Annotated in this window: 201 protein-coding genes, 5 tRNA genes and 1 riboswitch (1 of these 207 cut by a window edge); of the genes, 119 read left to right on the forward strand and 87 right to left on the reverse strand. The window is 43.9% G+C overall.

From position 1 onward, the window contains the following. Positions 1 to 168: 168 nt before the first annotated feature. Complete coding sequence (ilvY, locus tag OQJ75_RS06875; protein ID WP_265972298.1) at positions 169 to 1,059, reverse strand: HTH-type transcriptional activator IlvY; 891 nt, start codon at positions 1,057 to 1,059, stop codon at positions 169 to 171. Between the two features lie 146 nt (positions 1,060 to 1,205). On the opposite strand from ilvY, the gene ilvC reads away from it, so the two are divergent. Continuing rightward, positions 1,206 to 2,690: a ketol-acid reductoisomerase gene (gene ilvC / locus OQJ75_RS06880; protein WP_010433392.1), complete on the forward strand. Its 1,485-nt coding sequence runs from the start codon at positions 1,206 to 1,208 to the stop codon at positions 2,688 to 2,690. Between the two features lie 273 nt (positions 2,691 to 2,963). Here the strand turns inward: ilvC and ubiK are convergent, their stop codons facing one another. The 4 genes from ubiK to OQJ75_RS06900 all read right to left on the reverse strand — a co-directional run bounded on the left by ubiK (position 2,964) and on the right by OQJ75_RS06900 (position 8,175). Continuing rightward, positions 2,964 to 3,215: a ubiquinone biosynthesis accessory factor UbiK gene (ubiK, locus tag OQJ75_RS06885; protein WP_009848085.1), complete on the reverse strand. Its 252-nt coding sequence runs from the start codon at positions 3,213 to 3,215 to the stop codon at positions 2,964 to 2,966. 119 nt (positions 3,216 to 3,334) lie between these two features. Continuing rightward, positions 3,335 to 6,457, reverse strand: coding sequence for a multidrug efflux RND transporter permease subunit (locus OQJ75_RS06890; protein WP_248373534.1), 3,123 nt, complete (start codon positions 6,455 to 6,457; stop codon positions 3,335 to 3,337). A gap of 11 nt (positions 6,458 to 6,468) precedes the next feature. Then, positions 6,469 to 7,575, reverse strand: coding sequence for an efflux RND transporter periplasmic adaptor subunit (locus OQJ75_RS06895; RefSeq protein WP_265972297.1), 1,107 nt, complete (start codon positions 7,573 to 7,575; stop codon positions 6,469 to 6,471). Positions 7,576 to 7,593: 18 nt separating this feature from the next. After that, positions 7,594 to 8,175, reverse strand: a complete 582-nt coding sequence (locus OQJ75_RS06900; RefSeq protein ID WP_265972296.1) for a TetR/AcrR family transcriptional regulator — start codon at positions 8,173 to 8,175, stop codon at positions 7,594 to 7,596. A gap of 180 nt (positions 8,176 to 8,355) precedes the next feature. Between OQJ75_RS06900 and rep the strand changes: the two genes are divergently transcribed. Beyond that, positions 8,356 to 10,374: a DNA helicase Rep gene (gene rep, locus OQJ75_RS06905; RefSeq protein WP_265972295.1), complete on the forward strand. Its 2,019-nt coding sequence runs from the start codon at positions 8,356 to 8,358 to the stop codon at positions 10,372 to 10,374. Positions 10,375 to 10,470: 96 nt separating this feature from the next. Here rep and OQJ75_RS06910 read toward each other — a convergent pair whose 3' ends face one another. Then, a complete protein-coding gene (locus OQJ75_RS06910) occupies positions 10,471 to 10,884 on the reverse strand; it encodes a c-type cytochrome (protein ID WP_265972294.1) in 414 nt (137 codons plus the stop codon). A gap of 298 nt (positions 10,885 to 11,182) precedes the next feature. Between OQJ75_RS06910 and OQJ75_RS06915 the strand changes: the two genes are divergently transcribed. The 10 genes from OQJ75_RS06915 to OQJ75_RS06960 all read left to right on the forward strand — a co-directional run bounded on the left by OQJ75_RS06915 (position 11,183) and on the right by OQJ75_RS06960 (position 19,485). Continuing rightward, positions 11,183 to 11,259 (forward strand) — tRNA-Arg (locus OQJ75_RS06915). Between the two features lie 49 nt (positions 11,260 to 11,308). Next, positions 11,309 to 11,384: transfer RNA gene (locus OQJ75_RS06920), tRNA-His, on the forward strand. Positions 11,385 to 11,461: 77 nt separating this feature from the next. Further along, positions 11,462 to 11,538 (forward strand) — tRNA-Pro (locus tag OQJ75_RS06925). Between the two features lie 44 nt (positions 11,539 to 11,582). Beyond that, positions 11,583 to 11,658: transfer RNA gene (locus tag OQJ75_RS06930), tRNA-His, on the forward strand. A gap of 55 nt (positions 11,659 to 11,713) precedes the next feature. Further along, positions 11,714 to 11,790: transfer RNA gene (locus OQJ75_RS06935), tRNA-Pro, on the forward strand. A 1,070-nt stretch (positions 11,791 to 12,860) separates the two neighbouring features. After that, positions 12,861 to 14,588 carry a dipeptide ABC transporter ATP-binding protein gene (locus OQJ75_RS06940; protein WP_265972292.1) on the forward strand — a complete coding sequence of 576 codons (1,728 nt, stop codon included), beginning with the start codon at positions 12,861 to 12,863 and terminating at the stop codon, positions 14,586 to 14,588. 93 nt (positions 14,589 to 14,681) lie between these two features. Next, positions 14,682 to 16,235, forward strand: coding sequence for an ABC transporter substrate-binding protein (locus OQJ75_RS06945; protein ID WP_248373545.1), 1,554 nt, complete (start codon positions 14,682 to 14,684; stop codon positions 16,233 to 16,235). Positions 16,236 to 16,413: 178 nt separating this feature from the next. After that, positions 16,414 to 17,391 (forward strand): ABC transporter permease, encoded by a 978-nt coding sequence (locus OQJ75_RS06950; RefSeq protein WP_048612413.1) that lies wholly within the window; start codon positions 16,414 to 16,416, stop codon positions 17,389 to 17,391. Positions 17,392 to 17,393: 2 nt separating this feature from the next. Continuing rightward, positions 17,394 to 18,332 (forward strand): ABC transporter permease, encoded by a 939-nt coding sequence (locus OQJ75_RS06955; RefSeq protein ID WP_019826567.1) that lies wholly within the window; start codon positions 17,394 to 17,396, stop codon positions 18,330 to 18,332. A 187-nt stretch (positions 18,333 to 18,519) separates the two neighbouring features. Beyond that, complete coding sequence (locus OQJ75_RS06960) at positions 18,520 to 19,485, forward strand: SPOR domain-containing protein (RefSeq protein ID WP_265972289.1); 966 nt, start codon at positions 18,520 to 18,522, stop codon at positions 19,483 to 19,485. Between the two features lie 94 nt (positions 19,486 to 19,579). Here the strand turns inward: OQJ75_RS06960 and OQJ75_RS06965 are convergent, their stop codons facing one another. Both OQJ75_RS06965 and OQJ75_RS06970 read right to left on the reverse strand, forming a co-directional pair. Beyond that, the gene (locus OQJ75_RS06965; RefSeq protein WP_265972287.1) at positions 19,580 to 22,357 is read right to left on the reverse strand and encodes a hypothetical protein; all 2,778 of its coding nucleotides are present in this window, start codon (positions 22,355 to 22,357) and stop codon (positions 19,580 to 19,582) included. A gap of 236 nt (positions 22,358 to 22,593) precedes the next feature. Further along, positions 22,594 to 24,873 (reverse strand): Ig domain-containing protein, encoded by a 2,280-nt coding sequence (locus OQJ75_RS06970; protein ID WP_265972285.1) that lies wholly within the window; start codon positions 24,871 to 24,873, stop codon positions 22,594 to 22,596. A gap of 224 nt (positions 24,874 to 25,097) precedes the next feature. On the opposite strand from OQJ75_RS06970, the gene OQJ75_RS06975 reads away from it, so the two are divergent. Beyond that, positions 25,098 to 25,967, forward strand: a complete 870-nt coding sequence (locus OQJ75_RS06975; RefSeq protein ID WP_248388644.1) for a hypothetical protein — start codon at positions 25,098 to 25,100, stop codon at positions 25,965 to 25,967. Here OQJ75_RS06975 and OQJ75_RS06980 read toward each other — a convergent pair. The 4 genes from OQJ75_RS06980 to OQJ75_RS06995 are packed head-to-tail and all read right to left on the reverse strand — an operon-like array spanning position 25,964 to position 30,867. Continuing rightward, positions 25,964 to 27,517, reverse strand: a complete 1,554-nt coding sequence (locus OQJ75_RS06980; protein WP_265972284.1) for a hypothetical protein — start codon at positions 27,515 to 27,517, stop codon at positions 25,964 to 25,966. The genes OQJ75_RS06975 and OQJ75_RS06980 overlap by 4 nt on opposite strands. Before the next feature lies 1 nt (position 27,518). After that, a complete protein-coding gene (locus OQJ75_RS06985; RefSeq protein ID WP_248373556.1) occupies positions 27,519 to 28,091 on the reverse strand; it encodes an ECF-type sigma factor in 573 nt (190 codons plus the stop codon). After that, on the reverse strand, positions 28,091 to 29,527 hold the full coding sequence (locus tag OQJ75_RS06990) for a chromosome partitioning protein ParA (RefSeq protein WP_265972281.1): 1,437 nt from the start codon (positions 29,525 to 29,527) through the stop codon (positions 28,091 to 28,093). Before OQJ75_RS06990 ends, OQJ75_RS06985 begins: the two co-directional genes overlap by 1 nt. A gap of 2 nt (positions 29,528 to 29,529) precedes the next feature. Next, positions 29,530 to 30,867, reverse strand: a complete 1,338-nt coding sequence (locus OQJ75_RS06995; RefSeq protein WP_416340683.1) for a serine/threonine protein kinase — start codon at positions 30,865 to 30,867, stop codon at positions 29,530 to 29,532. A 299-nt stretch (positions 30,868 to 31,166) separates the two neighbouring features. Between OQJ75_RS06995 and OQJ75_RS07000 the strand changes: the two genes are divergently transcribed. After that, positions 31,167 to 32,408, forward strand: coding sequence for an NADH:ubiquinone reductase (Na(+)-transporting) subunit B (locus tag OQJ75_RS07000; RefSeq protein ID WP_265972277.1), 1,242 nt, complete (start codon positions 31,167 to 31,169; stop codon positions 32,406 to 32,408). 92 nt (positions 32,409 to 32,500) lie between these two features. Here the strand turns inward: OQJ75_RS07000 and OQJ75_RS07005 are convergent, their stop codons facing one another. The 3 genes from OQJ75_RS07005 to OQJ75_RS07015 all read right to left on the reverse strand — a co-directional run bounded on the left by OQJ75_RS07005 (position 32,501) and on the right by OQJ75_RS07015 (position 35,267). Continuing rightward, complete coding sequence (locus OQJ75_RS07005; RefSeq protein ID WP_265972276.1) at positions 32,501 to 32,752, reverse strand: DUF6482 family protein; 252 nt, start codon at positions 32,750 to 32,752, stop codon at positions 32,501 to 32,503. A 131-nt stretch (positions 32,753 to 32,883) separates the two neighbouring features. Next, on the reverse strand, positions 32,884 to 34,239 hold the full coding sequence (gene gorA, locus OQJ75_RS07010; RefSeq protein WP_265972274.1) for a glutathione-disulfide reductase: 1,356 nt from the start codon (positions 34,237 to 34,239) through the stop codon (positions 32,884 to 32,886). Positions 34,240 to 34,427: 188 nt separating this feature from the next. Further along, positions 34,428 to 35,267, reverse strand: a complete 840-nt coding sequence (locus OQJ75_RS07015) for a 23S rRNA (adenine(2030)-N(6))-methyltransferase RlmJ (RefSeq protein WP_265972272.1) — start codon at positions 35,265 to 35,267, stop codon at positions 34,428 to 34,430. A gap of 280 nt (positions 35,268 to 35,547) precedes the next feature. Here OQJ75_RS07015 and prlC point away from each other — a divergent pair, with 280 nt between their 5' ends. After that, on the forward strand, positions 35,548 to 37,590 hold the full coding sequence (gene prlC / locus OQJ75_RS07020; RefSeq protein ID WP_265972270.1) for an oligopeptidase A: 2,043 nt from the start codon (positions 35,548 to 35,550) through the stop codon (positions 37,588 to 37,590). A 68-nt stretch (positions 37,591 to 37,658) separates the two neighbouring features. Here prlC and asnC read toward each other — a convergent pair whose 3' ends face one another. Continuing rightward, complete coding sequence (asnC, locus tag OQJ75_RS07025; protein ID WP_008218581.1) at positions 37,659 to 38,123, reverse strand: transcriptional regulator AsnC; 465 nt, start codon at positions 38,121 to 38,123, stop codon at positions 37,659 to 37,661. 125 nt (positions 38,124 to 38,248) lie between these two features. Here asnC and OQJ75_RS07030 point away from each other — a divergent pair, with 125 nt between their 5' ends. The 3 genes from OQJ75_RS07030 to OQJ75_RS07040 all read left to right on the forward strand — a co-directional run bounded on the left by OQJ75_RS07030 (position 38,249) and on the right by OQJ75_RS07040 (position 42,980). After that, positions 38,249 to 41,371, forward strand: coding sequence for an EAL domain-containing protein (locus OQJ75_RS07030; protein ID WP_265972305.1), 3,123 nt, complete (start codon positions 38,249 to 38,251; stop codon positions 41,369 to 41,371). 112 nt (positions 41,372 to 41,483) lie between these two features. Then, positions 41,484 to 42,263: a class I SAM-dependent methyltransferase gene (locus OQJ75_RS07035; protein ID WP_017081709.1), complete on the forward strand. Its 780-nt coding sequence runs from the start codon at positions 41,484 to 41,486 to the stop codon at positions 42,261 to 42,263. Between the two features lie 141 nt (positions 42,264 to 42,404). Further along, on the forward strand, positions 42,405 to 42,980 hold the full coding sequence (locus OQJ75_RS07040; RefSeq protein WP_102306673.1) for a hypothetical protein: 576 nt from the start codon (positions 42,405 to 42,407) through the stop codon (positions 42,978 to 42,980). 183 nt (positions 42,981 to 43,163) lie between these two features. On the opposite strand, the gene OQJ75_RS07045 is transcribed toward OQJ75_RS07040, so the two are convergent. Both OQJ75_RS07045 and uspA read right to left on the reverse strand, forming a co-directional pair. Further along, complete coding sequence (locus tag OQJ75_RS07045; RefSeq protein WP_265972263.1) at positions 43,164 to 44,042, reverse strand: carboxylate/amino acid/amine transporter; 879 nt, start codon at positions 44,040 to 44,042, stop codon at positions 43,164 to 43,166. 52 nt (positions 44,043 to 44,094) lie between these two features. Next, complete coding sequence (gene uspA, locus OQJ75_RS07050; RefSeq protein WP_102437838.1) at positions 44,095 to 44,529, reverse strand: universal stress protein UspA; 435 nt, start codon at positions 44,527 to 44,529, stop codon at positions 44,095 to 44,097. A 187-nt stretch (positions 44,530 to 44,716) separates the two neighbouring features. Between uspA and ftnA the strand changes: the two genes are divergently transcribed. From ftnA to OQJ75_RS07065, 3 genes are all read left to right on the forward strand, one after another. After that, positions 44,717 to 45,244 carry a non-heme ferritin gene (ftnA, locus tag OQJ75_RS07055; RefSeq protein WP_017109234.1) on the forward strand — a complete coding sequence of 176 codons (528 nt, stop codon included), beginning with the start codon at positions 44,717 to 44,719 and terminating at the stop codon, positions 45,242 to 45,244. Positions 45,245 to 45,312: 68 nt separating this feature from the next. Beyond that, positions 45,313 to 45,636: a universal stress protein UspB gene (gene uspB / locus OQJ75_RS07060; protein ID WP_009848060.1), complete on the forward strand. Its 324-nt coding sequence runs from the start codon at positions 45,313 to 45,315 to the stop codon at positions 45,634 to 45,636. Between the two features lie 250 nt (positions 45,637 to 45,886). Then, positions 45,887 to 47,080 carry an NAD(P)/FAD-dependent oxidoreductase gene (locus tag OQJ75_RS07065; protein WP_265972259.1) on the forward strand — a complete coding sequence of 398 codons (1,194 nt, stop codon included), beginning with the start codon at positions 45,887 to 45,889 and terminating at the stop codon, positions 47,078 to 47,080. 123 nt (positions 47,081 to 47,203) lie between these two features. Here OQJ75_RS07065 and OQJ75_RS07070 read toward each other — a convergent pair whose 3' ends face one another. Beyond that, a complete protein-coding gene (locus tag OQJ75_RS07070; RefSeq protein WP_265972257.1) occupies positions 47,204 to 48,109 on the reverse strand; it encodes a DMT family transporter in 906 nt (301 codons plus the stop codon). Between the two features lie 138 nt (positions 48,110 to 48,247). On the opposite strand from OQJ75_RS07070, the gene rmuC reads away from it, so the two are divergent. From rmuC to tatC, 7 genes are all read left to right on the forward strand, one after another. Continuing rightward, positions 48,248 to 49,780, forward strand: coding sequence for a DNA recombination protein RmuC (gene rmuC / locus OQJ75_RS07075; protein WP_265972255.1), 1,533 nt, complete (start codon positions 48,248 to 48,250; stop codon positions 49,778 to 49,780). A gap of 65 nt (positions 49,781 to 49,845) precedes the next feature. Continuing rightward, complete coding sequence (gene ubiE, locus OQJ75_RS07080) at positions 49,846 to 50,625, forward strand: bifunctional demethylmenaquinone methyltransferase/2-methoxy-6-polyprenyl-1,4-benzoquinol methylase UbiE (RefSeq protein ID WP_026012235.1); 780 nt, start codon at positions 49,846 to 49,848, stop codon at positions 50,623 to 50,625. Between the two features lie 98 nt (positions 50,626 to 50,723). Beyond that, the gene (locus OQJ75_RS07085) at positions 50,724 to 51,329 is read left to right on the forward strand and encodes a ubiquinone biosynthesis accessory factor UbiJ (protein WP_265972254.1); all 606 of its coding nucleotides are present in this window, start codon (positions 50,724 to 50,726) and stop codon (positions 51,327 to 51,329) included. After that, a complete protein-coding gene (ubiB, locus tag OQJ75_RS07090) occupies positions 51,326 to 52,960 on the forward strand; it encodes a ubiquinone biosynthesis regulatory protein kinase UbiB (RefSeq protein ID WP_265972253.1) in 1,635 nt (544 codons plus the stop codon). The genes OQJ75_RS07085 and ubiB overlap by 4 nt, the downstream gene beginning before the upstream one ends. 54 nt (positions 52,961 to 53,014) lie before the next feature. Further along, positions 53,015 to 53,269: a Sec-independent protein translocase subunit TatA gene (tatA, locus tag OQJ75_RS07095; RefSeq protein WP_017060154.1), complete on the forward strand. Its 255-nt coding sequence runs from the start codon at positions 53,015 to 53,017 to the stop codon at positions 53,267 to 53,269. A 3-nt stretch (positions 53,270 to 53,272) separates the two neighbouring features. Further along, positions 53,273 to 53,680, forward strand: coding sequence for a Sec-independent protein translocase protein TatB (tatB, locus tag OQJ75_RS07100; protein WP_048612432.1), 408 nt, complete (start codon positions 53,273 to 53,275; stop codon positions 53,678 to 53,680). A 148-nt stretch (positions 53,681 to 53,828) separates the two neighbouring features. After that, on the forward strand, positions 53,829 to 54,584 hold the full coding sequence (gene tatC / locus OQJ75_RS07105) for a twin-arginine translocase subunit TatC (RefSeq protein WP_265972247.1): 756 nt from the start codon (positions 53,829 to 53,831) through the stop codon (positions 54,582 to 54,584). Positions 54,585 to 54,872: 288 nt separating this feature from the next. Here the strand turns inward: tatC and OQJ75_RS07110 are convergent, their stop codons facing one another. Beyond that, on the reverse strand, positions 54,873 to 55,634 hold the full coding sequence (locus tag OQJ75_RS07110; RefSeq protein WP_265972246.1) for a TatD family hydrolase: 762 nt from the start codon (positions 55,632 to 55,634) through the stop codon (positions 54,873 to 54,875). A 208-nt stretch (positions 55,635 to 55,842) separates the two neighbouring features. Between OQJ75_RS07110 and hemB the strand changes: the two genes are divergently transcribed. The 3 genes from hemB to polA all read left to right on the forward strand — a co-directional run bounded on the left by hemB (position 55,843) and on the right by polA (position 60,876). Continuing rightward, complete coding sequence (hemB, locus tag OQJ75_RS07115; protein WP_265972245.1) at positions 55,843 to 56,886, forward strand: porphobilinogen synthase; 1,044 nt, start codon at positions 55,843 to 55,845, stop codon at positions 56,884 to 56,886. A gap of 78 nt (positions 56,887 to 56,964) precedes the next feature. Next, positions 56,965 to 57,399 carry a GNAT family N-acetyltransferase gene (locus tag OQJ75_RS07120; RefSeq protein ID WP_265972243.1) on the forward strand — a complete coding sequence of 145 codons (435 nt, stop codon included), beginning with the start codon at positions 56,965 to 56,967 and terminating at the stop codon, positions 57,397 to 57,399. Positions 57,400 to 58,077: 678 nt separating this feature from the next. Beyond that, positions 58,078 to 60,876 carry a DNA polymerase I gene (polA, locus tag OQJ75_RS07125; RefSeq protein WP_265972241.1) on the forward strand — a complete coding sequence of 933 codons (2,799 nt, stop codon included), beginning with the start codon at positions 58,078 to 58,080 and terminating at the stop codon, positions 60,874 to 60,876. A 506-nt stretch (positions 60,877 to 61,382) separates the two neighbouring features. Here the strand turns inward: polA and OQJ75_RS07130 are convergent. Both OQJ75_RS07130 and yihA read right to left on the reverse strand, forming a co-directional pair. Then, the gene (locus OQJ75_RS07130; RefSeq protein ID WP_265972239.1) at positions 61,383 to 61,988 is read right to left on the reverse strand and encodes a GTP-binding protein; all 606 of its coding nucleotides are present in this window, start codon (positions 61,986 to 61,988) and stop codon (positions 61,383 to 61,385) included. A gap of 230 nt (positions 61,989 to 62,218) precedes the next feature. Beyond that, on the reverse strand, positions 62,219 to 62,878 hold the full coding sequence (gene yihA, locus OQJ75_RS07135) for a ribosome biogenesis GTP-binding protein YihA/YsxC (protein ID WP_102388165.1): 660 nt from the start codon (positions 62,876 to 62,878) through the stop codon (positions 62,219 to 62,221). Between the two features lie 148 nt (positions 62,879 to 63,026). Here yihA and OQJ75_RS07140 point away from each other — a divergent pair, with 148 nt between their 5' ends. From OQJ75_RS07140 to hemN, 5 genes are all read left to right on the forward strand, one after another. Further along, positions 63,027 to 63,644, forward strand: a complete 618-nt coding sequence (locus OQJ75_RS07140) for a c-type cytochrome (protein WP_012602993.1) — start codon at positions 63,027 to 63,029, stop codon at positions 63,642 to 63,644. A gap of 557 nt (positions 63,645 to 64,201) precedes the next feature. After that, positions 64,202 to 64,840, forward strand: coding sequence for a class I SAM-dependent methyltransferase (locus OQJ75_RS07145; RefSeq protein ID WP_019826511.1), 639 nt, complete (start codon positions 64,202 to 64,204; stop codon positions 64,838 to 64,840). Then, entirely contained in the window at positions 64,840 to 65,397 is a 558-nt protein-coding gene (gene yihI, locus OQJ75_RS07150; protein WP_017060163.1) for a Der GTPase-activating protein YihI, read from the forward strand. Before OQJ75_RS07145 ends, yihI begins: the two co-directional genes overlap by 1 nt. 6 nt (positions 65,398 to 65,403) lie before the next feature. Next, positions 65,404 to 65,892, forward strand: coding sequence for a DUF2489 domain-containing protein (locus OQJ75_RS07155; RefSeq protein ID WP_248373588.1), 489 nt, complete (start codon positions 65,404 to 65,406; stop codon positions 65,890 to 65,892). Positions 65,893 to 66,222: 330 nt separating this feature from the next. Next, entirely contained in the window at positions 66,223 to 67,614 is a 1,392-nt protein-coding gene (hemN, locus tag OQJ75_RS07160; protein WP_248373590.1) for an oxygen-independent coproporphyrinogen III oxidase, read from the forward strand. Positions 67,615 to 67,708: 94 nt separating this feature from the next. Here the strand turns inward: hemN and OQJ75_RS07165 are convergent, their stop codons facing one another. The 5 genes from OQJ75_RS07165 to glnA all read right to left on the reverse strand — a co-directional run bounded on the left by OQJ75_RS07165 (position 67,709) and on the right by glnA (position 75,382). Beyond that, complete coding sequence (locus OQJ75_RS07165) at positions 67,709 to 70,309, reverse strand: GGDEF and EAL domain-containing protein (protein ID WP_265972234.1); 2,601 nt, start codon at positions 70,307 to 70,309, stop codon at positions 67,709 to 67,711. A gap of 108 nt (positions 70,310 to 70,417) precedes the next feature. Continuing rightward, on the reverse strand, positions 70,418 to 71,821 hold the full coding sequence (gene glnG, locus OQJ75_RS07170) for a nitrogen regulation protein NR(I) (protein WP_248373594.1): 1,404 nt from the start codon (positions 71,819 to 71,821) through the stop codon (positions 70,418 to 70,420). 121 nt (positions 71,822 to 71,942) lie between these two features. Next, positions 71,943 to 73,019 carry a nitrogen regulation protein NR(II) gene (gene glnL / locus OQJ75_RS07175; RefSeq protein WP_248373596.1) on the reverse strand — a complete coding sequence of 359 codons (1,077 nt, stop codon included), beginning with the start codon at positions 73,017 to 73,019 and terminating at the stop codon, positions 71,943 to 71,945. 167 nt (positions 73,020 to 73,186) lie between these two features. Further along, positions 73,187 to 73,756: a DUF4124 domain-containing protein gene (locus OQJ75_RS07180; RefSeq protein ID WP_248388676.1), complete on the reverse strand. Its 570-nt coding sequence runs from the start codon at positions 73,754 to 73,756 to the stop codon at positions 73,187 to 73,189. A gap of 216 nt (positions 73,757 to 73,972) precedes the next feature. Beyond that, positions 73,973 to 75,382 carry a glutamate--ammonia ligase gene (gene glnA, locus OQJ75_RS07185; RefSeq protein WP_248373600.1) on the reverse strand — a complete coding sequence of 470 codons (1,410 nt, stop codon included), beginning with the start codon at positions 75,380 to 75,382 and terminating at the stop codon, positions 73,973 to 73,975. 560 nt (positions 75,383 to 75,942) lie between these two features. Between glnA and typA the strand changes: the two genes are divergently transcribed. Beyond that, positions 75,943 to 77,775, forward strand: coding sequence for a translational GTPase TypA (typA, locus tag OQJ75_RS07190; RefSeq protein WP_017107903.1), 1,833 nt, complete (start codon positions 75,943 to 75,945; stop codon positions 77,773 to 77,775). A gap of 186 nt (positions 77,776 to 77,961) precedes the next feature. Here the strand turns inward: typA and OQJ75_RS07195 are convergent, their stop codons facing one another. Both OQJ75_RS07195 and OQJ75_RS07200 read right to left on the reverse strand, forming a co-directional pair. Next, the gene (locus OQJ75_RS07195) at positions 77,962 to 78,492 is read right to left on the reverse strand and encodes an AAA family ATPase (protein WP_265972232.1); all 531 of its coding nucleotides are present in this window, start codon (positions 78,490 to 78,492) and stop codon (positions 77,962 to 77,964) included. Between the two features lie 31 nt (positions 78,493 to 78,523). Continuing rightward, the gene (locus OQJ75_RS07200) at positions 78,524 to 79,165 is read right to left on the reverse strand and encodes a DUF2959 domain-containing protein (RefSeq protein ID WP_265972230.1); all 642 of its coding nucleotides are present in this window, start codon (positions 79,163 to 79,165) and stop codon (positions 78,524 to 78,526) included. 205 nt (positions 79,166 to 79,370) lie between these two features. Between OQJ75_RS07200 and OQJ75_RS07205 the strand changes: the two genes are divergently transcribed. From OQJ75_RS07205 to OQJ75_RS07215, 3 genes are read left to right on the forward strand one after another with little or no spacing between them, the layout of a single operon-like run. Continuing rightward, on the forward strand, positions 79,371 to 80,312 hold the full coding sequence (locus tag OQJ75_RS07205; RefSeq protein ID WP_248388680.1) for a virulence factor BrkB family protein: 942 nt from the start codon (positions 79,371 to 79,373) through the stop codon (positions 80,310 to 80,312). Then, positions 80,284 to 80,718, forward strand: coding sequence for a D-aminoacyl-tRNA deacylase (gene dtd / locus OQJ75_RS07210; RefSeq protein ID WP_004735590.1), 435 nt, complete (start codon positions 80,284 to 80,286; stop codon positions 80,716 to 80,718). Before OQJ75_RS07205 ends, dtd begins: the two co-directional genes overlap by 29 nt. A gap of 16 nt (positions 80,719 to 80,734) precedes the next feature. Beyond that, complete coding sequence (locus OQJ75_RS07215) at positions 80,735 to 81,670, forward strand: bifunctional GNAT family N-acetyltransferase/hotdog fold thioesterase (RefSeq protein WP_248373607.1); 936 nt, start codon at positions 80,735 to 80,737, stop codon at positions 81,668 to 81,670. Between the two features lie 37 nt (positions 81,671 to 81,707). Here the strand turns inward: OQJ75_RS07215 and OQJ75_RS07220 are convergent, their stop codons facing one another. From OQJ75_RS07220 to hslR, 4 genes are all read right to left on the reverse strand, one after another. Beyond that, the gene (locus OQJ75_RS07220) at positions 81,708 to 83,678 is read right to left on the reverse strand and encodes an AsmA family protein (protein ID WP_265972223.1); all 1,971 of its coding nucleotides are present in this window, start codon (positions 83,676 to 83,678) and stop codon (positions 81,708 to 81,710) included. 154 nt (positions 83,679 to 83,832) lie between these two features. Next, positions 83,833 to 85,458 carry a phosphoenolpyruvate carboxykinase (ATP) gene (pckA, locus tag OQJ75_RS07225; protein WP_265972222.1) on the reverse strand — a complete coding sequence of 542 codons (1,626 nt, stop codon included), beginning with the start codon at positions 85,456 to 85,458 and terminating at the stop codon, positions 83,833 to 83,835. Positions 85,459 to 85,795: 337 nt separating this feature from the next. Then, positions 85,796 to 86,689, reverse strand: coding sequence for an Hsp33 family molecular chaperone HslO (gene hslO / locus OQJ75_RS07230; protein ID WP_248373613.1), 894 nt, complete (start codon positions 86,687 to 86,689; stop codon positions 85,796 to 85,798). An 18-nt stretch (positions 86,690 to 86,707) separates the two neighbouring features. Next, positions 86,708 to 87,094: a ribosome-associated heat shock protein Hsp15 gene (gene hslR / locus OQJ75_RS07235; protein ID WP_265972221.1), complete on the reverse strand. Its 387-nt coding sequence runs from the start codon at positions 87,092 to 87,094 to the stop codon at positions 86,708 to 86,710. 333 nt (positions 87,095 to 87,427) lie between these two features. Between hslR and gspC the strand changes: the two genes are divergently transcribed. From gspC to OQJ75_RS07295, 12 genes are all read left to right on the forward strand, one after another. Next, positions 87,428 to 88,309 (forward strand): type II secretion system protein GspC, encoded by an 882-nt coding sequence (gene gspC / locus OQJ75_RS07240; protein ID WP_265972220.1) that lies wholly within the window; start codon positions 87,428 to 87,430, stop codon positions 88,307 to 88,309. 41 nt (positions 88,310 to 88,350) lie between these two features. Further along, entirely contained in the window at positions 88,351 to 90,375 is a 2,025-nt protein-coding gene (gene gspD / locus OQJ75_RS07245; RefSeq protein WP_265972219.1) for a type II secretion system secretin GspD, read from the forward strand. Beyond that, positions 90,375 to 91,877, forward strand: coding sequence for a type II secretion system ATPase GspE (gene gspE / locus OQJ75_RS07250; RefSeq protein WP_248373619.1), 1,503 nt, complete (start codon positions 90,375 to 90,377; stop codon positions 91,875 to 91,877). The genes gspD and gspE overlap by 1 nt, the downstream gene beginning before the upstream one ends. A 1-nt stretch (position 91,878) precedes the next feature. Further along, positions 91,879 to 93,099, forward strand: coding sequence for a type II secretion system inner membrane protein GspF (gene gspF / locus OQJ75_RS07255; protein WP_265972218.1), 1,221 nt, complete (start codon positions 91,879 to 91,881; stop codon positions 93,097 to 93,099). Positions 93,100 to 93,186: 87 nt separating this feature from the next. Then, a complete protein-coding gene (gene gspG / locus OQJ75_RS07260; protein WP_004741459.1) occupies positions 93,187 to 93,630 on the forward strand; it encodes a type II secretion system major pseudopilin GspG in 444 nt (147 codons plus the stop codon). Positions 93,631 to 93,708: 78 nt separating this feature from the next. Further along, on the forward strand, positions 93,709 to 94,302 hold the full coding sequence (gene gspH / locus OQJ75_RS07265) for a type II secretion system minor pseudopilin GspH (RefSeq protein WP_265972215.1): 594 nt from the start codon (positions 93,709 to 93,711) through the stop codon (positions 94,300 to 94,302). Beyond that, on the forward strand, positions 94,289 to 94,684 hold the full coding sequence (gene gspI / locus OQJ75_RS07270) for a type II secretion system minor pseudopilin GspI (protein ID WP_265972213.1): 396 nt from the start codon (positions 94,289 to 94,291) through the stop codon (positions 94,682 to 94,684). Before gspH ends, gspI begins: the two co-directional genes overlap by 14 nt. Further along, positions 94,671 to 95,402: a type II secretion system minor pseudopilin GspJ gene (gene gspJ, locus OQJ75_RS07275; RefSeq protein ID WP_248395299.1), complete on the forward strand. Its 732-nt coding sequence runs from the start codon at positions 94,671 to 94,673 to the stop codon at positions 95,400 to 95,402. The genes gspI and gspJ overlap by 14 nt, the downstream gene beginning before the upstream one ends. After that, positions 95,386 to 96,435, forward strand: coding sequence for a type II secretion system minor pseudopilin GspK (gene gspK / locus OQJ75_RS07280; RefSeq protein WP_265972210.1), 1,050 nt, complete (start codon positions 95,386 to 95,388; stop codon positions 96,433 to 96,435). The genes gspJ and gspK overlap by 17 nt, the downstream gene beginning before the upstream one ends. Beyond that, positions 96,404 to 97,651 carry a type II secretion system protein GspL gene (gene gspL, locus OQJ75_RS07285; RefSeq protein ID WP_265972208.1) on the forward strand — a complete coding sequence of 416 codons (1,248 nt, stop codon included), beginning with the start codon at positions 96,404 to 96,406 and terminating at the stop codon, positions 97,649 to 97,651. The genes gspK and gspL overlap by 32 nt, the downstream gene beginning before the upstream one ends. Positions 97,652 to 97,671: 20 nt before the next feature. Further along, positions 97,672 to 98,160 (forward strand): type II secretion system protein M, encoded by a 489-nt coding sequence (locus tag OQJ75_RS07290; protein ID WP_248373633.1) that lies wholly within the window; start codon positions 97,672 to 97,674, stop codon positions 98,158 to 98,160. Between the two features lies 1 nt (position 98,161). Further along, complete coding sequence (locus tag OQJ75_RS07295; RefSeq protein ID WP_265972206.1) at positions 98,162 to 98,941, forward strand: type II secretion system protein N; 780 nt, start codon at positions 98,162 to 98,164, stop codon at positions 98,939 to 98,941. A 124-nt stretch (positions 98,942 to 99,065) separates the two neighbouring features. Here the strand turns inward: OQJ75_RS07295 and cysQ are convergent, their stop codons facing one another. From cysQ to OQJ75_RS07315, 4 genes are all read right to left on the reverse strand, one after another. Then, positions 99,066 to 99,893, reverse strand: coding sequence for a 3'(2'),5'-bisphosphate nucleotidase CysQ (gene cysQ / locus OQJ75_RS07300; protein ID WP_265972204.1), 828 nt, complete (start codon positions 99,891 to 99,893; stop codon positions 99,066 to 99,068). Between the two features lie 36 nt (positions 99,894 to 99,929). Next, a complete protein-coding gene (gene nudE, locus OQJ75_RS07305) occupies positions 99,930 to 100,481 on the reverse strand; it encodes an ADP compounds hydrolase NudE (protein ID WP_265972203.1) in 552 nt (183 codons plus the stop codon). Positions 100,482 to 100,855: 374 nt separating this feature from the next. Then, positions 100,856 to 101,440: a Fe-S biogenesis protein NfuA gene (gene nfuA / locus OQJ75_RS07310; protein ID WP_009848013.1), complete on the reverse strand. Its 585-nt coding sequence runs from the start codon at positions 101,438 to 101,440 to the stop codon at positions 100,856 to 100,858. Between the two features lie 109 nt (positions 101,441 to 101,549). Continuing rightward, on the reverse strand, positions 101,550 to 102,263 hold the full coding sequence (locus OQJ75_RS07315) for a ComF family protein (protein ID WP_248388702.1): 714 nt from the start codon (positions 102,261 to 102,263) through the stop codon (positions 101,550 to 101,552). A gap of 93 nt (positions 102,264 to 102,356) precedes the next feature. Here OQJ75_RS07315 and bioH point away from each other — a divergent pair, with 93 nt between their 5' ends. After that, a complete protein-coding gene (gene bioH / locus OQJ75_RS07320) occupies positions 102,357 to 103,133 on the forward strand; it encodes a pimeloyl-ACP methyl ester esterase BioH (protein WP_265972202.1) in 777 nt (258 codons plus the stop codon). A 353-nt stretch (positions 103,134 to 103,486) separates the two neighbouring features. Next, positions 103,487 to 103,960 (forward strand): hypothetical protein, encoded by a 474-nt coding sequence (locus tag OQJ75_RS07325; RefSeq protein ID WP_010433611.1) that lies wholly within the window; start codon positions 103,487 to 103,489, stop codon positions 103,958 to 103,960. A 124-nt stretch (positions 103,961 to 104,084) separates the two neighbouring features. Here OQJ75_RS07325 and OQJ75_RS07330 read toward each other — a convergent pair whose 3' ends face one another. Both OQJ75_RS07330 and greB read right to left on the reverse strand, forming a co-directional pair. Further along, entirely contained in the window at positions 104,085 to 106,415 is a 2,331-nt protein-coding gene (locus OQJ75_RS07330; RefSeq protein WP_265972201.1) for a Tex family protein, read from the reverse strand. 672 nt (positions 106,416 to 107,087) lie between these two features. After that, on the reverse strand, positions 107,088 to 107,570 hold the full coding sequence (gene greB / locus OQJ75_RS07335; RefSeq protein ID WP_010433615.1) for a transcription elongation factor GreB: 483 nt from the start codon (positions 107,568 to 107,570) through the stop codon (positions 107,088 to 107,090). A 170-nt stretch (positions 107,571 to 107,740) separates the two neighbouring features. On the opposite strand from greB, the gene ompR reads away from it, so the two are divergent. After that, positions 107,741 to 108,460, forward strand: a complete 720-nt coding sequence (gene ompR, locus OQJ75_RS07340) for a two-component system response regulator OmpR (RefSeq protein WP_009848007.1) — start codon at positions 107,741 to 107,743, stop codon at positions 108,458 to 108,460. Positions 108,461 to 108,613: 153 nt separating this feature from the next. Then, positions 108,614 to 109,915: a two-component system sensor histidine kinase EnvZ gene (envZ, locus tag OQJ75_RS07345; protein ID WP_265972198.1), complete on the forward strand. Its 1,302-nt coding sequence runs from the start codon at positions 108,614 to 108,616 to the stop codon at positions 109,913 to 109,915. A 69-nt stretch (positions 109,916 to 109,984) separates the two neighbouring features. Here the strand turns inward: envZ and recG are convergent, their stop codons facing one another. From recG to gmk, 4 genes are all read right to left on the reverse strand, one after another. Next, positions 109,985 to 112,063, reverse strand: coding sequence for an ATP-dependent DNA helicase RecG (recG, locus tag OQJ75_RS07350; protein ID WP_248388710.1), 2,079 nt, complete (start codon positions 112,061 to 112,063; stop codon positions 109,985 to 109,987). 267 nt (positions 112,064 to 112,330) lie between these two features. Beyond that, complete coding sequence (spoT, locus tag OQJ75_RS07355) at positions 112,331 to 114,457, reverse strand: bifunctional GTP diphosphokinase/guanosine-3',5'-bis pyrophosphate 3'-pyrophosphohydrolase (RefSeq protein ID WP_248388712.1); 2,127 nt, start codon at positions 114,455 to 114,457, stop codon at positions 112,331 to 112,333. Between the two features lie 53 nt (positions 114,458 to 114,510). Further along, complete coding sequence (rpoZ, locus tag OQJ75_RS07360) at positions 114,511 to 114,783, reverse strand: DNA-directed RNA polymerase subunit omega (protein ID WP_009848003.1); 273 nt, start codon at positions 114,781 to 114,783, stop codon at positions 114,511 to 114,513. Positions 114,784 to 115,063: 280 nt separating this feature from the next. Continuing rightward, positions 115,064 to 115,687 (reverse strand): guanylate kinase, encoded by a 624-nt coding sequence (gmk, locus tag OQJ75_RS07365; protein ID WP_065675975.1) that lies wholly within the window; start codon positions 115,685 to 115,687, stop codon positions 115,064 to 115,066. A 324-nt stretch (positions 115,688 to 116,011) separates the two neighbouring features. Beyond that, positions 116,012 to 116,111, forward strand: a riboswitch (purine riboswitch). A gap of 58 nt (positions 116,112 to 116,169) precedes the next feature. Between gmk and OQJ75_RS07370 the strand changes: the two genes are divergently transcribed. Beyond that, positions 116,170 to 117,540 (forward strand): NCS2 family permease, encoded by a 1,371-nt coding sequence (locus OQJ75_RS07370; protein WP_265972194.1) that lies wholly within the window; start codon positions 116,170 to 116,172, stop codon positions 117,538 to 117,540. 224 nt (positions 117,541 to 117,764) lie between these two features. Here OQJ75_RS07370 and OQJ75_RS07375 read toward each other — a convergent pair whose 3' ends face one another. Further along, positions 117,765 to 118,334 carry an outer membrane protein gene (locus OQJ75_RS07375; protein ID WP_265972192.1) on the reverse strand — a complete coding sequence of 190 codons (570 nt, stop codon included), beginning with the start codon at positions 118,332 to 118,334 and terminating at the stop codon, positions 117,765 to 117,767. 330 nt (positions 118,335 to 118,664) lie between these two features. Between OQJ75_RS07375 and OQJ75_RS07380 the strand changes: the two genes are divergently transcribed. The 5 genes from OQJ75_RS07380 (at position 118,665) to OQJ75_RS07400 (ending at position 122,282) form a co-directional block, all read left to right on the forward strand. Next, positions 118,665 to 119,465, forward strand: coding sequence for a winged helix-turn-helix domain-containing protein (locus OQJ75_RS07380; RefSeq protein WP_265972191.1), 801 nt, complete (start codon positions 118,665 to 118,667; stop codon positions 119,463 to 119,465). After that, positions 119,456 to 119,950, forward strand: a complete 495-nt coding sequence (locus tag OQJ75_RS07385) for a hypothetical protein (RefSeq protein ID WP_054547976.1) — start codon at positions 119,456 to 119,458, stop codon at positions 119,948 to 119,950. Before OQJ75_RS07380 ends, OQJ75_RS07385 begins: the two co-directional genes overlap by 10 nt. Before the next feature lie 379 nt (positions 119,951 to 120,329). Then, positions 120,330 to 120,755: a phosphate-starvation-inducible protein PsiE gene (locus tag OQJ75_RS07390; protein ID WP_017079068.1), complete on the forward strand. Its 426-nt coding sequence runs from the start codon at positions 120,330 to 120,332 to the stop codon at positions 120,753 to 120,755. A 212-nt stretch (positions 120,756 to 120,967) separates the two neighbouring features. Continuing rightward, entirely contained in the window at positions 120,968 to 121,600 is a 633-nt protein-coding gene (locus tag OQJ75_RS07395; RefSeq protein WP_102557650.1) for an alternative oxidase, read from the forward strand. Between the two features lie 469 nt (positions 121,601 to 122,069). After that, positions 122,070 to 122,282, forward strand: a complete 213-nt coding sequence (locus tag OQJ75_RS07400) for a cold-shock protein (protein ID WP_004735656.1) — start codon at positions 122,070 to 122,072, stop codon at positions 122,280 to 122,282. A 463-nt stretch (positions 122,283 to 122,745) separates the two neighbouring features. Here OQJ75_RS07400 and OQJ75_RS07405 read toward each other — a convergent pair whose 3' ends face one another. The 9 genes from OQJ75_RS07405 to OQJ75_RS22580 all read right to left on the reverse strand — a co-directional run bounded on the left by OQJ75_RS07405 (position 122,746) and on the right by OQJ75_RS22580 (position 133,922). After that, complete coding sequence (locus OQJ75_RS07405; protein ID WP_265972183.1) at positions 122,746 to 124,338, reverse strand: DUF2357 domain-containing protein; 1,593 nt, start codon at positions 124,336 to 124,338, stop codon at positions 122,746 to 122,748. A gap of 3 nt (positions 124,339 to 124,341) precedes the next feature. Continuing rightward, positions 124,342 to 126,222 (reverse strand): McrB family protein, encoded by a 1,881-nt coding sequence (locus OQJ75_RS07410; protein WP_265972181.1) that lies wholly within the window; start codon positions 126,220 to 126,222, stop codon positions 124,342 to 124,344. After that, positions 126,219 to 127,280 carry a DNA cytosine methyltransferase gene (locus tag OQJ75_RS07415; RefSeq protein ID WP_059021832.1) on the reverse strand — a complete coding sequence of 354 codons (1,062 nt, stop codon included), beginning with the start codon at positions 127,278 to 127,280 and terminating at the stop codon, positions 126,219 to 126,221. The genes OQJ75_RS07410 and OQJ75_RS07415 overlap by 4 nt, the downstream gene beginning before the upstream one ends. Then, positions 127,255 to 128,391, reverse strand: coding sequence for a DNA cytosine methyltransferase (locus OQJ75_RS07420; protein WP_059021830.1), 1,137 nt, complete (start codon positions 128,389 to 128,391; stop codon positions 127,255 to 127,257). The genes OQJ75_RS07415 and OQJ75_RS07420 overlap by 26 nt, the downstream gene beginning before the upstream one ends. 217 nt (positions 128,392 to 128,608) lie before the next feature. Then, on the reverse strand, positions 128,609 to 131,161 hold the full coding sequence (mobF, locus tag OQJ75_RS07425; protein ID WP_265972179.1) for a MobF family relaxase: 2,553 nt from the start codon (positions 131,159 to 131,161) through the stop codon (positions 128,609 to 128,611). Then, entirely contained in the window at positions 131,148 to 132,884 is a 1,737-nt protein-coding gene (locus tag OQJ75_RS07430; protein ID WP_265972177.1) for a type IV secretion system DNA-binding domain-containing protein, read from the reverse strand. The genes mobF and OQJ75_RS07430 overlap by 14 nt, the downstream gene beginning before the upstream one ends. Next, entirely contained in the window at positions 132,884 to 133,186 is a 303-nt protein-coding gene (locus OQJ75_RS07435) for a hypothetical protein (RefSeq protein ID WP_059021824.1), read from the reverse strand. Before OQJ75_RS07435 ends, OQJ75_RS07430 begins: the two co-directional genes overlap by 1 nt. 172 nt (positions 133,187 to 133,358) lie before the next feature. Continuing rightward, on the reverse strand, positions 133,359 to 133,721 hold the full coding sequence (locus OQJ75_RS07440; protein WP_059021822.1) for a hypothetical protein: 363 nt from the start codon (positions 133,719 to 133,721) through the stop codon (positions 133,359 to 133,361). Positions 133,722 to 133,730: 9 nt separating this feature from the next. After that, on the reverse strand, positions 133,731 to 133,922 hold the full coding sequence (locus OQJ75_RS22580; protein ID WP_167542302.1) for an AlpA family phage regulatory protein: 192 nt from the start codon (positions 133,920 to 133,922) through the stop codon (positions 133,731 to 133,733). Positions 133,923 to 134,476: 554 nt separating this feature from the next. Between OQJ75_RS22580 and OQJ75_RS07445 the strand changes: the two genes are divergently transcribed. Next, a complete protein-coding gene (locus tag OQJ75_RS07445) occupies positions 134,477 to 135,217 on the forward strand; it encodes an RNA polymerase sigma factor (protein ID WP_265972173.1) in 741 nt (246 codons plus the stop codon). 31 nt (positions 135,218 to 135,248) lie between these two features. On the opposite strand, the gene OQJ75_RS07450 is transcribed toward OQJ75_RS07445, so the two are convergent. Both OQJ75_RS07450 and OQJ75_RS07455 read right to left on the reverse strand, forming a co-directional pair. Next, entirely contained in the window at positions 135,249 to 136,550 is a 1,302-nt protein-coding gene (locus OQJ75_RS07450) for a tyrosine-type recombinase/integrase (RefSeq protein ID WP_265972171.1), read from the reverse strand. Between the two features lie 139 nt (positions 136,551 to 136,689). Further along, positions 136,690 to 137,556, reverse strand: coding sequence for a YicC/YloC family endoribonuclease (locus OQJ75_RS07455; protein WP_004735725.1), 867 nt, complete (start codon positions 137,554 to 137,556; stop codon positions 136,690 to 136,692). A gap of 214 nt (positions 137,557 to 137,770) precedes the next feature. On the opposite strand from OQJ75_RS07455, the gene rph reads away from it, so the two are divergent. Continuing rightward, positions 137,771 to 138,487 (forward strand): ribonuclease PH, encoded by a 717-nt coding sequence (gene rph, locus OQJ75_RS07460; protein WP_019826449.1) that lies wholly within the window; start codon positions 137,771 to 137,773, stop codon positions 138,485 to 138,487. A 230-nt stretch (positions 138,488 to 138,717) separates the two neighbouring features. Continuing rightward, positions 138,718 to 139,359, forward strand: coding sequence for an orotate phosphoribosyltransferase (gene pyrE / locus OQJ75_RS07465; protein ID WP_004735727.1), 642 nt, complete (start codon positions 138,718 to 138,720; stop codon positions 139,357 to 139,359). 179 nt (positions 139,360 to 139,538) lie between these two features. Here the strand turns inward: pyrE and OQJ75_RS07470 are convergent, their stop codons facing one another. The 3 genes from OQJ75_RS07470 to coaBC form a co-directional block, all read right to left on the reverse strand. Then, a complete protein-coding gene (locus OQJ75_RS07470) occupies positions 139,539 to 140,519 on the reverse strand; it encodes a Kdo(2)-lipid IV(A) acyltransferase (protein ID WP_265972170.1) in 981 nt (326 codons plus the stop codon). 39 nt (positions 140,520 to 140,558) lie between these two features. Next, positions 140,559 to 141,149: a nucleoid occlusion factor SlmA gene (gene slmA / locus OQJ75_RS07475; RefSeq protein WP_016768952.1), complete on the reverse strand. Its 591-nt coding sequence runs from the start codon at positions 141,147 to 141,149 to the stop codon at positions 140,559 to 140,561. Between the two features lie 139 nt (positions 141,150 to 141,288). Continuing rightward, entirely contained in the window at positions 141,289 to 142,530 is a 1,242-nt protein-coding gene (gene coaBC / locus OQJ75_RS07480; protein WP_265972167.1) for a bifunctional phosphopantothenoylcysteine decarboxylase/phosphopantothenate--cysteine ligase CoaBC, read from the reverse strand. Between the two features lie 225 nt (positions 142,531 to 142,755). On the opposite strand from coaBC, the gene radC reads away from it, so the two are divergent. The 5 genes from radC (at position 142,756) to mutM (ending at position 145,846) form a co-directional block, all read left to right on the forward strand. Then, positions 142,756 to 143,430, forward strand: a complete 675-nt coding sequence (gene radC, locus OQJ75_RS07485) for a RadC family protein (RefSeq protein ID WP_265972302.1) — start codon at positions 142,756 to 142,758, stop codon at positions 143,428 to 143,430. Between the two features lie 292 nt (positions 143,431 to 143,722). Then, positions 143,723 to 143,959: a 50S ribosomal protein L28 gene (rpmB, locus tag OQJ75_RS07490; RefSeq protein ID WP_004728407.1), complete on the forward strand. Its 237-nt coding sequence runs from the start codon at positions 143,723 to 143,725 to the stop codon at positions 143,957 to 143,959. Between the two features lie 13 nt (positions 143,960 to 143,972). Further along, positions 143,973 to 144,140: a 50S ribosomal protein L33 gene (rpmG, locus tag OQJ75_RS07495; protein WP_002535344.1), complete on the forward strand. Its 168-nt coding sequence runs from the start codon at positions 143,973 to 143,975 to the stop codon at positions 144,138 to 144,140. Between the two features lie 345 nt (positions 144,141 to 144,485). Then, positions 144,486 to 145,034, forward strand: a complete 549-nt coding sequence (locus tag OQJ75_RS07500; RefSeq protein WP_265972120.1) for a hypothetical protein — start codon at positions 144,486 to 144,488, stop codon at positions 145,032 to 145,034. A gap of 2 nt (positions 145,035 to 145,036) precedes the next feature. Continuing rightward, a complete protein-coding gene (gene mutM, locus OQJ75_RS07505) occupies positions 145,037 to 145,846 on the forward strand; it encodes a bifunctional DNA-formamidopyrimidine glycosylase/DNA-(apurinic or apyrimidinic site) lyase (protein ID WP_265972118.1) in 810 nt (269 codons plus the stop codon). Between the two features lie 464 nt (positions 145,847 to 146,310). Here mutM and OQJ75_RS07510 read toward each other — a convergent pair whose 3' ends face one another. Both OQJ75_RS07510 and OQJ75_RS07515 read right to left on the reverse strand, forming a co-directional pair. After that, positions 146,311 to 146,994 (reverse strand): hypothetical protein, encoded by a 684-nt coding sequence (locus OQJ75_RS07510; RefSeq protein WP_265972116.1) that lies wholly within the window; start codon positions 146,992 to 146,994, stop codon positions 146,311 to 146,313. Between the two features lie 374 nt (positions 146,995 to 147,368). Beyond that, positions 147,369 to 147,740 (reverse strand): diacylglycerol kinase, encoded by a 372-nt coding sequence (locus OQJ75_RS07515; protein ID WP_265972114.1) that lies wholly within the window; start codon positions 147,738 to 147,740, stop codon positions 147,369 to 147,371. Between the two features lie 80 nt (positions 147,741 to 147,820). Between OQJ75_RS07515 and OQJ75_RS07520 the strand changes: the two genes are divergently transcribed. Further along, positions 147,821 to 148,510 (forward strand): glycosyltransferase family 25 protein, encoded by a 690-nt coding sequence (locus tag OQJ75_RS07520; protein ID WP_265972301.1) that lies wholly within the window; start codon positions 147,821 to 147,823, stop codon positions 148,508 to 148,510. Between the two features lie 88 nt (positions 148,511 to 148,598). Here OQJ75_RS07520 and OQJ75_RS07525 read toward each other — a convergent pair whose 3' ends face one another. Genes OQJ75_RS07525 through OQJ75_RS07545 form a run of 5 tightly spaced genes read right to left on the reverse strand, consistent with a single transcriptional unit; the run spans position 148,599 to position 152,664 of the window. Beyond that, positions 148,599 to 149,543 (reverse strand): glycosyl transferase family 90, encoded by a 945-nt coding sequence (locus OQJ75_RS07525; protein ID WP_265972112.1) that lies wholly within the window; start codon positions 149,541 to 149,543, stop codon positions 148,599 to 148,601. A gap of 2 nt (positions 149,544 to 149,545) precedes the next feature. Beyond that, a complete protein-coding gene (gene coaD / locus OQJ75_RS07530) occupies positions 149,546 to 150,025 on the reverse strand; it encodes a pantetheine-phosphate adenylyltransferase (RefSeq protein ID WP_050652731.1) in 480 nt (159 codons plus the stop codon). Beyond that, positions 150,022 to 150,816: a glycosyltransferase family 2 protein gene (locus tag OQJ75_RS07535; protein ID WP_265972109.1), complete on the reverse strand. Its 795-nt coding sequence runs from the start codon at positions 150,814 to 150,816 to the stop codon at positions 150,022 to 150,024. The genes coaD and OQJ75_RS07535 overlap by 4 nt, the downstream gene beginning before the upstream one ends. Beyond that, positions 150,816 to 151,580 (reverse strand): glycosyltransferase family 2 protein, encoded by a 765-nt coding sequence (locus tag OQJ75_RS07540; RefSeq protein WP_265972107.1) that lies wholly within the window; start codon positions 151,578 to 151,580, stop codon positions 150,816 to 150,818. The genes OQJ75_RS07535 and OQJ75_RS07540 overlap by 1 nt, the downstream gene beginning before the upstream one ends. A gap of 10 nt (positions 151,581 to 151,590) precedes the next feature. Beyond that, positions 151,591 to 152,664 (reverse strand): glycosyltransferase family 9 protein, encoded by a 1,074-nt coding sequence (locus tag OQJ75_RS07545; RefSeq protein ID WP_065584556.1) that lies wholly within the window; start codon positions 152,662 to 152,664, stop codon positions 151,591 to 151,593. Between the two features lie 97 nt (positions 152,665 to 152,761). Here OQJ75_RS07545 and OQJ75_RS07550 point away from each other — a divergent pair, with 97 nt between their 5' ends. The 11 genes from OQJ75_RS07550 (at position 152,762) to OQJ75_RS07600 (ending at position 164,216) form a co-directional block, all read left to right on the forward strand. Beyond that, positions 152,762 to 153,448 (forward strand): 3-deoxy-D-manno-octulosonic acid kinase, encoded by a 687-nt coding sequence (locus OQJ75_RS07550; protein WP_265972106.1) that lies wholly within the window; start codon positions 152,762 to 152,764, stop codon positions 153,446 to 153,448. A gap of 55 nt (positions 153,449 to 153,503) precedes the next feature. Beyond that, complete coding sequence (locus tag OQJ75_RS07555) at positions 153,504 to 154,694, forward strand: UDP-N-acetylglucosamine 4,6-dehydratase (RefSeq protein ID WP_265972104.1); 1,191 nt, start codon at positions 153,504 to 153,506, stop codon at positions 154,692 to 154,694. Positions 154,695 to 154,702: 8 nt separating this feature from the next. Beyond that, entirely contained in the window at positions 154,703 to 155,860 is a 1,158-nt protein-coding gene (locus OQJ75_RS07560) for a LegC family aminotransferase (RefSeq protein WP_265972103.1), read from the forward strand. Next, the gene (neuC, locus tag OQJ75_RS07565; RefSeq protein ID WP_265972101.1) at positions 155,860 to 157,026 is read left to right on the forward strand and encodes a UDP-N-acetylglucosamine 2-epimerase; all 1,167 of its coding nucleotides are present in this window, start codon (positions 155,860 to 155,862) and stop codon (positions 157,024 to 157,026) included. Before OQJ75_RS07560 ends, neuC begins: the two co-directional genes overlap by 1 nt. Before the next feature lie 48 nt (positions 157,027 to 157,074). Continuing rightward, positions 157,075 to 158,148: an N-acetylneuraminate synthase gene (gene neuB, locus OQJ75_RS07570; RefSeq protein ID WP_265972099.1), complete on the forward strand. Its 1,074-nt coding sequence runs from the start codon at positions 157,075 to 157,077 to the stop codon at positions 158,146 to 158,148. After that, the gene (locus OQJ75_RS07575) at positions 158,141 to 158,794 is read left to right on the forward strand and encodes an acetyltransferase (RefSeq protein WP_265972098.1); all 654 of its coding nucleotides are present in this window, start codon (positions 158,141 to 158,143) and stop codon (positions 158,792 to 158,794) included. The genes neuB and OQJ75_RS07575 overlap by 8 nt, the downstream gene beginning before the upstream one ends. A gap of 48 nt (positions 158,795 to 158,842) precedes the next feature. Then, entirely contained in the window at positions 158,843 to 159,904 is a 1,062-nt protein-coding gene (locus tag OQJ75_RS07580) for a nucleotidyltransferase family protein (protein WP_265972097.1), read from the forward strand. Beyond that, on the forward strand, positions 159,904 to 160,596 hold the full coding sequence (locus OQJ75_RS07585; protein ID WP_265972095.1) for a cytidylyltransferase domain-containing protein: 693 nt from the start codon (positions 159,904 to 159,906) through the stop codon (positions 160,594 to 160,596). Before OQJ75_RS07580 ends, OQJ75_RS07585 begins: the two co-directional genes overlap by 1 nt. Positions 160,597 to 160,682: 86 nt before the next feature. Further along, positions 160,683 to 162,242 (forward strand): sulfatase-like hydrolase/transferase, encoded by a 1,560-nt coding sequence (locus OQJ75_RS07590; protein ID WP_265972093.1) that lies wholly within the window; start codon positions 160,683 to 160,685, stop codon positions 162,240 to 162,242. A 16-nt stretch (positions 162,243 to 162,258) separates the two neighbouring features. Next, the gene (locus OQJ75_RS07595) at positions 162,259 to 163,104 is read left to right on the forward strand and encodes a hypothetical protein (RefSeq protein ID WP_265972091.1); all 846 of its coding nucleotides are present in this window, start codon (positions 162,259 to 162,261) and stop codon (positions 163,102 to 163,104) included. A 17-nt stretch (positions 163,105 to 163,121) separates the two neighbouring features. Continuing rightward, entirely contained in the window at positions 163,122 to 164,216 is a 1,095-nt protein-coding gene (locus OQJ75_RS07600) for a hypothetical protein (RefSeq protein WP_265972090.1), read from the forward strand. A gap of 24 nt (positions 164,217 to 164,240) precedes the next feature. Here the strand turns inward: OQJ75_RS07600 and OQJ75_RS07605 are convergent, their stop codons facing one another. The 5 genes from OQJ75_RS07605 to rfaD all read right to left on the reverse strand — a co-directional run bounded on the left by OQJ75_RS07605 (position 164,241) and on the right by rfaD (position 169,501). Beyond that, positions 164,241 to 165,179 (reverse strand): glycosyltransferase family 52, encoded by a 939-nt coding sequence (locus tag OQJ75_RS07605; RefSeq protein WP_265972088.1) that lies wholly within the window; start codon positions 165,177 to 165,179, stop codon positions 164,241 to 164,243. Between the two features lie 5 nt (positions 165,180 to 165,184). Beyond that, positions 165,185 to 166,450, reverse strand: coding sequence for a lipid IV(A) 3-deoxy-D-manno-octulosonic acid transferase (gene waaA / locus OQJ75_RS07610; protein WP_265972087.1), 1,266 nt, complete (start codon positions 166,448 to 166,450; stop codon positions 165,185 to 165,187). Continuing rightward, the gene (gene waaF / locus OQJ75_RS07615; protein WP_265972086.1) at positions 166,444 to 167,502 is read right to left on the reverse strand and encodes a lipopolysaccharide heptosyltransferase II; all 1,059 of its coding nucleotides are present in this window, start codon (positions 167,500 to 167,502) and stop codon (positions 166,444 to 166,446) included. Before waaF ends, waaA begins: the two co-directional genes overlap by 7 nt. After that, positions 167,502 to 168,488 (reverse strand): lauroyl-Kdo(2)-lipid IV(A) myristoyltransferase, encoded by a 987-nt coding sequence (lpxM, locus tag OQJ75_RS07620; RefSeq protein WP_265972299.1) that lies wholly within the window; start codon positions 168,486 to 168,488, stop codon positions 167,502 to 167,504. Before lpxM ends, waaF begins: the two co-directional genes overlap by 1 nt. A 71-nt stretch (positions 168,489 to 168,559) precedes the next feature. Next, positions 168,560 to 169,501, reverse strand: a complete 942-nt coding sequence (gene rfaD, locus OQJ75_RS07625; RefSeq protein ID WP_265972085.1) for an ADP-glyceromanno-heptose 6-epimerase — start codon at positions 169,499 to 169,501, stop codon at positions 168,560 to 168,562. 152 nt (positions 169,502 to 169,653) lie between these two features. Here rfaD and OQJ75_RS07630 point away from each other — a divergent pair, with 152 nt between their 5' ends. Together OQJ75_RS07630 and OQJ75_RS07635 are read left to right on the forward strand one after the other, a co-directional pair. Beyond that, positions 169,654 to 170,817, forward strand: a complete 1,164-nt coding sequence (locus OQJ75_RS07630) for a nucleotide sugar dehydrogenase (RefSeq protein WP_135455731.1) — start codon at positions 169,654 to 169,656, stop codon at positions 170,815 to 170,817. 157 nt (positions 170,818 to 170,974) lie between these two features. Continuing rightward, positions 170,975 to 171,610, forward strand: a complete 636-nt coding sequence (locus tag OQJ75_RS07635; RefSeq protein ID WP_265972084.1) for a TetR/AcrR family transcriptional regulator — start codon at positions 170,975 to 170,977, stop codon at positions 171,608 to 171,610. A 660-nt stretch (positions 171,611 to 172,270) separates the two neighbouring features. Here OQJ75_RS07635 and OQJ75_RS07640 read toward each other — a convergent pair. The 5 genes from OQJ75_RS07640 to OQJ75_RS07660 form a co-directional block, all read right to left on the reverse strand. Continuing rightward, on the reverse strand, positions 172,271 to 173,422 hold the full coding sequence (locus OQJ75_RS07640; protein ID WP_265972082.1) for a murein hydrolase activator EnvC family protein: 1,152 nt from the start codon (positions 173,420 to 173,422) through the stop codon (positions 172,271 to 172,273). A 233-nt stretch (positions 173,423 to 173,655) separates the two neighbouring features. Further along, positions 173,656 to 174,477, reverse strand: a complete 822-nt coding sequence (cysE, locus tag OQJ75_RS07645; protein ID WP_009847961.1) for a serine O-acetyltransferase — start codon at positions 174,475 to 174,477, stop codon at positions 173,656 to 173,658. Between the two features lie 173 nt (positions 174,478 to 174,650). Next, on the reverse strand, positions 174,651 to 175,733 hold the full coding sequence (gene gpsA / locus OQJ75_RS07650; protein ID WP_265972076.1) for an NAD(P)H-dependent glycerol-3-phosphate dehydrogenase: 1,083 nt from the start codon (positions 175,731 to 175,733) through the stop codon (positions 174,651 to 174,653). 218 nt (positions 175,734 to 175,951) lie between these two features. Continuing rightward, positions 175,952 to 176,419 carry a protein-export chaperone SecB gene (secB, locus tag OQJ75_RS07655; RefSeq protein WP_102297168.1) on the reverse strand — a complete coding sequence of 156 codons (468 nt, stop codon included), beginning with the start codon at positions 176,417 to 176,419 and terminating at the stop codon, positions 175,952 to 175,954. A gap of 123 nt (positions 176,420 to 176,542) precedes the next feature. Further along, on the reverse strand, positions 176,543 to 176,977 hold the full coding sequence (locus OQJ75_RS07660) for a rhodanese-like domain-containing protein (RefSeq protein WP_016786319.1): 435 nt from the start codon (positions 176,975 to 176,977) through the stop codon (positions 176,543 to 176,545). 250 nt (positions 176,978 to 177,227) lie between these two features. Here OQJ75_RS07660 and yjbE point away from each other — a divergent pair, with 250 nt between their 5' ends. The 7 genes from yjbE to OQJ75_RS07695 all read left to right on the forward strand — a co-directional run bounded on the left by yjbE (position 177,228) and on the right by OQJ75_RS07695 (position 186,098). Beyond that, positions 177,228 to 177,443 carry an exopolysaccharide production protein YjbE gene (yjbE, locus tag OQJ75_RS07665; protein WP_102297165.1) on the forward strand — a complete coding sequence of 72 codons (216 nt, stop codon included), beginning with the start codon at positions 177,228 to 177,230 and terminating at the stop codon, positions 177,441 to 177,443. Positions 177,444 to 177,544: 101 nt separating this feature from the next. Continuing rightward, complete coding sequence (locus tag OQJ75_RS07670) at positions 177,545 to 178,243, forward strand: YjbF family lipoprotein (RefSeq protein ID WP_265972074.1); 699 nt, start codon at positions 177,545 to 177,547, stop codon at positions 178,241 to 178,243. Positions 178,244 to 178,263: 20 nt separating this feature from the next. Further along, the gene (locus tag OQJ75_RS07675; protein ID WP_265972072.1) at positions 178,264 to 179,073 is read left to right on the forward strand and encodes a capsule biosynthesis GfcC family protein; all 810 of its coding nucleotides are present in this window, start codon (positions 178,264 to 178,266) and stop codon (positions 179,071 to 179,073) included. Further along, positions 179,073 to 181,349, forward strand: a complete 2,277-nt coding sequence (locus tag OQJ75_RS07680) for a YjbH domain-containing protein (RefSeq protein ID WP_265972071.1) — start codon at positions 179,073 to 179,075, stop codon at positions 181,347 to 181,349. Before OQJ75_RS07675 ends, OQJ75_RS07680 begins: the two co-directional genes overlap by 1 nt. 688 nt (positions 181,350 to 182,037) lie before the next feature. Continuing rightward, a complete protein-coding gene (locus OQJ75_RS07685) occupies positions 182,038 to 183,174 on the forward strand; it encodes a polysaccharide export protein (protein ID WP_248388762.1) in 1,137 nt (378 codons plus the stop codon). A gap of 118 nt (positions 183,175 to 183,292) precedes the next feature. Continuing rightward, a complete protein-coding gene (locus OQJ75_RS07690; protein WP_237290872.1) occupies positions 183,293 to 183,733 on the forward strand; it encodes a low molecular weight protein-tyrosine-phosphatase in 441 nt (146 codons plus the stop codon). Between the two features lie 193 nt (positions 183,734 to 183,926). Further along, on the forward strand, positions 183,927 to 186,098 hold the full coding sequence (locus OQJ75_RS07695) for a polysaccharide biosynthesis tyrosine autokinase (protein ID WP_265972069.1): 2,172 nt from the start codon (positions 183,927 to 183,929) through the stop codon (positions 186,096 to 186,098). Positions 186,099 to 186,704: 606 nt separating this feature from the next. Here the strand turns inward: OQJ75_RS07695 and OQJ75_RS07700 are convergent. From OQJ75_RS07700 to OQJ75_RS07710, 3 genes are all read right to left on the reverse strand, one after another. Continuing rightward, the gene (locus OQJ75_RS07700) at positions 186,705 to 187,040 is read right to left on the reverse strand and encodes a hypothetical protein (protein WP_265972068.1); all 336 of its coding nucleotides are present in this window, start codon (positions 187,038 to 187,040) and stop codon (positions 186,705 to 186,707) included. Between the two features lie 257 nt (positions 187,041 to 187,297). Further along, the gene (locus OQJ75_RS07705) at positions 187,298 to 187,876 is read right to left on the reverse strand and encodes an N-acetylmuramoyl-L-alanine amidase (protein WP_265972067.1); all 579 of its coding nucleotides are present in this window, start codon (positions 187,874 to 187,876) and stop codon (positions 187,298 to 187,300) included. Between the two features lie 11 nt (positions 187,877 to 187,887). Next, a complete protein-coding gene (locus OQJ75_RS07710; protein ID WP_265972066.1) occupies positions 187,888 to 188,304 on the reverse strand; it encodes a hypothetical protein in 417 nt (138 codons plus the stop codon). 358 nt (positions 188,305 to 188,662) lie between these two features. Between OQJ75_RS07710 and OQJ75_RS07715 the strand changes: the two genes are divergently transcribed. From OQJ75_RS07715 to gpmM, 21 genes are all read left to right on the forward strand, one after another. Continuing rightward, a complete protein-coding gene (locus OQJ75_RS07715) occupies positions 188,663 to 189,886 on the forward strand; it encodes a helix-turn-helix domain-containing protein (protein ID WP_265972065.1) in 1,224 nt (407 codons plus the stop codon). Positions 189,887 to 190,001: 115 nt separating this feature from the next. Then, positions 190,002 to 190,322: a hypothetical protein gene (locus OQJ75_RS07720; protein ID WP_265972064.1), complete on the forward strand. Its 321-nt coding sequence runs from the start codon at positions 190,002 to 190,004 to the stop codon at positions 190,320 to 190,322. A gap of 386 nt (positions 190,323 to 190,708) precedes the next feature. Further along, positions 190,709 to 191,833, forward strand: coding sequence for a non-hydrolyzing UDP-N-acetylglucosamine 2-epimerase (gene wecB / locus OQJ75_RS07725; RefSeq protein WP_265972062.1), 1,125 nt, complete (start codon positions 190,709 to 190,711; stop codon positions 191,831 to 191,833). A gap of 17 nt (positions 191,834 to 191,850) precedes the next feature. Then, on the forward strand, positions 191,851 to 193,125 hold the full coding sequence (gene wecC, locus OQJ75_RS07730; protein WP_265972060.1) for a UDP-N-acetyl-D-mannosamine dehydrogenase: 1,275 nt from the start codon (positions 191,851 to 191,853) through the stop codon (positions 193,123 to 193,125). 43 nt (positions 193,126 to 193,168) lie between these two features. Further along, on the forward strand, positions 193,169 to 194,182 hold the full coding sequence (gene pseB, locus OQJ75_RS07735; RefSeq protein ID WP_265972058.1) for a UDP-N-acetylglucosamine 4,6-dehydratase (inverting): 1,014 nt from the start codon (positions 193,169 to 193,171) through the stop codon (positions 194,180 to 194,182). Beyond that, entirely contained in the window at positions 194,179 to 195,354 is a 1,176-nt protein-coding gene (pseC, locus tag OQJ75_RS07740) for a UDP-4-amino-4,6-dideoxy-N-acetyl-beta-L-altrosamine transaminase (RefSeq protein WP_265972056.1), read from the forward strand. The genes pseB and pseC overlap by 4 nt, the downstream gene beginning before the upstream one ends. Further along, positions 195,354 to 196,037, forward strand: a complete 684-nt coding sequence (pseF, locus tag OQJ75_RS07745) for a pseudaminic acid cytidylyltransferase (RefSeq protein ID WP_265972054.1) — start codon at positions 195,354 to 195,356, stop codon at positions 196,035 to 196,037. The genes pseC and pseF overlap by 1 nt, the downstream gene beginning before the upstream one ends. Before the next feature lie 10 nt (positions 196,038 to 196,047). After that, complete coding sequence (gene pseG / locus OQJ75_RS07750) at positions 196,048 to 197,547, forward strand: UDP-2,4-diacetamido-2,4,6-trideoxy-beta-L-altropyranose hydrolase (RefSeq protein ID WP_265972052.1); 1,500 nt, start codon at positions 196,048 to 196,050, stop codon at positions 197,545 to 197,547. Between the two features lie 10 nt (positions 197,548 to 197,557). Then, on the forward strand, positions 197,558 to 198,610 hold the full coding sequence (pseI, locus tag OQJ75_RS07755) for a pseudaminic acid synthase (RefSeq protein WP_265972051.1): 1,053 nt from the start codon (positions 197,558 to 197,560) through the stop codon (positions 198,608 to 198,610). Continuing rightward, the gene (locus OQJ75_RS07760; RefSeq protein WP_265972050.1) at positions 198,610 to 199,827 is read left to right on the forward strand and encodes an oligosaccharide flippase family protein; all 1,218 of its coding nucleotides are present in this window, start codon (positions 198,610 to 198,612) and stop codon (positions 199,825 to 199,827) included. Before pseI ends, OQJ75_RS07760 begins: the two co-directional genes overlap by 1 nt. 472 nt (positions 199,828 to 200,299) lie before the next feature. Further along, entirely contained in the window at positions 200,300 to 201,025 is a 726-nt protein-coding gene (locus OQJ75_RS07765) for a hypothetical protein (RefSeq protein ID WP_266067146.1), read from the forward strand. Further along, positions 201,025 to 202,359 (forward strand): O-antigen polymerase, encoded by a 1,335-nt coding sequence (locus OQJ75_RS07770; RefSeq protein WP_265972048.1) that lies wholly within the window; start codon positions 201,025 to 201,027, stop codon positions 202,357 to 202,359. Before OQJ75_RS07765 ends, OQJ75_RS07770 begins: the two co-directional genes overlap by 1 nt. A 1-nt stretch (position 202,360) precedes the next feature. After that, the gene (locus OQJ75_RS07775) at positions 202,361 to 203,455 is read left to right on the forward strand and encodes a hypothetical protein (RefSeq protein WP_265972047.1); all 1,095 of its coding nucleotides are present in this window, start codon (positions 202,361 to 202,363) and stop codon (positions 203,453 to 203,455) included. Beyond that, on the forward strand, positions 203,452 to 205,593 hold the full coding sequence (locus tag OQJ75_RS07780) for a bi-domain-containing oxidoreductase (protein ID WP_265972046.1): 2,142 nt from the start codon (positions 203,452 to 203,454) through the stop codon (positions 205,591 to 205,593). The genes OQJ75_RS07775 and OQJ75_RS07780 overlap by 4 nt, the downstream gene beginning before the upstream one ends. Continuing rightward, on the forward strand, positions 205,590 to 207,404 hold the full coding sequence (locus OQJ75_RS07785; protein ID WP_265972045.1) for a heparinase II/III family protein: 1,815 nt from the start codon (positions 205,590 to 205,592) through the stop codon (positions 207,402 to 207,404). The genes OQJ75_RS07780 and OQJ75_RS07785 overlap by 4 nt, the downstream gene beginning before the upstream one ends. Next, entirely contained in the window at positions 207,401 to 208,660 is a 1,260-nt protein-coding gene (locus OQJ75_RS07790) for a glycosyltransferase family 4 protein (protein ID WP_265972044.1), read from the forward strand. Before OQJ75_RS07785 ends, OQJ75_RS07790 begins: the two co-directional genes overlap by 4 nt. Beyond that, positions 208,644 to 209,252, forward strand: a complete 609-nt coding sequence (locus tag OQJ75_RS07795) for a sugar transferase (RefSeq protein WP_323054464.1) — start codon at positions 208,644 to 208,646, stop codon at positions 209,250 to 209,252. The genes OQJ75_RS07790 and OQJ75_RS07795 overlap by 17 nt, the downstream gene beginning before the upstream one ends. Continuing rightward, positions 209,252 to 209,878 carry an acetyltransferase gene (locus OQJ75_RS07800; protein ID WP_265972042.1) on the forward strand — a complete coding sequence of 209 codons (627 nt, stop codon included), beginning with the start codon at positions 209,252 to 209,254 and terminating at the stop codon, positions 209,876 to 209,878. The genes OQJ75_RS07795 and OQJ75_RS07800 overlap by 1 nt, the downstream gene beginning before the upstream one ends. Before the next feature lie 25 nt (positions 209,879 to 209,903). Next, complete coding sequence (locus OQJ75_RS07805; protein ID WP_265972041.1) at positions 209,904 to 211,079, forward strand: DegT/DnrJ/EryC1/StrS family aminotransferase; 1,176 nt, start codon at positions 209,904 to 209,906, stop codon at positions 211,077 to 211,079. A gap of 217 nt (positions 211,080 to 211,296) precedes the next feature. After that, entirely contained in the window at positions 211,297 to 213,237 is a 1,941-nt protein-coding gene (locus OQJ75_RS07810; RefSeq protein ID WP_265972040.1) for a polysaccharide biosynthesis protein, read from the forward strand. A 315-nt stretch (positions 213,238 to 213,552) separates the two neighbouring features. After that, a complete protein-coding gene (gpmM, locus tag OQJ75_RS07815; RefSeq protein WP_248395443.1) occupies positions 213,553 to 215,085 on the forward strand; it encodes a 2,3-bisphosphoglycerate-independent phosphoglycerate mutase in 1,533 nt (510 codons plus the stop codon). Positions 215,086 to 215,373: 288 nt separating this feature from the next. Here gpmM and OQJ75_RS07820 read toward each other — a convergent pair whose 3' ends face one another. Next, a complete protein-coding gene (locus OQJ75_RS07820; RefSeq protein ID WP_265972038.1) occupies positions 215,374 to 215,853 on the reverse strand; it encodes a methylated-DNA--[protein]-cysteine S-methyltransferase in 480 nt (159 codons plus the stop codon). 138 nt (positions 215,854 to 215,991) lie between these two features. Beyond that, positions 215,992 to 217,329 (reverse strand): MATE family efflux transporter, encoded by a 1,338-nt coding sequence (locus tag OQJ75_RS07825; RefSeq protein ID WP_265972037.1) that lies wholly within the window; start codon positions 217,327 to 217,329, stop codon positions 215,992 to 215,994. 393 nt (positions 217,330 to 217,722) lie between these two features. Here OQJ75_RS07825 and OQJ75_RS07830 point away from each other — a divergent pair, with 393 nt between their 5' ends. The 4 genes from OQJ75_RS07830 (at position 217,723) to OQJ75_RS07845 (ending at position 222,308) form a co-directional block, all read left to right on the forward strand. Next, on the forward strand, positions 217,723 to 218,013 hold the full coding sequence (locus OQJ75_RS07830; protein WP_004733324.1) for a co-chaperone GroES: 291 nt from the start codon (positions 217,723 to 217,725) through the stop codon (positions 218,011 to 218,013). Between the two features lie 51 nt (positions 218,014 to 218,064). Then, positions 218,065 to 219,711 (forward strand): chaperonin GroEL, encoded by a 1,647-nt coding sequence (gene groL, locus OQJ75_RS07835; RefSeq protein WP_248388813.1) that lies wholly within the window; start codon positions 218,065 to 218,067, stop codon positions 219,709 to 219,711. Positions 219,712 to 219,983: 272 nt separating this feature from the next. Further along, a complete protein-coding gene (locus tag OQJ75_RS07840; RefSeq protein ID WP_248373752.1) occupies positions 219,984 to 220,541 on the forward strand; it encodes a VC2662 family protein in 558 nt (185 codons plus the stop codon). Between the two features lie 288 nt (positions 220,542 to 220,829). Further along, a complete protein-coding gene (locus OQJ75_RS07845) occupies positions 220,830 to 222,308 on the forward strand; it encodes a sensor domain-containing diguanylate cyclase (RefSeq protein WP_265972034.1) in 1,479 nt (492 codons plus the stop codon). A gap of 94 nt (positions 222,309 to 222,402) precedes the next feature. On the opposite strand, the gene OQJ75_RS07850 is transcribed toward OQJ75_RS07845, so the two are convergent. Further along, on the reverse strand, positions 222,403 to 222,891 hold the full coding sequence (locus OQJ75_RS07850) for an MgtC/SapB family protein (RefSeq protein WP_048607785.1): 489 nt from the start codon (positions 222,889 to 222,891) through the stop codon (positions 222,403 to 222,405). A gap of 204 nt (positions 222,892 to 223,095) precedes the next feature. Further along, positions 223,096 to 224,118, reverse strand: coding sequence for an EF-P beta-lysylation protein EpmB (gene epmB, locus OQJ75_RS07855; protein ID WP_265972032.1), 1,023 nt, complete (start codon positions 224,116 to 224,118; stop codon positions 223,096 to 223,098). Between the two features lie 33 nt (positions 224,119 to 224,151). Between epmB and efp the strand changes: the two genes are divergently transcribed. Together efp and OQJ75_RS07865 are read left to right on the forward strand one after the other, a co-directional pair. Next, positions 224,152 to 224,718, forward strand: coding sequence for an elongation factor P (gene efp / locus OQJ75_RS07860; protein WP_009847919.1), 567 nt, complete (start codon positions 224,152 to 224,154; stop codon positions 224,716 to 224,718). A 54-nt stretch (positions 224,719 to 224,772) separates the two neighbouring features. Further along, on the forward strand, positions 224,773 to 224,949 hold the full coding sequence (locus OQJ75_RS07865) for a hypothetical protein (protein WP_265972027.1): 177 nt from the start codon (positions 224,773 to 224,775) through the stop codon (positions 224,947 to 224,949). Between the two features lie 46 nt (positions 224,950 to 224,995). Here the strand turns inward: OQJ75_RS07865 and frdD are convergent, their stop codons facing one another. Genes frdD through frdA form a run of 4 tightly spaced genes read right to left on the reverse strand, consistent with a single transcriptional unit; the run spans position 224,996 to position 228,403 of the window. Next, positions 224,996 to 225,400 carry a fumarate reductase subunit FrdD gene (gene frdD / locus OQJ75_RS07870; protein ID WP_029225939.1) on the reverse strand — a complete coding sequence of 135 codons (405 nt, stop codon included), beginning with the start codon at positions 225,398 to 225,400 and terminating at the stop codon, positions 224,996 to 224,998. A gap of 12 nt (positions 225,401 to 225,412) precedes the next feature. Next, positions 225,413 to 225,796 (reverse strand): fumarate reductase subunit FrdC, encoded by a 384-nt coding sequence (gene frdC / locus OQJ75_RS07875; protein ID WP_048607793.1) that lies wholly within the window; start codon positions 225,794 to 225,796, stop codon positions 225,413 to 225,415. A gap of 1 nt (position 225,797) precedes the next feature. Next, complete coding sequence (locus OQJ75_RS07880) at positions 225,798 to 226,562, reverse strand: succinate dehydrogenase/fumarate reductase iron-sulfur subunit (protein WP_248388821.1); 765 nt, start codon at positions 226,560 to 226,562, stop codon at positions 225,798 to 225,800. After that, complete coding sequence (frdA, locus tag OQJ75_RS07885) at positions 226,562 to 228,403, reverse strand: fumarate reductase (quinol) flavoprotein subunit (RefSeq protein ID WP_222717185.1); 1,842 nt, start codon at positions 228,401 to 228,403, stop codon at positions 226,562 to 226,564. The genes OQJ75_RS07880 and frdA overlap by 1 nt, the downstream gene beginning before the upstream one ends. Positions 228,404 to 228,854: 451 nt before the next feature. On the opposite strand from frdA, the gene epmA reads away from it, so the two are divergent. Beyond that, the gene (gene epmA, locus OQJ75_RS07890) at positions 228,855 to 229,826 is read left to right on the forward strand and encodes an elongation factor P--(R)-beta-lysine ligase (RefSeq protein ID WP_265972019.1); all 972 of its coding nucleotides are present in this window, start codon (positions 228,855 to 228,857) and stop codon (positions 229,824 to 229,826) included. A gap of 102 nt (positions 229,827 to 229,928) precedes the next feature. Here epmA and OQJ75_RS07895 read toward each other — a convergent pair whose 3' ends face one another. After that, on the reverse strand, positions 229,929 to 230,686 hold the 3' portion of the coding sequence (locus OQJ75_RS07895) for a DMT family transporter (RefSeq protein ID WP_016799445.1). The gene runs 130 nt beyond the window's last position; only the last 758 of its 888 coding nucleotides appear in the window; its start codon lies beyond the right edge, outside the window; it ends in the stop codon at positions 229,929 to 229,931.

Here is a 230,686-nt window from a genome sequence, read left to right on the forward strand (position 1 = left end):
CGGCAACCGTTAATAGCGGTTCTAGGGTTCAAATCCCTATCCCTCCACCACCATTGAAAAGCCCGCTGAGAAATCAGCGGGCTTTTTCATATCTGCTGTTTAGAAAAGCAAAAAAGAGCACTGACGTGCTCTCTCTATTATTCTCTTAACCAGCATACCTAAAGTTAACTAGTCAGGGAGATATTTTCCTTCGGCTACTTGCCAAAACGCTCTAATCAGTGGGTTCTCAAGTTGAGAGCGCTTACAACACACACCTAACTCAAATGGTTTGATTGGCTCTATCTTTAAGCGGTCTACTTTGTCTCGTACAGGACTGTTGTTGATGACGACATCTGGTGCAATACCCACTCCACAACCAAGAGCAACCATACTGACGATTGCTTCATGGCCTGAAACTTGAGCATAAATGTTCGGTTTTATCTTCATCTTTTTGAACCATGCGTTTGCTCGTTCTCGGGCTGTCCCTGCTTCCGGGATGATAAAGGGTACTTCATTCCAGTTGGGCTTATCTGATTGCAGTTGCTGACTAAAGCTACTCACGCCAGATGGAATGATGACTGACAGTGGAATATCGCTGATGGTCTCGAACTCTAACCTTGAAGGCAGGATGTCTGGCTTCGCTGAGATCGCGATATCCGCCTCATCATTCAATATTTTATCGATAGATTGGGCTGGATCGCCAGTAGAGAGCTTAAATTCAATATACGGATGAATAGCCCTAAATTCGGTTATGAGTTCAGGTAGGTGACTGTAGCTAGCCGTTACTGAACAAAATATACGGATCTCACCTTTAAGTTCTTGCTCTCCGCCCTTCAGGTGAAGGTTATATTGCTGCCACTCTCCCACGATGCTCAATGCTACAGGCAATAGGTGTTTTCCTGCTGGGGTAAGATCAACACTGCGGTTGTCTCTGATTAGCAGTTCTTGTCCTGTTTCCTCTTCAAGCTTTTGCACCTGACGGCTCAGCGCAGAAGGACTGACGTGCATAGCTGCAGCAGTTTTGCTGAAACTCTTGCTATCACATAAATGTATAAATAATTGTAGAGATTTTATGTTCATGTTTTGCGAACGTTTCCATGTTGCATTTATTGCAATAACTAATTGTGAATATATCACTTTCAGCAACGGAGTGTCTGTTTTAGTATGAAGTCATTCGATAGAGAGATATCGACCTTACGGACTTATTTTTAAAGGAGTGCCCTAGAATGGCTAACTATTTCAATACATTAAACCTTCGTGAACAACTTGACCAATTAGGTCGTTGCCGCTTTATGGATCGTGAAGAATTCGCGACAGAAGCTGAGTATCTTGAAGGTAAGAAAATCGTAATTGTTGGTTGTGGTGCTCAAGGCCTAAACCAAGGTCTAAACATGCGTGATTCTGGTCTAGACGTATCTTACGCTCTACGCCAAGCAGCAATTGATGAAAAGCGTCAATCATTCAAAAATGCTGATGAAAACGGCTTTGTTGTGGGTAGCTACGAAACGCTAATCCCTCAAGCAGACCTAGTAATCAATCTTACTCCTGATAAGCAACACACAAACGTTGTTGAAACAGTAATGCCTCTAATGAAGCAAGGTGCTGCTCTTGGTTACTCTCACGGCTTTAACGTTGTTGAAGAAGGCATGCAACTACGTGATGATCTTACGGTTGTAATGGTTGCACCTAAATGTCCAGGTTCTGAAGTTCGCGAAGAGTACAAGCGTGGCTTTGGTGTACCAACATTGATCGCTGTTCACCCAGAAAATGACCCTAAAGGCGAAGGTTGGGATATCGCTAAAGCTTGGGCTGCAGGTACTGGTGGTCACCGTGCTGGTTGCCTAGAGTCTTCTTTCGTAGCGGAAGTTAAATCTGACCTTATGGGCGAGCAAACTATCCTTTGTGGCATGCTACAAGCAGGTTCTATCGTATCGTACGAGAAGATGATTGCTGATGGCATCGAACCGGGCTACGCAGGCAAACTTCTACAATACGGTTGGGAAACGATCACTGAAGCACTGAAGTTTGGTGGCGTAACTCACATGATGGACCGCCTATCTAACCCAGCTAAAGTTAAAGCGTTTGAGCTTTCTGAAGAGCTTAAAGACCTAATGCGTCCGCTTTACAACAAGCACATGGATGACATCATCTCTGGTCACTTCTCTAGCACAATGATGGCTGACTGGGCGAACGATGACGTGAACCTACTAGGCTGGCGTGAAGAGACAGGCGAAACGGCATTCGAAAACTACCCAGCTTCTGACGTAGAAATCTCAGAGCAAGAGTACTTCGACAACGGTATCCTAATGGTTGCTATGGTTCGTGCTGGTGTTGAGCTAGCATTCGAAGCTATGACGGCATCTGGCATCATTGATGAGTCTGCTTACTACGAATCTCTACATGAGCTTCCACTAATCGCAAACACAGTTGCTCGTAAGCGCCTCTACGAAATGAACGTTGTAATCTCTGATACTGCTGAGTACGGTAACTACCTATTCGCTAACGTAGCAACACCACTACTACGTGAGAAGTTCATGCCTTCAGTAGCGACAGACGTAATCGGCCGTGGTCTAGGTGAAACATCTAACCAAGTTGATAACGCTAAGCTAATTGAAGTAAACGAAGCTATCCGTAACCACCCTGTAGAGTACATTGGTGAAGAGCTACGTAGCTACATGAGCGACATGAAGCGTATCGCTGTAGGCGGTTAATGAGTCTCTTAGATACTGACAAATTTGCAGAAAAAGCGAAGCAGTATCACTAGCTCCTTACTGGTTGGAGTTATAAATAAGCAACACAACATCTAATAAAAAGGCTTGGTCGCCGTTGACCAAGCCTTTTTGCTTTTAGGAACATTGCCTTATAAGTCAATTGAATGAACATTCTTGATAGGTCTTCGTCGACTTGCAGTTCTTGATTGATCTTCAGAAATACAAAAGGGTTGGTGTTTTCACACCAACCCTTTCAGTTTTCTTGCTTTACGCTTACTTGTCGGCAATCTTTGCTTCTAAGTCCGCTAGCTTTTGTTCCATTTCAGTCAGCTTTTGGCGAGTGCGCAGTAGTACTTGTGTTTGAACATCAAACTCTTCACGGCTCACAACGTCTAGCTTGTTTAGTTGGCCTTGGATAACTTGGCGAACTTTTTGATCTACGTCTGAACCAAGCTCTTTTACTGGTTGAGGCATAGAATCGTGGATCTGCTTAGCAATCTGCTCTAGTTTTTTTGGATCAAACATATCAATTAAAACTCCTGAATATTTACCACTATTCTATTTAATCACACTTGAGATGTCGCCTATGGCGTACAAAAAAAGGCCACCGAAGTAGCCTTTTTATTGTTATTACGACTTAGTGATTACTTATTATCAGCTAATTCTCTGTGCGCTGCTTTTGCTTCATCGACGCGAGCTAGCTTTTCTAGGTCTTTGTCTTCAACAAATACAGGTAGAGGTTTGTGTTTTTCAGCCAAGTAGCTGTAAATCACTGGCAGTACAAATAGTGTGAAGATAGTACCAATCGCTAGACCTGCAACGATTACGATACCAATACTGAAACGCTGAGCTGCACCCGCACCACTTGCGTACATCAGTGGGATTAGACCCGCGATCATCGCAGCCGTTGTCATCAGGATTGGACGAAGACGAACCTTCGCAGCTTCCATTACTGCTTCGATACGAGTTTTGTGATGATGCAACTGTTCTTCTTTTGCAACTTCACAGATCAAGATACCGTGCTTGGTAATTAGGCCGACCAAGGTGATCAAACCTACTTGCGAGTAGATGTTCATCGTTGCCGCACCCCAAGCCAGAGCGATTAGGGCACCACAGATCGCCAGTGGTACAGATACCATGATAACTAATGGATCTTTCAGGGATTCGAATTGAATCGCCAATACCAAGAAGATGATAGCCAGTGCTAGACCAAAGGTCGCGTAAAGTGCGCTACCTTCAGTTACGTATTGGCGTGCTTCACCCATGTAATCGTGGTTGTAGCCACTTGGGAGCTTATTCGCCGCCGTGTCTTCAAACCATGCAATTGCATCACCCATTGCAGCGCCTGGAGCTGGTACTGCGCCAATCGTAGCTGAGTTCAATTGGTTGAAGTGAGGAAGAGAGCGAGGCTCTGCCACAACATCAATCGTGATCAAACTTCCTAGTGGTACAGCATTACCGTCCGCAGCTCGTACGTAGTAGTTATTCATCGATTCTGGGTTCAAACGGAATTTACGTTCAACTTGAGGGATAACCTCGTAAGAACGACCATTCAAGTCGATACGGTTTACGTAGCCATCTGACATCATAGTACCTAGCGTGATACCGATATCTTGCATGGTCACACCGTATGCGCCCGCTTTATCCTTGTCGATGTGTACTTTCATCGTTGCTGAGTCATAGTTTAGATCGAGATCCGAGTATACGAACAGTGGGTTTGTCGCTACATCAGTCAAGATGTCAGTGGTGATCTGGAACAAGCTCTCAAAACTGTTTGGTGTTGTTATAACAAACTGAATTGGAAGACCTGAACCCGCACCTGGTAGTTCTGGCATTTGGAAGGCTGTTACTGCCATTCCAGGCACATCTTTCACTAAACCACCAACGCGGTTTGCTACCTCAGATTGACTTGCTTCACGCTCACTCCAAGGCACCATAGATGCAATACCAAACGCTTGGTTTGCATTAGGCACACCTGTAAATACCTGTGCGTAAGCGACTTCTGGCTGATCAGACAGAATCTTGTTTACGTCGTTCATGGTATTTTGCATGAAGTCTAAGTTCGCATTAGATGGTGCAGTACCCATCAGCATGATTACACCTTTATCTTCTGAAGGTGCTAATTCACTAGGGATGAACTTAAACAGCATCGGTAAGCTTGCAAATACGATAACAGCAAAGCCAATGAACACTGGGCGGTGATTCATAACCGCGCCAAGCATACGTTCGTAACGGTTAGTCATGCCATCCAAAACGCTATGAACTTTCTGCTCAAATTTGCTCGGCTCAGCGTGAGCTTTTAGCATTTTTGAACACATCATTGGCGATAGCGTAAGTGCCACGATACCCGATACAAATACAGAACCGGCTAGGGTTAATGCGAACTCTTTAAATAGCGAGCCCGTGATACCACCCATCATTGCGATTGGCGCGTATACCGCACCTAGCGTTAGTGTCATTGCGATAACAGGCACCGCAATTTCACGAGTACCGATGATCGCCGCGCGGAAAGGGGACTCTCCGAGCTTGATATGCCTGTCGACGTTCTCAAGTACTACGATTGCATCATCTACTACCAGACCGATGGCGAGTACCATTGCCAGTAGCGTCATCAGGTTCCAAGAGAAGCCCATTGCCTGCATTACCATTGCCACACCAATCAAAGACAGTGGGATAGTAACGATAGGGATCAGTACCGCTCGGAATGAACCTAGGAACAAGGTAATTACGATCAATACGATTAATGCCGCTTCAAGAATGGTCTTAATAACCTCTTGAATTGATTCGTTAATCGCAATGGTTGAATCGTACATTACGTTCATAGAGATGTTGCTTGGTAGGTTCTTCTCTAGTTGAGGAAGAAGCTCAAGTACATCTGCAGCGATGTTGATTGGGTTCGCACTTGGTGCCGCATTAATTGCTGCAACAACCGCTTCCTGACCGTTCGCACTTGCACGGTAGACGTCGTGGCTTTTCTCTAGAGAAACCTTAGCGATGTCAGACAGACGAATAATCTCACCTTCACCACTTCTAACGACTAAGTTCTCTAACTCTTCAGTGTTCGAAACTTGCGTGTCGGCACTGCCGTTATAAAGAACAAATTCACCCGTTGCTTGACCCGTAGCTGATTGGTAGTTGTTCGCATCCAATACCGCCATAACGTCAGTTGCGGTTAGGTTTACCGCCGCCATTTTTGATGGGTCTAGCCACACGCGCAGTGCGTATTTCATACCACCATATAGGTCAACTTTAGATACACCATTTACCGTGAATAGTTGCGGGTTGATTACACGCTCTAGATAGTCGGTAATTTGGCTCGACACCAACTCATCACTGGTAAAGCCAATGTAGAGTACCGCTGTCGTTGAACCGGTAGACATGGTTACGGTTGGATCTTCGGCCTCTTTAGGAAGCTGAGAACGTACCGAGTTAGTCTTGGCCAGTATGTCAGACAGCGCTGCATTCGGGTCGGTGTTCAACTTCATGTTCACAGTAATAGTAGAACTACCAAGTACAGAAGAAGAAGTCATATAGTCGATGTTATCTGCTTGGGCCACAGCCTGTTCGAGGGGCTGGGTGATAAAGCCTTGGATAAGATCGGCACTTGCACCGTAGTAACTCGTTGTTACGGTTACTACGGTATTCGTCATTTCAGGGTATTCACGCACCTGCATTTTGAAGATTGCTTGTAAGCCAAGCAGCGCAATCAAAAAGCTGATGGATACCGCTAGAACTGGACGTTTAATAAAAACATCAGTAAAGCGCATTGTGCCTCCGGTTACAGCTTAGGTGTTTCAGCAGGTGGAGTGATTGCATCACTTTCAACAACCTTAACTTTGGCACCGTTACTTAGACGTACTTGGCCAGAAGTTACAACCGTATCGCCGGCTTTAACGCCTTCAAGGATGTGTGCAATATCAGCTGTACGCTCACCTACTTTTACAACATGTTGAGCAACACGTTGAACGCCGTCTTCTTCAGTCAGGATGTAAACATTGTCACCGTATAGAGTGAAAGTAATCGCTGTTTGAGGCAGAGTTACTTGGTTCTCTAGTTTAGGCAGAATGATGTTAGCGCGAGCGAACATACCGCTACGAAGCTTGCCATCATTGTTTGGAATGTCTGCCTGAACTTGAATAAGACCACTTTGGATACTTACTGCGGGTTCGATTGCACTGATAGAGCCTTCAAACGGTGTCTCTGGGTAAGCATCAACAAAGATGTCGATAGCCTGACCAACATTGATACGAGAGATATCTGTTTGAGATACAGTAAAGCGTAGGCGCATCACGCTGGTATCTTCTAAACGAACGATATCTGTACCTGATTGCAAATATTGACCTAGGTACACGTTACGAATACCCACTTTGCCATCGAAAGGAGCGCGAATTTCACGGCGCTCGATCGATGCTTTTAGGCTTTCAATGTCAGCAGATAGAGAGAAGTAGTTCGCTTCTGCTTCATCGTACGCTTCTTTAGAGATAGAACCTTTCTTGAATAGACCTTGGTAACGCTTGTATTTTGCTTTCGCAGCAGGCAAACGAGCTTCAGAACTCTTTAGGTTTGCCTTTTCTACGCCAGAATCAAGACGAACAAGAAGCTGGTCATTTTTAACATCAGTACCAGAACCAAAAGAGATTTGGTCAATAACACCGCTGGTTTCGTTCGCTAGTGTCACACCTTGGTTAGGTTCGATGAAGCCGATAGCTTCAATCACTGGAACCCAGTCGATCGGCTGAACTTCAGTTACCGTTACTGGAAACTCTGGTTCAGGGCGGTTGGCCATATACTCAGCAATTTTTTGTTGTTTGAACATGTTAAACCCAATAACGCTGCCGAAAAGTAGTACAGCGATGAGTAACATGAAGAAAGTCCACTTTTTCATTATGGTCAAAACTCCGATCTAGTGTTTAATTATTGCGTCCCAACTAGCTTCGATTGCAGATTCTAGTTCTGCCTCATCAAGTTGGTAAAATCCTAAAGAATGCTTGCGTGCTAGAGAAACACTAGCCGCTAAGCTCAATCCACCTAATACTTCATTGTTAAGTGGTTTAAACAATCCTTGTTCTTTCCCCTCATTAAATAGCAGCTCAACTTGGGCAAACATTTTACGTTCTAGTTCCCTGAAGTTTAGGCTATTTGTGATGGGTAGAGAGTCATACTGAACCCTATTTTTTATTGCGGCTAAATTCGTTCCTGCTAAGTTCCATATGTTCAACCACATAGTACGGTAGCGTTGCTTAATTGGATCCGAATCATTAACCCCATCTTGAACAGCATCAGCTACTCTTTGAGTCACGAGCATTCGAACATCTTCTATCAAGTGCTCTTTATCATCGAAGTAGCGATAGATAGTGCCTGCAGCTACTCCTGCTTCTTTGGCTAATTTTTGCATTGAAAGGCCTTGGAAACCGACCTCTGCAATTAGCTTTTCAGCTGCAGAAAGTATTTGCTGGCGTTTATCCCGAGGTGCATGAGTTGTCATATTTCAATCACCAATGAATGAACGTTCATTCATTATAGCCTAATAACCACACACATGTGCAACAAAGTTTTACATAATCAGCGTAAAAATCTTGTATAAGAGAACGTAGCATTCGTGCTGTTGCAGCATTATTATAGGCGCGCAATTGAATTCGCCCCTCTAGACCAAACTGAGAATCAAATGAAACTGAACCCAAGACAAGATGAAGCCGTGAAGTATGTTTCTGGCCCCTGCTTAGTATTAGCGGGCGCTGGATCGGGTAAAACACGTGTTATCACCAACAAGATTGCTTACTTGGTTCAAGAGTGTGGCTACAAGGCTCGTAATATTGCAGCGGTAACCTTTACCAATAAAGCGGCACGCGAGATGAAAGAGCGTGTGGGTCAAACTCTCGGTAAAGGCGAATCTAAAGGTCTGATCGTTTCAACGTTCCATACTATGGGTTTAACAATCATTCGCCGAGAATACAAAGCGCTGGGTCTGAAAGCGGGCTTCTCGTTATTTGATGACCAAGACCAGTTAGCTCTACTTAAAGAACTAACCGAAACACAGATCGATGGTGATAAGGATCTGCTGCGTTCTTTGATGAGTACCATCTCAAATTGGAAGAACGACATGCTGACGCCAGATCAGGCGAAAGCAAGAGCTCAAGGTGAACAAGAGCAGTTGTTTGCATTCTGTTTTGAGATGTATCAGAAACAGATGAAGGCCTATAACGCGCTCGATTTTGATGATCTGATTGCGATGCCGGTATTGTTACTGAAAACCAATCAAGAAGTGCGTGACCGCTGGCAGTCTCGCATTCGCTATTTACTGGTCGATGAGTACCAAGATACCAACACCAGTCAATATGAGTTGGTTCGTTTACTAGTAGGAGAGCGTGGTCGCTTAACGGTAGTAGGTGACGATGACCAATCTATCTATTCATGGCGTGGTGCAAAGCCGCAAAATTTGGTGTTGCTGGGTGAGGACTATCCGAATCTTCGCTTGATCAAACTCGAGCAAAACTATCGCTCAACCAGTCGAATATTACGTGCGGCGAACATCTTGATCGCCAACAACCCACACGTTTATGAAAAGTCACTGTTCTCAGAGATCCCGGACGGTGAAAAGCTCAAGGTACTGAATGCTAAGAATGAAGAGCATGAAGCAGAGCGTATTACCGGCGAGATCATCGCCCACAAGTTTCTGAATCGCACAGAATATAAAGATTACGCAGTACTTTACCGAGGTAATCATCAATCGCGCTTGATTGAAAAAGCCTTGATGCAGAACCGTGTGCCTTACAAGATCTCTGGTGGTACCTCTTTCTTTGCTAGAGCTGAGATTAAAGACATCATGGCTTACCTACGTGTGTTGGTGAACCCTGATGATGACAACGCCTTCCTGCGTATTGTGAATACGCCGCGTCGTGAGATCGGCCCTGTTACGCTGGAAAAATTAGGCAGCTACGCCAACATGCGCGGTAAAAGTCTGTTTGAAGCCAGCTTCGAAATGGGTTTAGAGCAAACGCTGACGGGCCGTGGTTTAGAAAACCTACGTCGCTTCGGTGATTGGATTGTTCGAATTTCAGATAATGCTGAACGTGGTAATACAGTTGAGGCGGTTCGTTCTTTGGTTCGTGACATCAATTACGAAGATTGGCTTTACGAAACCTCAGCGAGCCCTAAAGCCGCTGAAATGCGAATGAAGAACGTTTCTGATCTGTATAGCTGGATTGTGGCCGACCTTGAGGGTGACAACTACGACAAAGAAGAGAAAACTCTACGCGAGGTGGTTCAACGTTTAACGCTGCGTGACATGATGGAACGTGGTGAGGATGATGACGATGCAGACCAAGTCCAATTAATGACATTGCATGCATCGAAAGGCCTAGAGTTCCCGTATGTATTTCTGATGGGAGCAGAAGAGGGTATCTTGCCGCACCAAACCAGTGTTGATGAAGGCAACGTAGAAGAAGAACGTCGTCTTATGTATGTAGGGATTACTCGAGCGCAGAAAGAGCTGACCTTTACTAAGTGTCGCGAGCGTCGTCAATATGGTGAATTAATAAAGCCAACACAAAGCCGCTTCCTTGATGAGTTACCGCATGATGATGTGGAGTGGGAAAGCGTTAAGAAGCCTCAATCTGCTGAAGAAAGGATGGAAAAAGGGCAGGCACACATTGCGAATATTCGCGCGATGTTCAACAAGAAATAATGCTCTGCATTAATAGCACTATATAGAAGCCAATAAAAAAGGTGACCATGAGGTCACCTTTTTTGAATCTGGCATTTTTAATTACAGATCGGTAAATTACAGACCGGCAATCATGTGCTCGATAGCATCTTTGATTTCGTCGTCTGAACAGTCCATACATGAACCTTTAGCTGGCATCGCATTGAAACCATTGATTGCGTGGTCAGCTAGGATGTCGCGACCTTGAGCAATTCGTGGAGCCCAGTCACCAGCATCACCTGTTTTAGGTGCGCCACTTACGCCAGATGCGTGACAAGCGATACAAAAGGTACCGTAAACTGCTGCGCCATCACGAGGGCCTGTTGGTTCTGCGGCTACTGGCTCGCTGCCGACTAGGTAAACTTGGCCAACTGGTTTGATGCGTTTAGCAATTGCATCGTGCTCCGCTTCGCTTAGGCCTGCAGCCATTGCGCCAGTTGAAAAGGTTAAAACTGCGATGACAACGGTTAAAATTCGACGAGACATATCCATTAAACTCACTTTACATTCCCAAGGTAAGTACATGCTTACCAATTTATAGTGTTGGAAGGGTGTTTTGGCTTTAACCAGCAAAGAGCAACTGTTAAACCAATGTAAATAATGGGTGATTATATCCCGATAAGTTGTTGCAATAAACAACAACTTATAAGCTGTGGCGGGTTGTAGTACTCAAATAAGGGGTTTATCACATATTAACTGTCGAAAAAGAGACCAAACAGAAAAAAAAGTTAAAAAAGTACTAGACGGCATTGGGTGATATACGTATTATTCCACTCCGCCGACAGGGCATGCGCCTGTAGCTCAGCTGGATAGAGCGTTGGCCTCCGGAGCCAAAGGCCGAAGGTTCGAATCCTTTCAGGCGCGCCATCCGGTCTCTTATTTCGGTAAGTGAGAAATTGGCAAAAAAGAAACAATGGTGGCTATAGCTCAGTTGGTAGAGCCCTGGATTGTGATTCCGGTGGTCGCGAGTTCGAATCTCGTTAGCCACCCCATTCTTTCTTTACAAAATATCGGTAGCTTCGGCTTCCAGTGTTGATTCATTATTCCCAAGAGTCGATACAAAACTAGTCGGTGAATAGCGCAGCTTGGTAGCGCATCTGGTTTGGGACCAGAGGGTCGGGGGTTCGAATCCCTCTTCACCGACCACTATTTCAATAATCGCTTTTAAGCGGTTATATAAAAAATTAGTGGTGGCTATAGCTCAGTTGGTAGAGCCCTGGATTGTGATTCCGGTGGTCGCGAGTTCGAATCTCGTTAGCCACCCCATTAATTTTGGTAGCTTCTTTGAAGTTCCCAGTTTGAGAAATCAAACGAAACGTCTCGGTGAATAGCGCAGCTTGGTAGCGCATCTGGTTTGGGACCAGAGGGTCGGGGGTTCGAATCCCTCTTCACCGACCACCTTTAAGAAAGCTCATCAGAAATGATGAGCTTTTTTTTCATCTGTAGATCACAGATTGGAACCCAAGTGGGGTTCGCCTGATGTTCAAAGGATGTCTCTTCACTGACCGCCTTTAAGAAAGCTCATTAGAAATGATGAGCTTTTTTTCATCTGTAGATCACTAGATTGGAACCCAAGTGGGGTTCGCCTGATGTTCAAAGAATGTCTCTTCACCGATCACTTAAGAAGCCTCAATTAGCCGTCCGCGTCAGGAATGACGGGGCTTTTTTACGTCTGGAATTTAGATAATTTGGTACCAAGAGGGTCGCGGGCTGGATCGTTAGTTCTAGTCGCTCCTCTTTAGTAAGCTCCTTTCAGACGCAAGAATCCCACCTTCGAGCTCCTCGATTATTGCGTCTTTATAGAGGCACTCCATTTATCAAACGAAAAAATCTATATCTAATTTTATATAAATTAACCGTTCAATAATTCGACAAATCAATAGGTCTGGTCTGGAGGTTTTTGTGAAAAGTAGAATTTGGTCCTTAATCTGCCCACTAAGGCACGTATTTGACAGCTTTCTTCCAATCAAGCACTTCAAAATATCATTTAATTTACTAAGCCTTTGGGTTGGTTGTCTTCTATTTAGGCAAGCGATGAAAATGGTTAAATATGTGGTAATTACAATTCCATATAGTTGTTTTGTTTGTTTAAATTAACAAACTTAGCGTTTGTTTCTATAGTGTTAATTGTTTTTTGGAATAATTATTTGTTTTTAGTGACTGGTAGTGAGATCTGCTTTGAAGCACAGGTTTCACTCTACAAGTAAGTAGTGGTAAGGAGTTTGTGAGTATTTCTTGCCGATAAAATAATGTTGATTTTTCTTACTATATGCTCTTTTGGTGAATAGTTATGTGGTACTTTTGCTTGCTAAGCGCTTGATGTCGACTTTTTATCCTATTTTTGTTGCTTTTCTGTGAATTATTTGCCAAATTGTCAACCGTATAAAATATCAGAACAATATTCTGGTAAGAATGGATTCAATTTTGCAGACAGGGCAGAAAGCTGCCAAAGCAGTAGAGGTCTGGTAATGTCACTTTTAGAAGTAAAAAATCTTCGTATCGAATACCCATCTCGTCATGGAGTTCACGCCGCAGTTAAATCACTTTCGTTCAACATTGAACGTGGTGAGATCGTTGGTGTTGTAGGCGAGTCTGGTGCAGGTAAATCAACAGTCGGTAATGCTGTGATCGATTTGCTGAGCCCTCCCGGCCGCATTGCTAGCGGCGAGGTATTTCTGGATGGCGAAAAAGTCTCTGGCTTATCTCCTGAACAGATGCGCTCTGTTCGCGGCTCAAAGATTGGTTTTATCTTCCAAGATCCAATGACGTCTCTTAACCCTCTATTTACCGTAGAACAACAGTTAAAAGAGACGATTCATGCCAACATGAAGGTTTCGGATCAAGAAGCCTACCAGCGTTCATTAGACTTAATGAACCAAGTGGGTATCCCACAACCGGAAAACCGTTTAAAGCAGTACCCACACCAGTTTTCTGGCGGTATGCGTCAGCGTGTGGTTATCGCGATCGCATTGGCAGGTGAACCTGACCTAATCATCGCAGATGAACCAACAACAGCACTGGATGTTTCTATCCAAGACCAGATCTTGGGTTTGATTCGCGACCTATGTATCAAGAAGAACGTAGGTTGTATGTTGGTCACGCACGACATGGGCGTGGTATCTAACGTTACCGATCGCGTAGCGGTAATGTATCGTGGTGATCTCGTTGAGTTTGGCCCAACAGCGAAAGTACTAGGTACTCCTGAGCACCCATACACGCACAGTCTTATTTCTGCCGTTCCTCGTTCAGACCGAAAACTCGATCGTTTCCCTCTTGTTAGCTACATCGAAGAAGCACAAGAGATGGAACCTCTTGATGTGAAGAACCACTGGTTAGGTCAAAGCCAAGATCACCGCGACTACACTGGTCCACTGTTGAACGTTGAAAACGTAAACTTGCGTTTCACCACCAAAGATTCTTTCTTTGAGAGCCGTCGTGAGTACGTTCAAGCATCAAACAACGTGAGCTTTGAAGTGCATGAAGGTGAGACGTTTGGCTTAGTAGGTGAATCAGGCTCTGGTAAATCAACGATTGCTCGTGTGATTGCTGGCTTGTACGCACCCAATTCAGGCAAGGTAACGTTTGAAGGCGTTGACCTTACCGGGCTTAAATCTGAAAAAGAGCGTCGCCCAATGCGCCGTCAAATGCAGATGGTTTTCCAAAACCCTTACACATCAATGAACCCTCGAATGAAGATATTCGACATCATTGCTGAGCCTATCCGATTCCATAAACTTACGCGCAACGAGAATGAAACTCGTCAGATCGTGAACGACCTGTTAGAGCACGTTGGTTTAGGTGTAATGGCAGGGGTTAAGTACCCACACGAATTCTCAGGTGGTCAACGTCAGCGTATTTCTATCGCTCGCGCTTTGGCAACTCGCCCTCGTCTTTTGATTTGTGATGAACCTACCTCGGCACTGGATGTGTCGGTACAGGCTCAGATCCTTAATTTATTAAAAGACTTACAAGACGAGCTAAACCTAACCATGTTGTTCATCAGTCACGATTTACCGGTTATTCGCCAAATGTGTGACCGAGTAGGCGTGATGCAAATGGGGACACTGTTGGAGGTTGCTCCAACTGAGCAACTGTTCCAATCGCCTCAACACGAATACAGTCAACACCTAATTTCTTTAATGCCTGAATTTACAGGCTTAAGAGAAGAAAAAGCAGTGGCACAAGCCGCGGTATAAAAATCAGCAGGCTGGATTTAGCTTGCTAAAAACAATAAACAGACGCAAATACAACAACTAGGGATCTGGATTCCCGCATGAAGGAGTTATGCAATGAAAACCATGAAAAGCAAATTAGTAGTAGCTTTAATGGCAGCTGGCCTAAGTTTTAGTGCAGCAGCAGCAGATATCACCGTTGGCTACGCAGCTGACCCAGTATCACTTGACCCGCACGAGCAGTTGTCAGGCGGCACACTACAAATGTCTCACATGGTGTTTGACCCTCTAGTACGTTTCACACAAGAGATGGATTTTGAAGGCCGCCTAGCATCAAGCTGGGAGCGTGTTGACGATACGACTTTCCGCTTTAACCTACGTAAAGGTGTGAAATTCCACTCTGGTAACGAGCTGACTGCTGATGATGTTGTGTGGACTTTTGAACGTCTACAAGCTTCTCCAGACTTTAAGTCTATCTTCACGCCATACGAAAAAATGGTAAAAGTGGATGACTACACAGTTGAGCTAGTATCAAAAGCGGCTTACCCACTAGTACTACAAACAGCAACTTATATCTTCCCAATGGACAGCAAGTTCTACTCTGGCCAAACAGCGGAAGGTAAAGACAAGTCTGAGCTAGTTAAGCACGGTAACTCGTTCGCTTCGACTAATGTTTCAGGTACTGGTCCATTCATCGTAACGCAGCGTGAGCAAGGCGTTAAAGTAACGTTCGAGCGTTTCAACGATTACTGGGACACAGAAACCGAAGGTAACGTAGACAAGCTAACACTTGTACCAATCAAAGAAGATGCAACACGTGTTGCAGCACTTCTTTCTGGTGACGTTGATATGATTCACCCAGTAGCACCAAACGATCACAAGCGTGTTCAAAACGCTAAGAATATCGATCTAGTAACGCTACCTGGTACTCGTATCATTACGTTCCAAATGAACCAAAACAGCAACGAAGCACTGAAAGATGTTCGCGTTCGTCAGGCGATTGTTCACGCAATCAACAACGAAGGCATCGTTAAGAAGATCATGAAAGGCTTCGCAACAGCTGCCGGTCAGCAAAGCCCAACAGGCTACGCGGGTCATGACGATTCACTAGTACCTCGTTACGACCTGAAAAAAGCAAAAGAGCTAATGAAGGAAGCGGGCTACGAAGATGGCTTTACGCTAACTATGATGGCACCAAACAACCGTTACGTGAACGATGCGAAAGTAGCGCAAGCGTCTGCGGCAATGCTATCTAAGATTGGTATCAAGGTTGATCTTAAGACTATGCCTAAAGCACAGTACTGGCCTGAATTTGACCTATGTTCAGCAGATATGATGATGATCGGCTGGCACTCAGATACAGAAGATTCTGCTAACTTCAGCGAGTTCTTAACGATGACTCGTAACGAAGAAACTGGCCGCGGTCAATACAACTGTTCTGGTTACTCAAACCCAGAAATGGATGCGATTGTAGAAGCTTCTAACACTGAAACTGACCCAGTTAAGCGTTCTGAAATGCTGAAAGGCGTTGAAGCAACACTTTACAACGACGCAGCATTCGTACCGCTACACTGGCAAAGTGAAGCGTGGGGCGCGAAGTCTAACGTAGGTGCAGCAGACGTAGTAAACCCAATGGTTATGCCTTACTTCGGCGACCTAGTTGTAAAATAATCTAGCTTGCTAGAATCGAGAGCCTGAAGCTTTTCAGGCTCTCAAATTATTAAGATATAGATTTAAGTTTCGGTATTTGGTCTTCCTTCAGTCTGGCTAAATACCTTTTTTAAGACTGAATTTTGTTATCTAGTCGCGGATTTCGACTAGATAGTCATGGATAGATAAGGGGCAAGGAATGGTTACGTTTCTGGTCAAGCGCCTGTTTCAGGCACTGATAGTGATGTTTGTGATCAGTTTGGTGGCGTTTGCCATTCAGGATAACCTGGGCGACCCGTTGCGTGAGTTAGTCGGTCAATCTGTTTCAGAATCGGAGCGTCAAGCGCTGCGTGATGAACTCGGCTTAAATGATCCCTTCATTACAAAATACACTCGCTTTGTGGGCGCAGCTCTACAAGGTGATCTTGGTACTTCATATTTCTTTAAACGCCCTGCTGTGGACGTAATCTTAGATAAACTTGTAGCAACGCTTGAACTTGTGTTTGGCGCTTCTCTGATCATTGTTTGTCTGTCGATTCCACTTGGCGTTTATTCTGCAATACACCCAAAAAGTTTCTTCACTAAATTGGTGATGGCGGGCAGTAGTATCGGTATTTCGGTACCTGTTTTCTTAACCGCAATCATGCTGATGTATGTGTTCTCTATTGAGTTAGGTTGGCTGCCGTCATTCGGACGTGGTGATACCGCAAACTGGTTTGGTTGGGAATCTGGCTTCTTAACGCTAGACGGCCTTGCGCACTTAGTGCTGCCGAGTATTGCTCTCGCATCGATCATGCTGCCTCTGTTCATTCGTCTAGTACGTTCTGAAATGCTCGAGGTTCTTAGCTCTGAATACATCAAGTTTGGTAAAGCAAAAGGCCTAGCGCTGAACAAGATTTACTACCAACATGCTTTGAAGAACACAATGCTACCTGTACTAACGGTAGGTGGTGTTCAAATCGGTACGATGGTGGCTTACACCATTCTTACTGAAACTGTATTCCAGTGGCCGGGTACCGGCTTCCTATTCCTTGAAGCGATTAACCGAGTGGATACTCCACTGATTACCGCATACGTTATCTTCGTTGGCTTGATCTTCGTAGTAACGAATACCATTGTTGACTTGCTGTACGGCATCATTAACCCAACAGTGAACATTACAGGGAAAGGAGCATAATCATGGAACACACAACAACAGCTCCATCTCGTTGGGAGCGATTCAAGCAGTCAGACATTCTGTACTACTTCTTACGCGATAAAGTAGCAATGGTGAGCTTCGCTATCTTTGCAGCTTTCCTTATTATGGCATTGGCGGCACCGATTCTAGCGCCAACAGACCCGTATGACGTGACGTCTATCGACATCATGGATTCTGAGTTGCCACCATCTTGGATGGAAGACGGCGAAGAACGTTTCTTGCTCGGAACGGATGAGCAAGGCCGTGATATTTTATCTACTATGCTTTACGGTTCGCGCTTATCTCTGACCATTGGTTTCTTAGCGGTAGGCCTACAACTGACGCTTGGTATCATCATTGGCTTGTCTGCGGGTTATTTCGGTGGCCGTATTGATAGCTTCTTGATGCGTTTCGCTGATGTTCAACTTTCGTTCTCAACCATGATGGTTGCGATCATTGTCTCGGCCATCTTTAAGGCAAGTTTCGGTAGTGACTTTTACGCGCAATATGCCGTTGTTATGCTGGTGGTGATCATCGGTATTGCCGAATGGCCTCAGTATGCTCGTACGATTCGTGCATCGGTATTGGCAGAGAAGAAGAAAGAGTACGTAGAAGCGGCTCGTGTGATGGGCTTCAGAGCACCTCGCATCATGTTCCGTCATATTCTGCCTAACTGTTTATCACCGATTTTGGTTATCTCTACAGTACAGGTGGCAAATGCCATCATGTCAGAAGCGGCACTTTCTTTCCTAGGTTTAGGTCTTCCGGTAGACCAACCGTCACTCGGTGCCCTGATCAGCACTGGTTTTAACTACATTTTCTCAGGAGCATGGTGGATCACAGCATTCCCAGGTGTGCTTTTGGTAACATTGGTTCTAGTTATTAACCTATTAGGCGACTGGTTACGCGACGTGTTTAACCCGAAAATTTATAAAGGGTGATAGCCCGGTTTGATTTTTAGTAAAAAAAGTCACTAAATTAAGAGCCGTAAGTAATTACGGCTCTTTTTTTGCTTAATGGATCTGGAACTTAGTATTATTGGTAGTGTCAATAATACTTAAAATGGAATTCATGTTTTATCGACATAGATTCGGTAATAATTAGCCTGCAAGGGTTTAAGTGGTGGTTATGAAATTGACAATGAATGCTGTATGTCGTGCTGTGACAAGAAATTATCGTATGGGGCTTATCGCTGCATCTCTTTTGGTATCGAGCCAAGTGAATGCAGAGTCGGTTCTATGTGATGCAACTCAGGCAAGCACCAACCAATTACCACAGCTAGAGCAATCATGTCCGATCGGTAAGGGTGTGTGGGGGAGCAAGGCACCCAAACATCATTCAGATAACGAGCTGTTTTGGGTTCAATGTGGCCTGCTGAACAAGCCTCTGTCACTGAGCCGAGCAAAGCCCCTATATGAGAAGATCTCGACCAACGTTTGGATGAAGCCGGAAGGCGGAGACTACCGTTGCTTAATCGGACCTTATTCTACTTTCTCTGATGCGAGAAAAGACCTAACGCAGGTACGTAAGGTTCCTGGTTACGGTGAAGCCTTTATTCGTATGGTCGATAAGTCGAAAACCTCATCACAGCCTATCGTTGCAAAAGCGGCAGAGCCAAAAGCCGTGAAGCCTAAGGCTCCTGTAAAAGCAAAAGTAGAAGCCAAGTCTGCATCGAAACCTGTGGCTGTTAAGCAAGCGGCGGTAACGAGTGCTGCTGCTATTCAGACGCTACCAAGTGGTAACGCGATCTCAGACAATGATCTAGAGATCGAGGTTCGCGTGAAAGCAGACGTTGCGGGTAGCCAATATGCGATTCCTTACCTTCTAGACCATAAACAACAGTTCTACATGGAGCAAGGTAAGCCTTGGAGTCGCCTAGATTATGACAGCGCTAAATTGGTGTGTAATCAGGTCAACATGAAGCTGATGAGTGAAAAGCAATGGCAGAGCATCTTGAACTCAAAGGTTATGGAAAAACAGAACTGGCCAATGCATCTCCCTTATTGGGGCGCAGATAAGAAAGGTTTGTTTACCAACGGTAACGTAAATCAATTGAAAGGTTCTTCATTACTTAACGTGATGTGTGTGAAGTAGTGTTAAGAGCATTTGAGTTGCTGTAGGCCAAAAGGCTCTAATAAAAGAAACCCCAGCGATTGGCTGGGGTTTTTGTTTTTTAGTTCGTTGAATTTTAGTCTTGGATTAGTGGCAGCTTAGCTATCACTTTTTCCATTGATGCTTGGTCGTATGAGTACAAGCCAAAGTCAGGAGCCGATACGTAGTTCCACTGTGGCTCTTCGCTCCATTTAACCCCAATGTAGAAGTCACCAAACTCACGTTGGATGTAGCGGTAGCGCGTTTTGTAATCTGAATCTGAACCAGTCTCTTCCAATACTAAACCTTCGCGGCGATTGTCATCGAAAACAAAGCTTAGATTTCCAGGTGTATAGAAACCTGTAGGTTTAATTGAAGTATATTCATAACTTTCTTCAGCATATTCAAATTGACCAGCAGCGTATGTCAGCGGATAGCCATCAAGCTCTGGGTCAAACTCATCTCCTTTTTCCACTGTCAAATCGAAATCGGTGAAGCCGGAAGTAATCTTGCTTGAAGCCTGAGACGTTTGTGCAAATGTTGAAGAGGTTGAATCTAGCCAGAATAGTTCGTCTTGATTTACTTTCAAGATAATCTGGTATTCGCCCTGTGTTGGTTTGTGTTGATAAAGCATCTCATAGAGCGTGCCTTCTTTATCAATCATCTTTCCATCATCGAGTGTCACATCCATACAATCTTTATCTTGATGCGACATGTAATCATTGTGTTTATCTAGTTCAGCTAGCTTAGCAAAAGGTGCGTAGCTATTACCCCATTGATCGAGCGAGTCGCTCATATTATCAGAATAGCTTTCGTCGCTATTTGAACCCCAGCAGAACATCAGTCCGAGCTCGTCTTTTACAAGTGATGCGTAGCCGATTTCACCATCATTGTCTGCAAAGCTACCCATCTTCCATTCTTGGTTATCGAAGTGTGCTTCAGTAAATCCAAGTTCAGGTGCTGGTGGATCAACTTCATCAGTTGGTTTTACATTTGGTAATGCAAAGGTAACCATTTCAGATTCAATATCATTCTCGTCACTACCAGAGAAGTTGATACCTTTAGCGACGTAAAGCATGACACCGTTAGTTTCAGCTGTTGGTTTTCCAGTTAAGGTTATTAGGCCGCTATCGTCAACCTGCACAGAAACACCAGGAATTGGGTTGTGTGCTGGTTCATTGTCGTGAGCAGCGTAGTTTGCGTAGTATTCAACGTCACCAGAAACACTTGAGGTAAATAACTCGCTAATATCTAGCTGCTCAGAGAATGCTTCACCGGCTTTGAGTGACCAAGTCTTTGTAATAGTCTCTTGCAGGTCGGCTTTCACTGTAGGTTCAATAGTAATATTACCTAGTGAAATAGTTGGTAGATCAAAACTTGCAGGCTCAGACACCATGAATGTTGCAGCGTGTCCGTCATCGGCTGTGATGTTGAACTGCTTGATATCTTCTGTTGGCGTTTCCGGGTGGCCTGAGATAACTAGTTTGCCTAATTTAGCATCGTATTTTGACGTCAGACCTTTTACGACAGAGCTAATGTTGGAGTCATAAGTTAGAGTATCGTCCTCACGGTCTGTAAATAGGCCAGTAACAGATAGCTCTGCTGAGAACGCTTCACCCTGCTTCATTGTCCAGTTGTCAGTAATCTCGCGCTGTATTTCTGATTGTGCTTCGGGCTCTACTTTTGGCGCAGTATTTACCAGTGAAACATCGAATGAGAATGTAGTACTTAATTCACTCAGTACTTTTGAGTCAGCAGTGGCACGATCAACTGCTGTCAGAGTAACAATGTAGCTGCTTAGTGTAGGAACAAAGCTATCTTTTGCTGAGATAGTTAATGTCTCGCCTTCTAGCGTTAACGTAACTTCTTGCTCACCATTCACTTCAGCACGAGCGATAGCTATGTTTTGATATTTATCTTCAGAACTGTACTTATCTTGGAATAAGTTTTCAGGAACAGTGATCGTCTCCGTGAACCCTTGACCTTCAACTACCTCTAGTTTTGCAAATTCTGATTCGAGATTAGCTTGTGCAGTATGGTCTACCAGTAGCTTGTAGTTAGTCACAACGGTTTCTGGTTGGCTTGGATCGATTACAGGCTTCTCATTAACAAGTTCCTCAGAACCCATGTTCTCTTCTGTTACGATCTCTTTAGAAGTTTCTGCAGCGGTCTCGGTAATGCTATTTGCATTATTTTCGTACGCTGTAGGATCTTGTGCTTTGGATTCAGTAAGAATTTGTGCAGTTTTGTGCAACTGTGCGCTTTCAAGATCATCTTTTGAAGTTGCTACAAAGTCTGAAAATAGATCGATAGGTTCTTCAATCGTTCCGCCTAAATTTTCGTTTACAGATGTCGTCGCATCTTCGAATGAGCTATTGTTTTTCTGCATTTCAATAGCAACGAGGTCGGTAATTGGAGAGATAACTAATGCAGTTTTATCAGTACCTTCAGGCGTGCGGAATACCACGCTGTTAGCCATTGGCTGGCCTTCATGGTCCATGTCTGTGGTGTAAACATCCATAAAATCAGAATAGCTATCCGCTTTAGAGCTCAACGCCGAAAGCTCTTCAGCAAGCGCTTTAGTCATATCGCCTGGACGAAGTGTTTTTATGGCTAGTTTTCCATCAATTTCAGTATCTACTGGAAGTGTGATTTTGCCATCTTGGTCTGTTAAGCCAAAGATAGTATCTGTGCCAACCTCTAAAACGCCAGATTGACCGACATCGTCAAATACAACTGCATTTTTAAAGTAGCCGTCGAAGCCAGTAATCACGATACCGCCTGGGGTTGCTTCGTTAGATGAACCACCATCTGAACCGCCACAACCTGATAACGCAATAGCCACTGACGCTGCTAGTAAACTAACCTTCTTCATTCTTTTCATCCTTATCGAGTGAAATCTATTATTTTTTGAGGTGATATAAAACTGGCTAGTTTTTACAGCTTGTATGAATGAGGTGCAAGATACGGGAATGAATGGAAAATCCGTAAAATTTTAAAACAATATTTAGTGGAATTAGGAATTCAGAAGGAGTGCTTACATTCGAGGTTGTATTTGTCAGGAGAATAAAACCCCGCATTGGCGGGGTTTTGAGTTAAAGGTTCAGTGCTCTATTTGTTCCAAGCATCGTGGATGTGCTTGATCGTTTCTTCCTGATTTGACTTGATAAAGAAGAAACCGTTGTCATCGTGGCCGTAGCCGAACTGTGCATTTTTATTGTGATCACCAACACCGATAGTCAGTTCACCAAAGTCGCGGTAAGTAAAGTAGCGACGAGTTACAACACAGTTACAGTCGTCGTTGTCTTCAACTAAACCTAGGTATGGGTTGATCAACGTTTTATCGTAATTATCAACATTCTCACCAACAAGCCAATTATCTGACCAGCTTTCACCTGGTTCGGTGATTGATGTTGCTGTGTACGTGCCCTCTGCAAGATTTTCAGCATTCTTACCTGTCATTGAGTAAGTAAACTTATCAAGTAAAGGGTAAAGGTCGTTATATCCACCGTCATCATCAACAAGCAGGTACTCATCAAGAGTTACTCCTACTGTCATGTCGTTTTGGCTTGGGTAAGAGAACGAGTTGTAGTTAACACCATCTTCTACTTCTGTTGAGTCCATCCAAAACAGCTCTTTATGACCAGTAGACTCTTCAATTAGCATCACAATCTGATAATCACCATCTTTCGTGATATTTTGGTAGAGCATTGTTGCCGTATCTGTACCTGCATCACTAGGCAAATCGACTGTGCCGTTGTTGTTTAATGTGACTGCGAAACAGTCGTCATCTCTGAGTAGACTCTTACGACCAAGATCCCAGTAGTTATGCTGCATGTTGTCTAGTGTGCTTAACCAATCTTGACGACTAAGTGTTGAGAAGTCACTTGAATCATCTGTTGCAAAACATAGCTCATTCTGGTCATTGTTAATACGTAGAGATGCAAATGCTACCTCTGCATCACCATAGTCAAAGCTACCCATTTGCCATACGCCACCTTTATCGAAGTGTGCTTGAGTGAAGCCTAATTCTGGTTGTGGTGGTTCTACAGGAGTACCTTCTAATACTTCAGGTAAAGTAAATGTCACATAGGTTGGTGCGCCATCGTTATCAACACCACCGACATTGAAGGTTTGTCCTGCTGAGTAAGATTTACTCGGTGTTCCCGAAATAGTAACGATTGAACTTGTGTCTTCCGTTGGGGTAATGGTTAGCCCATCAACAGTCAGAGCACCAGAGCGGTATTTAACGATGTCACCATCAGAATCGTTAAATAAGCCTGATAAATCGATAGTTTGGTTGAAGACTTCACCTTCTTGAAGCTGCCAGCCATTAATTACACTTTGTAGCCTTGTTTGCTCTTCTTCGACGACTTCTGGAGCTAGGTTCTCAGCTAACTTAATGACCTTAAGACTCAGCGGGTATGACAGTGCACCATGCTCATCTTTTGCGAAGATTTGGTAATCGTAAGTGCCAGGCTTAGTAAGGTCACCACTGATAATGCCAGTGTTGCTATTGATCACTAGTCCGTTGAGATCGTCAGCGAGCTCTTTGAGTTCGAACGTTAATGTATCGCCTTCCGCATCTTGGAAAAAAGTAGAAGCATCTAGTTCTACCCATACATCTGAAGGCTCAAGAGTGATGTTCTCTAAAACACCATTTTCAGTGTCAACTGGACGAGAGTTAGGAGCTACCGTGATTGGATTACCATCAGTAGGAACATCAACAATTGGGGAGAAATCATCAATCTCTTGTAAAGGATCTACAATGATAGCTTGAGCTTCTACTGCAACAGCTTCAGTCAGTTCTAGTTGCTGTTCGATAGTTAAACCTGAGTTATCAACAAGTGTCTCACCAATAGCATTTAGAGCTTTTGCTTCTTCAGTACTATCAGCAATGTAGTCACCAAAAATAAGATCTTCAGAGGCTATTAAGCCTGAATCTGTTACCGATGCAACAACGGCTGCTTCTGCATCTTCTTGAGTTAGAGCGTCATCACCAGCTAACTGCTCAACAACCATGTTTGTCATTGGGTTGATTACTGTAGAGCCTGCTGTTGCTGAGATAACAAAATCAGAAGCAACTAAACCACGAGTGCTATCAATAGTTTGGTTTGCAACTGCTTTAATGAAGATTGCGTTATCTTTGTGCTCATTAGGAAGAATGTACTGACCAGATGCATTCGTTAGCTCGGATAGCTTAGTATCTGCCGCTTCATCCAATAGTAAATCGTTGTCCGTATCAACCCATACCTCAGCATGTTGTAGGTAGCCATCGATAGCCGTAATGACTACACCACCTGGAGTAGCACCAGAGTTATCACCATCTGAACCACCACAGCCTGTTAGAGCGAAAGCCACTGACGCTGCTAGTAAACTAACTTTTTTCATGTCATATCCTTTGTAGAGAGCTCTAGCCAAGCCCTATTTGTTTCATTTTCTGATGCTTACATTTGTTGTGTGAATGTTTTACTGGGTGTTGATTACTTTTTCAACATACGTAAAAGCGGGAAAAATCCGTAAAATTTATTTGATGTTTATTTGCTCGACTGCTCTTCAAATTGATTTCCAATTTCAATAGCATGCTGCCCCGAATTGGTTTGGTGGATATAAAAATGAAAAAATGGATCGGTTTGTCTTTGTTGCCCTTTTCTGCAGTGGCTCAAGAGGCAGGTGTGAGTGATAAATACAGCTATTCGTACTTCACTGTCGGTGTTGAAAACGTCACTTATCAAGAGTTCTATGGGGGGCTTACCTCGGAAGTCACCGTGACTAACCCTGTCTTAAACTCTGGTGGTTTGTATTACGTCAATCAAGACTTTGACTTCTCAGTTGATGCATTGGCCTCATTCTCTCCACAAAACTCGACAGAAGATTGGAATAATGTCGGTTCGCTGCAGCAGAACAACCAGTTGGAATATCTGAAGACAGCGACAAATATCCAGCTTCATTACAAGTTTCAAGATAATTGGCGTGTGATTGGCGGCCCTTCGTTGACCTATCAAACCTTCACTCGCTATGGCGTAAAAAATTACACCCAAGAGGGTAATAAATATTTCTACGGCACCTGGGAGGAGACCTCAACGGACATCTTCATGGATGTCGGGTTAGCTTATGATGACGGCAGTCTCTACCTAAATGACAAATGGCACATCAGTGGTAAGGCGACTTTTGGTCTACCGATTTGGAGCGTTACGTCGAATACGCAATTTGAGGACGTCGATTTCTACGATTTCGGTTACCGAGCAGCAGTTGAAGGTACGGTGAGCTATGAAGTGATACCCGGTTTTCATTTAGGTTGGTATACGATGTTTGGCTACGAGAAACGCTTCCAATCCGACACTGAAACTGTCACGACCACGTATTGTAAAACCATGGTTGATGGCGTGTGTACGGAATACGTAACTGAACAAAAAAAGGCGACCTTACCTGAAGCCGACACGTTCACTTTCAGTACTGGCTTACAGGCACTGTGGAGCTTTTAAGCGTCAGGGGCTAGATACCGAACGTTGAGCTTCATCTCTTCAACCTTATGGCGCCACTCTTTTTTAGGGCGAAGTATGATGCTAAATACTTCGCCATGTTTGAACTCATCGAATTCAAGAAAATCGACATCGAAGAAAGAGTATTGAAGGTGACCTAGAGGGCGCTCTTCACACTTGATAGGCTCGAAGTTTTCGCCGATGGTTTGGCCAATGATGTCGCCATATACCCCTTGCCCGCCAATGGAGTAGTGATCAAATTTACTGAGTAAATCTTCGCAAATAACCGTGGTGTTGTAGGATTGGACATTGAGGTCGCCATCCATTCGATCTGGCCACGTTGGATCTGTTTGTTGGTAGTTGCTTAGGTGCATACCATACCAACTGAGGTAGTAGCGACCATCGTTTGCTAAATACATGTAGTTGACGGGTGTCATTTGCAGCGCTTCTAAGCCTGTAACTGTGTTTATGCGTTGTTCTATTTGCGCTTTCGAGGCAATTGTATAGGTTTCATACTCATTGCCCATTTTAACTTGCGTGACATGAGCGGTCGTGAAGGTAGGGTGACTTGGGTAGGTCTCTAATATTTTCCAGCGCATGTCAGTGTCAAAAATTGACTGATTGCTAGAGACAACCAAGGTATTACCATCGACATGATACCCTCCAACTTTACGCAGCTCGTGCTCACTCGGGCAGGTGGTTAAACTACTTGAAGAGGCAAAGAACACTTCGTCATTGATGAACTTAAACGCTTCGCAGTAGACCTTTTCATAATTGTACGTCTTACCAGCAAATTGATGGTTGGTCTCTAGTCGATACCAAGTTTCGCCAATCAAAGGGTGTAAGCCATCTTCCTCTAAACCTGAAGACATGGAAGGGAAGGGGAAGCTGGTGGTAACCCAAGCACTTTCGTCTGAGCCGTGATAATCATCTTTGGCACGAGCAATAAGCTGAGTCGGCGCTTCGCCGACTTTAGGTGTACCTTGGACGTTGGTTTCTCCACCGAGATTTGAAACAGAAAACTTGGGATGATTAACTGCAAGCTGTGTCGTCATAAGATCATCATCTGGGTCCTCAAACAGCCCAGCAATATCAATCGAGTAGTTGATCGGGGAGTTTTCGGTGAATGACCATTGATTGATTTCGTGCTGAATACTTTGTTGAACTTCTAGGTTTACTTGTGGCTTTTGGTTGCGATCAGCTCTGTCTTTTCCATCTGCAACGACCAGTATTTGTGTCTCGAGATCCTGTTTGTCAGCGAGCACCGTGAATGGTTCGTTGTGCTGTTGCGCGGGAACGAGCGGTATCGTCACGTCTGAGGTCGGTTGTTCAGCTCTATTTTTTATCAGAACACCAGAAACGGTACCATCTTGTTGCTTTTTATTCGCTTCGAGTTGGAGTGATGGAGCACTAGCCGTTGGCGAACTAAGTAAGGGCCCTGGCTCACTACTTACAACATTGGCCTTACTCACTTCTTTTGAGGCAAGCCAAGGTGGCAGCAGAACTAATGCTCCACAGCCAGACGCGAATAAGAAACAGAGGCGCTTTTTCATTTTAAACCAGTTTACTTTGTAACCAACAACGAGAGAACTTGAGATCTTTTTCAATCAAACTTGCACTGCACTCAAGCAATTCACTGATCTCGCGGTTTCTCATTCCCATAAGGTACTTTAGCTTTAGTGCTTTAGATTGACGTGGGTAGTAGATGCTGAAGTTATCGAGCGCTTTATCCATCATCATAAATTGCTCAAACTTATCCCCTTCATGGTTGCTCAGAATGGTCATTTGCTGACGTTTTTGTGCTTGAAGGTGGCGAGCGTTATCAATCAAAATTTGGCGCATCACTTTCGCTGCCATCAAGAAAAAGTCTTTCTTATTCTCGATCGAATGCAAATCTGAAGACGAGATTTTGAGGTATGCATCATGGATTAAGGCGGTGGTGCTATTCATGCTGTCACTGAGTACTTGGTTATCTGTACCGTACTTTTGAGCACTGCGTGAGCGCTCTTGTTGCGCTATTTGCCTCAACTGTAAGTAAGCGAACTGATACAAATCGGCTTCAGCACTTTTGTCGCCGGATTGCCACTGTTGGATTATCTGTGTGATGTTTGGAGTTGTAGTTGCCATTAGCTGTTAGACCTCACTTTAGTAAACTCAGAAACAGATAGGGTGCTGATATTATGAGATTTATCAGGGTTTAGCGAAATTTTTTGTTTGAATCTGTAGAGTATGCCTTGGTCCCAATCTTTACCTGCTGGTAGATATTCCCACGCTGTGAAATGTTGCTGGGGTACGGAATCATACCAACGAATAGCAACGTTCATTTGAGCAAGAGAGACCGTCGGTTCTGCATTGGTCAGCCACCACATGTCTCCAAATTTCTCTGTCACATCTTGGGTGTATTGTTGGTGGTTTGTCGGACAGGTTTCGCCATCGTTACTGCCTAACATAATGCGTCTATCTTTAATCAATAAGCATTCAGTAATAATGTTGGTCTGCTGATACAGGGTGTGTTGCCAGATACCTTCATAGGGGATGTGGTTCCCACGCTCATTGGTGTAAGTAAACCAGATCATTTCTGCTTTATTCGGATGGCGAATATGTTCTTTTTGGCCCAAGCCTTGGGTCTTCTCCATCAAGAGTTCGGTCTCGGTATCGAAGTCCAAAGCGACGGTACGGTATTTCCAGTCACCTTCATCGTTGTAGTCTTCAATAGAAAAGCCGCTTAGATCGTGGCGAGTACAGCCCTTATGGGCACAACTGGTGAAACCGGTCCAACCATCGCCGACGGAAAGAGGTTCACGGATGATTTCTTGAGGTGTGTGATAAGGGCGCAGGTTACATCCGTTAAAATAGTCACCTGTTCCAGGGAACTGAATGAGTTCTGTGTCTGTGATTGTGTAGCTCAGCTCACCGATCGGTCCTTCGTATTTTGGATTAGTGTGGTGAGCTAAGTCGTAAAAGCAGGCGCGTCCAGCATAGTCTTTCTTGGCAATAATAATGTTATGAAGCACTTTGTCTTTTGGCGAAAAAATGATCTCTTCGGAAGCGAAGTTATTCTTGATGTATTCTTGGCTCTGGTTGAGGTGCTTTGCTGCTTCTTTGACTGAAACAAGGTCAATACCTAATTCCTGAGCATCTAAATAGCTTAGGTCGAGATTTTTGAGTTTCTTTTGAAATTCTACGTCAGATAAAACTTTACTCGCTAAGATGATTTCATCACGATGCTCTGGTGTGTCATCTAGTGACAGCAGTAATCGAGTCATGTTGATGCTACGGCTTGGGCGTGTCGAAGATAAGGTTGGAGTGATGACTTCTTGCCCTGACAGCGTTGTCAGTAGGTATCCGGAGTTATCCGTACCAATGAAAAAGCTGACAATATCACCTGAATTGTATTGGAATGCCCCTTTGTCAGTAGTGCCCGAAAGGTTGGAGCTGGTTTCGTAATAAAGCCCTGATACTGGCGAATCAATAAAATATCCGGTAAGAACTTCGCTGCCATTAGCATGGATGTAAAGGCTCGTAGACCAGAGAGTTATCAGTGGGATAAGTATTTTTTTCATAATTAATCGTTGGATGACTTTTCTTTGTTTTTATTATTCACAGACTTTTCAGGTGATGGTGTCAGCATCGCCAATAGCATTTTTTGCTTAACGTCTTTGGGTAAATCGGGGTTTGATAAAATTCGACGTCTAGTGAGCTCAAGCATCGTGCCTACTGACATTTTTGCAGCATCGCTACCTTTTGCATGAAACAATAGGCTCGTCACTTCATACATCATCTCTTCCGCGACTAGTTTTTCTTTTTGTAGCTGTAAATTCTTATTGAATATAGCGGTTGAAAACGTTGTGCCTGACAGTAGTAATAGAATCGTTAGAGCACTCTGTACTGGGCGTCGCTTTAATAGTTTTGATAATGAATAGAGTGGCTGCTTCTCTCTCAACGAAATGGGACGGCATTCTAAGATACGGACTATATCTTGGCGCAATTCACTTACGCTGGCATAGCGACGGTAGGGTTCGTGGTTTGTCGCCTTTTCTACAATTAGATTAATATCTAAGTTTGAAGAAGAGTCAAAAACCAGTGCTAGAACTTTACCCAGTGAGTAAATATCACTTTGTTGAGTTAGGAAGTGACCTGCAATCTGCTCTGGGCTGGCATAAGCCTTGCTGTAGGCAGTTAGTATGGAAGCATCTGAGCTTTGGTGAGGCGCAGGTTGTTTGACCTTTTGGGTTAGGTTGAAGTCGAGAATCTTAGGTGAACCAAAAGGATCAATTAAGATATTCTCGGGCTTGAGATCAGCATGCAGCACCTGTTTTTGATGAGCATGTTCAATTGCCGAACAAATTTCTTTAAATAAATTGAGCCGTTGTTTTTCACTGTGAAAGCGATTTTGCAAATACAGAGAAAGTGTTTCTCCTTCAACTCGTTCCATCACAATGTAGACCGACTCTTGGTAGACTCCGCCGTCAAACACCTTAGCGATACATGGATGGTTTAGGTGTGCGAGTAATTGTGCTTCTTGAAATAGAGCATGCTCACCTAAAATATGTGAAAGAGAGGGCTGTATGAATTTAACTGCTAAGTCTTGCTCAAAGGTTCTATCTGCTCGACTGGCTGAATAGACAATCCCCATACCACCACGACCGAGTTCATGCGATATATAGTATTTATCGACTAAGGTGTCGGTTAGGTTGAGCTCGCTTTCTGTTGCTTGTTGTGCGTAAAAGCCGAGCAGCGATGTTATCTGCTCTGAGGGTACTTCGTTAATGAGAGGAAGTACTTGTTGATATAGACTGGGCTGCTCTTGTTCTAGTCGTTCTAGGTAGAGACTTTTCTTCGCGTCGGAGAGATCCATGAGGCGATAGAAAACCTCAGTGGCCCCACTGCTTGCATTTTGCACAACTGATCTTTTTTATGTTTCTTATTGTGCGTGCATTCTATAAGAGTTTTAGATGTTTTTTCGATGTTTTTATCAGTTACATATAAAAAAATAAGCTAAAGAGTCGCATTTTTGAGAGGTGGCATCAAAAATACGGGTATGTGATCTTCTTTCCAAAGTTTAGCTATTGATTTTCTCTCAAATATTGACGGTGAATAGTGGTTAAAGGCTCGCTTTATGGAGGTGGATTATGCCAAATTGTTCTCTAACCTTATTTGTTTCGTATTGCCTCTGACTCACATCAATGAGGTTATCAAGATATGAAATTGAATAAGTGGCTAGAGGGCGTATCCCCTCAATTCGAAGCGGGTGGTAAGTACGAAAAGCTTTACCCTGTCTATGAGGCGTTTGCCACCATCTTTTACACGCCCGGCAATGTAAATCGAGGCTTGACCCATGTTCGAGATAGTATCGATCTCAAGCGTATTATGATTCTAGTGTGGCTGGCGACGTTCCCGGCGATGTTCTGGGGGATGTATAACGTCGGACACCAGAGTGTCTCGGCGCTCACATCCAGTTATCAACTCAATGAGCTTACCTCGGTTATCGAGAGTAGCTGGCGTTTGTCATGGGCATTTGGAGATGTACAGTCCTTAATGGTAAGCGGTTGGGGGAGTCAGATGTTGCTCGGTGCTCTCTACTTCTTACCCGTGTATGCGACGGTTTTCGTTGTCGGTGGTTTCTGGGAGGTGTTGTTCGCCGTTGTGCGTAAACATGAGGTCAACGAAGGCTTCTTTGTTAGCTCAGTTCTCTTTGCCTTAATCCTTCCGCCGACTATCCCGTTATGGCAAGCTGCGTTAGGTATTACTTTTGGTATCGTTGTCGCGAAAGAGCTATTTGGTGGTACAGGACGTAACTTCCTTAACCCAGCCCTTGCGGGTCGAGCATTCCTTTATTTTGCCTATCCTGCCAACATGTCAGGTGGCTTGGTATGGGTTGCCGCTGACGGCTATTCAGGAGCGACTCCGCTTAGTCAATGGTATGAAGGCGGTAGTTCGTCACTCATCAACAACATGACTGGCGAGACAATAACGTGGATGGACGCGTTTGTCGGCAACATACCAGGCTCGATGGGTGAGGTTTCTTCGTTGCTCATCATGTTGACGGGGCTGATTCTGATTGTCATGAAAATCGCCTCTTGGCGCATTGTCGCCGGTGTGATTATTGGCCTAGTGGTGACATCGAGTTTGATGAACTGGATCGGCTCTGATACCAACTCGATGTTCTCGATGCCGTTTTACTGGCACTTCGTGTTGGGCGGTGTGGCATTTGGTACTTTCTTTATGGCAACGGACCCGGTATCTGCCGCTTTTACTAATCAGAGTAAATGGGCTTACGGGATTCTTATCGGTGTGATGACGGTTGGTATTCGAGTACTCAACCCTGCTTATCCTGAGGGCATCATGTTGGCCATCCTGTTCGCCAACCTCTTCGCACCACTGTTCGACTTTATTGTGAAAGAGCAAAATATCAAACGCAGACAGAAACGGACATCGCGCTGATATATGTGGATATCAAGGAAGGTTACTCCCATAAGAAAGGCTTGCATCATTGCAAGCCTTTCAATTTCTATCGCAATTGATTTGAAGTTGATTTAACTCCACTTCAAATCAATCTCGAACGGTTGGGTGCTACCACAATGCTCACCACACATCTCGTCGTAGGCACTGTTATGAATGAGGGTTGCCGAGGCTACGCCTTGGTCACTAAAGTGGTCGCGTGCTTGGTTAACACTCAAAAACTTCATTGGGTGCTGGTGGTCGTCTTTAATTAACTTCTTTTGCTCGCCAATGATTTGGTAAGCCAAGTAAATCCCGCCTTCAAATGATTCAATTAGTAGATTCATCACAAACTCCTTTGTTGTTCTAGATAGGTCAGTATCTGTGTTACGTGGAGTTGAGAGGGAAGGTTCAAGAGTTGGCATAAAAAAAGCAGGCACGAGGCCTGCTTCTAAAGAGTGCTCAACTAAGGCGTTGATTATCTCATCGTTACGAACTCTTCGCTGCCCGTTGGGTGAATCGCAACAACAGAGTCGAAGTCAGCTTTGGTTGCGCCCATCTTCATTGCAACGCCGAAGCCTTGAATCATTTCATCAACAGTGAAACCTATGCCGTGTAGGCCAACTACAGTCTCTTCTTCGCCAGCACATACTAGTTTCATCTTACAAGGTTGACGGTGCTTGGTTACTGCTGTGTACATTGCCGTGAAGCCCGACGTGTAAACCTTGATGTTGTCTTTGCCGTATTGCTCTTCAGCTTCTTGAGTCGTTAGACCAATTGTGCCGATAGGTGGGTGGCTGAATACCACAGTAGGCACTAGCTTGTAGTCCATTTTCGCGTTGGTTTGACCGTTGAATAGACGCTCAGAAAGCTGACGACCTGCTTTAACAGCAACAGGAGTTAGCTCGATACCGCCTTCCATGATGTCGCCAACACAGTAGATGCCAGGAACATTAGTTGCTTGGAACTCGTCTACTTTGATGTAGCCACGGTCGTTAGTTGCAACGCCAGTTGATGCTAGGTTAATAGCGTCAGTTGCTGGGTGGCGACCGATAGCCCAGATTAGGTGGTCAACGTTTTGAGTGTTGCCGTTCTCTAGGTGTAGAGTCAGTGTGCCGTCTGCTTCTTTCACTACTTCTTTTGGAACAGAGTGTGTATGCAGTGTTGGGCCTTCCGCTTCCATTACTTCAACCAATGTCTCGATGATCATTGGGTCGAAGCTGCGAAGTGGTGAATCTTTACGACAGAACAGGTGTGTTTCTGTGCCAAGTGCGCTTAGTACGCCTGCGATCTCAACTGCGATGTAGCCCGCGCCGATAACAGCAACACGTTTAGGTTGCTCCATTAGGTCGAAGAAGCCATTTGAATCGATGCCGTATTCTGCACCCGGGATGTTTGGAATGGTTGGACGACCACCTACTGCGATCAGGATGTGATCCGCAGTGTAGTGCTCACCGTTAACTTCAACAGTCTTCTCGTCAACAAACTTAGCAAAGCCTTTGATTACGTTTACTTTGTTGTTACCAAGAACGCGATCGTAAGATTGGTGGATACGGCCAATGTACGCTTGGCGGTTTTCTACCAATTTGCTCCAGTTGAAGCCTTTTACGTCAACGTCGAAGCCGTAATCTTCAGAGTATAGGTTGATAGCTTCAGCAACTTGAGCGCCGTGCCACATTACCTTTTTAGGAACACAACCAACGTTTACACAAGTACCACCAAGGTCTTGAGCTTCGATAAGTGCAACCTTTGCACCGTGCATTGCTGCGCGGTTTGCTGATGCGATGCCGCCTGAACCGCCGCCGATACAGATGTAATCAAAATGAGTCGCCATTACTTTCTCCATTTATTGAAGGCTGTGGGTACAGTGAGCACACTGAACACCTACGTCCTATATATTCTTAAATTGTCTAATTATTATATTGAGGGCAGATCGGTTGAACTCAATCTCCCTGTTTAAAATTTATTCGTGTACGTCACAATCTACTGAATATTCGTCAGAGCATGACGTTAAGTTCGAGATTACTCGGGTACGATCCACTCTACTTTGAAATGACCGGTCGCCGGCGCAATTGCTTCCTTCAAGAATGGAAGAATCTCTTTCATTTGGCTTTCTAGCTTCCAAGGCGGGTTAATCACGATCATGCCTGATGCTGTCATGCCACGCTCGTTGGTGTCTGGTGATACGCCAAGTTCGATTTGTAGAATCTTGTTGATGCCTAAGCCTTCGAGACCTTCGATCATATCTTCGATATCACAGCGATTTACTACCGGGTACCAAATAGCGTAGATACCGGTTGCCCAGCGCTTATGGCTTTGAGCAATCGCCGTCACCACATCGCGGTACTCTCTTGCTAGCTCATAAGGCGGGTCGATAAGTACCAAACCACGACGCTCTTTTGGTGGCAGGCTGCCTTTTAAACGTTGGAAACCATCTTCTTTGTAGATAGATACCTGACGATCGCGGTGGAACTCTTGCTCAAGCAGCGGGTGATCGGCTGGGTGAAGCTCGGTCAGTACCATGCGGTCTTGGTCGCGCAGATGGGCACGTGCAACACGTGGTGAGCCTGGGTAGTAGCGCAGCTTGTCGCCGTTGTTTAGCGTTGAGATAGACTCAAGGTAGCTTTGAATGTCTTCAGGAAGTTCTGTTTGTTCCCAGACGCGTGCAATACCTTGTTTGTATTCGCCCGTTTTTTCAGACCATTCATGCGTTAAGTCGTAACGACCTACACCAGAGTGAGTATCATGATAAACAAAAGGCTTATCCTTCTGTTTCAAAGAATTAAGAATAAGGCTCTGTACGATATGCTTTACTACGTCGGCGTGGTTACCTGCGTGGAAGCTGTGGCGATAACTTAACAAATTAAACTCTCGTAACACTCTCGATTTAGAGTGTGGTTAGTGTAGGTGGGGTTAATCAGACTATTATAACCCTCAATGGACCATAAATTCTCGAACAATTCAGGAACAGTCGTGCGCAATATGTGGTTAGTTATTGGTTCTACTATTGAAATTTGCCTTATTGGGCACTATTTAATAACTATTCGCAGGTGATTTTTTTAGGGCGAACCTGAGCCTGATGACTGTAAGACGACCTCATTACAAAAAAGACGAAAGTCTCTAACGCCAAAGGAATGTTTATATGTCTAATCCGCTATTAACCTTCACGGACTTACCTCCGTTTTCACAAATCAAACCTGAGCACGTTAAGCCAGCGGTTGAGCAAGTGATTGAAGCGTGTCGCAACAAGATAGAACAAGTACTTGAAGGTAATACTTCACCAAGCTGGGACAACCTAGTTGCTCCGATTGAAGAAGTGGATGATCGTTTAGGCCGTATTTGGTCACCAGTAAGTCACATGAACTCTGTTGTGAACAGCGACGAACTGCGTGAAGCGTATGAGAGTTGCCTACCAGTACTGTCTGAGTACGGCACTTGGGTTGGTCAACACAAAGGCTTGTTTGAAGCGTACAAAGCGATCAAGGCGAGCGAAGCATTCTCGGCATTAAATCGAGCTCAACAAAAAACCATTACAGACGCACTGCGTGACTTCGAACTGTCGGGCATTGGTTTACCTGCAGACGAGCAGCACCGCTACGGCGAGATCAGCAAGCGCCAATCTGAGCTAGGCTCTCAGTTCTCAAATAACGTGCTTGATGCAACTATGGGTTGGAGCAAGCAGATCACAGACGTAGCTGAACTGGCGGGTATGCCTGAATCAGCACTGGCGGCAGCACAAGCCGCAGCTGAATCTAAAGAGCAAGAAGGTTACCTACTGACTCTGGACATCCCATCATACCTACCTGTGATGACTTACTGTGATAACCAAGAACTGCGTAAAGAGTTGTACGAAGCTTACGTAACTCGTGCTTCAGATCGCGGTCCAAATGCCGGCAAGTGGGACAACACTGAAATCATCACAGAACAGCTTAAACTGCGTCACGAGATCGCTCGCATGCTTGGTTTTAGTACCTACAGCGAGAAATCATTGTCGACTAAAATGGCAGAAACGCCAGATCAAGTGCTTGGCTTCCTTAACGACCTAGCAGTAAAAGCCAAACCACAAGGTGAACGCGAAGTTGAAGAGCTACGCCAGTTTGCAGAGAAAGAGTTTGGTGTCTCTGAGCTAAACCTGTGGGACATCGCTTACTACAGCGAAAAACAGAAGCAGAACCTGTTTGAGATTTCTGATGAAGAGCTTCGTCCATACTTCCCGGAGTCAAACGTGGTTTCAGGCCTGTTTGAGGTACTAAACCGTGTGTTTGGTATGTCGGTAACAGAGCGTGAAGGCGTAGACACTTGGCATGAGTCAGTTCGTTTCTTTGATATCTTTGATGCGACAGGTGCACTGCGCGGTAGCTTCTACCTAGATTTATACGCACGTGAGCACAAACGTGGCGGAGCTTGGATGGATGACTGTCGTGGTCGTCGTATTACTGAATCTGGCGAGCTACAAACACCTGTCGCTTACCTAACGTGTAACTTCAATAAACCTGTTGGTGATAAGCCAGCATTGTTTACTCACGATGAAGTCGTGACTCTGTTCCACGAGTTTGGCCACGGTATCCATCACATGCTAACGCAAGTTGAAGCGGGAGCAGTTGCGGGTATTAATGGTGTGCCTTGGGATGCCGTTGAGCTACCAAGTCAGTTCCTAGAAAACTGGTGTTGGGAAGAAGAAGCGCTGTCGTTCATCTCAGGTCACTTCGAAACGGGTGAAGCATTACCAAAAGAGATGCTAGAGAAGATGCTAGCGGCGAAGAACTTCCAATCTGCGATGTTTATCCTGCGCCAACTAGAGCTTGGTTTGTTCGACTTTACGTTGCACACAGAGTACGACCCAGAAGTGGGTGCTCGCGTACTAGAAACACTAGCAGACGTGAAATCTAAGGTGTCGGTACTGCCAAGCCTTGATTGGAACCGTTTCTCACACAGCTTTGGTCACATCTTTGCTGGTGGTTACAGTGCCGGTTACTACAGCTACCTGTGGGCAGAAGTGCTATCGGCAGATGCGTTCTCAGCATTTGAAGAAGAGGGTATTTTCAACACTGAAACGGGTAATCGCTTCCTGAACAACATACTAGAAATGGGTGGTAGTGAAGAGCCGATGGAGCTGTTCAAACGCTTCCGTGGTCGCGAGCCACAAATCGATGCGATGCTGCGTCATGCGGGTATCAGCGCTTAATATTGTGCTGAGCAGAATGTAAAAAGAGCCTCCTTGTGAGGCTCTTTTTGTATCTATTTATCAAACGATTATGGATTCACATTGCGATTGATAGGGTTCTGCAGTGAAATCAGTGTCTCTGTCGACTGCACCTCATCAATTGCCTGCAGTTTATCGATCAACACAAACTGCAGCTCTTCAATCGATTTACACATCAACTTAACGAAAATATTGTAAGCACCAGTGGTGTAGTACGCCTCAACCACCTCATCTAAGGCGTTCAGCTTGGCGATTGCCGAGTGATAATCTTTGGCAGCATTGAGGTTGATACCAATAAAGCAACACACGTCGTAACCCAGTTTTTTTGTGTTTACCACAACCTCGGTACGCTCAATAATGTCGGCCGATCTCATTTTCTCGATACGGACGTGAATAGTCGCAGGGCTTACGTCAAACTGCTTTGCCATCTCGGCATAAGGCGTACGAGCATCTTCCATCAAGGTTTTCAGAATGGCACGGTCTAGGTCATCGAGACGAGCGGTGGTTGTGGACATGCTTAACCCTTAGATTTAATGAAATTATATTGGCTAGAGTACATATCATAGCCAAGGGTGATAATATTAGCAGCAACGATGATGTTAGGGTGAATTCAGTGCGATTTTGGGTGTTATTTATTGCGATGTGTTGGAGCATATTTGCTTCGGCGCAGACAAAAGATGTATTGGTGATCCACTCCTACCATCAAGGTTTTTTCTGGACAGATGATTTCCATAAAGGACTATCTGATGAGCTCGATCGCGATGGTCTGTCTTATCGTGTCGTTTATCTTGATAGCAAACGCTCTCAAAATCCTGAATACCTTGAGCGTGTCTACCAGCTTTATCACACCAAGTTGATGCATGAAGAATTCGCTGCAGTTGTGGTGAGTGATAATAACGCGCTCAATCTAATGAAGCGTCTCGCGCCCGATCTCAAAGATACGCCCGTCATCTTTGGCGGTATCAACAATTTCTCCCCTCAAATGATTGAAGGCTTAAATGCGACCGGCATTACCGAAGACATAGATTTGGTTGGCAACATAGAGCTGATCAAGCGCCTTCAAGCGACCGTAAAGAAGATCTACATTGTTACCGACCACTCAGTTACAGGTGAGGCCATTCGTTCTCAAATCGATCTGTTCATCAAAACCCATCCGGACTTTTCCGATCTCGTTGAGCACTATGTGCCGGATTCTTACCAAGAGTTAATGGCCTTTTCTCAACGTGCTGACCTAGGCAAGAGCTTGCTGTTTTGGGCGTATTACCGCGATGCACAAGGTAGAGTGAGTAACGATGAGGATTGGCGACAACTGAATATCAAGACCCAAATGCCACTGTACATGGTGCACGATCTCGGACTAGGTTTTGGTGCGATTGGTGGTGTGATTCAAAGTGGTGAAACGCAAGGTCGAGATACAGGACGCGTGCTGCTGAGTGTGCTGAACAATCCTAAGGCTCCATTGCCATTGGTGGTTGCTGGCGCGCCAGAAATCAAACTCGATTACCAACAGATCTCACGTTGGGATCTGGGCGCAGAGAATGAAGCCTCGGTGACCTTCCTCAATAAGCCGAAGTCATTTCTAGTACGCTACCGCGATGAAATTCGTACCATAGGTTTGTTGTTTTTGGTGATGTCGTGTGTCATCGCGACCTTGGTGTATTACCTCAATCGCCTTAAAAAAAGTGAACGTGCCAGCCGAAAAAGTCAGTTGCTGCTTGAGTCGATATTCGACCAAAGCCTACAGTTTATGGGCATCATTGATAAGGGTGGTGTGCTGCTGTCGAGTAACAGCAAGCTGCATGAGCTGCTTTATAATCAAGGCTATAAACTGGGAACGCCTCTACAACAACACCAACATTGGGAAAGTTCTGCGCGAGAAGTGCTAGCCGACTATTTCATCGCAAAAAGTGAGCACCCAGCGTTACGATTTGAAGCCGAGGTGTGGTGTCGAGATCGCGGTGCGATGGTGTTGGATATTTCATTGAAGCCGATGCCGGGCAGTGAAGAAGAAGACATTCAGTTTCTCTTTGAGGCGCGCGACGTGACCTCGCGTAAGCTTGCTGAGAATAAGTTGTTCCAGCGTGAAGCGAACCTTAAGCTGTATTACGACAAACAACCCGTGATGATGATTACGCTCGATGGCAATAATCGCATTCAACAAGTCAATCAGTTTGCTGAGCAGTTACTAGGCTATCCGCTAGACCAGCTACTAGGTCATCGTCCTAGAGAGTTCTATGTCGATGAAAACTCAATGATCCCGCGTCATATCTTATTGCAACCACAACATAAGATTCGTGGCGTATGGCGTCGTGATATTGAATATCGCCATGCTAATGGCAGCACTATCTGGATTCGTGAAAACATTCGCCCGTTGGTTGAGTCTGATCAGTTGTTGATTGTTGGAGAAGACATTACCGAAACTCGTGAGTTGTCTGAAAAGCTAGAATATCAAGCTCGTTATGATTTGCTGACGGACACGTTTAACCGTAACCACTTTGAGCAAGAGCTGCAAAAGGCGCTCAAAGAGGTTGAGAGCCACATGCGAACTCACGCGATGTTGTTCTTGGATTTAGACCAACTTAAGGTCTTGAACGATACGGCGGGGCATGAAGCGGGAGATGCCGCAATCATGTTTAGTGCTAAGCTGCTGGAAGAGGTTCTGCCCTACAATGCCGTGTTAGCGCGAATGGGTGGTGACGAATTTGCAGTACTAATGAAAGACTGTACTGAGCGAGATGCGGTGAATGTGTGTCGCAGTATTATCTCGACGATGAGCGAGAACCCATTCTTGTGGGGTGATATTCGCCTTAATCTTACCAGCTCTATTGGTATCCGATTGATTGACCATACTGCAGCCTCACCACAGATGGTACATGCTCAGGCCGATGCTGCTTGCCATGCTGCTAAAGAGGAAGGGCGTAACCGTTACAACCTTTACCATCAAGATGATGAAGACTTGCGTCGTCGTCACCTAGAGATGGAATGCGTGAATCTAGTGCATGAGGCTTTGGCTAACGATCGCTTAGAGTTGTTTGCTCAGCGCATTCTTGGTTTAGACAAAGACAGCGAGAAAATGCACTTCGAAATCTTGGTTCGCATCAAGAATATCCACGGTGAATACATCTCTCCGGGGATTTTCATGCCAGCCTCAGAGCGCTATAACATAGCGCATTTGATTGACCGCCAAGTTGTCAGTCAAACCTTGAGTTGGTTGGAGCAACGCCCTGAGGTTATTGAGGAACTAGGGATGTGTTCAATCAACCTTTCTGGTCATTCGATGGGTAATCGAGAATTTGTCGAATTCTTGATTGAGAGCTTGAGAGACTCGTCGATACCGTGCCATAAAATCTGTTTAGAGATCACCGAAACGGCTGCGATGAGTAACATGAAGCAGGCGATCAAGTTCTTTACTCGAATCAAAGAGCTTGGCTGTATGATTGCACTGGATGATTTTGGCTCTGGATTATCGTCGTTTGGCTACCTGAAGAAACTGCCGGTCGACATCGTGAAGATCGATGGCTTGTTTGTGCGTGATATTGCTGTCAATGAGATGGACCATGTGATGGTTCGCTCGATCAATGATTTAGCTAAGCAAATGGGCAAACACACAGTGGCTGAGTTTGTTGAAAATACCCAGATAATCGACAAGCTGATCGAACTTGGTGTGAACTACGCACAGGGTTACATCATAGGCCGACCTAAGCCACTCGCGGAGCTCGTTGAAGAGTTAAGACAAGAACGAGAGACAGAGCCATTGGTTTAGGTAAGCCGACTTTAGCCGGGAATACTTTTCACCGCTAATATGTATTGTTGAGGCAATCAGGTAAACTGGTTGCCTCTTTTGTTTTGAATACTACTGTCTGTTGGAGACGACCTTGCAACTACAACTGATTTGCGAAGATGCTACCCAAATCGATCATCTAAATGACTTAGCGACCCGTTGGAATTTATCTCATGATGAAAACAGCGATTTTGCTTTGGTACTGACTTGCGAGCGACTTGAGCTACGTAAAGTCGATGAGCCTAAGCTTGGCGCTATTTTTGTTGATTTAGTGGGAGGCGCAGTCGGTCACAGACGTAAGTTTGGCGGTGGTAAAGGTCAGGCGATTGCTAAAGCGGCAGGTTTAAACAAAGGTGCAACGCCAACTATCCTCGATGGTACCGCTGGTCTAGGACGTGATGCGTTTGTGTTGGCGTCGTTGGGCTGTAAAGTACAGATGGTCGAGCGTCACCCTGTTGTGGCAGCACTGCTCGATGATGGCTTGCAGCGAGCTCAGCAAGACCCTGACATCGGTGGTTGGGTAACTGAACGTATGAAGTTGATTCATGCTTCAAGTCACGATGCGTTAGATAAACTCAGCAACGATCCAAATTTCGAACAGCCTGATGTGGTCTACCTAGACCCAATGTACCCGCATCCTGAGAACAAGAAGAAATCGGCGTTGGTTAAGAAAGAGATGCGTGTATTCCAATCATTGGTGGGTGCCGATATGGATGCTGATGCTTTATTGCAACCAGCCCTTAAACTCGCATCTAAGCGAGTTGTGGTCAAAAGACCGGATTACGCAGCATGGTTAGATGAGCAAAAACCAAGCATGGCGATCGAAACCAAAAAGAACCGTTTTGATGTGTATGTGAAAGCATCAATGACTTAATTGAAGCATCAATAACTTAGAGACACGCTAAGAAAGTTTCCCGTCATAAATACGATAAATTGCCATTTAACACTTGCGATAGTCGCGTTACGGATGTATATCTAACTAAGAATCATTATTATTCTTAGCTGGAGTTGTAGCATGGCTAAACGCTTTTGTAAGTTAAACCGTCGAGATATCACTGAACACCTAGGCGAGATCCACAGCTTGGTTACCCAACCTAAGTTTGTGTGTCGTTCTTGTGCGCGTTCTTCGGCGGATCAAGCGAACCTGTGCAAACCAACAGCAATCCCACCGATTGATTGTCAGAATAAACCCGTTGAAGAAAAAGTCGCGTGTGGTCTACTTGCCGAAACATTGCCAACTCCAGAAGTCTCTCTTATCGAAGTCATGGACAGTGCTGAGCCAGTTGTACAAATCTTTGACCCTGCGGTTGTAGCAACAGCGGATAAAGTCGCGTTGAAGAAAGCCAAGCTGAAAAAACTGATGGCGAAGGCGAGCGGTGATGAAAAAGCTGAACTCAAGCAAGCGAAGAAAGCGGCGAAGAAACAAGAGAAGTACAACAAAAAGCTAGCGAAGATGATTAAGAAGCAGCAAAAGCTGTTTAAGAAAAGCCAAAAACTGGAAAGTGACCTTGAACGCATCAACCTACAACTTGATGACGTTGCCTTCACTGAAACCAAGACTCAGGTCGTGAGCCACAATCACATCCACTGAAGTTAATTCGAAGCGCTTATTGCTACACAGATGATTTAAAAAGAGCGACCTACGGTCGCTCTTTTGCTTTCTGGGTATTATTTAAAACAAGAACCTTGCTAGTCAAACAAAGCCTGTTAGCTAAATAGAGCTTGTTAGTTAACTAAAGCTTGTCAGCTAAATACAGATTGTTAGTTCAACGCGCTAGGCGTTGGCAGCATCTCTCGCAACACGCTTCTTAACCCAAGTTTCATTAACCCATAAAGACAGCAAGATAACCCCACCACCGATGGAAAGTCGTACCAAGTCGACATCTCTGTTCCAAATCAGGATGTTCACCACAAGTCCCGCAGGAACCAATGCATTGTTCATTACCGCCAGTGCGCCAGCGTTTACCATGCACGCGCCTTTGTTCCACATAAAGTAACCCAGCCCTGAAGCAATTAAGCCGAGGTAGAGCAGGATTCCCCATTGAAGTGTGGTCGTAGGCAGTTTCTCTGGGTTGCCCAGTAGTATGAAAGCAACCGAAGCCACACACAGAGCGCCTAAATAGAAATAACCAAACACCGTGTGTTGAGGTAATTCAGTCGCTTCTTTTTCCATCACCACCTTGTAGCCAACCTGACCGATAGCAAAACATAGGTTCGCGCCTTGCACGACAAGGAAGCCGATTAAAAAGTTTTCATTGATGCCCGCGAATTTAATAAACACCGCGCCTAATACCGCAATAGCAGCGGTCACTAGGTACCACGGAGAGAATTGTCCTTTGAGAAAGTCATAAATTAGCGTGACGTAAATTGGGGTAAAGACAGTAAACAAAAGGACTTCAGGAACGGATAGCAGTAAGAAAGACTGATAGTAGAAGCAGTACATCAGGCCAAGCTGGATACCACCAATTGCCATCAATTTAGCGATCAGTTTACGCGAGATGCCGCGAAACTTTAGGAAAGGAAGAAATACGACGCCAGCAAGGGCAACACGCATTAATACAGAGAACCAAGAATCAACCTGACCCGCAAGGTAAACGCCGATCAGGCTAAAGGAGAAGGCCCATAGGAGGGTAACACCAGCTAAATAGCTCATAGAGAAACTTCGTTAATAAGATATGAGCTGTATGTTACCTAACCTTAAATCATTAGTCTTCTGAATCTCTTAGAGGCACGACCAGCATATCAACCGGAGAAGCGTTGATCAGTTGTCGTGTTGACGAAAGCAGCTTGCTCCAAAAGTCTTGATGGTGACCGCAAACCACGAGATCAACATTGAACTCGTTGATGGTGTCACACAGCTCATGACTCAGGTCGCCACTGCCTACTAAGGTGTGGGTGATAGGGTACTGAGCATGTTCAGCAAAATTTTGTAGCTGAACACGAGATGCTTCCATCGCGTTATGCTGAGTTTCTGCCATGTTGATGTCGATAAGGCCGGTATACAGCTCGGCATAGTTAATATCAATATGGATAAAAGAGACTTTTGCCTCTAATGGCTTAGCCAGTGCTACCGCTTTATCGACAATCAATTTACTGTCATCAGATAAATCGACCGCAACCAAAATATGTTTGTAACTCATATTGCTACCTCCCTATTCATTGTCTAATTAAAGATTAGCACTATGCGATGGCTTTTTTTGCTGAAGTGATCTCATATCCATCGTCTTGCGTACTGGTTCTGTAAATTGTTGGTTAAGTAATGGTCAGCGAGATATTAATTAAATAGTGATATAGTAGAGAAAACTAAGGTGTAATCAGGAGACTTAAATGCTGTCTAAAACAATGGTTGATCAACTCAACGATCAAATTAATCTAGAATTTTTCTCATCCAACCTATACTTACAAATGAGTGCTTGGTGTGAAGACAAAGGATTTGAAGGTGCAGCAGAGTTTCTGCGTGTTCATGCAGTAGAAGAAATGGAACACATGCAGCGTCTTTTCACTTACGTTAGTGAAACAGGTGCAATGCCAATTCTAGGTGCGATTGAAGCGCCAAAACATGAATTCGACAGCCTTGGTGCCGTGTTCCGTGAAACATACGAACATGAGCAAATGATCACTGAAAAAATCAACAAACTGGCTCACGTTGCTTTCACATCACAAGATTACTCAACCTTTAACTTCCTGCAATGGTACGTTGCAGAGCAACACGAAGAAGAGAAGTTGTTTAAAGGTGTATTGGATAAGCTAGAACTTGTTGGTGAAGACGGTAAAGCACTGTTCTTTATTGATAAAGACCTAGCGCAATTGGCAAAAGATGGTTCATCTTCAATTATGGAAGCTCCTGCCGTTTAGGTAGTACGAGAAAGACACTGATTATCTTTTTCTTTTGAGTTTTCTTATGAAGATGTAGGGAGGAAAGGATGATCAGCGGCGACACTATTCTATTTGCACTAATGGTTGTGACTTGCGTGAACTGGGCGCGTTATTTTACTGCGCTAAGAACGCTTATTTATATTATGCGAGAAGCGCATCCTCTACTTTATCAACAAGTAGACGGAGGCGGTTTTTTCACAACCCATGGCAATATGACCAAACAGGTTCGCCTGTTCAGTTACATCAAAAGCAAAGAGTATCACCACCATCATGACGAAGTTTTTACTTCTAAGTGTGATCGCGTAAGACAGTTATTCATCCTCTCTTCCGCTCTGCTAGGTGTAACCTTGCTGTCTTCTTTCATCGTCTAAGTGTTTTAGTACGTGTGAAGTCTAGCTTAGGTTTTGGTGTGAAGCTTCGGTTGTTGGTTCGCTAAGCCAAGTAGTGGTTTTGCTGCTGTCTGCAAATTGTACAATTGAACATCAATTGCAAAGTTTAAAATTGCCGCTAAAATAGCGAGCAATTAGTAAGGATGTGCTGTTTATGCACATCCTTTTTTATTGATGGCATTTCGAGAACAGGGCGTACTCGGGCTGCAAAAGTGAAGAAAAGCAGAACCACATGAGTGAAAAATTTGATGTAATCGTAATTGGTGCGGGCGCCGCGGGCTTAATGTGTGCTGCGGAAGCTGGTAAACGCGGCCGACGAGTGCTGGTGGTTGATCATGCAAAGAAACCAGGCAGAAAAATTTTAATCTCAGGTGGCGGTCGTTGTAACTTCACCAACTATGATGTTTCAGCCAACAACTTCCTGTGTAATAACCCTCACTTCGTGAAGTCAGCTTTATCTCAATACACCAACTGGGATTTTATCTCGATGGTGAGCAAGTACGGCATTGAGTTCGAAGAGCGTGATCACGGCCAGTTGTTCTGTGTGAATGACCACACAGCAAAAGACATCGTGAGCATGCTGCTTGACGAGTGTAAGCTGGCGAAAGTTGAACAACGCTACCGTGGTGATGTTCACTCTATCGAAAAGACTGATTCTGGTTTCAAGATGCACCTTAACACCGACGAAGTTGAGTGTGACTCGCTAGTTGTCGCGACAGGCGGTTTATCGATGCCTAAGCTCGGCGCAACCCCATTTGGCTACAAGATTGCAGAGCAGTTTGGCTTATCAGTCATGCCAACTACCGCAGGCTTAGTGCCATTCACTCTGCATAAAGAAGATAAAGAAGCTTTCGCAGAGCTTTCTGGTATCGCAATTCCTGCCGAGATCACCGCGCAAGACGGGACCTTATTTAAAGAAGCACTGTTGTTTACGCATCGTGGCCTATCGGGCCCTTCAGTTCTGCAAATTTCTTCGTTCTGGAAAGCGGGTCAATCGGTTTCGATTAATCTAGTACCAGAAGTCGATGTAGCTGAGCTGCTGGCTAACTCTCGCGAGAAACACCCAAATCAGAGTCTGAAAAACACGCTGGCGAAAGCATTACCAAAGCGTTTCGTTGAGGTGCTGATTGATCGTAAAGAGCTGGAAGACAAGCCGCTCAAGCAGTTCAATGAAAAACAGCTGAACGACATCGTAGAGCACCTAGAAAATTGGAAAATCGCGCCAAACGGCACCGAAGGCTACCGAACGGCTGAAGTGACTCTAGGCGGCGTCGATACCAATCACCTATCTTCAAAAACCATGGAATGTAAGAGCGTGTCTGGCCTCTACTTCATCGGTGAAGTGATGGACGTAACAGGCTGGTTAGGTGGCTATAACTTCCAATGGTGTTGGAGTTCTGGGTTTGCAGCAGGTCAGTGGGTGTAAGCACTGCGCTTATCCATTAGTTCAGGTTACATAAAAATGGCGAGTCATATGACTCGCCATTTTTGTATCTAGTTCAGAGCTGAAATTAACTAAGTTGATGGTTTTCGCAGTCAATCGGCGCTTTTAGTTCTCATTAGCAACGGTCTTGTTTTTTGAAAACTTGATCTGTTGAATCACCAAACCGGCAATGATCAGCACCAAACCAAACAGTGTTGCAGGGTGAATTTCTTCGCCAATAATGGTCGAAAGTAGCATCAACGAGATAAACGGTGAGGCGAAAATTAGGTTACTGATACGTGCCGTGTTGTTGGTTAGCTTCAATGCCGATAGCCACAGCACAAAGGTAATCCCCATCTCAAATAGGCCAACGTAAGTCACCGCCATCCAACCTTTCGCTGTGATTTGGCTAAAGCTTTCGCCCTCATAAATAGTTAAACCAATCGCGAATGGCAACGCCACTAAGAATCCAAGCAGTACGCCAACCACAGGGTCAGCCTTGTTTTTGGTGTTGAGAATCCAGTAGCCTGCCCAAAGTAGGGTTGAAAGCAGCGCCAATGCTACACCAAGTGGGCTATCGAACTGCATGCCTAGCACGTCGCCTTTGGTGGCAATGACCACGACACCTGCATAGCTGAAGGTACACGCAATCCAATCTTGCTTACGAATCTTTTGTCCCAGAAAAAGCGCTGCCATTAAAGTTAGGGTGATTGCCCAGCTGTAGTTAATAGCTTGAGCTTGAGAAGCGGGCAGCAGGTCGTATGCTTTGAAGAGAATCAGGTAGTAAGCTAGTGGGTTAACCAAACCAAGCAGTAGGTAATACCAAGGGTTTGAAAGAAACGTAGTACTCAGCTGAGAAAGCTTACCTTGAAAGGCGCAAACGGCGATAAGCGCAATCGACGATACAATGCTAGCAATGGTCAGCATTTGAATCGGTGAAAACTCAGCAAGGGTCAGCTTAAAAGCAGTAGCGACCGTTGACCACAGTAGCACTGCGGAAAGACCAAAACCCAAGGCACGACGTTCGTTCATAGCAACTCATTCTAATTTGATGGGACAGAATACGGAGCGCTTAGTCTATCTGTCGAATTTTAATACGGCAAACTGGACATTTATCCAGTATCAAAATACCATTTAATGAGTTATTTCCAATTAGGCTAAATCATTATCATGCAATGGATTATCGAACATCAGGCAACGCTTATTGCTGCAATTTCTGGCGCGCTCGTCAGCGGCGGTGTCGTGGGTTGGTGGATTAAACAGAAGCTCTCTTTTCAGCAGCGATTGCTCGAGCAGCAGCTAGAGTCTGATCGTTTGTTGCATGAGTCTCAACAGGCGCAGCTCAAGTCATCGCTCGCAGAGGCGCAACAAGAACTGGATGAGCTTGACGATGATCGAGATAAAGCAGCATTCGAGCTCAAGCAAGCGCACGGCAAGGTGATGGCCGCAATGGAAAAGCTGCGCTATTTTGAAGCCGTGAAACAAGAGCGCCAGCAGTACGCCGATGATATCAATGTTCTTAAGGAGCATAAGTCTGAGTTAGAGGCTGAACTTCGAGAACAAGAAGCAAGACACGATCAAGAAAACCTCGCCAACAATGAAAAGCTGCAATTGTTAGAACAAGCGGAATTTCGATTGAAGCAACAGTTTGAACTGTTAGCAAATCAACTGTTTGAGAGCAAAACCGCCAAGGTCGATCAGCAGAATAAGCAGAGCTTAGAAGGTTTATTGTCTCCACTAAGAGAGCAGTTGGAAGGCTTCAAGAAACAAGTGAACGACAGCTTTAGCCAAGAGGCCAAAGAGCGCCATACCTTGGTGCATGAGCTGAAAAACCTGCAGCGCCTTAATGAGAGCATGACGCGTGAAGCGGTGAACCTGACTCAGGCGTTAAAGGGTGACAACAAACAACAAGGTAACTGGGGCGAGGTGGTACTGGCTCGCGTGCTGGCTGAATCAGGGCTGCGCGAAGGCCATGAATACCAAACGCAAGTGAACCTGCAAAACGATGCAGGCAAGCGTTACCAACCGGATGTGATTGTGCATTTGCCACAAGACAAGCAAGTGGTGGTGGATTCAAAAATGGCCTTGGTGGCGTTTGAGCGTTACTTCAATGCTGAAACCGATCAGCAGCGTGATGCTGCGCTGCGTGATCACTTGGTGTCACTGCGAGCGCACATAAAAGGGTTAAGCCAGAAAGATTATCATCAGCTTAAAGGCATTCAGAGCCTTGATTATGTGCTGATGTTTATTCCGGTAGAGCCTGCGTTTCAGGTGGCGATTCAAGCCGATCCTAGCTTAGTCAAAGATGCGATGGAGCAAAACATTATCTTGGTCAGCCCAACCACCCTGCTGGTGGCACTGCGTACTATTGATAACTTGTGGCGCAATGAGAGGCAGAACCAAAATGCGCAAGTTATTGCGGAGCGAGCGAGCAAACTTTACGACAAACTACGCTTATTCGTTGATGATATGGAAGGCCTTGGCAGCTCACTTGATAGAGCCAACCAAAGCTACCAAGGGGCAATGAATAAGCTGGTGACTGGACGTGGCAATGTGATTCGTCAGGCTGAAAGCTTCAAACAACTTGGTGTTGAAGTGAAGAAACCGATCTCGATTGGTTTGGCTGAAATGGCGCAAAATGAGGCTTTTTCAGAAAATGCCTCCTTAGTAGAAAGACAACCTGCTGAGGATAAAGTAAACTAATCGGCCGCAGCGCCTCTAAATACAAAGAGCGCTGTCGATGAGAACTTACCATGGTAGATAACAGCATTATGGACACAAGCGTGCAGACAAATTCAGCAGTAGAGTCAGAAACCACACACTTTGGTTTCGAAACAGTCGCGAAAGACGAAAAAGTCGCGAAAGTAGCAGAGGTATTTCACTCTGTAGCCGCTAAATACGACATCATGAATGACTTAATGTCGGGTGGTGTTCACCGCTTGTGGAAGCGATTCACGATTGATTGCAGTGGCGTTCGCCCGGGTCAACGTATCCTAGACCTTGGTGGTGGTACTGGCGACCTTACTGCGAAATTCTCGCGCATCGTTGGTGAAAAAGGCCACGTGGTTCTTGCTGATATCAACAACTCAATGCTGAATGTTGGCCGCGATAAACTGCGTGATAGCGGTATTGTTGGCAATGTACATTACGTGCAAGCTAATGCTGAGGAACTACCATTCCCAGACAACTACTTCGATTGCATTACCATCAGCTTCTGTCTGCGTAACGTAACCGATAAAGACCAAGCGCTGCGTTCAATGTACCGCGTGCTTAAGCCGGGTGGTCGTTTGTTGGTTCTTGAGTTTTCTAAGCCAGTGCTTGAGCCACTATCAAAGGTTTACGATGCCTACTCTTTCCACCTATTGCCAAAAATGGGTGAGCTGATTGCTAACGATGCAGACAGCTATCGTTACCTTGCAGAATCTATCCGCATGCACCCTAACCAAGAAACCTTGGAAGGTATGATGCAAGAAGCGGGTTTTGAAAATACTAAATATTTCAACCTAACGGGCGGCATTGTTGCGCTGCACCGCGGTTACAAGTTCTAGTCGAACTTGGTAGCAGGCTCGTTGAGTGTGCAAAAAAATAAGAATAAAGATAGAACGGATAGGTTAAGGCTTATCCGTTTTCAAAGGTAAGGACAGTCATGCCATTTGATCCATTGGTAACCGCGGTTATTGAAACCTCTTTAAATACTTTCGTGAACGATGATCCAGCTTTGGTTCGTCGTTTGTCTCGTTTAAAGGGGCAGATCATTCAAGTTAATTTGAAAGAGCTGAATAAAACTCTCACTTTCGTTTTTAGCCAGCAAATTGATGTGTTGTCTGAATACGAAGGACAACCTGATTGCTACCTATCTTTGAATCTGTCGGTACTGCCAGAATTGCGTGAGCAATCGAACATCACCAAACTGATCAAGCAAGACAAGCTGATCTTAGAGGGTGATATTCAACTGGCTCAGAAATTTGCTCAGCTAATGACAGACTGCAAGCCAGACTTGGAAGAGTGGCTATCGCGAGTGACGGGCGACGTGGTTGCTCATACCTTGGTACAAGGCGTTAAGAATGTCGGCGGCCTTGTGGCTAAGCAAGCGACTAAGCATCAAAACCACCTCGCTCAGGTATTAACTGAAGAGTGGAAGATTGCACCAGCGCCCTTAGAAGTGGCACATTTTTGCGATCAGGTTGATGACGTGAAAAGCTCAGTTGCACGCCTTGAAGCTAAATTGAACACTCTGTTGGAGAAAGCATGACCCCAACAGAACTGAAACGTCTTTATCATATTATCAAGGTACAGTTAGAGTACGGCCTTGATGAGTTGATGCCTGAGCACCAGTTGACTAAAGCCCCTTTGCTGGCGAGAAAGTCACTGTTTTGGCTCAAGAATAATCATCAAGATAAAGAATTAGGCCACCGCTTGCGTTTAGCGTTGCAAGAGTTAGGGCCTGTTTGGATTAAGTTTGGTCAGATGATGTCAACGCGTCGCGACCTATTTCCTCCTCATATCGCTGATCAGCTGGCGCTACTGCAAGACCAAGTGGCGCCGTTTGATGGTCAATTGGCTAAGCGAGATATGGAAAAAGCCCTCGGTGGTAGCCTAGATAACTGGTTTACCGACTTTGATATCGAGCCACTGGCTTCAGCTTCTATCGCTCAGGTGCATACTGCGAAGCTTAAAGAGAGCGGTCGTGAGATTGTTCTGAAGGTAATTCGCCCTGATATTCGCCCGGTGATTGATGCAGATCTAAAACTGATGCACCGAATGGCGCGTATAGTCGCTAAGTCGCTTCCTGAAGCACGTCGTTTGAAACCTGTTGAGGTGGTTCACGAGTACGAAAAAACGTTACTTGATGAACTAGACTTGCGCCGCGAGGCAGCGAATGCGATTCAACTGCGACGTAATTTTGAAGGCAGCGAAGAGCTTTATGTCCCAGAGGTTATCCCTGATTTAAGCAGTGAAACCTTGATGGTGTCAGAGCGAATCTATGGTATTCAAGTTTCAGATATTGAAACGCTGAACGCCAATGGCACTAACATGAAATTGCTGGCTGAACGTGGTGTGACGGTATTCTTCACCCAAGTGTTCCGCGACAGCTTTTTCCATGCAGATATGCACCCGGGCAACGTATTCGTTAACCCAGAAAATCCAGATAACCCGCAGTGGATTGGTTTGGATTGTGGCATTGTCGGCACGCTCAACAGCGAAGATAAGCGCTATTTAGCCGAAAACCTGCTGGCTTTCTTTAATCGAGATTACCGAAAAGTTGCCGAGCTTCACGTTGATTCGGGTTGGGTGCCACACGACACCAACGTCAACGATTTCGAATTCGCGATTCGCATGGTGTGTGAGCCGATTTTTGCAAAACCCCTTGGTGAGATCTCATTTGGCCATGTGTTGCTAAACTTATTTAATACAGCAAGACGTTTCAACATGGAGGTTCAACCTCAGTTGGTGCTTCTGCAGAAGACCTTGTTGTATGTGGAAGGCCTAGGCCGCCAGCTGTATCCGCAACTTGATTTGTGGGCAACGGCTAAGCCTTTCCTTGAAACCTGGATGATGAATCAGGTGGGGCCGCAAGCTGTGATTAACGCAGTAAAAGAGCGTGCGCCATTCTGGGCAGAAAAACTGCCAGAGCTGCCAGAGCTACTTTATGACAGCTTGCGCCAAGGTAAAGCGATGAACCACAGAATGGATCAGCTTTATCAAGGCTATAGAGATAGTAAGCGTCAGCAAGCAACTGGGAAGTTTTTGTTTGGCGTTGGAGCAACTTTAGTCGTATGCTCCGCAATATTAGTTTCAAGCCCTTATGAGCAGCTATCTATGGGCTGTGGCATCGCAGGTGTCACATTTTGGCTGCTAAGTTGGCGAGCTTACCGTCGTTAGACAGTAGACTTCCTTAATATTTTTTATGTGTAGACAGACCCGAGGACAATGACAATGGGTGGTATCAGTATTTGGCAACTTCTAATCATTGCTGTAATTGTAATTTTGCTATTCGGAACGAAGAAGCTGCGCGGCATGGGTGGTGACTTAGGTTCAGCGGTTAAAGGCTTCAAAAAAGCAATGAGCGATGAAGACAAGCCTGCAGATAAGAAAGATGCAGACTTCGAACCAAAGAATATTGAACAGCAGAAGACAGAAGCTCACGCTGAAACAACTGCTGAAACAAAGAAAGACAAAGAGCAGGCGTAAATCGTGTTTGATATCGGTTTTTGGGAACTGGTATTAATATCTGTCGTTGGGTTAGTGGTTTTAGGGCCTGAGCGTTTGCCCGTGGCGATTCGCAGTATTTCCAAGTTTGTTGGACAAGCGAAAAGCATGGCAAATAGTGTGAAAGATGAACTTTCTCATGAGCTTAAGGTGCAAGAGCTGCAAGAAAACCTACGCAAGGCGGAAAAAATGGGTATGGAAGATTTATCTCCAGACCTTAAAGCGTCAGTCGATGAACTCAAGCAGGCCGCTGCTGAGGTTCAACGTCCGTATGCTAAGCCTGAGTCTGATAAGCCGAGTGAGACTAAACCTAGTGTCACGGAAACTGTGGAATCTGAAACCATTCAGGTCAACAGTGAAGCTTCAGCACCGTCAGATAAGAAAGCCGAATAGTCTCGCAAGGAGGAGTCGCCAGATACTTGAGTCGCTAGATGTTTAAGTCGATAGCTATTTAAGTAGATATCTATTCAAGTGGATACCAATTCAACTGGATAGATAGGTGCGCGGCTCCTTTTCGATCTTCCTGTTTAAGAGGTTTGACATGTCTTCGACTGAGCAGACACAGCCTTTAATTAGCCATCTTCTAGAACTACGTAATCGCCTACTACGTGCGATTGTCGCGGTTCTGGTGGTATTTGTTGGGCTAATTTATTTTGCTAATGATATTTATGAATTCGTATCAGCACCTTTGGTAGATCGCTTACCTGAAGGCGCGACGATGATCGCAACTGATGTAGCGTCACCATTTTTCACACCCTTAAAACTGACCTTGATCGCGTCTATATTCCTCGCGGTTCCGTTTATTTTGTATCAGGTGTGGGCTTTTGTTGCTCCGGGTTTATACAAGCATGAAAAACGCTTGATCATGCCGCTATTGGCTTCAAGTTCATTGCTGTTTTACTGTGGTGTGGCGTTCGCTTACTTTATTGTATTCCCATTGGTATTTGGCTTTTTTACGGCCATATCATTAGGGGGAGTAGAGTTCGCAACCGACATCTCAAGCTATCTTGATTTTGTACTCGCGTTGTTCTTTGCTTTTGGTATTGCCTTTGAAGTGCCAGTTGCGATTATCTTGCTGTGTTGGACAGGGGCAACAACGCCTCAATCTCTATCTGAAAAGCGTCCTTACATTGTTGTGGGTGCTTTCATCATCGGTATGATGCTGACACCACCAGATATGATCTCGCAAACACTGTTGGCGATTCCAATGTGTATTTTGTTTGAGATTGGTCTGTTCTTCGCTCGTTTTTATACGCGTAAGCCAGATGCGGATGAAGAGGAAGAAGCTGAATCTTGATTCGGAATGCTTCAGTAAAAATCACATAATAAAAAAGCGGCCTAGGGCCGCTTTTTTATTATGTCTGTTTATCGAATCTTTAACTGATAGCCACAGTTATGACATATATAGAGCTCTTTAATCCCTAATATTTTATGCCATAGAGTTCGATGTTGACGTTGTAAGTGTTGTGAATGGTCACACATAATCAACTACCTCCATATGCAGGTGGTTGATAGTATACATATCACTTTGTTTTAACAAATAAATAGGCTATAAATTCATAAAATTAAGTTATTAATGGTTTTATCATAAATTAAATAGTGATTTAGCATTTGTGGTGGTTATGATTTCGACTTCTTCAAGGGTAATTCCGCGCAGTTCAGCGATGCGTTTTGCGACCAATTCTGTGTACGCGGGCTCATTGCGTTTACCTCGATTTGGCGCTGGCGCTAAATAAGGGCAGTCTGTTTCGAGAATGACGTAATCCATATCAAGATGTGGAATCACCTTATCCATCCCTGAATTCTTAAAGGTCGACACGCCACCTAAACCTAAGTGAAAGCCGAGTGCGTTGATCGCTTGAGCTTCCTCTAAACTGCTGCCAAAACAGTGGAACACGCCACGTAAGCTGCCATCTTGTTCTTTACGAAGTAGGGCAAGTGTCTCTTCAATGGAATCTCGCGTGTGGATCACCACAGGTAGATCAAGCTCTTTTGCCCACTGCAGCTGAGTCACAAACGCCATCTCTTGTTCTGCTTTAAAGGTTTTATCCCAGTACAGGTCGATACCTATCTCACCCACGGCGATAAAGTCATGCTTATCGAACCAAGCTCGAATGGTTTTCAGGGTCTGTTCGATATTTGCATCCACATAACAAGGGTGTAAGCCCATCATTGAACGACATACCTCCGGAAATTGAGCTTCCGTCGCGAGCATTGGCTCGATAGATTCTAAATCGATGTTAGGCAGTAGAATGGTATCAATACCTTGAGCAAGCGCGCGTTGCACGACTTGTTCGCGGTCTTCATCGAATTCGCTCGCGTAAATATGGGCGTGGGTGTCGATCATTGTTGTGTCCTGAAAGCAGTCTTTTCTGAGTTGTCATGAGTATACGGCAGTGTGAGGAGAAGGTCATTTTTTGCCATTTCTCCCTGTTTTTGAGTGGGTTTTTCGCTTTACTGCTAGCGTCCTGAGCCATCAGTGATATGCTTTTGCCAGTATTTAGCACTTTTCATATCTAAGCATTTTGGTGTTTAGACTAGGCAAGGAGAATCTAGTGTCTGTTTCAATTCAAGGTCAATTCCCAGGTCGTCGTATGCGTCGTATGCGTAAACATGACTTTAGCCGTCGCTTAATGGCAGAAAATCAATTGTCTGTGGATGACCTAATCTACCCAATGTTTATCCTGATGGGTAAAGACCGCCGCGAGCCTGTCGAGTCAATGCCAGGTGTTGAACGCTTGTCGATCGACTACATGCTTGAGGAAGCAGATTACCTGTCAAAGCTCGGTGTTCCTGCGATTGCTCTATTTCCAGTCGTGAACCAAGATGCTAAAAGTTTATGCGCAGCTGAAGCTCATAACTCAGAAGGTTTGGTGCAACGAGCAGTACGTTTACTCAAAGAACACGTGCCAAACATTGGCGTTATTACTGACGTAGCACTAGACCCGTTCACCACTCACGGCCAAGACGGCATCATCGATGAAGATGGTTACGTGATGAATGACGAGACGACTGAAGTCTTGATCAAGCAAGCATTATCACACGCTGAAGCGGGTGCGGATGTGGTTGCACCGTCAGATATGATGGATGGTCGCATTGGTAAGATCCGTGAAGCGTTAGAAGAAGCGGGCCATATTCATACTCAGATTATGGCGTACTCTGCGAAATACGCATCGTGCTACTACGGTCCATTCCGCGACGCAGTCGGCAGTGCTTCGAACCTGAAAGGTGGTAACAAGAAGAACTACCAGATGGATCCTGCGAACAGCGATGAAGCGATTCACGAAGTCGCGATGGACCTTAATGAAGGTGCGGATATGGTGATGGTTAAGCCTGGCATGCCTTACCTTGATATTGTTCGTCGTGTTAAGCACGAGCTACAAGCGCCGACATTTGCATACCAAGTGTCTGGTGAGTATGCGATGCACAAAGCAGCGATTCAAAACGGTTGGCTGAAAGAGCGTGAAACCGTCATGGAATCACTGTTGTGCTTTAAGCGCGCTGGTGCTGATGGCATTCTTACTTACTTCGCTAAAGATGTCGCAGAGTGGCTTGCTGAAGATAACGCACAAGCTGCTGAGCACCTGCAAGGCAAGTAAGTACGATCAAGCAAACCATATGATCATTAAAGGGTTGGCCGTTGTGCCAGCCCTTTTGTTTTATTAGGATGAAACAAGATGTCTGTCATTGTGCGTGAAGGCTCATTAGAAGAGGTGGTTTCTGTTGTTGAACAGATTACCGAGTTTGCCAAAAAAGAGAGTGTAGCGTCTTTATCGGAGCGATTAGCGGGTAAAACAAGCCTGATCCTCGTTGCTGAAGAAGCGGGTGTGTTACTGGGTTTTAAGATCGGTTATGAATTGGATGAAAACACATTTTATAGCTGGTTTGGCGGTGTTTCATCATTGGCGAGAAACAAAGGTGTGGCGCAAGCGCAACTTGATGTTCAAGAACAGTGGGTGAAGCAGCAGGGCTATCAACAACTGAAAGTGAAGTCTCGTAACCAGTTCCCCGCAATGTTGCGCTTGTTATTAAGAAACGGTTACCTAATCGAAAAATTTGAAGAAAAAGAAGACATTAATGACCATAGAATCCATTTTTTGAAGCAAATTTGAGCACTGCTGTTAACGGTTTATAAATTAAATGAGATTTATTATCATTTAAGTGTTGACTATCAAATGAGAATCATTATTATTAACTTTGTCTTAGGGAATGAGGAAATGTTCACAAGGATGTTAAGTACTCAAGTATCTACTTGGTTACCCAACAGAATTCTCGCGAACTTGTACTAAGTTCTTTTTGACACGACATTGCTCACATTGCTTCCAGTGTAATTTATAGCTTTTAGGTAAAGCTGTGGTATTCAATTTGAATGGCTTTACCGGTTTTTGCTAGGCGACATCTTCGGGTGTCGCTTTTTTTATACCTCCATTTCAACAAGATGCATATTTAGTGGCACATATTTTTATGAATAAAACGCCATCAGTATTCTTTTCCACAACGCAAGATCGTAAAAAGATCGTTGATCATATGTTCGATCTGTAATTTTATTCTTTATTTTCATGTGTTTATTGGTGTTTTATTGCTTGTTGTGCTTAGTTTTCAACAAGGTGGATAAATAATATAAACAGAGTTATCCACAGAACGCTTGCGTCTAAGAACAAAAAATAACAATAAATCGATTATAACGAACACAACCGAGTGAACGGATACAGATCGACAACGTGGAATCCAACTAACAGACGTGGCATTCTTAACAGATAATTTCTGTACTTACTGGATACACAAACATTATGGCTCGTATTCCTGATAATCCATTGATTCTGATCGATGGCTCTTCTTACCTATATCGCGCGTTCCATGCTTACCCTGGCACAATGAGCAATGGTGATATCCCAACCAACGCCGTTTACGGTGTAGTTAACATGTTGCGCAGCATGATGCGTCAATTTGCTTCTGATCGTATTGCGGTAATTTTTGATGCGAAAGGAAAGACGTTCCGTGATGACATGTACCCAGAGTACAAGGCAAACCGACCACCTATGCCTGACGATCTTCGTTGTCAGATAGAGCCTCTGCACAATGTTATTCGTGCGATGGGTTTACCACTTATCTCTATTCCTGGCGTTGAAGCGGATGACGTAATTGGTACGCTGGCTTCTCAAGCTTCAGCTCTCGGTATGCCTGTACTTATCAGTACTGGCGATAAAGATATGGCGCAGCTTGTCGATGACAACGTTACTTTGATCAACACCATGACCAACGTAGTGATGGATCGTGAAGGCGTGATTGAGAAGTTTGGCATTCCGCCAGAGCTTATTATCGACTACCTTGCGCTGATGGGCGATAAAGTCGATAACATCCCAGGTGTTCCGGGTGTCGGTGACAAGACAGCGACAGCTTTGCTGCAAGGCATTGGTAGCATCGAAAAGCTGTATCAAAACCTGGATGATATTGCCGCTCTTGGCTTCCGTGGTTCAAAAACCATGGCTAAGAAGCTGATTGATAATAAAGACAACGCTGAGATGTCTTATGAGCTTGCAACAATCAAACTGGATGTTGAGCTTGAAGAGACGCCTGAGTCATTAGTAAAAGCCCAACCAAACACGGATGAGCTGATTAAGCTATACGGTCAACTGGTCTTCAAGTCTTGGTTGAACGAGCTACTTGAAGGTGGCAGTGGTGTGGTTGAGGCGGATGAAAAGTCGGGCGCAGTGCGTAGCAATACGGCATCAACCACTTCTACCGTAGAAATGAATACCTCTGCCGTGACGATTGATCGCAGCAACTACGAAACCATCCTCGATGAAGCGTCATTCAATGTTTGGCTAGAGAAATTGAAAGCGGCTGAAGTGTTTGCTTTCGATACCGAGACAGACAGCCTAGATTACATGGTGGCGAACCTCGTTGGCCTGTCATTTGCGACTGAAGAAGGCGTTGCCGCTTACGTGCCGGTTGCTCATGATTACCTAGATGCACCGCAGCAGCTGGATCGTGATTGGGTACTTGAACAGCTTAAGCCGATTCTTGAAGATGATGCACAAGCGAAAGTAGGTCAGAACCTTAAGTATGATATGAGTGTGCTAGCGCGCTACGGTATCGAGATGAAAGGCATCAAACACGACACCATGTTGGCGTCTTACGTTTTCAATAGCGTAGGTGGCAAGCATGATATGGACAGCCTAGCGCTGCGTTTCCTACAGCACAGCTGCATCTCATTTGAGCAAATCGCAGGTAAAGGTAAGAAGCAGCTTACTTTCAACCAGATTGAGCTGGGTGAAGCGTCTCCATACGCTGCAGAAGATGCTGACGTGACACTACGTCTTCATAACCGTTTGATGGAAAACATTGAGCAAGATGAAAAGCTAAAAGCCATCTATGAAGAAATCGAAGTACCACTGCTCCCTGTAATGTCTCGCATTGAACGCACTGGCGTATTCATCGATGACATGTTGCTAGGGGCTCAATCGCAAGAGATTGCGGTTCGTCTGGATGAGCTAGAGCAGAAAGCCTACGAGATTGCAGAGCAAGAGTTCAACATGAACTCACCAAAACAGCTGCAAGCGATCCTGTTTGAGAAAATGGGTCTGCCAGTAATCAAGAAAACGCCATCAGGTGCACCTTCAACCAACGAAGAAGTGCTTCAAGAGCTGGCTCTTGATTACCCGTTACCTAAGCTGATCATTGAGTATCGTGGCCTTGCGAAGCTGAAGTCGACGTACACAGATAAACTGCCGAAGATGATCAACGCTGAAACGGGTCGTGTTCACACGTCTTATCACCAAGCGGTGACAGCAACGGGTCGATTGTCTTCAACAGATCCAAACCTACAGAACATCCCAATTCGTAATGAAGAAGGTCGTCGTATCCGCCAAGCCTTCGTTGCACAACATGGTTGGAAGATTCTAGCGGTCGATTACTCTCAAATTGAATTGCGTATCATGGCGCACCTATCGGGTGACAAAGCGTTACTGGAAGCGTTCCAACAAGGTAAAGATATTCACGCAGCAACTGCTGCTGAGATTATCGGTGTTGATATTGATCAGGTAACTACTGAACAACGTCGTCGTGCGAAAGCGGTTAACTTTGGTCTTATCTATGGCATGAGTGCGTTCGGCTTGGCTAAGCAGCTTGGTATTCCTCGTGGTGAAGCACAACATTATATGGACACTTACTTTGAACGCTACCCTGGCGTGATGCAGTATATGGAAGACACACGTAGCACAGCTTCAGAGCAAGGCTTTGTTGAAACCATTTACGGTCGTCGTCTACATTTACCAGAGATTCAATCTCGTAATGGTATGCGTCGTAAGGCGGCTGAACGTGCGGCGATCAACGCGCCAATGCAAGGCACAGCGGCAGACATCATTAAGAAAGCGATGTTGCTGGTTGATGAGTGGATTCAAGCTGAAGGCGATGGTCGTGTGAAACTGCTTATGCAAGTACACGATGAATTGGTATTTGAAGTGGAAGAGTCAGCTTTAGCCGAAATTGAAAGTAAAGTACAACAATTGATGGAGTCAGCCGCTGATCTAGAAGTACCGTTAGTCGCGGAAGCTGGCCACGGTGACAACTGGGATCAAGCCCACTAATCAGTTTTTGACCTTATTAAGTAAATTAGTATGAGCCAGTGCACAAACACTGGCTTTTTTTTGTCTCGAATAAAGATGGGCTATGAAAAGAACTTAGGTGTTTTAATAAAACATTCATGAAAAAAAACTACAAAAGTTGTTTTCATCTCTGAGCAATTGTTGTACATTAAATCTCGTAGGGTACAGAGGTAAGATGTTCTATCTTTCAGACCTTTTGTTTCACGTTATTGGATTAGGCTGATTCAGCCGCCCCAGTCAGTATTTGACTGGGGCGTTTTTTCTTGTGCCAAAGAAAAATATTTCCAACCTACTATTACTCCGTAAACCCGCCCTTTTTAGTGTCTTTTCTTACGATTTCTCAAGCACAGTGATAAACACCTGATTTGCCTTAGAGCTGGAACTCGATCAGCTTTTGGTAATTTAAATCCATCCTTAAGTCGATTGTTTTATCACTTAAAATAACTTTTACATTACAAATGACAGATAAAGGATTGATGGCTCACGCCTTATTTATCAGTGTATTGAGTCGGTGAATGCTCAATGTACTCCATAATTTCTTGTTGTTTCTCAGTACTGTATTTTAGCGCTTCGGCGGTGATCTGGATGGATTGCGCCATAGAAGAGATATTGTGGGTCGCTTTTACCAAGGTTTGCTGCATGGGTTTTAGGATAAGTAGGTAGATAGCAGTCAACGCGATGACAATGACAGCGACCACAGCCACTAACGCAATGATGATCTTGGTCTGAATATCATCCAACAGCATTTGACTGGTCTTTTTAAAGGCGAGTCGAGATTGGTCTAAGGCTTGTGGGAGTTTATTGAGTGATGTCTTGGTAGAGCTGGCGAGCTTATTAATGCTTTCGACGGTCTGATTCAATGCTTGCTGCTGATCTTCACTGAGGTTGGGGTTGTTGACGATCGCCTGCAAAGATTGCGATATCACCTCAAGAGATTCACTTGCCTCCTGAGCATACTTCTCCATGCCATCGAGATCTAAGGTCATATCAACATTGACCAGAGCGGCCTCGGTCTTGGTCTGTTCTGCTTCAGAGGCGAGCCCTGTTAATGAGACCAGCATAAGTGCAATGATGGCCAATGGTGTTTTCCACATGAGTACTCCTTTCTCATTGTTCTGTTTATTTCGGTGTGTCTTTTAGTATGGTTCACTTCTATTGGTTTAAGTGGATAAATGCGGTCTCTATCGCTAATAATTCAGGCCTAACTCACTAATTTTCTGGCAAAAAAATACCCCGCTTTTATAGTGCGAGGTATTGATAAGGCTAAATCACTGGTTGTCAGTGCTTTAATCCCTAACTATAGATAAATCTATAGTTAGGAGAACTACTCTGAATCGTTGTGCTCTTCGTCCGCTAGCTCATCAATGAGTTGGTCAGCGAAAGCTGGGGCAAACCACTCATCCATCTTGGCACGCAGTTGGTCAACGCCGATGCCTTTCATTGAAGAGAAAACATCAACCGCAACATCACCACCGAAAGATTTCGCGTCGTTACGGATTTTCAGTAGCTGTGCTTTACGCGCACCACTTTTCAGTTTGTCTGCTTTTGTTAACAAAACCTGTACTGGGATACGGCTATCGATAGCCCAATAGATCATTTGTTGGTCAAGGTCTTTCATTGGGTGACGGATATCCATCAATACCACTAAACCTTTCAGGCTTTCACGTCGTTGTAGGTATTCGCCTAGCGACTTCTGCCATTTTTTCTTCATCTCAAGTGGTACTTGAGCAAAGCCATATCCAGGTAAATCGACGATATGACAACCGTCCGTTACCTTAAATAGGTTGATTAGCTGAGTTCGACCGGGTGTTTTACTGGTTTTCGCCAAGCTTTTTTGGTTTGTAACGCGATTTAGCGCGCTAGATTTACCAGCATTGGAGCGTCCTGCAAACGCAATTTCGATCCCTTCGTCTTCTGGTAAATGACGAATATCAGGTGCACTGGTAATGAAATGCGTGTTTTGATAATGAATTTTTACGCTCACTGTTAACTCCATCTCGACTTTGTGTAGTCGATTGATTACTTTTTTGTGAATTTGTGTAAAATAACCGTGCTCGGCATAAGGTCGCCTATTGTACCATGAGTGGCAACATAGAGTGGTACTGGAAGCTTGATAATTATAATGGAATGTCATGAAGAAATTAGCGCTAATTTTGAGTCTTTTAGCCAGCTGCTCAGTATGGGCTCAAGGTAGTATTGAAGCTGGTAAAGCCAAATCACAAACATGTGTTGCCTGCCACGGTGCTGACGGCAACAGTCTGATCACTCAGTACCCTAAGCTGGCCGGTCAACATGAGAAATATCTAGAGAAGCAGTTAAAAGAGCTTAAGCTAGGTATGACAAGTGGTGGTAAGCAAGGTCGTTACGAACCTGTAATGGGTGCAATGGCGATGCCTTTATCTGAAGAAGATATGGCTGACCTAGCGGCATACTACGCCTCTCTACCTATCTCTAGTAACTCTACTCCTGAAAATGTAGTAGATGAAGGTAAGGTTCTTTACACAGCGGGTAACGCAGAACGCGGCGTAACGGCGTGTATTGCTTGTCACGGCCCTCGTGGTAATGGTACCGAACTTTCTGGTTTCCCTAAGATTTCAGGTCAACACGCAGATTACATCAAGGCTCAACTTGAAAAATTCCGTGATGGTGACCGTAATAACGACATGAATGCGATGATGCGTGATGTAGCTAAAAAGTTAACAGACGCTGATATTGATACCTTATCGAAGTACGTTGGTGGTTTACACTAATTTGTCGGTTTCTTGCTCTTAGCCAGAGTAAAGGAATGTACGTTCGAGCGAGATTGAAGAGACGCCCCGATCAGTAATGGTCGGGGCGTTTTCTTTTGTATCGGTTTTATTAATGTATTTTGTGTTTATGTCTGATTTATCAATGTGTGATCGATTTGTGTACAAAAGTGTGAAGTCGCACTCTTGTAGTCTTTTTGTAACACGGTAAAGTAACCGCCATCAGCTAGGAGCTGACTTAGATATGGATGATCATCTAGTCTAACGGTATAGACAGAAATGGATCAGGCTAGGACAGCCCAGTAACAAGGTGTTAGAAAAGGATAGCCAAAACTCATCAGGATGATGAACAACAAACAAATTTGGCATGGAAAGCACCAATAACAAATGGAGGTTTGTGTACCGAGTTGAGTATGCAAATTTTGGCCGATATAGGCAGATTTAGAGAGCGATAGGTTTTCCTATCGCTTTTTTTATTGATTTGATGAAAAAACACCCAATACCTCTCCACTATAAACTCAGTTTCTGGTATGTTTCGCATCCCTGTTTAAGGATGTGCTATGTATACTTGTCCCTTATGCCATCACCAAGGCGTGAATCACTATTTTGAAGACAAACGCAGAGCCTATCTGCAGTGTCAGCAATGTGAACTGGTATTTGTTAAACCTGAACAAAGGTTAGAAGCAAAAGAAGAAAAAGCACACTATGATCTCCATGAGAACGATCCTAGTGATGCAGGCTATCGCCGCTTTTTATCTCGCATCGCAGATCCTCTAACAGACAAAATTTCATCTAACTCACAAGGGTTGGATTTTGGTTGTGGCCCAGGCCCTACGCTATCTATTATGTTAGAAGAAGCCGGACACACCATGGAGTTGTACGATATCTATTACCACCCAGAACCCTCTGTGTTGGAAAAAACGTATGACTTTATGACTGCCACGGAGGTGATAGAGCATCTTTATCACCCAGACAAAGTGTGGCAGCAATGGTTGAATTTAGTTAAACCCAAGGGCTGGATTGGTCTTATGACTAAACTAGTAATAGACGTAGACGCGTTTGCTGGTTGGCACTACAAGAATGACCCGACACATGTCGTCTTCTTTAGTCGTCAAACATTCCAGTTTTTGGCAGAGCGGGATAAGCTCGAACTAGAATTTTTTGGAAATGATGTAATTTTACTGAGGAAAGTGCAGTAATGGGTCGTAGTAAGAAATCAAGAAAGCCGGGAGCACTTGGCGCTCCGGAACCTATGGTTACTCGTAACCGTAGTGAATCTGATGTTGAAGGTCGTGAACGTAAGCGTGTTAAAAAGCGTAAAGGCCTTAAGTCTGGCAGCCGTCACTCAGATGGTAGCGAAGCAAAACAGCGTAAAGCTGCACAAGCTCGTGACCCTCGTTTAGGCAGCAAGAAAAAAATCCCGCTGATCGTTGAACCAGCGAAGAAGCCGACTAAACAAGAGCGCAAGCTATCTAACGAACAAGAGTTAGAGATGCTTGAGAATGATGCTCAACTGAACACACTGCTAGATCGTATCGAAAATGGTGAAAACCTAGGTGCTGGTCTACAGAAGTTTGTTGATGAGAAACTTGATCGTATCGAACACCTAATGGGCCGCTTAGGTCTACTAGAGCCAGAAGACGATGAAGAAGAAATCTTCGAAGAAGCACCGGTTGCATCTAAGAAGAAAGCGAGCTCTGACGAAGACTTGCTATCTCAATTCGAAGATTTCGATTTAGACAGCTTTAAAGGTTAATAGCCAATGAACGTAACCTTATTAGCAATTGCTGGTGGAATTATCATTCTCGGCTTGGGCTCTTACGCAGGTTACCTTCTACTTCAAGTGAAGAAGCAGACGGAGTTGCAAAAGCAGCATCAAGCACTAGCCATTGAAAAACGTAACGCGACGATTTACGACAACGTAAATACTTTGTGCTTAGCGGGCATTCAAGGGCAATGTGACTTACCTGAGATCAGTATCCGAGTGTGTATCATTATGGATAATGTTCAGGGTGATGAGCGTGTCGATTTTGATTCTGAGTATCCTGCTCTTTCTGAGCTGTACCATATCGTAAAAGATATGGCGCGCGGAGATGCAAGACAGGAACTGACGAAGAAAGAACGCATGCAGCAGAATCTCACGCGCCATAAGGCAGAGACTCGCTTGAATGATGCGGTCATTGAAGATCTGAAAAGGTTGCAAGAGAAGGTTAAACCTCTCAACAACCAAATCAACATTCAGATGATCTAGTCGCTAAGACTTTTAAATTAGAGGTTCGTTTAATACAGGGTGTTCTTGAGATACGTTGTTTTTGAGACATATAGTTTTAATACGCCTTGTTCTTAAGACACCTTATCTATGTAGATAGTGTTAAATGAGCCTTCTTACCTTTTGCGTCTCGTTAATCCCGACGCTTTGTTAGTGATCAAGCTAGCAGTTCTGAGTTTTTGTCTAAAAAATTGATTTTGTCTTGGAACGACCTTACAGGTCGTGTGGCAAAATAACCCGTCTATATTTTAATGTATGTAAAATGATTTGAGAGACCTTAGGTTCTCGCGGATCTAAATTGGAAATACCGCTATGTCGAGCAAGCCAGTAACAACGAATCAGCAAATCGTTTGGGATCAAGAGATCTTGAACAAGTACAACTATTCGGGACCTCGTTACACCTCATACCCAACTGCGTTGGAGTTTCATGAAGCGTTTACCGTCGCTGATTACGACATGGCGTGTACTCAATACCCTGAGCGTCCACTTTCTCTTTACGTGCATATCCCGTTCTGCCACAAGCTTTGTTACTACTGTGGCTGTAATAAAGTCATTACTCGTCACTCGCATAAAGCGGATGAGTACCTTGATGTGATTGAACATGAAATCCGCCAACGCGCCTCTTTATTGAATGGCCGTGAAGTGACGCAATTGCACTTCGGTGGTGGTACGCCAACGTTTTTGACCAAGACACAAATCACTCGCTTGATGATGATTCTGCGTGATGAATTTAATTTCACCGATGACGCTGAAATCAGCATTGAAGTTGACCCGCGTGAGATTGAGCTAGACGTACTTGATCACCTGCGTAGCGAAGGCTTCAACCGCCTGAGTATTGGTGTTCAAGATTTCAATAAAGAAGTACAGAAGCTGGTTAACCGTGAGCAGGATGAAGAGTTCATCATTGCGATGGTTCAACGTGCGAAAGAACTGGGTTTCCGCTCAACTAACCTTGATTTGATTTACGGCCTACCAAAGCAAACTCAAGCTTTGTTCGCTGAAACATTGAAGCAAGTGCTAGAGATGAAACCAGGTCGTTTATCGGTATTTAACTACGCACACATGCCTCAGCTGTTTGCTGCGCAGCGTAAGATTAAAGACGAAGACCTACCAGAAGCGAAAGAGAAAATGGCTATCTTACAAGATACCATCGAGACGCTAACGGGGGCGGGTTACCAGTTCATCGGTATGGACCACTTTGCTCTACCTGAAGATGAGCTTGCAGTAGCACAGCGTGAAGGCATTCTGCATCGTAACTTCCAAGGCTACACTACCCAAGGCGAAGCTGACCTAATTGGTTTCGGTGTTTCTGCGATCTCTATGGTGGGTGATGCTTACGCACAAAACCAAAAAGAGCTGAAGAAATACTACGCTCAGGTGAATGACCTGCGCCACGCACTTTGGAAAGGTGTGGCACTTGATAGCGATGACCTTCTACGTCGTGAAGTGATCAAGCAGCTTATCTGTAACTTTAAGCTGGATAAGACCATGATCGAATCTGAGTTCTCGGTTAACTTTAATCGTTACTTCAAGGAAGACTTAGAGCTTCTACAAACCTTCATTAACGATGAGCTGGTTGAAGTCGATGACAAAGAGATCCGCGTGACTCTGCGTGGCCGTTTGCTGATTCGTAACATCTGTATGTGTTTTGACAAATATCTACGTGCCAAGGCTCGCCAACAGCAGTTCTCTCGCGTTATCTAATCGCTCGATTGAGAATAGAAACATAAAAAATGCCAGCATCATGCTGGCATTTTTGTATCTGTGTATTGCTACCCTAAGACTGTCTACAACCTGGCTAGGTAGCGCTCTCTTTGATGCTTTGTTTACTTTTGGTATTTTGTTGAGCGTTGGCATTCTTTTGAACATTGCTGAGGTCGGTTGGCCATTGGTCAAATGGAACTGGACGACTGTATAAGAAACCTTGAGCCAGCGGGCACTGCAGTTGCTTGAGGAGTTCAGCCTGTTGCTGTGTTTCAACGCCTTCTGCCACCAAGCTTACTTTGAAACCCTTAGTGATGTTAACGATGGCCGCCACGATGGAGCTGTCGAGGCTCTCTTTGTTGAGCTTGCTAACGAAGCTACGATCGATCTTCAGGCAATCAAATGGCAGCTTTTGCAGATAGGCTAGGGAAGAGTAGCCAGTACCAAAATCATCAATTGCGATTGAGATCCCTAATGCCTTTAGTGTCAGCATGTTATCGATGATGGTCGGGTCGTTGTCGACGATACGTGATTCGGTGATCTCTAGTGTCAGGTTACTCGCTGGCAGCTTGGTGTCTCGCAGCGTGCCTTTTACTTGTTCAACAAAGCCACTTTCGCTTAGCTGGTCGACCGATAGATTGACGTGAATCGAGAAGTCTTTGCTCCACTTTCCTGACTCAATCGCGATGGCTGTATCTCGACAGGACTTATGCAGAATTTGTTTTCCGATATCGTAAATGAGCCCGTTCTCTTCCGCGAGGGGAATAAACTCGAGCGGAGAGAGCACCCCTTCATCGGTTATCCAGCGTGCTAAAGCTTCTGCCCCTATGGTTGAGCCGGATTCCAGATCAATAATAGGCTGGTAAAACGGTTCGAACTGTTGGAGCTCAATCGCTCGGTTCATTCGCGCTAGCATCTTGGTGCGATGTCTCGATGCGTTACCCATCTCAGGGCTGTAAATGCTGACACTGGTTTTGTCTTGTTTCGCGTTGCTCAGTGCAATGCTGCTGCTGCGTAGCAGGAGTGTAATGTCGTGGAGATTCGAGACATTCACTATCCCCATCGATACCTTAATCACCACGCTTTCCGATTCCATTGAAAATGGGGAGGCGAAGGTTTGAAGTAAGCGGTTAGTCAGTAGCTGAACATCATCGCTTTGCGTAACGTTTGGCGCGTAGATGGCAAACTCATCACCACCAGTTCGAGCTAGCAGGTATTCGGATGGCAGTGTGCCTCTTAAACGAGCGGCCGCAATGATAAGTAGCTGGTCACCATTGTAATGACCAAGGCTGTCATTGATGTCTCGAAAGCGATCGATACCAATCAGATACAGCGTGCCTTCTTCGTTGTTAGGGTGTTTCTTGGCCGCATCAATAAAGCCTTCACGGCTGTATAGCTTGGTTAATGAATCATAGGTAAGCTGAGACTGTAATGCGTGAAACGAGGCCTTTAAGTTGTTGGCCATTTCATTGAATGACTCCACTAACATGCTGGTTTCATAGATATGCCCCGTCTTTGGCATACTCGTGTCCCAATCGCCTTTAGCAAGGCGTTTGGCTGCATCTGCTGTCGAGGTGATGGGTTGGGTTACGCGATTAAAGGCAACTAATCCTGCAATGACCCCAAGGCAACTCAGTGCTAGCCCGAGCAACCAACTGTTTCTTTGATTTTCTGGCAATTCACCGAGCAGATAGCTTTCAGGGATCGAAACCCCAATAAACCACGTGAGGCCATGCTCATCTTCGTAGGGGGTGATTTGGTTGAAGTATCGTTCGTTGTCTAGGCGGAAGTTAAAGCGCTGCTCGCCCAAATTATCGATTAGGTGGAATTGGTCTACGTAGCTAGCACTTTCACGTATGACTGGGTTAGCACTCTCTGTTGCCAGTAAGCGTTGGCCTTTGTCCGTTTTTCCTGTTCCCCATGAAACGACACTGCCTCCGCCTGAGTGCGCGACCAAGCGTTGCTGCTTATCGATGATATAAACAGAGGCATCTGTTCTATCTTTGAGTTTTCTGAGAAACGCATTGAAGGTATTAATCTTGATGTCGCTGACGACGACGGCTTTGAATTCATTATCATCATAGATAGGCGCGAGAGCAGATAAGGTGATTTCTTGGCGTTCGTCAGCATTAGCATAAATTGGTGACCATACTGCTTTTTTCTGTGTCGCAACGGGGGTGTACCAAGGACGGATTCTTGGATCGTAACCTGATATCACCGATCGAATGTCTTCACTAATATTGCTGCCACGGTAAATGACCAACTGATCATTGGTGCGTTCGTCTTGCACCATCAAGGTGTAGCCTTTGTTGGCTTCTTTACGGAAACCGACGTAGTTACCATCTTCAGAACCAAAGCCGATCACATCGAGTTGAGGTACAGCAGTGTAATGGTCTGAAAACGTATAAAAAATATAGTCTTGGACCTTACTAAGATTGCCCGCTTGATAAAGATGGTGGTAGCCGATGTTATGACTGAGCGAGAGGTTCGCGTGAAATGGCTTTTCTAAAAAATTAGACAGGCTTTGATGAACATTGTCAGTCAGTGATGTCAGTTGGCGTGCACTAACATCACTCACCATCTCTTTGTAGCTTAGCTTTTGAGTGAAAACCATTACGCCCATAGTGAACAGAAAAATCATCACGAATGGCAGAACCACTGCGGATCTCAAAGTAATTTGTGTTTTCAAAGACATCTTTAGCTACAACTTTGGTGAATAGTGTACTGTAATTGTACCGATACTATCCAAACCAAGCGACACTTTTTTGGTTAAAAAGTAGCTGCATCGAGAATCATATAAGGTCTAGTACAGTTCTTTGAGTTTACGAGTTAGGGTATTTCTTCCCCATCCCAAAACCTTAGCTGCGTCCTGTTTATGACCATTAGTATGGTGGAGTGCAGCCTCTAGCAGTATACGTTCAAACTCTGGCAGAGCATAAGTCAGCAGTTCTTTTTCTCCTGAATCAAGCGCACACTTTGCCCAATTAGCGAGCAGTTGTTGCCAGTTATCTCCGGTACCAGAAGTGGTCACTACTTTCTCTTCCAACAGCTCTGGTGGCAGGTCTGAAGGGAGAATTTCGCTTCCGCTCGCCATCACGGTGAGCCAACGACAAATGTTCTCAAGCTGACGCACGTTACCTGGCCAATTGAGCTGGTTGAGCTTCAAAATGGTCTCAGGATGCAGTGTCTTCACTTCTACACCGAGCTCTTCGGCGGCGGATGCTAGGAAGTGATGAGTCAGCTTTTCAATGTCTTGTTTACGTTCACGCAGTGCCGGGATATGGATTCGGATAACGTTGAGTCGGTGGAAAAGGTCTTCACGGAAGTCGCCTTCATGCACCAATCGTTCAAGATCTTGGTGGGTTGCGGCAACGATACGAACGTCAACCTTAACCGCAGAGTGTCCACCGACACGATAAAATTGGCCATCAGAAAGTACACGTAGTAAGCGAGTTTGAATATCGAGTGGCATATCGCCGATCTCATCAAGAAATAGTGTACCGCCGTTGGCTTGTTCGAAGCGCCCTTGGCGAACGCTGTTAGCACCAGTAAAGGCGCCTTTCTCGTGGCCAAACAGTTCAGACTCGATCAGATCTTTGGGAATTGCTGCCATGTTCAAGGCAATGAAAGGTTTTTTAGCTCTTGGGCTGTGACGATGCAGAGCGTGAGCGACCAATTCTTTACCGGTACCCGATTCACCATTGATCAGCACGGATATGGATGAGCGAGACAAACGGCCAATAGCCCGGAAAACCTCCTGCATTGCTGGTGCTTCACCGATGATTTCTGGTGCGTTGGTGTCTTCAGCGACTTCACTTGCTTGCTCGCGTTTCTGCTCTTGGCTGTGCGCGATTGCTCGTTCTACTAGAGTCAATGTCTCATCAATATCGAACGGCTTTGGTAGATATTCAAAGGCGCCTTTTTGATAAGCATTCACCGCCGCATCAAGGTCTGAGTGCGCGGTCATAATGATCACGGGCAGGTCGGGAGAGCGCTGGTGAACTTGTTGTAACAGTTCAATTCCGTCGATGCCAGGCATGCGAATATCAGACACCAATACGTCAGGTGTCTCACGCTCAAGCGCAAGCAACACGCTCTCAGCATCAGCAAATGTTTCACACTTTATATCCGCAGATGAAAGCGTTTTCTCTACTACCCAACGGATAGAGCTGTCGTCATCGACGACCCAAACGTATCCCTTACTCATAATTCAATTCCTTTGCAGCCAAATCTATTGTGATAATCATTGTTGTTTTTATGATGTCTTAATCTTTGTGTTACCGAGTTAAGCCTTTCATCTCGCTGTCTAATCGCGAAGTTCTGGTGACCTAAATCGGAAGGTAAATCGTGAATGTGGTGTTGCCCGGCCAGCTTTCAACATCAATTTTCCCATTGTGTTGATCGATCAGGTTTTGAGAAATCGATAGCCCCAGCCCCGTTCCACCTTCTCGTCCGCTGACCATTGGATAAAACAGGGTGTCTTTTAAATCATCGGGGATACCCGGACCGTTATCGCTGATCTCAATACGAGCCGCGAGTTTGTGTCGCTGCCCATGAATATTTGCTTGATGCACCGTTCTGGTGCGAATAGTGATTTTTCCAGAATCCTGAGTCTTTAAAATCTGCGCTGCGTTGCTCACAATATTAAGCATCGCTTGTTCAACCTGTGCCGAATCCATCAAGATGTCCGGTAGGCTAGGGTCGTAATCCCTTTCAATAGCCAGTGTTGAGCCTGATTCAAGCTCTACCAACTGTCTTACTTTCTCAAGTATCTGATGGAGGTTCTCTTCTGACTTAGTCCCCGGCTTCTGAGGGCCAAGCAAGCGGTCGACCAAAGCTCTTAGGCGGTCGGCTTGCTCAATAATGATCTGTGTATATTCATTAAGAGACTGATCAGGAAGCATTTTTCCAAGTAACTGCGCCGCACCTCTCAAGCCGCCTAATGGATTCTTAATTTCATGTGCTAACCCGCGTACTAGCAACTTAGCCGCTTGTTGTTGTGCATGTTGGTTGAGTTCTTGGCTAAGACGTCTTTGCTGGTCTATCTTGCGCATCTCTACCAATAACAAGGTTTCACGTTGCCAAGATATTGGGCTAACTGTGACTTCAAGCATCAGTGGGCGATTATCGACAACAAAGGTAACATCACTGTCGGTAATGCTCTGGCCACTTTGCAGAGGTTGTGTCAGGAGGGCTAAATCGAGAGAGGCATGTTGGATGAGTTGACTCAATGGATGATCAACGATGCGTCTCGCGCTTTGTGAAAAGAGTTGTTCAGCCGATGGGTTGGCGTATCGCACATACAGTTGTTCATCGAGCATCAAGGTCGAGGTCACCATATTGTCGAGAATGGCGCTGGAAAGTTGATGTGTATCTATGCTGTCGCGTTTCGCTGATCGATTCACTATTTCGTCCTTGAACTGGTGTTTTCTTTCTGCACCAATTTGGTGCGTAGCTAAGTTCAAGTATGGCGCATATTAATCAGAAGCTAAAGTTAATTCATTAAAGCTGCTGAAAGCTGTTGAGAACAGGTGAAAAGTTGAGGTAATTCAGTCTCTTTTAACACACAGGCCTACTTGATCGTCGCTCGATGTAAATACACGGTGACTGGACTAGTAGATGCAATAAGCTTGCCGCTTCTATGTGCTTGAATTGCAATGGTGTGAGTACCTCGATCGATGTCTTTTAATTCCCAAATAGGTTGGGTCTGTGGGGCGCCATATCGACGGCCATCAAGTATTAATTGTAATTGCTCCCCTATACCAAGTTTTCGGTTGAGATCTATCTGAATCGGGATTAAGCCACGGTTGCTGCGAATAGTTTGATCATGAATTGGAGTCAGCATGGTAAGGGCTAATTGAGTGGGAACCTCGCGTTCTGTGGTTTCTGTTCCTGCTTGATTTTTATCTGGCGCTGCCGTTTTAGTTGTAGATGAAGCCGTGGCGTCAACCGGAGTAGAGGCTTCAAATTTAGGGGCGGGTGCTGAAGCTTGCACATCTGGCAGGCGAAGGGCCTCGGCATCTTGATCGCTAGGGTTATCACTAAAGTGGAGCACGCCATCTTCATCTACCCAGGTATACACCGTTTGAGCAGAGCATGAGAGTGCGACTGTTAACCCGATCAGGAACAGTATATTTTTCATATCTTTAGCCTCTTTTCACAGCTAGGTGATTTCACGTTTGGCGTTGGTTTTATTGTATTTAGCGCGACAGCCTCTGAGGACTTTTGTCTAAGGTATGGTACGAGGAGGGGAGCGTCGAGAGAATATAAAAAAGGCCCACCTGCGAGGCGAGCCTAATATTTTTTAGCACTTCTTACATGTTGCAGTAAGAGTCACTACACGATTATTAATCGAGGATTAAACTGAGTAGTACAGTTCAAACTCAAGTGGGTGTGTAGCCATGTTCACGCGTTGTACGTCGTCAGATTTCAGAGTGATGTAAGAATCGATGAAATCGTCAGAGAATACGCCGCCAGCTGTTAGGAACTCACGGTCTTCGCTAAGCGCTGCTAGAGCTTGCTGTAGAGATTCTGCAACTGTTGGGATCTCAGCTGCTTCTTCTGCAGGAAGGTCGTATAGATCTTTATCCATAGCTTCGCCTGGGTGAATCTTGTTCTTGATACCGTCAAGGCCAGCCATAAGCATTGCTGAGTAGCATAGGTATGGGTTAGCTGCTGGGTCACCAAAACGTAGCTCGATACGACGTGCTTTAGGGCTTGGTACTACTGGGATACGGATAGAAGCTGAACGGTTACGTGCTGAGTAAGCAAGCATTACCGGTGCTTCGAAACCAGGTACAAGACGCTTGTACGAGTTAGTTGATGGGTTAGCAAACGCGTTGATTGCACGAGCGTGCTTGATTACACCACCGATGTAGTAAAGAGCCATTTCAGATAGGCCGCCGTACTTATCACCAGCAAACAGGTTAACGCCGTCTTTTGCTAGAGATTGGTGAACGTGCATACCAGAACCGTTGTCACCAACTAGTGGCTTAGGCATGAATGTCGCTGTTTTACCAAATGCGTGAGCAACGTTGTGTACAACGTACTTGTAGATTTGAGTTTCATCAGCTTTCGCTGTTAGCGTGTTGAAGCGAGTTGCGATTTCGTTTTGACCCGCAGTTGCTACTTCGTGGTGGTGAGCTTCAACTACTAGGCCCATCTCTTCCATTACTAGACACATTGCTGAACGGATGTCTTGAGATGAATCTACAGGAGCTACTGGGAAGTAACCGCCTTTAACGCCAGGACGGTGACCTTTGTTACCGCCTTCGATGTCAGAACCTGTGTTCCAAGCTGCTTCTACGTCATCAATCTTGAAGAAAGAACCAGACATGTCGTTTGAGAACTTAACGTCATCAAATAGGAAGAATTCTGGCTCTGGACCCACTAGAACTGTGTCAGCGATACCTGTAGAACGTAGGTATTCTTCAGAACGTTTAGCGATAGAACGTGGGTCACGGTCGTAGCCTTGCATTGTTGCAGGCTCAAGGATGTCACAACGGATATTTAGCGTTGCGTCTTCTGTGAATGGGTCCAGTACAGCAGAAGCTGCGTCTGGCATCATTACCATGTCAGATTCATTAATGCCTTTCCAACCAGCTACTGAAGAGCCGTCAAACATTTTGCCTTCTTCGAAGAAGTCTGCATCAACTTGGTGAGAAGGAATAGAGATATGCTGCTCTTTACCTTTTGTATCAGTAAAACGTAAGTCGATAAATTTAACTTCGTTCTCTTGGATCAGGGATAGTACATTTTCTACTGACATCTTGGATAACCTCCAGTGTTATTAATTCGGTATTAGCTCGATTCGGTTGAAACTAGCATTGATTAATGTCTATAAGTGCATTAATCGATGCTGATTTATCTATAGCCAAAAACGTGCCAAAAAAATTATTCCATTAATTTCAATAATTTAGTTGTTTTTCTGTTTTGCCTTATCTGGTTTTTGCACCAAAATGATCTTCACTCGCACCTTATTGGTGCAATCGTTTGTCTGTGCACCAATATGAGACACGAGCGAGCACCATTCAGCAATGAATTGCCTAAGTTGTCAATCCACTTTTGTTATTTTGCCGGAGATTTGGCTTGCCACTCGCAGGTGATACTTTTTAGGGTCCTACGAATTTAGCTACTCAACACTGTACTGAATCAAAGTTAAGCGGATATGAATCGCTAATAAAGAAAAAAGCCTCGGTTCAGATCACATATTTCTGGGTTTTTGTCTAGAATCTGGTATATTATTGACCGTTTTTTAAATCAAGCTAGCGGTTATTATCCAAACTTTTGGATAAGTGACGGCTACTTTTATGAGTGAATCGAGAATCCATGTCTACTCCACAGATTGATAAGTTAAGAAATATCGCGATCATCGCGCACGTTGACCACGGTAAAACGACTTTGGTTGATAAACTGCTACAACAGTCAGGCACTCTTGAGTCTCGTGGTGAAGCTGAAGAGCGTGTCATGGATTCGAATGACATCGAAAAAGAGCGTGGCATTACAATCCTTGCTAAGAACACAGCAATCAACTGGAATGATTACCGCATCAACATCGTAGATACTCCGGGACACGCGGACTTCGGCGGTGAAGTTGAGCGTATCATGTCTATGGTTGATTCAGTTCTTCTGATCGTAGATGCAGTTGACGGCCCAATGCCTCAAACTCGTTTCGTAACGCAAAAAGCATTCGCACACGGTCTTAAGCCAATCGTTGTAATCAACAAGATTGACCGTCCTGGTGCTCGTCCTGATTGGGTTATGGATCAAGTATTTGACCTTTTCGACAACCTAGGTGCTACTGATGAGCAACTAGACTTCACAGTTGTTTACGCTTCAGCTCTAAACGGTTGGGCAACAATGGAAGAAGGCGCAGTTGGCACAGACATGGAACCATTGTTCCAAGCTGTTGTTGATACAGTTGAAGCGCCTGCAGTTGACCTTGACGGTCCACTACAAATGCAAATTTCGCAACTTGATTACAGCTCTTACGTAGGTGTTATCGGTGTTGCTCGTGTTACTCGTGGTTCTGTTAAGCCAAACCAACAAGTAACTATCGTGAATGCTGAAGGCAAGAAACGTAACGGTAAAGTAGGTACTGTACTTGGTTACCTAGGTCTTGAGCGTCACGAAGTAGAACAAGCTAACGCTGGCGACATTATTGCAATCACTGGTCTTGGTGAGCTGAAAATTTCAGACACTATCTGTGACGTAAACAATGTTGAAGCAATGGAACCACTGTCTGTTGATGAACCAACAGTAACAATGACTTTCCAAGTAAACACTTCTCCGTTCGCGGGTAAAGAAGGTAAGTTTGTAACTTCACGTAACATCCTTGAGCGTCTTGAAAAAGAATTGGTTCATAACGTTGCACTACGTGTTGAAGAAACTGAAAGTCCAGACCGTTTCCGCGTATCAGGCCGTGGTGAGCTTCACCTTTCTATCCTGATCGAAAACATGCGTCGTGAAGGTTTCGAGCTAGCAGTTTCTCGTCCAGAAGTAATCATCAAAGAAGAAGATGGTCAGAAAATGGAACCGTTCGAAACGGTTACTATCGATGTAGTTGAAGAGCACCAAGGTGCGATCATGGAAAGCATCGGTCTACGTAAGGGTGAGCTAACAGATATGGCACCAGATGGTAAAGGCCGTGTTCGCATGGACTTCATGATGCCTTCTCGTGGTCTTATCGGTTTCCAAACTGAATTCCTTACAATGACGTCTGGTTCTGGTCTTATTTACCACTCGTTCGATCACTACGGTCCTTACAAAGGCGGTATCATTGGTCAGCGTAACAACGGTGTTCTAATCTCGAACGCGACTGGTAAAGCACTGACTTATGCATTGTTCTTCCTTCAAGCTCGTGGTCGTCTATTCACAGAGCACGCTGATGAAGTTTATGAAGGTCAAGTAATCGGTATTCACAACCGTTCAAACGACCTGACAGTAAACTGTCTGAAAGGTAAGCAACTAACGAACGTTCGTGCATCTGGTACTGATGAAGCACAAGTTCTTTCTCCACCGATCAAGCACACTCTAGAGCAAGCTCTTGAGTTTATCGATGAAGATGAACTAGTAGAAGTAACACCACTTAACGTACGTATCCGTAAGAAACTTCTTACTGAAAACGAACGTAAGCGTGCAGCACGTCCAGCTAAGGCTTAATTGCCAGCTGACTGGCTTCTAGCTAAGTAGATAAGAAAGCCCCGAGTAGCCTAGCTGCTCGGGGCTTTTGTTTTATGTGGTGTTAGCATAGATACGGGTAAACGAGATGCGAGATACGAAGAGCGTGTTTCATCTCTATTCATCGAGTCGTCATCCTCAAGAGGGAGGAACGAGCGAGTTGGGGATCTAGCTTTTGATACCTAGGAGGCTTTTAACAAATAGAGCCCGTTCTTCGACTGGCATAAATGGCACCTCAACCACCTCATAACCAAGTTCTTGGTAGACTGTTACTAACGCGTGGTGAATCTCTAGTGCTTCCTCAAACGGATAAGGGCGTACTTCATCTTGAACATAGATAGAAGCCTCAGGGCGACAGAATAGAACTTGGGAGTGATAGCCCTTGCTCGCTTCTCGGTAGTTCTCATTAATATCGAGGTTCGCCTGAGCTAAGTAACCGCAGATATCTGGGATAGCACGGTCGAGAAACGCAACCGGATGCTGGTTGGCCTGTTCCTTTTGCTCATTCATGACAGTGAGACACAAGCGAGCAAAGCCCGGTAGGTCTAACCAAGGTAAGATACCGTTCTCAAGTTGGCTCTGCTGTTCTATCAACTGGCGAGAGGACTCAGCGAAGATCGGGTAACCCATGTCACCCAAGGCATTAATTAGTGTGGTTTTGCCAGCCCCTGGGCCGCCAGTAATAATGATTGGGTTCATACGGATTTATCTTAATTCGTTTCTAATGGCACTATTTCTGATTGAGTTGAGCTAGGAATTTATCCGACTCTGCTATTGCCGCATTCATCTGCTCTATTGCATAGGCGATGTCTTTTTCTAAGCTCATAAATTCACCCTGCAACGAACCAACAGCACTCGCATTGAGGTTGTGCTTGAGATAAAGCGTATTGTCACGAAGGGTGTTGAGAACAGGGTCCATTTTCTTCTCAGCTCGTTTCATCGCTGACAGCATGGTTTGGTAAGACGATTTGGTTTCTCGCAGCTTTTGCTCACTTGAACGACGCAGTGAATCACTGGTGTAGAGATCTAACTCACCCTGCCACTCTTCAAATAGCGCATCGGACACGTCTTCAATCGCAGCAATGCGGTCACTGACATTTTGTGCGGCTTTCTCGCTGTCTTGGTATTTATCATTGATCTTGTTGTACATGTCTTCAAGGTCGCCACCACTGAAGTTAGTCAGGCTACTCAAGGCTTCAAGTGCGCTGGTAAACTCTTCCTGAGCATCCTGCTGCGACTCTTTAGCGTCTTCCACTCTATCGACCATAATGTCGCGCTTGTGGTAACCCACTTGCTCCATGGCGGAGTAATAAGCGGACTGGCATCCAGTTAGAGAAAAAATAGAGAGGACTATAACTATTAAATAAGGCATCCTAGTTTCCTATAGTTAAATAATATCAATCGTAGTAAATAACTGCTCAACCTAGCTTGTTAAAATGCTCGATAACGGCGTTAGAATTTTTGATTGTAGAATAACTACTTATCAAAAAAAGCTGCCTTGTTCTCAAACCTTTTTCCTACGCTATTTTTGAACATTTACTTACTGTGATTGATATGTCGAAATATTAATTAGGACTATGAACGAGTTACCAGGGAGTTACAAGTTGAAGATAAAAAAGGTCGCCACACTCAGTATTCAGTTTTCTCGCTATCTTTTGGCGCGAATGACGCACGATAGAGTTAATGTGAATGCGGGCTATTTGGCGTACATTACTTTGCTCTCGATCGTTCCTATGTTGACGGTTCTGCTTTCTATCTTGTCTTCATTTTCCATCTTTGCTGATGTTGGGCTCGTGATTCAAAACTTCGTTATTACCAACTTTGTTCCCGCGTCTGGGGATGCAGTACACGGTGCTTTGTTAGAGTTCGTTGCCAATACCGGAAAAATGACGGCGGTGGGTAGTGTGTTCTTATTCATTGCAGCACTGATGCTGATCTCTAATATTGATAAGAACTTAAACTACATCTGGCGAGTCGATGAGAAACGACGAGCGGTGCTGTCTTTCTCTATGTACTGGATGGTGCTCACGCTTGGGCCTATTTTAGTTGGGGCGAGTATTGCTGCAACGTCTTATGTGACATCATTGAGTTTGCTGCAAAACGAAGTGGTGTCTGGCGCCTTTAATACTGTGATTCGCAAGCTTCCTTTGATTCTCTCTTTCTTTTCGTTCTTTGGCTTATACCTGCTTGTTCCAAACAAAAAGATACATTTTTCTCATGCGGCGGCGGGTTCTCTGGTTGCGGCTCTGTTGTTCGAACTCAGTAAGAAAGGCTTTGCAGCCTACATTACGCAATTTCCTTCTTACCAGTTGATTTATGGCGCATTAGCGGCAATTCCGATTCTTTTTGTCTGGGTGTATTTGTGCTGGCTGATTGTGCTGGTTGGTGCTGAAGTGACCGCTGCGCTTGGTGAGCAGGAACAGTGGAGTGGCCCGCAAGAAATGGTACACTCAACGGATAACGACAAAATTACAGAGCAAGGAAACAACAGTGATAGCACTGATCCAGAGAGTAAGTGAAGCTGCCGTCCGTGTTGATGGCGAAGTAGTTGGTGAGATTGAGCAAGGCTTATTGGTTCTGTTAGGCGTAGAAAAAGGTGATGACGAAGCCAAAGCCAAACGTTTGATGGAACGAGTGACCACTTATCGTGTCTTTGGAGATGAAGACGATAAAATGAACCTCAACGTGAAGCAGGTAGAAGGTAAGGTATTAGTGGTGTCTCAATTCACTCTGCCAGCTGACACCAAGAAAGGGACACGAGCAGGATTTTCTCGCGGTGCTCACCCAGAAGATGCCGAGCGTTTATATAACTATTTCTCTGACCAATGTGAATCCGTGTTGCCAACGGAACGTGGCCGATTCGCAGCCGACATGAAAGTGTCTTTGGTTAATGATGGCCCAGTGACATTTTGGCTGCAGGTTTAGGCTTAAAGGAATAAGCATGTTTAAACTCATAACACCAACTACCGAAAATCAGTTAAATAAGTATTACCATTTTCGTTGGCAGATGCTCCGTGAACCTTGGCGAATGCCGGTAGGTTCAGAGCGCGATGAATATGACCCAATGAGTCACCATCGCATGATTGTTGATGGTCGAGGTCGCCCGATGGCTATTGGACGTCTTTATATCACCCCTGATCTAGAAGGTCAGATCCGCTACATGGCGGTTAAGAATTCTCGCCGTAGTAAAGGTATGGGTTCGTTGATTCTAGTTGCGCTTGAGTCACTGGCTCGCCAAGAGGGCGCCAAGCGCTTGGTGTGTAATGCACGTGAAGATGCGATTTCATTCTACGAGAAGAATGAATTTGAACGTCGCGGTGAGATTAACGATCAACGTGGTCCTGTGCGTCACCAACAGATGGTTAAACACCTAGATCCAATGGCAGACGTTCTGCGTAAGCCTGAATGGTGTAATGAGCTACAACAGCGCTGGGAAAATCAAATCCCGATCAGTGACAAGATGGGCATCAAGATTAACCAATACACGGGTTACCAATTTGAGTGTAGTGCTCAACTGAATCCTAATTTGAACCCTCATAACACCATGTTTGCAGGCTCCGCCTTTACCTTAGCGACCTTAACCGGTTGGGGCATGACTTGGCTGCTGATGAAAGAGCGTGGGTTGACTGGTGACATCGTGCTGGCAGACAGTAATATTCGTTATCGTCACCCGGTTGAGCAAAACCCTGTTGCCTCTACTTCATTGGATGGGATCAGTGGTGACTTGGACCGCCTCGCATCAGGCAGAAAGGCACGTATCATCATTCACGTGACCATTCATAGCGGTGATGTGGAAGCGGTAGAGTTTACGGGAACCTATATGCTGATCCCTGACTACAAAAAGATACTCTCGACAGATTCTAATGTGAGCGAATAGCTATCACCAGTAATGCTGTCGATATTGAATGAAAGCGCTACTCCTGAGGAGTGGCGCTTTTTTGTTGGCAGTCGTTAATCTCCGAATACTCTGCTTGAGTGAGCTTTCCTGAAATTTGGTTGCATTGGTCAGTTAAGGTGATAGAAAGTGTGTGCTTGGTCGTTTCTAGCAAATCGAGTTCTCCAGAAACCTCACCATCGAGCGTTTGAATCCTTTGTTCGCCTTGTTCTACTGCTGATGCACCAATGATGTGCGTCGGTTCGAGAGTGAAGCGTCCACGGTCAAAATGCGCATTAAGATCTGGAATTTCAAACACGTTATCAGTCGATGTTTCAGAAAGCTTGTCATTAAAGGTCATCACACCTTGGCGAACGCTGCCTGTGAGTTGCCCTGTGGTTGAGTAACCGAGCATCAGTGAGTCGCCATATAAACCTGCGGCTTGAAGTTCAAATTCACCATAACCGGTTGCATCGAGCGGTAATTCAAGTTGCTGTAACATGGGCGCAATGGGTAACCCATCGGCAGAAATATCTAAACTCCATGGCTTACTGATTTGGTTAAAATCGAGTGTTGCATTGGCTTCAACATAACCATTCTTTAATGGCATAAACAGGCGTGTCAGCGTCCATTTCCCTTGTTCGCTATTCATTTCAACCACAGGTTGAGCGCTGAGAATATTTTGGTAGCTGGCATCGTTGGCGCTGGCCATCAATTTGCCTTGCCATAAACCTAGCTTTCTATCTTGCAGCAGTTGAACTTGATGCCCTTCGATATGTAGCCCTGATACTTGCCAGTAAGGTTTTTCTGCAAGTTGGATGAGTTGGCTGCGTTCTATATTAAGCTGGCTAATTTCGACGTTCTGGAGTTGTGTGAGCCAAGGTAATAGGCGAGCGGCGGGTAGAGGACTATCTTGGTTTTCGGTAATCCACTTGATGCCTTGCAAGTCAAACTGCACTAATTGAATGCTGCTAGGGGTGACTTCGCCATTGAGCTGAACAGTGCCTTGCAGGAATTGTGTATAGAAGTCTTCAACCAAAATTTGGTTGGGGTTTAGGTTCAGCTTGAGACTTGGGTCGATGAATTGATCATTATCTAAGGTGACGCCTTCAGCTTGCAGAGAGAAAATGGCTTTCTGTTGATTCCACAGTTCAAAGGGCAATTGGATATTTTCTAATGAGGCATCAAAGGCTGCAAAGTGACCATCTTTCCACTCTATGTCGCTACGCAGGATATCTAAGCTGTTGATGTGGTTGATCTGAATACCTGCCGCATCCCATTCTTTGTTCAATAGATTTTGAGTTTGTTCTTGATTTAATCGCAAACCATCAATCGTCACATTCACCAAAGACCAATCATGTTGATATTGTTCGGCTTGCCCAGAAATCTTGGCACCACGCCAATCAAATGAAGCGCCATAAAGGGTGCTGTCAGTCGGCTTTAGATCTAGGTCTATCAACAGGTTATCGAAGGCTTCGCCTTGCCAATACAGCTGCGAGGCTGACAATTGGATTTTGCCATAAGGCAGCAGTGAGTTTTGGTTATCCCACACGGGCTCGGCGATCTGAAGGTCGATGCCTCGCGCATTAAAGTCTGGAGTCGAGAAATCTAGGTTATTGATCGCTAGCTGACGGAGCTCGAGGTTTGGTTGGGTAAACACTGATGTGAGTGTGTCCAGATCGTCGGCTTCTAACTGCAGGCCGCTGACCAATACAGAGTCCAACACTAGCTTAGCTTCAAGAACAGAGTCTGGGCTGAACCAAATGTCGAGCTTGTCGATATACAGAGGTGGTTGCTTTTCAGATTGGCTTTGGGTGATGCCCATCAAGGTGATGTGATAAGGCGCCTGATACTCAACATCTTCAATCAGCACCGGTTGTTCAATCGTATGTTTGATAAAAAAGTTAGCAACATCGGCGCGGTATTGGGTCTGTAGGCTTAATAGCAACGCTGCGATAACCGCAACGGCGATAGCCAACACAATGCCGAACACCATGAATACCTTTTTCATTCCTTGAAAGCCTTAAATTTCAATCGTCTCAAAACAGAGTGGAACAAAAAGGGGCAAGCAGCAACAAAAAAGCCCCTCAAAAGAGGGGCTTGCTACAAAAATATCATTTTAAATTGGGCGTTCGCTTTTGGCTAAGCCCGAGCAGATGGTTGGCTTAGTCCAGTTGAGGACCAGCCGCAACCAGTGATTTACCTTCAGCGTTGTCAGTGTACTTATCAAAGTTGTTGATGAAGCGCTCTGCTAGATCTTTCGCTTTGCTTTCCCATTGTAGAGGGTCGGTGTACGTATCTCGTGGGTCAAGGATCGCTGGGTCAACATCGTGCAGCGCTAGCGGTACTTCTAGGTTAAACATAGGGATAACCTTAGTTTCAGCGTTGTCGATTGAGCCATCTAGGATAGCGTCGATGATGCCGCGAGTGTCTTGGATAGAGATACGTTTACCAGTACCGTTCCAACCTGTGTTTACTAGGTAAGCTTCAGCACCTGCCGCTTCCATACGCTTCACAAGCACTTCAGCGTACTGAGTTGGGTGAAGAGTTAGGAATGCCGCACCAAATGCCGCAGAGAACGTTGGTGTTGGCTCAGTAATACCGCGCTCTGTACCCGCTAGCTTTGCAGTGAAGCCAGATAGGAAGTGGTACTTCGTTTGCTCTGGAGTCAGTTTAGAAACTGGCGGTAGCACACCGAATGCATCCGCAGTTAGGAAGATAACCTTTTGAGCGTGACCTGCTTTTGATACTGGTTTAACGATGTTGTCGATGTGGTGAATCGGGTAAGAAACACGAGTGTTCTCAGTTTTTGAACCGTCATCAAAATCGATAGAGCCATCACCACGAACCGTGACGTTTTCTAGCAGTGCATCACGGCGGATAGCATTGTAGATTTCTGGTTCTGCTTCTTTAGATAGACGGATAGTCTTCGCGTAACAGCCACCTTCAAAGTTGAAGATACCATCGTTATCCCAACCGTGTTCATCATCACCGATCAGCTCACGCTTAGGATCGGTTGATAGGGTTGTTTTACCTGTGCCTGATAGACCGAAGAAGATGGCTACATCGCCTTTTTCGCCAACGTTTGCACTACAGTGCATTGAAGCAATGCCTTGCAGAGGAAGTAGGTAGTTCATCATTGCGAACATGCCTTTCTTCATCTCACCACCGTACCAAGTACCACCGATGATTTGAACGCGTTCTGTTAGGTTGAAAGCAACGAAGTTTTCAGAGTTTAGGCCCTGTTTTTCCCAGTTAGGGTTGGTTGTTTTAGCACCGTTCATTACCACGAAATCAGGTTCGAACGTTGCTAGTTCTTCGTCAGTTGGACGAATGAACATGTTCTTAACGAAGTGCGCCTGCCAAGCTACTTCAGTGATAATACGTACACTTAAGCGCGTATCAGGGTTAGCACCACAGTAACCGTCAATGACAAACAGGCGCTTGCCAGATAGCTGAGTTGTCACAAGCTCTTTCAGCTCACTCCATACTTCAGTTGTAATCGGTTTGTTGTCATTTTTGCCTTGATCTGACCACCACATGGTATCGCGGGTCGTGTCATCTTTAACAATGTACTTATCTTTTGGTGAGCGGCCAGTAAAGATACCAGTGTCTACCGCAACAGAGCCTAGTTCTGTTACTACGCCTTTTTCGTAGCCTTCTAAACCTGGCAGTGTTTCTTCAACGAATAACTGCTCGTAGCTAGGATTACGAAGAACTTCAGTAACGCCAGTCAGTCCGTGCTTAGTTAGATCAATTTGTGCAGCCTTAGTATGTTCCATAACGGTCATAGGTGCTCCTTGTAGGATATTTTGTAGGGATTTTGTAATAATTTTTTATTGTTATCTGCTCACCATGCTAGCAACGAGGCTCGGGGGAAACAGGGATACAGCTCAAAAAATATCCATATTAACCTTAGGGTTTTAAGCGCCTCGTCACATATTGGCCCAACTAGTCTATCCTGTACGCAAACCTTTGCGCTAGGGGCGAGAACATTATTAATTGATTAAAATTAAGCGGTGATTTTATTACGAGATGTTACGGAGTTTGCGCTATTTTGATCACAAAAAAGGCCAGCTGAGTGCTGACCTTTTTGGGGTAAATTACGTGTTTTTGGTACGCCGTAAATTAATGAACCGTATTGCTGCCTTTATCTGCCGCTTCTGCGTACAGAGCATCCACATCATTCTTGTCGAACGAGTAATTTGTGCCACAGTAATCACAGTGTAGGCCCACGCTACCTTCCGTACTTAGAATGTCGTAGATCTCTTCTTGAGCAACGGTAATGATAGCCGCAGCGCTTCGATCACGCGAACAGCCACAGAAGAACTCAACAGGCTGTGGTGTGAACAGCTGTACTTTTTCTTGGTTGTACAAACGGTAAAGCAGTTCGTTAGCTTCTAAAGAGAACAACTCTTCGTTTTTAACGGTGTCGGTTAGTTGCTCTAGATGTTCGAAATCATCTGGCGTACCTGTGCCGTCAGGCATAACTTGTAAAAGCATACCTGCAGCGTGAGCTTTACCTTCATGTTCGCCAGTGCGTAGCCATAGACGAGTCTTAAGCTGTTCTGAGTTAGCGAAGTAACCTTCAAGTACTTCCGCTAACGTGTCACCTTCAAGACCAACGATGCCTTGGTAACGCTCACCTTTTTTAGGATCGATTGTGATCACTAGGTGGCCTTTACCTATTAGGTCGTGAAGGCCAGCGTCGTCAGCAATATCACCGTCAAAGCGAGCAACACCACGGATCTTCTGATCGTTATCGCCATTAATAACAGCGAGAGATACTGGACCATCACCTTGCAGTTGCATCGTGATAGAGCCTTCAAACTTTAGGGTTGCTGTTAATAACGTCGTTGAAACCAATAGCTCACCCAGTAGCTTTTGAACTGGTGCTGGGTATTCCTTGCTAGAAATAATTTGTTGGTACGCTTCATCGATTTGTACCAATTCACCACGTACTGATAGATCTTCAAATAGGTAGCGATTTAAAACATTACTTGTAGACATTGGGTCTGCCATTTGGCTATTCCTTCTAGCTTATTGAGTCTTGAACTTGATGATGTCACGACGTTGCTTTTTATCTGGACGACGTTCTGGTGCTGGGCTATGAGCATTTAGCTTACGTTGTGTGGCAAACTCTTCTCTTTTTGCCAAGCTTTCGGTGGTTTCTTCATAGAGGGTTTGAGCGACTGGCGCTCCGCCGCGGTGTGCGGATATTTTCTCTATGGTGACCGTCTTTTCTTCATTCCCTTGGCGCAGGGTAATCACTGCCCCAAGTTCTACGATTTTGCTGGGTTTGCTGCGCTGACCATTATAGTGGACTTTACCACCATCGACCATGTTGCGAGCAATTGAACGAGTTTTATAAAAGCGTGCTGCCCACAACCATTTATCGAGTCTGACAGCTTCATTAGCAGTTTTCATATAGGGCTGCGCCTTATTAAGTAAGAAATGAATGCGGTTTAACTGTAATGAACAGTGCGCAACATGTTTTTTTGATGATGCTTATCACATTAAGTAGAAGCTTAAAGTGGAGGCGGTTGGCATTTTTTTCAAGTCATAATACAAAATAGCCATGTTATACCGATTTACCGATTTGCTATGGTATAGTTCAGGATCTTATTGCTTAGATAAGCTTGGTATTGAACGAATGAATAAAAAAGCTGAAAGTTTAATGATTTGCAGCGTTTGTCGTCATGAAAAGGGACAAGGAAAGTGAACTTTTTGGAGCTCAAAAATCGCATAGGGAATTCTCCTATGTTGAGCCGCTTATTAGAGAATGGATTTGTACTTCAGCAGAAACTAAGCTTAGCGACCTGTTGTGTATTGATTGCAGCTTCCGCATGGATTTTAGGACAGCTTGCATGGTTTATCGAACCTGCTGAGCAAACTGTTGTGCCTTGGGTAGCAACGGCTTCATCGTCTTCAGCACCTCAATCGACCCTTGATATTTCTTCTTTGCAGCAGAGCAATATGTTTGGTGCTTATAACCCAAGCACGCCCGCTGTGGTTGAACAGCAAGTTATCCAAGATGCGCCTAAGACAAGATTAAACCTCGTTTTGGTGGGTGCAGTCTCCAGCTCGAATCCAAAATTGAGCTTAGCGGTGATCGCGAATCGCGGTACGCAAGCGACCTACGGGATTAATGAAGAGATTGAAGGCACCCGAGCCAAGCTAAAAGCCGTATTAATCGACCGCGTGATCATTGATAATTCAGGAAGAGACGAAACCCTGATGCTTGAAGGTATTGAGTACAAGCGTTTAGCGGTATCAGCGCCTGCGTCACCTCGTAGCTCTTCTTCGGTTCGTGGTAATAACCCGGCTTCTGCAGAAGAGAAGCTTGATGAAATTAAAGCGAAGATAATGCAAGACCCGCAACAAATCTTCCAATATGTTCGCCTGTCTCAGGTGAAGCGAGACGATAGCGTTATTGGTTATCGTGTGAGCCCTGGCAAAGATTCAGAACTTTTTAACTCAGTAGGGCTCCAAAGCGGAGATATTGCTACTCAGTTAAATGGTCAAGACCTGACAGACCCCGCCGCTATGGGCAACATATTCCGTTCTATCTCAGAGCTGACAGAGCTAAACCTCGTTGTCGAGAGAGATGGTCAACAACATGAAGTGTTTATTGAATTTTAAAACTTTGCGTCTAACGAAGGACGAAAGTGTAGGAGAAGTACGTGAAGCATTGGTTTAAGAAAAGTGCATGGTTACTGGCAGGAAGCTTAATCTGCACACCCGCAGCCATCGCGAGTGATTTTAGTGCCAGCTTTAAGGGCACTGATATTCAAGAGTTTATTAATATTGTGGGTCGTAACCTAGAGAAGACCATCATCGTTGACCCTTCGGTACGCGGAAAAATTGATGTACGCAGTTACGATGTACTCAATGAAGAGCAATATTACAGCTTCTTTTTAAACGTATTAGAGGTATATGGTTACGCGGTCGTTGAAATGGACTCGGGTGTTCTTAAGATCATCAAGGCTAAAGACTCTAAAACCTCGGCAATTCCAGTCGTTGGAGACAGTGACACGATCAATGGCGATAGCGTAGTGACACGTGTTGTGACGGTTCGTAACGTATCGGTTCGTGAACTTTCTCCTCTGCTTCGTCAACTGAACGATAATGCAGGCGCGGGTAACGTTGTGCACTACGACCCAGCTAACATCATCCTTATTACAGGCCGAGCGGCGGTAGTAAACCGTTTAGCTGAAATCATCAAGCGTGTCGACCAAGCGGGTGATAAAGAGATTGAAGTCGTTGAGCTAAAGAATGCATCAGCGGCAGAGATGGTGCGCATTGTTGATGCTCTAAGCAAAACCACAGATGCGAAGAATACGCCTGCATTCCTACAGCCTAAATTGGTTGCCGATGAGCGTACCAATGCGATTCTTATTTCTGGTGATCCCAAGGTTCGTAGTCGTTTAAGAAAGCTTATCGAACAGCTTGATGTCGAAATGGCGACCAAGGGTAACAACCAAGTTATCTATCTTAAATATGCAAAAGCCGAAGATCTGGTTGATGTGCTGAAAGGCGTGTCGGACAACCTGCAATCTGAGAAGCAATCATCAACCAAAGGCAGTTCATCGCAACGCAACCAAGTCATGATCTCAGCTCACAGTGACACCAACTCTTTAGTGATCACTGCCCAGCCAGACATCATGAATGCCCTGCAAGATGTGATCGCTCAACTCGATATCCGTCGTGCTCAAGTGTTGATCGAAGCGCTGATTGTTGAAATGGCAGAAGGCGATGGCGTAAACCTTGGTGTGCAGTGGGGTAACCTGGAAACGGGTGCCATGATTCAGTACAGCAATACTGGTGCATCGATTGGTGGTGTAATGGTTGGTTTGGAAGAAGCGAAAGACACGGAAACGACCACTGCAGTCTATGACGACAATGGCGACTTTGTGCGTAATGAGACAACTACAGAGGCAGGCGACTACTCAACCTTGGCTTCCGCTCTTTCTGGCGTTAATGGCGCAGCAATGAGTGTGGTGATGGGCGACTGGACTGCATTGATCAGTGCGGTAGCGACCGACTCAAACTCAAACATCCTATCTTCTCCAAGCATTACCGTGATGGACAACGGCGAAGCATCGTTCATTGTGGGTGAAGAGGTTCCGGTTCTAACGGGATCAACAGCGGGCTCAAGTAACGATAACCCATTCCAAACGGTCGATCGTAAAGAAGTGGGTATCAAGTTAAAGGTTGTTCCACAAATCAATGAAGGGGATTCGGTTCAGCTGCAAATAGAACAAGAAGTCTCTAACGTATTAGGAGCGAACGGCGCGGTTGATGTGCGTTTTGCTAAGCGTCAATTGAATACATCAGTGATTGTTCAAGATGGTCAAATGTTGGTGCTCGGTGGTCTAATTGATGAGCGCGCGCTTGAAAGTGAATCTAAGGTACCATTCTTGGGCGATATTCCAGTAATTGGACATCTGTTTAAATCAACCAGTACTCAGGTTGAGAAAAAGAACCTAATGGTCTTCATTAAGCCAACCATTATCCGCGATGGCATGACCGCTGATGGTATCACTCAGCGTAAATATAATTTCATTCGTGCTGAACAGTTGTACAAGGCTGAGCGAGGGTTGAAATTATTGGCAGACGATAACATCCCGGTATTGCCTAAATTTGGTGCCGATATGAATCACCCGGCTGAAATCCAAGCCTTCATCGATCAAATGGAAACAGAATAATGGCTGAATTGGTAGGGGCGGCACGTACATATCAGCGCTTGCCGTTTAGCTTTGCGAATCGCTACAAGATGGTGTTGGAGTATCAGCACCCAGAGCGCGCACCGATACTTTATTATGTTGAGCCATTGAAATCAGCAGCGATCATTGAAGTAAGCCGTGTCGTCAAAAATGGCTTTACTCCTGAAGCTATTACTGCAGAAGAGTTTGATAAAAAACTGACCGATGCTTATCAACGTGATTCGTCAGAAGCGCGGCAGTTAATGGAAGACATCGGTGCTGACAGTGATGATTTCTTCTCATTGGCAGAAGAGTTACCCCAAGATGAAGATCTACTCGAATCAGAAGACGATGCACCGATCATCAAATTAATCAATGCGATGCTGGGTGAGGCGATCAAAGAAGGCGCTTCTGATATACACATCGAAACCTTTGAAAAGTCACTCTGTATCCGTTTCCGAGTTGATGGTGTACTGCGTGATGTTCTAGCGCCAAGCCGTAAATTGGCCCCGTTGTTAGTTTCACGTGTCAAGGTTATGGCTAAGTTGGATATTGCGGAAAAACGCGTGCCACAAGATGGCCGTATCTCTTTGCGCATCGGTGGTCGAGCGGTGGATGTTCGTGTTTCAACCATGCCTTCTTCGCATGGTGAGCGTGTGGTAATGCGTCTGTTGGACAAAAACGCGACTCGTTTAGACTTGCATAGTTTAGGCATGACGGCAGAAAACCACGAAAACTTCCGTAAGCTTATTCAGCGCCCACACGGCATTATCTTGGTTACTGGTCCTACGGGCTCTGGTAAATCAACGACCTTGTACGCTGGTCTGCAAGAGCTCAATAGCAACGAGCGTAATATCTTAACCGTTGAAGACCCAATCGAATTCGATATCGATGGTATTGGCCAAACGCAGGTGAACCCTAAGGTGGATATGACCTTTGCGCGTGGTTTACGTGCCATTCTTCGTCAAGATCCCGATGTGGTCATGATTGGTGAGATACGTGATTTGGAAACCGCTGAGATTGCGGTACAAGCCTCTTTGACGGGTCACTTAGTAATGTCGACTCTTCACACCAATACGGCAATCGGTGCGATTACGCGTCTACGTGATATGGGCATCGAACCCTTCTTGATCTCTTCTTCGCTGTTGGGGGTTCTGGCTCAACGCTTGGTTCGCACTCTGTGTAACGACTGTAAAGAACCGTACGAAGCGGATAAAGAACAGAAGAAACTGTTTGGATTGAAGAAAAAAGAGAGCCTGACGCTTTACCATGCGAAAGGTTGTGAAGCGTGTGGCCATAAAGGTTATCGAGGCCGTACCGGTATTCATGAACTGTTGATGATTGATGATTCAGTTCAAGAGCTGATTCATAGCGAAGCGGGTGAACAGGCGATTGAAAAAGCCATTCGTAGCACGACACCAAGCATTAGAGATGATGGCTTAAGCAAGGTTCTGAAAGGGATAACGTCCCTAGAAGAAGTGATGCGCGTGACCAAGGAAGTCTAGTATGGCGGCATTTGAATACAAAGCGCTGGATGCTAAAGGTAAAAGTAAAAAAGGGTCTATCGAAGCGGATAACGCTCGTCAGGCTCGCCAGCGCTTAAAAGAGCAAGGCTTAATGCCGGTTGAGATGACTGAAGCCAAGGCAAAAAATGCTAAAGGCTCTCAACCTTCGACCAGTTTTAAGCGCGGTATCAGTACGCCGGATCTTGCTTTGATTACACGTCAAATATCAACGCTTGTTCAATCTGGTATGCCGTTGGAAGAATGCTTAAAAGCGGTCGCCGAGCAATCGGAAAAGCCACGTATTCGAACTATGCTATTGGCGGTTCGCTCTAAGGTTACCGAGGGCTACTCGCTAGCTGACAGCCTGTCTGATTACCCACACATCTTCGATGAGCTGTTTAGAGCGATGGTGGCTGCAGGTGAGAAATCGGGGCACTTGGATGCGGTATTGGAGCGATTGGCCGACTACGCCGAAAATCGTCAAAAGATGCGCTCTAAGTTGCTGCAAGCGATGATCTACCCAGTCGTGCTGGTGGTATTTGCGGTGACGATTGTTTCGTTCTTACTGGCAACCGTAGTACCTAAGATCGTTGAACCCATTATTCAAATGGGCCAAGAACTTCCGCAATCGACACAATTTTTATTAGCATCGAGTGAATTTATCCAGGATTGGGGCATCCAATTACTGTTGTTAACTGTTGGTGTGATTGTTCTGATTAAGACGGCACTGAAAAAGCCGGGCGTTCGCATGAGTTGGGATCGAAAATTATTGAGTATCCCGCTGATTGGTAAAATAGCGAAAGGGATCAATACCTCTCGGTTTGCACGAACACTTTCTATCTGTACTTCAAGTGCGATTCCAATCCTTGAGGGGATGAAGGTCGCGGTTGATGTCATGTCGAATCATCATGTGAAGCAACAAGTGTTACAGGCATCGGATAGTGTCAGAGAAGGGGCGAGCCTGCGTAAAGCCTTGGATCAAACCAAACTCTTCCCACCGATGATGCTGCATATGATTGCCAGTGGTGAGCAGAGTGGCCAGCTGGAACAGATGCTGACAAGAGCTGCGGATAACCAAGACCAAAGCTTTGAGTCGACCGTGAATATCGCGCTAGGTATTTTTACGCCAGCACTTATCGCTTTGATGGCAGGCTTAGTGCTGTTCATTGTGATGGCGACGCTGATGCCGATGCTTGAAATGAATAATTTGATGAGTGGTTAACCAACTGCTCATAAGACGTTAGTTTTTGGATGAGCGAGAAGAAGGACATTATTACCTTCACTCGTTGTCTGTAATTTGGAGAAAACAATGAAAAATAAAATGAAGAAACAATCAGGCTTTACCCTACTAGAAGTGATGGTTGTTGTGGTTATCCTCGGCGTATTGGCGAGCTTTGTTGTACCTAACCTATTGGGTAACAAAGAGAAGGCTGATCAACAGAAAGCGATCACTGATATTGTGGCGCTAGAGAACGCGCTGGATATGTACAAACTGGATAACAGCGTTTACCCAACAACGGATCAAGGCCTTGATGCATTGGTTTCTAAGCCAAGCAGCCCAGAGCCTCGTAACTACCGTGACGGTGGCTACATCAAGCGTCTACCTAACGACCCATGGGGCAATGAGTACCAATACCTAAGCCCTGGTGATAACGGCACTATTGATATCTTTACGCTTGGTGCTGATGGCCAAGAAGGTGGTGAAGGTATTGCTGCGGATATCGGCAACTGGAACATGCAAGACTTTCAATAAGCCTAGGCTTGTTGCTTGATGCGTTATTGTTGTTTGATTCGTTATTGATGGTAGAACATAAACAGATGGAGTCTAAAGGTGAAAACTAAGCAAACACAGCCAGGTTTCACCTTGATTGAGATTCTTTTGGTATTGGTATTACTGTCAGTAACGGCGGTCGCGGTTATCGCGACCATTCCTACCAATAGTAAAGATGTTGCCAAAAAATACGCTCAAAGTTTTTATCAACGAGTTCAGCTACTCAATGAAGAAGCTATTTTAAGTGGCTTGGATTTTGGCGTTCATGTTGATGAAAAGAAATCGACTTACGTTCTGATGACGCTTAAGTCTGATGGTTGGCAAGAAACTGAGTTCGAAAAGATCCCTTCTTCAACTCAATTACCAGAAGACCTCGCACTGACGCTGACACTGGGTGGTGGAGCTTGGGAAGACGATGATCGCCTTTTTAATCCGGGAAGCTTATTTGATGAAGATATGTTTGCTGATCTTGAAGAGGAAAAGAAACCGAAACCACCGCAGATCTACATCTTGTCGAGTGCTGAAATGACGCCATTTGTATTGTCGTTTTATCCAAATGCCGGAGACACCATACAAGATGGTTGGCGTATTCGAGTATTGGACAATGGTGTCATTCGATTGCTAGAACCGGGAGAAGAAGATGAAGAGGAATAACCGTTCTCCTTATCGTTCTCGTGGTATGACTCTTGGTTCTCGAGGAATGACTCTGCTTGAGGTGTTGGTTGCACTCGCTATCTTTGCGACTGCGGCGATCAGTGTGATTCGTGCTGTCACTCAGCACATCAATACCCTCAGTTACCTAGAAGAAAAAACCTTCGCGGCAATGGTCGTTGATAATCAAATGGCTTTAGTGATGCTGCATCCTGAGAAGCTAAAAAAAGCGCAGGGCACACAAGAGCTGGCCGAGAGAGAGTGGTTTTGGAAGGTCACGCCAATCAATACTAGCGATGATTTATTAAAGGCGTTTGATGTGAGTGTAGCTACCAGTAAACAAGCTTCTCCAGTGGTCACGGTGCGCAGTTATGTGGTTAAGTAAGTGCATGTCCACCAATAAGCGTGTGTCTCGCAAGCAAGGTCTTTCTTCTAAAGGTAAAGGTTTTACCCTAATTGAAGTTTTGGTCTCGATCGCTATCTTTGCCACGTTAAGCATGGCGGCTTATCAGGTAGTGAATCAGGTTCAGCGCAGCAACGAGTTGTCAATCGAGCGCAGTGCTCGTTTAAATCAACTGCAACGTAGCTTAGTCATTTTAGATAATGATTTTCGCCAGATGGCGGTGCGACAATTTCGTACCAATGGTGAAGAAGCATCATCTAAGCTGATCTTAATGAACGAGTATTTATTGGATTCCGACAGTGTTGGCATCATGTTTACTCGCCTAGGTTGGCACAACCCGCAGCAGCAATTTCCTCGCGGAGAAGTCACTAAAGTTGGCTACCGCATCAAAGAAGAGACACTCGAGCGTGTGTGGTGGCGTTACCCCGATACCCCTGCAGGCCAAGAAGGTGTGATTACTCCTTTGCTTGATGATGTAGAAAGCTTGGAATTCGAGTTTTATGACGGAAGCCGTTGGGGGAAAGAGTGGCAAACCGATAAATCGCTACCGAAAGCGGTGAGGCTCAAGCTGACACTGAAAGACTATGGTGAGATAGAGCGTGTTTATCTCACTCCAGGTGGCACCCTAGATCAGGTTAATGATTCTTCAAACAGTGACTCTTCAAGTAGTAATGAGGGGAATAATGACTCATCGAACTAACAAGTTTGCACTGACAAGGTCTGCCATGGGTCGCAAGCAGCGTGGTGTCGCGTTGATCATTATTTTGATGCTATTGGCGATCATGGCAACGATTGCTGGCAGCATGTCCGAGCGTCTGTTTACGCAATTCAAGCGCGTTGGCAATCAACTGAATTACCAACAGGCTTATTGGTACAGCATTGGTGTAGAAGCGCTGGTGCAAGATGGCATTAGGCAAAGCTACAAAGACAGTGATACCGTGAACCTAAGCCAACCGTGGGCGTTAGAAGAACAGGTTTACCCATTGGATTATGGACAAGTTAAGGGGCGCATTGTTGATGCTCAGGCATGTTTTAATATCAATGCGTTGGCTGGTGTGACGACGACTTCAAGCAACCAAACACCTTATTTAGTGACGGTGTGGCAAACCTTATTGGAAAACCAAGACATTGAGCCTTATCAGGCCGAGGTTATCGCACATTCAAGCTGGGAATTTGTTGATAGTGATACCCGAACCACCTCTTCAACAGGTGTAGAAGACAGCACTTATGAGGCGATGAAGCCATCCTATTTGGCGGCAAATGGCTTAATGGCCGATGAATCGGAGCTACGAGCGGTTTATCAAGTTACTGGTGAAGTGATGAATAAGATTCGTCCCTTTGTTTGCGCTCTGCCGAGCGACGACTTCCGTTTGAATGTGAATACTCTTACGGAAAAGCAGGCGCCGTTATTGGAAGCAATGTTTGCCCCCGGCTTAAGTGAATCGGATGCGAAACAGCTGATAGATAAACGCCCATTTGATGGTTGGGATACGGTAGATGCATTTATGGCTGAGTCTGCCATTGTTGGTGTGAGTGCCGAAGTCAGCAAAAAAGCGAAAGCATATTTAACTGTAGATAGCGCCTATTTTGAGCTAGATGCAGAGGTATTAGTTGAGCAGTCACGTGTACGTATACGGACGCTTTTCTATAGTAGTAATCGAGAAACAGTGACGGTAGTACGCCGTCGTTTTGGAGGAATCAGTGAGCGAGTTTCTGACCGTTCGACTGAGTAGCGAACCACAAAGCCCTGTGCAGTGGTTAGTTTGGTCGACAAGCCAGCAAGAAGTGATAGCAAGTGGCGAACTGTCGAGCTGGGAACAGCTTGACGAGTTAACGCCTTACGCTGAAAAGCGCAGCTGTATCGCTTTATTGCCGGGAAATGAATGCTTAATTAAGCGTGTTGAGATCCCGAAAGGTGCTGCTCGCCAGTTCGATTCTATGTTGCCGTTTTTGTTAGAAGACGAAGTTGCACAAGATATCGAAGACTTACACCTGACTATTTTAGATAAAGACGCAACGCACGCGACAGTGTGTGGTGTCGATCGTGAATGGTTAAAGCAAGCTTTAGACCTGTTTCGCGAAGCCAATATTATCTTTCGTAAGGTGTTGCCAGATACACTGGCCGTGCCTTTTGAAGAACAAGGCATCAGTGCATTACAGCTCGACCAGCATTGGCTATTACGTCAAGGTAACTCTCAACGCCAAGGTCACTATCAAGCGGTATCGATCAGCGAAGCATGGTTACCGATGTTTTTGCAAAGTGATTGGGTTGTCGCTGGTGAGGAAGAGCAAGCGACGACTATCTTTAGCTATACAGCGATGCCGAGCGACGACGTTCAACAGCAAAGCGGTCTTGAGTGGCAAGCAAAGCCTGCGGAATTGGTGATGTCTTTATTGAGTCAGCAAGCGATCACAAGCGGCGTAAATTTACTGACTGGCACCTTTAAAACCAAATCTTCATTCAGTAAATATTGGCGCGTATGGCAGAAAGTAGCGATTGCTGCTTGTTTGCTGGTGGCTGTGATTGTGACTCAACAAGTGTTGAAGGTTCAGCAATACGAAGCGCAAGCACAAGCTTACCGCATGGAGAGTGAACGTATCTTTAGAGCCGTTCTGCCAGGTAAACAACGTATTCCGACAGTAAGCTACCTTAAACGCCAGATGAACGATGAAGCCAAGAAATATGGCGGCTCAGGCGATGGTGATTCTTTACTAGGCTGGTTAGCGCTGCTGCCAGAGACCTTAGGCAAAGTGAAGTCGATCGAAGTTGAAAGCATTCGCTACGATGGCAACCGTTCTGAGGTTCGACTGCAGGCGAAAAGTTCTGACTTCCAACACTTTGAGACCGCAAGGGTGAAACTCGAACAGAAGTTTACCGTTGAACAAGGGCCATTAAATCGTAATGGCGATGCCGTCTTTGGCAGTTTTACTCTTAAACCCCATCAATAACCTGCGTAAGGAGATCAGTGATGAGAAATATGATTGAGCCACTCCAAGCGTGGTGGACTTCAATAAGTCAGAGAGAGCAACGATTAGTTATTGGTTGTTCAATTCTATTGGTGGTCGGTGTCGTTTATTGGGGGTTAATCCAGCCACTCAGTCAGCGAGCTGAACTTGCGCAGAGCCGTATTCAAAGTGAGAAGCAACTACTGGCTTGGGTAACCAATAAAGCCAATGAAGTGGTTGAGCTGCGAGGCAGTGGTGGAATCAGTGCGAGCCAGCCTCTGAATCAATCTGTACCTGCTTCTATGCGTCGCTTTAATATCGAGCTGATACGCGTGCAACCACGTGGCGAGATGCTGCAAGTGTGGGTAAAACCTGTGCCTTTTAATAAGTTTGTCGACTGGCTAACATACCTGAAAGAAAAACAGGGTGTTGAGGTTGAGTTTATGGATGTAGATCGCTCTGAGAACCCTGGGGTTATTGACGTCAACCGACTACAGTTTAAACGAGGTTAATGTGAAACGCGGTTTATCTTTTAAGTATGGCCTGCTCTTCAGTAGCATCTTTATCGTCTTCTTCTCAGTCAGCTTGTTGCTGCACTTGCCGGCTTCTTTTGCTCTCAAGCAGGCACCTGTTGTGCGTGGTTTGAATATCGAAGGCGTTGAAGGGACGGTTTGGCAAGGCAGCGCTAACAATATCGTTTGGCAGCGCATCAATTACGGTTCAGTGCAGTGGGACTTCCAGTTTTCTAAGCTATTTCAAGCCAAAGCAGAACTAGCGGTTCGTTTTGGTCGCAATAGCGATATGAACTTATCAGGCAAAGGACGTGTCGGGTACAGCATGAGCGGCGCGTATGCCGAAAACTTAGTGGCTTCAATGCCTGCTATGAACGTGATGAAATACGCACCAGTGATCCCAGTCCCGGTTGCTATTGGCGGACAAGTTGAACTGACGATTAAGCATGCGGTTCATGCTCAACCTTGGTGCCAATCGGGCGAAGGCACGCTTGCTTGGTCTGGCGCTGCCGTTGATTCCCCTGTGGGTGCGCTAGATCTCGGCCCTGTGATTGCTGACATCAGCTGTGAAGACAGTACAATTGCAGCCAAAGGCGTTCAGAAGAGCACTCAAGTAGACAGTGAGTTCTCAGCGAGTCTAACACCTAACCAGCGCTACACATCTGCAGCGTGGTTTAAACCGGGTGTTGAATTCCCGCCAACGATGCAAAATCAGCTTAAATGGTTGGGTAATCCAGATAACCAAGGTAAGTATCAATTTACCTACCAAGGTCGTTTTTAGCTCGGTATCTACTTCTGAGATAGGCGCTGTTGGTGAGTGAATTTGGTTATTAAATCGCGAGATATAAAAAATGGGCACCTCACTGAGGTGCCCACTTTGTTTGAATATCGGTAAGTTACAGACGCTAATCTTTACCCTGAAGTATCTCAGCCCAAGGTAAGTCTGCATCACCAAGAACAATGAAGTTCGGGTTCTCAAGCGTCTCTCTTTCGTTATAAGAAAGTGGCTCTAATTGAGTGCTTAGGATTCGGCCTCCCGCTTCTTCAACAATACATTGCGTTGCTGCGGTATCCCACTCGCCGGTTGGGCCTATTCTTAGGTAACAGTCCACAGCGCCTTCCGCCACTAAACATGCCTTAAGTGCAGCGGAACCTAGTGGAACCAAGTCATAGTTCCAAGCTGAGCTCATACGGCTAGTGATGCGGTTGATGTCTTGACGACGACTGATCGCCATCGCGATCGATTGGTTTGGTAGCTCGTGATGATGCGTTTTGATTTTCACGCTGTCGTTGAGGTCTGGAATTTTCCAAGCGCCTTTACCGCTATAAGCGTAATAGCTCACCCCTGAAACTGGCGCATACACCACGCCCATTACTGGCTTGTTGTGCTCAATTAAGGCGATGATTGTTGCAAAGTCGCCACTTCTTGCGATGAACTCTTGCGTGCCATCGAGTGGGTCAACCAACCAGTAGCGATCCCATTGAGAGCGTTGCTCTAGGCTGATGTCGGCGTCTTCTTCGGATAATACGGGAATATCAGGCGTCAATTCACTGAGTTTTTTTAATATCAGCTTATGTGCTGCAAGATCGGCACTGGTTACTGGAGTGTCATCACTCTTAGTGAACTCTTCGTAATCCTTTTTCTCGTAAATCTCTAAGATGAGTTGGCCTGCAGAGCGAGCAATCTCAATGATAGAGGGTAGGAGGTGAGACAAATCTTTTGTTATTGGCATAAATATTCTCTTACTCTTCGAGCGAGCCTGAATGTTCTAATTATTGTTTAATACACGAAGGGCTAATAGTAGGGCTGTAATACTGCGAGCCTCACAGAAGTCGAGATGCGTTAACAGTTCTTCGGCTTGAGCAAGTGGCCAGCGCACAATGTCGAGTGGCTCTGGTTCGTCACCTTCTAGTTTCTCAGGGTAGAGTTCTTCTGCGATAAACAGCGTCATTTTGCTAGAGAAGTAAGAGGGTGCAAGGATCACTTCTTTTAGGGTAGTAAGCTTGTTGGCACCAAAGCCAATCTCTTCTTTTAGTTCACGAACGGCAGCTTGATTGGGCAGCTCTCCTGGATCAATTAGCCCTTTTGGGAAGCCGAGTTCATAGCGCTCTGTGCCTGCTGCGTATTCACGCACCAACAGAATATCGCCTTGTTCAGTAATCGGAACCATCATTACTGCGTTGCGGCCGCTGGGCTTCATGCGTTCGTAGGTACGCTCTACACCGTTTGAAAAGCGTAAATCGAGAGACTCGATAGAGAATAGTTTTGATTGAGCGACAGTTTGTTGACCCAAAATTTCTGGCTTGGTCCTTTTTGTCATTGCGCTCGCTCCTTAGCTCATTGGAATTCTTTCTTATAAAGTCATTCTAATATAGGGGAAATAGAGTTGAGTTCCTAGATCCGAGTTTTCATATCCTAGAATTATTGGATCAGGAACCGATTGCGATCACTTGAATACCTTACTCCAAATGGTAACGCGCCCGTCATTATGGGCATTGAACGAGAAATAGACGGTTCGAAAGCGCTCTGCTGTTTTAAACACAAAAAAAGGTTGATGCTTGCGCATCAACCTTTTGATTGAATCTTTAACTTTCTACCGGCTAAGACTGTATGAGTGCTTAGTCGTAGTAACACTTAGTTGTAAGGTACTTGGTCGTGAAGTAGCTAACCATGAAGTACCTAGTCGTAAAGTGATTAGTAGTAAGAATGCTCACCGCGATCGTGTTCAGTTGCATCACGAACGGCCGTCAATTCACCTTCGAATTGTTGAAGAAGTTCTTTCTCGATGCCTTCTTTAAGCGTTACGTCAACCATAGAACAACCGTTACAACCGCCGCCGAATGCAACGATAGCTGCGCCTTCTTCAGTGATCTCTACTAGGCTAACGTGACCGCCGTGGCCAGCAAGTTGTGGGTTCACTTGTGTTTGGATTGCATACTCAACACGCTCTATCAGAGTTGCGTCGTCTGATACTTTACGCATTTTAGCGTTTGGCGCTTTTAGCGTGAGTTGAGAGCCCATTTTGTCAGTTACGAAGTCAATCTCAGCTTCGTCTAGGAATGGTAGGCTTAGCTCATCTACGTAAGCAGAGAAAGCTTCAAAAGAAAGCTTAGTGTCAGACGCTTCGATAGCATCTGTTGGGCAGTAAGAAACACCACACTCAGCGTTTTGTGTGCCTGGGTTTACCACGAACACACGAATGTTTGTACCTTCAGGCTGCTGTGACAGCAGATTGGCAAAGTGAGTTTGAGCTGTTTCTGTAATAGTAATATTTGACACGACGAATACCTGAGTAGATTTGTAGGTTATTAGCGCCATTCTACTCCTGTCAGATTTGTAATTCAGCCCTTTTTTGTTGGATTGCTGTACAAGTAGCGATTCACAGCTTTTATCCAGAGGGCTCAGGAGTGCGGCAGATGCAGTAAATATCAATCCTTTTCACGCCTACTTCAAGTAGTAATTGGCATAATTGATACACAGTACTGCCGGTGGTTACAACATCATCAATTATCGCGACGTGAGAAGGGACAGTTCCTTGAAAGTCTTGTTTTCGAAGCGTAAAAGCGCTCTTTAGATTATGTAAGCGTGCGGATTTAGTCAGCCCTTGCTGAGAAGCGGTTGAGCGAATTCGACGGAACAGCACCTCAACTTTAACGCCAAGTTCTTGAGCTGTGTAATTAGCGAGCAGCTGACTTTGATTAAAGCCTCGATGAATATATCGACGCCAATGCAGAGGTACGCTGGTGATCAGCGGAGCAGGATGCTCGATACGTGAAGCCAATAACTTTGATAGATCGCGTGCAAACCAGAACTTATCGGCGTACTTCATTTGTTGAATGTAACGTGCTGTTGGAAAGGTGTAGTCCCCAACGCAATAGAGACGATGCCAAGGTGGAGGTTGAGATAAGCACTGTCCGCACTGCTCTACTGTGAGCAGTGTTTTTAAACCACATCGTTGGCAGCGAGGAACTGACTCAAAGAGATTAAGACAAGAATCACACCATCGAGGGTGAACATCGCTGTGCGACTTATCTAGCTTGCATAAGTGGCATTGAGGTGTGACCAGACGTGGTGTGTGTTTTTGTAGCCAATCGGATAACATAGCTTGTGATGCTTTTGGGTTATGGTGTTCCTTTTGCTCACCATACTGAAAAATGCAGGTTATTGCTGATGGAAAAAGTAGGGAATATTGAGAATGAGTGACGCGTTATATTGGCATGTTTCAGGGCAAGGACCCGATTTAGTTCTGGTTCACGGCTGGGGTATGAATGGTGCCGTATGGCAGCAAACGGTTACTGCATTGGAGTCTGATTTCCGAGTACATGTTGTCGATCTGCCGGGTTATGGACACAGCTCTCACTGCCACGCTCAAGATCTTGAAGAGATAGCTCAGCAACTGTTGGCCGATGCCCCTAAGCAAGCTATTTGGGTCGGTTGGTCACTCGGTGGCTTGGTCGCGACGCATATGGCTCTGCATCATTCAGATTATGTAAGCAAATTGGTGACGGTCGCCAGTTCTCCCAAATTCGCCGCTGCAAAAGAACCTGTTTTGTGGCGAGGTATTCAACCCAATGTATTAACGGCTTTCACTGAACAGTTAGTGGAAGACTTTCAGACCACCATCGAACGCTTTATGGCATTGCAAGCCATGGGCAGCCCTTCAGCAAGGCAAGATGTAAAACAGCTCAAGCAAGCAGTGCTTTCACGTCCGTTGCCGAATCCAGATTCTTTATTGGCGGGCCTAAAGATGCTGTCGGACGTCGACCTGCGTGAACAGCTCTCTGAGATTTCAGTGCCTATGCTGCGTTTATACGGTCGATTAGATGGATTGGTGCCAGTGAAAGTGGCCAAAGATCTGGGAAATGCGCTACCCGATACCGAGCAATACATCTTCACACAGTCGTCCCATGCGCCGTTTATGACAGAAGCCGATGCCTTCTGCAGTGAACTGATTAGCTTCGCACAAAAATAATCGCTAAATTTATCGCTGGCTTGGTCGATATATAACCTAATACCAAGCACAGTGAGTAAGTGTTCAAAAATAGCGTAGGAAAAAGGCTTGAGAACAAGGCAGCTTTTTTTTGACAAGTAGTTTTGATAAGTAGTTATTCTACAATCAAAAGTTCTAACGCCGTTATCGAGCATTTTAACAAGCTAGGATGAGCAGTTATTTACTACGATTGGTATAACACCAAGGCGTTGCATGATACTCAGACCTAACTCTCTCCTGAGCTGATTGCGGTAAGTTGGGCTATGCCTGTTGTGCTGACTCACAGTACAACAGCGTTATAGCAATAACGATGGGCGATTCTTGAGGAGTTCGCGATGATTGTGTCACCTGCAACTGCAGTGAGTGTGCCACTGATCGCTCCATCCGTTAATGTGCAAACAGAGCAAGTTGCGCGTGATAATAGAGTTCGAGAACCCGTAGCTCCTGCCGTAGCATTGGCGAAAACCAATGCAGAGCGAAAGGTAAAATCGGACGATAAGCGAAGGCAGCAGTCGGCTTGGGATCCTTCAGACCATCCTGGTTATGAAATGGAGAACGAGTCAGAGGCCAATTCGATTAGCCAAGAAGAGCCACAAGATCCTTTTGAGAGGTTATTCAGCTTATTGGCACTGAGAACATACAGTGCTGATCAAGGAAAGGGCTATACCATGCGTTTTCGCCTGCCAAAGCATGTTTTAGATGCGGCGATTCAAGAGGGACAGATGGAGAAACGACGTAAGGTCATAAAATATCATTATGGTCATGCTGTTGCGCCTCATGCTCCATCAGAGATGCTGGTCGTGTTGTAAGTCGAAAACTTATGACCCTGCCAAACTTCGATGTCTTTTTTGAACATATAATAAAAACCTGCATACCCTAAGGGATGCAGGTTTTTTGTTTTAGGCGAATCAGCTTTTCAGATGAGCTAACGGATTACTTTTTCGCTTTTGCAAAAGCAGCAGCGAACGCACCACCCATCGCAGCGTTTTGTTGCGGCTCTTCGCGACGGCGTTGTCCGCCTTGTGAATTGTGGTTCGGGCGGTTTTGCGTGCGAGGCGCGCTTGAGCGCTGTGCACGGTTGTCTTGTCCAGGCTCATCTTTCATGCGCATGCTTAGCGCAATACGTTTACGTTGAACATCGACTTCCATCACCTTCACTTTCACGATGTCGCCCGCTTTAACCACTTCACGTGGGTCAGAGACAAAGCGATCGGTCAGCGCTGAAATGTGCACTAAGCCATCTTGGTGAACACCAATATCAACGAAGGCACCAAAGTTAGCCACGTTCGATACAACACCTTCTAGAATCATGCCTGGTTCTAGGTCTGAAACGCTGTTTACGCCATCAGCGAAGGTTGCAGTCTTGAACTCAGGGCGAGGGTCGCGTCCTGGCTTATCTAGCTCCTTGATGATGTCGGTGACCGTTGGAACACCAAAGCTTTCATTGGTGTAATCAACCGCGTGCAAACCACGTAAGAAGTCAGTGTTACCTACCAGAGATTTGATGTCTTTCTGGTTTTTCTCGGCGATGGTTTTCACCACAGGGTAAGCTTCTGGGTGAACCGATGATGCATCTAACGGGTTCTTACCATCCATAATACGCAGGAAACCAGCACACTGTTCAAAGGCTTTTGGCCCCAAGCGAGCGACTTTCTTCAGCGTAGTACGAGCTTCGAAGCGACCATTTTCATCACGGAAATCCACGATGTTCTGAGCGATAGTGCTAGAAAGGCCTGCTACGCGAGTAAGTAGCGCGGCAGACGCGGTATTCACATCAACACCTACGGCGTTTACACAGTCTTCGACAATCGCATCTAGGCGCTTAGCGAGCATTGTCTGGCTAACGTCGTGTTGGTATTGGCCCACACCGATCGATTTAGGGTCAATCTTCACTAGCTCTGCCAGTGGATCTTGCAGACGACGTGCAATAGATACCGCACCACGAATCGATACATCCATGTTCGGGAATTCTTTTGCCGCTAGCTCAGAAGCAGAGTAAACCGATGCGCCGGCTTCGCTGACAATGATTTTTTGTGCTGTTAGGTTGCCACGCTTAATTACATCAGCAACAAAGCTGTCGGTTTCGCGTGAAGCCGTACCGTTACCTATCGCAATTAAATCAACATTGTATTGACGAACCATTTGCTCAACAACGTGCGCAGACTTGTCGTATTGCTTTTGCGGTGGGTGAGGGTAAATCGTTTCTGTTGCCAGAACCTTACCGGTAGAGTCCACAACAGCAATTTTCGAACCGGTACGTAAACCCGGGTCCAAGCCTAAGGTTGCTCGAGGGCCAGCAGGCGCAGCCATGAGTAGATCTTTTAGGTTGGTTGCGAATACTTCGATCGCTTCGATCTCTGCACGCTCTTTCATCGCGCCCATCAATTCAGTTTCCATGTGCATAGAAACCTTGATGCGCCATGCCCAGCTAATCACTTGCTTGCGCCATGCATCCGCTGGTGCGCTACTTAGAGTAATGCCGTAGTGATCAGAGATGATGTTCTCGCAGTATGAACCACGTACACCTTCTTCTTGCTCAGGATCTGCATTCATCGTCAGTGTTAGAAAGCCTTCATTACGGCCACGCAACATGGCAAGGGCACGGTGTGAAGGCACTTTGTTTAACGTTTCGTTATGCTCGAAGTAGTCTTTGAATTTCTCACCTTCGTTCTCTTTGCCAGCCACAACACGAGCACCAAGCTCTGCATTACGGTTTAGATGTTGGCGAATCTTTTCAAGTAGGTTTGCATCTTCAGCAATGCGTTCCATGATGATCGCACGTGCCCCATCGAGTGCAGCTTTCGTATCGGCAATGCCTTTATCACTGCTGATGAAGTTAGCGGCTTCCGTTTCCGGATCGTGCTGTGGTGCATTCCATAACGTATCGGCGAGTGGCTCTAAACCTGCTTCAATCGCGATCTGACCTTTAGTACGACGCTTTGGTTTGTATGGCAGATATAGATCTTCTAGGCGCGTCTTGCTGTCGGCTTGAGTGATATCACGCTCTAATTCTGGCGTGAGTTTGCCTTGGTCTTGAATCGACTTAAGAATCGTTTGGCGGCGATCGTCAAGTTCGCGAAGGTATGAAAGGCGACTATCAAGGTTACGTAGTTGGGTATCGTCTAAGCCACCCGTGACTTCTTTACGGTAGCGGGCAATAAAGGGAACGGTGTTACCGTCGTCAATTAGGTTTACTGCGGCGGTGACTTGCTCTGAACGAACATTCAGTTCTTCAGCAATCAGTCGACAGATAGCTTGGCTCATCCGATGAATCTCTTATTTAATATCATGACAAATACATGGGGGTGAGCGTACGCTTTTTCTAGCTTTGGCTGTGTAATTATCCTGTCAGAAGTCGAATTTCCGTTTGTGATACCCACTTTGTGCGAGATCTCTTACACGTGGTGTGCGACTAAGTCACTTTAAACCGATGAAATCGTCTTGAGGTTGTTCTAAGTTTCTGATTTTATTTGGTTTTGTGTTTGTGGGCGTACTTCTCACTAGAAATGTTTTTAGGGACTATCTAGGAAACTTACCCAAATACCGTAATATTTAACTTGTCGACAGGGAGTTGGCAGGAACAGGAAAAAGCCTAATGGACTAGGTATCTTCAGGATGAAGATTTGATTACTTAGGATGAGTGGTCAGCAAGGAAGTTATAATCTCTGGATGAGATTCGCCAGTCAGGATGACAGGCTAGAATGGACACCGCTAGGATGGCGATGAACAAAAAGGAAATTGGTTAAAGGATTTAGCCACTATCAAGGAAAGATGCAGGGAGCACCTTATCTCGAAGAGATAAACAGTAGCCGGATTGCTGCGATAGAGACTTAACCCCGTCAGGCGAGAGCCTAGCGGGGTTTTCTTTTATCTGGCGTTTGGTTTTTGCAAGCTTCGAGCTGTGATAGTCGGTTAACTGCGCTTGTCTAGTCAGTTCTAAGCGTTATCTGTGTAGTGAATTGAATTGATAAACCATTCTTTTATGCCTTCCGGGGTTTTCACCTCGAACTCATCATCGACTTCCTTTTTAAGCAAAGCTCTAGCCATAGGTGAGTCGATAGAGATATAGCCTTTAGCATCGCCGTAGATCTCTTCAGGGCCGACAATACGAAACTTTTTAATTTCGCCATCATCATTCTCAATTTCGACCCAAGCACCGAAAAATACCTTACCTTCTTGTTGCGGCGAGTAGTCCACGATCGTGACATCAGGTAGGAACTTTCTTAAGAAACGCACTCGGCGATCAATCTGTCGAAGCAAACGCTTATTGAAGGTGTAATCTGCGTTTTCTGAACGATCTCCAAGGCTTGCAGCCCAAGTGACTATTTTGGTGATCTCTGGACGCTTCTCGTGCCATAAGTGGTCATGTTCTGCTTTGAGTTTGTTATAACCTTCACGAGTGATAAGTTTGGTTTTCATAAATCTGACTTAATGAAATGATGATCTAAGATAGAATATATAGAAAGGCAACATACGTTAACAATTATTTAGGCGACTTTTTCCCCAATAATGTTACATTTTTAATGTCTTATACAATTTACCAAGAATGCTTAACCTCAGGTTTAAGCTTTAATAGGTGGAACCATTACATGCAAGAAAACTACAAAATTTTAGTGGTCGATGACGATGCTCGTTTACGTGCATTGCTAGAACGCTATCTGTCAGAGCAAGGCTTTCAAGTGCGTAGCGTGGCAAACAGTGAGCAGATGGACCGCCTGTTAACCCGTGAAAACTTTCACTTGATGGTATTGGATTTAATGTTACCGGGCGAAGACGGTCTGTCGATCTGTCGCCGTCTAAGAAACGCAAACAACTCGCTACCAATCCTGATGCTGACGGCAAAGGGTGACGAAGTGGATCGCATTGTGGGTTTGGAAGTGGGTGCTGATGATTACCTGCCAAAACCGTTTAACCCACGTGAACTGCTTGCTCGTATCAAAGCGGTAATGCGTCGACAAGTGATTGAAGCGCCGGGCGCACCAAGCACAGAAGAATCTGTGGTTGAGTTTGGTGAATTCCGCCTAAATCTAGGTACGCGTGAAATGTTCCGCGGTGAAGAGCCGATGCCTCTTACCTCAGGTGAATTTGCGGTTCTTAAGTCACTAGTGACTAACGCTCGTGAGCCAATGTCTCGCGATAAGTTGATGAACATGGCGCGTGGCCGTGAGTATTCAGCGATGGAACGTTCTATCGATGTTCAGATTTCTCGTCTGCGTCGTCTAGTGGAAGAAGATCCAAGCAAACCTCGTTACATCCAAACGGTGTGGGGCTTGGGCTATGTATTCGTTCCAGATGGCAAAGCTGTGTAATCTAGCTTTATAAGCTCTATAACTGCTTTACCGATTCTGTGAATCTTACGGGTCATCTCATTAATATGCGATGGCCCGTTTTGTATTCAGCACAAGGGTTTACAGCTATAGTTTCCATTATGTCCCTTTATCACCCCTAACTTTAGGTCTTCTATGCGCATACGTAGCTCCTTTACTCAGTCGATAGTGCTCTTTTTAACCCTGTTGGTCGCTAGCCAAATTTTTTCTTATTACGCGGTGTTTAATTATGCGTTGATGCCGAGTTTGCAGCAGTTTAATAAGATTTTGGCTCACGAGCTAAACCTAGTATTGGACCAAGGCAGTGATATCGAGATTGATGCGCCATTACGTCAGCGTGTGCTTGAGCAGCTTGGGGTAACCGTTCATACCAAGGACAGCGAAGCGGCGGGTGAGTATTACCATGCAGTCGCAATCGACTTGATGAGTGAGGAGATGACCAAAGAGCTGGGTTCTGAAACTGAAGTGCGGCTGATCTTGGGCAATGAAAGCTATGTGTTGTGGATGGACATTGCGCAGCTGCCTAACTCTTTGATTCGTATTCCGTTATCAGAGCTGCAAGAAGAGGATTTTGCACCACTGTTTCGTAACAGTCTGATCATGGCGCTGTTGATTGTCGCCGGTGGTTGGTTGTTTATCCGATTGCAAAACCGTCCGTTGATTGCGCTGGAGAAAGCCGCGCAAGGTGTCGGGCGAGGTGATATACCACCACCCCTGCCAGTACAAGGTGCGCAAGAGATTCGTTCAGTAACCCGAGCCTTTAATCAAATGTCGAAAGGCATACAAGAATTGGAAGAAGATAGAGCCCTACTAATGGCGGGTATTAGTCATGATCTGCGTACACCACTCACGCGTATTCGCTTGGCGACAGAGATGATGTCGCCAGAAGACAGTTACTTAGCGGAAGGCATCATCAGTGATACCGAAGAGTGTAACGAGATCATCAGCCAGTTTATGGACTACTTAAAACCCGTTGATCGAGATTCATTCCAAGCGGTGTTTGTTGACGATATTGCTCGCGAGGTTTCTAGCTCTGAAGGTGGATACGAAGTGCAGATTGAAACTGATATTCCGGAATCAATGAAGCCCGCGCTTGGTAACCCAATTGCGATGAAGCGTGCGGTGAGTAACTTGGTAGTAAATGCGCTGCGTTATGGTAATGGTTGGGTCAAAGTGTCTACCGGCATGACGGCGGATAACAAACTTGCTTGGGTAACGGTGGAAGATAATGGTCCAGGTATCCCGCAGGATCAGATCGGGAAGTTGTTTGAACCGTTCACCCGCGGCGATACTGCCCGAGGCAGTGAAGGGACAGGCTTAGGCTTAGCGATTGTGAAACGTATTGTCAGCCAACACCAAGGTGCGGTGGTGGTGAATAACCGCAGTGAGGGTGGTTTAAAGGCGCAGATCAGTTTCCCTGTGAAGCCCCAGGCTTGAGTTTACTAGCACTAAAAAGGCTTCCTTGAGGAAGCCTTTTACGTTTTTGAATGACAGTGTCTGTGCTAATTAAGCCTTAGAGTAAACATCGCGCTCGCCTAGCCAGCGGTTGATGATCGCCTTGGCGTTATCTGGGTAGCTATCGTGAATATGACGCGCAATACGCTGCACTTCTGGGATTAACCTTTGGTCTCGTACCAAGTCGGCAATCTTGAAGTCGGCCAAGCCTGTCTGTTTGGTGCCAAGCAGCTCACCGGGGCCACGGATCTCTAAGTCACGCTGTGCAATCACAAAGCCATCGTTACTTTCACGCAACACTCCTAAGCGCTTCTGAGCGGTTTTAGACAGCGGTGAGTGATACAACAATACACAGTGGCTTGCGACCGAACCACGGCCAACACGGCCTCGTAGTTGGTGCAGTTGTGCAAGGCCAAGACGCTCTGGGTTCTCGATGATCATTAAGCTCGAATTAGGCACATCCACACCGACTTCAATCACGGTTGTCGCAACTAATAGATGCAGCTTGTTCTCTTTGAACTCTTGCATCACCGCTTGTTTCTCGGCAGGTTTCATACGGCCATGAACTAAACCAATTTTGACGTCAGGCAGTTTGCGTTGCAGCTCTTCAGCGGTATCAGCCGCAGCTTGAGCTTCTAGTACTTCGGACTCATCAATCAGCGTACATACCCAATAGGCTTGTTTGCCTTCATTGAGACACGCATTTTTCACACGTTCGACAATGTCATCCCGCTTGGTATCAGGAATCGCCACGGTTTGAATCGGTGTTCGACCCGGTGGCAACTCATCAATAATTGAGGTTTCAAGATCGGCATAGGCCGTCATCGCTAACGTTCGTGGAATCGGTGTTGCCGTCATGACTAATTGGTGTGGGTAATAACCTTGCTTTGCACCTTTCTCACGCAGCTCTAATCGCTGGTGGACGCCAAATCGGTGCTGCTCATCAATGATTACTAAGCCAAGGTTTTTGAACTCGACATGTTCTTGGAACAAAGCATGAGTACCGACTACCATTTGTGCTTCACCACTGGCAATACGAACGAGCTCGGTTTCGCGAGCCTTGCCTTTGAGTTTACCTGCTAGCCACCCAACTTGAATGCCCATCGCCTCAAACCAGTTAGCAAAGTTGATCGCGTGTTGTTCCGCGAGCAATTCGGTGGGTGCCATTAGCGCAACTTGTTGACCGTGTTCGAGTGCGCGAACAGCCGCAAGCGCAGCGACCAAGGTTTTACCTGAGCCTACATCGCCCTGAACTAAACGCATCATTGGGTGCGGTTTTTCAAGGTCAGCTTCGATCTCCTTGGTTACTCGTGTTTGTGCATTGGTTGGTGAGAACGGTAACTGAGCGAGTAGCTTATCTTTAAGAGCATGTACTGGAGGAAAAGGCATCGCTTTGTCTTGTTGCCCCTTACTACGAACAGACAGCATCGATAAGTTCTGAGCCAGTAGCTCTTCCATAATCAGGCGTAGCTGCGCAGGGTGTTTACCCTCATCAAACAACTCTAGGTCAATACCTGGAGGTGGCCTGTGAATGGTATGCAGTGCTTGTGCGAGGGTAATTTGGTGATCGTATAAACCTGATGGTAGCAGCTCATTCACCGCGGCTTTGTCGATCAGTTCTAATGCTTGGTCGGTGAGGTTACGCAGCGTGACTTGCCTTAAGCCCTCGGTGGTTGGATACACCGGAGTCAGATTGGCTTCAACATCTGGTTGTTGCCTAGGCGCAAAGAATTTGTAGTCAGGGTGGACGATCTCAAGCCCCATATTACCGCGCTTGATCTCACCGTAGGCATGGACTTGTTTGCCTTCGGCAAAGTTATTCTTCATACCAGCGGTGAAGTTGAAAAAGCGCAGAGTAATGGTGCCGTTACCATCACTGATTTTTACCGCCAACATCTTACGTTTACCGAAAATGGTATCGACGTGCATCACCTTGCCTTGCACTGCAGCCCAAAGGCCAGCGTGCAGTTTTACGATTGGATAGATACGCGTTCGATCTTCATAGCGTAAAGGCAAGTGAAACAGTAGATCTTGTACGTTGTTAAGCCCAACCTTTTCCAGTTTCTCTGCGACTTTAGCGCCGACTCCAGATAAAGAGTTGAGAGGGATAGCAGATAAAAGCTGTGACATAACAAGGCTCATAAACGTAAGAGAGATGATCTATTCAAGCATTTTACTGGATTTTTGTACAGGGTAAAGCTTAGAAGCAGATACGGGATTCGGGATACGAAGAGATCAGGAGCAGATTTGGGTTGCGGCTAAATGAGTACTAAAAAACAGGGCAGTACAAAAAATTAAAGCAGACTCGAAATACGAAGAGTTGAGGTGGTGAAAAGCTTTTGCTCTTCGCATCTCGAGACTCGTATCTCTCATCTGCTTTTTAATCTGCTTCTAGATCTAGTTCTTACGACGTCTTACTTTTAGCGCGTGTGGCATCACACGTAGCTTTTTCATAATACTTGCAAGGTGAACACGATCTTTGGTGGTCAGCAAGATAGTCACTGTGTACAGGCGTCCATCTCGTTCTTCGGTTGAAATACCGTGAATGTTTGAGCCCGTTTTAGAGATAACGTTCGTTAACTCAGCCAGTGCACCTTGGTGGTTCTGCAGATCGATCTGAAGTTCAGCTGTGAACTCTTGATCGTAATCGTCAGACCATTCTACCGCCATGTATTTGTCTGGTTCTTTTTGGTAGCCACGAACGTTTGGACACGTTTCACGGTGAACCACAAGGCCACGACCTGGGGATACATGGGCAATGATGTGATCGCCTGGGATCGGGTGACAACAATTAGCGAAAGTCAGTAGTAGACCCTCAGCACCACGGATAGGCAATTTCTTCCTTGGTGTGTCGCTGTTGTTTATCACTTCTGTCAGTTCGTCAGCATCACCCAGTAGACGACGAGCAATGACGATACTCATCAATTCGCCAAGACCAATCGATGCTAGCAAGTCTTCAACGCTTTCTAGGCGTAAGTCAGACAATACGTGCTCGAGGTTCTCTTGGCCGATATCGGCAATAGAGTGTTCACCAAGTGCGTGGTTCAGTAGACGGCGACCTAGCGTAATAGACTCTTCACGACGCATGGTTTTCAGAACCTGACGGATCTTAGTACGTGCGCGTGAGGTCACTACGTAGTTGAGCCATGCAGCATTCGGACGTGCGCCCGGAGCACTGATGATCTCAATGGTTTGACCGTTCTTCAGCGATTTGCTAAGTGGATAAGGGTTCATGTCTACACGAGCACCTACACACATGTTGCCGACATCGGTATGCACCGCGTAAGCAAAATCGACCGCTGTTGCGCCCGCAGGAAGTTCGACAATGCGACCTTTTGGCGTGAACACAAAGATCTCATCTGGGAACAGATCTGATTTAACGTTTTCAATGAATTCGAATGAGTTACCTGCGCTTTGTTGCAGCTCAAGTAAGCTCTGCATCCAACGTTGTGCTTTAACCTGTGCGGTTGTCCCGTTACTGCTGCGCGAGCCATTGCCTTTGTAAGACCAATGCGCCGCGACACCTTTATCTGCCATTTGCTCCATATCTTCAGTACGGATCTGGACCTCAACTGGCACCCCGTGAGGGCCGATCATTGACGTGTGCAGAGATTGGTAGCCGTTGGCTTTTGGTACCGCAATGTAATCTTTCATGCGGCCAGGGCGGGGCTTGTACAGGCTGTGAGCTTGACCAAGTACGCGATAACAAGTATCTGGGGTATCAACCACCACGCGGAAAGCGTAGATGTCCATAATGGTGTGAAAGCGCTGCTCTTTGGTTTTCATCTTGTTATAGATGGAGAACAGATTCTTTTCACGACCAAGTACGCGAGCAGGCAAACCGACTTCTTCAAGGCGGCCTTCGATTTCGCTATGGATACGTTGGATCATCTCCTTACGGTTACCACGCGCAGCTTTCACTACGTTTTTCAGTACGCGATAACGGTTAGGATAAAGGGCTTCGAAGCCCAACTCTTCTAGTTCGGTCTTGATGTTATGAATACCAAGACGGTGAGCTAGCGGAGAATAAATCTCGAGGGTTTCACGAGCAATACGACGCTTTTTGTCAGGACGAAGTGCCCCAAGCGTACGCATGTTGTGAGTACGGTCAGCTAATTTGATCAAGATAACGCGGATGTCTTGCACCATGGCGAGAACCATCTTACGGAAGTTCTCTGCTTGCGCTTCTTTGCGATCACGAAATTTAAGCTTATCCAGCTTAGATACACCATCAACCAGTTCAGCAACGGTATTGCCGAATTGAGCTTCTAGCTCCTCTTTTGTAACTTCAGTATCTTCAATTACATCGTGGAGTAGGGCAGCTTGCAGGGTTTCGATATCCAGACGCATTTCTGCCAGGATTCTTGAAACAGCAACAGGATGGATTATGTATGGTTCACCCGTTGAACGGGTTTGCCCTTCATGGGCATTTCTCGCTACCACATAAGATTGACGCAGAGCCTCAATTTGAGGCTCTGTTAGGTATTCTTGGGCAACGTCTTTGAGGCTATCGAATAGATACAAATTAAAGGCCCGGAAGGTTAATTAGTTCGAATGACGCTTTTTGCGACTGTGAGCTAACGAGTGTGAGCGATGCTGCTTACTGCTGCAAGTTCAGCCGCTTCTTGCTCTTGTTGCTCTTGACGCTCACGAGCATCTAGTACGTCTTTAGTGATAAGACCTTCTTCGATTTCGCGAAGAGCGATAACCGTTGGCTTATCGTTTTCTTCAGGCACTAGTGAATCTTTACCGCCAGTTTGCATTTGACGTGCGCGGCGAGCCGCAATAAGAACTAGGTCGAAACGGTTGCCAACTTTTTCAACAGCGTCTTGAACAGTTACGCGTGCCATGAGGACTCCAAATAGTAATTAACTAATAAATTTTTAATGACGAGAAAGTATACAAGTTTAACTAGAGACTTTCTAGTTCACCGTATACTTATCTCAATGGAAAATCCAGTTATACCAATCACAGTAAAATAAGTGCTCAGAGATAGCGCCGGAAAAAAGTTTGAGAACAAGGAAGAATTTTTCGATAAGTAGTGACCCTACAATCAAAAATTCTAACGACGTTATCAGGCTTTTTCACAAGCTAGAATGACCAGTTGTTTACTACGATTGGTATCAGAGATTATTCCGCTAGTAGTGCTGTAAGCATGCCGCTGTATTTAGCTGCTTGCTTATCTTCTTTCAAACGCTCCGCACGAATGATAGCTCTGAAGTCCATTAGGGCTGCATCAAAGTCGTCATTCACGATCACATAATCATATTCTGCATAGTGAGAAATCTCTGATTTTGCTTCGCTCATGCGTTTCGCAATAACTTCGTTGCTGTCTTGACCGCGAACATTCAAACGACGCTCTAGTTCACCATTTGATGGTGGAAGAATGAATACACTCTTCGCTTGAGGCATTTGTTCACGGATCTGACGAGCACCTTGCCAGTCGATATCTAGGAATACATCGATACCGCGGTTTAGGTTTTCTTCAATCCAAACGCGTGAAGTACCGTAGTAGTTGCCGAAAACTTCAGCGTACTCTAGGAATTCACCTTTAGTAATAAGGTCTTCAAAATGATGCTTCTCTACAAAGTGGTAGTGAACACCATTTTCTTCACCAGGGCGCATACCGCGAGTGGTGTGTGAAACAGATACCTTCATTGCGTAGGTTGGATTGGTTTCTAGCATTGCTGAGATCAAGCTCGACTTACCTGCGCCACTAGGTGCAGATACGATGTAAAGAGTACCTTTGCCCATCTGTATATTTCCACTGTTGGTTGGATTGAGTGAAGGTGATAAACCTACACTATAAAAGATAGCACTGACTCTAATTGTTGTTCCGTTGGTTACGTCTATAAAGAGATAACGAGTAAAACTAATAGAAGCAACTGGTGAAAATTAGGCCAGAAAAATGGAGGCGAAGAGTAGCATATTTAGATGATTGAGAACAACTGGCTTGATCGTTATTTATTAGCAAATGATCTTCTCAAGGATCTTTGTATAAATGTAATGACTCGTCATCGGTACTTTTTTATGTGATCTGGACAAAATTTGTTGAAGTTTTAATCTCAATCCTTACAATCCGCGCAAACGATTAAATGCTGTATATGTTTGATGAAATGGGTCAAATGTTTCTACTACCGAGCCTACCTTGGTAACTACAGTTTTTAGTGTAGAGACCTCTCTATTCTCGCAGCATTTGAATCACCAAATTCTTAATTTATTGCAAAGGTTTTGTTGTGAGTACCGATTCCACCCTGAAAGCCCAGAACACCTCTGGCTCGCTTGATTCGATGTTTAAAATCACTGAAAGAAAAACCACGATTGGCACTGAGCTGTACGCGGGTTTCATCACTTTCTTGGCGATGAGCTATATTCTGGCGGTTAACCCTGCGATTTTGGGGGATATCCCAGGTATGGACAAAGGGGCAGTATTTACAGCAACCGCTCTGTCTGCCGCTATCGCAACGCTTATTATGGGCATTTGGGGCAACTACCCAGTGATGCTTGCACCAGGCATGAGCATGAACGGCTTCTTCAAAGGCTTATTATTAAGTGGCTCTGTTGCGGTGCTTTGGAATGAAGCGCTGTTTGGCATCTTCCTATCGGGTATCCTGTACCTCGCGTTCTCGTTAACCAATATTCGTAAATCGATGATTGAGTCGATTCCTGAAGATTTGAAGTTGGCGATTACCGTGTCTCTTGGACTGTTCATCGCTTTCTTAGGTCTTAAGAATGCGGGCATCATCGTTTCTAACCCATTTGTATTGGTTGGCTTAGGTGATATTTCCGATCCAAAAGTGATCATCGCTTACGTGAGTATCTTCATCGCACTGGGTTGTATGGTTCGTGACATCAAGCTAGCAACCTTCATCTCGTTCGTTTCTGCTATCGCGCTGACCATTCTTGCTGATGTATTCATGGGTACATCAAACGCACCAATCCCAGACCAATTTTTTTCTATGCCACCAAGCATGGCAGGCAGTTTCGGCGCTATCTTTGATTTCTCTGCTTTCACGCCTGAAAAAATGTTCGATCTATTGTTCATTGTACTTATCTTCCTGATTGTCGATTTCTTCGATGGCTTAAGCACGATTGTTGGTGTTGGACGTGATGCGGGTATCATCGACAAAGACGGTAAGGTACCAAATGCGAAATCGGCTTTAGTTGCTGATGCAGGTGGAACAGTGATTGGTTCTATTTTAGGTACCACATCGATCACCGCGTTCTCGGAATCTGGTATTGCTTCTTCTCAAGGGGCGAAAACGGGCTTGGCAGCAGTCATGGTGGCTGGCTTATTCCTAGTGTCGCTATTCCTATACCCAATCTTCTCTATCTTCTCAGCGGCAATGGTCGCGCCTGCGATGGTAGTGGTAGGCATCTACATGGTGGGTCGCCTTGGTCAGATAAACTGGGAAAAGAAAGAGTCACGCATTGCAGCTTTCTTCACCATCATGTTCACCGTTCTAAGCTTCTCACCAGCAAACGGCATGGCGATGGGCTTCATCAGTTACGCATTCACGATGGTTGTGGCAGGTAAGCGCAAAGAAGTGCATCCACTTATCTACGGCCTGTGTGTGGTGTTCTTAACTTACCTGATTCTTCTATAAGGCTAATTCGCCACTACTAATTAGCCACTAACAAGTCGCTAAATAAAAGACAAACAGATGGCTCTGCAGTGAATGTGGGGCCATTTTTGTATCTGTTGTATCTTAAATTTATGCTCGTTCTTGCTGAACGTTGAGTTCAACTTACCGCCATTCTGCTGATGTTCACCTAAAAAGGGCGACGGTGGTCGCCTCTTTACGTTTACTAGCCAACGAAGTGTTCGTTATTAGAATTTGTACGTTGCGCCAGCGTAGAAGCTACCAAGTTGGACGGTCACATCATTGTATAACCAGTGGCCAGTATCAACGCTGAAGGTATCAACTTCGTAAGCCACACGGAAGTTTAGGTTCTCAAGGCTTGCTGGTGTGTATTCTACACCTGCGCCCAAACGCAATGCTGTTTCATCTTTGCTACCATAGTCATCAACATCAAATGAAAGCTGCGTTAGACCTATGGTACCAAATGGACGCCAACCGCTATCAAAGGTGTAGCCAAGGTTTGCAGCAATAGATATGCCTGCTGTTTCGATAGCATAACCTGACAAGCCTGGTGCTGTTATATTACTGTATTTGGTGAATTGTGTTTCAACGCCAACAATGCGGTTAAATTGATAGCCACCAATCAACTTAACCGTTGAGTATTTTGTTTCTAGTGTAGAAAACGCGGCATCGTCATCGTAAGTTGTGGTACCAAAACCACCACCTAGGTAAAAGCCAGATACGTCTTTCTCAACTGCTTGATCTTGGGCACTGGCAAAGGCAGAAAATGCTGCCAGAAGGATCACTGCTTTTTTCATTAGATTCATCTCATCGGGGATAAAAAGTGGTGTGCATTATGTGTTCAATGGCAATATAAAACTAAAGATGGAATTCATATAAACTTCATGACTTGTCGGTTTATTGATAATTCCCCTTTTATATATTTTTATCTTTATTACATAATTCATTGATATGTTTGATGTTGTTTTTTCTGTAGGAACTTCTGCTTTAGGTGGATGGACTGTACTCACGGCTTACGCAGTTGACTTGGTAATGGTAGGATCCAGCTCTTCACGCGTGTGTTTTTTGGTTGTGTGAGCCCTAATTTCAGTAATAGTGAGTGTATGCATAGAGTCTGTTTTTCCAATTTGATTCTCGATCCAACGACTCTAACTTTATCGAATGCCGATGGTGAATGTATTCAATTACGCCCGCTTCCATATGCAGTGTTGAGTTTGTTACTTGAAAACCAGGGTGTTCACGTTACTCGTGAACGACTATTTGAAACCTGTTGGGGGGGCGCATTAGTCACTGACCAAGCGATCACTAATGTCATTTCAGGTTTAAGGAAAAACTTCGAGCAGTTGGGCGCGCGCGATGTCACCTTGAAAACAGTCAGCAAAATTGGCTACGTTCTGAACATTCACAGTGGCAAAGAGCCGATTAAGAAAATAGGAAACCGAGCAATTCGGGTTAGCCAAGAGCAAGAAATCGTTTTAGAAGAGGTGAGCCTTAAGCCTGCCCCTACCTTGAAAATGAACATGTATTCTTGGCATGGGTTTGTGACGGTATTGCTGCTAGCCTGTTTGGTGTTCGTTTTTTTTACTAAGCCTTTTATCCGAAAGCCACAGTTTCTCCAGCCTAGTGAGTATCAACATTTTCAGATTGGCGTGACCGATTTTTATCTTTATGACAGTGCTTATTTAATAAGTGACGGTCGACTGCTCGCATATGAATTAGCGACTCAATCGTTTCCAACCTGTCATGCGGATATGTATCTGCGAATCGCAGAGTCTGCTTATGACGACGACGTTTATATGATTAAAACTTTTGCTTTTGCGAAACACGGCAGTAAGAACGCAAGCTACGTGAATCATTCGGTGAGTATTGATGATTTATCAGAGACGGTGGTGAAAGCAATTAGGAGGGCTCGATCAATATGCGGATAAAATCGGTCGTCGTTTTCAATATTGCGCTTGCTACCTGTGTCATCGGTGTGGCGTTGTATCAGTGGAAGTTTGAGCAACAACAGTTAGCGGGTAGTCGTTGGGCATGTGTTCAGCTTGATGAGGGGTTTGTTTCGCAAGGGTATCGTCACTATCAAGAGATCGCTGATCGCTCTATTTTAGAGTTTACCTCAAATGACAGTTTGCTGATTTTTCAGAAAGGTTATGTTCAGACACTTGTCGGAGAAACCAAGCCCTACGAAGTCTATTATGAAGCAAACTACATTGCTGAGAATGGTCTCCTATCGGTTGCCTATCAACATATCGACTGGAATCTAAAGCCAACTGGCAATGAGATCTTTGTTCGTGATATGGACGCTCTGGTAAGAGCTAAAATTGAACTGATGTATAAAGTGAAAGGTGACCAGTTGTTTTTGTTCAGTAAAGGGCATGCAGAAGAGAGGAATCATATCTGCTATTCCAAATGACGATTTTGAACCATAGTAACTCCGATATCAGCGTGTACTATTATGACACTTTCAAGCTTAGGTACTTAATTTAATTGAGTTTATTTTTAGTGGTTTTGATTTGTATAAAGAAGTGCATCCACTTATCTACGGCCTGTGTGTGGTGTTCTTAACTTACCTGATTCTGCTTTAAGGCTAATTAGCCACTAAAAAGCCGCTAAGTAAAAGACAAGCATATGGCTCTGCAGTAAATGTGGGGCCATTGTTTTATCTGTTGTTTCTTACCTTTACTTCTTACTGGTGGTTACCGATGAATTGATGGCGATGCTTTGACAGTACGCGACTTATATTGATGCATGCTATTGTAGAGACTGGATTAATTATTTTTTGAAGAGTGACTATGCCTTCTAACTTGCCTAAATCTTTTAGTAAGCCGTTTTTAAAAGTATTCCACATTATGGAAGCGGTATTGCTGGTGGCGATCACACTGGCGACCTTGTTTGCGATGGTCGAAGAGTTCATGCATGTCTTCGCTGAACGCCGAGTGCAATTGACCGACATTCTGCTGATGTTTATCTATTTAGAAGTGTTGGCGATGGTTCAGCAGTTTGTGATGAACGGTAAGATCCCAGTGCGATACCCCATCTACATCGCGATGATGGCAATTGCTCGTTATATCACTTTAGGCATGAAAGAACTCGATGCGGTATTGATCGTTTGGTTATCTTTAGCGGCATTTATCTTAGCCGCAGCAACACTCTTGATTCGTGTTGGGCATCATTATTGGCCATATGTCGATCTAAGAACCAAGCAGCCGGATGAGTAAATCAATCAGGTTATAAGCTAATAAGAGCCCGGCCATGTTGCTGGGTTTTTTATTGCTCTTAGTGTGTCTAAAAGACATAAAGATGTCTCTTTTGTTGCTGAAATTGTGCTGTCAATAAGACTCTAATTGTTGTTTTTACCTTGATGTACAAGGCTTTGTGTCTTGGCATGAATGTTGATTAGTAAGTAATAGACTCATATAAGGAACACGCTATGCATTTTGAAAGCACTCATTATAAACCTGAAATCTTCTCCGAAAAGGTTGCACTTCTTGTTACTCGACTTCTCAAAAAGACACTTAACTTGTTTTATGGAAAACACTTAGCCAAACGAGCCATGTTGTTGGAAACCATAGCGGCGGTGCCGGGCATGGTGGCGGGAGTGTTCAATCACCTCAAAGCTCTGCGTCGCATGAAAGACGATGGTGGTTGGATCAAAGAGCTACTGGACGAAGCGGATAATGAACGGATGCACTTGATGATTTTCCTTACCGTTACCAACCCGTCCATTATAGAGCGCATTTTAGTGATGCTATTACAGTTCATCTTTTTACTTATCTATGGCGTGATCTACTTAGTCTCATCTAAGACGGCACATAGGATCGTTGGCTATTTCGAAGAGGAAGCTTGTAACAGTTACTCCGAATATATCTCGAAAATTCAAGATGGCACGTTGCCCAATCATCCCGCGCCTGAGATTGCGATTAAATACTATCGCTTACCCGAGAATGCCATGTTTTTGGATGTGCTTTTCTGCATAAGAGAGGATGAAGCCAAACATAGAGATAAGAATCACGACATTGCCGATCTCTATAAAACCCAGGACTTACCCGATCACCAGTGTTAGTCATTAAAAGACAGAATTAAGACAAATAAAGCTCAGTAACCAGAAAATAAAGTCGTCTTAATTGCCTTCAAACTGTGGGGTGGGGTTGAGCTTTGCTGTGGATTCGAGAAATACGGTCATACCTGATGGTGAGCGCTTTAGGGCGCCTACTATGAGTAAATTTTTTGAGATCAAAGTCTTATAAATTAAGCTCTGCGGCATAGCAGGGCTTTAATAAAAGCTAACCGAACAAAAAAACATCAATTTTTTCAAATAAAGCTTTACAACCCGGCTCAGATCACCAAGAATGGCGTCGCTCTGTTTTCAGAGTTATTAAATGAAACATCCAGTTGTAAAGTAAAACCCTTAGTATTGCTTCATTGTTATTCTCAGTGTTTCCCTTGGCTTCATAGATACATTAAATAATTCAAGCTTTCAGCGCATCGCACTTTTGGCGATTAATTTTTTATTTTTATATAAGGGACACATCATGTCTAACAAAACAAACGGCGTAGTAAAATGGTTTAACGAAGAGAAAGGTTTCGGTTTCCTAACTCAAGACAACGGCGGCGCTGACGTATTCGTTCACTTCCGTGCTATCGCATCTGAAGGTTTCAAGACTCTTAAAGAAGGCCAACAAGTGTCTTTCGAAGTAGAGCAAGGCCAAAAAGGTCTTCAAGCTGCAAACGTTGTAGCTCTATAAGATTTTAAGTCGGCGCAGGTTGCATTAGCAACTTGCGTCACTTTCTCTATCAAATCTGTTTTCCCCCTCAGTTCTACCGTAATACTCTTCTCCACTTGCAATACCCCCTCAAAATGTTCTTAAATTCTTTTGTACATCTATTCAGTTCTATCTATAGCTGTATCTATCTCTTGCTCCAAACAAATCTCTTGCGTAACAACCTGCTCAACTTACTCATCCGGATTTTCATTATTGTATCCATAAAAAAAGCCCCTAAAACTAGGAGCTTATCTTGATCTAATCAACACTGTTAGTTAATCAACACTGATTCAGCTAATGGCTATTCACAGCGTGTTACTGACAAACTGTTATTCAATATTCTGGATCTGAATATTGATTAATTTTATTTTTTCATTATAAAACAATTGCTTATGATTTGTTTTTTTGTTTTATATAGATATTTGCCACCACTTATGTCACCAGCTCATGAGGATGGTAGAATTGTTTTCAGAACGTTGGCTAGTTCATCTACTTTTGCCCGAGGGTTTAGTGAAATAACCCCGAATTTAAATTTATCAACATATGCTGGATTAAAGAAGATCTTTGGAGATGACTCCTTCTTCCAGTCACTAGAAGGAGCGGAGTTAACCGAAGGTGAAATTAAGTATGCACCAACCACTTTTCGCTCTATAGAGCCCCCATTATCGCTAACAATAGCATCTCTATACATATGCGAAGAAGCTATAGCATCATTTAGAGCTCTCTCTACACGATACTTTGCATCTAGCACTACTATTGATCTACATGAGGCTGTACATCGTATGGATATATCAGGAATCATTGTTCTTGAATAAGAACCGATATCATCGCTAGCTTTCCAGTATTCATCGTAGCTTTTCTGAAAATGAAGTGAAAAATTAGAAAAGGCAACCTCCACGACAACATTACTCTCGGCTAGAGGTGTTGAACTTTTTTTGATTGAATACAATGTTGGAGTATGACCTAAACTTCTACAAGCACTAATTATTCGATAGTAGCACCAGATTTCATATAACTTGTGAGTTTGCGCTATTGGCATGTTTAGAAAGTCCCCAAAAGACTTGCCTATGCCCATATTAATTTTTCTTTGGAGATCAAAAAATTTTCTGTATTGCGGAATGGATGTAAAAATGTGGGTTGGTTGGATAAGTAAATCACCCAAATCACTTACGCTATTAAAAAAACCTTCTTTCAATAAACTTTCAATTGAAGAACTTAACTTGAAAGCTCTCTGTGCCCATTTTAAGAGTGTCTTATTACCTTTTGACTTTTCTGATCTGCTTCTTATTTTTCTCCCGATAAATAAAAGCCAAACTGACCAAACATTTAAACACTGCTTGATACATCTATGCTCATAAATGTCAAGCTCACTATGGGTAACGACTACCGGTAGTTTAGTTGGGATGAACGTTTCTTTAAACCTCATCGAACCATGGATACTATGCGCTTCAGTAATCCTTGTAGGGTCGACAATTCCTGATAGCTTACTTGGATCTTGGTATTCTACTTTATTCCTCAGATAAGAAACTGGACTATCTATAATACGATTAATGCAAAGGCTAATTGCATTGAAGTTTGATCTTAGGTGTTCAAGTTTGGTTAGTGGGGTAGAGTAATCTATACCTTCATCAACGCTGATTCTAGACTCTCCAAGAGAAAAAAGTTCAGATGATTCTTGGAGAATTTGGGAGAGCATAATCTCAAATTCGGAATGTGTTAGTTTGTTCCTAGATGGTGATAATACTAGATTTTTATTGAATAATAACTTGTTGTTTTCATACAAATCAAAATCAATTGAACCAGCTATAAATCCTGTTTCCCACTGCCATAAGTCAGTATCAGGCGACTTTGGTCTTAAGGCGAGTATCTCAGAGTCATCAATAAATAAAGACGTTTCTTTTGTCTTTCTAGTATAACCGACCTCTATTTGATAACTTTTGTTCTCATACAACTCTGGTTGAATATCAGTTGATTTGCTTGGCCAAATTCTTAAACTTTCATTCGTATTCGAATCAATTAAATCTATATATTTAATCATTGGCTATCGGAATGCCTTATATGCTCCAAAATCATCTAATTGATCTTGGAGTGAGCCAACAAATTTCTGACATAAAGGAAGCTGAATAGAAAGTGAATTACTCACGAAAAATGAGCTTAGTTCTTCCAGCATTTCTCGAGAGCTTTCATCTCCCTTGAGTTTTTCAATAACTCTACTTTTTATTACCCGATCTAATTGAGAGCTATAGTCGATATCCTTTTTGGATTTTACTTTTTCCATGTAGAGAATAATTTCTTCTATGACTCTATTTGTCAATCGGTTGTTACCTTTATTTAGTATATCTGTTAAAGTGCAAATGAACGTTTTTAATTCACTAATAGTGCCTTTTAGTTTAGAGATCTTTTGAGCTAAAAATAGAAGGAATTCCTCGGTATTATTAGCCTGTAGATCAATAACTACTGCTCGATCAAGAACCTTATCACTAACTGGCGTAGTTGACTCATCAACGTTGATTGTCCCAATTAGGTATAGATTTGGTGGTAGAACTATTTTCTCTGGAATTACTCTTCCTTCAGGAGAAATTACTCCTTCTCCTCGAGAGTGTAATTCAAATTCTTCTCTAGACTCCATCGCAGATAATATATCTGAAAAATAATGCTCTACACGAGCCAAGTTCATCTCATCAAGACACACAAAAATAGGGCAACGTGGGTTCTCATAAGCCGTTAGAATCGCCTTTAAAACAGGAGGTACGATATAATGGTTAGACATTACATCAAAGTATCCCATTATTTGGCTAGGGTCCGTCCAGTTCGGCCTTACCGGACATATAAATAGAAGTGGATGTTTGTCTTCTAAACTATCAATTTTTGATACAGCTCTAGAGTATGCTCTAACTAATAAAGTTTTCCCTGTGCCAGAGGGGCCCTTAATAAGGACAAAGTGCTTATCAGGGTGAAAAGTTAGTCCTAAGTGAAACTCTTCAATAGTAGATTTTTCGTAATGACCACCCAGTGATTTTATCCTAGAGAAAATATCATCAAGATCAGTAGAGTCTAGATCTACATTGAAACTTTCGTAATCCCCATATCTCTCTTCTTCCACTGTTAAGTCTGAGAAATAGTATGAGATCCAGTCATCTTCATCATCAGTATCATAAAAAATAGGTGGATTTAATAAGATATGATCTATCGCATTTAACGCATGTGAACAAAGGTTTCTAAAACCATCAGAGTCTTGTGTTCGCTCAATTAAAAGTCCACCCCATCCTGCAATCGAGAATAAAGGTGCAATTCTCGCGGATGTCTGTTTAGTTATAACAGAATGACCAAGCTCTGAATCAAGAGTCTTAGAGTTAGCATAATCACCTTGAATTACTTCTCGAGCTGCTTTTATTTTTTCTATAGCTTCATCGATTTCATCATCTGATTCGACTTTGATTAAAACACGATTTACTTCTTCAAAGTGTATCTTGTTGCCTAGAGAGCGCATTGCTTTCCAAAGTAGAAAGTAGGGGTGAACATTAGGAATGCTCTCCCCCTTTCTTGTTGAATCAATAGGATTACTATACTGGTACCGAGAGAGTATCTTTACGACTGAAAAGGAAGTTTCTTTTAGTTTGCTTTCTGCGAAAGATTTTATGGAATATTCTAGGTTTTCGATATCAGTGCTAAGTTTGGAGTGCTCAATCTTATGATCTCGAATAAATACAAGCCCTAGTCTTTCATATAGTTTACGATAAGTTCTAATTCTTGAATCAGCTTTTCCGCTATATCCATACTTTCGAATTTCATCATAGTCTGTTGATAAAGTGCCAGATGGGATATTCAAAATATCTTGTAAATGAGACCTTAAATCTGAATTTATATGTATGTCAAACTCCGGAAATTCAGTGGTGTCTCTATCTGACATTGGCCAAGTCATGCGGCAACTCCCTTATCTTGAACAGTTATATTTTCGTCTAGTAAAGATTTTATTTGTTCTGCAATACAATTTGAAAGTTTAGGGGGCACAGCATTTCCTATTTGTCTGGCAACTTCTACTTTTGTACCAAAAAATTGAAAGTCATCAGGAAAAGTTTGCAACCTAGCGCCTTCTCTTAGAGTTACAGTTCGATCCTCTTCTGGATGCCCAAACCTACCTCGAGAAAAGGAGTCAAACCTTGCTGTTATCGTTGGAGCAACGCTGTCCCAAGGCATTCTACCATAGGTATCTAGATGCCTATGTGAGGAATTGTTTTTGTGGCAAGCTAGTTGCAAATGATCAGGCAATGAGTCTCGACCTTGTCCAGCAGTGATACTTCTGATTCTCTCTAAGTTAAGAGCCGATAGTTTGTCAGCTTTGTGATTATAGGCATGTTCTTCTTCAACATACTGTAAATCAGATATTGCATCACGAACAGTAACAGGTCTCTGCTCAAACTTAGGAATTGGCTCTGGGAACTCAAACGTACAGTCTATTTTATGTTTGTTGACCCCGATTAGGAATACACGCTTCCTTGCTTGAGGAACACCAAACTTACTCGCATCAAGCTTTTCTGTATAAAACTCAAAGTTTGCCCCTAAAGTTTCTTTTAAACTTTTGAGAACTTCTTCGCCTCTCTTTGAGAGTAAGCCAGATACATTTTCCATAACGAAAACATAGGGATTTAATTGGCTTACTAGTCTTGCATACTCTAAAACCAAATAATTTCTTTCATCGGTATCACTTCCTCTTCTTTGGATGCTGAATCCTTGACACGGAGGTCCACCAATCACAACATCCACAGTCTTATTTCTACCGATTTTTTTTAGTATATCGCTGCCATTTAAATTGTAAATATCAACAACTTCAGCGTGATTTCCTAAGTTGTGGTTATACGTTTTGATTGCTTTTTCATCATTATCTGCGGCAAACAGAACCTTAAATCCTGCCTTTTCAAAGCCGAGTGACAAGCCTCCAGCTCCGCAGAATAAGTCAACTACATTGAAAGATGAACTCATCGATTGTTCTACCTTGCTTTATGAAAGAGATAAGAGTGCTAAAAGAGTTGCCTATAGGGCTATCTATGGACCGAACTAGTCCTGTAGTTTGTTCATTTTTAAAACAAAGGGCCATATGTTTAGCTAAGGACTCAGAAAACTTAGGAGGCACGGCATTCCCAATTTGTTTATATTTGTCGTCGAAAGGCCCTTCAAAATAGAAGTCATTTGGGAAACTCTGTAATAGAGCAGCTTCTCTTACGGTTAACCCTCGATCTTGTTCTGGATGCAAAAAACGTCCACATGATGGGGTTCGGCACCTTGCTGTTATTGTTACAGAAGGTTTATCCCAAAATAATCGGCCATAAACATCAGAAAAACCGTTTACCTTATCAAGACATTTTGGTCCAACACCTTTGGGCCTTGAGCCACCATCGACAGGAACTTGTTTGAAAATCTCAATTGTGTTTTTTCTGTGGCTTGAAGTTATATGCATCGCGTCATCTTTGCACTTTTCGCCAGCTGCCAGTTTTGGTAATGTTTCAAGAACATCTCGTACGGTACTGAATTGCTCTCGATTATACTCAACAGGTGGAAGTGAAAATTGTTTATCTTTACTAGCAACGACTACGGCCCTGAAACGCTCTTGAGGAACACCATATTCAGCCATGTTAACGATAGTTGATAGTGTGTTGTATCCGTGAGAGTCTAATAGTTCTTTTGCTGCTTTGTAATGAGGCCAATGTTTTTTGGCAAACAAGTCTGGTACGTTTTCAATTACTATAGCGTCAGCATTACACTGAATTGCTAATTCTACATATCTTGCGACGAGACTATTTCTATCATCTAACCTCTTATCCTTTTTTTTGTGTGAGGAAAAGCCTTGGCATGGTGGGCCACCGACAAACACTAAAGGCATATTAGACTGGATATTGAAAGTACTTTTTAGTACTTCAGAAGATAAGTCACTGATGTCTAGCTGCTTTGGTGTTATACCAAAGTTAGTTTCATAAGAAGAGTTAGCATGCTCATCAAAGTCGATAGCACCAATTACTTTATAAGTATCCTTTAGTTTGTGAAAGCCGTATGAGAGTCCTCCACAGCCAGAAAAAAGGTCAAGTACCTGAATCATTAGTTAAACCGCTGTTTTTATATACAGTATCATTATAGCCAAAAAGGATTGATATTTAATCAATCCTTTTCGACTTTGTTTGAGAATTTAATGTTGTTTGCTATCAATAGGTTAGATTTAGCTAGTCTATAGTGCCGCAATCACATCCTTTATAGGGGTGTTAATGTACAGTAAATCCTCTAACTTTTCTACGAGGCAATTGGTGGAGCATCAACCTTCAACCGATGGAACCAGTATTCTCTATCTCTATACAGGTTTTTAGTTCCAGTAAGTGCTCAATTGCCAAGGGTGTAAAGAACTCTTGTTTGAGTAGGTTCTCTAAAGTAGATTGTCTTAGTTCCTCAGTGAGCTCTGAGTGTTCATCGCTGGCTCTTGCACGCTCACTTATTTCGGCTTGATTGACATAGATATGAGATTCATCTTTATGGCGGCTCAGAGCGACATAAGTCTCTCGTTGCCCCATTCGGCCTGAATACAAAGTGAATGTATTACCGTCTATAGTCGTACCCTGAGAGCTGAAAACGGTTAAAGCGTAAGCATGACAGAGATTTAAGCCTATATGGTCACTATATTCTGAAGCTCTAAAGGACACGATACGTTTATCATCAAGTTCAATTGAGAGCTTTGTATCACTATCACTTAATTGCGAGATTTTTTTAATGGTGCCTAAAGTTCCGTTTGAAACTTGAAAGCGTCGATACTCATTACGGCAAAACTTAACCCTATCACCCACGGAATATTCATACTTAAACTGCTTGTCAGCAACACTGCAAGTTAGTTTGATATTTTCCGTCCCCACTTTGCCCTCACGAATGTAGATCTCGCGAATTGCTTTACTTAACTTTTTAACGTCTTTCCATTCGCGAGCTATCACCAAGGATTGCTTTTCAGGGTGAGTCATTTGATACTTTTCCCAATCGCTTACCAGCTGCTGAATAGCTTCTTCGTTAGTCTCAGCCCAATGCACGCAATTATGGTCATCAAGCGTTACTAGAGCTTGTTGTGAGCGTTTATCTCGAAGATTTACGACTACTTGTTTTGCCCAATCTTCGCGCTGGCGGCGGATTGTTTCAATCCTTTGGGTACCGAGAACTTCCGGTCGAGAGAGAAAGCGTAGGGCACCACCGCGATTGATGGCATCAAGCTGCTTATCCTCACCTGTTAGAATAACTTTGCAGGTTGATACTTTTGCTTCGTGTAGAAGTTGCTGTAAGTCGGTGCTTGGGATTAGTCCAGCTTCATCAACTACGAGTATATCAATGCCCCTTAGTGGATGCTTATTACCATTGATAGATGAAACCAGTGAAGCAATGGTTTGAGATTGAATACCTGTTTCATGCGTTAGGTTGTCAGCTGCCTTTTTGGCAATACACGCCCCTCTGATATTCATACTTCTCTTTTCATACGCAATCTTTGCAGCAAGCATCAACGTTGTTTTACCTGCCCCTGCACTACCTTGAGTGATGGACAGATCACCGGAACACAAAGTGTAGTGGATGGCTTCTTTTTGTTCTTCATCGAAACAGAACCTAAGCTGATTCTCGGCTAGGTGGATCGCCTCACTTACCTCCGTTAATTCAATTTTGTGTGAAACTCGCTTCGCCAATGTTTTAGCATCATTAACCATAAGTTGTTCACATGATAGAACATCCAGAGTAGTGAACTGACGCGAAAATGCGTTTTTAGGCTGCAATGCTATTAGATCTTCACTCCGTTTTGCCAACCGTGTTAGATTTTCTGCTTGTGCAGCATTGTGGCCGTTGTGGGATGCTACAACAGCAATAACTCTGTAAAGTTCTTGCTCAGTGAAAACAGCTTTATTGTTACTGATTTCTGACAAGATGGAATCGAGCTCTAGCGGAGAAGGCGGTAATTCCTTTTCGCGATTCGTTAAACGTTCAATGTAAGACTCTGATAGTCCATATTTTCCAAGTTCACCTTTCCAGCTCTCCAAAAGCTGACCTCGCACGACATTTTTTTTCGCTTTTCTGGTGCGAGTTTTGAACGATGCGCCTTGCTTACTAGAACTACTTTGTATCCCTGCTTTTTTTAGCTCATAGTTAATCTCCTGGGCACGGCTAGAAAAGGCATCACATGCTTTCTTTGACACGCCTTTGAGGTGAAAGGAGTCTCCATCAGGTTCAATACTAAACCCAAGTTCTCGCAGTTGGTAAGCGAGCTCGGCCCTATAAATCGCACCACATGCCATCTTTGAATGATAAAGACTTTCAGAGGCTATTGCTCCCCATGAATCATCCATACGAGGAGCTGCATTCAAAGCTAGCAGATGAGTATGTAGCTGAGGTTCTTCATTTCTGTTAGTGCAGTGATTAAAACAAGCAAAGATGAGGCCAGCAGTGGGTTCATATTGCGAAGACGTGTTCCCTCGGCGTGTCAAAGCAACTTGTTGTTCCATAAATCTAATTGTTCTTTGTACAGCTATATCTATAGCTTTCTCTATGTTTTGTCTTAGCTTGTGTGATGAACTAGCCCACGCAAGGCTGACGCTTTTGGGGGCGCTAAGTGTGCAGTCCCATGCAGCCCGACGATTATCTTTTCCAGCGTTTTGGACCAAAGCTTCACCAGAGGGAGAAAACCCAGTCATTAGCATGTTGTAGTCGTCATCCCTAATGGTTTTATTCTGTAATCCAAATATCTTAGAACCAAGGCCATACCAGATGCCTTTAGGCTCGCCATGGCCAGAGTAATAGTCTTCTTTTGCCAAATCGGCGTAATAGGCGATGTTGTTAACGGGACTAATTGACATCATGGTTTGAATTCCTTTTGTTCAGTCTATTTGTCTGGCTAGCTGTCAGAGGCTTCGAATTGATACTGGTTAACCACTTTGCTGGGATTTTTTTGGGAGCACTTATTATGTCTTTAAACAATGGCCACCTCAGCTTGTAAGCCGATCTCCACCCAGGTATTTGCATGTAACCTTCAACACCTTTCTGTGTCGGTTGACTCAAATGAATAAGATCTGATTTTCTAACAAGTGGTCGCTCAACCCTTGTTCCGATGCGCTTGCGGTGTTCGTAGTTAGGAATTTCGGCTTCGTATTGGCCGAATATGTTTGCTGTTTCTTCAGCATCTTGCCCCACAGCTCCCATTCGAAAGGCGATAACATTAGACAGCAGGTTCAAAATTGTACTTGTTTCATCTTTTCCGTAGATATCATGGAGCTGTGAAATAGACTGTGTACAAAGAACAGTTCGTGCTCCGTTAGCTCGTGCAAGCTCTAACCATTTTGAAATACTCGGATTTCGAGGAAGGTTGGCAAACTCGTCAATGAACAACCATGTTCTTCTTTTCGATGAGTAGCTTTCACTTAGGTAGTGCTTGGTCATAAATGAAATAATGGCATTACATAAAGGCTCTCCAAGGCTTTGATATTGACTATCTGCTTGAATGATGACGATATGCTTTGTGGCATCTGTCTTTACCCACTGACTGAGACTAAATTCTGCTTTCAAGTCTTTGGGCCATGCTTTTGCTAGATCCTCAATCCAGCTAAGTTTGCTCATTATGTGAACATAGAAGCTTTGAGTAGTTTTTGAATTCGGCTCAAGTAAGCTGCTCACCAAAGGGTAATGCTCTACAAATATGGAACGTGCTACTTCTGGGGTGAACGTAAGTTGTTTGTACAGATCACTCCATCCCCATGTGCTACTTTGTTTATTGATTAATTTCATCAACATACTAACGAGGATGATTCTCGCCCCCTGATCCCAAAGTGGATCTACGTTCGCAGAGTTAGGAATAAGGGATTGTGCGAATAGCTCTGCATCTTGCTTGCTTTTAATATCGTGAGAAATATTCCACTTTGCCCCTCGCTCATCCCATGGAGCTATCAAGACGCTTGTTTCCTTACGATAAAAGCTCTCGGTATATTCACCTTTTTCATCGTAGATAACAGCATTGTCTCCGCGTTCAATTGCTTGCTTAACCAGAGGTTTGAATGCGGTCGATTTTCCAGAACCAGTCGTTCCGAGTATGAGGAAATTGTTCTGCTCTCTCGCCAGAGTGATTTTAATTTTTGGGTGAACATTGACACCAGCAGACGTAATGCCGCTTAGCCTAAGATCTTTCTTATGCATGTTTAAAGCATGATTGATGGCTTTTTTTCCCAAGTAAAGCTTGGGGCCACTCACATGAGTCAATTGTTTTGCCGCCTCTCTATCCTTGATGCAAAACAGTACAAAAAGTAGTGACACCGAAAACGATGATAAGAATGGAGTTAACACATATTGAGTGATGATCTCAGTGCTTTCTAACTGAATCATGCTTTGCCATAAATCTAGTGATGTTATTGGTGCTGCGTAGCTGTTTAAACTAGATAGCCAATCTAATGACAAAGATATCAAAGTCACAACACTTTGATTAGTTGATACAGCCCAGTAGGTACTTATCGAAACACAAGTAACAGGAATCGAAAGAATTATGCTCAAGACGAAGGCAATTAGAGCGGTATTTGTGCGAGTTTCTGCGTGCATTACTTTCCCTTTGAAGCTAGGTTTGAAAGGTACTTCTTTTTTGCTTGTAAGCGTTGGTTTTCATCTAACCCGGCTATTGCAGAAACCATTTCGAAAATTCGTTTTTCTAATCGCCGCTCGAGGAAGTCTATTTTCTCGTTTGTGTCTTGTTGGTTAAGTTTGTCGTCGACAATTGATCGAATGAAAGCCGAGTTATTCATATTTTTATCTTCCGCTGCTTGGGAAACTCGGTTATATTGATGTCTCGTAACACGTAAAGTTATTGTCTTTTCTGTGTTCGGTTTTTTCTTCGAATGCGTCATTTTTCTTCCTTATGGTGTATTCAATGTAAACACTCTGAATTTGTTAGGTTTTTTTGCGGAAAACCTAGACAATGTATTCAGAGTGTCACACACGCCAAGTCATTGTTTCTATTGGCATTAACTCTAATTGGGTTGTATTGCAAAAGCAGAGCTAGCGGCGTTCAGGTCTGAGTCAATCTTTGCTCAACAGAAGCGAGCAAATAAACTTCCATTTGAGCGTTCCATTGAAAGGGCGCTTATTTATTTTTGCTTCGTTAAATGCAACGATTAGAGGGTAGCTAGGGTTTACTCCTTCTAATTCTTTAGTGCCAGACCTTCTAAGTGACTCAATATCATCAACTATCCTCAGCATCTCCAGAGTGCTTTCAGCGCTTAGGGTATTAGCTGTATGTATGGGGGAGCGACCTGTATATTTTCCTATGGCTAGAAATGCATTAAATGCTCTTTCCTTTGTGCCTTGTTGGATATCTAAACCTTCAAGCTGTAAATCAATAGCTATCTTCAGGTCTTTTTCGGTTTTGGATGATGTTTTCATAAAGCTTCCTTATTGAGCGTTTAACCAGTTCTGAATGTCGCTTGTGCGCCATCCAACAATTCTTGGACCTAAAGTAATTGGAGCGGGAATCACGCCAGATTTCCTATAGCGCCACAATGTGGAAAGGCTTATGCCTAAGGCTTCGGAAAGCTCATTTGCTCTGATGAAAAGGCGTGTTTTGTTTTGAGTATTAATGTCCAATATTCATAGTCCTCTTAATTCGTGTAGGGTATTAACCTTGTCCAGTTGAGATGAGGCAACTACCCCCCTCACTTATCTATACCGATGATGTCTTCGATAAATGGGATATGCCTAAAAATTAATTATCCCGCTTGTCGGAGAAGATCGGAGGTGTTTAACCCTTCCTCTCTTATCTATACCGATGATGTCTTCGAAAAATGGGATATGCCTAAAAATTACTTATCCCGTTTGTCGGAGAAGATCGGAGGTGTTTAACCCTTCCTCTCTTATCTATACCGGTGGTGTCTTCGAAAAATGGGATATGCCTAAAAATTACTTATCCCGTTTGTCGGAGAAGATCGGGGGTGTTTAACCCTTCCTCACTTATCAATACCGATGGGGTCGTCAAAAAAAGGGACAGGATTGAAAATTTCTTTAGCTGAAGAACTTTGAAGTGCTGTTCACATATTCATTTGTGATGAAGTTGGTGAATTTAGAGGACAAAGTCTGGTGCAATGGTTAGCTAAGTGATATTGATATCATTAATTTAGATTTGAATTTAATGTGGTGTAACTATGACGGCTGTCTCTCATTCAGCAACAGATAAAGAACTATTCGAGCTTAGCGTAGGTGGGAATTCTGAAGCGTTTAGCATATTGGGGAAACGCTATGACCCAAAGCTGAAAGCTATTTTCAATAGGAGCTTCAAATCAATTGAAAATAGGTTGTCTTATTCAGTTGATGCTTTGTTTGAAGACTTTAAGTCGATGGTTCTAGCTGACTTACTTATTAAGCCAATAGCAAGCCTGAGTTTTGATGAGAATGGTTCGATTGGCGGTTTGATTGATACAATCGCAAGAGATAGGGCGCATAGTATGTATACACGTACTGAAAACCACCGCTCAAAAGACAGCACCGCAACTAGAAAGAAAAAAGCTCTAAGTGAGATGCAATCGAATGTTGAGCATTGTGCTCAATCTGAACAATCCACAGTGACTAAAAGAAAAAGCTTGAAAGGTAGCTTTGATTTCGGCTTTTCGGAGTTCGACGAGAACGAAATTGACGGCTTGAGCACTGAAGATCCAGAGATAGAGTTTCTTGCAGAGGATCTTAGAACAAAGATATTTGATGCTTTTACTATGGAACAAAAGAAAATTATGGAGCTTCGTTCTCAAGGTTATACTCAAAAGGAAATGGCTCAAGCTACGGGTTTAACACATGACCAAGTGAGGACGCAGCTTAAGAAGATAGACTCAATATTGGATGAAGTTAAAAGAGATAACCCTTATAACTTGTGTTTATCTGAGCCTAAATAGATGTTCTATCGTAGTGCGGCTAATATTTGAGTTATGGCTGGAAGATTGAGCCATAATCGCTGACTTTAAGAAATGGAATGATTTTCTCTGCAATCATTTCTAAAGCACCTCTACGTTCTTCTAGGTAATTATATCGGTCATAGATGCCTTCAACCCCTTTGATTTTGTGGTTAAGGCACCTTTCGGCGACATGGCTAGGAACACCATTTTCAGCTAGAAGGCTGCGACAAGTTCTCCTTAGGTCGTGAACAACAAAGTGTTCGATACCATGCTCTTCCATAATATTTGGAAGAGGCTGTTTCTTGGAGTCGACTTTTTTTCCAAACAACTTAGCTAAGGCATGATTTAGCGTGTCATCACTGATGTATTGTCGCCTTTTACTGGCTCGGCGAGAAGGGAATAGGTAGTCTGAACCATTGGCTCTCACATGTAGCTCTTTGAACAAAGGTAGTGTTGTTTTAGGTATTGGTATAACGATTTTTACCCCAGTTTTTGTCCGTTCTGCTGGCAGCTCCCAATGCATGTTTTCAAAGTCAAACTCATCCCATTGAGCGGCAATTAATTCCCCCTTACGAATACCAAAGATGAGAAGCAGAGCTACAGCTATATAATTCTCACGAGTCAAGATGTCTGAGTGTTTGCCAAAAACTAGAAAAATAGTTTCAATTTCACGAAGAGACAAGGCTCTATCTCTAGGCTTTTCAGTTCCTCCTGCGTCTTTTTCCGTAAATGGGACTGCTGGATTATTTCGTACCAGATCCAGTTTCAAGGCGTGATTAAATAGTTGCTTACAATAGTTCAAAGCGTCATTTGCTATTGAAGGTCGACCACTTTGATTAATCAATCGGATGATGTTCAGAATGTCCCTAGAACTTACTTTATCGACGGCTAATTCACCAATATAAGGAGATATATCTTTCCGATATACACGAGCAGGGATTTGGGGGTTTTTTAAATGGCGTTCACACTCTTTAAGCCAGTCTTTTGCTACATCATCAATAGTACTAAATTGAGGTAATTGGTTTCGCTTTTTTTCAGCAATAGGGTCAATACCCTTTCTAATACCAGCCCTTAGTTGTAAGGCTTGTAGTTTTGCATCGCTAAGAGGTAGCCCTTCAGGCACTCTTCCATATCTGCCAAGTGTTAGCTCTCTTCTCTTTCCATTAATGGTATAGCGAAGAACCCAGAAAGCGCTACCTTGCTCGGTGATTCGAAAGTAAAGACCAGTATCTACTTTATACTTCCCAACCTTTCCTTCTCTCAGCTTGGCTTTTAATTGTGCATCATTCATAAGCGTAAAAAAAATGGTGACAGATAAGAAGTAACGTATCATTACTTTGTTCGTCTGTCACCATTTATGCCACCACCTAGATGATGTCTTGTCACCTTTTTTGAAATCTCATGAAATTAAGCTGTCAATAAAATTCCTTTATAAACAGGGGTATTGAGTTCTTTTGGTGTCTCGTGAAATTCTATTCAATATTCTGGATCTGCTCACGCATCTGTTCGATAAGAACCTTAAGCTCTACGCCAGATGCAGTGATGTCTGTGCTGATAGACTTAGATGCTAGCGTGTTTGACTCACGGTTGAATTCTTGCATCATGAAGTCTAGCTTACGGCCACAAGCGCCACCTTTCTTCAATACTACGTTCGCTTCTTTCACGTGAGAGTCTAGACGGTCTAGCTCTTCTGCTACGTCTGACTTCTGAGCCAGTAGGATAAGCTCTTGCTCAACGCGAGAACCTTCAAGTTCAATTTTCGCATCTTCAAATTTGGTAAGAAGACGCTCACGTTGCCATTCTAGGATCTCAGGCATGCGTGCACGAACTTTCACTACTTCTTCAGTGATTGCATCTAAACGCTGAACGATGAGCGCCTTCATGTTCTCGCCTTCACGAGCACGAGCGTCAATGAACTCTGCGATTGCATCGTTGAATGCTTCAAGTAAATCTTTGTTGATGGCATCCATATCTTGCTCTGGCGTTTCCATCACGCCAGGCCAGTTCATGACTTGGAATGGATTCAGACGGCTGTCTTCACCTGTCATGGTCATTACTTGGTTAGCAGCATTGATTACTTGCTGAGCCAAACCTTCGTTAATGCTTAGCTCGCCTTTCGCTGCTGGGTTTGCTTCGAAGCGTAGGTTACATTCAACCTTGCCGCGAGCTAGACGCTTACGGAAACGCTCACGTAAGATTGGCTCTAAACCACGGAACTGCTCAGGCATACGGAAGTAAGTTTCTAGGTAGCGTTGGTTTACACTACGGATTTCCCATACTGCTGTACCCCAATCGCCTTTTACTTCTTTGCGCGCGTACGCGGTCATACTATAAATCATCGAATTTTCCTGTCTTTTATCATTCTGAAAATAACGCGCACGCATAGTATCACGATATGGTGTGCTCCCGAAGCTTGTCGCCTTTCATGATGGATAGCTTTGCATGATAAACTGCTATATAATCTTGCCCCAATCAAAACTGTCTCACCCCTTTCTTAGGTGATGCACTCTTTCGATAGTAAATCACTTCAGACTGTTAATAAGGTAGATACCAATGCGTCCAAATGACCGCGCTGTAGATCAAATTCGTCCAATTAAAATTACTCGTAACTACACAGCTTATGCTGAGGGTTCTGTATTAGTTGAGTTCGGCAACACTAAAGTTCTATGTAATGCGACGGTAGAAGAAAACGTACCGCGTTGGTTAAAAGGCCAAGGAAAGGGTTGGGTAACCGCTGAATACGGCATGCTTCCACGTGCAACGCACACTCGTAACCGTCGTGAAGCGGCGAGCGGTAAGCAAGGTGGTCGCACGATGGAAATCCAACGTCTGATCGCTCGTAGCCTACGTGCAGTTGTTGACCTGAAAGTAATGGGTGAAATCATGATCACTGTCGATTGTGATGTTATCCAAGCAGACGGCGGTACTCGTACTGCGTCTATCTCAGGTGCAAGTGTTGCAATGGCTGATGCTATCAACAGCCTACTAGCAAGCGGTAAACTGAAAAAGAACCCAATGAAAGGCCACGTAGCGGCAGTTTCAGTGGGCATCGTTGGTGCACAAGCACTGTGTGACCTTGAGTATGTTGAAGACTCAGCAGCCGATACCGATATGAACGTTGTAATGACGGAAGACGGTAAGATGATTGAGATTCAAGGCACCGCAGAAGGCGAACCGTTCAGCCACGAAGAGCTGATGCAGCTTTTAGCCCTGGCGAATAAGGGTATTGCTGACATTGTTGAAGCGCAGAAGTCGGCGTTAGCAGAATAGTTTTTAGATAGCTCCCAAATGGGGGCTATTTTTTTATTTTCGTCATAGATAACTCTACACCTGTGTTAGCTACAATTTTTCACCCTAATCACATAGGTTCCCTATGCTCATAGGGTTGAAAAACTTTGCTGCCTTGTTGTAGAGCTATCTATTTAGAAAATACATCATCGTTAGCTTTCGAAGTGATCGGAAGTTAGGAATTGGAAAGTAAATTAATTTAGAGGATGAGCATGAAAGCATATCAACGTGAATTTATTGAATTTGCACTAGAGAAAGAAGTACTTAAGTTTGGTGAGTTTACTTTAAAGTCTGGCCGTAAGAGCCCTTACTTCTTCAATGCTGGATTGTTTAATACAGGTCGTGACCTAGCGCGTTTAGGTCGCTTCTACGCAGCGGCATTGGCAGATTCAGGTATTGAGTTCGATGTACTATTTGGCCCTGCATACAAAGGTATTCCAATCGCAACAACAACAGCGGTTGCACTAGCGGATCACCATGATGTGGACACGCCTTACTGTTTCAACCGTAAAGAAGCGAAAAACCACGGTGAAGGTGGCAACCTAGTGGGTAGCGAACTTGAAGGTCGCATCATGCTAGTGGATGACGTGATCACTGCTGGTACTGCGATCCGTGAGTCGATGGAAATCATCCAAGCAAACGGCGCTGACTTAGCGGGCGTGCTTGTAGCGATTGACCGCCAAGAGAAGGGCAAAGGCGAATTGTCTGCGATTCAAGAAGTAGAGCGTGACTTCGGTTGTGCGATTATCTCAATCGTTAGCCTGACTGATCTGGTGACTTTCCTTGAAGAGAAAGGTACCGACGCAGCACATCTAGAATCAGTAAAAGCGTACCGCGCTCAATACGGAATCTAATTCGTAAACTGAAGAAGTTGAACCTGATGGTTTAGCGCTCTAGGTCAAGAATCGAAAAAGCAAAAAGGCCCGAGAGAGATAACTCTTTCGGGCCTTTTACTTTTCTATGAGGTGAGCTGCTTTCTTATCTGAAGATAGGCGCTCTATTTGTAGCGGCTACTCTATTTATAACGGCTACTCTATTTGTAACGAATGCCGCGTTCAACTTCTGGATCTTCCATTGTTTTGAAGCGCTTGTGTAGCCACATCCATTGATCTGGTGCTCGTAAAATAATCTTCTCAAGATAGCGATTTAGATAAGCGGCCGCAGCTTTCTCATCTTTCTGAGGATAGTTATCTTCGATTGATTCATCGGCCATGATTTCATACTTGCCGTCGGCATTTCTAAAACCAGACCCTGGAACAAGGGCGCATCGGCTGGTGTAAGCCAAAATACTGGTGCCTGTTGTGGTACATGCATCTTCTACTGCGAAGAAAGGTACAAAGACCGACTTGTTACGGCCGTAATCATGATCCGGCAGGTAAAAAAGGATCTCACCCTGACGCAGGATTCGAATCATACGCTTCACGTCTTTACGGTGGATTAGACGGTTGCCGTTTTGAGTACGACCGCGGTATTGAATGAATTCGTAAGCTGGATTGTTGTGCGGGCGATAAACACCTAAACCTGAAATACCCAGTACCGCCATTGCTCGTGCGGTGATCTCTAGGTTCAAGGCATGTACACAACATAGAAGAACGCCTTTACCGTTGGCTTTGTGTGTACGCAGCGTTTGGGTGTCTTTATCTACTAGGATTCGCTTGAAACGCCATGTCGGCCAGAACCAAGTAATTCCGGTTTCGATGAGTGCCATACCAGTGTTCTTGAAGTTCTCACTGACCATTGCCGCGATTTCATCTGCGGGCTTGTCTGGGAAGGCGAGCTCCAAGTTACGTGTTGCGACCGCTACGCGCTTTTTACCATAGCGAGCCCCAAGAGAACCCAATGAACGACCTAGCATTAATAATATACGGTAAGGGAGAACATTAACAATAAGCGCCAATAGTCCAAAGCCGAACCACACTCCCCAGTATTTAGGGTGGAGTAATGCCAGAGTAAAAGGTGGCTTAGTAATAACGTGTTGTGCAGTGCTGTTTGTCGGAGAAGTTTTCGTCGTCATAACCATCACTTAAGATTTGATTGCTACTTAATTTGATTGCTACTTAATCTGAGCACTTAGCAGTGCCCAATAAGCATCAAAGTTTTCTGTCGGTTGATATTTGAAGTCAGAACGTACAAATCGATTCAGGCTGCCTTCAACTTGACCGAGCAGTTGAGCCGCTAAGATTTTCTCATCAACCGGGAACGATTTCCCTTCACGAAGTTTTCTTTCACGCAGGATTTGGCGAAGCTGAGTTTCAATACGCTCAAAAAGCTGATTAATTCGTTCACGCAGGCGCTCATTTTCAAACATTAGAGCATGGCCCGATAAAATACGAGTTAAGCCTGGGTTGCGCTCAGAGAAGACTAAGATCAGTTGCATCACGAGTCGTATACGCTCAAGTGTGTCTTTCTCTTCATCGAGAATACGGTTGATTCGAGACATCAACGCTTCTTCAATGAACTCGATCAGGCCTTCAAACATGCGAGCTTTGCTTGGGAAGTGGCGGTATAACGCAGCTTCAGAAACACCAACTTGCTTGGCCAACTTTACCGTTGTGATACGAGAAGCACCTTCGGTCGATTCCAACATTTGTGCGAGAGCTTGTAGGATTTCTTCACGACGGTTTGATTTTCGAGTACCAGCCATCTATTTACTTCCTTTCCTAAAGATGAGGATTGAGTGAAGAAGGATTATAAACACCATTCAATTCTGTTTCCTAGTTTTGTGAGCCCTAGGTCAACAGAATCGAGAGGTGTCAGCAGATTGTCAGAGCAAATTTGTGCGTTTATGCATCAATAAGCTGTTGGATCTGATCGAGGATCTGGAAACCAAGTGTGTCTTTACTTTCCAGTGGTAGAGATTTATCGCCGCCTTTCCAGTAAAGGTGCAATTCATTGCTACTGCTATTGAAGCCTTGTCCTTCGACTGAAACATCGTTGGCGCAAATCATGTCGAGGTTCTTTCTTTCCAGCTTGCCGCGAGCGTATTTCTCTACATCTTGCGTTTCTGCAGCGAAGCCTACGGTAAATGGACGGCTTTCCGTCATTGAGGCAACAGAAGCGACAATGTCTGGGTTCTTAACCATTTGAATGGTCATGTCATCTTTACCATCGACCTTTTTAAGCTTTTGGTCTGCAATGGTCTCAGGGCGGTAATCGGCAACCGCAGCGCAGCTGATGAAAATATCGTGCTGAGCGGCGTTAGCGCTAACGGCATCAAACATCTGTTGTGCGCTGTCGACATCAATGCGATTAACCTTGTTTGGCGTTGCTAGTGATACAGGGCCGCTGACTAGAGTCACTGTTGCGCCTTGTTTCGCGGCCGCTTCAGCCAGTGCATAGCCCATTTTACCTGAGCTGTGGTTAGTAATGTAACGCACAGGATCGATGGCTTCACGAGTTGGCCCCGCCGTGATCAATACAGAACGACCAGAAAGTGGCTTAGGTTGGAAGAAGTCTTCACAACGGTGCACGAGCTGCATAGGCTCTAGCATGCGACCCATGCCGACATCACCACACGCTTGCTCGCCTGCAGCAGGGCCCCAGATTTCACAACCACGACGTTTTAGCGTGGCAATGTTCTCTTGAGTCGCCGGGTGGCTGTACATTTGCTGGTTCATTGCTGGGGATACCGCAACTGGCGCATCGGTCGCCAAAACCAGAGTGGTCAGCAAGTCGTTGCCCATGCCCGCCGTCATGCGAGCAATAAGGTCAGCCGTTGCTGGCGCTAATAGTACTAAATCAGCCCATTTCGCGAGTTCGATGTGCCCCATCGAAGCCTCAGCAGCAGGATCAAGCAAACTATCAGACACCGGTCTTCCAGATACAGCTTGCATGGTGAGAGGAGTGATGAACTCCTTAGCCGCATTTGTCATGACGACTTGTACCTGCGCTCCACGTTCAATTAAGCGGCGAGTCAGTTCGGCACATTTATAAGCCGCGATACCACCACTAATACCAAGTAGGATTTTTTTGCCAACTAAGCCTTGTTGGTCAGCGCTGCTCTGTTGATTAACCAGTGTTTGCATGATTCTGTTCCTTAATTTCTCTGGGACTTACGATATCAGAACAAAGGATTAGTGCCTAGAAGCAGAATTGGAACAGATTTGATGCTCATCAAGTTGGTGTTATCAAACTTATCAATTACATCATTCTGCTAGGCATTAGTCTTCTTTGTAACGCTACGAAAGCTGTCCACTGGCAAATAAATTAGGCTGATGGATCGTGTTCATGACCCACTGATTAGTTTTTATATGTCCATAAGTAAAATACCTGTTGAATCTATGCCAAGAGAAAAGCTACTCAATAGAGGGCCGGACTCTTTGACTGATGCAGAGCTGCTCGCGATATTTCTTCGAACGGGTACACAAGGAATGAACGTTCTAGAGCTAGCCGACAAGTTGATCAAAGATTTTGGCTCGCTGCGTCACCTTTTTTCAGCAACGGAGGCCGAGTTTTGTGCTCATAAGGGAATGGGTCAGGCAAAGTACGTCCAATTACAGGCCGTATTGGAGATGACGCAACGCTACTTAGCAGAGACATTATCTCGAGGGGACGCGTTGACCAGTCCGAATCATACCAAGTTGTATCTTTCGAGTATGTTGCGCGATCGCCAGCGAGAAGCCTTCTATATATTGTTCTTAGATAATCAAAACCGGGTAATAAAGGATGAAGTCATGTTTGAAGGAACCATCGATGCAGCGTCGGTTTACCCAAGAGAAGTCGTCAAAAGGGCACTTCATCATAATGCCGCCGCATTAATCTTGGCTCACAACCATCCTTCTGGTGTTGCGGAGCCAAGCCAAGCAGACAGGCGAATTACACGCCGATTAACCGATGCATTGGCGCTGGTGGACATCCGAATTCTCGACCATTTTGTGGTTGGAGATGGTGAAGTTATCTCTTTTGCAGAGAGAGGATGGATTTGAATCACATTTTAGGTTGTTAGTTGCGTTAAATCTGCTATTATTCCGCCCACATTTTAGAACCTTAAATCAGCTCTGATTACTCAAATAGCTGCGGTGTTCAAAAAAAGATCACGAAATCCTTAAAAAGGATCTGTTCGGGTCTTGAGCAATGCATGTCAAGTTAGTATAATACGCGACCTTTGATAGCCTTGAATGGATTTTCCATTGTGGTTTTTACCTCTATTTTCAGAATTGATAGAGAGGTTCGGCCACCAAGGTTGATATCGAGCTGAAACGATTTGGAGAGACATTCATGTCCCGAGTATGTCAAGTAACTGGTAAGCGTCCAGTAACGGGTAACAACCGTTCACACGCACGCAATGCTACCAAGCGTCGTTTTCTGCCGAACCTACAAACTCACCGTTTCTGGGTAGAGAGCGAAAAACGTTTTGTTAAACTACGTCTAACTGCTAAAGGCATGCGTATTATTGATAAGAAAGGCATCGATGCTGTTCTTGTTGATATCCGTGCACGTGGCGAAAACGTTTAAGAGGAATTAAGCAATGGCTAAAGGCATTCGTGAGAAAATCCGTCTAGTATCTTCTGCTGGAACTGGTCACTTCTACACAACTGACAAGAACAAGCGTAACATGCCAGGCAAATTTGAGATCAAAAAGTTTGATCCAGTAGTTCGCCAGCACGTTATGTACAAAGAAGCTAAAATCAAGTAATTGATAGCCCCTTTGTCTCTTCTTTTATAGAAGAATAAATTAAAAACCCAGCTTATAGCTGGGTTTTTTTATGCCCGAAATTTGGGAGCCCCATTGTTTTGAGAGGTCTAAGGTTTTTTGAGAAGCCTAAGCTTTTTCGAGAAGATTAAGTGTTTTTGAGAGGCGTAAGTTTCATTGGCTCAATTTGGCACCTACCGTACGGACGTTACACTGCCGATGGGCTTATGTGATAGAAAATAGCGCAACATAGAAAGTATCGCCTTTTTCACGATATACTGAACACTCAATAGGTTAGATGAGCAGAATCAGATGAGATATCGTGGACGCCGGTGGAACAACATACTCATGTTAAGCGTGATCGCTTTTATTGGGGTATTAAACCTGCCCACTTTGATCAAAGCGTATCTTATCGAGCCCGAGCCTGAAGTTAATGTCAGCAGTCCTTATCCCTCTCTTTTAAATCCAGCAGCTGAGCTTCAAGCTTTACACTTTGCTCATTGGTCAGTTTTGAAAGAAGATGGTCATTGGATTTATCAATTTAAAGACACAACACTTCCTCAAACTACCAGTGCACAAGAGCTGTCTCAGCGATGGCAAGAGCTTGTGGGCACTGAAGTCGATTCACAAACCTATACCGATCTTGCCCCTCAGCTAAAGACACCCCACACCATTGAAGTGTGGTATCAAGACCAAGAAGAGCCACAGCGCATTACTTATTATCAATTGCCTGAATTTTGGTTGTTAAAAAACTGGAATGATCAGTGGCTAGCAGTGTCTATTGAAGAGAACTATTTGTTTCCAAGCTTTGGCTCAGACCAGTCCTTTAAATCAGACAAACTATCTACATCAAACAAGCAGTCTATATCAGACAAACCAATGAAATCGGACGACTAACTATGCCTGAATTACCCGAAGTTGAAGTAAGCCGCATGGGGATCTCGCCTCATTTAGTTGGCGAGACGATTAAAACCCTTACCTTTCGTACCCCCAAGCTGCGTTGGGATATCCCTCAAGAACTTAAGAAATTAGAAGGGCAGGTGATTCGCTCTATCTCGCGTCGCGCAAAGTACCTACTGATTGATACCGATATGGGCACAGCAATTGTTCACCTTGGTATGTCTGGCTCACTGCGCGTGTTAGACGCAGATTTCCCGCCAGCAAAACACGATCACGTGGATCTTAAGCTCACCAATGGCAAGATATTGCGTTACAACGATCCGCGTCGTTTTGGTGCTTGGCTATGGTCGGCGCCTGATGAGATACATACTGTACTACTTGGCTCTGGTCCTGAGCCGTTAACCGATGACTTCAACGCAGATTACATTGCCGAGAAAGCAGAAAAGCGTAAAGTTGCCGTCAAACAGTTCATTATGGACAACAAAGTAGTGGTAGGAGTGGGTAACATCTACGCTAATGAGGCGCTGTTTTCTTCACGAATTCATCCACTTCGCCCTGCTAACAAGATAACTCAAGCAGAGTGGATGCTACTGACCAAAGAGATAAAGCAAGTACTTGCGACTGCCATCAAACAAGGTGGCACTACTTTAAAAGATTTTGCGCAAGCAGATGGCAAGCCGGGGTATTTCGCCCAAGAGTTGCAAGTGTATGGTAAAGCGGGTGAAAAGTGCCCAAGCTGTGAAGCTCTAATCCAAGAGTTAAAAATAGGGCAGAGGAATACGTTTTTCTGTGAAGAGTGCCAAAGTTAAAAAGGGGAGCATTGTGCTCCCCTTTTACTTTTATTGTTGAACCCTAAAGCCTCTCATTTGCGAATTGATAAACAATGTCTGTAACTTTGAATGTTCTACATCAATATCAGGCGTTGGGTTTGGTATCGCTTCCCTTTCAACAGCAAGATTAGATTCATTCTTCCAAGGGTAAATCGCTTTAGAATTTGTGCTATGGGATACGCCCTGTGGGGTAAAGGTTACTCCGCTTGTGTACGCGTATGGGGATGAGACGTCTTGTTCTGCTAGTAGGTTTCTACCTCCCTGTACTCAACGGACTCAGGAAACGCTTCGTAGATATCTTCTTCCGAATAAAATTCATAAACCCCTTGTACCGGCATGTAATACTTGAGATTGCGCCATAATGGGCTACCTCCGGTAATGTATATAACTTTATATCCAGCTTTTTTATAAGGTAGGAGCGCTGAGCCTGGTAATGGGGTGTTCTATTCTTTACCGTGGCTTATTGAGTTTACGTTACTATGAAATAACACCATGACGATACTGTTAATGGTCCCGCCTGTACCGGGCAGAAATCGCTCAAAGCTAAAATCGTTCTCGTAATGTGGTCTTAGTGAGCCCAATAGATCGGTTGTTTTCCCATTATCTTCAACAAGTAAGTTTGTCCCCATACTTTCCATGAGAGCAAACACAACGTTAGGTTTGTTGCTTTCAAGGTAGTTGTTTTTATCCGTATGGTAAACTGGTTCGTCCTGACCAAGAACTTGGTGTGCTTTTTCTTCGAAATCCGTTCTTGTTACCGCGGTAAAATTTGCGCTTCTTTTATGCTCGCTTCTTGCCCAATCTAATGCTAAAAAAGCATTGGGTGTGACTTTATTGAGAACTTCGTAATTTGAAACATTAGCGTGGTATTGTTTGAGTGGGAATGTCCCTACAGAGCCTCGAGCTAACACAAAATAAGCCGCGATGGTAAAGAACACGGTCAGAGTTGTAACCCAAACCTTTTGCTTCGGCCATGTTTTTTTATCTAAATTCGCCCAAACAGATAGCGTTATTTTGAAGAGCGTTATAGTGGTTAATAGCGAAATTAACGACATGATGATGATTGGATAATCTTGCCACATTGTTAATAAAACGGCTGAAGTATCATCTTCAACAAGACCAAACATGAAGATATCGAAGTGATTACTGTATGTTTTATAGTAATAATAATTACCAATAGATACAGATACCCCTAAGAAATATATAACAAATGAATAAATGGAAATTATTTTACTGATTAATTTAAATAAATTGGTACCTGATAGAATTAGCCCCAGTAATAATAATGGCGCAAAGGCTATTGTTGCGACTCTTAAATCAAACCTCAATCCAATAACAATTGATTGAATATAATCCGGAATGACTTGGTATACTTCAGTGACATCACCAATTAAAAAATAAAAACCTGTCTAAACAGTGATGCAAAAATAGTGAATAAAGCAACTTGTAACCAAATAATACGAGTGAGATTTTTGATGTTGTTTTGAAACATAAATCTAACTTAAACCAATATTAATAACCAAGTGAAGATAGCAAATAGAATTGCAACCATGACCGCCGCGGAACCTATGTCTTTCGCTTTGCCGCTAAGCTCGTGATGTTCTGGGCCGATCCGATCAACGACAGCTTCTATTGCTGAGTTAATTAGCTCTAATATAAAGATAAATACTAGCGAACCGATAAGAGCTAGAGTTTCTAGTTTGCTTACATCTAAGTAAAGGGCCATAGGGATAAAAATAGCGCATAAGGCCAGTTCTTGTCGAATGGCAGCTTCACTCTTAAAGGCTGCTCTCAAGCCTTTTAAAGAATAGCCTGATGCTTTGACAACTCTCAGAAGTCCAGTGTCACCTGGTTTGTTAAATAGGTCTGCCATAGAGTCCTCTTGCTAATCAGATATGGGGTCGATATTATACTATATTGAACAACAAGAGTTGAGGTTTTAAAGTGGAAGCGATGGTAGGTGCAAAGTTAAAATTATTCGTAATTACTACAGGTGATGAAGAGAGAGTTACAAAGATTTCAAACTATCTTCAGGATGTTGATTTCGAATTTGTTTACTCTGATTCATACACTGACCTTCAAAAACTGGAAGCAAAATACGAAAAATATTCACATGGTTTTAGGCAAAAAGCGATTATGGCCGGTGAAATCGGTTGCTTTAAAACTCACTCCCAAGCTTGGGAAAAGATTGTTGCGCATGGAGAAGCCGCGATAGTTATTGAAGATAATATCGAGTTCATTGAAAGTGCTTCAAGGCTTCTAGAAGATGATGTACTTAACTACATCAATCAATATGGTTTAGTGAATTTTACAAACTTTAGTTACATTTTGAATGCGGAAAAGCCATTTAGAGTATCTGATGTAAAAGAGAATAAACCGTTTCCAACTGTATGCTACGGAATTATGCCATTAAGAGCACGAGACTTACTCAGCAGTATGAGCAAGACTGCTTATGCAATGCCTATTGATAAGTGGCTTTCAATACCTAAATTGAGTGGCTGCTACGGCTATATTAGTCCAATTGTCGTTGCTAAAAGGCAAGAAAACCTAACCAGTATTGCGAATAAGCGGAAGGGTAAAAAAACGTTCAATCCATTTAATATGATTCAACGGGTTATGAATAAAGTGAAATATCGTTACTAGATCATTTAAGTAGATTGGATGTTAGGAATGATTAGCCCAATTTCCACATTATTAAAAGTTGTTGAAGTTGTTGAAGTTGTTGAAGTTGTTAAGCATCTTGTTTGATTTTTACATGAGAGAAATACTTATCAGCAACCATAAGTGAGATTATTTTCTCTTGTTCGCTGTCTCTAAATTGGTCGACCCATTGATGGGCGTTGTTTACAATTTCTTTTGCTTTTTCGGGGTGTGCTAAGTAGTAATTCATCTTTTCATCAAGATCTGAGAAATCATCGTTCACTTCAACAAAATGAACACCACCTTGTAGCTTCCCCTCCATAAACCAAGTCTCATATCTTAGTTTAGGCGTAAAGCAAAGTGAATTTGATGACATGATCCACTTTAAATTTGTTGCAACGTCCATGCCTTCTAAACTCAGGATGAATTTATAGTTGAGCTGCTCTTTAACTGTCATTGATGGTGTTACGTAGCTCAATTGTTCTGGTTCTTTGTCTTGCGTGTCTACTCGACCGACATTACAACGGGGATTGTGAAAGTGCGTTGAAAGAAGTGTTCTACGATTAGGTCTAAATCCTGTCCCCCTCCAAACTAGCATGTCTTTTTTACTTTCATAGGCTTGATCGCCATCTACGAAAAAATAATGCCTTATAGCGTTGAGTTTTAGCAATATCGAATTGGTATTATTCCCTTCAATTGGACGACTTTTGAGAAAGCTCGGCTCTTCGGGAACATCAATTACATCACCGTTAACATATTTAAAGGTGGCATGTTTAGGGAAGCACTTGATAACCTTTAATAAGTCAAAGTAATAAGCACTACCTCCCGTTTTTTTAAAGTCCCCTACTTTTGTTCCACCTCGAGGGGAGATCTCAACGTTTGTTTGCAGCTTGCAGTAGTAATCAACTCTTTGCTTGAGGTAGGAATAATCATATTGGCTTTTGGAGCTTAATAATCGTTTAGCTGATAGGTGAAAATATGCTGATGGCAACCAAGCTAATAGGGTATTTGATAGGTAGTATTTTAGTTTTTTCATAACTATTTTAACTTCTTTAAGATAGCTTGATTCACTGGCTTAGGCACAAACGGAGTAACATCACCGCTATGAATAGCAACTTCTCTTACTATTGTTGATGAAAGAAAAGCAAACTCTTCAGATGGTGTAAGAAAGATACTCTCTAGGCTAGGTAATAGCTTTCGGTACATGCTAGTCAAACCAAATTCATACTCAAAGTCCATAGTTGTGCGTAAACCTCTAATGAGTATGTTCGCTCTTTGATCTTGCGCAAAATTCACTAGCAGCCCACTGAAACCAACGACGGAAACATTATTAAGGTGCTGACAAGACTGCTTCACTAAGTTGACTCTTTCCTCTAGGCTAAACATAGTCTTTTTGGAAGGGCTCGCTGCAACCCCAATGATGACAGACTCAAACATATGAGCAGTGCGTTCAATTAAGTCTAAATGTCCATTGGTCAATGGGTCAAAGGTTCCTGGGTAGATTACTTTTTTACTCATGATTTTCCCAACAAAAATTGTTCAATACCATTTTCACAACGAGTCAATTTTTTTTCTATCGTGTTGTCAAGGATGGCATCATTTTCAGGTAACGAGCCACGGGAGTTTTCTGCATGGTAAAGGTGATAACCCACCCCCGAAAACTTAAGGTATAGACGAGAGTGACCTGAATTGAGCATGCGGTGAACGAACTCACTGTCTTCACGTCCCCACCCTACAAAATCTTGGTTGAAGCCGTTAACTGCGATAACATCTTGTCGCCAAAATGCCATATTGCAGCCGCGAGTCGCGTTGTCGTTATTGCGTTCATAAGAGAACCAGTTAGCTAGCCGCGAATTTGTGATGCAGTTCTTACGGTTCCGGATCCCCTTGCTAAAGACAGAAGGAACTAATCCATTCTCCATGATTTCACGACTGCATGCTTCGTCAGTCAGCACTCGTCCACCTTGGACAAACCAACCTGGTTTCGCCACGCGTTTATGTGATTCGATAAAGGTTTGTGACAACACCATGTCGCCATCAACCATAATCAGGTAATCGCCAGATGCTTTAGCTATAGCACGGTTTCGGCTCATAGAGAGTTGAAAACCATGGTCTTCATGCCAACTGTGTATCAATGGAACCGGGAAACCATTACGCATTTGGTCAATCATTTCTTTGGTGTCTTCTCGAGAACCATCGTCTGCCACAATGACTTCATCAGGCAAAACGGTTTGGCGCGTTACACTCTTTAACACGGATTTTAAGGCTTCTTTCCAGTTATAAGTTGTAATGATTAAAGTTGTTTTCATTATTTCTTTGCCTGTTCTCGTAGGTATAGATCGATATATTTTACGAATGTAGAGTGCATACATAGCCAAGCTAGAATAAAGCCATGCTTACCGTCTAAGAAACCACGTTTAATAATATACATCTTAATGAAGCTTGCAAAAGCGTGAGTTAGTGCTGTTGTTAGGCCGGCACTCTTTCTACCTTCTCTCTCATCCGTCCAGGCTTTTAAGTAACCTGTCGTTTTATTGATGTAGTGGTGAAGGTGCTCGTAGGTATAGTGATGTAACCGCCCATCGAGTTTTTGTATCGCGTAGTTTTGATTCTCAACTTTCTCATGAACAAGAGAGTCATTATATTGAGTGTAATCTGTACGATAGAGGCGAACTATCCAATCTGGGGACCATCCTGAGTGATAGATGAATTTTCCGAATGCGGCACTTAATCGATTTACTTGAAACAGCGTATTAGGTTTATCTTCTGCCACTGCCTTTAAAATGCTCTGTTTTAATTCCGGGGTCACTTGTTCATCAGCATCCAACCATAAAACATAATCAGCCGTAACATATTGTTGAGCAAGTTGTCTTTGCTTCCCAAAGCCGGGCCACTCTAAATTGGTGTAGAACTTATCGGTGTATTGCTTTGCGATCTCTTCTGTGCGGTCGCTGCTACCAGAGTCGAGTAGGACGATTTCATCGGCCCAACCTTTTACAGTATTAAGGCATGCCTCAAGATGCTTCTCTTCATTCTTTACAATTAAAGCAACGGCTAAAGTTGGTTTAGACAAGATTTCTTCCTTATTCGTGCGGTTTAAGGCATTGGTATTGTGGGTAAATATCAGTGACTATTTGGTCAAACATGCGAATGACCGTTTCACTTTTTATAAGCTGCATCGCTTGCTCATCTTTTGCTCGTGTGCGCCAGCTTAGATCTTGGCTCGTTTTACCCGTCTCTGCCAGTATCGCCTCTTCGTAAACCGACACCACATATTGCAGGTAGTGGTAAGGCCCAACGCGGCGTGGGTTATGGTGAGCGTATAAACCAATAACCGGTGTTTGCATCGCATTCGCCATATGAGTTGGGCCGGTATCGGGGGCAATGACAAGCTCTACTTTATCAATAATAGCAAGCATCTGCATGATAGAGCTTTTACCAACCAAGTTGCGGCAAGGTTCGGTTAGCTTTTCTTGAATCGCTTGTGTCAACTCGACTTCAACCTGCGCTGGGCTACCTGCTAGAATGACATTCCAGCCTTGATTGCGGGCATGGTTAACCACATCAACATAACCTTGTGCATGCCAGTTCTTATAGGCTTTACTGGCGCCAGGAACCAGGAGTAGGTTAGGTTTGTTGGTGTCGAGCTGTTGCTGTGCCCATGCGTTGTCTGACTCTTTATAGGACAGAGACCAATTCAGCGTTGTATCGTGAACACCAATGTGTTGAGCAAAGGCCATTAACCCATCTGCGACATGCAGTGAAGAGGGCGAACTCACTTTGGTATTGGTAAATAACGTCTGAAAATCTTGACTGCGATCGGCCGCAAACCCGAGTTTGTATTTTGCCTTGATACCCAGAGTGGCAAAGCTTGCACGAAGTGCGTATTGCATATGAAGTAGCGCATCAAACTCACGACCTTTGAGCTGTCGCCACAACGATTTGTAGCCTTCAAGGCCCGCTTTCTTGTCAAAGGTGAGCACTTCCACGCCTTCAATTGCAGCGAGTAATTGAGCTTCTAACTTTCCGGTGATCCAAGTAATCTTGGTAGCAGGCCATTGCTTTTGAATTGCTTGAACAGTGGCGATGGTGTTGCACACGTCACCTATCGCAGAAAGTCGCAAAATACAGAGTGATTTAGGGGCAGATTCGAACAAAGGCATGAGGTGAGCTCTATCAAATTGATTAATAAGAATTATGCAGTTGGGCTAGGGGAATGTAAAATAAAACTAAGCAATTAGGTAGGTAGATAGGATGCAAACGCTTAACTTTGACAATCAAGTGATTTGGTTTGACGAATCATTAATTTCACCAGATCAGGCAAAGCATGCCTTTGACGCTGAATATTGGCAGCAGCAAAATAAAATCATAGGGAGCGCCACCGGGCGTGGTACGACGTGGTTTGTTGAGTTAGACACTATTCAAGCAGCATTGCGCCATTACCGTCGTGGTGGCCTATTTGGCAAACTTGTTGAAGACAGGTACCTATACTTTGGTGATGAGAAGACTCGCAGCTACCAAGAGTTCGAACTGCTTAAAGTACTTAAGAAGTTGGGGGTTAACGTCCCTAAGCCGATTGCTGCTCGAGTGGTGAAAAGCGGGCTCACCTATAAAGCCGATCTTTTGAGTGAAAAAGTCCCTAATGCTCAAGACCTAGTGGCGATCTTACGAGATAAGGCATTGCCTAAGGAAATGTACCAAAAGATAGGTGCTGAAATTCGTAAGATGCATGAGGCACAAGTTAATCATACTGATCTTAACATCCACAACATCTTGATTGATGATCAGGATAGGGTGTGGATTATTGATTTTGATAAGTGTTATCAGCAACCTGGTGATGACTGGAAGCAGGGGAATTGGGATAGATTAAAGCGATCATTTGAGAAAGAAGTAGAAAAAAGAAATATTAAATGGCGGTCTGAGAGTTTTTCTTACCTTTAGGTAAGGTATAAGTTTACGTATAATAAAATGTATAATATGACGAAGTGAAATTACTATGAATTCCATTTTACCCCTCATCGGTCGTACCGATGCTCTGTTTACACAAGATATCGCTAGTCACGAAGCTGAGCTATCCCGTATTGTTTCTGAATCCTGTTTCCTTGTACTTGGTGGCGCAGGCTCCATTGGCCAAGCGGTTACTAAAGAGATCTTTAAACGCAACCCTAAGAAATTGCATGTTGTTGATATCAGTGAGAATAACATGGTGGAGGTGGTTCGAGATATTCGTAGTTCTTTTGGTTACATCAATGGTGACTTCCAAACATTTGCTTTAGACATTGGTTCGATTGAGTATGATGCGTTTATTAAAGCTGATGGGCAATATGACTATGTATTGAACCTATCGGCACTTAAACATGTACGTAGTGAAAAAGACCCGTACACACTAATGCGTATGATCGATGTGAATGTGTTTAATACTGACAAGACCATTCAACAGTCTATCGATGCAGGTGTGAAGAAGTACTTTTGCGTATCGACAGATAAAGCGGCAAATCCAGTCAATATGATGGGAGCATCAAAGCGTATTATGGAGATGTTCCTAATGCGTAAAAGTGAAGAGATGGCTATCTCGACAGCACGTTTTGCTAACGTGGCATTCTCTGATGGTTCCCTATTACACGGCTTTAACCAACGCCTATTGAAAAACCAACCTATCGTGGCGCCAAATGACATTAAACGCTACTTCGTCACGCCTCAAGAGTCTGGTGAGTTATGCTTAATGTCGTGTATTTTTGGTGAAAACAGAGACATCTTCTTCCCTAAACTTAGTGAAGCGCTTCACTTAATCTCATTTGCAGATATTGCTGTGAAGTACCTTGAGCAACGCGGTTACGAACCTCATCTTTGTGAAAGCGAAGATGAAGCCCGTGAGTTGGCGAAAACACTTCCATCACAAGGCAAGTGGCCTTGTTTGTTTACGTCTAGTGACACTACTGGTGAGAAAGACTTTGAAGAGTTTTTTACCGATAAAGAAACACTCGATATGGAGCGCTTTGCAAACCTAGGCATTATTAAAAACGCCCCTTTGTATCAGCAAGAGTTACTGAATTTATTTGAAAGTACAATTGGTCAAATGAAATCCGATCGAGAGTGGAGTAAAGAGCAAATCGTCGAGCTATTCTTTACTATGATTCCTGACTTTGGACACAAAGAAACAGGCAAATATCTAGACAGTAAAATGTAGGAGAGATCATGAAACCTGCATCATTAGTTGAATTTGTTCGTGATACTTACCAAACCAATGAGTTTGTTCCTTTGCATGCGCCAACATTCAATGGCAACGAGAAAGCTTACGTCACAGAAACCATTGAGAGTACGTTTGTCTCAAGTGTTGGTAAATTTGTGGATCAGTTTGAATCGAAGATTGAAGCTTACACCGGAAGTGCAAAGGCGGTAGCTGCTGTCAATGGCACCGCAGCTCTACATGCAGCACTCTATATGGCGGACGTACAACGCGGTGATTTGGTTGTTACACAAGCTTTGACCTTCGTTGCGACTTGCAATGCCCTGTATCACATGGGTGCAGAGCCAATTTTTGTTGATATATCTCCGGTAAGCTTAGGCTTGTGCCCTAAAGCTGTTGACCACTATCTAACACAACACGCTGAGTTGACTGAAAAAGGTTGTATCCATAGACAAACAAGACAACGCATCCGCGCTGTGGTTCCGATGCATACTTTCGGCCACCCTGTCGAACTCGATGAGTTAGTCGCCGTATGTTTAAAGTGGCAACTGGTCTTAGTGGAAGATGCAGCAGAAAGTTTGGGCTCTTTCTATAAAGGCCAACATACAGGTACATTCGGTGATTATGCTGCGATCAGCTTTAATGGCAACAAGGTTATTACAACCGGTGGCGGTGGTATGGTTCTGTGTAAAACTCAAGAGCAGGGTGCTCGTACTAAGCACGTGACCACGACAGCTAAGGTCCCGCACCCTTTTGAGTTTTATCATGATGAGCCTGGTTTCAATTATCGAATGCCAAATTTGAATGCCGCATTGGGTTGTGCACAAATGGAAGTGCTCGAATCATACCTAGTTCAGAAGCGCCAATTGGCTGAACAATACCAACATTTTTTCGCCGGTTCAGAATTTACATTCGTGACAGAACCAGAATACGCGACGTCGAATTATTGGCTGAATGCGATTATTTGCCCAGACACAGCATCACGAGCTCAAATTTTGGAAGAAACCAACTCTGCGGGTGTCATGACGCGTCCTATTTGGCAGTTGATGCATCGTCTTCCTATGTTCGAGAACGCATTGCGTGGTGACTTGACGCAGTCTGAGTTTATTGAAGCGCATTTGGTCAACATTCCGAGCACACCCATTCAAATGTCTAAAGGCGCTTAATGGAAAACAAGATTCAGAAAGTAGCGGTTTTTACCGGGACAAGAGCAGAGTATGGTCTGCTCTTTTGGCTTTTGAAAGATATTCAAAATGATCCCGATTTAACACTGCAGCTTCTCGTTTCAGGGATGCACCTTTCGCCGGAGTTTGGGGAGACCTATCAGCAGATAGAAAAAGATGGATTTAAGATTGATGAAAAAATTGAAATCCTGCTTTCGTCTGATTCTGCCGTAGGTACAGCTAAAAGTATGGGCCTTGGTGTCCTTGGCTTCTCGGACTCTTTAGCACGTCTACAGCCTGATGTATTGGTTATACTTGGCGATCGCTTTGAGGCATTAGCCGCTGCTCAAACGGCGATGATTTTGCGTATTCCTATTGTTCACTTGCATGGTGGTGAAATTACAGAAGGCGCATACGATGATGCGATTCGTCATGCAATTACCAAACTGAGCTACCTGCATGGTACGTCGACAGACGAATATCGTCAGCGCGTGATTCAATTGGGTGAGGCTCCTGAGCGAGTAAGAAATGTCGGTGCAATAGGCCTTGACCACCTTAAACGTGCTGACTTCATGTCATTAGGCGAGTTAGGGGAATCTCTCAACTTTTCTTTGACTAAGCCGTTTTTCTTAGTGACTTATCATCCGGTGACACTCGGCAATGAAGCACCTGAAGAGGCATTCCAAGCTTTATTGGATGCTTTAAACTGTTTCCCAGAGCATCAAGTTATCCTCACTTACCCAAATGCTGATGATGGTGGTCGCCGCATTATCCCAATGCTAGAAGCTTACGCCGCGAGCCAACCTGATCGCGTATTAGCAATTCCTTCGCTTGGGCAAGTGCGTTACCTCAGTGCAGTTAAATATGCAGTGGCTGTGATTGGCAACTCTTCTAGCGGTGTTATTGAAGTACCGGCATTTGATGTTCCCACTGTTAATATTGGATCTCGCCAGAAAGGTCGCTTGGCAGCAAAAAGCGTGCTGCATTGTGAGGCGAACAGAGCTGACATTGAGCGAGCTATCAGATCTGCGAATGAACGTGAGTATAAGGAAGCTGCGGAAGAGATAGAGAATCCGTACGGACAAGGAAATACCAGTGAAAAAGTGATCGAGATGATCAAAACTCTGGATTTCAATCCATGCAAAACCTTCCACGATTTACCGAACTGAGAGCTATACATTTAGCTTTTAGTAACAAATAACGAAAGAGAGAGCGGTATGACTCTGATTATTGCTGAAGCAGGCGTGAACCATAATGGTGATGAAAAACTGGCTTTTGAGCTTGTTGATGCAGCCTATCAAGCGGGTGCTGATATTGTAAAGTTTCAGACGTTTAAGGCAAAAAACCTTGTAACTGAAGAAGCGAAACAGGCGGAATATCAGGTTACCAACACGCAGAAACAAGAGTCGCAATTAGCTATGCTTAGTCGCTTAGAGCTCTCTTATGATGCTCACCATCAATTGGTTAAGCATTGTGAGCAACTCGGTATTGAGTTTTTATCAACCGCTTTTGATTCAGAAAGCCTAGATTTTTTAGTGAACGATCTAGGGTTAACTCGCTTGAAGTTGCCTTCTGGTGAACTTACTAATGCCCCTCTCGTACTAGAACATGCTCGAACAGGGTGTGATTTGATTGTCTCCACTGGTATGGCGACACTATCGGAAATCGAAATCGCGCTGGGTGTGATTGCATTTGGTTACACTGCTGATGACAACGCCATACCTTCTGTGCAGGCCTTCCAGGAAGCTTATGCCTCTGATAAAGGTCAACAAGCGCTTAAGAGTAAGGTCACAATCTTGCACTGTACGACTGAATACCCAGCACCAATGGAAGAGATTAACCTTAAAGCTATGGACACTTTAGGTCGTGCGTTTGACCTACCTGCAGGTTATTCAGATCACAGTCAAGGTATTACGATTCCTATTGCAGCTGTCGCTCGCGGTGCGGTGTTGATTGAAAAGCACTTTACGCTAGATAACAACATGGAAGGACCGGATCACAAAGCTTCTCTTGAACCTCAAGACTTAACGGCCATGGTCAGCGCAATTCGACAGGTCGAGTTGGCATTAGGAAGTCGCGTAAAAACACCAACGGTATCAGAAGTGAAAAACAAAGCGGTCGCAAGGAAAAGCCTGGTCGCTGCGTGTGATATTGCCGAAGGTGAGGAGTTTTCGTCAGAAAATATCACCATTAAGAGACCGGGTCATGGCATGTCACCTTATCGCTATTGGGATATGCTTGAACGCTCTTCTTCTAAAGCTTATCAAGCCGGAGAGCTGATCTTTGAATAATGCTGCTTCTATGTTGCCTATTGTGCTAATTGGAGGCGGAGGACATGCGAGCGTGCTTGCAGACATATTGCTTCGCCAAGGGCGTGAGATAGTTGCGGTGATTTGTCCTGATGATATATCGCAACGAAAAGTTTTCTCTGGGATGAAACAGTTAACGAAAGATAGTGATATCAAGGGCTACCACCCCGATGACGTTTGTGTGGTTAACGGAATAGGCATCATGCCTAAATCTCGTATTCGAGAGAAGGTTACTGAGTATTATCTTGAGTTAGGTTATCGATTTGAAAGTGTTGTTGATGAAACTGCACGAGTATCAGAATTCGCTGAATTAGGTCAAGGTGTGCAAGTGTTTGCTAATGCTACTGTTCAAACTGGAGCCAAGGTTAATGACTTTAGTGTAGTGAATACAGGAGCTGTAGTAGAGCATGATTGTCAGCTAGGTATGCACAACCATATCGCTCCGAATGCAACACTTTGTGGGCAAGTGTTTACAGATAATTATGTCTATATTGGTGCTAATGCTACTGTTTTTCAAAGCTTATCAATTGGTGAGTCGACGATCGTTGGTGCTGGGGCTATTGTGACAAAATCTCTTTCACCTCAAAGCATATGTTATCCTTCTCGCAGTATAATTAAGTCATATTAAGTGCCCTCTGTGTAGTGAGCATTTCCCAGAATAACAACAAGGTGTGCAATGAGTCATTGTTGGAATAACGTGCTAATTAAGCCAAATAACACAATTCGCGAAGCTCTTGAAATAATCAACACAGAAGCATTACGAGTAGTGTTAGTTGTGGATGAGCAACAGTCATTAGTCGGCGTTGTGACCGATGGTGATATTCGACGTGGTTTATTGAATAATTTGCCACTCACCGAGCCGGTATCTGAGGTAATGAATACTCAGCCAACAACGGCGCTGGCAACGGCATCTCGAGAAGAACTGATTGCTCTGATGGAGAGTCGCGGTATTCTTTCTATCCCCTTGCTTGATGAAAGCGGTAAAGTTATAGGGCTCGAAACGCTACATGGTGCTTTGCATCAGCCTAAGCATCAGAATCCAGTGTTTATTATGGCTGGTGGTTTTGGTACTCGCTTACGACCATTAACGGATCACTGTCCTAAACCGATGTTAAACATTGGTGGCAAACCTATCTTAGAGACGGTAATTCGTAGCTTTATCAAAGCCGGGTTTGTCAATTTCTATATTTCAACACATTACATGCCAGAGCAAATCCAGCAACATTTTGGTGACGGCTCTGAGTTAGGGATTAATATTACTTATGTGTATGAAGAATCTCCTCTAGGCACAGGCGGTGCTCTTGGTTTGTTGCCTGAGAGTCTTCCCAAAGACCTCCCATTGATTATGATGAATGGTGATGTCTTGACGAAAGTGGATTTTCAACGATTGTTAGAGTTTCACTCTGAGAATCAAGCTGACGCGACAATGTGTGTTCGAGAGTACGATTACCAGATACCTTATGGTGTCATTAATGGTGAAGGTAATAAAATAACCAGTATGGTCGAAAAGCCAATTCAGCGTTTTTTTGTGAATGCAGGGATTTATGTAGTTTCACCTCAGGTGATCGCCTCTGTACCTGAAAATCACTGTATTGATATGCCGACTTTGCTTGAAGAACATATGAATGAGCGTGATAACATTTTAATGTTCCCTATTCATGAATACTGGCTAGATATAGGGCGTATGGATGACTTTAACCGAGCACAATCAGATATCCTTAGTTTGGGGATCTTGTAATGATAGATGGTAAAAAAGTGATGGCTCTTATTCCTGCTCGAGGTGGTAGCAAGCGTTTACCTAGGAAGAATATCCTTCCTCTTGCTGGAAAGCCTTTGATTTGTTGGTCCCTAGAAGCCGCAAGTAAGAGTCAATATATTGATCAAGTCGTGGTTAGCACTGATGATAAGGAAATTGCGGATGTTTGTCAGGCTCTGGGCTTTCCCGTTCCTGAATTGAGACCCGGCTTTCTGGCTTCAGATACCGCTAAAACGGAAGATGTACTACTACATGCTCTTGAGAGGTATAGGGAAGGTGCTGAGATAATCGTTTTGTTACAACCTACATCACCACTTCGTACATCTAAGCATATTGATGAAGCACTTGAGCTATTTGTAGAGAAGCAGGCAAATTCGGTAGTTTCCGTTACCCCCTGTGAGCATTCACCTATGTGGTCGAATACATTGCCAGTCGATTTATCTATGGGCAGCTTTATTAGGCCCGAAGCATTACAACGTTCTCAAGACCTTGAACAGTTTTACCGTTTAAATGGGGCTTTGTATATTTTTGATAGCGGTAATCTTGAAAGGTTGGGCTGTATTTCTTATTCTGAAAGTGGTTATGCGTATATTATGGATAATGAGAGCTCTATTGATATTGATACTAATTTTGATTTTTCGATGGCAGAGAATATAATTGATTTTTATAGGTGATGTTAATTTAGTCTAAATGATTATTGATGTGTTTTACTTGGTTGTTGGCAAACTTACATTTAAATAGGATAGAAATAGAATTAATTATGAACATGGAATATTTATTTTTTCTTTCATCATTACTAATTGTTGTCGGGCTTAATTATACTTTGTTAAAGTACATTTTTCCATTATCAAAAGTTAAAGGGATTGTAACTAGAAGTGTGTTTAGTTCCATGTTTTGTATTGGTCTTTCAATTTTTTTTGAACGTGCTTTATTGGTTCTGTTACCTATTGTTTTTGTTTTATTCTTCTTTTCTTATTTCTACTCTTCTGTATTTGGAAGGCTTAGCTATGGAAGTGTAGCCTCAATACTAGAGTCAAACCCTTCAGAAGCCAAAGAGTTTTACTCTAGTTTAGATAAAAATAAGCTTTTTTTATCTATTGTCTATAGTGGTATATACGTTTTTCTACTGTGGTATATTTCAATATCCAATATAAGTGAATTGTATTTATTTAATTATTTGGTTTTTTTTTCCTTAATTATATTAGCGCTTTCTATTTTTTCCTTATTGTATATTTATATTGAAAAAGTTGCAGAAGCTAAAGCTCCATTGAAAATTCTTAAATACAATGCACTACTTAACTCATTAATTTATTTTGCAGAGTACTTTAAGTATAAAAAACTATTGAGAAATATGAGAATAGAATCTGAGTGGGAAGCGGTATCAAGAAAAGATAGCAATACAGATGTATACGTCGTTGTTATTGGTGAGTCATCTTGTCGATCCCATTATCATGTTTATGGTTATGACAAACCGACAACCCCGCCACTAGAAAAAATGAAAGGTTATAGTATTGTCCATGAAGCAATTGCTCCTGCCATACAAACGATGACATCAATCCCTAGAATATTAGCTTGTAATGATGCGAATGAAATCAACTTTAATCTCAATATTGTTGATCTAGCAAATAGTGCAGGATTTGAAACGTATTGGTTATCGAATCAAGGTGAGTTAGGGCATGCTGATCGACCGATAGCAGCAATTGCTAATCGGGCAACTTATAAAGAATATCTTCAATTTGATTATACTAAAGCAGGAAGTGATTTTGAATTAATTGATTTAATTAAAAAGCATATTAAAGAGCCTGCAAGTAAACCTAAACTATTTTTGGTTCATACTATGGGGTCTCACTGGGATTTCCGAGAGCGATCTGCTTTAGGCAAGTATCACTTGGATGGCATTGAGTCCCATATAGATTGTTATGATGACACAATCTATAACTCTTATATGTTTTTAGAGGATATAAGAAACTGTTTATTGGAAAAAAATCTAGAATATAAAATATGCTACTTTTCTGACCATGGTTTGAGTAAGACTGAAGAGTACCCTAATCTTATTCACGGTGCTGGCAAGTACTTTTCTTATGAGGCTGCAGAAGTACCATTATTCTTTATTGATAACAATCAGAAACCAGGTAGATACTTGGATAGAACTTACTATCTTCGAGATTTTGTCCATACATTAGGAGACTGGATGTCAATTGATGCCAAGCAGATAAAATTAGGATCATCGGTTTTGAGTTCTGAGAATAATAAACAAGAAGAGTTTATACTTGATGATGATTTGAATGTTGTAAGGAGAGGTGCTACATATGAGCTTTAGAAGGATTAAAAGGAGTTTGAAAAATATTCTAAAGGGAGAAGAGCGAGTCTCACAGTATGCCAACTTAGGACCTATACTTGATAAAATAAACTCTTCCACCTACGGTGATGCTTACTCCGTTATAGCTCACGGAGGTGGTGGTACGCAAAATGAAATGAAATATAGTCATTTATATACTAATTCTCTTTCTTCAATAATTGACTCAATAGCGGATGGTAAGAAACTTATTGAGATTGATTTAGCTGTAACAGCTGATAATGAAATAGTAGGAGTACATAGTTGGCCTGAACTCAAGGCTGCGATGAACTACAATGGCGAAGGTCGTGCTCTATTACAAGATGATTCACCACTAACATATGAAGAAGTTAGAGGATTTGAATTTAACCCTGGAACAAGAGCTGTTAATATTCATGAAATAAATAAATTATTCTTAGAGAATGAAGACTTAGTTTTAGTAGTCGACAAAATAAAAAATATTCCTTTATTAATGAAAATGTTTAATTACCCTAACCGAATGATTCTGGAAGTTTTTAATGTATCAAGTTTTGACTTAGCTGTTCAATTGGGAGTTGAAAATATAGTCTTCAACATAAACATTAAAGAAAAAAACATAGTTGATTGGTTGGTAAGTAATAAAATACCAGCTGTAACATTTAGTGCTCATGCTATTGATGTAAACAAAAGAGCCTATACTAATGCAATAGCTATAAAAAAATTAGGTATCGTATCATTAGCATACACATCAAATGATGATAAGTTTATTAGAAATAATATTGGAGTGACCATTTCAGCAGTATATACTGATTTCTGGAGTTTAAATAGCAAGCAGTCAATAACCAATGGTGAAAATATCACATACTAAGTATATTAGGACTTAAAATGAATAAACATGCCATAGTTGGATTTTCTGACCATGTATTTACAAATCTATATATTGATGTGCTAATTAATAAATGCAGTGTTGATCCCAATAGTATTGAGCTTATATGTTTGGGTGATATAGAGGATACTAATGAGAATAGTCGCGTCCATAAAGTTAGATTTAGAGATGTCTTACCTGAACAATTTATTGATTTTAAGTCAATAACATTTATATCACTTAACTCTTTTAATTCAAGTTACTTAGAAATTATAATTTCTTACACTAGAGATAATATCTATATTTATTTGACGGATGATGAGTTAGCTCGGTGGAAGTTGTCTAAAATAGAAAATGGGAAAGTTTCAAAGTCAAATAAGCTAAATATTGGTGAAAGTTGTGTAAATGTTTTACCTAAAATTAAAAACTTTATATCTCTTGGAAGTGTTTATCGAGAGCCTCTTGAGTCTGTCTTGGAAAGAAATGATTTTGATATTATAGAAGGTAGAGATCCATTTGGAACTATGCCTGTTGAGCATTTGGAGTTACTAAAAAGAATATATGATATTGGATCTTTGCATGACTCTTCAGAAAAAAGTGTATTAATTGGTAGTAAACAAGGCGTTTTCTCAGCAAAAGAAGTTATCGATATTATTCGTTCGTTTAATAGAAATAACCTGTTAGATGAATTCAAATTTCATATATTCACCAATAAAAACAACCGAAAGGCTCGGGTTATTATTGATCTATATGCACTTTATATGAGGAAAATCAGGAAAGTAAAGATTGATATAGGCTTCCCAATTGCAACTAACTCCCTAACTTATTCGAACCTTGTAATGTCATGCTCAGTCTTCCTTTTGCAAGGAAGAGGTGGTATTTCGACAGCGAGAACTTATTTGAGATTTTCTAGGGGCATAATAGCTGTACAAAAAAACACACCTAACGAGAGCGAATTAGTTAAAGGTTTAGGCATTGATCTTATTAGTTATACTGATTTTGATGATTTGGTCTCTCAAGTTATTAATCAATCGGTTGATATAGAGCGTAACTCTCAAAAAATTGAAATTGATTTGAAACGCTCTTATGATTCCCTAGGAAATCTTTATCAGTAGTCGTAATGTCGACATAGCGATCAATTATTTTATTTCCATATTATTAGTGATGCTCCATTGTTTGAGGAAACTATGTAAGTCAGGTGCCAGTAGTTCCACAGAAAGACTGGTGTTTACCTCTTTAAGGTTGAGAACTGAGGTGGAGCTCAGAGTATATAAACTTGTCCCCGTATCATCTGGTGAGATTAAGACTTCCGCAGGTACAAACTTATCTAACACAAGGCATGAGAAGTGCTTTGAGTAATCCGTGGTTTCTCGTGGGTGTGGTTTGATTGCTGTAATCGAGTACCTATCGACAATTTCTTGATATAAGGCAACCTTCCCCTCTTCGCTAATAATATCGCTGATTGGTTGTGTGAAGAGAATATTTTGATGGCTGAGGGAAGTTAAACTATGTGCCATTACAAGTTCTAGGCTCTGCTCTCTTGTATATTCAAGCATCTTAGGAACATCAAAAACTTTAGCTTTGGGCTTTAACAAGCGATCAATTTGCTCTGGCTTAGACAAGTAAACAGAAGTTATATCTTGTCCATAGCCGAGTGGTGAGCTTACTCTTCCTTTGAAGCTGCGCTTTAGCTGCTTCTTATAAGGAATCGGCCCGGTATAGTTGCCAGCCCCATCTTCCAGAACAGAGCCATTTTCCAAATCAAACAAAAAAGCATAAGTTAAATGGTCATGGCCAAAAAAGAGTTTCTTGGCGATAAATTCAGAAATGTCATACTTTAAGGCACCAAATTTATAGGCTAGAGAGTCCCAGTTATTATTTAACTTAGTGTCGACAATAATCACATTATTTAGCTGGCTTGCTTTGAGTAGAACTTCAAAGTCGGTATGGCTTACAAATAGAGTATTCTTGTCGCCTTGGTTGATGTAGAGATAGAGAAAGAGAGCAAAGATAGAGTTTACGTAGCAAACATTCTCGTAGTCTGAGTTTATTCTTTGGTAAGTAATGATGTTTTTCATTGTTATTACTCTAATATGGTTTGTGCAACGTTCTGGGCGATATTGGTATAGCTTGATAACACTGACAAGTTCTTATGATCTACTGATTGCTTGGGTTCGTGAGCCAGAAAGTATTGGGCTATCTTATGTGCTAGTTCATTACTATCTTTCGCTAGCTCACATATAGAATCTTGGCTTAGCAATTCCACTATCTCAGTGAAGTTGTAGTAACTTGGCCCTGTAATTACAGGTACCCCTAAAGCTGCGGGCTCTAATACATTGTGCCCACCTACTTTATCTCCGATTAGGCTTCCACCCATAAAGCAGATATCGGCAGCACCAATTAGTATCAACATTTCTCCCATCGTATCGCCAAGATACACTTGGGTTGATTCGGACTGTGATGATTGACTTGTGCGGCGGACGGTTTCAAAGCCTTGTGCTTGGCAAAGCTCAAACACACTATCAAATCGCTCTGGGTGGCGAGGAACTATAATAAGAAGTGCATTTGGGTGTGCCTCTAGAACCTTCTGATGGGCATCCAACACCTGTTCATCTTCACCCTTATGAGTGCTGGCAGCTATCCATACAGGACGGTTTGCACCAAGCTCAGCCCTTAGTGCTTTGCCTTTTTCTCTTACTTCGTCTGAAATTTGAATATCAAACTTAATTGAACCAGTGATAGCCAATTTGTTTTTATCTACACCTAGACATTCGAAGCGTGCAGCGTCAGATTCAGTTTGGCAAAGTATTTTGGTTAGACAGGGATGCAGCAAATTAAATAGCGGTTGAACCTTGGCATAGTTGTTACATGACTTCTCTGATAGACGAGCATTAACGACGGTAATTGGAATTCTTGCGTTATGCACCACGTTAAGCGTATTTGGCCAAAGCTCGGTTTCGATAATCAGCATCTGTGTTGGTTTTATCGCTTTTAGGAAACCTTTAACAGCAAAGCTAAAGTCGATAGGCATGTAACGGTGTTCAACAATATCGCCGAGCTTTTCGATTTGCTCAGCCCCGGTACTTGTGGTTGTGGTGACCAAAATGGGTTGATTAGGGGCTTGTTTCTTTAGTTCTTTAATCAGAGGTACAGCGGCAATGCTTTCACCAACAGAGACCGCATGAATCCAAATGGGAGATACGTCACTGACTAACTTTGGAGTGAAACCAAAATGCTCTTTCCAGCGAGCACCAAACTTAGGCTTATTGGGTTTATTTTTATATAAGCCAAATAGCAAGATTGGTGCTGCTAGTGTTAGCACAGCTGTATAAAGAATGCGGATTAGCATGCGCTGACCGAAATGGCTTCCAGTTTTTGAATGCTATCGAGCACTTGCTTAGGAGATAGCTCAGTAAGGCATTTCAGGTGCTTGAATTCACACTCGCGCTTAAAACATGGGCGGCAGTCGATGTCGGTATGCACAATCTCTACTTTCTCAGCTAACGGTGGAGTGTATTTAGGTGATGTTGAACCATATACCGCAACGACATTGCAACCGACTGCAGCAGCGACGTGCATTAAACCGGAATCGTTGGCAACCACGGTGTCGCACGCACCCAGTAAATCAACAGCTTCAATTAAGCTTGTTTGGCCAGCTAGAACATGAATACGGTATTGTAGCTCTTTAGGTACTAATGCTTTGATGTTGTTGCAAGTTTCGAGATCTTTTTGTGAGCCAAATAGCCATATTTGTTTGCCCGCTTGGCTCATGTGAGTTGCAACTTCTGCGTAGTGCTCTTCCGGCCATTTTTTGGCTGGGCCGAACTCTGCACCTGGACATAAGCCAATAATTGAGTTGTCATTCTCTAGGTTAAATTTGGCAATGGTTGCTGTTTGTTCCGTTTCATTAATGAATAATTGAGGGCGAGGAAGAGTACCTAGGCCACCCAGCGATGAAGAGTCAATCATCTCTTTTTCGGTGTAGGCTAGGGCAACATAGCGCTCAACCATGAATTGAAATGACTTCATATTTGGGCGCAGGTCGTTTAATAGGCCATAGCGCATCTCACCTTTCCAACCTGTGCGCAGTGGGATATTGGCAAACCAAGGGATAAGGGCGGACTTAGCAGACTTCGGTAAAATATAGGCGTGGTCATATTGGTTTGCGCGCAAAGATTTACCTATCTCTCGACGACCCAATAAATTAAATGCGCCATGGCCAATAGGCATCTCAATTGCTTGGTGTATTTCTGGCATACGTTCAAGGATTGGTTTACACCACCCAGGAGCAATCACGTCTATCTGGCTTTCAGGGTGAAGCTTCTTCAATACAATATAGAGTGATTGAGACATAACCATGTCGCCAACCCATGAAGGACCAATAATTAGGATCTTTTTCATTACTTTATGCGCCAGTCTGTTTTGTATCTTGGTTTGAAGAGGTTGTAGTAATTATTGCCATCTTCTTGAGAGTGCAAAAGCTGAAGTATCCACATGTACTGTTCAGGTTTGTCCCCAACAAAATATTCGATAGCTTGATTACACGTTCTTGCGTCTTGCTCTTCGCCTTTATCGAGTTCAAAAGCCGGTAATATCTCGATATTAAAAGAGCCGTCTTCCGTATTCATTGAGGCAAACAATGGCAAGACTTTTGCCCGAGATAGCTTCGCTATTTTCCCTAAACCTGGCAGAGTCGCTTTTCTTGTCGCGAAAAAATCGACAAAAACACTATGTTCGGGGCCATGATCTTGGTCTGGCAGGTAGTATCCGATATAGCCATCACGAATTGATTTCAAAAATGGTTTTATTCCACCAGAACGCTCATATACACGGCCACCGTGTTGAACACGTTGCTTGTGCATAAGCCAATCAGAAACATCATTTTTCTGTTTCTTTGCCATGGCAGACACTGGCATATCCATAGACGCAAGAAGAATGGCTGGAACATCAATCGCCCACGAGTGGGGCACCATTAATATGACATTCTCATTAGCGTCAATGTGGCCTTGTAATATATCTAAGCCTTTAATATGGCAACGCTTCTTTAACCACGAAGCAGGTTTTAAGCTCAATAAACCAAAGCGAATGAAAAATAGTGATGCAGTAAACAGTGTTTTTTCAATCAGGGCTTCGCGCTCTTCAAATGTCTTCTCTGGAAAGCAGAGTTCAAAGTTAACACGACTCCGGTGGGCTGGACCTTTATGAGATTTTGCGAGTTTAGCTGCAATGGTTTTAGCAAGCCATTTTTGAGCTTTGAGAGGCAATAACGCAAGAGGGAGGCCAGCAATAACCCCGAGCCAGGTTCCCCAAAATTTAGGCGTTAGGAAGCTTCGGTTGAATGTTGGATTATAGGCTTTTGGATCAAAATCGTTTCTTTGGGTCATAATCACTACTACAGCGGTTCATTATCTGAACCGCTGTTATTATTGAGTATCAAAGCTATATTGAGCATTAAAACTTATTTGTTTTGAAGTGCCATATATTCTGCAACGCCTTGCGCTACAGTTTTAAATACCACATCACAGCCAGCTGCTCGAAGTTTCGTAAGGTCAGCTTGAGTGAACTCTTGGTAAGCGCCTTTTAAATGCTCAGGGAAAGGAATCGTTTCGATTTCACCTTTACCGTGGTGCTTAATTACCGCTTTGGCAACTTCGTCAAAAGACTCAGCATTGCCGGTACCTAAGTTAAAGATGCCAGAAACACCATTTTCTAAAAACCACAGGTTTACTGCTGCAACATCACCGACATACACAAAATCACGCTGGAATGTTTCGCTACCTGCGAACAGTTTAGGGTTCTCACCGGCGTTCATTTGGTTGTTTAGGTGGAAAGCAACAGAGGCCATGCTGCCTTTGTGATCTTCACGTGGACCGTAAACATTGAAGTAACGGAAGCCAGTAATTTGAGGTAACGTCTCGTTATGCGCTACAGCATCCGCGGTTAGGCGACGAACGTAGTTATCAAATTGTTGTTTAGAGTAACCGTAGACATTTAATGCGCCTTCATACTCTTTCTCTTCGATGAAAGTATCTGTCTCACCGTAAGTTGCAGCTGAAGAGGCATATAGGAAGGGAATTTCACGCTCAACACAGTAGTGCAGTAACTCTTTTGAGTACTCATAGTTGTTAAGCATTATGTACTTACCATCCCACTCGGTCGTTGCTGAACAAGCACCTTCATGGAAAATAGCTTCAATCGGGCCGAAATCATCGCCAGCCATAACTTGAGTTAGGAAGTCGTCGCGATCCATGTAGTCAGTGATGTCTAGGTCTACAAGGTTCTTGAACTTTTTACCGTTCTTGAGGTTGTCGACAACTAGAATATCGTTGTGGCCTGCGTCATTGAGTGCTTTCACAATATTGCTGCCGATCATGCCAGCACCACCAGTTACGATAATCATATTTTCCCTACTCTTTTGAATATAAAACTACCGCAAGTATAGCAAGGAATGACAAAGACGGGCTAGTGGAATAATTCCTTAAGCGGAGTATGATATGAGCAGATTAGTCTTAGGTAAGTGCGCAGTAAGCACTCGAAATTATAGGTATTATCATGAAAATTGCAGTTGCGGGTACCGGTTATGTAGGTTTATCCAATGCGATGTTGTTGGCGCAGAATCATGACGTGGTAGCAGTTGATATCGTCGAAGAAAAGGTATCGATGTTGAACAACAAGCAATCGCCAATCATGGATGTTGAGATTGAAGAGTTTTTGGCTAATCGTGCTTTGAGTTTTCAAGCCACAACCGATAAGCAAGCGTATCAAGATGCCGATTTCGTTATTATCGCTACGCCAACCGACTATGACCCTAAAACGAACTATTTTAATACCAGTTCAGTAGAATCGGTGATTCGTGACGTCATGATGGTTAACCCGAATGCCGTGATGGTGATCAAATCAACGGTACCTGTTGGTTATACTGAGCGCGTTAAGCAAGATTTGAACTGTGAAAACATTATGTTCTCGCCAGAATTTTTACGTGAAGGCAAAGCCCTGTACGATAACCTACACCCATCACGAATCATTGTTGGTGAGTGTTCTGAGCGAGCTAAAGTGTTTGCAAACCTTCTTGTTGAAGGCGCAGAAAAAGAGAATATCGACGTACTATTTACTCACTCTACAGAAGCGGAAGCAGTAAAACTCTTCTCAAATACCTACTTGGCGATGCGAGTTTCTTATTTTAATGAGCTTGATTCTTACGCGGAAGCGCATGGCTTGGATTCTCGTCAGATCATCGAAGGTGTGGGCTTAGACCCTCGTATTGGCAATCATTACAACAACCCTTCATTTGGTTATGGTGGCTACTGCTTACCAAAAGACACCAAGCAACTATTAGCAAACTATCAAGATGTACCTAACAACATTGTCGGTGCGATTGTTGACGCGAACCGCACCCGTAAAGATTTTATTGCGGAGTCCATTATTAAGCGCTCGCCTAAAGTGGTGGGCATTTATCGATTGATCATGAAGGCCGGTTCAGACAACTTCCGTGCGTCGTCGATCCAAGGCATCATGAAGCGTTTAAAAGCTAAAGGTATTGAAGTGGTCGTGTTCGAACCTGTGTTAGAAGAAGAGCATTTCTTTAACTCGAAGGTTTATTCTGACCTAGAAGAGTTCAAAGCCGTATCTGATGTGATTGTATCCAACAGAATGGTCGATGAAATATCAGACGTTGCAGATAAGGTGTATACACGAGACCTGTTTGGCAGCGATTGATTACAGCCGCGATTGTTCAAAGGTGTGATGGATTAAAGGTGTGATCGATTGAAGGTGAATTTTAGCGCTTGCTAATTCGACCAGATGTTAACAGCTCGATCTATCCGTTTAGTGGCGATATACTGAGCCACTAAACGGATAGGGATACTAATTACTAATGAAAACACGTGACAAGATTGTTTATGCTGCTCTAGAGCTTTTTAATGAGCACGGCGAGCGCAGTATTACGACCAATCATATTGCTGAGCATATCGAAATTAGCCCTGGTAATCTTTACTACCACTTCCGCAACAAACAAGAAATTGTCCGTGATATCTTCACTCTCTATTCGACAGAGTTGCTTGAAAGGTTCTCACCGATTCAAGGCCAGCAAGAAAGCCTGACGCTATTAAAGACCTACTTAGATTCTATCTTCACGCTAATGTGGAAGTACCGATTTTTCTATGCGAATCTACCTGAAATATTGTCACGTGATGAAAAACTCCACCTTGATTACATGGCTGTGCAAGAAAGATTGCAAACCAACCTTGTCGATATTATGAGAGCCTTTGTTGAGTTGAACTTGCTCAAGGCAACAGATGCAGAAATGAAGTCGATGGTGACGTCTCTTCACTTGATTGCATCAGGTTGGTTGGCATATCAATCTGCGATGTCTCCAAAAGCTCAAATTACCGAGCAAGTGGTACATCAAGGAATGCTGCAGATGATCGCGACGGTTAAACCGATTGCGACAGCACAAGGTTTTGAGCAACTAACACTATTGGAAGATGGTGTAAGGGCGTTGAACAGCTAACGCCAGATGCGGGTAATCGAGATTCGAGTAAACGAAGAGCTTAAAAGCAGATGCGAGTAACCGAGATTCGAGATACGAAGAGCGGTGGTTACTCATTAATACGATTACTGCACTCGCTTTTTAAAGCTCTTGGTTAATATGTTATTCGTATCGATGTCTTCATCACGCATTGTAAATAGCGACGTCATTCCCTACAGCGAGGTACGAGCGTGATAGGGAATCTTTATGTTGTGGTGAATCAAACATGACAAATAATATATGATACTGAGATTCCAGATATTTCGTCCCTCAATTCTGGAATGACGAGGTTTTGTACGTGACTAGTTCAAGGCCTCTTAACTCTTTTGGGTTGCTCAAGATTAATTAGTACCTTTTCCTCGTACCTACTTTAACCCTTCTGTATCTGGAGCATTCGCACCCGCATCTGCTTTTAAGCTCTTCGCATCTCGGCTACTCGAATCTCGTATCTGCTTTTAAGCTCTTCGCATCTCGATTACCCGAATCTCGCATCTGTTTTCAAGCTTTTCGCATCTCGTTTACTCGCATCCCGCATCCCGCATCCCGCATCTGTTTTCAAGCTCTTCGCATCTCGGTTACTCGAATCTCGCATCTGCTTTCAAGCTCTTCGCATCTCGGTTACTCGCATCCCGCATCTGCTCTTTATCGAACCAACCAACTCTTTGGGTTTTGAGCTTGGCTGTTTCTGCGAATTTCAAAGTACAGTGATGGGCGCGTTTGGCCGCCAGTGTCACCTGCAAGCGCGATGGCTTCACCCGCTTTAACCTTGTCACCTTCTTTCTTCAGTAGTGCTTGGTTAAAACCATAGAGCGTCATATCACCTTTACCATGGTCGAGAAGAACCACTAAACCATAACCTCGCAGGTACTCGGCAAATACCACCGTACCTGAATAAACGGATTTTACCTGCTGACCGTACTTGGCGTTGATCACCATGCCTTTCCAGTTGATTTGGCCCGTTTGGCGTGAACCATAGTTATGTAGAACTTTATCTTTGATCGGCCAAGGCAGTTTGCCTTTGCGTTTGGCTAACCCATCCATAGGGACGGCATTACGTCGTTCTCGAGCCGCTTTCTCTGCTTTCGCTATTTCAGCTTTTAGGCGAGTTTCATTTCGCTGAAGCTCCGCCAAGTAATTTTTGTCGCCAGAAATATTCTTCTTAATACTGCCAACAGTTTTCTTACGCTGTGTTTGGGTTTTGGTTAGCGTATCGCGCTTAGTGGTCTGCTGCGTTAACAGCGTTGCGATTTGTTCTTGCTCCAGCTGACGCTGTTTGTAGCTTTCTTCTAACTCAAGTTGTGTCTGTTCAATCGTTTTAATTGTTGCGGAGCGAGCTTTGGCAAGGTGCTGGTAATAATGACTGATGCGGTCTTCTTCTACACCTGTGTTGAGAATGTGAGAAGAAGCCTTAGCTCGACTCGTCATGTAGTAAGTCTGAATGAGCTGCTCTAACTTGTCTGTCTGGACTTTTTTCTGGGCAGTGAGTGCTTTAATCTTTGTGTCTAAGTTAGCAATATTAGCATTAGCGGTATTGAGCTGCGCTTTGCTATCGAGAATTGCTTTTTCAAGTGAAGCGATGGATAGCTCCTGCTTTTTGAGGTTTGCCTGTAGGCTATCGAGTTTCTTTTGTTGGGAAGAGAGCGCTTTCTGTTGACGAGAGATTTCGCTTGATACGCCTTTCAGTTCACCTTGAGATGCAGCAAATGACGACGTAGATAACAGAGCAACACAAAGGCTGGCAGATATCAAAAGAGTCCGGCTAATAGCTAGAATTTGTTTCATCATTATCGTCATTTAGTTGTATTCATCTGCTCTTAATTTTTCGAATTACGCTGAATCGAATCCCGCATTTGCTTTTAAGCTCTTCGTATCTCGTTTACTCGAATCCCGAATCTGCTTTTAAGCTCTTCGCATCTCGGTTACTCGAATCCCGCATTTGCTTTTAAGCTCTTCGTATCTCAGTTACTCGAACCCCGAATCTGCTTTTGAGCTCTTCGTATCTCGATACTCGCATCCCGAATCTGCTCTTAAATCCCATCACCATGGATGAAGTTCTGAGAGCGACCGTTAAACCCCTGATCCATGTCTAAAGATGGTTTGTCAGTTTTCGGTTTTCCAACAATTTTTGCAGGAACACCAGCGACAGTCGTATGAGGCGGTACGGCTTGCAGAACCACAGAGCAAGAACCAATTTTCGCGCCTTCACCGACCTCGATGTTGCCAAGTATTTTAGCACCGGCACCAATCATCACGCCTTCGCGGATCTTAGGGTGACGATCGCCACCTTCTTTACCGGTACCACCTAAAGTAACGTCTTGAAGGATAGAGACATCATTTTCAACGACGGCAGTTTCACCAATCACGATACCGGTGGCGTGGTCGAGCATGATCGCTTTACCGATACGAGCGGCTGGGTGAATATCCACTTGGCAAGCAACCGAAATTTGGTTCTGTAGGTAAGTAGCAAGTGCAATACGTCCTTGCTTCCATAGCCAGTTAGCCACTCGGTAACCTTGCAAAGCGTGGTAGCCTTTCAGATAAAGCAGAGGCATCGAGTACATCTCGACCGCAGGATCTCGATTTACCGTCGCGCAGATATCACAAGCAGCCGCATCAATAATCGATTGATCTTGCTTAAATGCTTGTTCAACCACTTCACGCACCGCCATTGCTGGCATTGAAGCTGTCTTTAACTTGTTTGCTAGGATGTAACTTAGCGCAGCGCCTAAGCTTTCGTGGTTGATAATGGTGGCATGGTAAAAACTCGCAAGCATAGGTTCTTGCTCTGACTGCTGTCGAGCTTCCTTCACAATGCATTGCCAAACCTTTTGCTGTTCACAGTGTTTCATTTTTCCATCCATTCCTTTAAACCAGATACGTGTAGCGAGATGAGAGATGCGAAGGGCGACAAGAACAGATTAGAGTAGCGAGATGCGAGTAACGAAAAGCAGCCTTTTTTAAGCGCTCAATCCGCTTTTACTCTTTTCGCATCTCGATTACCCGAATCTCGTATCTGCTCTTACTATCTTTCTGACTTCTTGTCTCGAGCAAGCAGATCTTGTGCCGCTAAGTGTGCATCTTTCCCTTGATACAGTACTTGATAGATTTGTTCAACAATTGGCATCTCAACGCCCATACGTTCGGATAATAACCAAACTTCTTTAGTGTTGCGATAACCTTCGACCACTTGGCCGATCTCTTCTTGTGCAGTATCGACGTCTTTACCTGAACCTAAAGCCAATCCAAAACGACGGTTACGTGATTGGTTATCAGTACAGGTTAGTACTAGATCGCCCAGTCCTGCCATACCCATAAAGGTTTCGGGTTGTGCACCCAGTGCAGCGCCTAAGCGACTCATTTCAGCTAAACCACGCGTGATCAGTGCGGTACGAGCATTAGCACCAAAGCCAATACCATCCGACATGCCTGCGCCAATTGCGATAACGTTTTTCACTGCGCCGCCAAGCTGCATACCGATGAAATCTGAGTTTGCGTATACGCGGAATGTTTTACCGCAGTGGATCTTCTCTTGCAGCTCTTCTAAAAATACTTCATCTGGTGAAGCGACAGAGATAGCCGTTGGCATGCCCATCGCTAACTCTTTGGCAAAAGTAGGTCCTGATAGAACCGCCAACGAGTACCCATCACCCAGCACATCGTGCGCGACATCTTTAAGTAAGCGGCCTGTTTCTGGCTCTAGGCCTTTGGTCGCCCAACAGATGCGAGAGTTCTCTGTTAAGTGAGGCTTAAGGCTATTTAAAACGATACCAAACACGTGGCTCGGGACGACAACCAAAAGGTCTCGGCTTGAAGTCACGGCTTTTTCTATATCTGACTCAATAATTAAGCTGTCTGGGAAAGCGATATTGGGTAGAAACTCATTGTTCGCACGCTCAGATTCGAGGCGAGCCATATGAACAGGGTCATGTCCCCAAAGAACAACATTGGCACCGTTACGCGCTAGAGAGATCGCTAAAGAGGTTCCGTAAGAACCTGCGCCTATCACAGTCATGGCGATGTCTTTGCCGTAAGCGCTGTCTTTACCGTAAGCGCTGTCTTTACCGTAAGCATCTGTCGCGTGAGTCGGGCGAGTTGTTTCTGTCATGCTTCCACCTAAAAATAATGAGGGAGATCGAAGAGTTCTATAGAAACTCTCTATTAAGAAGAAAGTGTTCTACTAAGGAGGAAAAGCTATCCACTAAAATAAGAAGAGCTTTCAATCTTAGTACAGTGTAAAGAAAAAATGCACATCGCAGAAGTTGCGATGTGCATTTAAAAGCTAACTAGTTCTTGAATCGTTAGAGTTAAGTTCTACTTTGAGACTTAAGCCTGTTCGCCTTCAGTTTGCTGAGCTTGGCTCTGTAGGTAGTTCATGAACAAAGCATCAAAGTTTACTGGTGCTAGGTTCAATTGTGGGAACGTACCTTTAACCACTAGGCTAGAAATTGTTTCACGAGCGTATGGGAACAGGATGTTCGGGCAGAATGCACCTAGGCAATGCGCCAGTTGGCCCGCTTCCATCTCGCTTGCAGAGAAGATGCCGCCTTGTTGAACTTCACAAAGGAATGCAGTGTCTTCTGCGTTCTTAACGGTAACAGTTAGACGTAGGATGACTTCGTAAACGCCTTCGCCAAGCTCACGGCTTTGAGTGTCTAGGTCCAGTTTTACATCTGGGTTCCACTCTTTTTGAAACATGTCTGGAGAGTTTGGCGCTTCGAAAGATACATCTTTTAGGAAGATACGTTGGATTGCGAAGTTCTGTTGTGCGTCTTGTTGTGCTGCTTCAGCCATTTTCTTGTCCTTAAAAATTTATAATTAGGTTTTGTTCGTTATATTTGCCGAACAAAACCTTAAAGTCATATTCGTGTAATCAGGTCAGCCTGCTTCTTGTCGTTAACGGTTTATTGCCTTTAACTACTTCTTACCTTTAACCAAAGGTAAGTTAGCTTCGCTCCAAGCTACTAAGCCACTTTTCAGTACGCTTACGTTTTCGAAACCGGCTTTAACCAGTAGGTTAGCGCTTTCTTGAGCAGTTTGACCTGTCTTGCATACTACGATGATTGGGTCTGCTTTGTGGCTTTCAAGGCTACCAAAGCTATTTGCTTTGATATCTGACGGCAAAATGTGAACTGCGTCAGTAATATGGCCTTTCTTGAACTCATCCTTAGTACGAATATCAACCACAACACCGTTTTCACGATTAATCATGTGTGTGGTTTGCGCTGCCGTGATCTCTTTGTAGGCTGCGTTTGATGTTTTGATAACGTTCGCAATGATGGCAACAACCAAGCCGATCCATACGATGGCTAAAATCATATTCTCTTGAACAAATGGAACTAACTCTTGCATATCTTGAACTCTTATTCGTTATTGGGCGAAAAACTATAGGTCAGGAGTATAGCGATAAAGGAAGGGAGAATACAGAGGGAGCATAGGGTTGTGATAATAGGCGAGATACAAAATGATTTCTGTCTACAAATTATGCATTTACTTGAACACGTTTATTCACTAATATTATCAATTGATTGTTTAAGCTGAACAATCAGTTGAGTACATTTTTAACCTCAGCATATAAACGTTTATATTAATGGGAATCATTATGAAAAAAATGGCTTTAGCGGCAGCACTAGCTGTTAGCTTCTCTGGCGGTGTTTTTGCAGCAGCAGAAGGTGCAGCAGCAGGCGCTGGCGCATCAACAGCAGCAGCGGGTACAGCAACAACAGTAGCAGTAACAACTGCAGCAGTCGCAGTAGGCGCAGCAGTTGCTGTTGCTTCTAACGACGGCGGCGCGACAACTACAACTACAACTAACTAATTTATAGTTGTAGTCTGTATAAAACCATTTTATGTGAAAGCATAAAATGGTTTTTTTATATTAAAGTGTCCTGAATATCCTCGCTAGGAAGCAAAATAATCATGTTCAAACCGCTTATCGTATTTTTAGGGCTACTACTTTCTGGTTGCTCACAACAGTTCCAAGATCTTAACGCCACATTTAATGAAGCTCTCTTTGGTGATGCCGACGTAAGTACCACTGCCGAATATATTCAAGACCTGCCTTACGCGAGTATCTACGCTGAAATTAACGAACAAGGCAAGATTTTTATGGTGTTGGCTTTTGTTGGTCAAAATCCTGTAACCGGGGCTGAACAGCTCAAATGGATGTCATCAGACAAAGCCATGATCGTGACGGAAAATGGACGAGTGGTTCAAACCTTACTGCTGCCTTATGAAAACCTATCTGGTTTAACCGTTAAACCGGCCAATGCATTAGTACCGAGCTTTGATTTGTCGGTAACGCCCAAGGCTCAAGAGTGGCAAGCAACTTACGATTGGCAACCAGATTACCGATTTGGCTACAGTGCAAACATCGTTCGAACATACATTAGTGAAGAAACCGTACAAACCCCGATAGCGAACATTGAAGCGCGCAAGTTTGTAGAGCAGATCCGTTACCCAGCCCTAGGGCAAGATATTGAGAATCAGTATTGGGTAAATAAACAGGGACAGGTCGTCAAAACAGTTCAATACCTTGGCCCTGATATGACCCGTTTAGAGCTGACATTGCTAAAGCCTTATCAAACGAATAAGTCAAAGCCCCATCAAACTAAGTAATAAAGTGGTGAGTGAATAAAATGAATTATTTAAAAAAACTAGGGTACAAAGCAGCACTTACGGTTTGTAGCGTTCTAGTGCCACCACTTGTCATGGCACAAAGCCAAGTTCCAGTACTCACGGTCGAGTTACCGGTACAAGGTATCACGTTGCAATATTCGCAACCTGCACGCTTAGATCAAGTATTAACGGATGCCAATGCGAATGGCGCGTTAGGGTACTTCCCTTTGTCTGCTCAGCTATTCGATCGCAATGCTCAACCGCAGGTAGATAAGGTAAAGCAACAAGTGTTCGAAACACTCGAGCATTTAGCCTTACAAGAGCCACAAGCAAAATCTGTGATTAAGCAGCTCGAATCTTTTGATTATCAAACACGTTACTTTGTTGACTTAGACAACAACGCAGTGATGTCTCAGGCAGATAAGAATCCCTTATTAGTTTCAAGAAAGCCAGCTTCGCAAGAGGCTAATGCCAAATCAACGGAACAACAGCACTTTGAGTTATATCTAACCGCTCGCCCAACCTCTGTGAATGTCGTCGGGGCAGTAAAGCAAGCTCACACGCTGTCTTTGGTTGAACACGCTCAGCTAGATAACTATTTAACGCGGTTGCCAAAAGGGCAGCTGCTAGATATTGCTGATAACAGCACGGCATTTGTCATCCAACCCGATGGGCAAGTGAATGAAATCAGTTATGCCTACTGGAACAGTAAGCCTACTTATTTTGCTCCCGGGGCTGTTATTTTTCTTGCCTTTGATTCGCTCCCTTCTGAGTTTTCCACTTTGAATCAAGACATTGTCGAACTTCTACGTCATAAGGTTAATCTGTAATGTCGGCTACTCAATCATTTCCATTAACTCTGCTCGCAAGTTCGATTACGGGTGCTTTACTGGCTGTCAGCAGTTTTGCTGTTAATGCGGAAGACTTTTCTGCCACCACGCAAGAGCAACAACCTTCTGAAGTCGAGGTTTCTGGCTTTAGTACGCCAACGCTAAAACACTCTCAAACCAATTTTGGTGGTGTAGGTTTAATGCAAATGCCCACCGCGCGTATGGCTCCAGAAGGCGAATTCAACTTAAGTGCATCGTTCAATAACGAATATTATTTTTATAACGTTAGCCTGCAATTGATGCCTTGGTTAGAAACCACCATTCGCTATACCCAAGTTCAAGATCTGCTTTATAACGGTGGCGGGGATCAAGATTGCTCGCAAAACTCATTCAGTGGTTGTAATACGCTTGCTGACAAAGGCATCGATTTTAAAGTTCGCTTAATGGAAGAGGGCTACTACTTACCAGAGCTTTCCGTTGGAGTGCGTGACTTTGGTGGTACGGGCCTTTTTGATGGTGAATTTGTCGCGGCGAGCAAACGATTTGGCCCACTTGATGTCACGTTAGGCATGGGTTGGGGCTACATGGGCACCAGTGGTAACTTTACCAATCCATTCTGTAAAGCCAGTGACAGATTTTGTGAACGACCGTCTGACTTCAAAGGCAACGGTGGCAGCGTCGATTTTGAGCGTTGGTTCAAGGGCGATGCAGCTATTTATGGTGGCCTAGAATATCAAACGCCCTATAAGCCATTAACGCTTAAGCTTGAATACGACAGCAATGACTATTCACAAGATTACCCAGTGGTACGTGGTGGTGTTGATATGACTCAGCATACCCCTTGGAATGTGGGCGCTTTGTATCGCTTTAGTGATTGGGCGACAGCAAAAGTCAGTTATGAACGTGGTGACACCCTAACCATGGGGTTTGATTTAACCACCAACTTTAATGAAATAGCCTCCGTGTGGCGAGATACCGAAGCGGCAACTTTGCGACCAAGCGAAACAAGCAGCATGGATGACGTTGAACTGGCCAAGTTAACGGAAGAACTTGAGACCGTTGCAGGTTATGAGCAAGCGCAGATCTTGGTCGACGACAATACGCTGATTGTGAAAGGCGAGCAGGTGAAATACCGCAATCGAGAAGTTGCGCTGGAACGTGGTGCAACGGTGATTGCCAACCATGTCCCTGACTATATTGACACCTATAAGATCGTTGAAACCAGCAACGCAGGCGAGTTAAATCAAACCGCTATCGATGCCAATCAATTTAAGCAAGTCGCTACATACCAGTATTTGGACTCGGATATTCAAGACGCTGTGCAGCTAAGTGATGTCGAATCGAAATCGGCGCTCACTTATCACGACGGCAAAGAACGTTTCGATGTGTCTGTCGCGCCCAACTTGGCACAATCTTTTGGATCTGCGGAAGATTTTTACCTATATGCTCTAGGCTTATACACCAATGCGTCTTTCTGGGCGACCAACAATGTTGAGCTGTCTGGCTCTTTGTATATTAACTTGATCGACAACTACGATAAATTTAATTATGAAATTCCAACAGATGGCACAGCGCAAACGCCACGAGTTCGAACGCTTTTCCGTTCTTACGTTGACGAACCGGTTCGTTTAGACCGCTTGCAACTGACGTGGTTCGAAGACTACGGCAGCGGTATCTATACCCAAGCTTACGGTGGCTACCTAGAGAGCATGTTTGCGGGTGTGGGTGGTGAAGTACTTTACCGCCCATACAACAGTAACTGGGCAATTGGTGCCGACATGACAGCCATCAGTCAGCGCGACCCAGAAAGTTGGTTTGGTACGTTTGATGAAGAACTGCAATACCATGAAAAAGATCAGGCTTACTACAAGGTGATTGATAAAGGCACCACCGGGTTCGTTACCGGTTACTACATGCCGCAGTGGGATTTCTTAAGTGACACTTTATTTAAAGTCGGTGTGGGTAAATTCTTAGCGGGAGATATCGGTACTCGTATCGATTTCTCGAAGCAGTTCAAGAGCGGTGTTATCGCCGGCGCCTTTGTCAGCTTAACCGACATGACGACAGAAGAGTACGGTGAAGGCAGTTACACCAAAGGCTTTTACGTATCGATTCCATTTGATTTAATCACGGTTAAGCCAAGCTCAAGCCGTTCACAATTCACATGGCAACCGCTGACTCGTGATGGTGGACAAGTGCTGAATAAGCAATACAACTTGTTCGATCAAACCGACGCTCGCTCACCTTGGTTCCAAAGACCAAGTAGCGTGAAGTAGATTTAGGGGCAGATACGAGTAACGGGATGCGAGATACGAAGAGCGAGAAAAGATAGATATGGGTAACGAGTAGCGAGATACGAAGAGCGAGAAAAGATAGATATGGGTAACGAGTAACGAGATACGAAGAGCAAGGAAAGAGCAGAACCTCTCACCTGCTCTTAGGCTCTTAAGCTTTTCGTATCTCGTTTACCCGTATCTCTATACTGCTCTTTAGTATCCCGCATCTGCCCTTAAGCTCTTCGCATCTCGTTTACCCGTATCTCTATACTGCTCTTTAGAATCCCGCATCTGCTCTTAAGCTCTTCGTATCTCGTTTACTCGCATCTCGATACTGCTCTTATCTACCCTTTAACCATTCAACTAGGTTGATAATAAGCACAGATTGTGGATAATGCTTACGCAATAAAATAACCGCGTGAAAGTACGGTCTTTGACACGGTTTGCGACAAAAAACTTCTATCTCAATTCCAAATAGATAGAGGCACATTAACAACGCAGTGTGATGTCGCGGAATATCAAGGGGCGGTAGCGTCCCACTTTTCAATCGTAATTGGGAGTAAGATCACAGCTTTTTCACTCCCTAGCTCTATTAAATACTGCGTAGCTGATAAAATGACTCGCTTAACTTCCTTTGGGTATCTTTTGGGATATCACGACACATTCCGTTTCTATGAACTTGGTTAAAATGAAGATTAATAAAAATCGCCTCCTTATAGCGCTCCTTCCTGCATTGCTCGCAGGCTGTACGACTCCAGGAACACACCTTTCGACTGACAATAAGAATGTGATTCAGCCTTCAGAGGAACAACAAGAGTCTGATATTTCTGATGTGGTCAATCTTTACCCACTCACGGCTCAAACGGTATCAAGCTACCGAAATGAATCTTTATTGGTTTCACAAGCTAACCCTGAGTTAGACGTTGATATCGCCAAATATGAATACCAAGTTGGCGTGGGTGATATCCTAAATATCACCATTTGGGATCACCCTGAGTTGACCATTCCTGCGGGTTCTTACCGTAGCAGTACCGAAGCGGGCAACTGGGTTCATGCTGATGGCACAATCTTCTACCCTTACATTGGTACCGTTGAAGTCGCCGGTAAAACCGTACGTGAAGTGCGCACTGATATTGCAAACCGCTTAGCGAAATACATTGAAAGCCCTCAGGTTGATGTTAACGTTGCTGCCTTCCGCTCTAAGAAAACCTACATTACCGGTGAAGTTTCAAAGCCTGGCCAACAAGCGATTACCAATATCCCTTTAACATTATTGGATGCAGTGAACCGCTCTGGTGGTTTATCTGAAGACGCCGACTGGCGTAATGTTTCATTAACCCGCAATGGCGTGGAAGAGAACCTTTCGCTTTATGGTTTGATGCAGCGTGGTGACCTAACGCAAAACCGCTTATTGCAAGCCGGTGATATTGTTCACGTGCCGCGTAACGACAATCAAAAAGTATTTGTTATGGGTGAAGTGAATGACCCACAACTGTTGAAAATCGACCGTGTCGGCATGAGTTTAACGGAAGCACTGAGCAACGTTGGCGGCATTAACCAATTAACGGCAGATGCCACGGGCGTGTTCGTGATTCGCACTTCTGATGATAAATCTGAACGCATGGCCGATATCTACCAACTCAATATGGAAGATGCCTCTGCATTGGTGATTGGCACCGAGTTTGATTTAAAACCTTACGACATTGTTTATGTTACCGCCGCGCCAATCAGCCGTTGGAACCGTGTTATCGGGCAGCTTGTACCGACCATTTCTGGCTTCAATGACCTAACCGAAGGTGTGTTACGTATCCGTAATTGGCCTTAGGCTAAGATAGATTAATCTTCAGGTCACATTTCACGTGTGACCTGATTTTTTATATTTATAAGTGAGTCAATTTTATAAATGCGCTCGGTTTACGAAAAACTAACGTCATAAGTGAATTATGTTTAATAAAATTTTAGTCGTCTGCGTGGGTAATATTTGCCGTTCCCCGACAGGAGAGCGCGTTCTTCAAAAGTTGCTTCCCAACAAAGAGGTGGCCTCTGCAGGTATTGCTGCCGAAAAAAGTCGCTTAATTGGTAAGCCAGCAGATGAAACGGCGATTTTGATTGCCTCTGAAAATGGTGTCGATGTTGAAAATCACCAGTCTCAACAAGTCACACCGCAGCTTTGTGCTCAGTATGATTTGATCTTGGTGATGGAGAAGGGCCATTTAGAAGCGCTCACTCAAATATCACCAGAAGCGCGTGGTAAAACCATGTTGTTTGGCCAGTGGATTGGTCAGAAAGACATTCCTGATCCGCATCGTCAAAGCCGTGAAGCGTTTGAATATGCTTACAAACTGATTGACGAAGCCGCACAAGCTTGGGTGAAAAAGCTTTAGATAAGAGATAAGAGATAAGAGATAAGAAAGTTAAGCGTTAGCCAAAGCTCGTAAGCTTTCTATATAGCCAGTCAAGCTTTAGAGATACCCAGCTAAGCTATGTGAATAGCCATTAATAGAATCATATAAAAGAGAAGCACATAAGCCGTATTTAACTTCTCTTCAAAATACTAGTTTAGGAAGTAGTAATCTGATGACAACACAACCATCTCAGCAATCACACACAGATAACTCTGATGAGATAGATCTAGGGAAACTGCTTGGTATCTTATTAGATGCTAAATGGTTAATCATACTGACCACATTTGTTTTTGCTGTGCTTGGTATTGCGTTTGCCCTGCTTTCGACACCCATTTACAAAGCGGATGCGCTGATTCAAATTGAAGAGAAGAGCTCTGGTGGCATTTCTTCTATGGTCGGCGATATGGGCGAGTTGTTTTCTCAAGAGTCTTCTGCCACGACAGAAGTGGAGATCATTAAATCTCGTATGATCTTGGGCGAAACGGTTGATAAATTCAATTTAACCACCGTAACCGCACCGAGTTATGCACCGATTGTTGGTAAAGGGTTCGCACGCTTAACTGGCGATATCAACCACATTGCCGTGAGTCGTTTTGCGTTGCCAAGCTATGCGAGCGCTTACGCGCACACGATTCAGATTCTTGATGCTGAAAAAGGCACTTACCAACTAGTTCGTGACGATGAACGCGTTATCTTGAAGGGTAAAGTGGGTGAGCTCGCGACAGCAGACGATTACAGCTTGTTTGTGGCCGGTTTTGAATCGCATAACGATTTTGAATTCTCGATTGGCAAGCGTAGCCGACTAGAAGCGATTGAATGGTTGAAAGCTTCTTTGTCTCTGTCTGAGCAAGGTAAGCAAACCGGCATTTTGAAGCTAAGCTTTGAAGGCGAAAACAAGCAACAGATCTCTGAAATACTTAACCACATTAGCCAGATCTACTTCTTACAAAATGTGAAGCGTAATTCAGCGGAAGCAGAGAAGAGCTTATCTTTCTTAGAAAGCCATCTTCCAGGCATCAAATCTGAGTTAACCGGCTATGAAGACGTACTAAACAATTACCGCCAAGAGAACGAATCGATCGATTTGGGCTTAGAAGCACAGTCAACCTTGAAGGTAATGGTTGAGCTTGAAGCACAATTGAATGAGCTGACGTTCAAAGAGAGCGAAATCAGCCAACGTTTCACTAAAGATCACCCAGCATACAAGGCATTGCTTGATAAGCGCAAAACGCTATTGGGCGAAAAAGAGCGCTTAAACAAGCAAGTGCAAAAGCTGCCAAAAACACAACGTGAAGTACTGCGTATGACACGTGACGTAGAAGTAAACCAACAAATCTACATCCAGCTTTTAAACAAGGTTCAAGAGCTGAGCATTATCAAAGCTGGTACGGTGGGTAACGTTCGTATCTTAGATGACGCTCAAGCGTATGCTGGCGCAGTTAAACCGAAGAAGCCATTGATTGTTGTGTTAGCAACGCTACTCGGTGGCATGTTAAGTGTCGCGTTTGTGTTAGTAAAAGCGGCGTTCCACCGAGGTGTTGAAAACCCAGATCAAATCGAACAAATTGGCCTGCCAGTTTACGCAGCGGTACCAAAATCTGATTTGCAGATAGAACTAACAAACCGCTTTAAATCGAAGAAAAAGCAGACCAAAGGGACTCAAGCGCTGCTTGCTGAATCTAACCCTGCGGATCTGTCGGTTGAAGCACTGCGTGGCCTTCGTACCAGCTTGCACTTCGCGATGTTAGAAGCGAAAAATAACGTTCTGATGATTTCAGGCCCTGCACCGGGTATCGGTAAATCATTCATCTCGACCAACTTTGCCGCAGTAGCAGCAAAAACAGGCCAAAAGGTGTTGTTGATTGATGCCGATATGCGTAAAGGTTACCTACAACAAAGCTTTGGTGTGAATTGGGACAACGGCCTTTCTGATGTATTGAGCGGTAAGCAAGAGTTCGCTCAATCTGTTAAAACAACACCGGTCGAAAACCTAGATATTCTTACTCGTGGCCAAGTGCCACCCAACCCATCTGAGCTGCTGATGCACCCACGCTTTGCAGAGCTAATGGAATGGGCATCGAAAGAATATGACTTGGTGATTGTTGATACTCCGCCTGTACTTGCAGTAACCGACCCAAGTATTGTTGGCGCCTTTGCGGGTACCACATTAATGGTTGCGCGTTATGGCCAAAACACCATTAAAGAGATTGATGTGGCTCGTCACCGCTTCGAACAATCGGGTATCGAAGTGAAAGGCGTTATCTTCAACGCCATCGAGAAGAAAGCATCAAGCTCATACGGCTACGGTTACTACAACTACACGTATTCGAGCGACAAAAAATAAAGGCTAAAGAGCAGTAACGAGATGCGAGTAACCGGGTAAACGAAGAGCTGAAAGGCAGATGCGGGATTCGAGTTATCGAGTAGCGAAAAGATAAGAGCTAAAGGGTAGATACGAGGTTCGAGTGGCGAGATACGAAAAGCGCCGCTCTTCGAATCTCGTTTACTCGTATCTTATCTCTTCAGCTAATAGTAAAAAATAACGGCGTCATTCCCTACAGCGAGGCACGAGCGTGATAGGGAATCTCTTTTCGTCGTGAGTACCAAGCATGTAAATTGGACATGACATTGAGATTCCAGATATTTCGTTCCTCAATTCTAGAATGACGGATTCTAATCGGGGCAAGTTCAAAAGTTATCCAATGTTCATCTCTGCTTTTCCGCTCTTCAAATCTCGCTACTCGTTACTCGTATCTATTCTTTATTCACCCTCATCTGCTTTTTAAGCTCTTCGCATCTCGTTTACTCGTTACCCGCATCCGCTCTTAAGCCTTTCGCATCACGTTTACCCGATACCCGCATCTGCTTTTCAGGCTCCTCGCATCCCGTTTACCCGTTACCCTCATCTGCTCTTTTAGCTCTTCGCATCCCGTTTACTCGTTACTCGTATCTACTTCTTTATAACCCCTCCCGTTAAATACAATCCAATCGCCGCTAACACCGGATAGCCAAACGCTTCATTGGTCATTTCCCCCAACGGCTTCCAATCGTAGCCGTGCATACAACCCAAAATTACCATCACATGCAATGCCACATAAGGAATGGTGAACAACAACACAATGTAGCGTTGTACCAACTTAAAAGGTTCATACGCCTTAAGCAGTGCCAGCTTGTGCTTCGCTTTTTCTTCATCAGTAAAAAACATCGCATCTCCTGTGTTGGTGAGTGCATCTAACCCCTTGCTAATAGAAGACTGGCTCCCGAATATTCTCTCGAACAATGTCATACTGCTCCTTGGTTTATTGATGGTTATATACCGCCTTTCTTGCCTTTCTCGTCATTCCGCCATTCTGTTGCTTTAGAGGCGAGGAACGAAGTGTCTGGAATCTGCTTTTAGTCTCTTCGCCACTCGTTTGCCCGTCACCCGCATCCGCTCTTAATCTCTTCGCATCTCGTTCACTCGTATCCCGCTACTGCTCTTCAAGCTTTTCGCTACTCGTTTACCCGTCACTCGCATCCGCTCTTAGTCTCTTCGCACCTCGTTTACTCGCATCCCGCATCTGCTTTTATCTCCATAACCGGACACGCTTTATTCACGCCCCAATCTTTATGCCCCTTAACATTCTCATCTGAAATCAAGAACTGCTCTTGCAACGCAGCCATTAAACCAAACAGTGCCTTACGCTGCGCAAGCGTGAAGTTATCTTCCGGCTGCAGAGCAGCATTACAGCCGCCGACCATACAAATCCCAATATTGCTCTTGTTGTGTCCTTTCACATGCGCGCCGGTTTGCGACAACGGCCTGCCCAATTGGATATCCCCATTGCGACGAACCACAAAGTGATACCCGACATCGCGCCAGCCTTTCTTTTTATGCCATCGGCGAATCTCGGCTACGTCTACATCTTGCTGTGGCGGCGTGGCGCTGCAATGCACCGTAATAAAAGAGTAGGGCGGGCAATGAGGCAAACGAAGTAAAACCGAAACCAAGCTGAAAGAATAAGATGCTGAAGGCAAACAAGGATCTAACGAAGGAATGAGCTCCACCTTGCTAGCCCGCTGTTGCGAGTCAATTCGTTCTTTGGTGCAAGCCTGTTTTTGCGAACAATCCCGCTCTTGCAAAGCAGATTCCTCTATCCGCTTGTGTGGAACTCGATCAGTTGCTGGTGGAGTGTTTGGCAAAATAAATCCTCGTGTTGTTGTAACCAGGTGACTAAAAACGTTGATAACGATTCTTTTAAATCAGGGTGTAAGGCGATGTGTTGTCGCAAACTGGCTTCAACGGCTTTTGCATAGCCAGAGTGGTGGTTCACATAACGTAAATACATCACGCAGTAACCCAATGGCTGGCTTCGCCGCGCTCGGCTGATCATCCAGCAAACATCTTCATAGCAGGGATCTTCCAAGAGCAAGTTTTCGAAACAAGCCTTTTCAAGGTGCCGGTCTTCGAAATACCGATCTTCAAAGCACGGGTCTTTAAAATAACGGCATTCGATGCTCGCCATGCTGGGTTGGTACGCTGAAATAAAAAGAGAAACAATCGCCTTCATTAAGCACCTTATTGCTGTATGGGGAGATCAATGTACTTCAAGAGCATGGATTGGGGGTGGCGGTAACAACACGAAAGCGGAGGAACCCAGAAAAGTGAGAGACGCTTCGAAGGTTATCAACCTAATCATCCTTCTTGTTGCATATCGATGAGAGCAAGCAGCAAAAACACTGTTTGTTACTTTTTACCTCGCCCTATCTTCGCCCCCAATGCCTAAAAAAGTGGTGTTAATAACTTGTTATGCAGCGAGTTGCTTTAGCTAGAGCCACCCAATCGCCAAATTTAGGGTGATAGCTAGGCCAAAAGCAATCGCTAGACCAAGGCCAATACAAACAGCCATTCAACAAGGAATTTTACCCATGTGTGTTTCTCTTATTCTCTCTTTTATCCCAATGAAAACCGGTTCGCCCATCAGCAAGTTGGTGCTATTAAAATTGGCCGACAACGCAGACGCGCGGGGCGTGTGTTTCCCTTCGTTAAATTACTTAGCGCAGTACTGCGAAGTGTCGGTAAGAACCGTTAAGCGACACGTTAATGAACTTGAAAAGCAAGGGTTTGTGAAGCGGATAAAACGGTTTGACGATTCAGGCCGCCAGCGCAGCAATATATACCAGTTACGCCTACCCAACGGACACCACATTCAGCAGAGCGATCTATATGAAACGGCTCGCTACTTGGATAAAGCCGATAGAGACCTAGACAAAACTGACCGTTGTCTAGACAAAATCGATAGGAGCTTAGACATAACCGATAAAGATAAAGTGAATCGAGGCCAAACCAACAAAACTAAGTCGGATTTAGAGGAGGCTGACTTAAACAACGCCAGAGCAGAACAAACAAGCTCATTGCCAGCCTCACCAGTACATGCACAGAAAACAGAACATTCAGACACTCGCCTGGGTGACTCAAGATCCAACACGGAGAGTGATCGTTCGGCACACATAATCTTTCATAAAGAACATAAAACAGACATTCCTTGTGAAGAGCCCAGTCATGACAAAGATAAAGAGAGCGCTACATCCCAGACGGGAAGTGCCAAGCACGGATGCTTAAAGAGTGAAGCCGTGATTGAACTACTCACCAAAGAGGGCAACGCACCGATTTATCGCGAGTTTTACGACATATTAAAACGCACCTACCCAAAGCTAGATGTGTTGCAAGAACTGCATGCCATGCAAGCTTGGTTGTACATCAACCCCGATAAACGCAAACCCTTTGAGTACATCGGCCACTTTGTGAATGGCTGGCTAAGAAGAAGCGCTAAAGCCAAAGCCAAGCGTTATTCGTTGCCAGCTTTTGAGCGAACAAGCCCGGCTAAGCATGCAAAAGAGCCTAAGCAAGTAAAAGCGCTTAAGCAAACAGGGGCCAATAAATCCACACAAGCAGCTAAATCAACAACCAAGCCTAAACAAACGCTAGAGTTCGAAAAAACAATACCCGCGGCCGAGCCAACGGCTTCTCAACCAACGCCTGTTACTCAAGCCCTCGCAGAATTTCAAGCCAACAGTAAAACCAACCCGTTTGAAGCGCGGATTAAGGCCCTCATTCAATCCAAACCGCCCGGCACGGATTCTGAAAAGTGAGCATTGGTTTGTTCGGGCTTACCAAAACTATGGCAAACCCAAAGTAAAACGAATCTGCAGCCACAACACAGACAAAAAACGTCAAGAAACAAAAGTACAATTAAGAGAGGGTAACATGGACGATACCAGCCTAAAAAAACTGACAACGGAAGAGAAGGTCACTATTTTAGAAAAAGAGATAGCACGGGTTGAAGGGCGCATTGGCGAGTTTTTGAAACTGCTTGTTAACCACTACCCACAAGGGTTAACACGTACTGAAATTAAAGCGTTGCTGGCGGTAAACAACAACCCAAGCTTTGTTTCGCTATACCGCAACGGCAACATCTTCATTGATATAGAAAAGCGCTACTGCGACGCAGCACAAGAAAACAGGTACCACATAGGAACCCAGTTCCTACAAGACGTACAATGCTTCCGTTGGCTAAATGCTTGGTAAGATGTTCGACCAGACAGGAGAATTTCAAACTGGTTAATATGCACTTACTTTGCTAGAATACACCGCGAATTAAAAATCGTAAGAAAACCGCATAAAAGCGAACAACTTGTTACTATTGCCTTTAGGAGCCAAACCTAAGGGCGGTAGCATACCCAAATGCAAATGGGTAACAAGTAAAAAGCGCTACAAACTACAGAAAGGTTGCTTTTGGCGGCCTATTGTGGCGGTTTTTAAAAAGGTAGCAAAATATAGTTTTACCAGGGATTGTCTAAAATAGACTGTCTCAAAATGAATAAAAAATGTCTTAGTGCTATTTTAAATGCTGAGGCTAAAAGTTTTAAAAATCACCTCTTTTAATTTCACCTGTCGGTTGGAAACTTCATAAAATGACTAAGAAAAAAATCCTTACGGTTTTTGGCACGCGTCCAGAAGCCATCAAAATGGCGCCTCTTGTTCATGCTCTAGCGGCCGATGATCGCTTTGAAGCAAAGTGCTGCGTGACCGCTCAGCACCGCGAAATGCTAGACCAAGTCTTAGAGCTGTTTGAAATTACGCCCGACTACGATTTGAATTTAATGAAAGCAGGTCAAACACTCAACGAAGTGACTGCCCGTATTTTGTTAGAGCTTAAACCCGTGCTAGAAGAATTCAAACCTGATGTGGTTTTAGTACACGGTGATACGGCAACGACGTTTGCTGCAAGTTTAGCCGCGTACTATGAGCAAATCGCAGTCGGTCACGTGGAAGCTGGCCTTCGTACAGGGAATATTTACTCGCCGTGGCCAGAAGAAGGTAATCGCCGATTAACAGGCGCGTTAACCAAATACCACTTTGCGCCGACGGAAACATCGAAAGAAAACTTACTTAAAGAAAACTTTAACCGAGAAGAGATTAGCGTTACCGGTAACACGGTGATTGATGCGCTGTTGATGGTGAAAAACAAAATTGATTCTGATAAAGATTTGAACGCAACGCTTTCTGCACAGTTCCCATTTTTAGACGAAAATAAGAAGCTGATTCTGGTGACGGGCCATCGCCGTGAAAGTTTTGGCGGTGGTTTTGAGCGTATTTGTGAATCACTTGCCATTACTGCTAAAGCGCATCCAGATACGCAAATACTGTATCCGATGCACCTTAATCCAAACGTACGTGAACCTGTGAATCGCATTCTTGCTGACATTGATAATGTTCACCTTATTGAACCTCAGCAATATCTGCCATTTATCTACTTGATGAGCAGCGCTCACATCATTTTGACCGACTCGGGTGGTATTCAAGAAGAAGCGCCTTCTTTAGGTAAACCTGTGTTGGTAATGCGTGATACGACCGAGCGACCAGAAGCGGTTGAAGCGGGAACGGTTAAGTTAGTGGGCACTAATGTAAATACTATTACAACGAGTTTACATACATTACTTACCGATGAAGCCGCATATCAAGCAATGAGCTTTGCACACAACCCTTACGGAGATGGCCGAGCTTGCAAACGAATTTTAAACGAATTAGCAAAATAAAACTTTAGGAAATCATAATGTCTTTTGAAACAATTTCAGTTGTAGGCTTAGGTTACATCGGATTACCGACAGCAGCGATGTTTGCATCCCGTAAGAAAAAAGTAATTGGTGTCGATGTTAACCAGAATGCAGTAGATACCATTAACCGCGGTGAGATTCACATCGTAGAACCTGATTTGGATATGATTGTACACGCAGCAGTAACTGAAGGTTACTTAAAAGCTGTGACTACTCCAGAGCCCGCTGATGCTTTTTTGATTGCAGTACCCACGCCCTTTAAAAAGTGCGTTGAAGGCGAAATCCCAGAGCCCGACTTAAGGTTTATTGAAGCTGCGAGTAAAGCTATTGCTCCAGTGCTAAAAAAAGGCGATTTAGTGATTCTAGAGTCGACATCTCCTGTTGGTGCAACAGAGCAAATGGCAGAATGGCTAGCTGAAGCAAGAAGTGACTTAACTTTCCCTCAAATTGCTGGTGAAAATGCAGATGTCAATGTTGCACACTGCCCCGAGCGTGTTTTACCTGGTCATGTTGTTCGCGAACTAGTAGAAAACGACCGTGTTATTGGCGGCATGTCAACTCATTGCTCGGAACGTTCTGTAGAGCTATACAAAACTTTTGTTCAAGGTGAATGTGTTATTACCAATGCTCGCACCGCTGAAATGGCAAAGTTAACAGAAAACTCATGTCGTGATGTTCAAATAGCATTCGCCAACGAGCTTTCTGTTATTTGTGACAAACTGGATATTAATGTTTGGGAACTAATCTCCCTAGCAAATCGTCATCCTCGTATTAATATTTTACAGCCTGGCCCTGGTGTAGGTGGTCATTGTATTGCCGTTGACCCATGGTTTATTGTTTCTCAAACTCCAGAAGAGGCACTGCTTATTCATACAGCTCGTAAAGTGAATGATGCAAAACCAGAATGGGTTCTTAATAAAGTAAGATTGGCTGTTGCTGAGTTTTTACAAGCAAATCCAACTAAAACCGCTGCTGAAGTGCGTATTAGCTGTTTTGGTCTTGCATTTAAACCAGATATTGATGACTTGCGAGAAAGCCCGTCTTTAACTATTGCACAGCAGATTGCTGTTAGTCACCCATCAATAGTGAACTTTGTAGAGCCAAATATAACTGAATTACCTAAAAGTATATCTGAAAATTCGCAATTGATTCAGATTGAATCTGCTATTAGCAATACAGATATAGCAGTTTTGCTTGTTGACCATACTGAGTTTAAGGAAATAATCGAACTGCCGAAAGGCGTTTTAGTCGTTGATACAAAAGGTATTTGGTAAGATTTGATTTACCAATGCATTAACAAATATTATTGGAATAAATATGTTAAACAACAAGACAGTATTAATTACTGGTGGCACAGGCTCATTCGGTAAACAGTTCATTAAAACAATTCTTGAGCGTTACTCTGACGTAAAAAAAATCATTATATTTTCACGCGATGAACTGAAGCAGTTTGAAATTAAGCAAAACTACCCTCAAAAAGATTACCCGCAATTACGTTTCTTCATCGGTGATGTTCGTGATCGTAATCGTATGATTCAAGCTTGTGAAGGTGTGGATGTAATTATTCATGCAGCAGCAATTAAGCAAGTAGATACTGCAGAATATAACCCTACAGAATGTATTCGAACTAACATCGATGGTGCGGAAAACGTAATCAGTGCGGCACTAGCATGTAACGTAAAAGATGTTGTTGCACTTTCTACAGACAAAGCATGTGCTCCAATCAACTTGTATGGTGCAACTAAGCTAGCCTCGGATAAGTTGTTTGCAGCTGCGAACAATATTAAAGGTTCTAAAGATATTCGTTTCAGTGTTGTTCGCTACGGTAACGTAATGGGCTCTCGTGGTTCGGTTATCCCATTCTTTATGCAGAAAAAAGAAGAAGGCTTACTGCCTATTACGCATGAAGAAATGACACGTTTTAATATTTCTCTGCAAGATGGCGTGAACATGGTGATGTACGCTCTTGAGCACCATTTAGGTGGTGAAATCTTCATCCCTAAAATTCCATCTTACAAGATTCTAGATATCGCAGAAGCTGTTGCTCCAGGTGTTCCAACTAAAGTTGTTGGTATTCGTCCAGGTGAAAAACTTCATGAAGAAATGATCACGGATACCGACTCTCTTAATACGATTGATCTTGGTCGTTACTATGCAATTCTACCTTCAGTATCTTTCACTTACACAGAAACTGAATATATGGACCACCATAAAGCAGAGAAAGTCCCTTTTGGCTTTAAATACAACTCAGGCACTAATACTGAGTGGGAAACGATCGAAGGTCTACGTGACCTAATCAAAGAACATGTTGATCCTAAATTTACAGTGTGAGTAAAAAAGTGATTCCATACGGCAAGCAAGATATCACTCAGCAAGACATCGATAGTGTAGTTGCTGTCCTTAAGTCTGATTTTTTAACGCAAGGTCCACAAGTACCTGCGTTTGAAAAAGCGCTAACAGAACATACTGGATCTCAGTATGCGTTAGCAGTAAATAGTGCAACATCCGCTCTGCATATTGCTTGCCTAGCTTTGGGCTTAGGCGAGGGTGACTGGTTGTGGACAACACCAGTCACTTTTGTAGCATCTGCAAACTGTGGTCTTTACTGTGGTGCTAAAGTTGATTTCGTTGATATTGATTCTGCGACTTACAATATGTGCCCTGAAAAGTTAGAGCAGAAGCTAATCACGGCTAAAGCAAATGGAACACTACCAAAGGTTGTCGTTCCAGTTCATTTGTGTGGTCAGCCTTGTGACATGGCATCTATTGCTAAATTAGCTAAAGAGTACGGCTTTAAAGTCATTGAAGACGCTTCTCATGCTATTGGTGGTAAATATCATGATCAGCCAATTGGTAACTGTGAGCATTCTGATATCACCGTTTTCAGTTTTCACCCGGTGAAGATTGTGACGACAGCGGAAGGTGGCGCGGCGTTAACCAACCAGAAAGAACTGGCTGATAAAATGGCATTGTTGCGTAGTCATGGCATCACTCGTGATCCTGAAATGATGACGGAAGCTTCTCATGGTGGTTGGTATTACCAACAGGTTGATTTAGGCTTTAACTACCGAATGACTGAGCTTCAAGCTGCACTGGGTGTGACTCAGATGCAAAGACTTGATGAATTTGTTGCAGCGCGCCACGTACTGTCTGAACGTTATAACCAATTATTGTCAGAATTGCCGTTAGTACTTCCGTATCAGTTGGAAAATACGTATTCAGGTCTACATTTATTCGTAATACGCTTGAAGCTGGATGAAATATCGTTAACACATAAGCAGGTTTTTGATGCATTACGTGAAAACGGTATTGGTGTTAATTTGCACTATATTCCGGTTCATACTCAGCCATACTACCAAGCTATGGGATTTTCGGATGGCGATTTCCCGGAATCAGAACGCTATTACCAAGAAGCGATATCACTTCCAATGTTCCACGGTATGACCGAAGAACAACAAGATACAGTTGTTCGTGTAGTAACTGACGTATTGACAGGTAAATAATGAAAATTGCAATTATCCCTGCACGTGGTGGCAGTAAACGCATTCCTCGTAAAAACATTAAGCCTTTTCATGGTAAGCCTATGATTGCTTACTCTATTGAAGCTGCCGTTTCTTCGGGTTGCTTTGATAAGGTCATTGTTTCTACGGATGATGCAGAGATCGCTGAGGTTGCTGAGCAGTATGGTGCAGAGGTGCCTTTTTTACGTCCTGCTAACATATCTGATGATTATGCAACGACAATGGATGTGATGCATCACGCCATTACTTGGTGCATGGATAATGGCTGGACTGTAGACGCGGTTTGTTGTTTGTACGCGACGGCTCCCTTTGTCACACCGGAATATCTTAAACAGGGTTTCGATAAGTTAAATAAAGGCTTATTTGAGTTTGTTTTTAGTGCTGCGACTTTTCCATTTCCGATTCAAAGAGCGATCAAAATTTCATCAGGAGGAGCGGTGTCAATGTTTTCTCCTGAAAATGAACAAGTCCGCTCTCAAGATCTAGAAGAAGCCTATCATGATGCTGGTCAATTCTATTGGGGAAAGACCGATGCATTTTTAGAGAAAAAAGCAATATTCGCAGATCATTCTAGTGTCGTTCTGTTACCTAGAAGTCGAGTTCAAGATATTGATACTAATGAAGATTGGGATCTGGCTGAGGCATTATACTCAGCTTTAAAATAATTAGGTTTTTATGAGAGTTATCTTTAGAGCGGATGCTTCAGTTTGGGTTGGTAGTGGTCATATCATGCGCTGTTTAGTACTTGCAGATGCATTGGAAAACCTCGGTCATTCAATCTCTTTTGCATGTTTGCCACAGCCAGGCGACATGATTTCATACATTGAAGAGCGTGGCTTTCAGGTAATAAAGTTAAATCCGCCTAAGGAGCCTAGTGAGCCTAAGCATGATGCTGATTATGAGGCTTGGCTGCAAAGACCAAATTCTGAGGATGCGCTAGACTTTATCCAAATGGTAGGCAGTGCTGATTTAGTGGTAACGGATCATTATGCTATTAGCAACAAATGGCAACAGCTTGTTAGGCAATCAATGAGCTGCTTTTTAGTCGCTATTGATGACTTGGTTCGAGAGCATGATGCTGATTTAATTGTCGATCAAACTCTTGGACGTAAGCCTGTTGAATACTCAGGTTCTGCTCGAGCTTTAGTGGGAAGTGAGTATGCGATATTAGCTCCAAGGTTTGCTTCATTGAGAGAACTCGCTTACATGCGGGTGCTCCCTGAGACTAGACCGAAAGTTCTCATATCTATGGGGGGAATAGACAACCCCAATGCAACTTTAAATTCATTGAAAAGCCTTGTTGGTAAAATCTGTGCTGATTTTACGGTGTTGTTAAGCCCTAGAGCACCACACTACCAGCAGGTTAAGTCATGGTGCGACTTACACGTTAATGTTCAACATCAAGATTTTGAAGCCGACATGGCAGATTTAATGCTTAAACATGATTTAGCGATTGGAGCTCCAGGAACGACAAGTTGGGAACGAGCTTGTCTTGGCTTACCCAGTATATTAATACCATTAGCCGATAACCAAAAAACGATTTGCGCTCAATTACTTCAACATAAAGCCATTATGAAAGTGTCTTTGGAAGATATTGAATCTCAGCTATTAGTGACCTATCAACAGGCAATGAGTCAATGGCATGAGTTGTTTATGTCGAATCTAAAATTATGTGATGGCTTAGGGACTCGAAGGTTAGTCCTAGAAATTCAGCAGCTTATTGAACCAAGTGAACATTCAAATTTGCAGCTTGTATTTGCAACTCATGAGGACATCAAAACCGTTTATAATTGGCAATGCCACCCTAAAACTCGTGAATTTGCATTGAATACTGATATTCCTACATGGGAAGGTCACCAAAGCTGGATGAAGCGAAAGCTAGCTACAACCACTGACTTTTTTTATCTTGTTGAAGAAAAGGCAACAGGGAAAAAATTAGGTGTATTACGATTAGATAAAATTGAACCTAAAAATTATCTAGTATCAATCTTTGTTGCCCCTGAAGCTTATGGTTTAGGAGTCGCAACTGCTGCATTAAAAATGGCTGATGTCATACACCCAGAACTGACATTACATGCCACTGTATTAGAATGTAATAAAGCTTCTCAGAAGCTGTTCAAAAAAGCGAACTATACACAGCAAAATCCTGAGACGTTTATTCGTAACCCAATTTAATGAGATTCTGATGAAAGCATATATTTCAATTGACGGTAGAAAAATAGGTCCTGACTACGCTCCTTACATTATTGCTGAATTATCGGCAAATCATAATGGTGACATTAATCGCGCTTTTCAGATCATGGAAGAAGCGAAGAAATCAGGTGCAGATGCAATTAAGCTACAAACTTATACCCATGAAACCATTACTATGGATAGCGATAGTGAAGAGTTTCAAATTCATGGTGGCTTATGGGATGGGCAGACTCTTTATAATCTTTATAAAGGTGCGCATATGCCATGGGAGTGGCATAAACCGTTATTTGAAAAGGCAAAAGAACTTGGGATTACTATTTTTAGTTCTCCTTTCGATTTTACTGCTGTTGATTTATTAGAGTCACTGGGTGCCCCAGCTTATAAGATCGCTTCTTTTGAAGTAATTGATTTGCCGTTGATCAAGCGCGTAGCTCAAACGGGTAAGCCGATGATTATTTCAACGGGAATGGCTAACGAAGAAGAAATTGCAGAAGCAATTAAAACGGCGAGAGATAATGGTTGTAAAGAGTTAGTTGTGTTGCATTGTGTGAGTGGTTATCCAGCCCCTGCGGACCAATATAACTTGAAGACGATTGCTGATATTGCTGAGCGTTTTGATGTTTTATCTGGTCTTTCTGATCACACGATTGATAATGCTACTGCCGTTGCATCTGTGACGTTAGGTGCGTGCTTGATAGAGAAACACGTGACTATGGATCGAAACGGAGGCGGAGCTGATGATAGTTTTTCTCTAGAACCTCATGAGCTTACTGCGCTTTGTAAAGACACAAAAACAGCATGGCAAGCAATGGGTCAAGTGAACTACGACAGAACGGAAGCTGAAAAAGGAAACGTCAAATTTCGTCGTTCTTTGTACGTAGTCAAAGACGTAAAAGCGGGTGAAATACTTACGGAAGATAATGTTCGAAGTATTAGACCCGGTTTTGGATTGGCACCGAAGTACTATGAGGAAGTGCTAGGTAAATTTGCAAGTACTGATTTGAAAAATGGTACAGCTCTCACTTGGGACTGTATTGGGAAATAATGAAAATTATTAAAGATAGTATTGTCTATGTCTCAGGTGAAGTACTAACAAAACTAATTCCCTTTTTGATGTTACCTTACTTAACAAGAGAACTGGGACCTAGTCAGTTTGGAGAGTTAGCAAACACACTTGCCTATGTTGCTATGGTATCGATATTCGTAGGTCTCAGCCAAGAGGGAGCATTAGCAAGATATTATTACAGGTATGGCTTTAAAGCGATTCACTTAGTGTATGTGTCGTGTGTGGTTTATTCTTTGGGTGCTGTCTTTACTATATCTTTATTTATTTATTTGTTTAGTTTTGACGACGAAGTTTCGTTGTTTATCTTGTTGCTTTCATTGTCACAAACATTATTAACATCGCAGTTATCTTTGAAGCAAGTACAAAAAAAACCTAAAGATTATGTTTTTATTCAAGTAACCTGCTCCTTAGCATCTGTAATATTAACAATCACCTTTTTTGAACTGTTCGGCTCTACTTATGAATTGAGATTACTTAGTGTTATACTTGCTAATCTATTATCATTGTGCGTAGGTACATATCTGAATAGTAGTGTGTTCTTTCGAGGGAGATCTATAAATATAAAAACATTAAAGAAAACTAATAAATATATAGTTTTTTATGGGGCCCCCTTATTAGTGCACAAAGTTAGTTTTTTTGTTAAGGGAAATGTGGATAAGATTGTTGTTTTTAATTATTTTTCTGCGGAAGAGTTAGGGAGCTATTCAGCCGCTTTTCAATTGTCAAGTGTGGTCATGATTGTGTTGGCATCCATGAACAAAGCATTAGTTCCATATTATTATGAAGCATTAAAGTCCGGAAGCCTAAATGCTAATAGAATTAAGAGTTTTGCTTTTAAATGCTATCCCTTAATAGCTCTGGTTTCATTGCCTTTCTTTTTTATTCCCGATGAAGTATACATTTTCGTTCTTGGAAAGGGGTATGATAATGTTGCTCAGTATGTTGGCGTCTTTGTGCTAGGATTCGCGTTACAGATACCATACTACTTAACAGTTAATTTTTATTTTTATCACGCAAAAACAGTAACGATTTCAAAAATTACATTTTTCTCATCTTTTTTATATATATTGAGTCTGTTTTTTTTCTCTAGGTTATCTATAGCATATATTCCTTACGCACTAGTAATTGCTAATTTATCCTCGTCAATTTTTCTGATTATTCTTTTAAATAGAAGCAAAAATGAAAAAGTTCTTTAGTAAATTTTTATTTGAACCAAATGAAATAAGATTTAACACTGATTATGTTTTACTTCGGTCTGGTCGGAATCATGTGTTAATGATTTTTTTGAAATCTATGCTCCAGTTTATTTATACTATTAGGAGATTGGGCTATGGTTTTGATTATCATAGTGAGGCAGACATATGTTTTTTTTCGTCCTCACAAAATCAAGACTACGCCCTTCGGCATCTCAAAGAAATGGCAAGCACCTATATACACGTCAAGAGTGATGAAAAATCAATTGATGGAAATTACTATCCATGGAGATTGACATTCCTCGTTTCACTTTTAACTTTGCCAATTACTTTACCACTTTACTTGCTGTTCACACTTAACGAAACTAGGAGTTTGAGAGTTTTTTCTTATTCAGTAGATGAATTTTTACGAACACCCGGGTATGTCGCCTCATCCCTATTAATTTTGATGTCGATTAAGCCCAAGGTGGTTATTATGTCAAATGATCATAATACAATTAATCGATCTTTGTGTATTGTTGCTAACTGTATGAATATAAAAACTGTCTACGTACAGCACTCTCCCGTGAATCAATATTTCCCACGCATGATATTTAGATACGCTTTTGTTGATGGGACGGAGTCAGAAATGGTGTACAAAAAAAATGATAATGATAGAACACACTATATTAAGCTAGGAGCTTTGAGATACGTTGAGCTTTATCCATTAAAAAAAATCGAGAGAAAGGGCGTTCGTGTGTTGGTTTGTGTTAACAAACTTGATGATGTTGAAGTAGTTAACTCCTATCTCAATACATTTGTTAAATCAGAGATTGACTTTAAAGTTAGATTACATCCAGCAATGAAAAGTGATAAAGCCCAAAACTTAGAACTTAGGCCATTAAGTGAGTGTTTGGTTGAGTATAAATATGTTCTTGCAGGCGACTCTGGTGTATTGGTTGATGCAGTTGTCGCAGGTTCTATAGCTTTATATGCTGTAGATATGTCTACATTGGATGATATATATGGGTATGCACGAAACCAAATTGCTAAGGAAGTATCAACGCGTTCTATAGTTGACTTAATTAATGAAGAGCAAGTGTCGCCTGAAAAACAACTTAAGTACTGTACGTTTTATGATGCATCATGTGATTGTGTAGAATCTTCGAAATTAATATCCTCTTATAGAACCGAACTTGAAAAGATTTGGTGTGTTTACTAATGGCGGGAATTCTAGCTTTAATTGTTGCTTTTCTTTATGTGAAGTTCATTCTCGGAATTGATGGGGTTAATGGCATTAAAAGAATATTCTATCCGGCAGATTTTTTTGCTTTATTTTATGTTCTTTTTTTTCTACTACCTTATGGCGTGTTTTGGTTTTTTAGAGATGCGTTAAGCTATCGTTATGTAACTGAAGCATATTCTGACACTACATGGGTTTTATCGTTAATTTATTCATTGTTGTTTGTTACCCTTACGTACAGTATATCAAGAGTAACTTATAACAGGAGTGACTTTATTTATTCTCTGTCAAGGCTGTCTTATAATTCTGATAGTGGATTTTTTTACAAAGTGTTATTCATTTTTTTGCCATTAATTTCGATAGCTTTTTGTCTTTATAATTTCGGGGGGGCTAATTACCAAGATTATAGTATTAATAGGACTAAAGAGCGTAGTGGGTTAGGTTATATTCTGATGCCCATATACTGGGGTGGTGTAGGCATAGTCGTTTATTGGATGAGGTATATTTTCGATAAAAAATATAATGTCTTTAGGGTTTTATCTCTGTTAGCTCTAGTGGCTGGTTATACTGCTTTTAATCTTTATATGGGGAGTAAGTCTAAGGGATTAGTCGTTTTGGTTTGGATTGTTCTCTGTTGGTTTTTACTATATTCATCAAAGAAAGCTATTAAGATAAAAAGTATAGTATTAATTTCAATTTTTATTTTTTCTATCGGTTATGTAGGATTGAAGTTTGGTGATATTAGAGAGGTCTTAACAAAAGATATCGAGGTGTCTTCAGTTGAGAGTCGGACTGAGATAGGTAGTTTGTTTTCGAAGTTCAATGCATTTGGTTCAATAGAAAATACCATGTGGTTGATTGAGAATAAGGAAAGCCAAGATATCACTTTGGGGAGTACTTTTTATACGGTCGCAGTTGGTTGGGTTCCAAGATCAGTATGGCCAGAGAAGCCCGTAGGTGGAGGTCCTACATTGAGAAATCTTATCCACCCTGGTTCATATGATATAGTGAACGGCTTTCAATTGAGCTCCTATTCTCCGGGTATAATTTCAGAGTCCTATATTAATTTTGGTTTTTTTGGTTTTATTATTGTCGGCGTTCCATTTGGGATTTTTCTATCATTCTTTGCTAAATTGCTTTCATTCATACGCAAAGACTATTCTTTAGTTACGTGGGTTGTATGTTTATATGCGATAGGTTATATGATGACAGGTGAAGTGTTTGGAACATTTGCTCGAATATTTCAGTTTATTTTACCATTGATCATTTTGTCACTATTTCATTCTTTTTTTAATAAAACTTTCAAGGTATGACGTGAAAATTAATATTATAGCCCCTGTCCCTAGTTTGAGTAGAAGGACTCGTTTATATAAGTTGGCTCAAAACCTTCTGGGTAATAACTTAAAACTGTCACACTTTTATTGGTCACGTAGTGTAAACGATTCAAGAGAAGATTTTCTCGAAAGTATTGATAAAATTGAAGGCCTTAATGGAGGTGGAAGCAAAGTCGCGATTCGAATGAAATATTTTATTTGGATGTTAAACGTATTTATTCATGCGATTAGGTTACCTAATAAATCAGTTGTTTGGGCGTTAGGATTTGAAAGTGCATTTCCCTGTGTCATCGCATCGATAGTCAAGAAGCATAGAGTTGTCTATGATGATGCTGATCGTTTTTCAATGTTGTTCCCTTTTCCAAAAATGATTAGAAAAATATTAGAAAGACTCGAACTATACACTAGTAATAAGTGTTTGGTTCATGTCGTCCCGACACCCGATAGGTATAGTTCGAAATTTACTAATATATTTGTCTTGCCTAATGTTCCTTCGGACAGAGAAATAATAGAATCGTATGGCTTGGCTAAAAATAGGAGTAGGCCTGATGCGTCTGTAGTCGTTTATTACAACGGTTGGATTGGTGAAAATCGTGGTTTAACTAACCTTGTTCGATTGAGAAAGGAACTAAGCCCTTCAGAGTTGCATATTATCGTCGCTGGTAGGGTCGATGGTGATTTAGCTAAATCTTTTATCGATATGGATGGTGTTAATTATATTGGTGAAGTAAGTCAAAAAGAGTGCTTGTCCTACTATTACCTTTCAGATTACATTTATACATATTATGACCCTAGTCTAGAGATAAATAGATATGCAATGTCAAACAAATGGGGGGATGCATTATTTACAAATACAGCGATTATTGTAAATAACGAAGTTGAATACTCTGATGTTTTAATTGAATCTGGCCTTGGCGTTTCATTTGATTATCATGATTTCGATGCACTGAAAAAATTTATTCTCTTTGGTTCTTTCAAAGTTGATGGCAACTTAGTTAAGAATCATAAAAATTGGCAAACTTACGATGCTTATATTGATAAGCTTATTATGAATTATAATTTGGCTAAAAAATGAAACAAATACTTCAAGACATGGCTAAAGGTGGCTCCAACCTCGTTGATGCCCCTGCCCCAAAAGCGACGCGTGGTAATATTTTAATTGATACATCAATCTCGCTTATTTCCGCAGGTACTGAGCGAATGCTGGTAGATTTTGGCAAAGCAAGTTTATTAGATAAAGCACGTAAGCAACCAGACAAAGTGAAAATGGTACTTGAGAAAGTACAAACTGATGGTTTGATGACAACGGTTGAAGCTGTTCAGTCTAAATTGGCTCAACCATTACCGCTTGGTTATTGTAATGTTGGTGTCGTAAATCAAGTAGGTGCTGGTGTTGCGGGCTTTAAAGAAGGCGATCGTGTTGTTTCTAACGGTCCTCATGCTGATGTGGTTCGAGTACCTAAAAACTTGTGCGCACTTATTCCAGATAACGTTTCAGATGAAGAAGCATCTTTTACCGTTGTTGCTAGTATCGGTTTACAAGGTATTCGTTTAGCAGAACCTACGTTGGGTGAAGCGTTTGTTGTTACTGGCGTTGGTCTTATTGGATTGTTAACCGTGCAGCTCCTACGTGCGCAAGGCTGCCGTGTTCTTGCTATTGATTTTGACGACGCTAAACTTGAGCTTGCAAAAGAGTTTGGCGCTGAAGTTTGTAACCCTGGTAAAGGTGAAGATCCTGTTGCTGCTGGAATGGCGTTTAGTCGTGGTAACGGTGTAGATGGTGTCATCATAACAGCATCTACAAAGTCTAATGATCCGGTTACACAAGCAGCGCGTATGTCGCGTAAACGTGGTCGGATTATCTTGGTGGGTGTGACGGGTCTTGAATTAAACCGTGCAGACTTTTACGAAAAAGAGCTTAACTTCCAAGTTTCTTGTTCATATGGTCCTGGTCGTTATGACCCAGATTATGAAGACAATGGCAATGATTACCCACTAGCTTTTGTTCGCTGGACTGAGCAACGTAACTTTGAAGCTATTTTGGATATGATGTCATCTGGCCAGGTTGATGTTAAACCGCTTATTACACATCGATTCAAGTTTGAAGATGCTCCTAAAGCTTATGATTTGTTAACCTCTGATAAATCAGCATTAGGTATTTTGCTGCAATACCAAAGTGAAATTAACACAAGGCATCAGTCGACGGTTGAGCTTGATACAACAGCGACATTTGAAGCGAATAAGCCCGTTGTCGGGTTTGTTGGCGCTGGTAACTATGCATCTCGCATGCTTATCCCTGCCTTTAAAGAAAGTGGTGCACAGTTACATACCATTGCGACATCTGGCGGTATTAACGGCGTAACGCACGGTGAAAAAACGGGCTTTGCTAAAACCACTACTGACACAACTGCGATGATTAATGATTCTGAGATCAATACCATTGCCATTGTTACCCGTCATAATAGCCATGCTAAGTTTGTATGTGATGCATTAAATGCGGGTAAAAACGTTTTTGTTGAAAAGCCATTAGCTATCACTCTAGAAGAGCTCGCACAGGTAGAGGCAGCGTATTATTCTGTTGCAAACCAAACAGCGGCGCCAAAGTTGATGGTTGGTTTCAACCGCCGCTTCTCTCCTCAAGTTCAAAAAATGAAAGAATTGCTGTCATCCGTTAAAGAACCAAAGAGCTTTATGATGACCATGAATGCAGGGGCGATTCCCGCAGAACACTGGACACAAGATAATGAGGTCGGTGGTGGTCGTATTATTGGTGAAGCTTGTCATTTCATTGACTTAATGCGCTTCCTTGCAGGCTCAGAAATTACATCAGTTCAGTGTCGCCGAATGGGTGATGTTGATAGCGTTGATATCACGGAAGATAAGGCTGCTATTATTCTTGGTTTTGCTGATGGTTCTTTTGGCACTATCCAGTATTTAGCCAATGGCGCGGCCAGTTTCCCGAAAGAGCGTGTCGAAGTTTTCGCTGCAGGCCGTGTTTTACAGCTAGATAACTTCCGTAAACTTAAAGGTTTTGGCTGGCCTGGATTCAAGAAAATGAATCTTTGGAAGCAGGATAAAGGTCAAACACCGTGTTCTGCAGCTTTCCTTGAATCGATTGAGAAGGGCACAGAAGCGCCGATTACAGCACGCGAGCTGTTTGAAGTGGCTAAAGTAACCATTGAAATTGCTGAGCAGTTACGAAATCAACGATGAGCCTTAAACTAAAAGCGCAAACAGCAAAAGATCTGGGAGTTTTCAACTTAGCTCGAGTTGCTATCTATCAAATCGGTATCCGCAGTGGATTGAACCCTGTTAAGCGTCTTTCTCAAGCCCCTATCTCGGGGCTTTTGTTCCGCTCAACAACGTCTTTAAATCGTAGTGAATTTCCAGAGCAATACAAGCTGTCTCCATTTGGTTGGTTACCAAAATTGTCTGCGAGTGAACTGAGATGGGATAAGAGTGTATTAACTGAGCATCGCTTCTCCGCGATGAATAAACCTTGGTTTTGCTTGACTGACTTTGACTCCAATGTCGGTGATATCAAAGGGATTTGGGAGGCATCTAGATTTGATTGGGCTCTTGGTCTTGCGAGAGACTACCTTGCAGGTAGAGATGCTGCTTTAGAAGAACTTAACACTACCGCTAGAAGTTGGATGGATCAGAATGCGCCTTATTTGGGGCCAAACTGGAAGTGCGGACAAGAAGCTTCAATACGGGTCATGCACTTAGCATTTTCCGCTAAACTGCTTAATCAAGTTCAGAAGCCTGAACCAGCACTTTTGGCATTGATAAAAGCACATCTACAACGAATCGCGCCAACGATCTCTTATGCTGTAGCGCAAGATAATAATCATGGTACATCTGAGGCTGCAGCATTGTTTATTGGTGGGAGTTGGTTGGTTGTTAATGGGGATAAAAGTGGCGCTTGTTGGCAAAAACAGGGGCGTAAGTGGCTAGAGAATAGGGCGAAAAATCTTGTCGCTAAAGATGGAACATTCAGTCAATACTCAGTGAACTACCACAGAGTTATGCTAGATACCTATTCAATGGCAGAGCTTTGGCGTAGAGAGCTAGAACTAAGCCCATTTACTCGAGGATTAACCGAGAAAATAGGTCTTGCGACTCAATGGCTTTACCAGTTAATTGAACCATCAACTGGCGATGCCCCTAACCTTGGCCACAATGATGGTGCTCGCTTATTGCAGCTCTCGAGTAGCGATTATCGAGATTTCCGACCATCTGTTCAGTTAGCCGCTGCCATCTTCCTTCAAGCAGCAGCTTGGCAAAAGAAAGGTGAGTATGATGAGGCGCTTTCTTTATTGCAGATTAAAAAACCAGAGAAAATCCTATCTAAGCCTACTTCGTTTCATTTTCAACACGGCGGCTATATTGGGTTGAGAAATCCGGCTGGTGCATTTGCCTTATTCAACTACCCTAAGTTTCGATTTAGGCCTGCACAAAACGACGCGCTTCACGTTGACCTTTGGTTAGATGGTATCAATCTACTACGCGACGGTGGCACGTTCAGCTACAACGCTGGGCAAGACTATATTGATTACTATGGCGGAACACAAAGTCACAACACCATTCAATTTGACTGCAACGAGCAAATGCCAAGGCTTAGTCGCTTTCTGTTAGGTGCTTGGTTGAAAGCAAAGGATGTCAGTTTCGATGAGCACCAGTTAACAGGGCAAGCGGGTTACCGAGACTATTTGGGGTGTGAGCATCAACGGCACATATCCCTTACGGAAAGTTCCCTTACTGTAAAAGACCAAGTGCAAGGCATTGAAAGTAAAGCAACCCTTCGATGGCGACTAAGCCCTGATAATTGGGTGGTGCAAGGTCGTAAGGTTACGAATGGCAATCACGAGATCAAAATCGATAGCGATGTAAAGATTGACCGTTTAGAAATTGTAGAAGGCAGAGAGTCCCGTTATTACTACCAAGAAACTTCTATCCCCGTTCTTGAGGTAGAGATTTCGTCAGATGGCAACATTACAACAGAGTACCAATTTCACTCATGAATATTCTTTATTTTCATCAACACTTCTCGACACCAAAAGGTTCGACTGGAATACGCTCCTATGAAATGGCTAAGCGCCTGATCCATCACGGGCATAATGTTACTATGGTTTGTGGTACTTACGGTGGAGGCGAAACTGGCCTAGATTCTGTGTTTACCGCGGGTAAACGCGAAGGTATTGTTGATGGTATTCGCATCATAGAATTTGATTTGGCTTATTCAAACTCAGATGGTTTTTTAAAACGCAGCATGACGTTTGTTAAGTTTGCCTTGAAAAGTATTGGCCTGGCCTTTACTGAAAAATATGATGTACTTTTTGCTACCACAACACCTCTTACAGCCGGAATTCCAGGTATATTTGCTCGCTGGTTACGTGGAAAGCCATTTGTTTTTGAAGTGCGAGATTTATGGCCAGAGTTACCCAAAGAGATGGGGGTAATCAAAAACCCTATCATTCTGGGGCTGATGTCTTTCTTAGAGTGGGCATCTTACCGTAGCGCGCATCGTTGTATTGGTTTGTCTCCTGGTATTGTTGAGGGTATTAAAAAACGCGGCGTTGATGTAAGCAAAATAACTATGGTGCCTAATGGCTGTGATTTATCTATCTTTAGCCAACCAAGCGAACTTTGGCGTCCTGAGGGAGTTAAAGATAACGACCTGATGGCCATATTTACAGGGACTCATGGAATGGCAAATGGTCTCAACGCTGTTTTAGATACGGCTGTCGAGCTCCGAAAACGGGGCCGAGAAGACATTAAACTAGTTTTAGTTGGGCAAGGTAAATTAAAGCCTGAACTAGAGAAACGAGCGTCAGCGTTAACATTAGATAATGTCGTGTTTCACCCGCCGGTAAATAAAGAAAAACTGTCTGGTTTAATGGGAAGCGCAGACGTAGGTATGCAATTATTAGCGAATATTCCAGCCTTTTATTACGGGACATCGCCCAACAAGTTTTTTGACTACATATCGGCAGGGTTACCCGTTATCAATAATTACCCTGGTTGGTTAGCGGGAATGATTGAGCAAACCCAATGTGGATTTTCTGTTCAGCCGGAGGATCCTAAAGCGTTTGCTAACGCACTAGAAAATGCGGCAGACCAAAGGGAAGCTTTAGCTAAAATGGGAACGAATGCGCGCCAACTTGCTGAAAGTAAGTTTGACCGCTCTCTATTGGCGGATAAATGGGTAGCTTGGGTGACTGGTATTAATTCAACTGAGGCAACTTCTTCTGAGGTAAATGATGAAAAGGTTGATTGATTTTATCGCGTCTCTTATTGCACTTATTCTGTTATCTCCCATCATTGTTTTAGTGGCTTGGAAGATTCGTAAAAACCTTGGGTCTCCAGTTCTGTTTCGTCAAACTCGCCCAGGGTTGAACGGAAAGCTATTTGAAATGGTGAAGTTTCGCAGCATGAAAGATGCGGTTGATGCCAAGGGTAATCAACTACCTGACGACGAACGTATGACGCCATTTGGTGATAAGTTACGTTCAAGTAGCCTAGATGAGTTACCAGGTCTTTGGAACGTTTTGAAGGGAGACATGAGTTTAGTCGGCCCTCGTCCTTTGTTGGTGCAGTATCTTCCCCTTTATAACAAAGAGCAAGCTCGCCGCCATGACGTTCGCCCTGGGATAACGGGATGGGCGCAAATTAACGGGCGCAATGCGATTAGCTGGGAAGAAAAGTTCGAATTAGACGTTTGGTATGTGGACAACAGAACTTTTTGGCTAGATGTTAAAGTTTTATTTCTAACGGTAAAAAAAGTCTTCGTTAAAGAGGGCATATCAGCAGATGGACACGTTACCATCGAACCTTTTACGGGGTCACAGCATCAAGGTAATAACCAATAATGAAAAGCTGCGCCATTTTAGGAGCCAGTGGACATGGAAAAGTAATAGCTGAGATAGCTGAGCTTAATGGTTATCAGAATATTGTCTTTTTTGATGATCGTTGGCCAAGCTTAAAATCCGTCGAACACTGGTCGGTGTTTGGTGATACAAGTACGCTTACCTCTACCGTGAAAGAATATGATCTTGTTGTTGTCGCGATTGGTCACAATGCGATTCGCTGTGGTAAACAATACGAGTTAAGCCAAGCGGGAGCGACCTTTGGTGTACTTGTTCACCCCAGTGCAGTAATAAGTAAATACGCCAGCATCAATGCAGGAACTGTTGTGATGGCGAATGCGGTCGTTAACCCTTTTAGTCATATTGGTGTGAGCTGTATTATTAATACTGGCTCTACTGTTGACCATGATTGCAAGCTCGATGAAGGCGTACACATTAGCCCGGGTGTAAACTTGGCCGGTGGCGTTGAAGTAGGTAAAAACACTTGGATAGGAATCGGTAGCCAAGTTAAACAGCTTGTTGTTATTGGGTGTGATTCAGTCGTTGGGGCTGGTTCAACCGTTGTCAATAATGTTCCAAATTTTAAAACAGTCGTGGGCTCTCCGGCTCATGAGCTTATCAAATCATAATAATTAAAACTGATCAGGTGACATCGTGCTTAATACATTATTTTCTCCATGGCCTTCGTTTACTCAAGAAGAAGCGGACGCCGTAAGTCGGGTCGTACTTTCAAATAAAGTAAACTATTGGACGGGTCAAGAAGGTCGTGAATTCGAAAAAGAGTTTGCGGCTTGGGTTGGTTGTGAATATGCGGTGGCTTTGGGTAACGGGACGCTAGCGTTAGATGTTGCATTAAAGGCGTTCGGGGTTACCCAAGGAGATGAGGTGATCACCACATCTCGTACTTTCTTAGCATCGGCTTCTTCTATTGTAACGGCTGGTGCGATACCTGTTTTTGCGGATGTCGACCTAAATAGTCAAAACATTACGGCTGAATCTATTGAGGCGGTATTAACACCAAAAACTAAAGTTGTGATTGTTGTACACCTTGCTGGCATGCCAGCCGAGATGGATGCAATTATGACGCTCTCTGAAAAGCGTGGCTTTAAGGTTATTGAAGACTGTGCCCAGGCACATGGCGCAAAGTACAAAGGCCGCAGTGTCGGTACGATTGGTCATATTGGCGCTTGGTCTTTCTGCCAAGACAAGATCATGACCACTGGTGGTGAAGGCGGCATGGTAACCACTAATGACAAAGAACTATGGTCGTTTATGTGGTCTTATAAGGATCATGGTAAAAGCTTTGATGCTATTTACAACCGCGAGCACCCACCAGGCTTTCGCTGGCTTCATGAAAGCTTTGGTACCAACTGGCGTATAACAGAAATGCAAGCAGTTTTGGGGCGTATCCAAATCCAGCGTATGGCTGAATGGACGCAAAAGCGCCAGGTGAATGCCGCTGTGATTGAAGCGGCTATTGCTGACCTTGCAATTGTTCGCAGTGTGGATATTCCGGAATACATTGAACATGCTGAATACAAGCATTATATGTTTATCCGCCCTGAGCATCTGAAACCAGGTTGGACTCGTGATAAAATTGTTGATGCTATTGTTGAACAAGGTGTTCCTGCATATCAAGGCAGTTGTTCTGAGGTTTATCTTGAAAAAGCATTTGATGGCACAAGCTACAGGCCAGAAATACCGTTAAAGAACGCGGTTGAGCTAGGTGAAACTAGCTTAATGTTTTTAGTGCACCCAACGTTAACTGAAGAAGAAATAAATAAGACGGCTACAGTTATTCGCTCTGTATTAATTGAAGCTCAAATTTAATCTTTCAGTTGTTGGAACTGGTTTTTTAAAGCATCACCGATATGCCCCAATAGATTCAAATCTGAAATTATTGGGGCGTTTGTTTATTATAAGACCAATAGGCGCATGGCAATATATGTTAGACATTATAATGTGTTACCTGTAAATCGGTATGATGTCGACGTATCATTCTAATGCCATCTAATTCATATAAATTCCAATAAATAGGAATATTTTTATGCAACGTCTCAATTTTATCTGGCAACTTTCTCGCTTACATAAGCGGGTCATTAGCGTGGTTATCGACACTTTGCTCATCTTACTTGCTCTGCATATTGCTTTGTGGACAAGGCTGGGTGATGTGCAGTTTTTGAATGATGGTGATAGCTTATTACTGATTGGCTTAACATTAATATCTACCATCCTTATTTTTACTAAGGTTGGGCTTTATCGGGCAATTCTCCGCTATTTGACCTTCCAAGCGCTATTTGTGGTAACCGCTGGTGCCGTGTTATCCGCTACCGCTTTGGCAGTTTTTGCTTATTACCTACAAGAACCGATCCCTCGCACGGTCCCTATTATCTATGGTGCTTACTTAGCGTTATTGTGTGGTGGTTCTCGTCTTGTGGTTCGCAATCTTGTTGCCACTACGTCACCTTCGAAAGACTCACGGCAAGAAGTGTTGATTTATGGTGCAGGTTCAGGTGGTCGCCAGCTTGCAGTGGCGCTTCGCGCATCAGAAAGCTATCGTATTCGTGCGTTTATTGATGACGATAGCACGCTCACTAACACGATGATCTTAGGGTTACCCGTTGTTAGCCTAAATAAGACTCAAGCTTTGATTGACAAGTATGAGATTTCTAAAGTCCTACTCGCAATCCCTAGTGCTTCTCGCGCTCGCCGTAAGCAAGTTTTAGATTTATTAGCACCACTTCCTGTTGAAATTCAGACGGTGCCAGACATGGCAGATATTGTATCCGGTAAAGCGAAAATTGATGAGCTTACCGATGTTCCTATTGAGGATTTGTTAGGTCGTGATGCAGTTGTGCCTCAGCAAGTTTTGATGGAAGCCAACATCAAGGGCAAAGTAGTCATGGTGACTGGTGCCGGCGGCTCTATTGGCTCTGAACTGTGTCGTCAAATCCTGAAACAACAGCCTAAAACTTTAGTGCTGTTTGAAGTTTCTGAGTTTGGCTTGTACCAAATTGATCGCGAGCTTTCCCTAGTTAAAGAAACCAAAGGTTACGATGTTGAGATCGTGCCGCTACTAGGCTCTGTTCAGCGCTCGCATCGCTTATTAACCTCAATGCAGTCTTTTAGTGTACAAACGGTTTATCATGCTGCGGCTTATAAGCATGTACCTCTAGTAGAGTATAATGTCGTGGAAGGTGTACGTAACAATGCATACGGTACCTACTACACAGCGAAAGCGGCCATCGAAGCAGGTGTTGAGTCTTTTGTTCTTATCTCGACAGACAAAGCGGTGCGCCCTACTAACGTGATGGGCACCACCAAGCGTATGGCGGAATTAGGCTTACAAGCCTTAGCGCAGCAAGAAAACCAAAAAGAGAACGGTACTCGTTTCTGTATGGTGCGTTTTGGTAATGTGCTTGGTTCTTCAGGTTCAGTGATCCCGTTGTTTAAGAAACAGATTAAAGCGGGTGGCCCACTTACGGTGACTCACCCTGAGATCACCCGTTTCTTTATGACGATCCCTGAAGCGGCGCAACTGGTGATTCAAGCCGGCGCTATGGGTAAAGGCGGTGATGTGTTTGTGTTGGATATGGGCGAATCAGTAAAAATTACCGATCTCGCGGAAAACCTGATTAAGCTTTCTGGTCTTTCTGTGAAGAACGAAGAGAATCAGCACGGCGATATTGAAATCAAATTCTCAGGCTTGCGCCCGGGAGAAAAACTGTATGAAGAGCTATTGATTGGCGATAACGTAGAGCGAACAGCTCATGAGCGAATCATGACCGCTCAAGAAGTGTTTTTACCGATTGATGAGTATGACACATTGCTTGAATCTTTAGATTTTGCTTGTCACAACCTAGAGCATGATACGATTCGTCAGCTACTTCTTGATGCGCCGACCGGATTTTCGCCAACGGATGGGATTGGTGATTTGGTTTGGAATGCGAGCCAAGTGCAAGAAGTGCCAAATGCAGCTAATATTTAGTGAAAGCTAATGCTTAGTGCGAAGCCAATGCTTCTTAGCGAAAGCCAATGATAACGATGAAAGTAAATAGCTAATTGAGAGCCTCGTAATGTGATTACGGGGCTCTTTTTGATTGTGTCGAATTCGTAGCGAGTACTAAATCTTCTAAGTGATTAGAACAGTCAGCTAAACACAAAATGACGTTCTTTTTCATATCCGATCATCCTACCTGCGCCCTTTCTTGATCTTCCGCTACAGTTTTGACTGTAAACTGTAGTAAAATTACGCTAATTTGTTTTTATACCGATTTATTTTGAATTGAACGAGGTCAGTCCTATGTCAGCTAAGAAGCCAATGGCTCTAGTGATCCTTGACGGTTACGGTTACCGTGAAGACAACCAAGACAACGCTATCGCGAACGCTAATACTCCAGTATTAGACGGTCTTATTGCTAACCAACCTAACACGCTAATCTCGGCTTCTGGCTTAGATGTAGGCCTACCAGATGGCCAAATGGGTAACTCTGAAGTGGGTCACACCAACATCGGTGCGGGTCGCGTGGTATACCAAGATTTAACGCGTATTACTAAATCAATCGCAGACGGTGAATTCGGTCAAACTGAAACACTAGTGAATGCTATCGATAAAGCAGTAAAAGCGGAGAAAGCGGTTCACATCATGGGTCTTATGTCGCCAGGTGGCGTTCACTCTCATGAAGATCACATCTATGCAGCGGTTGAAATGGCAGCAGAGCGTGGCGCAGAGAAAATCTACCTACACGCATTCCTAGACGGCCGTGATACTCCGCCACGTAGCGCAGAAAACACACTAGCTCGCTTCCAAGAGTTGTTCGCTAAGCTAGGCAAAGGCCGTGTGGCTTCGCTTATTGGTCGTTACTACGCAATGGACCGTGATAACAACTGGGATCGCGTTCAAGAATCTTACGACCTGCTTACTCAAGCGAAAGGTGAATTCACGTTTGATACAGCTGTTGCTGGCCTAGAAGCGGCTTACGCTCGTGACGAAAACGATGAATTCGTTAAAGCGACTGAAATCAAAGCGGAAGGTGAAGAATCTGCCGCTATCGTTGATGGCGATGCGGTTATCTTCATGAACTACCGTGCTGACCGTGCGCGTGAAATTACTCGTGCGTTCGTGCCTAACTTCGACGGTTTTGAGCGTAGCGTATTCCCAGCAATCGATTTCGTGATGCTGACTCAATACGCAGCCGACATCCCACTGCTTTGTGCATTCCCACCGGCTTCTCTAGAGAACACTTACGGTGAATGGCTATCGAAAGAAGGCAAAACGCAGCTACGTATCTCTGAAACAGAGAAATACGCACACGTGACGTTCTTCTTCAACGGCGGTAAAGAAGACGAGTTTGAAGGCGAAGAGCGTCAGCTTGTTGCTTCTCCAAAAGTAGCAACTTACGACCTACAGCCAGAAATGAGCGCACCAGAGCTTACTGAAAAACTTGTTGCAGCGATCAAAGGCGGCAAATACGACGCTATCGTTTGTAACTTCCCTAACTGTGACATGGTTGGCCACACTGGCGTTTACGATGCAGCGGTTAAAGCGGTAGAGTCTTTAGACGAATGTCTTGGCAAAGTGGTTGAAGCAATCAAAGAAGCCGATGGCCAACTGCTTATCACTGCGGACCACGGTAACGCGGAAATGATGGTAAACCCAGAAACGGGCGGCATCCACACGGCGCACACTAACCTACCTGTTCCACTTATCTACGTAGGCAGCAAAGACGTTGAGTTCAAAGAAGGCGGTAAGCTGTCTGACTTAGCACCAACGATGCTTTCTCTGTCTGGTATCGCAATCCCGGCTGAAATGTCAGGTGATGTGATCGTTAAATAGCTTTTAACTTTCATCGAATACTAAAACGGCTGCACGCGAGTGTGGCCGTTTTTTTGTATCTGGAATCTCATGCCACGTTGATGTGTCACACTCCGTACTTTCAAAGAGATTCCCTATCACGCTCGTTCCTCGCAGTAGGGAATGACGTAATGATAAGGGGCAGATACGGGATACTAGTAGCGACAAGCGATCAAGCTAAAAACAGAAAGAGAATTCCTTCTTTGCTTTTCGTATCTCGCAACTCGTTTACTCGTATCTATGTCATGTGCTTTTCGCATCTCGTCACTCTCATCTTGCTTTCAAAACCGAACGCTCAAAATCCAACAACCACTCTTTGCGGTTCATGCCGCCAGTGTAGCCCGTTAATGTACCGTTCGCTCCAATCACTCGATGGCAGGGGACAACAATGCTAAACGGGTTTTTACCATTCGCACCCCCCACCGCTCTTACTGCTTTCGGGTTATCCATTCTCTTTGCTTGCTCACCGTAACTGATGGTTTCGCCATAAGGAATGGTCGTTAAAGCCTGCCAAGCTGCTTTTTGAAAGTCAGTCCCTTTTGGCTGCAGTGGCAAATCAAAGCTTGTACGTTTGCCTGCAAAGTATTCGTCTAGTTGGCGAGATACTTCTAGGCATAACTCGTCGGGGTTTTCTGTAAGCTCTGGTTCGGTATTGATATGGTCAATTTCAATAAGCGACACACCATTACTCACAATGATCATCTTGCCAATCGGTGCGTCATAAAGCATTTTGTAAGTACTGTCTTCCATGTCATCTTCCTTCTTCTAGTCTCTTTCTGCTCTCAAGTTCTTCGAATCTCGACACTCGAATCTCTCACCTGCTCTTATATCTTTTCGCATCTCGACACTCGAATCTCTCATCTGCTCTTAAATCTTTTCGCATCCCGTTTACTCGCATCTCGTATCTTTTTTTATGCGAAGCGCAAAGCAATACCCGGATATACCACCCAGAACATTGCCGAGTGCTAAACCAATAAATAGTCCTTCGACACCATTTATTTGGCTGCCGACCCAAGCGAATGGCAGTGTGAATACAAACAAGCGCATGAAGCTCCATTGGAAGGCTTTAAGTGGCTGATGCATCGCGTTCATGCCGCTGATCAGCATCATCACAATGCCTTGGAACCCATAACTAAAGGGGACCACTAACAGGTAATGCCACAATATGCCTCGCACCGATTCTTCTTGAGAGAACAGGGCGGCCAAAGGAATGCTCAGTGGCACCATCATTAAGAAGACCAACCCTTGGAATAATATGGCAAAGCGCATGCTTAGAAACAGAGCCTTAAAGCTGCGTTGAGGGTTGTTTGCACCAAAGTTCTGAGCCATGAAAGGTGTAAGAGCCGAAGTAAGAGACATCAGCACAATGATAAGAATGGATTCAATACGCTGGGCAGCGCCATAAGCCGCAACCGCTTCAGTCCCTTGTTTGGCCAACATCATCATGATGATAGCGCCAGCAAGTGGATTCAGGGCATTAGATAGGGCGGCGGGTGTGCCGATGGCTAAGATCTGTTTCCAATCATTGATGATGGTTTTTAGTTTGGGTGGAGCAAGCAGCTTTTCTCGTATGGTTAATACATACAGTGAGCCACACAATGCACCAAACCAACTGAATCCGCTAGCAATGGCTGCGCCTTGAATCCCTAGCTCAGGAAAAGGCCCGTAACCGAAGATCAGCAGCGGGTCGAGAATACCGTTAATCAGGCCAGCCAACATCATGATCTTAGCGGGTGTTTTTGTATCGCCACTCGCTCGTATCGCACTGTTGCCTGCCATAGGAATGACAAGCAGCGGTATCGCTAAATACCAGACTGACATGTATTCGGATATCAGTGGCAGCAACTCAGGTTCAGCACCTAACAGAGTAAACATGGGTTCTAGCGTTAGTAGGCCCAGCGTAGACGCAAAACCGACAAGCAGCACGGCAAGCAATAAGCCGTGACAGGTAAAGCGAGCGGCATTTTGGGCGCAACCTTGGCCAAGTAACCGTCCGATACACGTTGATAAGCCAATGCCAATCCCCATGGTAATGCAGTTAATCGCAAAGGTGACAGGGAAAGTAAAGCTCACCGCTGCAAGAGCTTGCGTGCCGAGCAATGAGATAAAGAAAGTATCGACAAGGTTAAACATCAAGATCGCCACCATACCGAATATGGTCGGTATGGTCATGGTACGTAATGTACTCTCAATAGGGGCAGTTAATAGCCCGTGCTTATCTTGCATGTAAAACGCCGTTGGAACTAAAACCGTAGGATAAACAGATGTGGCTTGGAAAGAAAGAAAAGCAGATACGAGATGCGGGATGCGAAGAGCTTAAAAGCAGATACGAGATTCGGGTAAACGGGTATCGAAGAGCTAAAAGCGGAGAAAAGAAAAGCAGCCTTCTTTTGCTTAACCCCCTGACATTTACACAGGATTATTCGCAGGGGCGTTTTTGTTTTTCGTATCTCGCATCCCGTTTACTCGCATCTGCTCTTACCCGCTCTTATCTGCTCTTTCGATCACAATTTTTTCTTTCCCCCCTTGGGATCTTTCACATTGCCCCAACATACTGATTAACCCATGCCAATTGTGGCAACTATCATATTAAATGGAAATTATCAGGAGATACGACCGATGAATATCCGTCCTCTACACGACCGAGTTATCGTTGAGCGCCAAGAAGTTGAATCTAAATCTGCTGGTGGCATCGTTCTAACTGGTTCTGCCGCTGAAAAATCAACTCGCGGTACAATTCTAGCTGTTGGCAAAGGCCGCATTTTAGAAAATGGTTCAGTACAACCATTGGACGTTAAAGTTGGCGATACTGTTATCTTTTCTGAAGGCTACGGCACTAAAACTGAAAAGATCGACGGCAAAGAAGTTCTGATCATGTCTGAAAACGACATCATGGCGATCGTTGAGTAATCCGACCCATAAAACTGAACTGACTGAATAAAGAATTTAAAGGAAATAAAGATGGCTGCTAAAGACGTTAAATTTGGTAACGACGCACGTATTAAAATGCTAGAAGGTGTAAACGTTCTGGCTGACGCAGTAAAAGTAACGCTAGGTCCTAAAGGCCGTAACGTTGTTCTAGACAAATCATTTGGCGCACCAACGATCACTAAAGATGGTGTTTCAGTTGCACGTGAAATCGAACTTGAAGACAAGTTCCAAAACATGGGCGCACAAATGGTTAAAGAAGTGGCTTCGCAAGCGAATGACGCGGCGGGCGACGGAACAACAACAGCAACAGTATTGGCTCAGTCTATTATCGCTGAAGGCCTAAAAGCGGTTGCTGCTGGCATGAACCCAATGGATCTTAAGCGCGGCATCGACAAAGCGGTTATCGCGGCTGTTGAAGAGCTGAAGAACCTTTCTGTTCCTTGTTCAGACACTAAAGCTATCGCGCAAGTAGGTACTATCTCTGCGAACTCTGATTCGACAGTAGGTAACATCATTGCTGAAGCGATGGAAAAAGTAGGTCGTGATGGCGTAATCACGGTTGAAGAAGGTCAGGCTCTACAAGACGAGCTAGACGTAGTTGAAGGTATGCAGTTCGACCGCGGTTACCTGTCTCCTTACTTCATCAACAACCAAGAAGCCGGTTCTGTTGATCTGGATAGCCCGTTCATTCTTCTTATCGACAAGAAAGTGTCGAACATCCGTGAACTTCTTCCAACTCTAGAAGCGGTTGCTAAGGCATCTCGTCCACTTCTTATCATCGCTGAAGATGTAGAAGGCGAAGCGCTAGCAACTCTTGTTGTGAACAACATGCGTGGCATCGTTAAAGTGGCTGCGGTTAAAGCACCTGGTTTCGGCGACCGTCGTAAATCTATGCTGCAAGACATCGCTATCCTAACGGGCGGCACGGTTATCTCTGAAGAGATCGGCCTAGACCTTGAGAAAGTAACGCTAGAAGACCTAGGTCAAGCTAAGCGTATTACTATCACTAAAGAAAACTCGACTATCATCGATGGTGCGGGTAATGAAGAGATGATCAAAGGTCGCGTTTCTCAAATTCGTCAACAAATCGAAGATGCAACGTCTGACTACGACAAAGAGAAGCTTCAAGAGCGCGTAGCTAAACTAGCTGGCGGTGTTGCAGTAATCAAAGTTGGCGCAGCAACTGAAGTTGAGATGAAAGAGAAGAAAGATCGCGTTGAAGATGCACTTCACGCAACTCGCGCCGCTGTTGAAGAAGGTGTGGTTGCTGGTGGTGGTGTTGCACTTATCCGCGCTGCATCTAAAGTTGCTGGCCTTGAAGGTGACAACGAAGAGCAAAACGTAGGTATCCGTGTTGCCCTACGTGCAATGGAAGCGCCTATTCGTCAAATCACTAAGAACGCAGGTGATGAAGAGTCTGTTGTTGCTAACAACGTTCGTGCTGGCGAAGGTAACTACGGTTACAACGCGGCGACTGGCGAATACGGCGACATGATTGCTATGGGTATCCTAGATCCAACTAAGGTAACTCGCTCTGCACTTCAGTTCGCAGCATCAGTTGCTGGTCTTATGATCACAACAGAAGCGATGATCACTGACAAGCCTCAAGATTCTGGCCCTGCAATGCCTGATATGGGTGGCATGGGCGGTATGGGTGGCATGGGCGGTATGATGTAATCATCCCCCTTTCTCGTAACAGAGAAAGCTATACATAAGCTTTGAAAACGGAGACCTCGGTCTCCGTTTTTTTTGCTCTTCGCATCTCGTTTACTCGCATCCCGCATCTTCCTTTGATCTGCTTTTCCATTGCTCTTTATGACTTAGCGTCTTATATTCAACAGTACAGTTATGACATTGATCTAACATGGATAGCTGTTTAATAAAGGATAATAAATGCTTGATTGAAAATGGATTAATCAAGTCAACAATAAGTCAGTGGAGACTCCCCAATGAAAAAACTACTTTCAGTACTTGCTGTGTCTGCAGCGGTAATGGCGCCAGCAGCATTCGCTTCTTCGCCAGTTATGTTTTCAACGATTAACGGCTTCAACGCTCCGGATTCAGATGCGGTTGGCGGTGTACGTGTGGCGTTGCTTCATGGCCAAGTGAATGACCTTAAAGGTGTCGACCTTGCTATTATTGGTATGTCAGAGACGCAAACTACGACGGGTGTGAACTTGGGTATTTTTGGTGCGCATAAAGTAAACCAAGAAATGACCGGTGCTTCTTTGGGTATATTCAACTGGAACCCAGGAAAAACCACAGGTTTGAACTTGGGTGCCGTTAACATCACTAACGATGTGAAAGGCGCGAACGTGAGTTTTGTAAACTACTCGGAAGGCGACACTTTGGTTGATGTTGGTGCCGCAAACCTTTCAGAAGTGTCTACGGTTCAGGTGGGTATCTTCAACAAAACTAAAAAAATCGAGGGCGTACAAGTTGGTCTGATCAACTGTGCTGACAACGGCTTCTTCCCGTGCTTCCCGATTGTGAACTTCGCTAAGTAAGTTTATTGATGAATGCTTGGTTTGCTATTTATTGGCGAATCGAGCGTATTATTAAACCGATCTTATTGTTAAATCGAGTTTATTTATACGCCTAAGCTCCATTATTTGTACGCCTAGGCTCCATTATTTATACGCCTAAGCTCCTTTGTTTAGGCGTTATTGCTTCAATTCCCCTCTAATCTAAACTTTTTAAATTAACCAATAAGCATTTGGTTTTATACTTCCTATTGCAGTATTTTTACTTATAAGTACAATGTTCGATAAATTCCCAACGATGATTTATATGCTTTGATTAATCCCCATACCGTCGATTTTAAAAAGGCTTTCTTAAGCCTTACCGCCAGTTTTTTAGTCGTTTTGGGCTTATTGCTCGTTGATTCAGCGGAAGAATCAGATAAACAGTATGGAATCGAAAAACAAGGCGTGACACGCTCTTTAGCGGAGCTCACACAGATCATAAATGCACTTGAGTACAACATCACGGCACTTTATCCACTGCATGGGGATACCTACGTATTCTCGCATGAGAAAAAGCTTGAAGGTGAGACGTGCCACTTCACCAGCGAGAAGCAAAATGCCCCTCGCTTTGATTTTATGTTCTCTGGCCCTCGCGAGATGTGCAACCCGAAATCGGACCTTTATACCGAAGCGGGTAAGCGCTTGTTCATCGCGCCGACCATGGCTTATTTTGCCAACACCATTGATACCATCTCTGCGATTTACTTCATTTCAAAAGAGAAGTTTATTATCTCTTCGCCTTCTGATTTTGCCAGTTACATTAAGGGTGACACCTTTGATTCTGTGGTGAATAGCAGGCCTTATTGGGTGAACACGATTCGCTTTGGCTTAGCTCAAGGGCAGGACCAAGTGGTGTATACCGGCCAGTATGATGACTACCTGACCGGTCAGAAAGTCGTGACCTTAACCAAGGGAATCTACGTAAATGGTGAATTCAAAGGGGTATTGGGTGTCGATGGGTATGTCTCCAACCTAGTATCGAACCCGACCCATGGTTATAAAATCACCAGCACGCGTGGAGCAAACAAATACGGTTTTATGGATTTCACCTATTCCAAGCCTCTGTATGTGGATGACATTAATACGCAGCTATATCTGACTATCGAAGAAGATAAGAGTGAACATTTTCTACATATATTGGAGATGGAGAGGATTCAGCTTTCGATATTGTTGGTTTTGTATCTGCTCTCGGTTTTATGGCTATGGCGCTTTTACACAAGGCAAGAGCACCAGCGTTTAAATGACTTAGCAATGCACGATCCACTCACTGGCTTGTTAAATCGACGCGGTTTTGAAGCTCGATTATTGGCACAGGATGAACAGCCGATTGTTGGTGTTGGCGTGTTCGATATCGATGATTTCAAAGTCGTTAATGATCAGCATGGCCATAAAGTGGGGGACGAGGTGATTTGCCATGTCGCTCAGTTGATGCTGAACAGCGTTAGACAGCAAGATATCGTGGCGCGATTTGGTGGTGAAGAGTTTGTTGTGGCGATTACGGGTGAATCATCTGAGTTGCTTACGTCGATTTTTGAGCGCATACAAAACGACATTAATTTACAAAGTTACCGTTGTGCGAATGGTGACAAGATCGATATATCGGTTTCAGGGGGCGCGACGCTTTACTCGCTGTACAAGTTCGACAGCGTTGGTCACTTGTGGGAAAACCAGAGTATTCGTTCTTCGGATGAGCAGCTTTATAAGGCGAAAGCCGCGGGCAAGAACCAAGTGTGTATTCACGTACATTAAGCGCTTTCGTAAAAACTCAAAGCCTAGTCGTTTGACTAGGCTTCTTTTTATCTCGAAGAATTTGCCTCTAAGGTAACGTATTTAAAACTAGAGGTTACTTCTTCACGCGACCTTTACGCATCCATTTCTGGTGCACACCGCGTCGTAGGCTTTGGAAGCTGTTTTCCACCTTGTCGACACCAAGCAGAATGACTAGCGCCATTAGCGTGATAATGACCGATTGGGAAAGGTGACCAAGTGCGATCATCATACCTAATGCCGCGAGCACCCAGATGATCGCGGCTGAAGTGACACCATGAATCTTGCCATCCAGTGTCATCATTACTCCTGCACCAAGAAACCCGACCCCCGTTATTATCTGACCAAGCACACGAGCCTGATCGAGCGTGTTAGGGGATAGGCTAATCGCCATCGTAAGGAAGAAATAAGTACCGCTGATGATCAGAATCGATGTCCTGATCCCTACCGGTTTACCGCGTGTTTGTCGTTCGATGCCGATTAACGACCCACACAGCATGCATACTGCAAGGCCTGCCCAGCTAAAGGGGGCAAGGTTGAGAGTTTGTTCTATAAATTGTGTCATATCACCCCTCCTAAAAATTTAGAATAGAGCCGAGTATGCTAATAATAGACCGGACGATCGAACAAAAACTTTTTGTCTTAACGATTGATAAAGGTGACTTAAAATCTAGCAGCCGTCTGTTGTTAAGGTGAAGCTAGGGGCATTTTTCTTTTGTCGCTTCTTGATATTTAAGACGATAAGAAGCGACCATTGCTCGAGATAGAGTTATTCAATGTGCAGATCGAGTGGTGTCTTACTGCTGCGTCCGCCGATCTCGCGAGTTAACTTAGGCACTAGGTACCCAGAAACTTCAGAGATTAACCCCCTAAAGTGGGCCTTTGCTTCTTCATCTGAGATATAGAAGTGAGCGGCGCCCTGAACCTTATCAAGAACATGCATATAGTACGGTAAAACACCGGTATCGAATAGCTTTTCGCTCAACTCTTTCAATGAGTTAGCGCTGTCGTTGACGCCTTTTAGCATCACGCCCTGATTAAGCAGAGTCGCACCACTGAGTTTCAACTTATGGAAAGCTTGTTTGAGCTCCACGTTGATTTCATTGGCGTGATTGATATGGCTGACCATCACCACATTGAGGCGAGTTTGAGCTAACAATTGGCATAGTTCATCAGTCACTCGAGCAGGGATCACAACCGGTAATCGGCTATGAATTCGAACGGTTTTTACATGCGGGATCTGTTCGATGGCATGGATAAGCCATTCGAGTTCGCTGTCTTTTGCCATCAAAGGGTCGCCACCCGATAAGATAACTTCGTTGATCTCTGAGTGAGCAGCTACATAGTCTAGGCTGGTTTGCCACACCGACTTAGAGCCCTTATTGTCTTGATAAGGGAAATGACGGCGGAAGCAGTAGCGGCAGTTAATCGCGCAGCCCCCTTTTACAATCATCAATGCGCGGTTTTTGTATTTGTGCAGTAAGCCCGGGATTGCGTTCTCTTGCTCTTCCAGCGGATCGGCTGAATAGCCTTGATGAACCTCGAACTCTTCGTTGAGTGGTAACACCTGACGCAATAAAGGATCGTGTGGGTTGCCTTTTTCCATTCGCTCTACAAAGCTTAGGGGTACTCGAAGTGAAAACAGCTCACGTGCCGCGAATCCTTTTTGCCACGGTGTTGGGTCTATTTCTAATGCTTCAAGCAGTTTTGTCGGGTCAGAGATCGCATTCGATAGTTGTTTGAGCCAGTTTTGCTCAACAGATTCGACTTTTCGGGTTATGATATGCGGCATTGAAATTAACTCAAAGATGTGGAAGAGAAAATCATGGCGTCAGTAAGCACCAATGAATTCAAAGGCGGTTTAAAATTCATGTTAGATAACGAGCCTTGCGCAATTATCGACAATGAATACGTTAAGCCAGGTAAAGGCCAAGCGTTTAACCGTGTAAAACTTCGTAAACTGCTGTCAGGCAAAGTGTTAGAGAAAACATTCAAATCAGGCGAAAGCTTTGAGCTTGCAGATGTTGTTGACGTTGAACTAGGCTACCTATACAACGATGGCGAATTCTACCACTTCATGAACAACGAAACATTTGAGCAAATCGCAGCAGACGTAAAAGCAGTCGCTGATTCAGCAAAATGGTTAGTTGAAAATGACGTTTGTACTCTAACGTTGTGGAATGATAACCCTATCACTGTTACTCCGCCAAACTTTGTTGAGATCGAAGTAACTGAAACCGATCCTGGCCTTAAAGGCGATACACAGGGTACGGGTGGTAAACCTGCAACTCTAGCAACAGGTGCGGTTGTTCGTGTACCTCTATTCATCGCTATCGGTGAAGTTGTTAAAGTTGATACTCGCACTGGCGAATACGTTGGTCGTGTAAAATAATTTGATTGTGTCCATCTTGTTTAAGGTGGCTCAGTGAAATAGAAAAGGTCGCTTATGAGCGGCCTTTTTTGTATCTGGCGATCTGGAAAAGCAGAAGGGCAGATGCGCGTAAACGAGATGCGAGATACGAAGAGCGGGAAGAGCAAGAGCGAGTTAGATGTGTGCTATTCGACAAGCAACAAAAAAGCAGAGCTAGATAACCTAGCTCTGCTTTCTATTTTCTGCTTTTAAGCTCTTCGAATCTCGATTACCCGATACTCGAATCCCGAATCTGCTCTTAAATCATAAAGATGAAGATAACAGACAACGCGCTGATTAGGCCTGCAACGAAGTAACAACCCACTTTACCTGCAACGCCGACGTGGAACTTAAGGTCGTGCATACCGTGGTGAAGACGGTGCATTGCGTGCCACATTGGTAGAGCTAGCGTACCGATGATGAATAGCGCACCGATAATGCTGGTGGCGAATTCAGACACACGCTCGTAGCTCATTGCATCCGCATCGATAATGCCCATTGGCACTAAGATACCTAACACTAGAATCGTGATAGGTGTGATCATCGCGAACCAAGTACCGCCAGCGCCAAATAGGCCCCACCAGATTGGCTCATCAGAGCGTTTAGGGTTTTGGTTAACAGACTTAAGGTGGTTAACAGGTTTCACTTTGTAATTTGTGTTCATAACGAAAGCTCCTTACACCACAACAAGAACGATTAAAGAAATAAAAGCCACCGCTGCCCACTGAGTCAGTACGATGATTCTCTTATCTACCAGCTTGCCTTTAAGACGGATTGGCATTACTTGAGGCATCATGCTGAAGAAGGTTTGAGCGTGCAGCAAGCTGCCTAGCAGTGCCACTATGTTGATACCAACAACGATAGGGTTAGCCATAAAGCTCAACCAACCAGCCCACGCTTCAGGGCCTTTCACTAGCGCACCCAAACCGAAGGTTAGGAACAGAGTGAATAGAATCAAAGGCAGTACAGTCGCTTCGCGTAGCATGTAGAAGCGGTAGAACGGATGGTTGCTCCACCACGTTCTCTTCATCTCACGAACATAAGGCTTACGATTGCTCATATTATGCCTCCTCTGCTGTTTTTACTTGCGATCCATCAGGCTTGAACATCGAGATAACGAAGTCCATTGAAGACTCAACTTTACCTTGGTTTACTGCCGCTGCTGGGTCTACTTTCTTCGGACATACATCAGAACAGTAACCTACAAACGTACAGCCCCAAGCGCCGTTGTCGCCATTGATAAGCTTCATGCGCTCAGCTTTACCATTGTCACGGCTATCTAGGTTGTAGCGGTGAGCAAGAGCAAGTGCCGCAGGGCCGATGAACTCAGGGTTTAGACCAAACTGAGGACACGCTGCGTAACACAAACCACAGTTGATGCAGCCAGCGAACTGTTTGTACTTCGCCATTTGCTCTGGAGTTTGGATGTTGGTGCCGTCTTCTGGTTTACGGTCGTTACCAATGATGTAAGGCTTGATTGCTTCAAGGCGTTCGATGAACGGCGTCATGTCGACAATCAAATCTTTCTCGATTGGGAAGTTAGCCAAAGGCTCAATCTTGAAGCCGTTCGGGTAATCACGTAAGAAGCTCTTACACGCCAGTTTTGGCACGCCATCAACCATGATGCCGCAAGAACCACAAATCGCCATACGACAAGACCAACGGTAAGACAGGTCTTTATCTAGGTTATCTTTGATGTAACCAATCGCATCAAGTACTGACATGGTTTCATCAAACGGAACTTCAAAGGTTTGAAAGTGAGGTTCTGCATCTTGCTCAGGGTCATAACGCAGGATTTCAATTTTTTGGATTCGATTCGCTGACATTATGCTTGCTCCTCTTCGCTCTTCTTCGCATTCTCTTCTGCTGCTTTTTCAGCGGCAGCGGCTTTCTCAGCAGCTTCACCGTACAGACGAGCTTTAGGTTGAGATTTAGTAATCTTAACGCCGCTGTAGTCGATGGTTGGTGCTGCATCTTCGTTGTAGAACGATAGAGAGTGTTTCAGGAAGTTCACGTCGTCACGTTCTGTGCAGTTGTCGTCTAGACGTTGGTGCGCACCGCGAGACTCTTTACGAAGAATAGCTGAGTGAACCATCGCTTCCGCTACTTCTAGGCCGTAGCCGACTTCGATAGCGTAAAGTAGGTCCGTGTTGAACACTTGGCCTTTGTCTTTAATGCTGATCTTCTTGTAACGTGCTTTTAGCTCAGTGATTTTGTCGATGGTTTCTTGCATCAAGTCTTCTTGACGGTAGATACCACAACCCGCTTCCATGGTGTGACCCATTTCAGTACGGATATCAGCCCAGTTCTCATCGCCTTCTTGGCTTAGTAGACCTGCGATGCGATCTTCAACCGCTTTCACTTGCTTCGCGATAGACTCTTCATTCCAGCCTTTGAATTCTGCTGCACGTTTCACGGCTTGTTCACCCGCTACGCGACCAAATACAACGAACTCAGCCAGAGAGTTAGAACCTAGACGGTTTGCACCGTGCAGACCAACTGAAGCACATTCACCAACAGCGAATAGACCTTTAATGCGAGTTTCACAGGTACCGTTAGTTTCAATACCACCCATGGTGTAGTGAACGGTCGGGCGAATTGGGATTGGCTCTTTTGCTGGGTCGACGTTTACGTACGCTTTTGCTAGCTCACAGATAAACGGTAGGCGTTCTTGCAGGTACTCTTCACCAAGGTGGCGAAGGTCAAGGTGTACGACATCACCAAGCGGGTGCTTGATGGTGTTGCCTTTCTGCTGCTCGTGCCAGAATGCTTGAGAAACTTTGTCACGAGGACCCAGTTCCATGTATTTGTTTTTCGGCTCGCCCACTGGAGTTTCAGGGCCCATGCCGTAATCTTGGAGGTAACGGTAGCCGTTCTTGTTGACGATGATACCGCCTTCACCACGACAACCTTCGGTCATCAAGATGCCAGTGCCTGGTAGGCCTGTTGGGTGGTATTGAACGAACTCCATATCACGCAGTGGTACACCGTGGCGATAAGCCATTGCCATACCGTCGCCAGTTACGATGCCGCCGTTGGTATTACAGTGGTAAACACGACCTGCGCCACCCGTTGCTAGAACAACAGATTTTGCTTTGATGGTAACAAGCTCACCTTCAGACATGTGAATCGCGATTAGGCCTTGTACTTCGCCATCTTCAACGCCGTCTTTGTTTTCTACGAGAAGGTCCACCACAAAGTACTCATCAAATCGTTTGATTGTGTCGTACTTCATCGAAGTCTGGAACAGAGTATGAAGCATGTGGAAGCCGGTTTTATCCGCTGCGAACCACGTTCTCTCTACCTTCATACCGCCGAATCGGCGTACGTTTACTTCACCGTTTTCTTTACGACTCCATGGGCAACCCCATTGTTCCATTTGGATCATTTCGCGAGTCGAGTTTTCAACAAAGTATTCAACAACATCCTGTTCACATAGCCAGTCGCCACCGCCAACAGTATCGTTGAAGTGGTTATCTAGGCTATCTTCGTCTTTAATTACTGCTGCTGAACCGCCTTCTGCTGCTACCGTGTGCGAGCGCATTGGGTAAACTTTAGAAATCAGTGCTACTTCCAATTCAGGATTAGCTTCAGCCGCAGCGATAGCTGTACGAAGACCAGCGCCGCCTGCGCCGATGACTGCGATATCTGTGGTAATTGTCTTCACAGTTATTCTCCAGTGTGATGCGGAGTATTCCGCTTGTTATTATAAAAAGCCTATTTAGGAGGTTCTAAATCGTAGGAACCATTTAGCGCCCCTAAGCCTTAAGTGGTAGGTTCAGTGTAAGAGAGGAAGGTATTCGAAAAGTTGATGCATTTGGGTTTTTAGGTCGGTAATGCATATGGAGGCATAGAATTTATAGGTTATGTGACTGCAATCACGGCAATCAATTGTTGATAACGATTAACCCACAGGACTGGTGTTAACGGCTTGTTGAGTATGATTTTTGTTATCAATGTTGATGTGAAATCTGTATTGATAATTGTATTGTAGAACGTAATTTTCTGGCTTCATTAAAACAACATTTTGCTTTCATCAATAGACAGATAGATGCTTACAAAAGATGCGAAAAGTGGTAATTTTCGTCGCCTAGAATTCAGTGATATGGAACTTGATAATGCACTCCACATGGCAACCCGCCGCAACCATTAAACAGTTAAAGCAACGTGCTGATATCCTTAATCAAATTCGCCAGTTTTTTGCAGAGCGAAGCGTGATGGAAGTGGATACACCTGCGATGAGTCACGCCACGGTGACGGATGTGCATTTGCATACGTTCAAAACTGAATTCGTAGGGCCGGGTTATGCGCACGGCCAGCCCCTGTTCTTTATGACGAGCCCAGAGTTTCATATGAAACGACTGTTAGCGGCGGGCAGTGGCTGTATCTACCAAATTTGTAAGTCTTTTCGTAACGAAGAAAATGGCCGTTATCACAACCCTGAGTTCACTATGTTGGAGTGGTATCGCGTGGGTTTTGATCATCATGACCTGATGGATGAAATGGATTTGCTGTTACAGCAGGTGCTTAAATCAGGCTCAGCACAGCGAATGACTTACCAACAAGCCTTTATTGATATGTTAGGTGTGTGTCCGTTGGAGGATTCGATGGATACGCTAAAGCAAGCTGCTGCGAAACTTGGGCTCAGCGACATTGCAGATCCAGAAGAAGACCGCGATACCTTGCTGCAGTTGCTGTTTAGTATTGGGGTTGAAGCTAAGATAGGGCAACAAGTGCCTGCGTTTGTTTATGACTTCCCAGCATCACAAGCGGCGTTAGCCAAGATTAACCCGAATGATCCACGAGTGGCGGATCGCTTTGAGGTGTACTTCAAAGGGATTGAATTGGCAAACGGCTTCCATGAACTCGATAAACCGCAAGAACAACTTAAGCGCTTTGAAGATGACAATGCAAAACGTATTGAGATGGGATTATCGCCTCAACCGATTGATCATCACTTGATTGAGGCATTAAAAGCGGGCTTGCCAGACTGTGCGGGTGTTGCTTTAGGTATTGATCGTCTGATCATGTTGGCTTTGGGCTACGACCATATCGATGACGTGACGGCTTTTCCTTTCCCTCGTTCTTAGCTTTTTGTTTTTGTTGTTATTGAGAGTTAATGGTCATTAGCTATTAACTATTAACTCTCAGCTTCCAACTCGCTTCACTAGCTGACCAGAATTCCGGTGCCATTAACTTACCAAAATCCCAGTGCCAACCACGGCAACAATGGCACCTATCCAAGCGTAAGCATTTGGCCTCTGTTTGGTGTACAACCAGAGTATTGGTAACAACATGATTGGTGTGGTCGAAGATAACAGTGCGACCATACCGACATTCCCTTCCTGCAGTGCATACAAAATCAGTGTCATTCCCACGGCCATCGCTAAAAAGCCATTAACCGCAGTAATTGCGAATATCTGCTTATTCATTGGGTTAAGTGCGCGTGAAAGTTTAGCGCCCGTTAAGCGAAACAGTGAGTGAGCCACAAAGGCGGTGATCATTCGAATGGCAGAGGCTGCTATTGGGTCGATGCTGGTTTGCATTACAGGCTTGGCAATAATACCGCCCAATGCTTGGCAAATCGCCGCTGTAATTCCCAGAGCAACACCAATCCACACTGTTCCCTTAATGGTTTCAAGTTGGTTGTTCGCTTGTCCTCGACGACCAAAAAATATCGCAGTTAACACGCCACTAAACACCAATGCAGAGCCAATCAGCTCTACAGAAGTCATGCTTTCGCTAAACAGGAAGTAACCAAGAATCGCCGAGAACACGGCGTGACAAGAGAACAGCAAACCCGCTTGGCGCGGTCCCATTCGATTCAAACAAGCAAATAGGGCGGTATCACCAATGAAGATACCAATTAGGCCAGATAGCATCATGGGTGTGACTAGGTCGGCTTCGACACTTGACCACCCACCGGTAAACCAAGCCATGCTTGATAAGA

It is taken from the genome of Vibrio sp. 14G-20 (genome assembly GCF_026241515.1).
In the GTDB taxonomy this organism is placed as follows: Bacteria; Pseudomonadota; Gammaproteobacteria; order Enterobacterales; family Vibrionaceae; genus Vibrio.

What these genes read in the sequence shown, in the direction of transcription:
- ilvY (WP_265972298.1), bottom strand. Translation starts at nt 1,059, where the DNA reads ATGAACATAAAATCTCTACAATTATTTATACATTTATGTGATAGCAAG.
- ilvC (WP_010433392.1), top strand. Translation starts at nt 1,206, where the DNA reads ATGGCTAACTATTTCAATACATTAAACCTTCGTGAACAACTTGACCAA.
- ubiK (WP_009848085.1), bottom strand. Translation starts at nt 3,215, where the DNA reads ATGTTTGATCCAAAAAAACTAGAGCAGATTGCTAAGCAGATCCACGAT.
- OQJ75_RS06890 (WP_248373534.1), bottom strand. Translation starts at nt 6,457, where the DNA reads ATGCGCTTTACTGATGTTTTTATTAAACGTCCAGTTCTAGCGGTATCC.
- OQJ75_RS06895 (WP_265972297.1), bottom strand. Translation starts at nt 7,575, where the DNA reads ATGAAAAAGTGGACTTTCTTCATGTTACTCATCGCTGTACTACTTTTC.
- OQJ75_RS06900 (WP_265972296.1), bottom strand. Translation starts at nt 8,175, where the DNA reads ATGACAACTCATGCACCTCGGGATAAACGCCAGCAAATACTTTCTGCA.
- rep (WP_265972295.1), top strand. Translation starts at nt 8,356, where the DNA reads ATGAAACTGAACCCAAGACAAGATGAAGCCGTGAAGTATGTTTCTGGC.
- OQJ75_RS06910 (WP_265972294.1), bottom strand. Translation starts at nt 10,884, where the DNA reads ATGGATATGTCTCGTCGAATTTTAACCGTTGTCATCGCAGTTTTAACC.
- OQJ75_RS06940 (WP_265972292.1), top strand. Translation starts at nt 12,861, where the DNA reads ATGTCACTTTTAGAAGTAAAAAATCTTCGTATCGAATACCCATCTCGT.
- OQJ75_RS06945 (WP_248373545.1), top strand. Translation starts at nt 14,682, where the DNA reads ATGAAAACCATGAAAAGCAAATTAGTAGTAGCTTTAATGGCAGCTGGC.
- OQJ75_RS06950 (WP_048612413.1), top strand. Translation starts at nt 16,414, where the DNA reads ATGGTTACGTTTCTGGTCAAGCGCCTGTTTCAGGCACTGATAGTGATG.
- OQJ75_RS06955 (WP_019826567.1), top strand. Translation starts at nt 17,394, where the DNA reads ATGGAACACACAACAACAGCTCCATCTCGTTGGGAGCGATTCAAGCAG.
- OQJ75_RS06960 (WP_265972289.1), top strand. Translation starts at nt 18,520, where the DNA reads ATGAAATTGACAATGAATGCTGTATGTCGTGCTGTGACAAGAAATTAT.
- OQJ75_RS06965 (WP_265972287.1), bottom strand. Translation starts at nt 22,357, where the DNA reads ATGAAGAAGGTTAGTTTACTAGCAGCGTCAGTGGCTATTGCGTTATCA.
- OQJ75_RS06970 (WP_265972285.1), bottom strand. Translation starts at nt 24,873, where the DNA reads ATGAAAAAAGTTAGTTTACTAGCAGCGTCAGTGGCTTTCGCTCTAACA.
- OQJ75_RS06975 (WP_248388644.1), top strand. Translation starts at nt 25,098, where the DNA reads ATGAAAAAATGGATCGGTTTGTCTTTGTTGCCCTTTTCTGCAGTGGCT.
- OQJ75_RS06980 (WP_265972284.1), bottom strand. Translation starts at nt 27,517, where the DNA reads ATGAAAAAGCGCCTCTGTTTCTTATTCGCGTCTGGCTGTGGAGCATTA.
- OQJ75_RS06985 (WP_248373556.1), bottom strand. Translation starts at nt 28,091, where the DNA reads ATGGCAACTACAACTCCAAACATCACACAGATAATCCAACAGTGGCAA.
- OQJ75_RS06990 (WP_265972281.1), bottom strand. Translation starts at nt 29,527, where the DNA reads ATGAAAAAAATACTTATCCCACTGATAACTCTCTGGTCTACGAGCCTT.
- OQJ75_RS07000 (WP_265972277.1), top strand. Translation starts at nt 31,167, where the DNA reads ATGAAATTGAATAAGTGGCTAGAGGGCGTATCCCCTCAATTCGAAGCG.
- OQJ75_RS07005 (WP_265972276.1), bottom strand. Translation starts at nt 32,752, where the DNA reads ATGAATCTACTAATTGAATCATTTGAAGGCGGGATTTACTTGGCTTAC.
- gorA (WP_265972274.1), bottom strand. Translation starts at nt 34,239, where the DNA reads ATGGCGACTCATTTTGATTACATCTGTATCGGCGGCGGTTCAGGCGGC.
- prlC (WP_265972270.1), top strand. Translation starts at nt 35,548, where the DNA reads ATGTCTAATCCGCTATTAACCTTCACGGACTTACCTCCGTTTTCACAA.
- asnC (WP_008218581.1), bottom strand. Translation starts at nt 38,123, where the DNA reads ATGTCCACAACCACCGCTCGTCTCGATGACCTAGACCGTGCCATTCTG.
- OQJ75_RS07030 (WP_265972305.1), top strand. Translation starts at nt 38,249, where the DNA reads ATGTGTTGGAGCATATTTGCTTCGGCGCAGACAAAAGATGTATTGGTG.
- OQJ75_RS07040 (WP_102306673.1), top strand. Translation starts at nt 42,405, where the DNA reads ATGGCTAAACGCTTTTGTAAGTTAAACCGTCGAGATATCACTGAACAC.
- OQJ75_RS07045 (WP_265972263.1), bottom strand. Translation starts at nt 44,042, where the DNA reads ATGAGCTATTTAGCTGGTGTTACCCTCCTATGGGCCTTCTCCTTTAGC.
- uspA (WP_102437838.1), bottom strand. Translation starts at nt 44,529, where the DNA reads ATGAGTTACAAACATATTTTGGTTGCGGTCGATTTATCTGATGACAGT.
- ftnA (WP_017109234.1), top strand. Translation starts at nt 44,717, where the DNA reads ATGCTGTCTAAAACAATGGTTGATCAACTCAACGATCAAATTAATCTA.
- uspB (WP_009848060.1), top strand. Translation starts at nt 45,313, where the DNA reads ATGATCAGCGGCGACACTATTCTATTTGCACTAATGGTTGTGACTTGC.
- OQJ75_RS07065 (WP_265972259.1), top strand. Translation starts at nt 45,887, where the DNA reads ATGAGTGAAAAATTTGATGTAATCGTAATTGGTGCGGGCGCCGCGGGC.
- OQJ75_RS07070 (WP_265972257.1), bottom strand. Translation starts at nt 48,109, where the DNA reads ATGAACGAACGTCGTGCCTTGGGTTTTGGTCTTTCCGCAGTGCTACTG.
- rmuC (WP_265972255.1), top strand. Translation starts at nt 48,248, where the DNA reads ATGCAATGGATTATCGAACATCAGGCAACGCTTATTGCTGCAATTTCT.
- OQJ75_RS07085 (WP_265972254.1), top strand. Translation starts at nt 50,724, where the DNA reads ATGCCATTTGATCCATTGGTAACCGCGGTTATTGAAACCTCTTTAAAT.
- ubiB (WP_265972253.1), top strand. Translation starts at nt 51,326, where the DNA reads ATGACCCCAACAGAACTGAAACGTCTTTATCATATTATCAAGGTACAG.
- tatA (WP_017060154.1), top strand. Translation starts at nt 53,015, where the DNA reads ATGGGTGGTATCAGTATTTGGCAACTTCTAATCATTGCTGTAATTGTA.
- tatC (WP_265972247.1), top strand. Translation starts at nt 53,829, where the DNA reads ATGTCTTCGACTGAGCAGACACAGCCTTTAATTAGCCATCTTCTAGAA.
- OQJ75_RS07110 (WP_265972246.1), bottom strand. Translation starts at nt 55,634, where the DNA reads ATGATCGACACCCACGCCCATATTTACGCGAGCGAATTCGATGAAGAC.
- OQJ75_RS07120 (WP_265972243.1), top strand. Translation starts at nt 56,965, where the DNA reads ATGTCTGTCATTGTGCGTGAAGGCTCATTAGAAGAGGTGGTTTCTGTT.
- polA (WP_265972241.1), top strand. Translation starts at nt 58,078, where the DNA reads ATGGCTCGTATTCCTGATAATCCATTGATTCTGATCGATGGCTCTTCT.
- OQJ75_RS07130 (WP_265972239.1), bottom strand. Translation starts at nt 61,988, where the DNA reads ATGTGGAAAACACCATTGGCCATCATTGCACTTATGCTGGTCTCATTA.
- OQJ75_RS07140 (WP_012602993.1), top strand. Translation starts at nt 63,027, where the DNA reads ATGAAGAAATTAGCGCTAATTTTGAGTCTTTTAGCCAGCTGCTCAGTA.
- OQJ75_RS07145 (WP_019826511.1), top strand. Translation starts at nt 64,202, where the DNA reads ATGTATACTTGTCCCTTATGCCATCACCAAGGCGTGAATCACTATTTT.
- yihI (WP_017060163.1), top strand. Translation starts at nt 64,840, where the DNA reads ATGGGTCGTAGTAAGAAATCAAGAAAGCCGGGAGCACTTGGCGCTCCG.
- OQJ75_RS07155 (WP_248373588.1), top strand. Translation starts at nt 65,404, where the DNA reads ATGAACGTAACCTTATTAGCAATTGCTGGTGGAATTATCATTCTCGGC.
- hemN (WP_248373590.1), top strand. Translation starts at nt 66,223, where the DNA reads ATGTCGAGCAAGCCAGTAACAACGAATCAGCAAATCGTTTGGGATCAA.
- OQJ75_RS07165 (WP_265972234.1), bottom strand. Translation starts at nt 70,309, where the DNA reads ATGTCTTTGAAAACACAAATTACTTTGAGATCCGCAGTGGTTCTGCCA.
- glnG (WP_248373594.1), bottom strand. Translation starts at nt 71,821, where the DNA reads ATGAGTAAGGGATACGTTTGGGTCGTCGATGACGACAGCTCTATCCGT.
- OQJ75_RS07180 (WP_248388676.1), bottom strand. Translation starts at nt 73,756, where the DNA reads ATGAAAAATATACTGTTCCTGATCGGGTTAACAGTCGCACTCTCATGC.
- glnA (WP_248373600.1), bottom strand. Translation starts at nt 75,382, where the DNA reads ATGTCAGTAGAAAATGTACTATCCCTGATCCAAGAGAACGAAGTTAAA.
- typA (WP_017107903.1), top strand. Translation starts at nt 75,943, where the DNA reads ATGTCTACTCCACAGATTGATAAGTTAAGAAATATCGCGATCATCGCG.
- OQJ75_RS07195 (WP_265972232.1), bottom strand. Translation starts at nt 78,492, where the DNA reads ATGAACCCAATCATTATTACTGGCGGCCCAGGGGCTGGCAAAACCACA.
- OQJ75_RS07200 (WP_265972230.1), bottom strand. Translation starts at nt 79,165, where the DNA reads ATGCCTTATTTAATAGTTATAGTCCTCTCTATTTTTTCTCTAACTGGA.
- OQJ75_RS07205 (WP_248388680.1), top strand. Translation starts at nt 79,371, where the DNA reads ATGAACGAGTTACCAGGGAGTTACAAGTTGAAGATAAAAAAGGTCGCC.
- OQJ75_RS07215 (WP_248373607.1), top strand. Translation starts at nt 80,735, where the DNA reads ATGTTTAAACTCATAACACCAACTACCGAAAATCAGTTAAATAAGTAT.
- OQJ75_RS07220 (WP_265972223.1), bottom strand. Translation starts at nt 83,678, where the DNA reads ATGAAAAAGGTATTCATGGTGTTCGGCATTGTGTTGGCTATCGCCGTT.
- pckA (WP_265972222.1), bottom strand. Translation starts at nt 85,458, where the DNA reads ATGACCGTTATGGAACATACTAAGGCTGCACAAATTGATCTAACTAAG.
- hslO (WP_248373613.1), bottom strand. Translation starts at nt 86,689, where the DNA reads ATGGCAGACCCAATGTCTACAAGTAATGTTTTAAATCGCTACCTATTT.
- hslR (WP_265972221.1), bottom strand. Translation starts at nt 87,094, where the DNA reads ATGAAAACTGCTAATGAAGCTGTCAGACTCGATAAATGGTTGTGGGCA.
- gspC (WP_265972220.1), top strand. Translation starts at nt 87,428, where the DNA reads ATGTTGAGCCGCTTATTAGAGAATGGATTTGTACTTCAGCAGAAACTA.
- gspE (WP_248373619.1), top strand. Translation starts at nt 90,375, where the DNA reads ATGGCTGAATTGGTAGGGGCGGCACGTACATATCAGCGCTTGCCGTTT.
- gspF (WP_265972218.1), top strand. Translation starts at nt 91,879, where the DNA reads ATGGCGGCATTTGAATACAAAGCGCTGGATGCTAAAGGTAAAAGTAAA.
- gspG (WP_004741459.1), top strand. Translation starts at nt 93,187, where the DNA reads ATGAAAAATAAAATGAAGAAACAATCAGGCTTTACCCTACTAGAAGTG.
- gspI (WP_265972213.1), top strand. Translation starts at nt 94,289, where the DNA reads ATGAAGAGGAATAACCGTTCTCCTTATCGTTCTCGTGGTATGACTCTT.
- gspJ (WP_248395299.1), top strand. Translation starts at nt 94,671, where the DNA reads ATGTGGTTAAGTAAGTGCATGTCCACCAATAAGCGTGTGTCTCGCAAG.
- gspK (WP_265972210.1), top strand. Translation starts at nt 95,386, where the DNA reads ATGACTCATCGAACTAACAAGTTTGCACTGACAAGGTCTGCCATGGGT.
- OQJ75_RS07290 (WP_248373633.1), top strand. Translation starts at nt 97,672, where the DNA reads ATGAGAAATATGATTGAGCCACTCCAAGCGTGGTGGACTTCAATAAGT.
- cysQ (WP_265972204.1), bottom strand. Translation starts at nt 99,893, where the DNA reads ATGCCAATAACAAAAGATTTGTCTCACCTCCTACCCTCTATCATTGAG.
- nudE (WP_265972203.1), bottom strand. Translation starts at nt 100,481, where the DNA reads ATGACAAAAAGGACCAAGCCAGAAATTTTGGGTCAACAAACTGTCGCT.
- OQJ75_RS07315 (WP_248388702.1), bottom strand. Translation starts at nt 102,263, where the DNA reads ATGTTATCCGATTGGCTACAAAAACACACACCACGTCTGGTCACACCT.
- bioH (WP_265972202.1), top strand. Translation starts at nt 102,357, where the DNA reads ATGAGTGACGCGTTATATTGGCATGTTTCAGGGCAAGGACCCGATTTA.
- OQJ75_RS07325 (WP_010433611.1), top strand. Translation starts at nt 103,487, where the DNA reads ATGATTGTGTCACCTGCAACTGCAGTGAGTGTGCCACTGATCGCTCCA.
- OQJ75_RS07330 (WP_265972201.1), bottom strand. Translation starts at nt 106,415, where the DNA reads ATGAGCCAAGCTATCTGTCGACTGATTGCTGAAGAACTGAATGTTCGT.
- greB (WP_010433615.1), bottom strand. Translation starts at nt 107,570, where the DNA reads ATGAAAACCAAACTTATCACTCGTGAAGGTTATAACAAACTCAAAGCA.
- ompR (WP_009848007.1), top strand. Translation starts at nt 107,741, where the DNA reads ATGCAAGAAAACTACAAAATTTTAGTGGTCGATGACGATGCTCGTTTA.
- envZ (WP_265972198.1), top strand. Translation starts at nt 108,614, where the DNA reads ATGCGCATACGTAGCTCCTTTACTCAGTCGATAGTGCTCTTTTTAACC.
- recG (WP_248388710.1), bottom strand. Translation starts at nt 112,063, where the DNA reads ATGTCACAGCTTTTATCTGCTATCCCTCTCAACTCTTTATCTGGAGTC.
- rpoZ (WP_009848003.1), bottom strand. Translation starts at nt 114,783, where the DNA reads ATGGCACGCGTAACTGTTCAAGACGCTGTTGAAAAAGTTGGCAACCGT.
- gmk (WP_065675975.1), bottom strand. Translation starts at nt 115,687, where the DNA reads ATGGGCAAAGGTACTCTTTACATCGTATCTGCACCTAGTGGCGCAGGT.
- OQJ75_RS07375 (WP_265972192.1), bottom strand. Translation starts at nt 118,334, where the DNA reads ATGAAAAAAGCAGTGATCCTTCTGGCAGCATTTTCTGCCTTTGCCAGT.
- OQJ75_RS07385 (WP_054547976.1), top strand. Translation starts at nt 119,456, where the DNA reads ATGCGGATAAAATCGGTCGTCGTTTTCAATATTGCGCTTGCTACCTGT.
- OQJ75_RS07390 (WP_017079068.1), top strand. Translation starts at nt 120,330, where the DNA reads ATGCCTTCTAACTTGCCTAAATCTTTTAGTAAGCCGTTTTTAAAAGTA.
- OQJ75_RS07395 (WP_102557650.1), top strand. Translation starts at nt 120,968, where the DNA reads ATGCATTTTGAAAGCACTCATTATAAACCTGAAATCTTCTCCGAAAAG.
- OQJ75_RS07400 (WP_004735656.1), top strand. Translation starts at nt 122,070, where the DNA reads ATGTCTAACAAAACAAACGGCGTAGTAAAATGGTTTAACGAAGAGAAA.
- OQJ75_RS07405 (WP_265972183.1), bottom strand. Translation starts at nt 124,338, where the DNA reads ATGATTAAATATATAGATTTAATTGATTCGAATACGAATGAAAGTTTA.
- OQJ75_RS07410 (WP_265972181.1), bottom strand. Translation starts at nt 126,222, where the DNA reads ATGACTTGGCCAATGTCAGATAGAGACACCACTGAATTTCCGGAGTTT.
- OQJ75_RS07415 (WP_059021832.1), bottom strand. Translation starts at nt 127,280, where the DNA reads ATGAGTTCATCTTTCAATGTAGTTGACTTATTCTGCGGAGCTGGAGGC.
- OQJ75_RS07420 (WP_059021830.1), bottom strand. Translation starts at nt 128,391, where the DNA reads ATGATTCAGGTACTTGACCTTTTTTCTGGCTGTGGAGGACTCTCATAC.
- mobF (WP_265972179.1), bottom strand. Translation starts at nt 131,161, where the DNA reads ATGATGTCAATTAGTCCCGTTAACAACATCGCCTATTACGCCGATTTG.
- OQJ75_RS07430 (WP_265972177.1), bottom strand. Translation starts at nt 132,884, where the DNA reads ATGCACGCAGAAACTCGCACAAATACCGCTCTAATTGCCTTCGTCTTG.
- OQJ75_RS07435 (WP_059021824.1), bottom strand. Translation starts at nt 133,186, where the DNA reads ATGACGCATTCGAAGAAAAAACCGAACACAGAAAAGACAATAACTTTA.
- OQJ75_RS07440 (WP_059021822.1), bottom strand. Translation starts at nt 133,721, where the DNA reads ATGAAAACATCATCCAAAACCGAAAAAGACCTGAAGATAGCTATTGAT.
- OQJ75_RS07445 (WP_265972173.1), top strand. Translation starts at nt 134,477, where the DNA reads ATGACGGCTGTCTCTCATTCAGCAACAGATAAAGAACTATTCGAGCTT.
- OQJ75_RS07450 (WP_265972171.1), bottom strand. Translation starts at nt 136,550, where the DNA reads ATGATACGTTACTTCTTATCTGTCACCATTTTTTTTACGCTTATGAAT.
- OQJ75_RS07455 (WP_004735725.1), bottom strand. Translation starts at nt 137,556, where the DNA reads ATGATTTATAGTATGACCGCGTACGCGCGCAAAGAAGTAAAAGGCGAT.
- rph (WP_019826449.1), top strand. Translation starts at nt 137,771, where the DNA reads ATGCGTCCAAATGACCGCGCTGTAGATCAAATTCGTCCAATTAAAATT.
- pyrE (WP_004735727.1), top strand. Translation starts at nt 138,718, where the DNA reads ATGAAAGCATATCAACGTGAATTTATTGAATTTGCACTAGAGAAAGAA.
- OQJ75_RS07470 (WP_265972170.1), bottom strand. Translation starts at nt 140,519, where the DNA reads ATGACGACGAAAACTTCTCCGACAAACAGCACTGCACAACACGTTATT.
- slmA (WP_016768952.1), bottom strand. Translation starts at nt 141,149, where the DNA reads ATGGCTGGTACTCGAAAATCAAACCGTCGTGAAGAAATCCTACAAGCT.
- coaBC (WP_265972167.1), bottom strand. Translation starts at nt 142,530, where the DNA reads ATGCAAACACTGGTTAATCAACAGAGCAGCGCTGACCAACAAGGCTTA.
- radC (WP_265972302.1), top strand. Translation starts at nt 142,756, where the DNA reads ATGTCCATAAGTAAAATACCTGTTGAATCTATGCCAAGAGAAAAGCTA.
- rpmB (WP_004728407.1), top strand. Translation starts at nt 143,723, where the DNA reads ATGTCCCGAGTATGTCAAGTAACTGGTAAGCGTCCAGTAACGGGTAAC.
- rpmG (WP_002535344.1), top strand. Translation starts at nt 143,973, where the DNA reads ATGGCTAAAGGCATTCGTGAGAAAATCCGTCTAGTATCTTCTGCTGGA.
- OQJ75_RS07500 (WP_265972120.1), top strand. Translation starts at nt 144,486, where the DNA reads ATGTTAAGCGTGATCGCTTTTATTGGGGTATTAAACCTGCCCACTTTG.
- mutM (WP_265972118.1), top strand. Translation starts at nt 145,037, where the DNA reads ATGCCTGAATTACCCGAAGTTGAAGTAAGCCGCATGGGGATCTCGCCT.
- OQJ75_RS07510 (WP_265972116.1), bottom strand. Translation starts at nt 146,994, where the DNA reads ATGTTTGGTCTTGTTGAAGATGATACTTCAGCCGTTTTATTAACAATG.
- OQJ75_RS07515 (WP_265972114.1), bottom strand. Translation starts at nt 147,740, where the DNA reads ATGGCAGACCTATTTAACAAACCAGGTGACACTGGACTTCTGAGAGTT.
- OQJ75_RS07520 (WP_265972301.1), top strand. Translation starts at nt 147,821, where the DNA reads ATGGTAGGTGCAAAGTTAAAATTATTCGTAATTACTACAGGTGATGAA.
- OQJ75_RS07525 (WP_265972112.1), bottom strand. Translation starts at nt 149,543, where the DNA reads ATGAAAAAACTAAAATACTACCTATCAAATACCCTATTAGCTTGGTTG.
- coaD (WP_050652731.1), bottom strand. Translation starts at nt 150,025, where the DNA reads ATGAGTAAAAAAGTAATCTACCCAGGAACCTTTGACCCATTGACCAAT.
- OQJ75_RS07535 (WP_265972109.1), bottom strand. Translation starts at nt 150,816, where the DNA reads ATGAAAACAACTTTAATCATTACAACTTATAACTGGAAAGAAGCCTTA.
- OQJ75_RS07550 (WP_265972106.1), top strand. Translation starts at nt 152,762, where the DNA reads ATGCAAACGCTTAACTTTGACAATCAAGTGATTTGGTTTGACGAATCA.
- OQJ75_RS07555 (WP_265972104.1), top strand. Translation starts at nt 153,504, where the DNA reads ATGAATTCCATTTTACCCCTCATCGGTCGTACCGATGCTCTGTTTACA.
- OQJ75_RS07560 (WP_265972103.1), top strand. Translation starts at nt 154,703, where the DNA reads ATGAAACCTGCATCATTAGTTGAATTTGTTCGTGATACTTACCAAACC.
- neuC (WP_265972101.1), top strand. Translation starts at nt 155,860, where the DNA reads ATGGAAAACAAGATTCAGAAAGTAGCGGTTTTTACCGGGACAAGAGCA.
- neuB (WP_265972099.1), top strand. Translation starts at nt 157,075, where the DNA reads ATGACTCTGATTATTGCTGAAGCAGGCGTGAACCATAATGGTGATGAA.
- OQJ75_RS07580 (WP_265972097.1), top strand. Translation starts at nt 158,843, where the DNA reads ATGAGTCATTGTTGGAATAACGTGCTAATTAAGCCAAATAACACAATT.
- OQJ75_RS07585 (WP_265972095.1), top strand. Translation starts at nt 159,904, where the DNA reads ATGATAGATGGTAAAAAAGTGATGGCTCTTATTCCTGCTCGAGGTGGT.
- OQJ75_RS07590 (WP_265972093.1), top strand. Translation starts at nt 160,683, where the DNA reads ATGAACATGGAATATTTATTTTTTCTTTCATCATTACTAATTGTTGTC.
- OQJ75_RS07600 (WP_265972090.1), top strand. Translation starts at nt 163,122, where the DNA reads ATGAATAAACATGCCATAGTTGGATTTTCTGACCATGTATTTACAAAT.
- OQJ75_RS07605 (WP_265972088.1), bottom strand. Translation starts at nt 165,179, where the DNA reads ATGAAAAACATCATTACTTACCAAAGAATAAACTCAGACTACGAGAAT.
- waaA (WP_265972087.1), bottom strand. Translation starts at nt 166,450, where the DNA reads ATGCTAATCCGCATTCTTTATACAGCTGTGCTAACACTAGCAGCACCA.
- waaF (WP_265972086.1), bottom strand. Translation starts at nt 167,502, where the DNA reads ATGAAAAAGATCCTAATTATTGGTCCTTCATGGGTTGGCGACATGGTT.
- rfaD (WP_265972085.1), bottom strand. Translation starts at nt 169,501, where the DNA reads ATGATTATCGTAACTGGTGGTGCTGGCATGATCGGCAGCAATATTGTG.
- OQJ75_RS07630 (WP_135455731.1), top strand. Translation starts at nt 169,654, where the DNA reads ATGAAAATTGCAGTTGCGGGTACCGGTTATGTAGGTTTATCCAATGCG.
- OQJ75_RS07635 (WP_265972084.1), top strand. Translation starts at nt 170,975, where the DNA reads ATGAAAACACGTGACAAGATTGTTTATGCTGCTCTAGAGCTTTTTAAT.
- OQJ75_RS07640 (WP_265972082.1), bottom strand. Translation starts at nt 173,422, where the DNA reads ATGACGATAATGATGAAACAAATTCTAGCTATTAGCCGGACTCTTTTG.
- cysE (WP_009847961.1), bottom strand. Translation starts at nt 174,477, where the DNA reads ATGAAACACTGTGAACAGCAAAAGGTTTGGCAATGCATTGTGAAGGAA.
- gpsA (WP_265972076.1), bottom strand. Translation starts at nt 175,733, where the DNA reads ATGACAGAAACAACTCGCCCGACTCACGCGACAGATGCTTACGGTAAA.
- secB (WP_102297168.1), bottom strand. Translation starts at nt 176,419, where the DNA reads ATGGCTGAAGCAGCACAACAAGACGCACAACAGAACTTCGCAATCCAA.
- OQJ75_RS07660 (WP_016786319.1), bottom strand. Translation starts at nt 176,977, where the DNA reads ATGCAAGAGTTAGTTCCATTTGTTCAAGAGAATATGATTTTAGCCATC.
- yjbE (WP_102297165.1), top strand. Translation starts at nt 177,228, where the DNA reads ATGAAAAAAATGGCTTTAGCGGCAGCACTAGCTGTTAGCTTCTCTGGC.
- OQJ75_RS07670 (WP_265972074.1), top strand. Translation starts at nt 177,545, where the DNA reads ATGTTCAAACCGCTTATCGTATTTTTAGGGCTACTACTTTCTGGTTGC.
- OQJ75_RS07675 (WP_265972072.1), top strand. Translation starts at nt 178,264, where the DNA reads ATGAATTATTTAAAAAAACTAGGGTACAAAGCAGCACTTACGGTTTGT.
- OQJ75_RS07680 (WP_265972071.1), top strand. Translation starts at nt 179,073, where the DNA reads ATGTCGGCTACTCAATCATTTCCATTAACTCTGCTCGCAAGTTCGATT.
- OQJ75_RS07685 (WP_248388762.1), top strand. Translation starts at nt 182,038, where the DNA reads ATGAAGATTAATAAAAATCGCCTCCTTATAGCGCTCCTTCCTGCATTG.
- OQJ75_RS07690 (WP_237290872.1), top strand. Translation starts at nt 183,293, where the DNA reads ATGTTTAATAAAATTTTAGTCGTCTGCGTGGGTAATATTTGCCGTTCC.
- OQJ75_RS07695 (WP_265972069.1), top strand. Translation starts at nt 183,927, where the DNA reads ATGACAACACAACCATCTCAGCAATCACACACAGATAACTCTGATGAG.
- OQJ75_RS07700 (WP_265972068.1), bottom strand. Translation starts at nt 187,040, where the DNA reads ATGACATTGTTCGAGAGAATATTCGGGAGCCAGTCTTCTATTAGCAAG.
- OQJ75_RS07710 (WP_265972066.1), bottom strand. Translation starts at nt 188,304, where the DNA reads ATGAAGGCGATTGTTTCTCTTTTTATTTCAGCGTACCAACCCAGCATG.
- OQJ75_RS07715 (WP_265972065.1), top strand. Translation starts at nt 188,663, where the DNA reads ATGTGTGTTTCTCTTATTCTCTCTTTTATCCCAATGAAAACCGGTTCG.
- OQJ75_RS07720 (WP_265972064.1), top strand. Translation starts at nt 190,002, where the DNA reads ATGGACGATACCAGCCTAAAAAAACTGACAACGGAAGAGAAGGTCACT.
- wecB (WP_265972062.1), top strand. Translation starts at nt 190,709, where the DNA reads ATGACTAAGAAAAAAATCCTTACGGTTTTTGGCACGCGTCCAGAAGCC.
- wecC (WP_265972060.1), top strand. Translation starts at nt 191,851, where the DNA reads ATGTCTTTTGAAACAATTTCAGTTGTAGGCTTAGGTTACATCGGATTA.
- pseB (WP_265972058.1), top strand. Translation starts at nt 193,169, where the DNA reads ATGTTAAACAACAAGACAGTATTAATTACTGGTGGCACAGGCTCATTC.
- pseF (WP_265972054.1), top strand. Translation starts at nt 195,354, where the DNA reads ATGAAAATTGCAATTATCCCTGCACGTGGTGGCAGTAAACGCATTCCT.
- pseG (WP_265972052.1), top strand. Translation starts at nt 196,048, where the DNA reads ATGAGAGTTATCTTTAGAGCGGATGCTTCAGTTTGGGTTGGTAGTGGT.
- pseI (WP_265972051.1), top strand. Translation starts at nt 197,558, where the DNA reads ATGAAAGCATATATTTCAATTGACGGTAGAAAAATAGGTCCTGACTAC.
- OQJ75_RS07760 (WP_265972050.1), top strand. Translation starts at nt 198,610, where the DNA reads ATGAAAATTATTAAAGATAGTATTGTCTATGTCTCAGGTGAAGTACTA.
- OQJ75_RS07765 (WP_266067146.1), top strand. Translation starts at nt 200,300, where the DNA reads ATGTCAAATGATCATAATACAATTAATCGATCTTTGTGTATTGTTGCT.
- OQJ75_RS07770 (WP_265972048.1), top strand. Translation starts at nt 201,025, where the DNA reads ATGGCGGGAATTCTAGCTTTAATTGTTGCTTTTCTTTATGTGAAGTTC.
- OQJ75_RS07780 (WP_265972046.1), top strand. Translation starts at nt 203,452, where the DNA reads ATGAAACAAATACTTCAAGACATGGCTAAAGGTGGCTCCAACCTCGTT.
- OQJ75_RS07785 (WP_265972045.1), top strand. Translation starts at nt 205,590, where the DNA reads ATGAGCCTTAAACTAAAAGCGCAAACAGCAAAAGATCTGGGAGTTTTC.
- OQJ75_RS07790 (WP_265972044.1), top strand. Translation starts at nt 207,401, where the DNA reads ATGAATATTCTTTATTTTCATCAACACTTCTCGACACCAAAAGGTTCG.
- OQJ75_RS07795 (WP_323054464.1), top strand. Translation starts at nt 208,644, where the DNA reads ATGAAAAGGTTGATTGATTTTATCGCGTCTCTTATTGCACTTATTCTG.
- OQJ75_RS07800 (WP_265972042.1), top strand. Translation starts at nt 209,252, where the DNA reads ATGAAAAGCTGCGCCATTTTAGGAGCCAGTGGACATGGAAAAGTAATA.
- OQJ75_RS07810 (WP_265972040.1), top strand. Translation starts at nt 211,297, where the DNA reads ATGCAACGTCTCAATTTTATCTGGCAACTTTCTCGCTTACATAAGCGG.
- gpmM (WP_248395443.1), top strand. Translation starts at nt 213,553, where the DNA reads ATGTCAGCTAAGAAGCCAATGGCTCTAGTGATCCTTGACGGTTACGGT.
- OQJ75_RS07820 (WP_265972038.1), bottom strand. Translation starts at nt 215,853, where the DNA reads ATGGAAGACAGTACTTACAAAATGCTTTATGACGCACCGATTGGCAAG.
- OQJ75_RS07825 (WP_265972037.1), bottom strand. Translation starts at nt 217,329, where the DNA reads ATGCAAGATAAGCACGGGCTATTAACTGCCCCTATTGAGAGTACATTA.
- OQJ75_RS07830 (WP_004733324.1), top strand. Translation starts at nt 217,723, where the DNA reads ATGAATATCCGTCCTCTACACGACCGAGTTATCGTTGAGCGCCAAGAA.
- groL (WP_248388813.1), top strand. Translation starts at nt 218,065, where the DNA reads ATGGCTGCTAAAGACGTTAAATTTGGTAACGACGCACGTATTAAAATG.
- OQJ75_RS07840 (WP_248373752.1), top strand. Translation starts at nt 219,984, where the DNA reads ATGAAAAAACTACTTTCAGTACTTGCTGTGTCTGCAGCGGTAATGGCG.
- OQJ75_RS07850 (WP_048607785.1), bottom strand. Translation starts at nt 222,891, where the DNA reads ATGACACAATTTATAGAACAAACTCTCAACCTTGCCCCCTTTAGCTGG.
- epmB (WP_265972032.1), bottom strand. Translation starts at nt 224,118, where the DNA reads ATGCCGCATATCATAACCCGAAAAGTCGAATCTGTTGAGCAAAACTGG.
- efp (WP_009847919.1), top strand. Translation starts at nt 224,152, where the DNA reads ATGGCGTCAGTAAGCACCAATGAATTCAAAGGCGGTTTAAAATTCATG.
- OQJ75_RS07865 (WP_265972027.1), top strand. Translation starts at nt 224,773, where the DNA reads ATGAGCGGCCTTTTTTGTATCTGGCGATCTGGAAAAGCAGAAGGGCAG.
- frdD (WP_029225939.1), bottom strand. Translation starts at nt 225,400, where the DNA reads ATGAACACAAATTACAAAGTGAAACCTGTTAACCACCTTAAGTCTGTT.
- frdC (WP_048607793.1), bottom strand. Translation starts at nt 225,796, where the DNA reads ATGAGCAATCGTAAGCCTTATGTTCGTGAGATGAAGAGAACGTGGTGG.
- OQJ75_RS07880 (WP_248388821.1), bottom strand. Translation starts at nt 226,562, where the DNA reads ATGTCAGCGAATCGAATCCAAAAAATTGAAATCCTGCGTTATGACCCT.
- epmA (WP_265972019.1), top strand. Translation starts at nt 228,855, where the DNA reads ATGCACTCCACATGGCAACCCGCCGCAACCATTAAACAGTTAAAGCAA.